We start from the raw sequence: 227939 nt of genomic DNA, 5'->3' as shown, positions 1-227939 counted from the left end.
CTACCCGGCGAGCGAGCTGAAGCACGGGCCGCTGGCGCTGATCAGCCCCGAACTGCCCACCGTCGCCCTGGTGCCGGACGACGAACTGCTCGACAAGAACCTCACCACGCTCGGCGAGATCAAGGCCCGCTCCGGTCGGGTCATCGCCATCGGCCACCGCCGCCCCGAGGACAAGCTTGCCGACCACTGCATCCTCGTTCCCAAGAGCGAGCCCGAGCTCGACCCGCTGCTCCTCAACATCCCGCTCCAACTCCTCGCCTACCACGCCGCCCTGGCCCTCAAGCGTGACGTCGACAAGCCGCGCAACCTGGCGAAGAGCGTGACGGTGGAGTAGGCCGGAGTAGGCCCCCGCCGCAGAGCCGCGGCGGCGCCGCCCGGGAGGTCCGGGCGGCGCCGCCTGCGTCACGTGGCGGCCGTCAGCGCGCCGTCTGCGGGACGCGCTGGGCCGGGACGGTGCGCCCGGTCGGGCGGGCGGCGGCCGGGGCGGCGCCCAGGGCGGTGCCCCGGGTCTCCTCGGCCCACAGCACGCACACCAGCAGGCCGACCAGGGTGGTGCCGGCGGCGATGAGCATGGTGGGGCCGGTGCCGAGCCCGGTCAGGGAGAGCGGCAGCAGATAGGTGCCGACGGCCGCGCCGATCCGGCTCACCGAGGTCGCCACCCCCACCGCGGTCGCCCGGATCTCGGTGGGGAAGAGCTCGTTGGGGTAGGTCCAGTCGAGGACGTTGGGCCCGCCGCACAGGAAGGCGTACGCGCACAGCGCGGTCAGGGCGACGGCGGCCGGGGCGGTGGGCCACACGCCCAGCAGCGCCAGCGGGACGGCCATCAGGGCGAAGGACCAGATGATGACGGGGCGTCGGCCGCGGGTGTCGATCAGGCGCAGGGCCGGGTAGCAGCCGAGCAGGAAGACGAGGCTGATCAGCCCGGTGCCCAGGGTCTCCAGCACGGTGCCGCCCGGCATGCCGAAGGAGGAGAGGATCTGCGGGCCGAAGGTCAGCATCGCGAACAGCGGGCCGACCTGGCAGAGGAAGAACAGGCCGCAGAACAGGGTGCGGCGCCGGTAGGGCTGGGTCATCAGCAGGCGCAGCCCGCCGGGGCGGCCGCGCTCGGCCGGGTCGGGCATCAGCTCGCGGCCGTCCACCCGCACGCCGAGGTGCTTCTCGACCACGCGCACCGCGTCGCCGACCCGTCCGTTGGCGGCCAGCCAGCGCGGGGACTCCGGCGAGCCGCGGCGGATCACCAGGAAGACCACGCACAGCACCGTGGAACTCGCGAGCATCCACCGCCAGCTGCCGGGCCCGGCCAGCTCCAGGAACGCGTAGCCCACCACGTAGGCGAGCACGGAGCCGGCGTACCAGGCGACGATCTGCTGGCCGAGCAGCCGCCCGCGCTGCTTGGCGGGCAGCCACTCGGCGAGCAGGGACGTGGCGATCGGGTAGTCGGCGGCCACGGCCATGCCGAGCACGAAGCGCAGCACGGCGATCGCCCACACCGTGTCGACCCAGAAGGAGAGCACCGAGCAGGCGACCATCACGAGCAGGTCGGCGGTGTACATCACCTCCCGGCCGATCCGGTCGGTCAGCACGCCGAAGAGCGCGCCGCCGACGAACATGCCCACCAGGGCGGCGGCGCCGATCAGGCTGACCTCCGCGGTGGACAGGCCGAGGTCCGGGCGCATCCCGATCAGGGCGACGCCGACGATGCTCAGGATGTAGCCGTCGAGCAGCGGCCCACCGGAACAGGCCAGGGCCAGTCTGCGGTGGAAGGCGGTATACGGGGCGTTGTCGATGGTCTGGGACATGTGCTGGGGTCCTCCGGAGCGTACGGCGGCGGGAGGACCCGCTCACCGTGCGCCGGGTAGACGGCAGGGAAGGCGCCGTCCGTGGGACGACGCCATCACCCGGTCACACCGGGCGACCGTCCACGGTTGCCCGGTACGCGTGGGCCTCCACCGGGCCGAAGGTCGGTCGGATTCACGACCAAGGTCCCGAAGCGGACAGGCCCTCGGACCGTGTCGCCACCCCGCCTGCCCAGTCCTGCCGGGCCCTGTCGCCGCCCTGGTGCCCGGCCGCCCGCCGGACGTGACCCTTCTCACCCGAGGGCCCCCGGGCGCCCCGATCGTGTGGCCGGCGTCACAATCGGGGCCGCGGTGCCCGCGTCCCGCTCCGGGCCCGCGCCCCGGCGTCAGGGCGTCAGGACGATCTTGCCGCTGACGGTGCCGGACTCCGCCAGCCGCAGGGCCTCGGCGGCCCGGGCGAGCGGGATCCGGGCGGCGATGCGGGCGGTGACGTCGCCGCGGTCGACGGCGGCGAACACCTGGGTGAGGTCGGAGCGCAGGCGCGCGCGGAACCGGTCCCGGCCGAGGGCGCGGCCGGCCCAGATGTTGTAGAAGCAGGCGCGGCGGCCGTTCGGCAGGGTGTTCCAGAGCCAGGTGCGGGCGAGGATCTTCAGCACGGGCCACTGCTTGGAGCCGTCGTCGTCGCGGGTGGACGCGCTGCCGTAGGCGACGAGCGTGCCGCCGGGGGCGAGCAGGTGCCAGGAGTCGATCACGCTGCGCCCGCCGACGTGGTCGAAGACGGCGTCCACCCCGCCGGGCGCCAGCTCCCGGACCCGGGCCGCCACGTCCGCGGTGCGGTAGTCGACCGGGACCACGCCGAGCTCCCGCAGGGCCTCGTGGTGCCGGGCGGACGCCGTGCCGATCACCTGCACGCCGGCCGCCCGCGCCAGCTGGACCAGGACGGATCCCACCCCGCCACTCGCGCCGTGCACCAGGATGCGCTGCCCGGCGCGGACCCGGGCCCGGCCGTGCAGCATCTGCCAGGCCGTGATGCCGTTGACCACCACGGTCTCCGCCGCTTCGGCGGTGAGGCCGTCCGGGACGGGCACGGCGTCCTCGGCGTCGACCAGGACGTGGCTGGCCCACCCGCCGACCTTCACCAGCGCTGCCACCCGCTGCCCGACCAGACCCGGGTCGACGCCCTCGCCGGTGGCCAGCACCCGGCCCACCAGGTCGTAGCCGGGAACGAACGGGAACGGCGGCTGGTCGTAGTACCGCCCGCGGCGCATCTGCTGCTCGGCGAACGAGACGCCGCTCGCCTCCATGGCGATCACGAGCTGCCCCCGGCCGGCCGTCGGCACGGCTCCGTGGCGGATCTCCAGGCCCTCCGGGGTCACGATGCCGGGCAGGACGACCTCGACCAGGCGTGCGCTGTCCATGACGCGCTCCTTTTCCGTAGATGGTGTCGCTTCCGTTAGAAGTTATAACCGTCAGGGCGAGTGAGGGTCAAGAGGGAGAGTGATAACCTCTAACGAGACGTTGATGGTGTAGTCGTGAGGGCTGGAGGCGGGCGTGGCCGCGTCGGACGCGAGGACTCCCCGGGAGCGCTACCGCGCCCAGGTGCGGGAAGAGGTCAGGAAGCACGCCTGGGAGCAGATCGCCACCGCGGGGGCCTCGGCCCTGTCCCTCAACGCCATCGCCAAACAGATGGGCCTGAGCGGCCCGGCCCTCTACCGGTACTTCGCCAGTCGCGACGAGCTGATCACCGAGCTCGTCACGGACGCCTACCGCAGCCTCGCCGACACCTTCCGGGCCCGCGCCGCGGCCGGCACCGACCTGGCCGGACTGGTGGACACCCTGCGCCGGTGGGCCCTGGACGACCCCCAGCGCTACTTCCTCGTCTACGGGACCCCGGTGCCCGGCTACCACGCGCCCCAGGAGACCACCCGGATCTCCGGCGAGATCATGGCCGTCATCCTGGACGCCTGCGCCGCCGAGGAGCCGGCCGACGAGTCACCCGGCGCGCCGCCGTCCCCGCTCGACGCCCACCTCGCCGAACACCGGGCCTGGGCCGGACAGCACCCGGCCCCGCCGTCGGCACTCCGCCTGGCCCTCGCCTTCTGGACCCGCCTGCACGGCGTGCTCTCGCTCGAACTCGCGGGCCACTTCACCGGCATGGGGCTCGATCCCGCCGAGCTCTACGCCGCCGAGGCCCGCTCCCTCACCGGTCGCTGACGGCACGACGCGGGCCTGCCGTGCCCGCCCGGGAACTCGGCCCCGGGCGGGCACGGCAGGCGTTTCGTCACGCGTCGGAGTAGCTGAGGTCGCCCACCGTCCAACTGCTCACGTCGCCGATGGCGATGCGGTACATGCCGCCGGTGTGGGGAAGCCCGAAGTCGCCCTGCAGGATCCTCGCCCGGTGGAGGTGCAGGTGCGTGGGCCGGGTGGGTGCCACGGCGGAGGACGGGGCGAAGAGGGCGGCGAAGGGCTTCAAGTGCTGCGAGGTGTGCAGGACTTCCGACACCCGCTCGAACCAGAGGGCCATCGGCGCGAGCCTGCCGGTGATGACCGCTCCGGGTACCACCACGGTCAAGGACATCTGGTTGCTGTGCTCGGACTCCACCATGGCGGCGATGTCAACGAGGAGCTCATCAGAGTTCGACATGCCCCCAGACTATTGCGCCACCGGCGGCTTCGGGGGCCGCGCGTACGGTACGGTCCGCTGGACCTCCGCCGGGCGTCCGCCCGACGCCGCGTCGGACGTCCGGCGCAGACCGTGCGCATGGTCGCGCGCACGGCCGGCGCCTGGTGCCGGGGCCCGGGCCCTGGTGTCCCGGGGGGAACCCCGGGTCAGAGCTTCCACATCTCGGCGTAGGGCGGGATGAGCCGCTCCTGCCGGGAGCCGAAGTCGACGAGGACCGCGATGTCGCTGCCGTCCTCGACGTCGACGACCCGGCCGAGGCCGTGCTTGTCGTGGGTGACCCGGTCGCCCACGGCGAACCGTTTGCGCGGCACGTCGACCGGGGCTTTGAAGGGACTGGTGGGCAGGTGGCGCCGGACTGCCGGTGATTTCGTCATCCCGATCAGTATGCTCCGAAAAACCGTGGAGCGGACCCTTCCGGAGCGCCGGAAGCCCGCCGGGGTGGCGGCGCACCGCCAACCGGCCCGCGCCCGGGTGGCCCACCCGGCCGGAAAAATTCTCCGCCCGGCCCGCGCCTGCCGCGGTCGCGCCAACTGCCCTGGGGCCGCCGCCCGTTGCCGTCCGCTCCGGCGGGGCGGCGCCACCCGTGGGGGTGGGGTCCGGGAAACCTGATGCGGAATATCCACCGCGGGGAGCCCGGGCCTGCTACAGTCGATTTAGTTGCAGTAGTGGTTCCCATGAACTTTGTGTGCGCCTGCTGATGTATTGCAGGCGCATTTTTTGTTTTCCGGCTTTTCCCCGGCGGGTGCTCATCGCGGCGACTCGAAGTCCGCATGGTGCGGACCTCGTACAGTCTCTCGAAGGAGATTTTTTTATGGCTACTGGTACCGTGAAGTGGTTCAACGCGGAAAAGGGCTTCGGCTTCATCGAGCAGGAGGACGGCGGCGCTGACGTCTTCGCCCACTACTCGAACATCAACGCCAGCGGTTTCCGCGAGCTGCTCGAGGGCCAGAAGGTCGAGTTCGACGTCACGCAGGGCCAGAAGGGCCCGCAGGCGGAGAACATTCGCCCGCTGTAGTAGGTCTATGCCACGGCACTCGCCATGGCAGCGAGGGGCCCGCACCGCGCACACGCCCGGTGCGGGCCTTTCGGCCGTACCACCCCACCCCCGCCTCCGGCGGCCCCAGGCCGCTCCGGTGGCTCCGGCCCCGCGGTCCGCCGCCGGCCGCCGTTTCCGTGTGAGCCGCACTGCGCCGCCTGCGGACCGGTGCCCGCCCATCGGGCGGCTGCGCCGTCCAGGCCCCGCCCGGCCGCACCGTCCGAGCCCCGCCCGGCACATTCTCCGGCCCGTTTCTTGCGATCTCCGCGCGTCCGCGCAGTGGAGCCTCCCTCGCGACGTGCCGTCTCGAGGAAGGTTCCGTATGAACCGCCCCAATCGTCCCTCGCACCGCACCTCCCCCCGCCGATCCGTCGCTTCCGGCAGGGGTCAGGCGCGCCCCGCCCAGCGGGAGTTCGAACTCCCGGTCAGCTCCACCCCGGCCCTGCCCGCCGTCGAGTCGTTCGACGAACTGGACATGCCCGCGGCCCTGTTGAGGGTGCTGGCCCGCCAGGGCGTCACCTCGCCGTTCCCCATCCAGGCCACCACGCTGCCGAACTCGCTCGCCGGCCGTGACGTGCTCGGCCGGGGCCGGACCGGCTCCGGCAAGACCATCGCCTTCGGCCTGGCAGTCCTGGCCCGTACCGCCGCCCGTACCGCGGGTGGCAAGGCCGCCCCGGGCAGCCCGCTGGCCCTGGTGCTGGTCCCCACCCGGGAGCTCGCGCAGCAGGTCACCGAGGCGCTCACTCCCTACGCGCACGCCGTACGGCTGCGGATGGCGACCGTGGTGGGCGGCGTGTCGATCGGCCGCCAGGGCCAGGTGCTGAACCGGGGCGCCGAGGTCGTGGTGGCCACCCCCGGCCGGTTGAAGGACCTGATCCAGCGCGGCCACTGCCGACTGGACGACGTCAGTGTCGCGGTCCTGGACGAGGCCGACCAGATGGCGGACCTGGGCTTCCTGCCGCAGGTCACCGAACTGCTCGACCAGGTCTCCGCCGACTGCCAGACGCTGCTCTTCTCCGCGACCCTGGACCGCAACGTCGACCGGCTGGTGCACCGCTTCCTCAAGGACCCGGTCACCCACTCGGTGGATCCGTCGGCCGTCGCGGTCACCACCATGGAGCACCACGTGCTGCATGTGCAGAACTACGACAAGAACGAGGTGATCGCCCGGATCGCCGCCCGCGACGGCGGGGTGATCATGTTCACCGACACCCGGGACCGGGCGGACGGGCTGGTCGAGGCCCTGCTCGCGAACGGGGTGAAGGCGGCCGCCCTGCACGGCGGCAAGTCCCAGCCCCAGCGCACCCGCACCCTGGAGCAGTTCCGCACCGGCGAGGTCACCGCGCTCATCGCGACCAACGTCGCCGCCCGGGGCATCCACATCGACGGCCTCGACCTGGTCGTCAACCTGGATCCGCCGATCGACCACAAGGACTACCTGCACCGCGGCGGCCGCACCGCCCGGGCCGGCGAGTCCGGGACCGTCGTCACCCTCGTGCTGCCCAGCCAGCGCCGCCAGATGGCCCGCCTGGCGGCCACCGCGGGCCTCGCCCCCACCGCCACCCGGATCCACTCCGGCGACGACGAACTCGCCCGGCTCACGGGCGCCCGCGTGCCCACCGGCATCCCGGTCTCGATCCCCGACCCCGTCATCGAGCGCCCCCGCCGCCGCCCCAACTCCGCTGCCGGCGGCCGCCGCCGGCCCGCCGCCGCCTCCGGTGCCCGCCACCCGCGCCCGGCGCGGTCCGCCGGCCGGAGCTGATCGGGCGGATCGGCGGAGGCGTCTTGGCCCGGTCCGGCCCCGCGCTGTCGACAGCGCGGGGCCGGACGCGTGCTCAGGACCGCTTGGGCGGCAGCACGGCCAGGGCGAGGAGGATCACCAGGACGCCGCCGCAGGCGTTCCAGAAACCGTTCTCCAGGTCGCCGATGCCGAGCGAGCGCGGCGACAGCTCGCGGCCCTTCTGGTAGACCCAGAGCACGCCGGTGACCACCGCGACCACGCCGGCCAGGAGCAGGCCCGGGCGGGACCGCACCAGCAGCGCCAGGACCGCGATCGCCGCGGCGACGGCCAGGAGCAGGAACATCGACATGCCGGTCGAGGTGGTGCGGGTGGGCGACATGCCTCGGAACAGGTCGGCGACCGGCACGGACCTCGGATCGCTCTTCGCGTACCAGGGCTGAAACGAGCTGAGCACCAGCCCGGCCGCGCCGGCCAGGGCCAACAAGCTTGCTAGGACGGTTCGCATGGGACGGGACCCCCAGTTTCCTCTTGGTCGTGTCTCTCTTGTCGGCCGATCATCATCCTGATCGGCGCCCCCGCCTGGAGCATGCCATGTCAGGCCCGCCGATCGGTGCCCAACGGTCGGATCAGCGCCACGAGTTGGACGGCGTCCGGTCGTCGGTTGCCGGCGTCCGGCGGGCGCGGAGCCGTCGGGTCAGAAGATCGAGCAGCCGGAGAGGGTGGTGAGGGTGTCCAGGGCGGTGACGGCCGCGACCGAGTTGCCGGCCTGGTCCAGGCGGGGGCCCCAGGCGCAGACCGCGGCCCGTCCGGGCAGTATGGCGAGGACGCCGCCGCCCACGCCGCTCTTGCCCGGCAGCCCGACCCGGAAGGCGAACTCGCCCGCCGCGTCGTAGGTGCCGCAGGTGAGCAGCACGGCGTTGACGCGCTTGGCCTCGCTGCGCGACATCAGCCGGGTGCCGTCGGCGCGCACCCCGTACCGGGCCAGGAAGGAGCCGGCGAGGACCAGGTCCCGGCAGCTGGCGGACACCGCGCAGTGCGCGTAGTAGTGGTCGAGGACGGTCTCGACCGGGTTCTCCAGGTTGCCGTGGCTGGCGATGAAGTGGGCCAGGGCGGCGTTGCGGTGGCCGTGGTCGGCCTCGGACGCGGCCACGACCGGATCGGTGTCGATCAGCGGGTTGCCGGACTCCCGGCGGAGGAACGCGCGGACGGCCCCGGCGGCGTCGCCCGTCATGGTCTGCAGGCGGTCGGTGACCACGAGGGCGCCGGCGTTGATGAACGGGTTGCGCGGGATGCCGTGCTCGCTCTCCAGCTGCACCAGCGAGTTGAAGGGGTTGCCGGACGGCTCCCGCCCCACCCCGCGCCAGACGGTGTCCCCGCCGTGGGCCATGGCCAGCGCCAGGGTGAAGAGCTTCGACACGCTCTGGACGGAGAACGGCCGCTCCCAGTCCCCGATTCCGTACAGCTCGCCGTCGACGGTGGCCACCGCCATGCCGAACGCGTCCGGTTCCACCGTGGCGAGGGCCGGGATGTAGTCGGCGACGTGCCCCTGGCCGCTGGTCGCCCGCGCGGCCGCCGTGGCGGCGTCCAGCAGCAGCCGGTAGTCGAGGGTCTCTCCGGCGGGCATACCGTTCAACGCTGTTCCTCCATGAGCACGAGCTTCATCACGATCACGGCCGCGGCGCCGACCGTGACCTGGTCCGATGAGGATTATCCGTGCTCGCGCCGCCGGTGCTGGTCGCGCCCGGATTCGGGTGGGGGCGGGTCGGCGCGCGGCGTGACCGGGGACGTGTCATGACGGGTCGGGGTCGAAGGCCGTCAGCAGGTTGGCGACCAGGGGGTTCCGGTCGTTCCTGCGCCAGGCGACGGCGACCCGGGTGCGGGTGCCGCCGGGGGTGAGGCGGCGGAAGACGATGCCGTTGAGCCGGATGTGCCGGATGCTCGCCGGGGCGAGGGTGACGCCCAGGCCGGCTTTGACGAGGGCGCACATGGTCTGCCATTCGACGGCGTGCTGGGTGATGCGGGGGGCGAAGCCGGCGGCGGTGCACAGACCGATGATCTGGTCGTGGAGCTGCGGGCCGACCTCGCGGGGGAGGAGGACGAAGGGGGAGTCGGCCAAGTCCGCGAGGTGGACGGTCCGTTGGGGGGCCAGGGGGTGGGCGGTCGGGAGCACCGCCACGAAGGGTTCGGTGAGGACCGTCCGGAAGTCGAGGGCGGGCTCGTCGACGGGAGGCTCCCGGAGCAGTCCGATGTCGATGGCCTGCTCGTGCAGGGCGGCCAGTTGCGGGGCGCTGGTCATCTCGTGGATGTCCAGGTGCACGTCGGGGTACCGGTGCCGGAAGGTCTGCAGCAGGCCGGGCAGGACGGTCAGGGCGAGGGAGGCGGCGAAGCCGATCCGCAGGCGGCCGGCCCGTCCGCTGCCGACGGCCCGGGCGGCGGCGAGTCCGGCGGTGAGGTCGGCGAGGGCCCGCTGGGCGGCGGGCAGCAGTTCGCGGCCGACCGGGGTGAGGGTGACGCCCGCCGGAGTGCGGTGGAACAGCGGGTGGCCGACCTTGTCCTCCAGCCGGCGGATCTGCTGGCTCAGCGGCGGCTGGGCGATGCCCAGGCGGGCGGCCGCGTCGCCGAAGTGGAGTTCCTCGGCGAGCACGAGGAAGGCGTACAGCTGCGGCAGGGGGAGTTCCGGTCGGTCCATACGCCCAGGGATATCAGGTCATGCCGTGGGGTGTATTGGACGTATGGCCGGCGTCTGCCTAGCGTTCGGCGCATGACAGAGCGACGTTCGATTCTCAGCGGTTCGACCTTCGAGGAGCAGATCGGCTACGCCCGCGCCGTGGTCGACGGCGACCGGGTGCACGTGTCCGGGACGACCGGGTTCGACTACACCACGATGACGATCTCCGAGGACGTGGTGGAGCAGGCCGAGCAGTGCCTGCGGAACATCGGGGCCGCGCTGGCGGAGGCGGGCTGCACCTTCGCGGACGTGGTGCGGGTGCGCTACCTGCTGCCGGAGCGGGCCGACTTCGAGCCGTGCTGGCCGGTCCTGCGGCGCTGCTTCGGCGAGGTCAGGCCGGCCGCGACGATGCTGGTGTGCGGCCTGGCCGACCCTCGGATGCGGATCGAGATCGAGGTCGATGCGCGCAGGAGCGACGGGTAGCGGGGTTGCCGATCGCCGGCCCACCCGGGCCAGCCGCAGGCGCACGTGGTCCCGCCGACCGCCGACCGCCGACCGCCGGCTTCCGGTGCCGGCGGCCTGGTCGTGAAGTCGGCTGCGGTGGGGTCGGTGACCGTGCGTCAGGGGGCGGAGCTCGGCGCCTGGACGGGTGGGCCGGTGAGCAGGGTGCCGTCGTCGGAGTACGGCCAGCCGTTCGGCACGCAGCCGTGCAGGCCCTTGATCTGCTGCATCATCACCGGTGCCGGCGCGCCCGCGCCGGGGCAGTCGACGTGGCCGTACCCGAGGATGTGGCCGACCTCGTGGTTGACGGCGAGCGCGTGGTACAGCTCCGGCTTTCCGGCGTAGAACTCCGACAGCTCCGTCCAGCGCTTGAGGTTGATGACGACCTGGTGGCTCACGCCGCAGTTCACCCAGCCGCCGGTGTCCAGACCGTACTGGCCGCAGATCCGGTCGGTGGTCGCCGGGGTGGCCAGGTAGACGGTGAAGTCCACCGGGTCGGCGGGCATCCGCTGGAAGGACGCGGTGTTGCCGGCGGCCCAGCCGTGCTGGACGTTCCCGAGGATCGCGTCGACCTCGGCGGCGAACTGTCCGGGGCTCTCGGCGAGCCCGTTCTCCGCCCGCACCTTGTAGCGGTACAGGTGCTCGCCGGTGCCGAAGCGGGGCGAGCCGCCGGCGGCCGTGGTGAACTCCATCGGCTTCTGCCGGTCGCCCGGGGCCCATGGGTGCCACCACACCAGGCCGGCGGTCACGGCGGCGACCACCACCAGGGCGAGGGCGCCGTGCCAGAGCCGCCGGCGCCGGGATCCGAGGAGGCTCTTCATCGGCCGCCCCCCGTCGCGAGGCGGACCCTCGTCTCGGTGGCCTGGCCGGGTCGGGCGGACTCGCCGCGTATGGAGGAGTGGGGCGTCAGCGGGGACATGGCGGTGAACAGCTCCTGGACGGGGTGGGGCGGGGTCGAGTGGACGAAAGGCGCCACAGGGAGGAACGGGCGAAAGCGGGCCGCCAGTTCAGACGGCCGCCCGCCGTACCGCCGCGGCCGGTGCGGGTGATCAGGCCCGCGCCCCGGTGAGCCGGTCGGCGGCGCCCCAGTCGGGCGCGCGGCCCGGTCGGTTCCCGGAACCACTCGATGGTGCCATCCGTGCGGCGTGTCCGTGGGCCCCGGGGGTCGGTTCCGCTGTGGTGGTGCACGGTGATCACCGGCCGGGCTTGCCCGTGTCGTCCTACCTCGTCCCACTTCGTGTCAGCTCACCTCACGTCATCGGAGGCACCGCCATGTCCATCACCACCGTTCTCGCCGTCGACGGAATGAGCTGCGGCCACTGCGAGAAGACGGTCAGCGCCGGGTTGGCCGCCCTCCCCGGCGTCACCGGGGTCACCGCCGACGCGCCGACCGGCCGGGTCACGGTGGCCTCGGCGCAGCCGCTCGACGACGCCCTGGTCCGCGGCGCGGTCGACGGGGCGGGCTTCACCCTCGTCGACCGGCGCTGACCCGCGCCGGAACCGGCCACCGGGCCCGTCCGGCCCGGCTCGCCCGCCCGGTCTGCCGGGCCCGCTCCGCCCGCCCGGTCCGCGAACCGGGCGGGCCGGGCTGGGATCAGCCCATGCTCTTCGCGCCGTCCAGGGACTCCCGGATGATGTCGGCGTGGCCCGCGTGCTGGGCGGTCTCGGCGACGACGTGCATCAGCACGCGGCGGGCCGACCACTCGGCGTCGGCCTCGAACCACGGGGCCTTCGGCAGCGGCTGGGTGGCGCCCAGGTCGGGGAGGGCGGTGACCAGGTCGTCGGTGCGGCGGGCCACCTCGGCGTACTCGGCCAGGACGCCGGCCAGCGTCTCGCCGGGCAGCATGCGGAACTCGTCGGCGCGGCGGGCGAGGTCGGCCTCGGTCCAGGCGGTGAAGTCGGGCATCGCCGACGGGCCGTCCACGATGAAGTCCGCCCAGATCCGCTCGACCGAGGTCACGTGCTTGACCAGGCCGCCCAGGCACAGTGCGCTGGCGGTGGTCCGCAGGCCGGCCTGCTCGTCGGTGAGGTCGCGGGTGGTGAAGCGCAGGAAGTGCCGCTGCTTGGCCAGGGCCGTCAGCAGGTCGGCGCGCTCGCCGGTGGCGGTGTGGCTGTTCGGGGTCGTGGTGGCGGTCATGGTGCCGGCCCTTCGTTCGGTTCTTGCTCCTTCGGACAAGGTCCACGCTACGAGCCATTGCGGTCACTTTCCGGCCTGAATTCCCCGAGAATCGGAGTCATGGCGAACACCAGCACCCGGACGCTGCGACTGCTCTCCCTGCTCCAGACCCACCGCTACTGGCCGGGCGAGGAACTGGCCGACCGGCTCGGGGTCTCGATCCGCACCCTGCGCCGCGACATCGACCGGCTGCGCGAACTCGGCTACCCCGTCGAGGCGCAGCGCGGCGTCGACGGCGGCTACCAGCTCGCGGCGGGCGCGGCGCTGCCCCCGCTGGTGATCGACGACGAGGAGGCGGTGGCGCTCGCCGTGGGCCTCCAGGCCGCCGCGGAGAGTCCGGTGGAGGGCGTCGCCGAGGCCTCGGTGCGGGTGCTGGCCAAGGTGGCGCAGGTGATGCCGGCCCGGCTGCGGCGCCGGGTCGAGGCGCTGCGCGCGGTGACCGTGCCCGTCGGCGAGGGCGCCGTCGCCGCCCCACCCGTCGATCCGGACCGGCTCACCGTGGTCGCGCTGGCCTGCCGGGACACCGAGCGGCTGCGCTTCTCCTACACCGCCGCCGACGGCCGGCGCGCCGAGCGGCACGTCGAACCGCACCGGCTGGTCTGCCTGTACCGCCGCTGGTACCTGGTCGCCTACGACCTCGACCGGCAGGACTGGCGCACCTTCCGGCTCGACCGGCTCAGCGCACCGCAGGGCAGCGGCGCCCGGTTCGGGCCCCGCGAGCTGCCCGCCGCCGACGCCGCCGAGTTCGTCCGGGCCGGGCTCAACGGTGTGCGCCGCCCCCACCGGGTGGCGGCGCTGGTGGATGCCCCGGCCGCGACCGTGCGGGAACGGGTCGGCCGGTGGGGCGCCGTCGAGGAGGTCGACGCCGGGCGCTGCCGGTTGGAGATGACCGCCGACTCCCTGGAGTGGCCCGCCATGGCGCTCGGCTCGCTCGGCGCGGAATTCCGCGTGCTCGGCCCGCCCGAACTGCTCGCCCTCGTCGAGGAGTGGGGCGAGCGGTTCGGGCGGGCGGCGAGGGGCGGGGTGGCGGAGTAGGACGTCGGACGGCCCGGGGGCAGCGCGGGCCGGTGGCGAAGGCGTCCGCGGTGGACACCAGGATGCCCTCGCCCGCGAGGACGGCCGCGACCCGGTCGGGCCGCTGGTGCTCCGCCAGGCCCAGCCACACCAGGTACGAGGCCGGGTGCGCCGTCACGTCCAGACCGGCCAGCGCGGTACGGGCGATGCGCTGGCGGGCGGCGGCGTCCGCACGGCGGTGCCGCTCCAGGCGCGCGACCGTGCCGTCCGCGAGCCAGCCGGTGGCCAGCGCCGTGACCAGCCCGGGTGCGCCCCAGGCCGCTGCGCGCAGGCTGCCGGTCGCGGCCCGCAGCAGGCGCCCGGGCAGCACGACCGGGTCATCCGGCACGCGCCGACCGCGGTGGCCGCCTGCCTGCGGGCCGTCACCCGCGGCATCAACCTGCCGACCGACGAGGGCCTCGCCGTCGAGGCGGCCTGCTTCGCGGCCACCGTGCCCACGGACGGGGTACGGGCGGGGCTCCGGCGCTTCCTCGACCGGCCGGCTGAGGGCCCCGGAGTGTGACGGCAGCCCCCGGGTGAGGCTCAGTCCGCCCGGGGTCGCCCCGCGGAGTGTTCGGCGACGGTGTCGGCGAAGGCGCGGGCCAGCGGGGAGAGGGTGTCCCAGCGGCGGACGGCCCAGCCGGCCGTCAGGACGGGCAGTGCGGGCAGGGGCAGCAGCCGCAGGCCGGGGTGGCCGGGGCCCTGCCACTGCGGCAGGGCGGGGACGACGGCGTGGCCGAGGCCGAGTTCGGCCAGGAGGATCGCGGTGTCCCAGTCCGCGACGCTGGTGTCGAAGACCGGCCGGATGCCCGACCTCCCCAGCCAGGAGTCGAGTTGGGAGCGGGACACCGAGTTCTGCGGCAGCCCGATGAGCCGGGTGTTCTGGAGGTCGGCGGGCTCGATGCGTTCCCTGGCCGCCAGGGGGTCGCCGGTGGCGACGGCGAGCACCCAGGGCAGCTCGACGACCGGGCGCTGCTCGATCCCGCGCACCGGGGCGCCGAGCGTGATCCAGGCCAGGTCCACCCGGCCGGCGGTGAGGGCCTCGAAGCAGCTGCGGCTGGAGACCTCGGTCTGGAACTCCAGGCTGACCTGCGGGAAGCGCCGGCGGTAGTCGACGACGGCGGCCGACATGAAGTGCCGGATGCTGGTGGCGCCGGTGGTGATCCGTACGGATCCGCCCTCGCCGCGGGCGAGTTCACCGATGCTGCGCAGCGCGTGGTCGATGCCGCCCAGACCGGTGGCGACGGCCGACTGGAGGAGGCGGCCGGCCTTGGTGGGTGCGACCCCCCGGGGATGGCGCTCGATCAGGGTGAGGCCCAGCTCCCGTTCGAGTCGCTTCACGTGCTGGCTGACCGCGGACTGCGTGCACGACAGGTCGCGGGCCACGGCGCTCAGTGAGCCGGCCCGGCAGACCGCGGCGAAGACGCGGAGGTCGTCGAGAGTCACGATGACCCAAGGTATCGCTTGGAGGTTCCCCAGCAAACCGGTGGATTGACTTGGGTGTTCGGCAGGATCGATCATCGTTGCAGGGCCCAGGGCGGCAACCCGTCCGTTGTCTTCGCCGCGTTCCGGACGCACAGGCGGGGACACGGCGGGTGCCGACCCGCACCGCCTGGCCGGTCGGCCGGGGTGCGCTGCCAGGGCCTGTCCGGCGGATCTTGCCGGGCCCGCCCTAGCCCTTCCTCCTGGCGGCGTTGATCGGTTGTCTACTGCCCGCCGGTCTACTGCCGGTACCGCGACCGCGTCGCCGCTTCGGGCGGCCTCGCACCGGACCACCGCCTCGCACCACGGAAGAAGACACACGTGATCGCCCTTGCCGTCCTCGGGTCGAATGCCAACGCCGTCCGCGCCGCGGGCAGACTCGCCGCAGTCGGCTACGCGGTCCGCACCTGGGGTGCCGGAGACAGCGGCCCCGCCGGCCACCGCCGCCTCGCCCACCCGACTCCCCGTGCGGCCGCCAGCGGGGCCCATGGGCTGCTGACCTGCATCGAGGAGCCCGACTACCTCCGCGAGGTGCTGACCCACCCCCGCACCGGCGCACTCGACACCATGGAGTTCGGCGCCTGGTGGCTCAACCTGGCCCCGGCCACCAGCGAGACCAACGAGGAACTCCGCCTGCTCGCCCGCGAGTTCTCCCTCGGCTACCGGCACACCCCGCTCCTCGGCGGCTACGGCCACCTGCTGGCGATCGGTCCCGCCGCCCATGACTACCGCGCCCGCGCCTTCTGCGACCCCATCCTCGGAGCCGTCGCGCCGCTGATCCGCCCCGACACGGCGGCCGCCCACCTCGCAGTGGCCGCCCTCTCCAGGGCGCTCTCCACCGAATCCGTCCTCGGAGCGCTGGAACTGCAACTGGGCGACGTCGAGACCGCCGTACTGATGTCCGGCCGGAACCCGGCACCGTAGGGCCTGGGCAAGCAGAACAGCCCGCCGGCGGAGCCGGCGGGCTGTCGCGCGGGACCGAAGTCAGCGCGGCTTCTTGAAGCCCAGAGTCGTCGCGTCCTTCCGGGTGTAGATGGTGCCGTCCGTGTCCTTGCTGAAGTCGCCGACCTTGGCGGCCGTGCGAACGCCAGAGGATCGCCATCGCCCACCGGATGCCCACCATCGAAGCGGCGGACACCGTCGTCATGCTCTCGAACGGCACGGCCTCCGCCGCCGGAACGTACGCCGAACTCCTCCACACCCACCCGGGCTTCCAACAGCTGTGCGGGCACTGATGGATGCGGCAGGCCGCCACTGAGCAGTGGCGGCCTGCCGCGGGGCCGCCGGGTGTCAGGGGTTCGTGGTGACGGTGAAGCCCTCGGGGGCGTGGAGGGTGATGGCTCCGGTGTGGTCGATGGTGACCTCGATGGGCAGGCCCGCCACCGTCAGGCCGGTGATCTGCAGGGACTCGTACCCGGCCGGGGCCTGGGCACGGACGCGCAGGCGGCGGTTGGGTGCGTCGGCCTCCAGGCCCAGCAGGGCCTGCAGGACCTGGACGGAGGCGGCGGCGGCCCAGGCCTGCGGGCGGCAGGACGCCGGGTAGGGGACGGGGCGGGCGTACTGGCTGCGGGGGTAGCCGGCGAACAGCTCGGGGAGGCGGTGGTCGAACGCCGCCGACGCCCGGACCAGGCCGGCCGCCAGCGGCGCGGCGGCGTCGTGCAGGCCGGCGCGGGCGAGGCCGTGGACGGCGATGGCGCTGTCGTGCGGCCAGACCGAACCGGTGTGGTAGCCGAGCGGGTTGAAGCCGGTGGCGTCGGCGTCCAGGGTGCGCAGGCCGAAGCCGCTGTCCATGCCGGGGGCGGTGAGCCGCCGGGCGACCAGGGCGCTCTCCGCCGGGTCGAGCAGGCCGGTGCCGAGGAGGTGGCCCATGTTGGAGGCTATCGAGTCGACCTTGCGCTTGTCCCCGTCGAGGGCGACCACCGGGTACGGGCCGTGCGTGTCCTCGGTCCAGAACCGGTCGCGGAAGCGCTGCCGCAGGTCGTCCGCCCACTGCCGCCAGCGGTCGGCGCCGGGCCGGCCGAAGGCGTCCAGCAGCGCGGCCGCCGCGACGGCCGCCTCGTAGGCGTAGGCCTGGACCTCGCTGAGCGCGATGGGGGCGTCGGCGATCCGGCCGTCGCGGAAGCGGATGCTGTCGGAGGAGTCCTTCCAGCCCTGGTTGGAGAGTCCCTTGCCGGAGCTGTCCACGTACTCCAGGAAGCCGTCGCCGTCCGCGTCGGCGTGGTCCGCGAGCCAGGCGAGGGCGGCCTCGGTGTGCGGCAGCAGCTCCTCGACCTGGTCCTCGGGCATGCCCCAGCGCCAGGCGTCGTGCAGCAGGGTGAGCCAGAGCGGGGTGGCGTCGGCCGTCCCGTAGTAGCAGGGCGGCAGTTGGGAGCCGGCGTCGAGGTGCTGTGCGTCGCGGCGGACCTCGTGGAGGATCTTGCCGGGCTGCTCCTCGGTGGCGGGGTCGACGGCGCGGCCCTGGCGGCGGGCCAGGGTGCGCAGCGTCCCGGCGGCGAGTTCGGTGCCGAGCGGGAGCATCATCCGGGCCGCCCAGAGGGAGTCGCGGCCGAACAGGGTGAGGAACCAGGGGGCCCCGGCGCCGAGGAAGTGGTCGGCGGGCCGCAGCGGGTCGGTGAGCAGGAGCCCGCGCAGGTCGTGGTGGGAGCGGGTGATCCAGTGCGCGAGGTGGTGGTCGCGGCCGGTGACCTCGGGGGTGCGCCAGGGGGCGGCGTCGGCGGGCGGCGCGGGGAAGAGGTCGCCGTCGCGGTGCTCGGCGGTGCATTCCAGGACGGCCTGCCAGCTTTCGCCGGGGGCGAGTTCGAGGTCGAAGCCCAGGGTGCCGGTGCCGCCGTCGGCGGTGAGGTGGTCGGGCGCCGGCCGGACGGTGAGGGCGGCGGCGAGCGGGCCGTCGTGCCAGCGCAGGCCGTTCCCGTCGGCGGTGGGCGGGATGGGCTCACCGGCGCGGCCGGCCTTGACGGTGTCCATGGCGGCGAAGTCGCTCTCCGCGCGCAGCTCCAGGCGCAGGCGGGCGGTGCGGCCCCCGGCGTTGCGGACGGTGTAGCGCTCGACGAGGCGCCCGGGCCGCAGTTCCCGGCGGCGCTCCAGGGTGACGGCGGGGTCGGCGGTGAGCTCGGCCAGGCCGCGCAGCACGGTCACGAAGGAGGCCTGCCCGTCCTCGCCGTGCGTGGTGGCGACGGGGGCGTTGGGGAGCCCGGCGACGCAGGCCTCCAGGCGGGAGAGGATCCGGCGGTCGCCGTGGTAGAAGCCGTCCGCACCGCCGCCGATCCGCCCGTCCGGGCGCGAGGCGCAGAAGCTCGGGGCGGCCACGGAGAGCTGGGCGTCGTGCAGGAACGGCTGCAGGTCGATCGCTGACATGGGCTCGACATCCTCGTTTTGGGGCTTGACAGTTGCTTCCACTCGGGCGCAACCTTTCTGCCATTGGAGCGTTCCAAAAACATTAACCCCCCTGGTGGGGCCAATGGAACACCCATTTGGAACGCTCCAAGTTTTGGAGCGCTCCACCGGAAGCGCTCCGTGAGGAACGCTCCACGCGAACCACCGATCGAGACCGACCCTGGGACCGCCGCCATGCCTGCAACTCCATCGACCACGCCGAAGGCGGGCGCCTCGGTGACCCTCGAAATGGTCGCCGCCCGCGCCGGCGTGGCCCGCCAGACGGTCTCCAACGCGATCAACTCCCCCGAGCTGCTCCGCCCGCAGACGCTGGAGCGGGTCCAGCGCGCGATCGACGAGCTCGGCTACCGGCCGCACCGCGCCGCGCAGGCGCTGCGCACCAGAGCCAGCAAGCTCATCGGCTACGGCATCCGCTCAAGTCAGGCGGGCGTCCCGACCCCGGTGCTCGACCAGTTCCTGCACTCGCTGTCCGAGGCCGCCGACCAGGCCGGCTACCGGGTGGTGCTGTTCGCCGTGACCCCGGGCGACGACGAGCTCACCGGCTACCAGCAGCTGCTGGACGAGCACGGCGCGGACGGCTTCGTCCTCAGCGGCACCGACCGCGGCGACCGCCGCCAGGGCTGGCTGCACGAGCGCGGCGTCCCGTTCGTCGCCTTCGGCCGGACCTGGTCCGGCCGGGACGTCGGCGACTGGGTCGACGTCGACGGCGCCGCCGGGACCTCCGCCGCCGTGCGCCACCTCGCCGCCCTGGGCCACCGGAAGATCGGCTTCCTCGGCTGGCCCAAGGGCTCCGGCGTCGGTGACGACCGCGCCCGCGGCTGGCAGAGCACCATGCGTGAGCTGGGCCTGCCCACCCGGGGCCGCCGGGTGGAGAGCCCGGACGACCCGGCCAGCGCCGCCGAGGCCGCCGAGCGGCTGCTCGCGGGCGGCGTGACCGCCGTCGTCGCGGCGAGCGACACCCTGGCGCTCGGCTGGTACCAGGCGCTGCGGCACGGCGGCCGCACCCCCGGCGCGGACGCGGCCGTCATCGGCTTCGACGACTCGCCGATCGCCCCCCTGCTCTTCCCCTCGCTGTCCAGCCTCGCCCAGCCGCTCGACGCGGTCGGCCGCGAGTGCATGCGCCTGCTCCTCAACCGGCTGAGCGACACCCGGCGCCCCACCGAGCACGTGCTGCTCGCCCCCGAACTGGTCCTACGCGAAAGCGTGTGACCCGCCGGCCGCGGGGCTGGTCCCGCGTGAACACGTGTGACCCGCCGCCCCCCCCCCGAGCCGGTCCCGCGCCAAGGCGCGTGACCAGCCCCGCCCCGCCGGCCCCCGTCACCTCTCCTGAAAGCACCCCCACCCACCCTCGCAAGGAGATCCCGCATGGCCACCACTCGTACCCTCGCCGCGGCAGTCTGCGCGGCCGCCGTCCTCGGCGCCGTCACCGGCTGCTCCTCCTCCGGCGGTTTCGGTGACTCATCGGCCAAGCAGTCCTCCGGCGGCAACCAGAGCCTGACGGTGCTGATCGCCACCTCCGGCGACGCCGAGACGGCCGCGGTCAAGGCCGCCACCGCCGACTGGGCCAAGCAGACCGGCAACACCGTCACCGTGCAGATCGCCAGCGACATCAACCAGCAGCTCGGCCAGGCCCTGGCCGGCGGCAACCCGCCGGACCTCTTCTACGTCAACTCCGACCAGTTCGCGAACTACGCCAAGGGCGGCTCGCTGTACGCGTACGGCGACCAGATCCCCGACGCCTCGGACTTCTCCGAGCAGCTGCGCAAGGCCTTCACCTACAACGGCAAGCTCACCTGCCTGCCCAAGGACAGCTCCACCCTCGGCCTGGCGATCAACACCGCGCTCTGGCAGCAGGCCGGGCTCACCGAGGCCGACTACCCGACCACCTGGCAGCAGCTCTCCGACGCCGCCGCCAAGCTCACCAAGGACGGCGTGACCGGTCTGGTCACCGCCCCCGACTACCAGCGGCTCGGCGCCCTGATGAGGGAGGCGGGCGGCTGGATCACCAACCCCGAGCAGACCGCGATGACCGCCGACAGCCCGGCCAACAAGCAGGCCCTGGAGTACGTGCAGTCGATGATGAAGGCCGGCTCGGCCAAGTACGTCTCCGAGGTGGACACCGGCTGGGGCGGCGAGGCGCTCGGCAAGGGCAAGGCCGCGATGACCATCGAGGGCAACTGGCTCAAGGGCGCGATGGCCGCCGACTACCCGAGCGTCTCCTACAAGGTGCTCCCGCTGCCCGCCGGCCCGGCCGGCCCGGGCACCCTCGCGTTCAGCAACTGCTGGGGCGTCGCCGCCAAGAGCCAGCACCAGGCCGCCGGCGTCGACCTGGTCAAGCACCTGACGTCGGCCGACCAGCAGCTGGCCTTCGCCAAGGCCTTCGGCGTGATGCCCTCGCGCACCAGCGCGCTGGCCTCGTACGCCGAGAAGTACCCGGAGTCCAAGGGGTGGGTCGACGGCGTCGCCCACGCCCAGGCGCCGGTCACCATCGCGGGCTTCAACAAGGTGCTCACGCAGTTCAACACCGACCTGCAGTCGCTGAGGACCGGCGACCCGGCGACCATCCTGGGCACCCTCCAGCGCAACGGCGAGCAGGCCATAAAGAATGCCCAGTAAGAGCACGGGCAGCGCACCGCGCCGACCGGGCCTTCGTGAGGGGGCCTGGGGCTGGCTGTTCGTCAGCCCCATGGTCCTCGTCCTCGGCCTGTTCCTCGCGCTGCCGATCCTGATGGCGCTGTGGGTGAGCCTGCTGCACTGGGACGGCCAGTCCAACCCGTTCAGCGGCAGCGCGGACTTCGTCGGCCTGGACAACTACCGCAAGCTGTTCACCGAGGACGGGCTGGACCGCACGCTGTTCGCCACCTCGATGCGCAACACCCTGTACTACGTCGTGCTGGTCGTGCCGCTGCAGACGGGGCTGGCGCTCCTGCTCGCCATCATGGTCAACCAGCGGTTGCTGCGCGGCCGGGGAGCCCTGCGCACGGTCTTCTACTTCCCGTCCGTCACCAGCTCGGTCGCGATCTCGACGATCTTCCTCTTCCTGTTCCAGGGCAGCGGCGCCGTCAACCGGCTGCTGGGCTGGTTCGGGGTGAAGGGGCCGAACTGGTTCGCCGATCCGCGCGGCATCGTCTGGATCGTGCTGGGCTGGTTCGGGATCGACCAGCCCGCGCGAACCGGCGCGGCGGCGGGCCACGGCCCCCTGGGGCTGCCCTGGTCGGAGTGGTTCGCCGGCCCCTCGGTGGCGATGTGCACCCTCATCCTGATGGCCGTCTGGACGACCTCCGGCACCTTCATGCTGATCTTCCTCTCCGCCCTGCAGGACATCCCCCGCGAACTGGAGGAGGCCGCCGCGCTGGACGGCGTCAACCGCCGCCAACTGCTGCGCAACGTCACGCTGCCGGCGATCCGGCCGATCCTGTTCCTCGTCCTCACGCTGGGACTGATCTCCACCTGGCAGGTCTTCGACCAGGTCTACGTGATGGGCAAGGGCGCCCCCGGCAACACCACGCTCACGCCCGCCTACCTGTCCTACTCGGCCGGCTTCGACAACTCCGACTACGGGCAGGGCGCCGCCATCGCGTTCGTCCTGCTCGGCCTGATCCTGCTGCTCACAGCGGTGCAACGGTGGGTCCTGCGCGAGCGGGACGGCAAGCCGGGGCGGAGCCGCACGCCCGGTCGGGGCCCGAAGCCCGGCCGGATCCCGAAGGGAGCCCGCCGTGCGGAAGGCTGACCGGTCCACCCAGGAGAAGCCGGTCCTGGCCCGCTTCCCCGCACCCGTGCGGATCCTCGGCTACACGGCCCTGGTCGGGTTCGCGCTGCTCTACCTGCTGCCGTTCGTCCTGCAGTTGGCGACCAGCTTCAAGACCGACCCCGACGCGGCCGCCCACCCGATGTCGCTGCTCCCGGACGGCGGCACGCTCGCCGCGTACCGGCGGCTCTTCGGTTTCGCCGAGGGCGTCGAGAACGTCCCGTTCCTGCGCTGGCTGGGCAACAGCGTGGTGGTGACGGTCCTGGTCACCGCGGGCCGGGTGCTGCTGGACTCGATGGCCGGCTACGCCCTCGCCCGGCTCCGCTTCCCCGGCCGGGGCCTGCTGTTCGGCTTCGTGCTGGCGGTGCTGGCCGTGCCCGGCGTGGTGCTGCTGATCCCGAAGTTCCTGGTGCTGAAGAGCTTCGGGATGTTCGACACCTACAGCGGGATGATCCTGCCGCTGCTCGTCGACGCCGCCGGGATCTTCATCATGAAGCAGTTCTTCGAGTCGGTGCCGCGCGAGATCGAGGAGGCCGCCCGGATCGACGGGGCCGGCGTCCTGCGGATCTTCTGGTCCGTGGTCCTGCCGATGTCGCGCCCGTCGCTGATCACGCTCACCGTGCTCTCCTTCCAGGGCTCCTGGAACGAGTTCACCCACTTCCTGGTGTCCACCCAGTCCAGCGAGCACGACACCCTGACCACCGGTCTGGCGCACTTCGTCTCCGGTGGACTCGGCTCCGGGACGCAGTACCCGCTCAAGCTGACGGCGGCGCTGCTGTCCACCGTCCCCGTGGCGATCCTGTTCTTCTGCTTCCAGCGCCACTTCGTCCGCGGCGCCAACTCGGGCTCGCTCAAGGAGTGAGCCCGGCCCGCACGCCCGACCCCCTGCTGACCCTCTTGGAGAACCACGTGCCCGCCCGTATCGAGGACTACGCGCTGATCGGCGACATGCAGACCGCCGCCCTGGTCGGCAGGGACGGGGCGGTGGACTGGCTGTGCCTGCCCCGCTTCGACTCGCCGGCCGTGTTCGCCGGCCTGCTGGGGACGGACGAGCACGGCTTCTGGCGGATCGCCCCCGGTGTCGCCGCGCCCGCCCACCGGCGGCGCTACCGGGGCGACTCGCTGATCCTGGAACAGGAGTGGGACACCGCCGAGGGCACCGTGCGGGTCGTCGACTTCATGCCGCCGCGCGGCACGGCGGCCCCGCAGCTGATCCGCGTCGTCGAGGGCGTGACGGGCACCGTCCGGATGCGCTCGGCGGTGCGGATGCGCTTCTCGTACGGCCGCGTCGTGCCCTGGGTGCACAAGGTCGCGGACGGCGGGCGGACCCGCACCGTCGCCGTGGCCGGGCCCGACTCGGTCTGGCTGGACGGCGAGGCCGAGACCTACGGGCAGGACCTCACCACCTACGCCGACTTCACCGTCACCGCCGGCGAGCGGATCGCCTTCGCGCTGACCTGGCAGGCCTCCCACCTGGGCGCACCCGAGCAGCCGGACGCCGAGGAGGCGCTGGCCGCCACCGAGGGGTTCTGGCGGGACTGGGTCGCCCAGTGCACCTACCAGGGCCCCTACCGCGAGGCCGTGGTCCGCTCGCTGATCACCCTCAAGGGCCTCACCTACGCGCCCACCGGCGGCATCGTCGCCGCCCCCACCACCTCGCTGCCCGAGGACATCGGCGGCGTCCGGAACTGGGACTACCGCTACACCTGGCTGCGCGACGCCACCATCACCCTCTCCTCCCTCCTGCGCACCGGCTACCGGGACGAGGCCCGCGCCTGGCGCGAGTGGCTGCTGCGGGCCGTCGCCGGTGACCCGGAGAACCTGCAGATCATGTACGGCATCGCCGGCGAGCGGGAGTTGGTGGAGACCGAGCTGGACTGGCTGCCCGGCTACGAGGGCTCCCGGCCCGTCCGGATCGGCAACGGCGCGGCCGGGCAGCTCCAACTGGACGTCTACGGCGAGGTCGTCGAGGCCCTGCACCTGGCCCAGACCACCGGCCTGGCCCGCAACGACCACGCCCACCTGCTCCAACTGCGGCTCATCTCCTGGCTGGAGGAGCACTGGCGCGAGCCGGACGAGGGCATCTGGGAGGTCCGCGGCCCGCGCCGGCACTTCGTCCACTCCAAGGTGATGGCCTGGGTCGCCGTCGACCGGACGGTCAAGCTGCTGGAGCAGACGGCCTGCGAGGGCCCGCTGGAGCGCTGGCGAGCCCTGCGCGAGGAGATCCACGAGGACGTCTGCACCCACGGCTACGACCCGGACCGCAACACCTTCACCCAGTCCTACGGCTCATCCGAGCTCGACGCCTCGCTGCTGCTCATCCCCCAGGTCGGCTTCCTGCCGCCGGACGACAAGCGCGTCATCGGCACCGTCGAGGCGATCCAGCGCGAACTGTCCACCGAGGACGGCTTCGTGCTGCGCTACCCCACCACCGGCGGGGTGGACGGCCTGCCGGGCGACGAGGGCGCGTTCCTGGCCTGCTCGTTCTGGCTGGCGGACGCCCTGGCGATGATCGGCCGGGGCGACGAGGCGCGCGAGCTGTTCGACCAGCTGCTGTCCATCCGCAACGACCTCGGGCTGCTGGCGGAGGAGTGGGACCCGCGGCTCAGGCGTCAGGTCGGCAACTTCCCGCAGGCCTTCAGCCACGTCCCGCTGATCGACACCGCCCTGCGGCTCGGCTGACGCGGCGGCGTCGGGGCCAGTGCAGTGGTCCCAGCCGGTCGGATCCGGCCGGGGAGCGGTCAGACCCCCTGGGGCTGTATGAGCGTCGCCGGAAGGTAGCCGGAGGAGACGCCCAGCTGCCAGCCGTGGGCCTGGACGGCCAGCGCGGCCAGGGCGATGGGCAGGACCGGGACGAGGCTTCGGGCGTAGGACGTCGGGGGCGTGCTCTCGCGGTGCCGGACGAGGCGGTCGGCCAGGGCCTGCTCGAAGGCGGCCTGGTCGTCGTCGAGCAGGACACGGAGCAGCTGCTGGTCCGGCGTCAGCCCGCCGACGGCGTCCAGGGCCTGGGCCGCGGCGGCGCGCTCCTCGGCGTCGGGCTTGCGCAGCGGGACCGGGCCGGGTGCGACCCAGGGCGAGATGGCCGTCGCCACGACGTAGAGGTAGGAACAGAGCGCGTCCATCTCGGCGAGGCTCGCCGGATCGGAGGTCGAGTCCAAGTCCGAGTACGGTAGGCCGTCGCGGACCGAGGGCCCGTAGTCGTCCTTCAGCAGTGGGCCGAGCATGCGGTCGCGGTCCCAGACCAGGCCGCTGATCACGCACATCGCGAAGGCGTCGACCCAGGTGGCGGCCGTGGGGGCGAAGTCCACGTCGCCCGCGAAGCGGGTCTCATCACTGGTCAGCGTCTCGCCGATGAACGGGAAGGGCACCTCGAAGTCGCCCTCGGGGAAGCAGCCGAGGGACAGGACGCCGAGTGCGCACTCGGCCGCCGTCTCCAGGATGATGCGGGCGCGGGCGCCGCCGAGCGGACGGTCCTCCAGGGTGAGCGCGCCGACGTGGTCGAGGAGTTCCTCGCCCATCTCCCGGATCGTCTTGATGGTCAGATGGCCGTAGTGGATCAGGTACCAGGAGTTGAGTGCCCGGTCCTGGATGCCGTCCAGCGCGTCGGTGATCCGCTGCTGCACGAGTTCGTGGCACGCCACGTCCATGACCTGATACCGCCTTTCCTTGATCGTCCACTGACGGAAAGGCACGCTACCAGCGACCACTGACAGTCGATCGTGCCTGCCGGGCGAGGGGCTGCGGCCGTGCGTCACCCCTCGCCCGGGCCGGTCAGAACGCCGAGTTGGCGAACCAGTGCGCGAGCAGTTCGTCGTCCCCGCGCACGTCGAGACGGGTGCAGGTGCGGTCGAGCCGGCCGTAGAGGAGCAGCAGCAGATCGGCGGCGCTCCCGCGGACGGTGGCGTCCGCGATCGGGTCCGCGGCGGCGCCGTCCGGGTCGAGCCCGAAGCCGTCGGGCCGCAGGCGGATCAGCCAGTCGCCGCCCCCGCTGCCGCCGTCGGAGGCGTTCGCGTCGGTGCGGGTGAAGCGGATGGTGCGGTCCGGGCCGCGCAGCTCGGCGGTCTTCGGGGCGAAGATCGCGGCGAAGGGCAGGTTGGTGAGGAACTCGTCGACCCCGTCGGCGGCGAGTTCCGGGTCGAACTCCGGGGTGCGCCCGAGCGCGAGCTCCGCGTCGGCGCGGTGCACCAGGGTCTCGAACAGCATCCGCCGGACCCAGAAGCGGGCGTGCTGGTCGGCGCCCCAGGCCCACATCGGGGCGTCGAGGTCGGTCTCCGCGAACGTGGCGCCGGCCTCGGCCGAGGCCTCCGCCAGCCAGGCGGGGTAGCCCTCCGGCCGGGCGGGCAGCCGCAGGTCGACCTCGCGGCTGCGGGGCGGCTGCTGGACCCGCTGCCGGAGCAGGACGGTGAACCAGCGCTGGACGCTGCCGGTGTGGCGGGCCAGGTCCTCCAGGGTCCAGTCGGGACAGCTGGGCACCGGGGTGGTCGGATCGGCGTCCTGCAGCGTGGTGACGAGGCGGGCGGTCTCCGCGGCGACGGCGGCGCCGTGGTCGATGGTGGTCATGGGTGTGCTCGCTAGGGTGTAGGGAGGTTCGGCGGGGGAGCGGGGTCAGGCGACGGGCGGGATCAGGCGAGGGGCTTGTCGACGACGGCCTTGGTGTGGCTGAAGGTCTCGATGGAGTACTCGCCGTGGTAGCGGCCCATGCCGCTCTCGCCGACGCCGCCGAACGGCAGCTCGGGCATGGCCAGATGGGAGACCGGCAGGCCGAAGGAGAGCGCGCCGGAGGAGGTCTCCTCGGTCAGCCGCCGCTTGGTCTGCGGGGACTCGGTGAAGGCGTAGAGGGCGAGCGGCTTGTCGCGCTCGTTGATGAAGGCGATCGCCGCGTCGAGGTCGGGCACGGCGACGACGGGCAGGACCGGGCCGAAGATCTCCGCCTGCATCACGGGGGCCTCGGGGGAGACGTCGGCGAGGACGGTCGGGGCGAGGTAGCGGCTCGCGCGGTCGTGGGTGCCGCCGGTGACGGTCCGGCCGTCGTCGAGCAGTGCGGTGAGCCGGTCGAAGTGGCGCTCGTTGACGATCCGTCCGTACTCGGGGGCGGTCGCCGGGTCCTCGCCGTACAACTCCCGGACGGCGTCGGCCAGTTGGGACTCCAGCGCCTTGGCGCTCGCACCGATGGCGAGGACGTAGTCGGGGGCGACGCAGGTCTGGCCGGCGTTGAGGAACTTGCCCTGGGCGATCCGCCGGGCGGTGACCGCCAGGTCGACGCCGGGTTCGACCACGACCGGGCTCTTGCCGCCGAGCTCCAGGGTGACCGGGGTGAGGTGCCGGGCGGCGGCCGCCATGACGATCCGGCCGACCGCGCCGTTGCCGGTGTAGAAGATGTGGTCGAAGCGCTGCTCCAGCAGCGCGGTGGTCTCCGGGACGGCGCCCTGGACGACCGCGACGGCCTCCGGGTCGAGGTAGCGCGGGAGCAGCCGGGCGATCGCGGCGGAGGTCGCGGGGGCGAGCTCGCTGGGCTTGAGCACGGCCGTGTTCCCGGCGGCCAGCGCGCCCACCAGCGGGGCCAGGGCGAGCTGGAGCGGGTAGTTCCACGGCGCGATGATCAGCACCACGCCGAGCGGGTCGCGCACCACCCGGGCCTCGGCCGGCCGGAAGACCTCGGGCACGGTGGCCGGCCTCGGCTGGAGCCACTGCTCCAGGTGGGCGACGGTGTGGTCGAGTTCGTGGAGGGTGAAGCCGATCTCGGTCCGGTAGGCCTCGGCGGTGCCCTTGCCGAGGTCCGCGCGCAGGGCCGCCAGGAACGCGTCCGACTGCTCGGTGAGCAGCGAGCGCAGGCCTGCCAGCTGGGCCCGGCGCCAGGCGAGCGGCCTGGTCCGGCCGGTGTCGAAGGCGGCGCGCAGCCGGGCGACGGTGGCGGCGGGTTCCTGGGCGGCTTCCGCGGCGGGTGCGGCGTCCGGAGCGGCGGGGGTGTGGGTCATGAGGGTCTCGGGGTCCTTCCGGGTGGCTTGAGGCCGTCGATGGTTTATGACCTCAAGCATTCTTGGACGGTAGACCTCAATGGTTGAGGATGTCAAGCAATGTGCCTATGCTCGATACCGTGCACCAGAACCCCCCGCCGGACCCGCCGGCCACGCCGATCGAGCTGATGGATCAGCTCGCCCGGGTGGCCGCGGCCTACTACCGCCACTTCGCCGCCGCCGCGGCGGGGCGCGGACTGACCCTGATGCAGGGCAAGACGCTCAGCCTGCTCACCCGGCCCCGCTCCATGCGCGCCCTCGCCGGGCTGCTCTCCTGCGACGCCTCCAACGTCACCGGTATCGTTGACCGGCTGGAGGGCCGCGACCTGGTCCGCCGCGAGCCCGACCCCGCCGACCGCCGGGTCAAGAACATCGCCCTGACCGACGAGGGCGAGCGGACCGTCCGGTCGATCCGCGCCGACCTGATGTCCGGCCTGACCGCCCTGGAGCAGCTCTCCGACCAGGACCGGACGACCCTGCGCGCGCTGCTGGACCGGGCCTTCCCCGACACGGCCGCCCCGCCGGCCTGACGCCCGCCGACGGCCGGCGGGGCTCAGAGCTTCCCGGCCTCGCGGACCTGGTGGAGGTGGACGAGCACGTCGTAGGCCTTGCCGAGGGCGAGGGTGGGCAGCGGGTCCTTCGTGAACACCGAGCCGGCCTCGTAGAGCGGGCGGACGCCGTCCAGCCAGGCGCGGGCCGCGGGCGGCGCGGTGCGCAGGTCGGCGTAGTAGTCCTGGTGGCGGACCCGGTCGAGGGTGTACTCGCTCATGTCGGGCGTGGCCGGGGGCACGGTGACCTTGTCCCAGGCGTCGCCGAGGGAGGCGGCCATGGTGAGGAAGGACCCCCGGTCGAAGGTGAACCCGATGGAGAGGTAGTCCCGGCCGAACGCGTCGCGCAGGACGGCGCCCTGCGTCCTGGCGTACATCTCGGGATCGCTGGCCAGGTAGCCGACGTGGCCGTTGTGCGCGGAGAGCAGGATCCGGTGGCCGGTGCGGCGCTGCCACCACGCGGTGTTGTCGGCCATGGCCTGGTCGCGGAGGAGTTCCGCGGCGTTCACCGAGGCCGCGTCGTCGAGGTCGAAGGTGGCGAAGGCGAAGGTCTGGGCGATGACGCGGGCGTGCTGCACGGCCCACTCGTACTCCTCACCGCCGTCGCCCCTGGCGGCGGTGACCAGGTCCAGCGCCTGCTGCGCCCTGGTGGCGTTCTGCCGCCGCTCGGCGACCGGCTTCCCCAGGTACGCAATGGTGTCGTCGAGCGGGCGCAGGCCCTCGTACAGCGCGTCGAGGCGCGGCAGAGCCCGCGGGTCGGCCTTCCGCACGTAGGAGACGACCCGGGCGAAGACCTCGTCGCCGAGCCCGGGCGCGCCGACGTCGTCGCCCATGAAGTGGACCGGGTGCTCGGGGTGATGGCGGTTGTACTCGCGCATCCAGCCGATCAGGCTCACGAACTCCTGGCGCTCCCACGGCGAGTGGGCCATTGTCTCCTCGACGATCCGCCGGGGGTCCCCCTCGCCGCCCTGGAGGTACGCGTCGATCCGCAGGCCCGCCGACCAGCTCATCTCCAGGGCGAAGGTGGTGAAGCCCTTCTCCTGGACGAGGTAGCGGAAGACCCGTTCCTTCATGGCGAAGAACTCGTGCGAGCCGTGCGTGGCCTCGCCGAGGCCGACCACCTTGGCGTCCCCGATCATCGCGCCGAGCGCCCGCAGGTCGTCGGTACGGCCGCCGGGCTCGGTCGACCGCAGCGGGTGCGCGGCCCGCTCCAACGCGCGGACCACCGTGTTCTGTCGATTGTCCGCCGCCGGTGCGGCGGAGGCCGCCGGGGCCAGCAGGGCGGTGGTGACGGCCGCCGCCGTCGCCGCGATCAGCCCGCGTCGGCCGATCCCCTTGCTGTTCGCCATCGTCATGACCACTCCTCATCGTGGGTATCCCGAAAGGTCGGTAAGGGGATCCTCGGTCGAGGCGGGGCCGCGGCGCACTGGGGCCGGCCGCCGGGTTCGCCGGGGGGATAGCCCCCGCTTCGTGCCGGTGCGCCGAGCGGCCGCCGACTGTCGGTGCCGTCGGTTAGGGTGCGGACCGGCGGCCCGGCCACGGCAGGCCGGCGCGAGGTGAGGGGGCGTCATGACGGGCGGTACCGATGGGGTGGGGGACGGCGACGGCATCCGGTGGCTCGCGGACGCCGGGCGGTCCGTCGGCGGCGTGCTGTTCGCCCGCGGGATCCCGCCGCAGGAGCTCGCCCGCCGGATGGGCGCCGACCCGGCCGCGGCGGCCGGGCCGATCAGCGGCACCGAGGTGTGGGACCTCGACATCGAGGTGTTCCGCCCGAGCGACGACGGCGACGGCGTGATCCGGGTCGGCGAGTCCGGCGGCTGGTCCTTCGCGGTCGAGTACGGCGACTCCACCGGCGGTGAACTGCTCACCGAGATAGCCCGCGACGGGGTCGAGGTGGTCCACTTCCGCCCGATGCCGGACCACCCGCCGGCGCTGCTCGACTACGCCCGCGACGGCGCCGTGCTGTGCGGGTTCGGCCTCGCCGAGGAGCGCTGGCGCTGGGGCAGGGAGCCCGACCTGCTGGTGCCCGAGCTGGTCGCCGCGGGCGTCCTGGAGCCCGACGGGATCACCCGCCGCCCCGCGGGCGAGCCGCCCGCGGCCGTCCGCCGACGCACCCTCGGCGCCGTCGAGCGCCGGTTCGGGCTGAGCCTGCCCCGGGCCGTCCTCGGCGAGCTGCGGCTGCCCGCCTACGCGGTGCGCGGCACCCCGGGGATGGAACTGCAGGGTCGCTGAGCCCCGGCGCTGGAACCACGGGGCCGCTGAGGCCGGCGGCGGAACTGCCGGGCCGTCGAGCTGCGGCGGGTCAGGCGGCCCGGTCGAGCGGCTTGACGAGGAAGACGCAGGGATCCTCGACGTCGTGGTCCACCCCCTGCCGGTCCGTGTAGGACCAGCGGTCGACGTAGCGGACCACCGGACGGTACCCGAGCCGGGCGTACAGCGCCGCGGCCCGGGGATTGTCGTGCTCGTCGACGCCGAGACCGATCCGCCCGGCGCCTCCGGCGTGGGCCAGCCGCTCGGCATGACCGATGAGCGCGGTGCCGAAGCCGGTGCCCCGCAGCGGCTCGGCGACGGACAGGCCGTTGATCTCCGGGCAGTGCGGCACGGCGAGTCGGACCTCGGCGGCGGCGCACCCGTTCCAGCGGACCTCGCTGCTTCCGACCGGGATGCCGTCACGCCAGGCGATCAGGTAGGTGCTGCTGCCGGCCGTCTGGCGGGCGAAGCGCTGCGCGTGGAACGACGTCCGGAAGGGCGACGGCAGGTGGGTGTCCAGCAGGGCGACGTCGGCGGAGTGGCACTCGGTGATGAGCATGGTCATCAGGGTCCCGCGCCGGCCGGTCCGACGCCACGGGTTTTGGGCGCGGCGGAAGGTCAGGACCCCGGGGCCTGTCTCGTTCGGCTCGCCCGGGCCTCCAGGTAGCGCTGCTCGGCGAGGCTGGCGGTGGCCTTCGCGGCGCGGCGGTAGTGCTCGTACGCCCCGGCCGTGTCGCCGGTCTGTTCCAGCAGGTGCGCCCGGACGGACAGCAGCCGGTGATGCCGCGCCATCCGCTCGTCACCGTCCAAGGTGGTCAGCAGGGCCAGCCCGGCCGCCGGGCCCTCGGTCTCGGCGAGTGCGATCGCCCGGTTGAGGGTGACCATCGGGTTGGGCGCGATCCGTTCCAGGATCAGGTAGAGGGCGTGCACCTGCCGCCAGTCGGTCTCCTCGGCGGTGGCCGCGTCGGCGTGCGTGGCGGCGATGGCGGCCTGCAACTGGTAGGGCCCCAGCGTTCGGCCGGCCAGCGACTCCTTGACCAGCCCGAGGCCCTCGTCGATCAGCGCGCGGTCCCACTGCTTGCGGTCCTGCTCGTCCAGCGGCACCAGGTCGCCGGCCGTCGTCGTCCGGGTCTCCCGGCGGGCGTGGGTCAGCAGCATCAGCGCGAGCAGCCCGGTCACCTCACCGTCCTCGGGCAGCTGCGCGTGCACCATCCGGGCCAGCCGGATCGCCTCGTGGGCGAGGTCGGCGCGGTGCAGCTCGGTGCCCGAGGAAGCGGTGTAGCCCTCGTTGAAGATCAGGTAGAGCACGTGCAGGACGACCCGCAGCCGCTCCTCGCGCTCCGCTCCCTCGGGCAGCGCGAACGAGCTGCCGGCCGCCTTGATGCGCTGCTTGGCCCGGCTGATCCGGGCCGCCATCGTGGCCTCCGGGACCAGGAACGCGCGGGCGATCTCGGCGGTGGTCAGGCCGCCGACCGCCCGCAGGGTCAGGGCCGTCTGGGAGGCCGCGGTGAGCGTCGGATGGCAGCACAGGAACAGCAGGACCAGCGTGTCGTCGGTGTCCGGCACGTCCTCGGGCACCACCTCGACGGCCGTCGCCGACTCCCGCTCCCGGCGCGCGTGGTCGCTGCGCAGCTGGTCGATGAGCCGCCGGGACGCGACGGTCACCAGCCACCCGCGCGGGTTGCCCGGCACCCCCTCGGCGGGCCACTGCACGGTGGCGGCGAGGACGGCCTCCTGCACGGCGTCCTCGCACCCCTCGAAGCGGCCGTACCGAGCTACCAGCGTGCCGAGGACCTGCGGCGTGAGCTCACGCAGCAGGTCCTCGAAGCCCCGTGCTGTCATGCCTCCAATTGTCCGTCGGAGAACATGACCTGCCGCACCTCGACACCCAGGCCCTCGATCGCGGCGTCCGGGATCCGGGCCGCCAGTTCGATCGCCCGCTCCTTGTTCTCGCAGTCGATCAGGTAGTAGCCACCCAGGAACTCCTTGAACTCCAGGAACGGGCCGTCGGTCACCACCGGCTGGCCGTTGCGGACGGTCACCACGGCGGCCTGCGACGGGTCGACCAGGGCCTGCGTGCCGATCAGCTCGCCGGACGCCTTCAGCGCCTCGATGAACGTGCCGTGGCCGGCGCCGATCGCCGCCTTCTCCTCGTCGGTCAGCGCGTCGATCACGGCCGGGTTGATGTGCAGACTGATCAGGAACTTCATCGTGTGCTCCTCGTGGTTCGCGAGCCCGGCTGGGCCCTTCGACCGGCTGGTCCCTTCGACCGGCTGGTCGGAGCCGCCGCCGTCCTCTTGACATCCTCCGCCGGAACGTTCGCATGTTCTTCTCGCAGCGGCAGCATCGCCCGTCAGGTCTCCACGCTTCTGCGGCGGCCACGACGCCGGCTGGGGCCCGGCGAGCACCCGGCGCGCCTGCTTCGCGGACTTCGCGCTGTCCGCCGGCGTCCAGCACTGACCATCAGGCTCCGGCGGCGACCGTCACCGTCACCGTGAAGGTCCGCTGCCCGGGCGGGCAGACCAGCGCCTCGCCGCAGGTGGTGCGGTGCGCGGAGACGTGGGCGGTGCCGGGCGGCCCGGCCAGGAACCCGGCGGTGACCTCGCCGCAGCCGGCCCCCGGGCGGCAGGAGGGGGCGGGGGAGGTGGTGCCGCCGGTGGGGCGCAGGGTCTGCGGCGCGTCGGCGGCGGGAGCGGACCAGTAGGTGCCGGGCAGCTCGATCCGCACGACGGTGCCGGGCGCCACCCGTACGGTCGTGCCGTCGGCGTGCTCGTCGAGCCGCAGCACCGCCGGGCCCGGCGAGGAGCTCGGCGGGGCGCTCGACGGGGCGGCCGGAGGAGCGGTCGGTGGCGGGGACGAGCAGCCCGCCGCCGGGGCGAGCAGGGCGAGCAGGGCGACCGCCGCGCGGGTTCGGGTGGACACGGCTCTCCTTCCGCGGGCAGGTCCTCGGGGCGCGGTGCCGCCGGGGCGGGCCGTGGTGGCCCGCCCCGGCGGCGTCAGGGGCGTGGACGGACGGCCGTCAGGAGACGGTCACGTCGTCGTAGTAGGTGTAGGTCGGGTCGCCCGGGTAGTTGTCGTCCACGTTGGTGAGGGTGAGCGTGTAGCTGTGGCCCGGGGTGACGGTGCCGGAGGCGGACTTCCAGCCGAGGCCGTTGGTGCAGGTCTTGGCGAGCACCGTGGTCGTGGTGTTGGTGGTGTTGTCCTTGAGCGTGGCGGTCGCCCAGTCGTAGGTGACGGTGTCCGGGCAGGTGACGTCGTACCAGAAGGAGACCTTGCTGCTGCCGGTCGGTGCGGTGAAGGTCTGGTTGACCGAGGACGTGGTGGTGGGGTTGGTGGAGCCGACCATCGCGCCGTAGCCGCCGGTGTGCTTGGCGGCGCTGGTGGCGGCGGTGCTGCCGGCGCCGGTCCAGCCGCTCAGGGTGCCGGTCTCGAAGCCGCCGTTGGTGATGCCGCCGCCGCCCGTGCCGTTGACGGTCCAGCCGAAGGAGGCGGAGCCGGTGGCGCCGGTGGTGTCCTTGGCGGTCACGGTGACGCTGGAGGTGCCGGCGGTGGTCGGGGTGCCGCTGATCAGGCCGGAGGCGGAGATGGACAGGCCGGCCGGCAGGCCGCTCGCCGTGTAGCCGAGGGTCTGGCCGGAGGCGCTGTCGGTCGCCGCGACCTGCAGGCTGACGGCCGTACCGGTGGTGCTGGTCTGGGCGCCCGGGTTGGTGACGGTGACGGTGTTGCCGGTCGTGCCGCCGCCGACGATCGGGTGCGACATCTGGCAGCCGCCCGCGCCGCTGTTGAAGTCGTTGGACCAGGTCGACTGCATCGCGAAGTTGCCGGTGGCGAAGCCGACGTTCGCCGAGGCGCCCTGGCCGCTGCTGAGCCAGGCGCACTTGTCGCCGTTCTCGGCGCCGCTGCTGTCCGTCCAGCCGCCGGCCGGGTTCTGGTCGGTGATGGTCTCGGCGTACTCGTGGCCCTCGACGATGGTGACGCCGTCGAGCGTGCCGGCCGAGCCGGCGTTGACGAAGCTCTGGCCGCAGCCGGAGCCCGCGTCGGTCACGTACGGCAGGTTGGTGAACGGCAGTTCGCCGTACGGCGAGGAGACGGCGCCGCCGGTGAGCGTGGTGTCACCGGTGTAGTCGTGCCAGGCGCAGAAGTTGCCGGACGCGGTGTTGAAGCCGTCGGGGGTGGTGCCGGTGGGCGAGACGACGACGTACTGGTTGTTCCGGTTGGCCGCGGCGGTGGTGTTGCCGAAGTGGCCGGACGCCTTGACCGCCTCGGCGCCGATCTGGTTGCCGGTCGCGGAGGCGGGCGCCGCGGCGGAGGTGTCCACCCAGACGCCGGCGAGCGCGCCGCCGGTCGGGTAGGCGACGTGCGCGGAGTTGGCCGGGCAGGTCTGCGAACCCGTCGCGATGCCCTCGCAGTACTGCGTCATGACGCCGGACCAGAGCTCGTTGCCCGCGCCGATGCCCTTGAACAGCTGCTGCAGGCGCGGGGCCATGCCCTTGGCGTCGCCGCTGAGCGTGGTGTTGCCGTTGGCGTCGGTGCCGCTGGTGCCCCATTGGGAGCCCCAGAACACCAGGTAGACGTGCTCCGGTCCGGTGGTCACGCCGATGCTCGGACTGCCTGCACCGCCACCGTAGTTGAGGTTGTTGGCGGCGGTGAGGTTCGGCGCGGCCTGGTGGCCGCGCAGCGGGACGGCGCCGTGCCGGTACGGGTGGTTCGCCGACGCCGCGGGGGTCGCGGAGCCGTCGGGCTGCGCCTGGGCGGGTGCCGCGGTGAAGCCGGCCGCCGCGAGGGCGAACGCGGCGATGCCGGTGAACGCCGCTCGTCTGGCATGACGGAACGTGGGGGTTCGGCCCATGTGAGGGTTGCCTCTCTCATGCCGACCACCCGGGAGCCGGTGGGCGCCGGGTGGTCGTGAAGGACAGGGAGAGGCCGGAGGCGGTGGGGATGCCTGGGTGACCCGCCGCACAACGGATCACCGGGGGGAAACAGGCCCGCCTCGGCCGCCGAAAGCAAAGCAGTCGCCGGAGAAGCGGGTCAACGGGCCTGACGGTAAAGGGATTCGCCCGGAGTCCCGCGTAATGGAAAAGCCCCCATGTGGCAGGGGTCGCCGGTGGGGGCGTTCAATGTCCGCACACTGTATGGAGGTTCTCGTTCACCGTATGAACCGCCGTGGCCGAAAAAGAATTTGACGGTGAGAAACAGGTAAGACTTTAGCGGCCGGCCAGGGACGCGCACAAGCGCCGGCCTCACGGGATCCGGGATGCTCCGTACGCTACCTCGTGGATCGGCGTCGACACGCTTTCGTGGGGCGTGGGGCCTCGGATCTCCGGGCTTTGACGGTCGGCGGCCGCTCCCCGGTGTCCGGGGAGCGGCCGCCGACCGTATGTGATTGAACCTCAATTGCCGTACGGCGAGTTCTGATTCAAGCGGCGAGTGCGGCGGAGCGCAGCCGGGCGGCGGATCGGGACAGCAGGAACGCCGCGAGCAGGGTGGGGCAGAAGCCGACCGCGCAGGCGACGAGGATGGCGAGCGGGGTCAGGCCGGTCGGGGACATGGCGAGGACGAGGCAGGCCAGCGGCGTGACCAGGACGGGGGAGAGGAGGAGCAGGGTCGCCCGCTTCTTCTCCCGACGGGTCCACTGCGCGGACCTCGCGACCCTGGTCGCGGCGATGACGGCGGCGGCCAGCGCGAGCGCGGGCCCGACGGCGGGGATGAGCAGGAGGGGCATCGCGAGCACCGCGAAGACCAGGGTGAGGGTGGTGCGGCCGCCGCTCTCCGGCTCGGGCCGGGCCCGGACGCCCTCCTCGTCGAGCGCGGCGTCGGCGATCCGGCGGGGGCTGCCCAGCTGCTCCAGGACCTGCCGGACGGTGGCCTCGTCGGCGGGGTCGCACGAGGCCAGCGAGATCTCGACGTGCTCGCGCAGGTCCGCCAGCAGTTCGCGGCGGCGCTCCTCGGGCAGCGGGGCGGTGTAGCGGGCGACCGCGTCCAGGTGGGCGCGGACCAGGGGGTGGGCGGTGGGCTCGTTCACGGGTTCTCTCCCGGGGCCAGGACGTGGTCGACGGTTTCGCGGAAGGCGGGCCACAGCGTGGTGAACTCCTCCAGCGCGCTGCGGCCGGCGTCGGTGAGGGTGTAGTAGCGGCGGGACGGGCCGCTGGCCGAGTCGCGCAGGAAGGTGTCGGCGAGGCCGGCCCGGCGCAGCCGCGACAGCAGCGGATAGATGGTGCCCTGGCTGGTCGCCAGCATCGGGAACCGGCCGAGTTCCTGCAGCAGCTCCACCCCGTAGCGGGGGCCGTCCCGCAGCAGTGCCAGGACGCAGTACTCCAGCACGCCCTTGCGCAGCTGCGTCGCCACCGGCCCGTCGGCCGTACCGGCGTCGCCGTCGTGGTGTGTCATGCCAGGTACCATGCAATGCAAGATAGCATGCGACACCAGATAGCTGGGCGGCATCGAGTCCCCGGGTGCGGCGCCCGCACTCCGGCCGACGGCCGTCTCGCGTGACGGCGCCTCGTTGCGGGTCTCGGTGCGGGGCCTCGGCACGGGCCTCGCCACGGCTCCGCGCGGCCGTCGGCCGGTTGATCCCTCACCCGGACGGCGGGTGGCAGCCCGAGCGGCGCACGCCCCCCGACCGGGGCTTCCGGCGGGCGTGCCCGCGCTGCCGCCCCTAGGGTCGGTGGTGCGCTGACGGTGCCGAGCGCCGGGGCGTACGCGGCCCCGCCGTCCGCCGGGGCGCGCCCGGCAACCCGAGAGCCGGCAACCCGAGAGGTGGACCGCACCATGCACACCGTCGTTCGCGGCGTCGGCGCGCTCGGCGTGACCGCGCTGCTGCTCGCCTCCGCCACCAGCTGCCAGGGCGACGGCCAGGCCACCGCCGAGGCCGCGCCGACCTCCCCGGCCGCGGCCGGCTCGGCGAGCGGACTGGCCGCCCAGCAGCTCGACTGGCACGCCTGCCCGGCCCCCGGCCCCGCCCAGGGCGGTGGTGCCGCCGCGCCCGCCGCGAACTGGCAGTGCGCCACCCTGAAGGCACCGCTCGACCACGCCCAGCCGGACGGCAAGGCCATCGGCCTGGCCCTGATCCGGAGCCGGGCCACGGACGAGCAGCACCGGATCGGCTCGCTGCTGTTCAACTTCGGCGGCCCCGGCGCCTCCGGCGTCGCCACGCTGCCCGCGCTCGCCGCCACCTACGCCTCCCTCAACACCCGCTACGACCTGGTGAGTTTCGACCCGCGCGGAGTCGGCGCCAGCGACGGGGTGATCTGCCTGGACGACAAGGCGATGGACGCCAACGCCGCCGCCGACGGCACCCCCCAGACCCCTGCCGGGGTGAAGACGCTGGACGAGAACAACGCGCAGTTCACCGCCGCCTGCGAGCACCACTCCGGCCCGGTGCTGCCCTACGTGGACACCGAGAGCGCCGCCAGGGACATGGACCTGATGCGGCAGGTGCTCGGCGACCAGAAGCTCTTCTACTTCGGCATCAGCTACGGCACCCAGCTGGGCGGCGTCTACGCGCACCTCTTCCCGCAGCACGTCGGCCGGGTCGTGCTGGACTCCGTCGTCGACCCGACGAAGGACCCGCAGCAGTCCGCGCTCGGCCAGGCCCAGGGCTTCCAGCTCGCCCTGGAGGACTTCATGAAGGCCTGCGCGACCAAGGACGCCGGCTGCCCGACCGGCAGCGGCGGCGCCCAGGGCACCGCGACGATCACCGCGCTGCTGCAGAAGCTGGAGCAGTCGCCGCTGCCCACCAGCGACGGCCGGCAGCTCACCGAGAGTCTGGCCCTCAACGGCATCGCCGGCGCCCTGTACAGCCAGGACACCTGGCCCGTCCTGGCCGCCGGGCTCACCGAGGCGATGCAGCAGGGCACCGGCAACACGCTGCTCCAGCTCTCCGACGGGCTCCTCGGGCGCAACCAGCAGGGGCAGTACACCAACCTGAACGCCGCCAACCGGGCGATCAGCTGCGTGGACTCCCGGCAGCGCTACTCCGACCAGGACGTCCAACAGCAGCTGCCGCAGTTCCGGACCGCCTCCCCGGTGTTCGGGCCCTTCTCCGCCTGGGGGCTGACCGGCTGCACCGGCTGGCCGGTGCCGGGCAAGACCGACCACCCGGAGGTCACCGCCGCCGGCGCGGCCCCGATCCTGGTGGTCGGCACCACCGGCGACCCGGCCACCCCGGTCGAGGGCGCCCAAGCGATGGCGCAGCAGCTCGGCCCGGGCGTCGGTGTCACCGTCACCCTCCAGGGCGAGGGCCACGGCGGCTACAACACCGGCAACCCGTGCCTGAAGCGGACCGTGGACGCCTACCTGCTGAACGGCACGGTGCCCGCGGGCGGGACCACCTGCAGCTGAGAAGTGGACCACTCCAGTGCTGGCTGATTGGCTCTGGGACGTGGTCCACTCGCCCCCTAGGCTCGTCGATGTGACCACCAAAGTCGACTTCTACTTCGATCCGATCTGCCCGTTCGCCTGGATCACCTCCCGGTGGATCCTGGAGGTCGAGCGCCACCGCGAGCTCGACCTCTCCTTCCGGGTGATGAGCCTGTCCGTCCTCAACGAGGGCCGCACCGACCTGCCCGAGCGCTACCAGCGCCTGATGACCACCGGCTGGGGGCCCGTCCGGGTCTGCATCGCCGCCGCCGAGCAGCACGGCGAGCACGTGCTGCGCGACCTGTACACCGAACTCGGCACCCGCCTGCACGACCAGGACCGGCCCGCCGACGAGACCGTCCTCCGGGAGGCCCTGGTCGCGGCCGGACTGCCGGAGGAGCTCGCCGACGCGGCCGACAGCACGGCGTACGACGTCGCGCTGCGCAAGAGCCACCACGAGGGCATGGACCCGGTCGGCGAGGAGGTCGGCACGCCGACCATCCACGTCGACGGCGTCGCCTTCTTCGGGCCGGTGCTGAGCGCCATCCCGCGCGGCGAGGACGCCGTCCGGGTCTTCGAGGGGGTGCGGCTGCTGGCCGGGTACCCGAAGTTCTTCGAGCTCAAGCGGACCCGGACGGACTCGCTCGACTTCTCCTGAGGGGCGACTTCTCCTGAGGGGTGACCTCTCCTGAGCGGCGGGTTCTCCTGAGGGGCGACTTCTCCTGAGGGGTGACCTCTCCTGAGCGGCGGGTTCTCCTGAGGGGCGACTTCCCCTGAGCGGCGGATTCGCCCAGGGCCTGTCCGGCCGGACAGGCCCTGGCGCCAGAACCTCCCGTTCCGGCGCCTCAGGCCCGACCATGGAGAGGAAGGCCCGGCGGCGCCGGAGAGGCGGTGAGCGTGGATGATCGCACGAAGTCGGCTGAGTGCCGCCCGCCACCCGGCGACCCCGCCCCCGCCGCCGTCCTCGCCCCCGGAGCAGCCGGGCACCCCCGGCCGCCCGCCGCCGCCCCGGCCCCCCGCCCCCGCGATGCGCCGCTGGCTGCTGCCCGTCGCCGCCCTGGTGACCCTGCTCCTGCTCGTGCTGTTCTCGAACACCGGCTCGACCGGCACCCGCTACGGCTACACCGACTTCCTCAACCGGGTCGGCGCCGGCCAGGTGCAGACCGTGGACATCACCGACACCGGCGGCGTCACCGGCACGCTCAAGGACGGCACGCACTTCACCAGCCAGATCCCGACCGCCCTGAACACCTCCCAGCTCAGCGGCGAGCTCACGAACCAGCACGTGGACGTCACCGGCAGCCGCAGCGGCGGCAGCTCGATCTGGTCCACCCTGCTGCTGTTCCTGCCGCTGCTGGTCTTCGGCGGGCTGTTCCTCTGGTCCGGCCGGATGGCCGCCCGCTCGCTCGGCGGCGGCCTGAGCGCCATCGGCCGCTCCCGCGCCAAGATCATCGAGGCCGAGCGGCCCGCCACCCGCTTCGCCGACGTCGCCGGGTACGAGGGGGTCAAGCAGGAGGTCAGCGAGGTGGTCGACTTCCTGCGCAGCCCCGACCGCTACGCCGCCGCCGGCGCCAAGGGCCCGCGTGGAGTGATCATGGTCGGCCCGCCCGGCACCGGGAAGACCCTGATCGCCCGGGCCGTCGCCGGGGAGGCCGAGGTGCCCTTCCTCTCCGTGACCGGCTCCGGGTTCGTCGAGATGTTCGTCGGCGTCGGCGCCTCCCGCGTCCGCGACCTCTTCGACGAGGCCCGCAAACGCGCGCCGTCCATCATCTTCATCGACGAGATCGACGCCGTCGGCGGCCGCCGTGCGGGCGGCACCCGGCTCGGCGGCAACGACGAGCGCGAGCAGACCCTCAACCAGCTGCTCTCCGAGATGGACGGCTTCGACCCGACCACCGGCATCGTCGTCATCGCCGCCACCAACCGTCCGGACGCCCTCGACCCGGCCCTGCTGCGCCCCGGCCGATTCGACCGCCAGGTCACCGTCCCGCTGCCCAACCAGGCGGAACGGGCCGCCATCCTCGCCGTCCACGTCCACGGCAAGACCCTCGCCCCCGACGCCGACCTGAACCGCATCGCCCGCGGCACCCCTGGCTTCTCCGGCGCCGACCTCGCCAACCTCCTCAACGAGGCCGCCATCAACGCCGTCCGCGCCGAACGCGCCACCCTCACGGCCGACGACCTGGACGCCGCCCGCGACCGCGTCCTGCTCGGCCGTCGGGAGTCCTCCAACGCGCTGCTGCCCGAGGAGCGCCAGGCCGTCGCCGTCCACGAGTCCGGGCACGCCCTGGCGGCCGCGCTCTGCGAACACGCCGACCCCGTCGCCAAGGTGACCATCCTCCCGGCGGGCGTCTCCCTCGGCGCGACCGAACAACTCCCCGAAGCGGAGCGGCACCTGTACAGCGAGGGCTACCTGACCGACCTGCTCACCGTCCAACTCGGCGGGCGCGCGGCCGAGTTGGTGGTCTTCGGCGAAGGCTCCACCGGCGCCGCCAACGACCTCGCCAACGCCACCGGCGTGGCCACCCGGATGGTCCGGGAATTCGGGCTCTCCCCGGAACTCGGCCCGGTCGGCTACTCCACCGGCTCCGCGCACTACCTCGGCGACAACCCCGAGGACCTGCTCCGCCGCCCCTACTCCGAACAGACCCAGCGCACCGTCGACGAGGCCGTCGCCCGCCTGCTGCGCCACGCCGAGAGCCGCGCCGTCGGCCTGCTCCGCGAACACCGCCACCACCTCGACGAGCTGGCCGCCCTGCTGGTCGCCCAGGAGACCGTCGACGGCGCCGTCGTCCTCGACATCCTGAGCCACCCGGCCCCGGCCTCCTAGCCAGGGCTCGCCAGGGGGGACACCAGGCGTTTCGGCCCTCTTGATGTTGCTGGAATCACATGCGTCCCAGGTCGCTTTCGGGTGGACACTGTCCGGTGAAGCGAGCCTCGTCCGGCCACCAAGGAGTCGTCATGCCCGAACCCCTGCCCGCCGACCTCCAGCGGGAGATCGCCCGCAGTCTGCGGGTGGCGCCCGTGGCCGACCCGGAGCGGGAGGCCGAGCGCCGGGCCGCCTTCCTCGCCGACCAGCTACGCGCGGCCGGCGCGCGCACCCTGGTGCTCGGCATCAGCGGCGGCATCGACTCCACCACCGCCGGGCGGCTCTGCCGGCTCGCCGTCGACCGGCTGCGCGCCGCCGGGCACGCGGCCGACTTCTGTGCGATGCGGCTGCCCTACGGCACCCAGGCGGACGAGGCGGACGCCCGCCGCGCGCTCGACTTCATCCAGCCGGACCGGACCCTGACCGTCGACATCAGGCCCGCGACCGACGCCGCCTTCGACGCCCTGACGGCCGCCGGCCTCGCCTTCGCCGACCGCTCGCACGAGGACTTCGTCCGCGGCAACGTCAAGGCCCGCCAGCGGATGGTGGTCCAGTACGCGGTCGCGGGCGCCACCGGTGGCCTGGTCGTCGGCACCGACCACGCCGCCGAGGCGGCCGTCGGCTTCTTCACCAAGTACGGCGACGGCGCCGCCGACCTGATGCCTCTCGACGGTCTGACGAAGCGTCAGGTCCGTTCCGTCGCCGAGGTGTTGGGAGCGCCGGCGGACCTGGTCCGGAAGACCCCCACCGCCGACCTCGAAACCCTCGCCCCGGGCCGCCCCGACGAGGACGCCCTCGGCGTGCCCTATGAGGCCCTGGACGACTTCCTGGAGGAGCGGCCGGTGAGCGAGGAGGTCTTCCACACCGTCCTCGCGCACTACCGCCGCACCGAGCACAAGCGCCGCCCGCCCGCCACGCCCGCGTAGCGACCGACGGCCAGGCCTGGCGGCACCAAGAGTTGACGCACCGTCAGGCCTGGCGGGGTCAGCGGCCGCTGGCGACGCCGGCGGCCACCGTGGCCACGGTGGCGCCCCGGTGACGGCTTGGGCGGGCGGCTGGTTACGGTACGGGGAACAGGGTTCGACTTCGCGGGTCGAAGGGGACGGCATGGGCGGGGTGACGTCGCGTCGGGTGGCCCGCCCGGTCGGCGGAGCTGGTGCGCGCCTACGACGACACCGGGACGGGCTGACCCGACCCGCAGAGGCGGGACACGGGGGACGGGTGGGATGTGCAGGGCATGCGGGACGTACGGGAGCAGGAGGACGGGATGACGCAGGACCGGCTCGCGGTGGTGTCGGGCGGCGGCACCGGGATCGGGCGGGCGATCGCCGCCCGGCTGGCCGCCGACGGGCACCGGGTGGTGATCCTGGGCCGTCGGCCGGAGGTGCTGGAGCAGGCCCGGGAGGCGATCGAACGGACCGCCGGTCCGGGCCGGATCGTGCCGCTGGCGGCAGACCTGACCGACCCGGAGGCGGTCGAGGCGGCCGCCGGGCGGATCGCCGCCCTCGGGCCGGTGGACGTGCTGGTGAACAACGCGGGCGCCATCGTGACCCCGCCCGACGGCGATGGCTTGGCCGCCCTGGCCCGGGTCTGGCGGCGGGACCTGGACGCCAACCTGCTCACCGCCGTCCTGCTCACCACCGCGCTGCAGGGGCGGCTGCGCCGGCCCGGCGGGCGGCTCGTGGTGATCAGCTCGGCGGCCGCCCAGCGCGGCGGCGCGGGCCCGCACTCGGCCGGCTCGTACGCCGCCGCGAAGGCCGCCCTGCACGGCTGGGCCTTCGGCCTGGCCCGGCAGCTCGGCCCGGACGGGGTCACGGTGAACGTGCTCGCGCCCGGGTACATCGAGGACACCGAGATCTTCGGTGCCGGCTGGAGCGAGGAGTTCCACGCCGGGAAGGTCGCGGACACCCTGGTCGGCCGCGCCGGCACCCCCGCCGACGTGGCGGAGGCGGTCGCCTACCTCGCCTCACCCGCCGCCGGCTACCTGACCGGACAGGTCATCGGCCTCAACGGAGGTGCGGTGCTGGGGCGCTGACGCCATGCCGATGGCTCTGGTCGGGGCGCGAGCGGTCAGTCCCCGTCGGCGTCGGCCGCCGCGGTGGGTGTGCCGCCGGACTTGATGCCGAGCCTGGCCTCGGCGGTGGTCCAGTCGGTGGCGATGGCCTGCTGGACGGCGGCGAGGGTGGCCTGGCCCTTGCAGATCGCGGTGTGCAGGTGCGTCTCCACCGAGTCCTTGGGGTTGTTGGGGCCCTTGCCCGGGACGTGGCCGGGGGAGGGCGGCTCGACCCAGAGGTTGTGCGGGTCGTTGGGGTCGCCGCCGAGCTGCAGGCTGATCAGGTGGTCGTACTCGGCGTCGCCCATCGGTCCGGTGTAGCCGTAGGACTTGGCGTTCTCGGCCTTCTCCTTGCCGGTGATGTTCGCCGGCGGACGGATCGCCGAGGTGTAGCCGCCCGGCTTGCAGATGGTGTCGTTGATGTTGCCCTGGTCGACCGCCGGGCTGATCGCGCCGGGGGTGCAGTTCGGGTCGGGCAGTGGCTGCTTGTCCGCGGTGTAGCGGTACGTGCAGCTGCCGGGCGCGGGCTGCGGCTGGACGTCGTACGAGCTCTTCGGACCGGGGCCGGTGACGATCGCCGCCGGGGTGGGCGCGGCTCCCGGGGCGGGTGCGACTCCCTGGGTGGGCGCGGCTCCGGGGGTGGGTGCGGCGGAGCCGTGCCCGGTCTGCCGGGCGGTGTGGCCGCCGCCAGACGAGCAGCCTGCGGCTGCGGCGAGCAGGACGGCCGAGGCTATGGCCAGGGCGGCGCGGACGGGAGCCGGCACGGGTTCCTCCAGGTCGGGGCGGTGGGGCGGGCAGGCGGCCGACGGGTCGGCCGGTTGCCGTGCGCCAGCGGACACTACCGTGTCAACGGGGCCGAAGGGGTGACACCACGTCCGGGCGCGGGAGGACCGTGCGGGGCGCGCGGAATCGTTTCCGCGACGCTTCGGGGCCGGGCGGAGCCTGGGCGGGGATCGGGCGGAGGTCGACCGGAAGCGACATCGGGCGGAGCAACCCGGCACGACGCTCAGCACCACCCCCGGGCCGAAGAGCTCCCCGGGCGGCACCGCGGGGGCGGCTACTGCGCCGCGATCCAGTCCGAGACCAGCTCGTCCAACACCCCCAGCGGCAGGCTGCCGTGCCCGATCAGCTGGTGGTGGAACTCCCGGATGTCGAACCGCCCGCCCAGCGCGGCCTGCGCGCGGTCGCGGTGCCGGACGAGCTCCCGGCGGCCGATCAGGTACGCGGTGGCCTGGCCGGGCCAGGCGATGTAGCGGTCGATCTCGTTGCGGACGTTGGCCTCGGTGGTGGCCGTGTTGTCCCGCATGAAGGCGATCGCCCGCTCCCGCGACCAGCCGTAGTGGTGCAGGCCGGTGTCCACGACCAGGCGCACGGCCCGCAGCGCGTCGAGCGACAGCATGCCGAAACGGGAGAGGTCGGAGCTGTACAGCCCCATCTCGTCCGCCAGCCGCTCGGTGTACAGGCCCCAGCCCTCGACGTGGGCGGTCAGCTGGCTGCTCGGCCGGCGCCGGAACTCCGGCAGGTGGTGCAGCGTCTGGGCGACGGCGATCTGGAGGTGGTGGCCGGGCACGCTCTCGTGGAAGGCGATCGCCTCGTACTCGTACCGGAACCGGGTCTGCGGGCGCAGGGTGTTGATCCAGTGGGTGCCGGGCAGGCCGCCCGGGCCGGGCGGCTGGTAGTAGGCGAGCGGCGCGGTCTCCGCCTCGATCGGGTCGATCTCCCGGGTCACGCAGTCGACGATCGGGTAACTGCGGAAGTAGTCGGCCGAGGCGCGGCGGGCGCGTTCCAGCGCGTCGTCGACCAGGGCGATGATCTCCCCGGCGCTGTCGAAGCGCAGCGTGCGGTCCTCGCGCAGCGCGGCGAGCACGGCCTCGGGGCCGGTGATGCCGAGCACCTTGCCGCCCAGCTCGGCGAATTCCTCGCGCAGCACCGCCAGGGTGTCCAGGCCGATCCGGTGGACCTCCTCCGGGGTGAGCCCGGGCCGGGTGAAGCGGGTCACTGCGTCGGCGTAGCCCTCGACGCCGCCGGGCACGTGGCAGACCCCGGCCTCGTCGTCCGGCCGGGCGTCCGCGGCCAGCCGCTGGGCCAGCCCGGCCCGGTAGCGGGCCACGGCCGGGCGGACGCCGTCGCGCACGATCACCCCGGCCCGCTCGGCCTCCGGGCGGCCCTGCAGCGGGCGCAGCAGTTGGTCGTCGGCGGGGCCGGTGGCCAGGTAGGCGTCCAGCTGGGTGATGGCGGCGTCGACGCCGCTGCGCAGCGGCCGGCGGCCGGCGGCGGCCGTGTCCAGGAAGCGCTGCAGGACGGCGTCGAAGTAGCCGGGCAGGCCGGCGAGGCGCTCCAGGTAGGAGTCGGCGCCCTCGTGGTCGACGGAGGTCATGATGAGGGAGGTGAAGGCCTCGTTCTGTGGTGCGGTGATGGTCGCCGAGACGCTGAAGTCGGCCAGCCCGTGGGTGATCTGACCGGTGCCGTTGTCGATCAGCCGCCCGAGCACGCGGTGGGTGACCTGGTCGTCGCCGGTCAGCGCGTCCACCGGCAGCGCTGCCAGCCGCGCCCGGAAGCCCGCCAGTACCTCCCGGTGGCGCAGCGCGGCCTCGCGGGACGGGTCGGGCACCTCGTGGGCATAGCCCTCGACCCCGCTGAGCGTCGCGTCGAACGGGGCGTAGGAGTTCTCGGCGGCGAAGAACTCCGTCGCGAGTGCGGCGAGTGCGGCAGATGTGGCGGATGCGGCGGGGGTGGCCGGCGCGGTGGGTCCGTCTTGGTGCGGCTGGTCGGTCATCGGTCGCTCCCGGGTCCGGTGTGGTCAGTGCGACGAGGGTTCCCTGGGGCGCCCCGGTTGCGCCGATTATTCGGAGTCGGCGGCGACGCGGTCAATACACGGAGCGCTCGATCCACGGAGCGGTCAATACGCGGCGCTGGGGCAGGAGTTCCCCCCTGCCCCCAGCGGCACGTCGCCGACCCGCCGTCAGCGGTAGCCCTCCGGGGCGGCCGGCCTGCCCGCGTCCTGCACCTCGACCAGGTAGCGCCAGCAGTCCGGCCGGCTGCCGTCGCGGTCGGTGAAGCCGTACTCCCGGGCCAGCTGCCCGCTGGACAGCGACTGCCCGTTCCACCGGGAGACCCCGGGGTCGGCGGCGAGGGCGGCGACCGCCCGGCCGACGAAGTACGGCGTCTCGGAGATGCCGAAGTGCGGCTCCCGGGCCACGGCGTCGCGCCAGTTCTCCTCGGTGACGCCGAAGTGCTCCAGCATGATCTCGGAGCGCATCCACCCGGGGGTGAGCGCCAGGGCGGTGGCGCCGCGGGGGCCCAGCTCGTGGCCGAGGGAGAAGGCCATCCGCAGCACGGAGGCCTTGGCGAGGTCGTAGAAGAAGGAGTTCCGGTAGGTGGCGTCGTTGTACTCGGCGGTGCCGTCGGTCATCTCGACGACCAGGCCGCCCGGGCGCCGCAGCAGCAGCGGGAGGGCGTGGTGGCTGGTGACGGCGTGCGTCTCCACCGCGAGGCGCAGCAGCCGCAGGCCGTCGTCCAGGTCGTGCTCCCAGACCGGGACGTTCCAGGCGAACAGCTTCTCGCCGCCCCAGATGTCGTTGACCAGGATGTCCAGCCGGCCCTGTTCGGCGTCGATCCGCTGCACCAGGGCGGCCACCTGGGACGGGTCCAGGTGGTCCGTCGGCACCGCGATGCCCCGGCCGCCGGCGGCGGTGACCAGGTCGGCGGTGTCCTCGATGGTCTCCGGGCGGTCGTACTCCGAGCGCCGCTCCCGGGTGCTGCGCCCGGTGACGTACACCGTCGCCCCGGCGGCGCCCAGCTCGACCGCGATGCCCCGCCCCGCGCCCCTGGTCGCGCCTGCGACCAGGGCGATCCGACCGTCCAGTGCCCCTGCGACCCGTGCCATCCGTGAGCTCCCTGCCTGCCGACGACTGTGCCGACGCCCGTTCCACGGACGTCGGCACCATCGTTGCGCAGGGGTCTGACAATCGGGCCCGGACGGCGGCCGGGCGCGGGGGTCAGCCGGCCTTGGCAGCCTTGGCGGCCTGGGCGGCGGCCTCCTTCTCGTGCTTGTCCTTGATCCGGGCGGTCTCCTTGCGGACGTCCACCTGGTTGGCGCGCTCGTGCTGCAGCCAGAGCGGGTTCTCGGCCTTGATCGCCTCGATCTGCTCGGTGGTGAGCGCCTCGGTCACGCCGCCGCGGGCCAGGCCCGAGATGGAGATGCCGAGCTTGGCGGCGACCACCGGGCGCGGGTGCGGGCCGTTCTTGCGCAGGTCCTGGAGCCACTGCGGCGGGTCGGCCTGAAGCGCGCTGAGCTCCTCGCGGGAGACCACACCCTCCTGGAAGCCGGTCGGCGCCGCGTCGAGGTAGATCCCCAGCTTCTTGGCGGCGGTGGCCGGCTTCATGGTCTGGCTGGTCTTCTGCTTGAGCGATGTCATGGTGACAAGGGTAAGGGAGTGCGCGGGCGCCTACGGTCACGGTCGGTAGCCTTGCCCTGTGACAGAGATGCAGGTGAACCCGTCCTTCCGGCTCGCGTACGTCCCGGGCGTGACCCCCGGCAAATGGGTCCGGGTGTGGGCCGAGCGGCTCCCGGACGTCCCGCTCGACCTCCGCGCGCTCTCGGCCGAGGACGGCGAGGCGGCCCTGCGCGAGGGCACCGCGGACGCCGGACTGGTCCGGCTGCCCGTCGACCGGGACGTGCTCAGCGCGATCCCGCTCTACACCGAGACCACCGTCGTGGTCTTCCCCAACGACCACTTCCTCGCCGCCGCCGAGGAGGCCGAGCTGGGCGACCTCGCCGAGGAGGTGGTGTTCCACCCGCTCGACGACACCCTCGGCTGGCCGGCCGGGCTGCCCGGGCGCCCGGCGATCGACCGCCCGGCCACCACGGCCGACGCGATCGAGCTGGTCGCGGCCAACGTCGGCGTGCTGCTGGTGCCGCAGTCGCTGGCCCGGCTGCACCACCGCCGGGACCTCACCTACCGGCCGGTCGCCGAGGCGCCGCAGTCCCAGGTGGCGCTGGCCTGGCCGCAGGACCGCACGACGGACCTGGTGGAGGAGTTCATCGGCATCGTCCGGGGCCGTACGGTCAACAGCTCGCGCGGGCGCGGTGCCCAGCCGGCGGAGGAGCCGAAGAAGGCCTCTGCACAGCGCAAGCCCCAGCCGCAGAAGGCCGGCGCACAGAAGGCCGGCGCGCAGAAGGGCGGCCCGCAGAAGGGCAAGCCGAGGCCCTCGGCGGGTGGCCGGGGCTCGGCCACCCCCAAGCGCGGCAAGCCGAAGCGCCGTTCGTAGGGCCCCGATCCCGTAGGGCCCAGGTGCTGGCCGGAGCCCGACGGGGCGCGTACCGTCGGGCTCCGGGCGCTGCCCGCCCCATCCGGTCGAGGGGTTGAAGGAGCGGGCCATGTGGCACGACCTGGTGATCGTCCAGATTCCGATCGTGGAGAAGATCCTCCGGACGATCGCGGTCTACGCGTTGATCCTGCTGCTGTTCCGGGTCGCGGGTAAGCGCGGGTTGGCGGGGTTGAACACCTTCGACATGGTGGTCGTCTTCCTGCTGTCCAACGTGGTGCAGAACGCGATCATCGGCAATGACAACAGCCTGCTCGGCGGTGCCATCGGCGCGGTCACGCTGATCGCGGTGAACTCCGCCGTCACCCGCTGGCTGGCCCACGACCCGCGGGCCGCACGGTTGTTGGAGGGCACGCCGACCACCGTGGTGCGCGACGGCGCGCTGGTCCCGGGCGCGCTGCGTGGGCTGGCGCTGCGGGCCTCCGAGATCGAGCACGCCGTCCGCGTCCAGAACGGCGACACCATCCGGGACGTCGCGGTCGGCCGCTTGGAGCCCGACGGTCAGCTGGTGATCACCCTCAAGCCCGACGAGCAGGGCGCCACCCGCGGCGACGTGGAGGACCTGCGGCGTCGGCTGGACACCATCGAGCGCCTGCTCACCACACTGGCGGCCGACCGGTCCAAGGACCGCTGACCCGGGCGGCATCCCAGGGGTCCGGGATCGGAACGGCGGCCTCCGGCCCGGCGGCCGGGGCGGCGTCGGCCGCGACCGAACGTGAATCCGGGCAGGGATACGGCCAGTTGGTGCCGCTGCCGGCGCCGGTGACGCCGGCAGCGGCAGTGCGTCGCGCGGCGGGTGTTCCTGGACGCCGGAACGTACGCCTGGAGTTTCAGCGCGCCCGGCGGGCGAGGGTGGCCGTGAAGGGGCGCGGGGACAGCGAGGCGCTACGGGCCGGGCGGATCCGGCGGCCGGGGGTGGGGATGACGGTCCAGCGGGCGGCGATGGTGGCGATGGCGAGGACGGCCTCGGTGGTGCCGAAGGCGTCGCCGATGCAGCGGCGGGCGCCGAGGCCGAAGGGGGCGTAGGTGCCGGGCACGGGGCGGGCGGTGGTGAGCCAGCGGTCCGGGTCGAAGCGGTCGGGGCAGGTGAACACGTCGGCCCGGCGGTGCAGCAGGTAGGGGCTGTACAGGATGGTGGCGCCGGCCGGGACGCGGTGGCCGCCGAGTTCGGCGTCGGCGGCGACGGTGCGGCTGAGGATCCAGGACGGAGGGTAGAGCCGCAGCGTCTCGGCGACCACGCGGGCGGTGAGCGGCAGCGCGGGCAGGTCCTCGTGGCGGGCGGGGCGGCCGTCGAGCACGGTGTCCAGTTCGCTGTGCAAGCGGTCGCGGAGGGCCGGGTTGGTGGCGAGCAGGGTCCAGGCCCAGGAGAGGGTGGCGGCGGTGGCCTCCATGCCGGCGAGCAGGAAGGTGACCACCTGGTCGTGGATCTCGGCGTCGGAGAGCCCCTGCCCGTCCTCGTCGCGGGCGCTGAGCAGCATGGACAGCAGGTCGTGGTGGTCGGTGCCGGCGGCGCGGTAGTCGGCGATCAGCCGCCGGGTGATCTCCTGCAGGTCCTGCCGGGCGCGGCGGAAGCGGCGGTTCTCCGGGGTGGGAATGCGGTCGGTGCCGGGCAGCGGCAGCATGACGCGCCGGCCGACGCCGCGGGCGATGGTGTCCATGCTGGCGTGGACGGGAAGCGACCCGGCCCGCTCGTGGGCGGCGAACAGGCAGCGGGCCGTCACCGCGGTGGTGAGGCGGTACATCGCGGTGGGGACGTCGACCACGTCGCCGTCGCGCCAGGTGGCGGTGGTGCCGGCGATCTCCTCGGCCATCATCGCGGCGTAGCCGGGCAGCCGGTCACGGTGGAACGCGGGCTGCAGCATACGGCGTTGGCGCCGGTGCGCGGCGGCGGGGCAGGTGGCCAGGCCGTGGCCGAAGACCTCGCGGGCCTTGTCGAGGACGATCCCGCCCTTGTCGTAGGTGCGGTCCTCGGTGAGCAGTCGGCGGACCAGCTCGGGGTGGCAGGCGACGTACGCGTCCAGCGGGCCGAGCCGCAGCCGGACCAGGTCGCCGTGCGCGGGCAGTCCGGCGACGAAAGCGAGCGGGCGGCGGAGGAAGGCGGGGGCGTGGCCGAGCAGGGGGAGGGCGCCGGGGGCGGTGGCCGAGGTGTACTGGGTGGGCACGGGCGTCACCTTGGGGTGGAGGGGAGGACCGGAATGGTTCGCGCTCCCGATCTTTCCCGGAGGCCGTCGGCGAAACGATCTGCGACCGGCGGGCGGGGTGAACGCGGGGGCGCAGGCCGAACGCCCGTGCGCCGTCGGAGCCCGGGGTCCGCGGCTGGGTTTCCGGGGCGACGGGGGGTATCCCCGGGCGCCGCCCCGCCCCTACACTGCGAAGCTCTTGCGAGACTACCGGTCAGTAGGGAATGGGGAGTTCGGATGACCGACGAGCGGGCCCACGGTTTCACCGACGACGCACTCGGCGAGCACGACGCCGTGGCGCTGGCCGCCCTCGTCCGCGCCGGAGAGGTGGCCCCCGCGGAGCTGGCCGCGGCCGCCGCCGCCCGCGCCGCCCGGATCGACGCGACGCTCACCCCCGTCGCCCACGCCTCCTACGACCGGCCGCGGCTGGGCCCGGGCGGCGCCGACGGCCCGCTGTACGGCGTCCCCACCTTCCTCAAGGACAACGTCGACCTGCGCGGGCTGCCGACCACCATGGGCAGCGAGGCCTTCCGGGCCCGCCCGGCCCGGCGCAACGCCCGCTTCACCGACCAGTTCCTCGCCACCGGCCTGGCCGTCCTCGGCAAGACCCGGCTGCCCGAGTTCGGCCTCAACGCCTCCACCGAGTTCGCCACCGCCCAGCCGGTGCGCAACCCCTGGAAGCCCTCGCACTCGGCCGGCGCCTCCTCCGGCGGCTCGGCCGCACTGGTGGCCGCCGGAGTGGTGCCGATCGCGCACGCCAACGACGGCGGCGGGTCGATCCGCATCCCGGCGGCCTGCTGCGGGCTGGTCGGCCTCAAGCCCACCCGGGGCCGCCTGGTCTCCAACGCCCAGGGCGGCAAGCTGCCGATCGACCTCGTCACCGACGGCGTGCTGACCCGCTCGGTCCGCGACACCGCCGCCTTCTTCGCCGCCGCCGAGCGCCACCACCGCAACCCCCGGCTGCCCCCGCTCGGCCTGGTCGAGGGCCCGGGGCGGCGCAGGCTGCGGATCGGACTGGTGACGGACTCGCCGACAGCCACCACCGACGAACCCACCCGTGCGGCCGTCGTGGAGACCGCCGCCCGGCTGGCGGCGCTCGGCCACCACGTGGAGGAGACCACCCTGCCGTTCGGCGAGGAGTTCTCCCGCGACTTCGTCCTGTACTGGGGCTACATCGCCCTCGCCATCGCGCTCAGTGGCCGGCTGATGCTGGACCGCAGCTTCCGGATCAACCGGCTGGACGGCCTGACCACCGGGCTGCGGCGGCTGTACCAGCGGGAGTTCCTGCGCACCCCGGCCGTCCTGCGCCGGCTGCGCCGCGCCGAGGCCGCGTACGCGGGCGTCTTCCGCACCCACGACGTGATCCTCTCCCCGGTGCTCGCCCACACCGCCCCGCCGATCGGCCACCTGAGCCCCAACGTGGCCTTCGACGAGCTGATCGAGCGGCTGCGGCGCTACGTGGCCTTCACCCCGGTCAACAACGTGACCGGTGGGCCCGGCATCGCCCTGCCCACCGGCGCCGCGCCGAGCGGCCTGCCGATCGGCGTCCACCTCTCGGCCGCGCACGGCCAGGAGCGGCTGTTGCTGGAGCTGGCCTTCGAGCTGGAGGCGGACCGGCCCTGGCGGCGGATCCAGGACTGACCGGGCCCGGGACCGGCGGGGTCCGGGACTGACCGGATCCAGGACCGGCGGGGGGCCAGGGCGGCCCTCAGCCCGACAGCACCGCCTGCGCCGCCCGCACCTCGTGGTGCAGCCGGGCCAGCGCGCAGTCGGGGGAGACGCCGTCCGGCTCGGCCTCGGGCAGCGGCCTGCGGCTGCGCAGCGCCTCGGCCAGGTCGGTCAGCTCCCGGGTCAGGGCACCGACCTCGGCCGGGGACGGCGCCGGCGCGCCGTGCTCCACCCGGACCCGGGTGGCGGTCGTGGTGTCCACGATCCGCTCGACCGCGATCACCAGCGGCCACCAGGCCTCGGCCCGGGCCCCCACCGGTGGCGGCTCGGTGAGCGCTCGCTGGAACTCGCTGCGCACGGCGGACAGGTCCCGGTAGAGCCGCCGCCGGCACCGGGCGCGGGCCGGCTGGTCGATGCCGGGCCCGGTGGTGAAGGCCAGCGAGACGTACGTGGCGGTGTCCGCGACGGCGTCGGCCAGCCGTTCCCCGATCCGGGTGTGCCAGGACTCCGGCCACAGCAGGTAGCCGGCCAGCAGCGAGATGCCGCAGCCGACCAGTGAGTCGTACAGCCGGGGCAGCGCCAGGTGGAAGCCCTGGTGGTTGAGCAGGTCGGAGAGCAGCAGGATCACCGGGGTGATGGCCGCGGTCTGGAACGCGTACCCCTTCGCCGACAGCGCCGGGATGAGCGTCGCCAGCGCCGCCATCACCGGTACGTCCCACCAGCCGTGCGGCACCTCGGCCAGCACGGGGGCGGCGATCAGCAGCCCGGCAGCGGTGCCGAGCGCGCGCAGTACCGCCCGGGAGAACACCGAGCCGAAGTCGGGCTTCATCACGAAGGTGACGGTGAGCGACACCCAGTACGAGCGGGGCACCGCGATCACCGACACCAGGATCTGGGCGGCGCCGATGCACAGCGCCAGCCGCAGCCCGTAGCGCCAGGACGCGCCGGACAGCAGCAGCGCGCGGGCGGCCCGGCGGGCGCGGACCTGCAGCGCGGCGGGCCGGCCGAGCCGGTCGGCGGTGGCGTACGGGTCCGGCGCGGCCTCGTGCGCGACGGCCCAGGCGTGGCCGATCGCCTCCACCAGGGCGCGGGTGGACGGCCCGGCCGGGTCGGGCAGCCAGGGCGGCGGGGCCGGCCCGGTGCGCCCTTGCCCGACGGCCTCGGCGAGTTCGCGCACCGCCGCGGGGTAAGCGGGCGGCAGCGGGCCGTACTCGCGCGGGCGCAGCTGTGCCGCCGAGGTGGCCTCCACCACCGGGACGACGGCGTTGAGTTGGGCGAGCAGCCGCACCAGGGCGGGGGAGCGGCCGTGCCGGCGGGTGCGGCGGGCGAGCAGGAGGTCGTAGGACTGGTTCAGCGACTGGGTGAGCGCCTGCCGCCTGCCGTCGTACCCGGGGGTGCCGGTGGCCTCCAGGAAGGCGGCGACCGCCCGGTAGGTGCCGGCCACTGCGGAGCGTTCCGGCGTCCCGCCGCGCAGCGGCCAGGCGAGCAGGGTGAGGCCGAGCACCACCAGGCCGCCGAGCAGCAGCAGGCAGGACGGCAGCCACCAGGGGGAGGGCAGCGGCAGGCCGGCGCCGACCACCGCGTCGAGGAGCAGGAGCAGTCCGGACACCGAGGCGACCGCGCCGATCGAGGAGATCATGCCGGAGACCAGTGCGACGGCGGTCAGCACGGCGACGGCCGTCCAGCCGGCTCCGTACACGAGGGTGCCGAGCAGGACCCCGAGCGAGCCGAACAGCTGCGGCACGGCGATGTTGAACACCCGCATCCGGTACGCGTCCGCGGTGTCCCCGATGACCCCGGACAGTGCGCCCATCGACACCAGCGCGCCGTACCCGGGCCGCCCGGTGGCGGTGCCGACGGCGAGCGGCGCGGCGAGCGCCACCGAGGCCCGGGCCACCGCCGCCCACGGGATCGGCGCGGCCTTGGGCCGCAGGCTCTCGGTCAGCCAGCTGGGCGGGGCGAGCCGGACGGCTCCGGGGCGGCGTGTCACAGGCCCAACGTACGACCCGCCCCGGATCGCGGCCCGCTTGACGGCGGGGTGCAACCGTCGGGAGGCCGTTCTGGTTCACGTCAGGTTTATGTCAATTCCCGAAACATACCCGGGTGGTTATGTCAGCCTCCGAAACATAAAGCGAACCCCAAGGGGCGCCTGAACTGCGCGGATTTCCCTATTGGTAACCGGCCGTCGAGGGTTGACACCATTAGTTGGTCTAGTCCAACGTATGGGGAGCGCGGTTCGGCAAAGGCTGAGGCAGGGTGAGAGTCCTTGCCGAACGGGCGAGTTGGCCCTCTGACGTGGCGGAACCCCGTGGGCGGGGCCCGGGCGGTACGGAGCGTATGCGGACCAGCGTGCGGTCCGCGGGCCGAATTCCACATACGGCGAGTGACGGGCCATCGGCTCGCTGTGCCCGCTTTGTGCGTCCAGGAAGCGCTGCGCCGACTACGAACCATGGAGTGACTGCCCATGCCGAGCCCTGACGGATATCTGCACCGAGCCGCCTCGGAGCGCCCCTACTTCAGCGAGGACGGGGAGAGCTACCTCGCGCGGACGGCACTGCGCGAGGTCCGCAAGACGCACCCGCTGCGGGTGCTCTCCGAGGAGGACTACGCCTTCTGGCAGACCTACGGCTACATCGTGGTCAAGGAGGCCGTCCCGGCCGAGGCCGCGCGCCGCCTGCTCGACTTCGCCTGGGACTTCCAGGGCCTGTCACCCGACCGCCCCGAGGACTGGTACCGCGAGCGCGACTACCGCGACGAACTCGACCAGCACCTGCACATCTACGGCTTCGTCGAGGCCTACCACCACCAGCTGATCTGGGACAGCCGGCAGGCCCGGCGGGTCTACGACGCCTTCGTCGACGTCTGGGACTGTGAGGAGCTCTGGGTCACCCTCGACCGGCTCAACCTCAACCCGCCGAACATCCGCAACCGCGACCGCGCGCTCATCGAGCCCACCGACAAGGGCTTCGACATCGAACTGCACTGGGACGTCGACACCGTCCAGGGCATGCTGCCCCAGCGCGTCCAGGGCATCATCGCGCTCGACGACACCCACCCCGACCACGGCGGCTTCCAGTGCAACCCGGAGCTGTTCCGCCGCTTCAACGAGTGGCAGGCCGCCCAGCCGGCCGACCGCGACCCGATCCGCCCGGACGTCGACCGCACCGAGTTCCCGGTGGTGCGGCCCGAGTTGAAGGCCGGCGACCTGCTGATCTGGAACGGCCTGCTCGCCCACGGCGTCGCCCGCAACACCTCCGAGAGCGGCGTGCGCGCCGTGCAGTACCTGTCGATGATGCCCGCGCTGGAGGAGGCCGAGCAGATGCGCCGCTCCCGGGTGGAGTCCTGGCGCACCCTCGCCACCCCGGACTGGAACCGCACCCTGGTCGGCGACGCGACCCGCCACGAGTCGCTGCGCTACGGGCCCGCCGAACTCACCGAGCTCGGCGAGCGGCTGCTCGGCCTGCGCTCCTGGGGCGGCCGGGAGTTCGCCGACCACAAGCCCGCCGACCACAAGCCCGCCGAGTCCACGGGGGAGCCGGAATGCGCGCCGTCTGCCTGACCCTGCCCACCAACCGCGAGTGCGCGGCCACCATCGCCGCGATCGGCGCCGAAGCCGCCTACGCCGCACGGCGGTTCGGCGTCCGGGTGCACCTGCTGATCCTGGACTCCGCCGATCCCGCCGAGTTCGAGCGGCACGCCGAGGCCGTCGCCGCCCTGTCCGCGGTGGCCCTGCCCGCCGCCGGGCAGACGGACGCGGGGCAGGTGGACCCCGGGCAGGTGGTCGCCGGGCAGGTGGTCGTCCACCACCTCGACGAGGCCGCCCAGCGCACCTTCCTGCGCGACGTGATCGAGCGCTCCGGGGCCGCCGGGCCCGACAAGCTGCTCGACCTGATGCTCCCCGACGCCGTCTCCTACGGCGCCTGCACCAACCGGGCGTTCCTGCTCGCCGGCGCGCTCGGCTGCGACTCCGTGCACCGCCGCGACTCCGACAGCGCCTACCAACTGCTCGACGGCGAAGGGGTGTTCCCGATCGAGCACGAGCTCGCCACGCTCGGGCTCAAGGCCGCCGACGCGGCCGCCGCCATCACCGAGGACACCCTCGACCCGGTGCACGCCGACAAGCCCGTCGCCCTGGTCGGAGGCTCCTTCGTCGGTGAACTCTCCGTCGACATCGGCGAGATCCGCGAACTCGACCCGGACGCCTACCACCAGGTCGTCGCCCTCTGGGCGCCCACCGGCGCCAGCGAGGAGGACCGGCGCGAACTCGTCGCCGAGTCCTTCACCGGCGGCGGCACCGACCCGTTCACCGCCGACCGGGCCGTGCTCGACCTGCCCGACATCTGGCGGATCGACATGTGCAACGTCGCGCTGGACCACGAGGTCTACGACCGCGTCCCGCTGCCGCCCGCCACCGCCACCATCGGCAGCGACTACTTCCTGCTGCACCTCGTCCGCGATGCCACCCTGCCCGGCGTGGTGCACAACCGCCACATCGTCAACTACTACACCCCGGAACGGCGTACCGGCCCCGGCTTCACCGCCTACCAGCTGCGCTACGCCAAGTTCCTGCTCTCCATGCTCTACCTGTACCCGGTCTACTTCGAGATGGAGGCGGCCGGCGGCGCCCTCCTCGACGAGGCGCACCACGTCCGCCCCGACGTCATCGCCGACTCGGCCCGCCGCAGCGCCGCGACGGACCGTGCGGAGAACCACCGGCGGCTCGCCGCACTGGACCACTGTTACCGGCAACTCGGCGGGAAGTACGCCGAGTTCGCCGACCACCTGGCGCCCCAGCGGGCGCGTCTGCTCGACGAGGCGCAGGCGGACATCGAGGACTTCGCGCTGCTGATCGACGCGTGGGGCCCGCTCATGCGGGCGAGCAAGGCCACCCCCGCCGACCGGCTGCCGCGGTAGCCGCACCGGGAGCCATTCGTGATACGTCAGACCACCGCCCACCGCGCCCCGGCGCACCACACCACCGCACACCACAGCACTGCGCACACCGGCATCGCGCCGACCCCGGCCGCGTACGACCGGACGGCGATCCGCGCCGCCCTCGCCGCTGCCACCGACGACCGGATCATCTACGACCTCGACGGCATCGAGCGCCAGTACGCCGCCCTGATCGGCGAACTGCCGGGCGTCGCCGTCCGGTTCGCGATGAAGGCCTGCCCGGTGGACGAGGTGCTCGACCACCTCGCCGCGCTCGGCTCCGGCTTCGACGCGGCCAGCCCGCAGGAGATCGACCAGGCGCTGCGCACCGGGGTGAGCCCGGACCGGATCCACTACGGCAACACCATCAAGTCCGACCGCAACATCGCGCAGGCCTACCGGCTGGGCGTGCGCGACTTCGCCACCGACAGCCTGGAGGACGTCGCCGCGATCGCCGAACACGCCCCCGGCGCCCGGGTGTTCTGCCGGGTCGCCACCACCGGCGACGGCGCCCTGTGGGGCCTGAGCCGCAAGTTCGGCTGCTCGCCCGAGGACGCCCTGCGCGTCCTGGACGCGGCCCGCGCGGCCGGCCTCACCCCGTCCGGACTCTCCGTGCACGTCGGCTCCCAGCAGATGACCGCCGAGGCCTGGGGCGCCGCCGTGGAGTCGCTCGCCGCCGTCCTGGAAGCGCTCAACTGGCGCGGCATCACCCTGGAGCGGATCAACCTCGGCGGCGGCCTGCCCGCCCTCGGGGTCCTCGACCGGCACGGCCGCCCGCTCGACCCGCCGCTGGACAAGATGTTCGCGGTCATCCGCGACGGCATGGAGCGGCTGCGCACCGTCAACGCCGCGCCGCTGGAGTTCCTGATGGAACCCGGCCGTCACCTGGTCGCCGACCACGGCGCCATCCGCGCCCACGTCGCCCGGCTCTCCTCCCGCCGCCAGCTCGACGGCACCCGCGAGGACTGGCTCTACCTGAGCTGCGGGAAGTTCAACGGCCTGTACGAGATGGACGAGCTCCAGTACCGGCTCGAATTCCCCACCCACCCCGGCGGCCAGTTCGTCAACGCCGTCGTCGCCGGGCCGACCTGCGACAGCGACGACGCGTACGCCCCGGAGGACGGCCTGGTCCGGGTCCCGCGCGCGATCGCCTCCGGCGAGCCGGTCTGGATCCACTCCTGCGGTGCGTACGCCACCGCCTACACCACCCGGGGGTTCAACGGCTTCGAGCCGCTGCCGTACACCTGCATCGGCGGGACCGGCGGCTCGGACGGAGGTGCCGCGTAGATGACCGGCATCCGGATCAGGCTGCTCCGGGAGGACGACTGGGACGGCGTGGTCGCGCTGGAAGAGCGCGCCTACGCGGCCAGCGGCCTGTCCGAGGGCCGCGAGGCGCTGCGCTCGCGCCACCGCGCCTCGCCCGACACCTGCTTCGTCCTGGAGCACGCCGGCGGCTTCGGCGGCTACCTGCTGGCCCTGCCCTACCCGCTGTTCCGGTGCCCGGACCTCAGCCGGTCCGAGGCCGGCGGCGTCCGCGCCACCAACCTGCACGTCCACGACGTGGTCGTCTCCGAGGAGCTGCGCGGCCGCGGACTGGCCCGCGGGATGCTGCGCCACCTGGAGGAGACCGCCCGTGCGGGCGGCTACCGGACCCTCTCCCTGGTGGCCGTCCGCGGCTCGCAGGTGCTCTGGGCCCCGCTGGGCTACCGGGCCCGCCCCGAGATCGGACTGCCCGCGAGCTACGGCCCCGAGGCGGTCTACATGGCGATGCCGCTGAGCCCGGCCGCCGCCTCCGCTGCGGTCCCGGCCCCGGCTGCGGCCCCGGCCTGGTCGCCGACCCCCTCCACCGACCCGTCCCTCGGGTTCCCACCCAGAGCCGAAGTGGGCTGATGCACATGTCCCCCGTTCGCGACGACTTCCGCCGGTCCCAACTGGCCATCGCCGCACTGTTCTTCCTGCTCGGCTTCCAGTACGCGACCTGGGTCTCCCGGATCCCCGCGCTGAAGACCGGGCTCGACCTCGGCGAGGCCCAGATCGGCCTGCTGCTGATGACCTGCGGGGTCGGCGCGGCGGTGTCCTTCCCGCTGGTCGCCGTCTTGATGCGGCGGTTCGGCTCCCGCCTGCTGGCGGTGGTCTCCGCGCTCGCCCTCGGCGGCGTCCTGCTCGCGCTGTCCGTGGTGCCCGACTACCCGGTCACCCTGCTGGTGCTGTTCTGCGACGGCGTCGCCGTCGGCTGCCTGAACGTCGCGATGAACGCCCAGGGCGCGGCACTGGAGGCCCGCTACGAGCGGACCACCATGTCCCGCCTGCACGCCACCTTCAGCGCCGGCTCGCTGTTCGCCGCGCTGCTCGCCTCCGGCGTCACCGCCGTCACCGGCACGATGGTGGTCCACTTCGGAGTGGCCGCCGCGCTGCTCGCGGTGCTGGTCGTGGTCGCCCGGCCCGGACTGCTGACGGACGAGGGGCAGGCCACGGCGCAGGAGGCCCCGGCGTCGAGAAAGGACCGCCGCCGGTTCGTCCTCCCCGCCGCGGCGACCCTGTGGATGGGCCTGGCGATGGTGTTCGGCACCGTCACCGAGGGCGCCATGAACGACTGGTCCGCGCTCTACCTCAAGGACGTCGTCAACGCCGGCGCCGGGCTCGCCCCGATGGGCATCGCGGTCGTCTCGGTGATGATGGTGCTCGCCCGGATCTTCGCGGACGGCTGGCGCACCCGCTTCGGCGACGGCCGGATCGTCCGGGCCGGCAGCCTGCTGGCCGGCGCCGGGCTGGCCCTCGCCCTGCTCGTCGGCGGCGTCGTGCCGACCCTGCTCGGCTTCGCCTGCGTCGGCCTCGGCGTCGCTGCGGTCACCCCGTGCGTCTACGTCGCCGCGGCCCGCCGGGGCGCCGACGCGCTCTCCCTGGTCGCCGCGATGGGCACCACCGGGCTGCTCGCCGGGCCCGCGGTGATCGGCTTCATCGCCGACGCCACCAGCCTGGTGTGGGGCATGGCCGCCGTCGCCGCCTCCGCCGCGATCGTCTCGCTCTGCGCGACCCGGATCGGCTGGCCCGCGGCGCAGCCCCGCACCGAGCCGCTCGACGGCCGGCTCGCCCCGGACGCTTCCTGAGCGTCCGCTCCCCCCGACCCCCTCACCCGTGCGTCAGGGGCAAGCCCGCCGGTCGGGGCGGTGTGTGACGGTGTGTCGGCGTCGAGGGTCTTCTAGAGTCGCCTGCGGTATGACCGTATGACTGTGAGCCGCACTGAGAGGCGAGAGCACCATGAGTGAGCAGGCCCCCGAGCCGTACCTGCCCGTCGACGAGGACTGGCAGACCGCGCTGGCCGTCGTCGCGCACCCGGACGACATGGAGTACGGCGGCGCCGCGGCCGTCGCGCGGTGGACGGCGCAGGGCAAGAAGGTCGTCTACGTGATGGTCACCAGCGGTGAGGCCGGGATCGACTCGATGAGCCCCGAGGAGTGCGGGCCGCTGCGGGAGGCGGAGCAGATCGCCTCGGCGCGCGTGGTCGGGGTGGACACCGTCGAGTTCCTCGGGCACCCGGACGGCGTGGTGGAGTACGGGCTGCCGCTGCGCCGGGACATCGCCCGGGCGGTGCGCCGGCACCGGCCGGACGTGGTGATCACCAGCAACTTCCGGGAGACGTACGGCGGGACGTTCCCCAACCAGGCCGACCACATCGCGGTCGGGCGGGCCGCCCTGGACGCGGCGCGGGACGCCGGCAACCGGTGGGTGTTCCGGGAGCTGCTGGCCGAGGGCCACGAGCCGTGGAACGGGGTGCGGCAGGTGTGGGCGGCGGCCTCGCCGGAGTCGAGGCACGCGGTGGACACCACCGAGCACTTCGACCTGGGGGTGGCCTCGCTGGAGGAGCACAAGGCGTACCTGGCCGGGCTCGGTGGGGCGATGGCGGACGCCCGCGAGTTCCTGGAGGGCTTCGGGCGGGGTGCGGGCAGCCGGCTCGGGGTGCGGTTCGCGGTGCCGTTCGAGGTGTTCCCGCTGCGCTGAGCCGCGCTACCGGGCGTCGGGGTCGGGGTCGCTTTCGGCATCCGTGCCGGAGCCGGAGCTGGAGCCGGCGTCGGCGTCGGAGCCGGCGTCGGAGCCCGGGTCCGTGCGGCTCCGGCGTCGGTAGCGCAGCACCTGCCGGAGCAGGAGGGCCGCGACCACCAGCCCGAGGCCGACCGCGAACCAGAGCTGGTAGCGGATGGCCGTCCGGTAGACGGTGCCGATGTTCGCCCCGGCCAGGTAGCCGAAGGTCGCCCAGACACCCGTCCACAGCGCGGCGCCGAGCAGGTTGAACGGCTGGAACCGGCGCCAGGGCATCTCCGTCGTCCCGGCGATGATGCCGTTGGCCTGGCGCAGCCCGTCCACGAAGCGGGCGACCGTGACGACCTCCCCGCCGTGCCGGGCGAAGAAGCCGTCCGCGCGTTCCATCCGGGCCGGGGTGAGCAGCACGTAGCGGCCCCAGCGGTGGACGAAGGCGCGCCCGCCGGTGTGGCCGATCAGGTAGCCGAGACTGTTGCCGAGCGCGGCGGCGGCGAAGGCGATCAGGACGACGGCGGCGAAGTCCAGGTGTCCGGTGCCGGCGTAGACCGAGGCCAGCACCAGGATGGTCTGCCCGGGCACCGGGATGCCGCAGTTGTCGAGCAGCACGAGCAGCGCCACCGCGAGGTACCCGTAGTGGTCCAGCAAGGGCGCGAGCCCGGCGAGGGCCCCGGGCAGCGGGGTCGTGGGGGCGGACACCGCTCCTCACCACCTCGTCCCGGTGGGATGCGGGGCGGTGGGGGCGTCGGTCAGCGCTTCGCCGTGCGGTGTTCGATGTTGCAGTCGGGGCCGGGATAGATCAGACCCTCGTGGCCGTCCTCGAAGCGGACCATGTACGGCGGTTCGCCGTCCACGCCGCGCACCTCGACGATCTCGCCCTTCTGGTCCACCATGCCCACCGACTTGCTGTGGATGTGGAGCTGGTCACCTACCGCTGCGTGCATCGTCTGCTCCTCGGGTCGTGGCGGCCGCCTCCGCGGCCGTCCGCTTTCCGCTGCTCTCCACTGTGCTGCGACGACGGCGGGCTCGCAACGGCTCGGGCGGACGGGAGGTGCGGGGCGGGTGGTGCGGGGCGGGTGGTGCCGGGCCCCGGCGGGGGCACCGGAGCGGCCTCAGCCGGCGGGCGGCTGCTCCACGAGGTAGGAGCGGAGCAGCCGCTTGCACTCGGCGATCAGCGCCGGATCGCCCTCCGGGCTCCCGCGGAAGGCCAGCTTGAGCACCGCGTCGGCGGCCTCCAGGGCCACCCGCAGGGCGAGGGTGAACGCCGCCGGATCGCCCGTCGCGAACACCTCGCCGCCGAGGGCCTGCAGGCGCAGTGCGACGGCGGTGTTGTTGTCCACGCCCGCGTCGAGCAGGTGCCGGTCGTCCCGGAGGCCGGTGGGGGCGGCCACGTCGGCGAGTCCGAAGTCGACCTGGCCGAAGCCGGGCACCGCGCGCTTCATCGCCACGAACTCGTCCACCGCGAGGTCGGTGAACCGGGCCGGGCCGACCGGTGCGTCGGCCGCGAGCCGGCGGTCGAGCCGCTGGAGGTACTGGTCGAGGTTGCGGGTGGCGAGGGCGGCGAGCAGGTCCTCCTTGCCGGCGAAGAACTGGTACAAGGTGCCGATCGGCACCCGGGCGCGCTGGGCGACCTCCTTGGTGGTGAGCGCGGTGGCGCCGACCTCGTCGAGCAGCCCGGCGCAGGCGTCGAGGATCCGGCCGTACCGCTCCTGGCTGCGCTGCTGGACCGGACGGCGTCTGGTCGCGAGGGTCCGTCCGGCGCTCGCATGACTCTGCTCGCTCATGACGTCACTGTGCCGCATCCGCTGTTCCGGCGGCGAATCACCGGGGCGAAACCGTCCCCGAGTGTCCGGTGGGGCGCGTGTCGACTGGTGGCCGGAGCTGAACGCCATGGTGGCGGGAAGGTGTCCGGGAGTCGGCCGTGGTCTTGTCGTGAACGCGAACGCCGGTTCATACTCCCTACCGGAACCACCTTGCGTGATCACTTCATGCCCCTCCGTGGTGAACGAGTGTCAGCTGTGGCGCGATGGACGAATCCGGCGCCACCCGACGTCTGGATGATCCCGTGCGTTTCCTTGAACCCGTCCCGGTCCGATCAGCCGTGCCCGGCTGTGCGTCCGCGCCCGGCTGTGCGTCCCGTCGTCCTGAAGGAGGGGGCCGGTTCGTTGACGCCGACTTCCGGAGGGCGTGACGCCCTGGACCGTGACGCCCTGGACACCGAGCAGCGCCGCCAGTTCCTGGAGTCCGGGTACCTGGTCCTGCCCGGTCTGGTGCCGGAACCGCTCGGGGCCAGACTCGTCCCCGAGGTGGACCGGTGGGTGGACGACGGCCTGCGGGCCCGGTCGATAGCCGCCTGCACCGATCCCGCCCGGTACGGCCCGCCCCCGCTGCTGGAGCTGGAACTGCCGGCCCACGGCGAACTCCTCACCCACCCGGCGCTGTTACGGACGCTGTCCCGCCTGATGGGGCCGTCCTTCGTCTTCCACCACCTGCACAGCGACCGCCAGGCCCCGGGCATCCCCGGCAAGTCCTGGCACCACGACTGCGAGCCCAACGACCGCTCCGACCCGTCGCTGCTGATGATCCACGCACTGCACTACCTCGGCGGCCTGGACGAGAAGGTCGGCAGCCTGGCCGTCTTGCCGGGCTCGCACCGGCGGACCGTCGGGAAGACGGCGTTCGCCCACCACGGCACCGCCGAACTGCCCGGCGAGGTGGTCATCGACCGGCTGTCGGCCGGCTCCACCGTGCTGCTCAACTCGGCGCTGTTCCACACCCGCAGACCCGCGCCGGAAGGCCCGGGCAGACCCCGGTACTTCATCGACGCGTCCTACTGCCAGGTGGGGGCGCGCTGGCGCCCGGTGAAGCCGTACTGGCGGCAGATGCTCGCCCGGGCCCGCGAACTGGGCCTCGCGGCGGGCCAGTGGCCGGAGCTGTTCGCGGAACGGCACTTCACCGAGTACACGAGAACCGTCTGAGGAGCATCGCGTGGAGATCGTCACCGCCGTCGCCTACGCCGAGGTCCACGACGCCTACCTGCGGGACCACCCGGTGGAGCGCACCCACGAGGCGAACAGCAACCAGGCCGGCGAGGAGAACCTCGAACGCGCCGACCGGATCCCCGGCGGCTGGTGGCGGGTCCGGCTCTCGCGCGCGGACGTCCTCGACGTCGTCCTGCCCTGGCACCTGAGCGAGGGCGGCGAGCGCGAGCTCGTGCCCCGCGCCGGCCTGACGGTGGCCGAGGCGGCCGAGCGCATCCGCTCCGACGGGCCCGCCTGGTTCGCCGCGAACCCGGTCTGCGCGGCCAAGCTCCGGCTGCTGCGGTGGGCCCCGTTCACCCCCGTCTACCTCGGCACCGGCCCGGTCGACCACCCCGACTACACGGACCTGCTGGTCCGGGAGGGACTGATCCACATCGACGGCCTGCACCGCATGCTGGCCTGGGAACTGGCCGGGCGCCTGCCCGACCGGCCCGGGCTGGACGGGTTCCTCGCGGGCGACCCCCGGCTCGTGGGCCCGCGCCCGGCCCGGACGGTCCGCGCCGCCGGGGCCACCCGGACGGGAGACGAGCCGGCGTGACCTCCGCGACCCAGCACGTCCGGTCGACGCCGTCCACCCGGTCGCTGTCCGGGCTCCTGTCGCGCCTCGCCCGGGTCCACCCGGACCGGCCCGCCCTGACCGACGGCGACCGCGCCCTCGACTACCGGGCCCTCGACGCGGCGGCGGCGCGGATCGCGGCCCGGCTGGCCGCGTCCGGCACCGGCCCGGGCGACCGGGTCGCCCTGCTCGGGCCCCGGGACGCCCGCATGCTGGTGCTGCTGTACGGCGTGCTGCGCTCGGGCGCGGCGGCGGTGATGGCCGATCCGGACTGGTCGGCCGCCGACCTCGCCCGGCGGCTGGCGGCCGTCCGGGTCGGCCGGGTGCTCAGCACCGAGACGGCCTTCCGGGGACCGGCGGGCCACCCGGCCGAGCTGGTGGACGTCGACGGGGTGGCCGGGCCCCTGCCCGGCGGGCCGACCGCTGCCGAGCCCGGTGCCGCGGAGCCGGGTGCCGCCCCCGGTGCGGCCGACGACCCCGCGTACCTGTCCTTCACCTCGGGGTCGAGCGGCGAGCCCAAGGCGGTGGTCGTCACCCACGCCAACGCGGTTCACTACGCCCAGGCACTGGCCGACCGGCTCGGGTTCACCGCGGCCGACGCCCCGGGCATCGCGCACGTCACCACGCTGGCCGCCGACCTCGGCCACACCGCCTGGCTGCTCGCCCTCGCGGTCGGCGGCTCGGTGCACGTCGTGCCGGATGGCGAGGTGCGCGACCCGGAGGCCTTCTGGGCGTCCCTGCGGCGCGCCGGGGTGTCCGTACTCAAGACCACCCCCTCGCACCTGACCGCCCTGCTGGAGGGCCGGCCCGCCGATACCCCGACCCTGCACACCCTGCTGCTCGGCGGTGAGGCACTGCCGCGCCCGCTCGCCGCCGCCCTGCTCGACACCGGTGCCACCGCCCGGCTGGTCAACCACTACGGCCCGACCGAGACGACCGTCGGCGCCACCTGCTTCCTCGCCACCTCCGCCCGCCGGCTCCCGGTCGACGAGCCGACCGTCCCGATCGGCACCGGGATCGGCGAGGTGCGGCTCACCGTGCTGGACGGCGAGGGCCGCCCGGTGCCCGACGGCGCGGTGGGGGAGCTGTTGATCGGCGGCCGGGGCGTCAGCGCCGGCTACTTCGGCCGGCCCGCCGAGACGGCGCGCGGATTCGTCCGGCACGACGGTGAACTCATGTACCGCACGGGCGACGTGTGTCGCCGCCGGGCGGACGGGGAGCTGGTCTTCCTCGGTCGGGTGGACCGCCAGGTCAAGATCCGGGGCTACCGGGTCGACCTCGCCGAGATCGAACGGGCCATGGACGGCTTCCCGGGCGTGGTCCGCTCCGCCGTGCTGGTCAGGGAGACCGCGGTGGGGAGCCAACTCCTCGGTGCGGTACGGATGGTGGGCGGATCCGGCGAACCGGCCGGGATCGGCTCCTACCTGCGCGACCGGCTGCCCGGGTACTCGGTGCCGCAGCCGGTCCTCGCGCTGCCGGAGTTCCCGGTCGGGCCGAACGGCAAGCTCGACCGGGAGCGGCTGGCCGAGCTGGTGACCGAACTGGTCGAGGCCCGGGCGGAGTCGGGGCCGTCCACGGGCGGGCTCGCGCTGGCCCGGACGATAGCCGAGTTCTGGGCGGGCGCCCTGGGCCTGCCCGCGGTCGGGCCGCACACCGACGTGCTGGGCCTCGGCGGGGACTCCATCCTCGCGATGCGCACCGTCGCCCTGCTGCGCCGGTCGGGCCTGCGCGTCCACTACGACGACTTCTACCGGCACCCGACCGCGCACGGCCTGGCCTCGGCCGCCACTGCGACGGCCCCCGCCGGGCCGGATGCCCCCGCGCCGCCCGCGGCGCGGACCGGCGACGGCGACCGTGGGGTTCAACTCGCGCCCGCCCAAAGGTGGTTGTATCGGCAGCGGTCCGTCGACGACCTGCGGCACTGGAACCAGTCCGTCCTGCTGCGCTGCCGAACGGCCGTCGACCCGGCCGCGCTCTCGACCGCCCTCGCGGCCGTCCTGGAACGCCACCCGGCGCTGCGGCGGCCCCTCTCCCCGGACGGCTACGGCGAACCCCGGCCGGTGGCCGACCTCGACCCGCTCTCCTTCTCCCGGATCCCGCGGACGGCGGGCCCGATCGCCGAGACCGTCGCCGGGGTCTGCACCGAACTCCACCGCAGCATGGACCCGTTGGCCGGCCGGCTGCTGCGCGCCCACCTGTTCACCGGACCGCCCGGCACCGACGACCGGCTCGCCCTGATCGCGCACCACCTGGTGGTCGACGGGCTGTCCTGGCGCATCCTGCTGGACGACCTCGCCCACGCCTACCGGGCGGCGCTCGACCGGAAACCGGCCGACCTGCCGCCGACCCCGGACTTCTACCAGTGGGCCGCCGCCGCTCCCGCCCCGGCGCCTCTCGTACCGGCGCCTCTCGTCCCGGTGCCGGAGCCCGTGGTCCGTACGCAGCCGGCGGCCGTCGGCTGGACGCTCGACGAGGACGGCACCGCCCGGCTGGTCGGCCGCCACGGCGGCGGGACCGGCCTGGAGGCCTTCCTGCTGGCCGCCTTCGCCGGGGCCGTGACCGGCTGGAGCGGCCGGCCGGACCTCACCGTCGAGGTGGAGACCCACGGCCGGGACACCGCCGGTGACCCGGGCGAATTCCTCGACACCGTCGGCTGGTTCACCGCCGTCAAGCGGCTGGTGGTCGAGTCGTCGGGCGGTCCCGAGACGGCGGCGCAGCGGCTGCGCGAGGCCCCGGTCCAGCCGATGGACGGGCCCGGCCCCCGCCCCGCCGCCGGATTCAACTTCCTCGGCACCTTCCGGCTGCCCGACGAGCCCGCGCTGGACTGGACGGTCGCGGACGAACAGGCCGGCGTGGCCCGCTGCGCCGGGGGAGACCCGCTGTACGACCTGCGCCTCACCGCCCGGATCGTGGAGAACCGGCTGGTCGCCGACCTCGTCTACGGGTGGCCCGGCCTGCCGCACCCCGCCGCCGAGCGGATCGTCGCCGCCTTCGCCGAGACCGTGGCCGCCGAGGCCGAGGCCGGGGCCGAGGCCGGGGCCGGTACCCGGGCTGAGGCGGGAGGCGGGGCACGGTCCGCGCAGCCCGTCCGGGCGCCGCTGTCGACCTCCGGCCAGCTGCTCCACCCCGGTACCCGGGCACCGGCCGCACCGGCCGCACCCGTCTCATCGGCGGCCCGGGCCACGGTGCGCGAACCCGCCCGGGTGCTGCTCACCGGCGCCACCGGCTACCTGGGGCGGCACCTGCTCGACGCCTTCGTCCAGCGGGGTGCCCGGGTCACCTGCCTGGTCCGGGCCGAGCACGACGCCGCCGCCGTCCGGCGGCTGGGCGCCGCCGCCGTCGACGACGGCCGGGCCCAGGTCGTCGCCGGGGACATCGACCGGGAGGGGCTCGGCCTGTCCCGGGCCGGGCTGGCGCGGGCCCGCGGCGCGCAGATCGTCGTGCACGCCGCCGCGGACGTACGGCTGGTGGCCTCGCCGGACGACCTGGAGCGGACCAACCACACCGCGGTGCGGCGGCTGCTCGGCTGGGTCGACGAGCACGCCCCGACGGCCCGGGTCCACCACGTCTCCACGCTCGCCGTCGCGGGCGGCGTCGACGGCCCGCCCCGCCGCTTCAGCGAGGCCGACCTGCGGATCGGCCAGCACTTCCGCACCCCGTACGAACGGACCAAGTTCGCCGCCGAGCAGGCCGTCCGCGCCTGGGCGGCCACCGGCCGCGCCGCCTACCTGTACCGCAGCGGACACATCGCCGCGCACAGCCGCACCGGCGCGTTCCAGGCCAACATCGGCGACAACCGGATTTACCAGCTCATCCGCGGCTACCTGCTGGCCGGGGCAGCCCCGCGTCGGCCGCACACCGCCTTCGCGTTCTCCCACGTCGACACCGTGGCCGCCGGGATCGCCGCGATCGCGCTGGACCCGTACGCCGCGCCCGGCGCCTACCACGTCGAGACGCCGCACGAGACGCCGCACGACGAACTCGTGCGCTGGCTCGCCGCCCACGGCCACCCCGTCCGGCTCACCGACGACGAGACCTTCGCGGCGGCGATCGCCCGGGCCGAGCGCGACCACCCGACGGAGGCCGGGCTGGCCGCCGCGTGGTCCCTGCAGGAGGAGCGCAACGTCGTCGTGGACAGCACCTACACCACCTCCGTACTCGACCGGCTGGGGGTCCGGTTCACCGCCGCCACCCCGCAGTGGTGGTCGGCCGCGCTCACCCGGGCCGCCGAGGTCGGCTACCTGCCGCCCGTCGCGCCGCCGCACTGACCCGGCCACCGGGCCGCGCCGCCGATCCGCCCACCGAGCCGCCCATCGACCTGCCGACCCACCTGCCGACCCACCTGCCGACCGATCCGTCGACCACGCGCGCCACCGATCCCGTTCACCCAGACCCCATGGAAGGCGGACCCCGTGTCCCAGCTCTCCCCGGTGCTCAAGCAGGCCACCCCCGTCGTCGCCACCCGCGGCGAAGGACTCCACCTCTTCGACGCCGCCGGCCGCCGCTACCTCGACTTCACCTCCGGCGTGGGGGTGACCAGCACCGGCCACTGCCACCCGCGCGTGGTCGAGGCGGTCCGCGAGCAGGCCGGCCGGCTGATCCACGGCCAGTACACCACCGTGCTGCACGACCCCCTGCTCACCCTGACCGAGCGGCTCGGCGAGGTGCTGCCGCCCGGCCTGGACTCGCTGTTCTACGCCACCGCCGGCACCGAGGCGGTGGAGGCCGCGCTGCGGCTCGCCCGGCACGCCACCGGGCGGCCGAACGTGATCGTCTTCGAGGGCTCCTTCCACGGCCGCACCATGGGCGCGGCCGCGCTCACCACGGCCGGCACCCGCTTCCGCGCGGGCATCGGCCCGGTGATGCCCGGGGTCGCGGTGGCGCCGTTCCCGGACGCCTTCCGGCTCGGCCTGAGCCTCGGGCTGAGCGAGGAGGAGGCGGTCGAGCACGCCCTGCGCGGACTCGACCAGGTGCTCGCGACCGCCAGCGCCCCCGCCGAGACGGCGGCCATGTTCGTCGAACCGGTGCTGGGCGAGGGCGGCTACGTGCCCGCCCCGGCCGGGTTCCTCGCCGGGCTGCGCGAGCGCGCCGACCGGCACGGCATCCTGCTGGTCGTCGACGAGATCCAGACCGGCTTCGGCCGCACCGGCCGGTTCTGGGCCCATCGGCACCACGACGGCGTGGTGCCCGACATTCTGATCACTGCCAAGGGCCTGGCCAGCGGCTTCCCGCTGTCCGCGATCGCCGCGCCGACCGAGCTGATGCGGCGGGCCTGGCCCGGCTCGCAGGGCGGCACCTACGGCGGCAACCCGGTGGCCTGCGCCGCCGCGCTCGCCACACTGGACGTCATCCGGGACGAGCGGCTGGTCGACAACGCCGCCGAGCAGGGGCGGCGCCTGCTCGACGGCCTGCGGGCGGTCGCCGCCGCAGCTCCTGGCGTCGCGGACGTCCGGGGGCCCGGGCTGATGATCGGCAACGAGTTCTGCCACCCGGACGGCTCCCCCGACCCGGACGCGGCCCGGCGCGCCCAGCAGACGGCCGCCGACCTCGGCCTGCTGCTGTTGATCTGTGGCGTCCACCTCAACGTGGTCCGGATGATCCCGGCGCTGGTGGTCACGGCCGAGCAGATCGACGAGGCGCTGGCGCTCTGGTCGAAGGCGGTGGCGGCGAGCGCCGCCCAGCAGTAGCGACAGCCGCGGCACAGGAGGAGAGAGGAGTGGTTCAGCACATGCACGACGACACGGTGTCCGAAATCGGCTGGAGCAGCGCGGACTTGGAGGCGCGCCGGGAGCTGTGGTCGCTCGCGCTCGACGAGGGGGAGCGGCGGCTGCTCTGGGCGGACGCGCGGGCCGAGCGCTGGGGCGCGGCCGAGCCGGTCCGGGCGAAGCTGCGCGCGTTCGTCCACGGCAGCACCGGCTCCGTCGGCGTCACCCACGTCGGCGGGCTGGTCGATCCGACCGCCCCGGAGGCGGACGTCACGGCCGCCCTGTCCTTCCTGCTGCGGGACTTCGGCGAGATCGTCCCGCAGAACGGGCGCGGCGACCTCACCCAGGTGCTGAGCGACCAGGACGGCGACGGCAACACCGAACTCGGCTTCCACTGCGACACCTGCGACCTGCTCGTCCTGCTCTGCCTGCAACCCGCTTTCCACGGCGGCGGGTTGACCAAGCTGGCGAGCGCTCGGCACGTCTACGACCTGATCGGGCGGGAGCGGCCGGACGCCCTCGCCACCCTCACCGAGGACTGGACCTTCGACCGGACCGGAAGGGCCGGGCCCCAGGTCGTGGTCTCCCCGATCCTCTACACCCAGAAGGACGGGACCATCGCCTGCTACTACCAGACCCGCACCGTCCGTTCGTCCCCCGACCGCGGCGGCCCGCCGCTGACGGACCGTCAGTGGGAGGCGCTCGGCGTACTCGACGAGGTGCTCTACCGGTCCGAGATCGCCTTCGGCCTGCCGATGGCCGCCGGAGACCTGCTGATCATCCGCAACAGTCGTGTCCTGCACGGGCGTTCCGCCTACGTGGACGAGCCCGGGCCGAACTCCCGGCGGATGCTGCGGATCTGGATGAACACGGGGGAGGAGCTGTGACCGCGCAGGCGCAGGCGCAGGCGTCGGTACCGCCGCACGGCCGGATCGCCATCGTCACCGGCGGCGGCAGCGGCCTCGGCCGGGCCGCCGCGCTGGCCCTGCTCGACGCCGGCTGGTCCGTCGCCCTGGCCGGGCGGCGCAAGGACGCCCTGCAGGAGACCGTCGTCCTCGCGGGCGTCGACCCGGCCCGGGTGCTGGCCGTCCCGACCGACATCCGCGACCCGGAGGAGGTCGCCGCCCTGTTCGACGCCGTCCGCGACCGGTTCGGCCGGGTGGACCTGCTGTTCAACAACGCCGGCGCCGCCGCCCCGCGCCGGCCGATCACCGAGACCCCGTTCGAGGACTGGAACCGGGTCCTGGACACCATCGTCACCGGCGGCTTCCTCTGCGCGCGCGAGGCCTTCCGGGTGATGAGCACCCAGTCCCCGCAGGGCGGGCGCATCATCAACAACGGCGCACCGTCCGCGCACGTGCCCCGGCCCAACTCCGTCGCGTACACGGCCGCCAAGCACGCCGTCCTCGGCCTCACCCGGGTGCTGTCCCTGGACGGCCGCGCGTACGGCATCGCGGTCGGCCAGATCGACGTCGGCAACGTCGCCCCGGTCGACGGCAGCCCGCAGCCGGCCGCGATGCAGGCGGACGGCACGATGGCGGTGGAGGCGACCATCCCGGTGGAGCGCTTCACCGAGGCGGTCGTGCTGATGGCCTCGATGCCGCCGGACACCAACGTCCAATTCCTGACCGTCCTGCCGACCACCATGCCGTACCTCGGGAGGGGCTGAACCATGCTGGTCAGCGCCCGATCCTTCGACGAGTACCGCGCGATGTTCGCGCTCACCGACCGCGACCTCGACCAGCGCATCCTGGACTGCCCCGGCGGGGCCGCGAGCTTCACCGCCGAGGCGGGCCGGCGCGGGGTCGACACGGTCGCCGTCGACCCCGAGTACGCCCACCACCGGGAGCAACTCGGCGTCCTGGCCGAGCGGGAGGTCCGGCACAAGCACGCGGACCTGGTGCGGGAGGCGCCGAACCACGTCTGGACGTGGTTCGGCGACCCCGAGCGCTACACCCGCCTGCGGACCGCCTCCGCCCGCGACTTCACCGCCGACATCGCCGCCCGCCCGGACCGCTACGTGGCCGGCTCACTGCCGCACCTGCCCTTCGCGACGCGCTCCTTCGACCTGGTGCTCAGCTCGCACCTGCTGTTCTCCTACGGCGCGCGGCTGGACGAGGACTTTCACCTGGCCGCGCTGTTCGAGCTGGCCCGGGTGGCCCGCCGGGAGGTCCGGCTGTTCCCGGTGCTGCTGCACAGCGGCACCACCCGCTACGGCCCGCTGGAACGCGTCCGGGAGCGGCTGGCGGGCGACGGCGTGCCGAGCCGACTGGAGCGGGTGGCCTACGAGTTCCAGCCGGGGGGCGACGAGATGCTCGTCCTGTCGTGCGCCGGGTACCGGCCGCCGGTGCGGACCGGGCCGCCGGGCCCCGGCGATCCGGTGGCGGGCGTCGTCGACCCGGTGCGGTGGCGGCACCGGGAGGGAGCCTAGTGCTGTGACCGTGACCGCAGCCTGACCAACTGCGAACCGCAGCCCCCGAGCGCCGAAGGGGGCAAGTTCAGGAGAAGGACAGCGACAGAAGGATGACTCAGGAGGCGGACGGCTCGATCTCCCCCGCAAAGACGATGACCTGGTCGATGAGGCTCCGCCGCAGATGGACGACGTCCGTTCCCGCCAGGCGGGGGCCTCCATCCGGCGTGGTGAAGACCCACTGGTACCGGGCCCACTCGTCAGGCATGTCCACCGCTGAGCAGCGCATCATCGTGCCGGTCCCCGCCGGGTGGCGCCGGATGTCCAGCACGAACCGCTCGACCGCCGCGATTCCTTCGCTGCGGCCCAACGGCCCCCAGAAGACCACGTCTGAGGTCAGGGCCTGGGAGAGCAGGGCAGTCACATAGCTGTCGTCCGAGGCGTTGAAAGCGGAGATGAACGTGTCGATCGCGGAGCGTGCGGTCTCTTCCTGCATGCTCCAGTAATACCAGCCGTTTCGCGTGCGCTCGTCCCGCGAGCCGCCTTCCGATCACGGTGAACCATCCCGGTCACAGCACTAGGCATCGGTCGACCTGTGCGTCGGGGGCCGTGGTCGGCGGCCCCCGGCGCACCGGTCGACTGCCCGCGTCACCGTGCGAGCTGGGCGACGATCTTCAGCGCGCAGTCCAGCGACTCGGCACGCGAGGTGTCCACCTCCAGGTCGTAGCGCACGCCCTGATGGACCGGTTCCGCCTGCGACTCGGCCATCCCCCGGATCCGGTCCCCCCGGGCGAGCTCACGGCCGGCCGCGACCTCCGCCGGGCACCGGACCCCGACCCACAGCACCTCCAGGCCCGCGAGCGCCTGCTCCCAGCGTCGTTGGGACTCCGCCCGGCCGAGGAAGACCTCGTCGACGATCACCCGTGCGCCCGCCCGTGCCATGGCCGCCACCCCCGCGATCCACGCCGCCTCCAGCGCCCGGAACCGCGTCCCAACGCTCACCCCGCCGTCGGCCGCGAATCCGATGCCCCCGTCCGACTCCCGCATGGACGCGGGCATCGCCTCGATCAGCGTGTCGACCCCGACCGCCAACCAGGGCTCCGGCAGCACTCCCTGCAGGCACCGGGAGATCCCGGACTTGCCCGAGCTGGAACCACCGTTCAACACGATCACCTGGGTCGCCATTTCGTCACCGTAGTCACCCCCGGCGCCATGCCCCAAGCGGATTACGGGAGTTCGGGCCGCCGGGCGGCGCTGCGGGGTGGGGCGGGTACGGAGGGCCCGCCTGCGGCCTGCGTCGTCATGACGACGGCGTGATCACTCGTGCGGGGGAAAAGCGATGGTTGCGCTTTTAACAGTCGCGGTGGTTGGCCACACTGGTCATTTCCGACCGGCCGACCGGCCGGAGACGGTGAGCGAGGGGGAGCATGGGCACAGGCATGTCCGTACTGCAGTGCGCGTGGCCGGGTGCGGGCGGCCGGCGCGGTACGAGCACTCGTCCTCGGGTCGGTCCGACCCGCCCGCGTGCTCATCCACTGGACGGCGACGGCCGCCCGCCACCGTACGGAGTCCCCGCGCTGATCCCCCGAGGGCCCGGCGCGCCCACCCTGCCCGGGCACCCGGTGCCGTTCCTGCGCGACGTGCCGACCGGAGCCGCCGGGTGAGCACGGCCCTCGTCCTCGGCGGCGGCCTGGCCGGGACGCTCGCGGCCGCTGCCCTGGCACCGCACGCCCGGAACGTCACCGTCCTCGAACAGGACGTCCTGCCCCGCCTGCCCGGCCCGCGCCGGGGCCTGCCGCAGGGCGAGTTCAGCCACATCCTGCTCGGCGGCGGCGCCGACGCCATCGAGGCCCTCCTGCCGGGCAGCCTCGACGCCCTGCTCGCCGCCGGCGCCCACCGCCGTTCGATCCCGGCCGGCCTGCTGATGCGCCTCGGGCCGGGCTGGCTCCAGGACTTCGACTCGCCGGCCTACCTGATCTCGTGCAGCCGGCACCTGCTCGACCACGTCATCCGCCGGCGGCTGCGCGAACAGGCCGCCGTGACGGTGCGCGAGGGCACCCGCGTCCTCGGCCTGGCGGGGGATCCGGGCCGGATCGCCGGGGTCCACGTCGAGAACCCGGACGGATCGCGCGAGACCCTGCCGGCCGACCTGGTCGTGGACGCGACCGGCCGCCGCTCCAGCGCCCCCGAGTGGCTGCGCGCGCTGGGCTTCGACGGGCTTCGTGAGGAGACGGTGGACGCCGGACTCGCCTACGCCGCCCGGGTGTTCGAGACGCCCGGCGGCAATGACGGGTTCCCGGTGGTGAGCATCGTGCCCGCCCCGTGGCGGGGCCGGCCGGGGCGGGGTGCCACCATCATCCCGATCGAGGACGGCCGCTGGATCGTCACGCTCTCCGGCACCCGGGGCAGCGAACCCGCCCGGAGCGAACGCGGGTTCCAGGACTTCCTGAAGGTGCTGGACCACCCGGTCGTCCACGACCTCGCCCGCGCCGCCCGCCCGCTCGGCCCGATCCGCACCTGCCACGGGATGCTCAACCGCCGCCGCCGCTACGAGGTCTACGAGGGCGGCCCGCCGATCGGGTTCGCCGCCACCGGCGACGCGGTGGCGGCGCTGAACCCGGTGTACGGGCACGGCATGTCGGTCGCCGCCCAGTGCGCCGTCGCGATCCGTGCGGTCCTCGGCGCCGAAGGCCTGCACCCCGGCGTGAGCGTCCCGATCCAGCGCCGGATCGCCCGGGTCGTGGATGCCCCCTGGCACATGGCCAGGGACCAGGACCAGGGCTTCCCGGACGTGCGGTCGAGCCGCCCCGCCACCGCCGGCAAGCCCGCCGGCGTGTTCACCCGCTGGTACACCCGCCGGCTGCTCGGCGCGGCCCTCACCGACCCCGCCGTCTCGGCCGCCTACTTCGAGGTGTTCTCCCTCGCCGCCCCGCCCGCCCGGCTGACCAGACCCGCCGTGGCGCTCGCCGCGCTCCGCCCCCGGCGGGCCGCCCCGCCCACCGCGGACCAGGCGATCGCCCGCTTCCCGGAGGTGGCCGCACTGGCCGGACCGTACTGACCGGACCGTACCGGCCGGACCGCACTGGCCGGACCGTACCGGCCGGGCGGCGTTCCTTCGAGGAGCCGGGGCGAGCGGTCCCGGTGCCCCACCGGCGCGCCGCCACGGGGCGGGCGCCCCGAACGGCGGCGACTACGCGGGGCTCGGGCGCCCGGTTTCCGCGAGGCCGTCGTCGGCACTGCCGCTGCTGCCGCCGCTGCTGCCGTTGCCGGGGGCCACGTCCGGGCCGGATTCCGGGGCGGGCGCGTCGAGGTCGGCGAGCATGCCCTTGGTGAAGCCGAAGAAGTACGTCGCCAGGAAGCCCGCCGCGTAGCCCGTCACTAGGCCGGCGGCGTAGACGGCCGCGTTCACCGTGAAGCCGTGCGAGCCGGCCAGCAGGGGGAACAGGGCCCAGCCGGAGGGGCCGATGGCGGTCGAGCCGATGGCGGTGCCGAGCTGGCCCAGCAGTCCGACGACGGCCCCGCCGCAGGCGCCGCCGAGGCAGGCCGTGACGAACGGGCGGCCGAGCGGCAGCGAGACACCGTAGATCAGCGGCTCGCCGACGCCCAGGAAACCGGCGGGCAGCGCGGACCTGATGGTCGCCCGGATCGACGGGTTGTGGCGCAGTCGCACGTACACGGCCACGGCACAGCCGACCTGTCCGGCCCCGGCCATGGCGAGGATCGGCAGCAGCACGGTGGAGCCCTGCTGGGCGATCAGGGTGGTGTGGATCGGGATCAGTGCCTGGTGCAGGCCGAGCATGACCAGCGGGAGGAACAGGCCGCCGAGTACCAGCCCGGCGAAGGCGCCGCCGTGGGCCAGCAACCAGGTGGCCAGGTCGCCGATCGCGGTGGAGACCTCCCCGGCGAGGAACATCAGGCCGAACAGGGTGACCAGTCCGGTGACGAGGACGGTGACCGTCGGGGTGAGCAGGACGTCCAGGGCGTCGGGCATCGCCCGCCGGGTCCACCGCTCCACCTGGACCGCCAGCAGCGCGGCGCCGAGCGCTCCGATCACACCGCCCTGGCCGGGCGCGAGGTGGTGCCCGAAGGCCTCCACCTTGGAGACCCCGGCGTAGACGATCACGCAGGCCACGGCGCCGCCGAGGACCGGTGTGCCGCCGAACTCCTTCGCCGTGTTGTAGCCGACGAAGACGGCGAGCAGGGACATGAACCCCGAGGAGATCGCGGTGAGGGCCGGGACCAGCGCGGGAGCCCAACCGAGGTTGGTGAGCGCGCCGTTGATGCCCGCCACGATGCCGCAGCCGATCAGGGCGGGGATCAGCGGCACGAAGACGTTCGCGACCCGGCGGAGCAGCAGTTTGACCGGGGTCGCGTTCCTGGCGCCGGCCTCCGCCCTGAGCTCCGCGCCGCGCCGGGCGAGGTCCTCGGCGCTGGTGGCGGCGTCGGCACGCGGGGGCTCCTGCGCGACGAGCCGGTGGAGTTCGGGCGTGACCCGGGCGACGGTGCCCGGGCCCAGGACGATCTGGTACGTGTCGTCGTCGACGACGCCGAGCACGGCGGGCAGGGCCCGGAGCGCGTCCTCGTCCACCAGGGAACGGTCGTTCAGGCCGAGCCGCATCCGGGTCATGCAGTGGGCGACGGAGTGGATGTTGGCGGCGCCCCCGACGAGGGGGAGGATGGCTCGGGCGGTGGCGCGGTCCTTCTCGTTCGACATGACGGGCCTCCGGGATGCTCGGGGAGTCGGGGGATCAGACCTGCTGGAGCGCGTCGCGCAGACGGCCGTCGGCGTGGTCGAGCAGCCGGGCGGCGGTCGGGCCGTCGACCGCGCCCAGGATCACCAGGATGGCGTTCTTGACCTCCCCGCCGGTCGCGGCGAGGGCCTGGCCCACGGCCGCGTCGTCGGCGCCGGTGGCGAGGGCGACGATGCGGCGGCTCCGGGCCCGGAGCTTGTCGTTGGTGGCCCGCAGGTCGACCATCAGGTTGCCGAAGGTCTTGCCCAGCCTGATCATCACCACCGTGGAGAGCATGTTCAGCACCAGCTTCTGCGCCGTCCCGGACTTGAGCCGGGTGGAGCCGGTGAGGAACTCCGGCCCGACCGCCACCTCGATCGCGATCTCCGCCGCGTGCCCGAGGGCCGAGCCCGGGTTGCAGGCCAGGGCGATGGTCATGGCGCCGGCGCGGCGGGCGGTCTCGACCGCGCCGATCGCGTACGGCGTCCGTCCCGACGCGGAGATCCCGACCACCGCGTCGGCGGCGGTGAGACCGATGCGTGCCAGGTCCTGCGCCGCGAGCTCGGGCCGGTCCTCCGCGCCCTCGACCGCCGTCACCACCGCGTCCGGTCCGCCGGCGATCAGCCCGATCACCTGGCCTTGCGGGCTGTTGAAGGTCGGCGGGCACTCGCTGGCGTCCAGGACGCCCAGCCGCCCCGCCGAACCGGCCCCGGCGTAGACCAGCCGGCCGCCCCGGCCGATCCGTTCCGCGACGGCGTCGACCGCCGCCGCCAGTTCGGGCAGACACCGGCCCACCGCCGCCGCCACCCCCTGATCCTCGGCGTTCATCAGGCGCAGGACCTCAAGGGTCGGCAGCCGGTCCACCTCGGCGAGGTCCGCGCGGTGGCGCTCCGTCATGAGGCTGTCCAACTGGGAGAGCAGATCGATGTGCTGATCGTTCATCGGGTGGGTCTCCTTCGGCTGACGGCACCGGCGCCGGTGCCGGGTGGGGAGTAGCCCGAACGTATCGGCTCGGCAGCCGTTCGTCGCCCAAGCTGCCCCACAGGTACAGGGTCGGGGCGGTGATCCGCCCGGCCTCGACGGCGAGCACGCCGGCGGGGGCGCGGTACCAGTTGAGCGTCGCGGTCAGCGCGCGGGGCCTGCGGCAGGCCCGCAATCCGTCAACGGCCGTGCGGCCTCCGACGCGGGGATCACCCCAGATCAGCCGACCCGAACCGAAACATGGAGGCTGACGTGTCCAGGCTCATCGTTCCGCACGAATGTGCTGGCGGTGATCGCTCACAGGTGGTGGACTGGCCGGCGGTGCTCGCCGATTGGGCGCGGGCACCGCCAATGTGTCTACGTGCAAGGAGCATTCATGGCCCGCCCGTTTCGTTTCGGCGTCACTCTGCTCACCCCGGCGGCGAGCGGCCAGTGGCGCGAGAAGTGCCGCACGGCGGAGATGCTCGGCTACGACGTGATCACGGTCGCCGACCACCTGAACAGGCCCGCGCCGTTCCCCGCCCTGGTCGCCGCGGCCGATGCCACCGAGAGACCCCGGCTCGGCACGTACGTGCTCGACTCGGGCTTCTGGAACCCGACGCTGCTCGCCCGCGAGGTCGCCACCACGGACCAGCTCACCGGCGGCCGCCTTGAGCTGGGGCTCGGCACCGGCTATTTGAAGTGGGAGCACGATGCGGCGGGCCTGCCCTTCGGCACGCCCGGCGAGCGCGTGACCCATCTCCAGCGCACGATCGATGAGTTGGACCGTCTGTACGGCTTGGACGACTTCGTGCCGCAGCCGCTGCAGCGGCCTCGCCCGCCGCTCCTGATCGGCGGCAACGGAGACCGCGTCCTGAAGCTGACCGCCCGGCACGCCGAGATCGCCTCGTTCACCGGAGGGCGCGCGGACCCGACCGGCAAGCCGATCATGCTCACAGCCGCGCAGCTGGAGGAACGCGTCGCCGCGTACCAGCGCTTCGCCGCCGACCGCGCCGAGCCGGCCGAGCTGAACCTCCTGATCTACACGGTCGTGGTCACCGACAACCGCCGGGCCGCCCTGCGGCCATCCCTCGACACCATGCCGTACCTCACCATCCCGGACCTCACCGAGGACGAGGCCCTTGAGCTGCCGACCTCCCTCATAGGCACGGTACGGCAGATGGCCGACCAGCTGCGCGCGCAGCGGGAGCGGTACGGCTTCACGTACATCACCGTCGTGGAGCCCGCGATGGAGGCCTTCGCCCCGGTCATCGAGGAGCTGCGCGGCGAGTGAGCGCCGCCGCGCTCCACCTGGCCCGTGCCCACGCGGGACGGAGCGGCCGCACCGGACCGGCAGGTGCACCGGGTGCCGGTGGGGCCCGGGCCCCGTAGGCTGGCCGGGGCCGTCCGGGTGCGGGCGGGCTCAGTGCGGGGGCGACGAAACCGGCTTCGGGAGGTCTGTTCCATGCGCGCGGTGACCTACGACTCCTACGCACCGGACAACTCCCGGCTGCGCTACGGGGAGACGGCCGATCCCAAGCTCGGACCGGGGCAGGTACTGGTCCGGGTGCGGGCGGCCGGCGTCAACCCGGTCGACTGGAAGGTGATGGCGGGCGGTCTGGACGCCATGATGGAGACGGTCTTTCCGGTCGTCCCCGGCTGGGACGTGGCCGGGGTGGTCACCCGCACCGGCCCCGACACCCCCGAGTTCGCGGTCGGGGACGAGGTGCTGGCGTACGCCCGCAAGGACGTGGTGCAGGGCGGGACCTTCGCCGAGTACGTCGCGGTCGACGCCTCCGCGGTGGCGCGCAAGCCGGCCGGGCTGGACTGGGCCCGGGCCGGGGGGCTGCCGTTGGCGGGGCTGACCGCGCTGCGCAGTCTCGACCGGCTGGCGGTGGGCCCGCAGGACGTCCTGCTCGTGCACGGCGCGGCCGGTGGTGTGGGAAGTCTCGCCGTCCAGCTCGGGCGGGAGCGGGGTGCCCGGGTGATCGGCACCGCCTCCGAACGCAACCACGCCTTCGTGCGGGCGCTGGGCGGTGAACCGGTGACGTACGGGCCGGGCCTGCCCGAGCGGGTCCGGGAGCTGGTGCCCGGCGGAGTGTCGGCCGTGGCCGACTTCGTCGGCGGGCAGCTGGAGACGACGCTGGCGGTGCTGGCGCCGGGCGGTCGGCACGTCTCGGTGGCGGATCCGACGGTCGAACAGCACGGCGGCCACTGGATCTGGGTCCGCCCGGACGGTGCGAAGCTGGCCGAGCTGGCGGCGCTGGTCGACCGGGGCGCGCTCGGCGTGGAGGTCGCGGGGACGTATCCGCTGGAGAAGACGGGGGAGGCCTTCGAGGCCAGCCGTACCGGTCACGTCCGCGGGAAGCTCGTGATCATGCCCTGACCCGGGCGGCCCCGGGCGGGTACCCGGGCGGCACCAGCGAGATCCCGGGCGCCCGGCCCGCGCGGCGGGCCGGGCGCAGTGTCCTCAACTCCCGCCCGTCAGGCGCCCATCAGGCGGTACATGCCGACCGAGTCGTGCGCGGCGGTGTCCGCGAAGCCGAACTTCTCGTAGAGGTGGCGCGCGGGGCCGTCCGCGATCAGCGAGACGTAGGCGGTGGCGGGCGCCCGGCGGTCGAGTTCCTCGGTGAGCGCGGCCATGATCCGCTTGCCGAGGCCGCGGCCCTGATGTGCGGGGTGCACGCAGATGTCGACGATCTGGAACGCGACGCCGCCGTCGCCGATGATCCGCCCCATGCCGATGGGCTCGCCCTCGTGGTGGAGGACCACGCCGTACCAGGTGTTGGGGAGGGCGAGCGCGACCGCCTCGGGTGCCCGGTCGGAGAGGCCGGCGTCGGTGCGCAGGCGGCGGAAGACCTCGGTGGTGGGTACACCCGCACGCAGCTCGTAAGGGCCGTTATCGCTATTCATGTATTACACCCTACCTGTCGGACGCTTCCCCGTCTTCGGGGAGTTCGGCCGGGTCCGCGTCGTCGGGGCGGTCGAGGAGGCCGGTGCGGGTGGCGATGACGGCGGCCTGGAAGCGGCTTTCGGCGCCGAGGCGTTCGAGGATGTCGGCGACGCGACGGCGGACGGTGCGCAGGGACAGGCCCAGGCGGCGGGCGATCGTCTCGTCCTTGAGGCCGGAGGCGAGCAGTCTCAGCAGCGTGGCGTCGATGTCGCGGGCGGCCTGTCCCAGGCCTTCGGCGCCGAGGGCGGTGGGGTCCTGGAAGACGGTGGCGTGGGTCCAGGTCTGTTCGAAGATGCCGCGGAGGTAGGCGATGAGATGGGGTTCCCGGACGACGACGGCGCCCCAGGTGGTGGAGTCGGTGGGCAGGAACGCGACGGTGTCGTCGAAGACGATGAGGCGGCCGAAGAGTTCGTGGGCGGTCCGGTACTCGCCGCCCAGCGCGGTGGCGGCGGCGACGTAGACCTGGGTGGGGCCGTGGAAGCGGACCGAGTGCTGCTGCAGGGAGCGCATGCGGATGCCGCGTTCGAGCAGGGCGCGGTCGCGGGCCAGGGCCGGTTCGAGGTTGGCGGGGTTGCGGGAGACGTCGCCGGGCTGGCAGGCGATGACCTCGTAGCGGCAGCGGGCGGCCTCCTCCTCCAGCAGTGCGTTGACCGCCGTGATGTCGGGCAGCACCGTCACCGCGTCCGGGGCGGCGTCGGGGACGCCGGGGTGGGTGAGGCGGGTGAAGCGCTGGATGTCCTCGCGCAGGGCGGCCAGGCGCTGCTGATGGGCGGCGGTCTCGGCGGCGATGCGGGCCTCGACCTCGGCGGCGAGGCCCGTGAGGGCGGTGCGCGGGGACAGGGCGCGGCCCTGCTGGGGATCGGCCGGATCGAAGAGGACCAGGTGCCGTTCGGCCAGCCGGGCCAGTGCCGAGCGGGCTGCCTGCGGGTCGATGCCGAGGGCGCGGGCGAGGTCGTCGGGATCCAGCCGGCCGTGCGCGCGGACGTGGTCGTAGACCTGCCAGTCGACCGCGTCGTTTCCGTTGGGCCCCCCCGGGCCCGGCGGAAGCGCGGCGCATCCACCGCCTCGTGTGGACGGCGCCGGTTCCTCCGGCCCCGGCACACCGAGATTGTCCGTCATATCCGCTTCGGACACTTCCTCCCCCTGTCTCCTAGTGTCCTGACACTTTAATGACGGGCATCGTGCCTGGTCGCCGGAGGGTGCGCGGGGAAAGAATCCTGGCATCGACATGACCGCACCACCCCTTGTCGGTCCTGCCTTCGCTCCTTCTCCACACCTATGACTTCAAGGAGCTCGTTGTGAACCGTCTTCTCCGCGCCGTCGCCGGCGCCGTCACGGCCCTGACCGCTCTGTGTGCTCTCGCGGCAACCGCCGTCACCGGCGATCCGACGGGCCTCGCGCCGGTGGGCGCCCCGGGGTCGTCAACGGCCGCCCTCTCCCGGTCGGACGGCCCCGTCATCAGCGTCTTCAACACGTCCTGGGGCGATTGCCGCATCGGCCCTTCCAACCCGTGCGACGGCCGCACCGGCATGTAGCGGCACCCCCGGGTAGCGCTACCACCCTGATCGAAGGCCCGCCGGCCACTGCCGGGAGCCTGCCGAAGGCCCGTCCTCCGTCCGAACTCCTGACGTCGATTCCGACCAGATCCATTCGAACGAGCCCCACCGCTCGACGCAGGCGACCGGGACGCTCCGCGCCCGCGCTCCTGGCCGGTGGACCGGTGCTGACACGCCCGTTGACGCGGCGCCGACCTCCTGTGGATCAGGGGTTCCACGGTCCGACCGCCCAGGTGACCGCCGTCCGCCCGCCCGAGCGAGACCGCCTGCACGAACCCGTCCGTTCGCCTGAGCACGGCCGACCGGGCAGCCGCCGAGCGGTTGCCCGACGCCAGCGGGATGCCGCGCCGCAGCGCCCGGCACCGCGCCGCCGCCCCGTGCCGAACGAACAGCGAGCGTGCGGCGCCCGTTCGTCGTGCCCGATCCGAGGAGACCGTTGTGACTGTTCTGCCACTGCGTGCCCACGCGTGGCCGCGTCCGGCCGACGCGGCGCCGCAGGCACCGTGGGACCCTGCGTTCCCGCCCGCTGCCCGAAGGGGGGTGGCGCGGTGACCACCGATGTCGAAGCGGCCACCCCCGGTACGGGACGGGGCGATGACGCCGCCGCGTTCACCGGACTCCGGCTGATCGAGGCCGTGACGGGACCGGTCTCGCCCGCCGACGTACGCGATGCCGTCTCCGAGGCTCTCGGCCCGCAGTTCCCGGCGGCGGCATGGCACACGCTCGACGGCCCGGACGGCCTGCCCCGCGCCATCGGCATCCGGATCGCCGGCCATCGCGTCCACCTGGACCTGGAACCGGCCGCGCCCGCCCGGCACCGCACCCTGGATCCCGTCGTACCGGAGCCCGCGCTCTGGCGGACCGCCGTGCTGACCGACGCACCCACGGGCGTCGCGCTGCCCGAACCGGTGCGGGAGATCGTCACGGCGGTACGGGAACGGGCCGACCGGCTCACCCGTGAGGAGGTCGACGCCGTCTGGTCCGCGATGCCGCTGCTGCGTCACTTCGCGGACCAGGGACCGGTGGTCGGCGACTGGGCGCTCGTCTTCCGCGACCACTACGTCGAGAACAGCGTCGGCTTCCTCCTCGCGGCGGAGCGGGCGGGCATCCCGCGCGAATGGATCTACGCACTGGCCAAGGGGGACCGCACGGCGGGCCGGCACCGGGTGCACGCCTGGTTCCGCGCCCGGGGCTACCGCAGTGCCCTGCTGGACAACTCCGTCATCGACGGAACCGCCCCCGGCCAGGAGGTCGCGGCCGCGCGACGGGTGGCCGCCGACGTGGACCGCTTCATCGCCGCCGCCCACCGCGCCGGACGCCGGGTGCTGGTCATCGACGACGGCGGGCTGCTCGCGCGTTCCGCCGGACCGACCCGGCTGGTGAGCGAGCCGGTGGACGCCGTGGTCGAGCTGACGGTCAGCGGGCTCAAGCGGATCGGGGCCGGACCGCTGCCCTCCATACCGGTCTTCAACGTCGCCCGCTCCCAGCTCAAGAGCCTGCTGTCGTACGAGGAGATCGCCGACTCCTGCCTCCGGCGGCTGCGCGAGATGCTGCCCGGTCAGAAGTTCATCGGGCGCCGCGTCGTCGCCGTCGGGTTCGGCACGCTGGGTGCCCGGCTCGCGCGCCGACTGCGCTCCCTGGGCTGCCGGGTCACCGTGGTGGACCAGGACACCCTGGCGCTGATCCAGGCCGCCGAGCAGGGCTTCGAGACCGAGCCGACGCTCCCCGCCGCGCTGCGGCGCTGCCGGCCCTTCCTGGTGACGGGCAGCACGGGCGAGCCGCTGCTGCGCCCGGAGGAGCTGCCGCTGCTGCCCGACGGGGTGCTGCTGGCCGGTTTCGCCACCAAGGACTTCAGTCTCCTGAGCACCGGGGGCGCGGGCACCCCGGAGCACACGCTGACCGGCGTCGGCGTCCGCTACCGCCTTCCCGGCGGCGGCCGGGCCACCCTCCTGGGGGACGGCCGCTCGCTCAACCTCTTCGAGTACGAGGGCATCCCCAACTCCGGCTACGACGCCTACCGGGCCGGCACGCTGATCGCGGTCCGGGAGCTGTGCCGCCGGGCCGACGAGCTCGCCCCGGGCGTGCACGTGCGCGAGGTCGACGAGGCCGTCCGGGCGGCGGGCCTGTTCGAGACCTACTACGACACGTACGTCGCCGAGGCGCCCGCCGACCTCACCCGGGACGCCCCGCACGCGGCGGCGGAGGGGCAGGCCCGCCCGTGACCGGGGGAGGACACGCCTGTGTCGTCGGGTACGGCAGCGTGGGGCGGCTGCACGCCGAGGTCCTCACCCGGATGGGACTGAAGGTCAGCGTGCTGGACCCGGACCCGTCACGGCCCCCCGGCCCCTCGGTGTCGTGGTGGCGGAGCATGAGGCAGGTCCCCGACGTGCGGGACGTCGACGTCTGGGTGGTGTGCACACCGACGCACACCCACCTGCCCGTCGTGGCCTCGGTGCTGGCCCAGGACGCCGCGGCCCGCATCGTGGTGGAGAAGCCCGCCTGCCGCGCCGCGGAGACCACCGCGTTCACCGAACTGCTCGCCACGCTGCCGGCGGCCAGGGTCGTCGTGATGAACCAGTACCGGGAAGCCTCCGTGCTGTCCTCGATGGCGCGCCTGGTCGCCCGCGAGGCGCCCGGCGAACCCATCCGGGCACTGCGCGTCGTGTTCGCCAAGGACCGCAGGCCCGACGTCGCCCGGGGCCGCTTCGTCGACCGGGACCACGGCGTCTTCGGGTACGAGTGGCTCCACATGCTCGCGGCGCTCGGGCACTTCCTGCCCGCCTCCGGCTACGACGCCTATCTGCACGGCCCCGTGGCGCCGGGCTCGCTGCGCGTGGCGCACGACCCCGATCTCGTCCTCGCCGCCGCGCACGAGCGCACCACGGTGCGCGGCGTGGCGGTGGAGCTGTTCTCCACCGTCGCGGGCGAGGGGGCCGAGGCCGCGCTCCCGCGTCCGGCCTGGACGCGGGACTACCCCACGGCCATCGGGGAGCGGCAGCGCCTGGTACGGGTGGAGACGGCGTCCGCCCACTTCACCGCGGAGCTCGAACCGCTCGGCGGCCCCGCGCACGAGCAGGTCCGCCGCGACGTGCACCGGATCACCGTGCGGACCTCGGCCGGAGACCGCCGGCTCGAAGTCGTCGACCCGCTCATCAAGAACGCCTGGACCGGGATGCTCGCGTCCCTGTCGGGCGTCACCTGCCCGCCGCCCGACCTGCGCACGCTGCGCCGGATCGCCTCCCTGATCGGCACCGTGTGGCCGTGGGCCGCCGATCCGGCCCTGGTCGGCGCCGAGCGGACCGGCCGTCCGTCCGGCCTGGCCGTCGAGCCCGTCTTCTCGCCCCGACAGGAGTCCGCATGAGCCAGGTGTGTTTCGTCGTTTCCGAGGACGAGTTCGAACGCCACTTCCTCCAGCAGCCGTTGGACGTGCTCAACGCCGCGGCGGTCCTGCGGCAGGACGGGGTGGGGGTGAGCCTGTGGGACCGCCGGCTCCACCCGCTGCCCGCCGGCGGGGACACCCCCGACCTGGTGGTCGTGGTGACCGCCGTCGCCGACCGGGCGCAGTGCTACCCCCTGGACCTCGGTCCGGTGAAGGAGACGGTGGCCGCGGTGCGCGAGCTGTGGCCCGGCGTGCCCGTGCTCGCCTGCGGACCGCACGCCACCCACCTGCCGCAGGCGTGCCGGCGCGAACTGGGCGTGGACCACGTCGCCCGGGGCGAGGCCGACTCGGCCGCGGTCCAGGCCGTGCGCGACATCCTGCACCGGCGCGCCCTCACTCCCGTGCTGCCCGCGGCCGGCACCTACCCGGACCTTCCGGTCGACCAATGGCCGCTTCCGGCCTACGAGTTGACGGACCCCCTCGCCTACACGGCCGAGGTCGTGGTCGACGGGCGGACCCGCCGGGCGGCCTGCGGGCTGGTGATGGGCGTACGCGGCTGCAGCTACGGATGCTCCTTCTGCCACCTGCCCTTCGGTGCCCGGATGCGGGACCGGCCGGTCGAGCAGACGCTGGCCGAGACCGCCGCGCTCCAGGCGCGCGGCACCGAGTCGGTGTTCTTCCTGGACTACGTCTTCGGCCTGCACCGGACCTTCTACGACGAGCTGTGCGGCGGCCTGGCCGGCTCCGGCCTCGAATGGACCGGCCAGACCCGTGCGGAGGTGGTGCTGCGCACCGACGTCCGGCGCTGGGCGGACGCCGGCTGCCGGGGCATGTGGCTCGGTGCGGAGTCCCCTGGGGTCGCCGACACCGGAGTCGGCAAGCGGGTGCCGCCGCAGAAGGTGTCCGAGGCCATCCACAAGCTGGCGGACGCCGGCATCAAGCCCTTCGCCTTCGTCCTCCTGGGACTGCCCGACGACCCGGCCTGCGCCAGCGGCGAACTGGTGGACTGGGCGGCCGGGCTGCCCGCGGACTTCGGACTCAACCAGCTCGTGCTGCGTCCGGGGACCACGCTCTACGACCGGCTCGCCCCCGACTACAACGACGGGCGGACACCCGCCTCGTGGGCCGAGGTCGCCGAGGTCACCCGGCGCTACCGGCAGGCGTATCCGACGGACCTGGACGCCCAGTGGGACCGGCTGACCGCCCTGCCCAACTACCTGGGCAACGCCATGGCGGCCGCGTGAGGCCCGCCGTGCTCCGGCCGGCCGCCGTGACTCCCACCGGCGTCGGACCGGTCGGCCCGGTCCCCGCCGTTCCCGTTCCCGATGCCGAGGAGAAGGACAGCCTGTGCGCGCGTTGCTGATGTGCGGTCTTGGACCGAGCTACGTCAATCTCGACTACCTGCGGGGATCGCTGTTCGACACCAGCGGCACCGGCCGTGACGCCCGCACGCGTGCCATGCTGGAGCGCGGGGGCTGCGCGGACCTGGACTTCACCGACTTCACCTACACCGCCGACGGCGGGCAGCGGACCCTGTGCCGCCCGCGGACCACGTCCGTGCCCCACCTGACCACCTTCACGCTGGAGGCGATCCTCCAGGAGGCGGACCAGGACTACGCGCGCGTCGACCTGGCCGGGGTGTGGTCGGGCCAGGCCGTCCTGCCGCCCGGGGACTTCGACGTCGTGCTGCTGTCGACCACCTACATGTGGAGCAAGGCCATCTTCGCCCAGGTGATCGACTGGATCGCCGAGCGGCTGCCCTCCGTCCCCGTCGTCTGCGGCGGCCAGTACACCAACCTGAAGTTCCTCCAGGTGATGTCGGACTTCCCCGGCGTGACCGCGGTGGTGCGCGGTGACGGCGAGCAGGCCCTGCCCGCCGTGCTGAAGGCGGTGGGCGCGAACCGCTCCCTGGAAGCCGTCCCCGGCGCCGTGTGGCGCGACGGCGAGCGGGTCCGGGTGAACCCGCTGGAGTACCTGGACCTGGAGGCGCACCCCTCGCCGCGCCTCAAGGGCCGGGTCCCGATCGTCCCGTACGAGTCGATGCGCGGCTGCCCCTTCGACTGCAAGTTCTGCTCGTTCCCGGCGGCCTCTCCCAAGTGGCGTTACAAGTCCGCGGAGAAGATCCGGGACGACTGGATGGCCTACGCGGCCGAGAACGACGCGCAGATGATCTCCGCGATGGACTCCACCTTCACCGTCCCGCCCACCCGGCTGCGCAAGCTGCTGGAGCTCCTGCCGGCGGCGGGGGTGCGCTGGGAGGGCTTCAGCCGCGCCAACACCGTCGACTCCGCCGCGCTGGTGGACGCGTTGCTGGAGGCACACTGCTACAAGCTGCACATCGGCTTCGAGGCGATGAGCGACGAAGTCCTCAAGCTGATGAGCAAGCGGGTCACCGCGAAGCAGAACCGTCGGGCCTTCCACGCGCTGCGCGAGAGCGAACTCGGCTACGTGATCTTCTTCATGATCGGGTACCCGGGGGAGACGCCCGAACTCTTCGGTGAGACGCGGGACTTCCTCATGCAGGAGTACTCCGGCCACTTCATGCTCAACTTCTTCTCGATCTCCGACGAGACGATGCCGCTGTGGCAGGACCGGGAACGCCTGAAGATCGAGGTCGAGGACCCGGACGACACCCACACCTGGTGGTCGCACATCGGGATGAACAGCGACGACGCCCGGGGACTGCAACTGGACGCGCTCGACGGCATCCGCGAGCAGAACGACGACGCGGTGCTGCTGCTGTGGCAGCACCAGTTCGACCACTGGCTGATGCCGGAGCGCAGCCGCCGGGAGAACCTGCGGGTGGAGAAGTGCATGGAGCGCATCGCCCTGGCGCCGCGGGTGCACACCGACGTCGACACCGGGGCGCGCCAGATCCACCAGCAGATGCGCAGGCTGCGCGACCTGGGCGTGGAGCCCACCGGCGCACGGGCCTTGGCGGCGCGGGCACTGGCGGGCGCCCGCTCGTGAGCACCACGGGCGAGGGCGGGACGGCACGAGGGGAGTGGGAGCGGTGAAGGACGGGGAAGAGCATGTGGGCATATCGACCGTGGTGCGCGTCGGAGACACGGTGCGCCGCCCGCCCGGCCCGTGGACGCCGGCGGTCCAGGGGCTGCTGACCCACTTCGAGAGCGTCGGTTTCGGCGCCGCCCCGCGGGCGCTCGGCTTCGACGCGCAGGGGCGTGAAGTCCTGGAGTACGTCGAGGGCCACGTGCCGCAGGGCCCGGAGGTGGCGGAACTGCCGGACCGCGCGGTGTTCGAGGTCGGGCGCCTGATGCGCCGGGTGCACCGGGCCGCCGAGGGGTTCTCCCCGGAGCCCGCCCGCTGGGCGTACGAGCCGGCCACCTCGGGTGCGGAGACGGTCGTGTGCCACAACGACATCGCACCGCGCAACACCGTCTTCGTGGACGGCCTCCCGGTCGCCTTCATCGACTGGGAGGCCGCGGGCCGGGAGATCCCGGAGTGGGATCTGGCCCAGGCCGCCTGGCAGTTCGCGCCCCTGACGGACGAGCGCGGTTGCGAGGCCCTCGGGTGGCGGACACCGCCGGACCGCGGGCACCGCCTCCGGCTGCTGGCCGAGGGGTACGGGCTGCCGCCGGATCGGCGCGCGGGCCTGGCCGGGCTCGCCGCGGCCCGGATCCGGTTCACGCTGGACCTGGTCCGGCGGCGGGCGGCGGAGGGTGAGCCCGGCTTCGTCCGGCTGGTGGAGTCGGGCGTCGCCGACGGCATCGAACACGACGCCCGGTGGACCGAGGCGCACCGGGACGAGCTCACCGCGGCACTGCTCTCCGGGAGCCCGCTCTCCGGGAGCGCGCTCGCGGAGGAAGCGCCCGAGCCGGCCGACCTGTCCGCCTGAGCGTCGGAGCGCCCCCATCAGCACGATCGGTAGGAAGGACAGGATGCTCAGATTCGGCATCATCGGAGCAGGAGTGATCGGCGGGGTCCACGCCCGGACCCTCGCCCGGCTGCCCGGACGGGCCACCCTGGTGGCCGTCGCGGGCCACCGCCCGGACCGCGCCCGCGCCCTGGCGGCCGAGCACGGTTGCGCGTGGCACGCGACGACGCGGGAACTGCTCGACCGGCCCGACCTGGACGCGGTGGGCATCTGCGTGCCCAGCGGCCTGCACGCCGAGATCGGCGAAGCCGCCCTGCGGGCGGGCAAGCACGTCTTGGTGGAGAAGCCCCTCGACGTGAGCCTGGAGGCGGCCGACCGGCTGATCGGGGCGGCCCGGTCCACCGGGCGCACCCTGGGGGTCGTCCTCCAGCACCGGTTCGACCCCGCCGCCAGGTTCCTGCACGACTCCGTCCGCGAGGGCGCCCTGGGCACCCTCACCTCCGCGCACGCGGAGGTGCCGTGGTGGAGGTCGCAGGGCTACTACGACTCCGGGCAGTGGCGCGGGACGCTCCGCCTCGACGGTGGCGGAGCGGTCATGAACCAGGGCATCCACACCCTCGACCTGCTCCAGTGGATCATGGGCGAGGCGGTCGAGGTGACGGCCCGTACGGCGCTGCTGGCCCACCGGGGCCTCGACGTGGAGGACACCGCGGCGGGGGTGATCCGCTTCGCGAACGGCGCGCTGGCCACCGTCCTGGCGACGACGGCGGCGTACCCGGGGCGCACCGCACGGCTGACCGTCCACGGCGACCGGGGCTCCGCGGTCCTCGACGACGACCGGATGGCCTGGTTCCACGCCCGCGCGGACGGCGACACCGGGGACGGGTACGGCGCGTACGGAGCCGGCGACCAGAGCGCCGACCTCCCGCTGCGCCATGACGGGGAGCGCGACCCCACGGGCATGCCCGGCACCCCGCACCGCGACCAACTGGCGGACTTCTGCGACGCCGTGGAGCACGGACGGCCCCCCTCGGTGAGCGGGGAGGAGGCACGCCGCTCACTCGCCCTGACGCTCGCCCTGTACGAATCCGCGCGCACGGGACGGGCCGTACGCCCGAACGCACCCGGCGCGCCGTGAAGGAGACCTCGATGACCAGCCCAGAACTCGCCGACCTGCTCTACGGCGACTACTCCGAGACGGACCCCCGCGAGGCCCTGCGGGCCATGGCGACCGTCCCGGCCATGAAGGACCCGCGCAGCGGGGCGCTCTTCGTGACCGGCTACGACCTGGCCCGGGAACTCCTGACGCACCCGGGGCTGACCAGCGCCACCCTGCGCGACCCCCTCGCCGGCACCGGTCTGACCGACGAACAGATCGCCCTGCACCGGCCGGTGCGGGACTTCGTCGCCCTGTGGCCGGTGTTCAGCTCCGGCGCCTACCACCAGGACATCCGCTCCCGCATCCGTCCGGCTCTCGACCGCAGGAACGTCACCTCCCTCGTCGCGGAGCTGGCAGGCGACTGCCGGGACCTGCTGACCGGACTCCGGGACCAGGGCGGGGAGTGCGACTGGATCAGCGAGTTCTGCCGCCCCTACTCCCTGTCGATGCTGGCCCGGCTCTTCGGCACCAGCACCGACCACATGACGGACCTCGCCCGGGCGACGGACGGCCTGATGGCCTATCTGGCCAAGCCCAGGTCGTACACCGACGACGACCTGGCGCGCGAGGCGAACGCCGCGCTGGACCGAGCCCGCGCCGAGGTGCGCGAGCACATCCTGGACCAGGCCGAGGGCGAACTCGCCGTGATCCTGCGGGACATCGCCGCCGATCCCGGGCTGGGGCACGACGTCGCGGTCGCCGTGACGGCGCAGATCGTCACCGGCACCCTCGACCCGCTCGCCGCCATCCTGACCGAGATGGTCATGCGGGGCGGCGAGCAGATGGCGACCGTCGCCGGTCCGGAGGCGGAATCCGCCTCCGCGCTGGGGGAGTTCACCGACGAGGTGCTCCGGATCAGCTGCCCGTTCCGGTTCGCCCCGCGCTACGCCCTCCAGGACATGGAGATCGCCGGCCACCAGGTCGGCGCCGGGCAGCGGGTCATGCTGATCCTCGCGGCCGCGAACCTCGACGCCACGGTCTTCCCCGACCCCCTCGCCTGGCGGCCGGGCGCCCACGAGGCCCGCCCGCTGGCCTTCGGCGCCGGCTCCCACTACTGCGTCGGCGCCGCCCTGGCGCGCGGCGCGACGGACGCCCTGTGCCGGGTCCTCGTGACGGAACGCATCCAGGTGCGCCACGACCCCGCCACCTTCAAGCGGGCCGCGCCGCTGGGCGCCGACCGCATCCTCGGGCTTCGCGTCCGCATCCACTAGTAGGTGCCGGAGCCTGTGCCGGAGCCGGTGCCGTCGCCGGCCGTACTGAACGTCGACCCCGGGCCCCTCGGGTCCGCGGGGAAGGAGTCGCCCCTCATGCCCAGTCCCACCCCCGCCCCACCCGTGACCTCCCGGGGCAAGCCCGTCGAAGCGCCCGACCGCGACGGCGACCGCATCGCGGGGCTCTTCGACCGTGCCGCGGCCACCTACGACCGCGTGGGCATCGACCTCCTCCCCACCGCGGGCCGCCTCCTGGTGGCGCACGCCCGGGTCGCCGAGGGCGAACACGTCCTGGACGCCGGGTGCGGCACCGGCGCGAGCCTCTTCCCGGCGGCCCGCGCGGTCGGCCCCCGGGGCAGCGTGACGGGCATCGACCTCGCCCCGGCGATGGTCGAGCGCGTGCGGCAGCAGTCCGCCGAGCACCGACTGCCCTGGCTGCGCACGTACGTCGCCGATGTCGAGGACCCGCACCGCGCGGCCCTCCACGCGCCGGCCGGCGGCTTCGACGTCGTCACGGCGGGCATGCTGGTCTCCTTCCTCCGCCGACCCGACCGGGCCTTCCGCAGGTTCCGGTCGGTGCTGCGTCCCGGCGGACGGCTGGCGCTCTCCTGGTGGGGCCCGGAGGCGCCCGGCTGGGGCCGCGTGGTGGAGGCGACCAGGCCCTTCGGCCCGGGCACGCGCGAGGAGATCGAGACCGCCGTCCCGGGGCAGAGCCCTCCGCTGACCCCGGAGCTCGTCCGCAGGCTCGCCGACGAGGCGGGTTTCGCCTCCGTCGAGCTGTACGAGGAGCGCCTGGAGGCGACCTTCCGGGACACCGACCACTGGTGGACGTGGACCTGGTCCACCGCCGCGAGGGCGTTCTGGGAGAGCGTCCCGCCCGATCGCCTGCCGGCCGCCCGCGCCGCGGCCGAGAGCGCCCTGGCGGCGCTGCGCGCGCCCGACGGGACCCTGCCGTACGTGCTCACGGCGAACTTCGCCGTCTGCCGGCGCTGACGACCGCAGGGAATGCCGTCCGGCTGCGCCGCTTCACGGAAACCTCCGCGCGAAAAACCTCCGCACGCAAAACCTCCGCGCGCAAACCGCTACGTTAAATTGCGTCGATCGTCGGTGGATTTCCGAATTCCCCGGGCCGCGCACCGGGCGCGGTGCTTTCGCGTGCCCGATTCCGGTGGGACCATCGAATTCGGGGAATTCAGAGAAATTGCCACTTCGGGTCTTGCCCGTTCGGCGCCCAGGGTTCTACAGTTTGGACATCCGGTCAGCCGGACCGGGAGATTGAGGCACAATCAATCCGTGCTTCCCCTCACCACACGACCTGGTGCTGTTGCGGCCTTCGGCCGGCCGCCGGTCTCCGGCGGCTCTTCCCGAGGAAATCGAGGAAATCGCCGTATCCGCGACAGAATCCGGTCCGCGGTCGCGAGGAAGCCTTTTCAGAAGGGAAACGTCATGAACAACTTCGACGACATCGACATCACCGAGCTGTCCGACGAGGAGCTGGACGACATCGTGGGCGGCCAGTTCTCCGTGAGCGCCAGCTGCGTCATCTGACGACGGTACCGCTCGGCCGGGCGGTGATCCCGCCCGGCCCACCGCGGCGGACCTGAGTCCGTGCCGGGCCCGCCGGGGAGGCGCGAACACCGCGTCCGCGTCTCGCCGGCGGGACACACCAGTACCGGCGTGTGCCGGGAGTCCTTCCCGGCGCACGCCGGTGACGTGCAAGGAAAGGGACCGGGATCGATGACCGGTGAATCGCGCTTCCGGCCCGAGGCGCTCGAACACCACCGCAGGCGCGATGGTCTCGGGCCGGTCCTCGGCCACCCTCCCGCCGCGCCCCGGCCCGTGGGATTCGCCGAGCGGATGGCGGCCGTCCGTGAGCGACTTCCCGGCCGCTCGGCCGCCAGGCGGCTGTCCGTCTGCTTCCAGACGCAGGTCAGCGACTGCGGCCCCGCCGCCCTGGTGACGGTGCTCCGGCACCACGGCATCGACGTGTCCCTGGACGCGGTCCGCGCCCGGGCCGACTCCGGCCGCAACGGCGCGTCGGCCCGCACCCTGTTGGAGATCGCCCGCGAGTACGGCGTGAAGGGCCGGGGCGTGCGCGCCGACCTGGACGCCCTGCGGCGGCTGCGGCCCGGCGCGATCCTGTTCTGGAACTTCAACCACTTCGTGGTCCTGGAGGGCGCCGGCAAGGAGTACGTGGACGTCGTCGACCCCGCGTACGGGCGACGGCGCCTCAGCAGGGCGTCCGTCGCGGAGTCCTTCACCGGGGTGGCGCTGGAGTTCGAACCGCCCCTGGACGGGACGACCGCGGCCACCCGCGGCACGGAGACCGGCAGCCCCTGGCGCCGGTTGCGCCAGTTCCTGCCCGGCCGCCGGGAACTGGTCCTCCTCCTGGCGGCCTCCGCCGGACTGATGGCCTTCGAACTCGCGCTGCCGCTCACCGCGGGGATCCTCGTCGAGCGGGTGGTGCCGGACGGCTCCACCGCCACCCTGTGGGGCGCCGGGGCGTTGCTAGCCGGGCTCGGAGTCCTCTTCTTCCTCCTCCAGCTGGCCAGGTCGGTCCTGGTGGCCAAGCGCCAGGCCGTGATCGAGAAGCGGCTCACCCTCGGGATCGTCAGTCACATGGCGGACCTGCCCTACGACTTCTTCACCGTGCGCAACTCCGGTGACCTGGCGATGCGGGCCCGTGCCAGCAACGTCCTCATCCAGGTGCTGAGCGTGACCGCCGTCTCGGCCGTGCTCGACAGCGTGCTGGTGGTCGCGTACCTGATCGCGATCGTCCTGACCAACCCTCCGATGGCCGCCCTGGTCGCCGCCCTGGTCGCCGTCCAGGCCGGCCTCCTCGTGATCACCTGGCGCCGCCAGACGGAGCTGAGTCAGGAAGTCCTCGAACGCCAGACCAAGGCGCAGGAGGAACTGGTGGAGATGCTGGAGAGCATCTCCTCGCTGAAGTCCAGCGGCCTGGAGGGCCGGGCCGCGGAACGCTGGTCGCACACCCTGGTCCACGAGGTCAACAAGCGCCTGGGCGCCCGCCGCAACCTCGCCCTCTTCTCCTCCCTCAGCCGTACGGTGCAGTTCGGCGCCCCCCTCGCCGTCCTGCTCGTGGGGATCTGGCTGGTGCTGACCGGCCGTGACTCGCTGGGGGAGGCCATGGGTTTCATGACGCTGACGATCGCCCTGTTCATCCCGCTGGAGGGGATGTTCGACGCCGGTTCCCAGCTCGCCGCCGTCCGGCCCACCCTCGCCCGGCTCGACGACGTCCTGCGCGCCGCCCCCGAGCCGCGCGGCGCCCTGGTCGGCGCGGGCGTCGCCGAGCCGGGCCGGATCGCCGCGAGCGGGGTCTCGTTCCGCTACCCCGGCGCCCCCCGGCCCACCCTCAGCGATGTCGAACTCGACGTCCAGCCGGGGCAGTTCGTGGCCATCGTCGGCCGCTCGGGATCCGGCAAGTCCACCCTGGGCATGCTGCTGGCCGGGCTGTACGTCCCCACCGGCGGCACGATCACGGTCGACGGCATGAGCCTCGGCGAACTCGACCGGCCGACGTACCGGCGCCGCATCGGCTACGTCAACCAGAACGCCCACCTCTTCGGCGGCTCGATCCGCGACAACATCCTGCTCGGCAGCGAGGACATCAGCGAGGCCGACCTGAAGCGCGCCGTCCAACTGGCGCACATCCACGGGGAGATCAAGGTGATGCCGATGGGCTACGACACCCTGGTCGCCCCCGGCGGGCACGGGATGTCGGGCGGCCAGCGGCAGCGGATCGTCCTGGCCCGGGCGCTGGCCAAGCAGCCGAAGCTCGTCATCCTCGACGAGGCGACCAGCGCCCTGGACCCGGCGCTGGAGGAGGCCATCATGCGCGACCTGCTGGCCGCCGGGATCACCGTCGTCGTCATCGCCCACCGCCTCACCGTGCTGGACGACGCCGACCAGGTCATCGTCATGCGCGACGGCCGGATCGTCGAGGCGGGCCCGCCCGCCGCCCTCAAGGAGAGCGGGGAGGAGTACCTGTGCCTGACCTGACCCCCGCCCGGCCGGCGCCCGGCACCCCCGTGCCGCTCACCTACGAACAGGACTGGTTCCACGCGAAGACCCGCACCAGCGCCTGGGCCCACAAGAACGTCCGGCTGAGCTACGAGATCCTCGGCGACCTCGACACCGACGCGCTGCAGACCGCCGTCCGCGCCTTCGTGGTGCGGCACGACGCCCTGCACCTGCAACTGCCGCCGGACCCGGGGCCGAGCCCCCGGCAGTGGACCCGGCCCATCGGCGCGGGGGAACAGGTCGTCGAGTGCCAGAAGATCGGCGCCGGCTCGCCCGAACAGTTCTCCCGCTATGCCTCGGCCCTGCTCTCGCGCGACTGCGTCGCCCCGTGGCAGTACGGCGAGCAGCGGCCGTTCGCCATCCGGCTGCTGCGGTACGACGAGGGCCGGCACGCGCTGCTCGCGACCTTCCAGAACCTCGTCTTCGACGGGCGGGCGCACCACCTGTTCGGCCACGAGGTCTGGCGCGACTACGAGGCCGCCCGGCGCGGTGACCCCGTACCGGAGAGTGCTCCGTCGTTCGTGGAGGCCGCCGCCCGGCAACGGGCCGGCACCACCGAGGCCCGGCGGGAGCGGGCCCTGGCCGACTGGCGGGGGCGCCTCGGGTTCCTGGCCCGCACCCCGTGGGCGCGCCCGGACACCGCGGCGGGCACGGCGACGGCCGCCGCGACGGCCGCCGAGAGCGGGCGGCTCCGGGCCGAACTCGACGCCGGGACCACCAGGGCGCTGCGCCGCGCCTGCGCGGAACGCCGCCTCAGCCTGCTGCAGTGGACGGTCGGCTCCTTCGTCCACGCGCTGGCCTCCCGCACCGGCCGGACCGAGGTGGGGCTGTGGACCTCCATGGACTCCCGGCCGTCCAGGGACCGGGACGTGGTCGGGATGTTCGCCGGCTCCTGCCCGCTGACCGTCGCCGACGCCGGCGGCGACCCCGACGCGGTACGGGCGCAGGTCCGCGCCCAACTGCTGAACGCGCTGAAGCACCAGCGGCTGACCGCCGAGGAGATCTCGGCGCTGACGCGGGAGACCGAGGCGCAGTACGGCGCCCCGGTCAGCCGGGACCTCTACGTGAACCTGCGCAGGTTCGAGGGCGACTACGCGAGTTCCCGGGACACCGGCCCGCTGCGGGTCACCGCCGACGCCCACGCACTGCGCCGGATCGCCTTCACGGACACCCACGCACTGCACCTGCGGTGCGCCGAGTTCCGTGACCGGCTCCTCATCGGCCTGCTCTTCGACGGGCGGCGGGTGGCCCGGCCGCTGGCGCAGACGCTCCTCGACGACGTGCTCGCCGCGGCCGCCGCCACCGCGCGGACGGCCGGCCAGGAGCGCGAACCCGCCCACTGAGCAAGCCCGTTCCGCTCCTCACCCACCCCAGGAGGTGCCATGCCCCCCGCCCCGATCGACGCCGTACTGGCCGCGGCGAGCGAGGTGTTCGGCCGGCGGGCCGAACCGACCGACGACTTCTTCTCCCTCGGCGGCGACTCCGTCGCCGCGGTCGAACTCGCCGCCGAGCTGGAGGAACGCCTGGGCATCGAGGTCGACAACGAACTGGTCGTCGCCCTCCCCGACCTCGCCGCCCTGGCCACCTCCCTCGCCGCCATGCTCGCCGAAGCGGCCCCCGCCCTGTCGACACCCGAACACTGAGGAACCATGCGCCCCCACCTCTGGGACCCGTGGGCCACCGCGCGGACGGCCCCCGACCGTACGGCCGTCGTCGCCGACGACGAGACGTACACCTTCGCCGAGCTGACCAGCCGCGCGGACGCCCTGGCGGGCGCCCTGCGGGCCCGGGGCGTTCCCGACGGCACGATCCTGTCCACCGACATCCCCACCGGGCCCCGCTTCTTCGCGCTGGTCCTCGCCGCGCTGCGGCACGGACACGGCCTCTTCCCGATCGCCCCGAACCTGCTGGCCCTCCCCGAGGGCCCGTCCCTGCTGACGGACGCGGGCGTTGCGCTGCACCTCACCACGGGGGCGCCGACGGCGGGCGGACCGGCCCTGCCCTGCCCCGTCGTCGGCGACGACGACCTGCTCGCCGGGGTGGCCCACGCGCCGGCCATCCCCGCTCCGGCCCCGCCACCCGCCGCGGGCCACCTCGTCTTCGCGACCTCCGGCACCACCGGCCTCCCGCAGGCGGTCGTCCGGACCCGCCCCAACCGGCCCTACAAGGGGGTGGCCGTCGCCGAGCGCTACGGCGCCGGCCTGAGCCGGGGCCCGCACCTGATGGCCAATCCCACCTACCACCTCGGCACGCTGGGCCCCGCCCTGTACGCCCTCCAGGCGGGCAGCGCGGTCGTCGTCCAACGCACCTGGTCCACCAGCGGGTTCGCCGAGCTGGCCGACCGGTACGCGGCGGACAGCGTCATGCTCAGCCCGGACCGGCTGACCGATCTGGTCACGGCGGGGCAGGCCCCGCACCGGCGGTTCCAGGTGGTCTTCCACGGCGGCGCGGCCTGCCCGCCGGCGGTGAAGCGCGCGGCCATCGACCTGTTCGGGCCGGTCCTGCACGAGTACTACGGGACGTCGAAGAGCGTCCTGACCGAGATCACGGCTCCGGAGTGGCTGGACAAGCCCGGTTCGGTCGGCCGTCCGCTGCCCGGGATCCGCATCGAGGTCACCCGCGACGGCCGGGCGCTGCCGCCGGGGGAGGTCGGGGAGATCGGGATCCGGCTGCGCGCCGCCGACCGGGACCCGTCCGAGGCGCCCGTGCACGCCACCGGGGACGTCGGCTTCCTCGACGCCGACGGCTACCTGTTCGTCATCGGCCGGGCCGGGACCCCGCAGGAGCTGCGCACCGCCCGACTCGAACACGAGATCCGGCTGCTGCCCGGCGTCACCGACGCGGTCGTCCTCGGCGACCCGGCCCCGGTCTGCTTCGTGGAGCACGGCGACGGCCGCGCGCTCCCCGACCCGGTTCCCGCCATCGAGGCCTCGGCGCGCCGGATCGGCCTGCCCGCGCCCCGGGTCGTCCTGTCGGCCTCCGGCTCGCTGCCCCGCACCCCCAGCGGCAAGATCCGGCGTGCCGAACTCGCCGGTGTCGCAGCCGGTTTCACCGGGGCCGGGGCCGGGGCCGGGGCCGAGGGCCGCGGATGACCGCGGAGCCGCAGCCCGGGACGGCCCACGACTGGCTCGTGCGCCATGCGCGGCACCGGCCCGACGCGGTCGCGCTGACCTGTCTCGACGGGGACGCGGTACGCCGCCTGAGCTACCGTCAGCTGCACGCTCTCGTGGCCTCGGTCGCCGCGGCGCTGCCCGCCCTCGGGGCCCGCCCGGGCGACCGGATCGTCCTGGTGCTGCCGAACGACGAGTCCTTCGCCGCCGTGCTGCTGGCGGCCGTCGGACGGGGGATCGTGCCGGTTCCCGCGCCCACCCCGGCGACCACGCGGACCGAGGCGTTCGGCCGGCGGCTGCGGGGCATCGTCGCCGACTGCCGCCCTGCCCTGGTCCTCACCACCGCGTCCTGGCGCGACGCGATCCGCACGGCGCTGGGGGACCTCGACGTCCCCGGCGGGGTGCACAGCTGGCCGGACCGGGCGGTCCGGGACACCGGTGCTCACCCGCCGGACGCCCCTGGGTCCGACACTCCCGTCTTCGCGCCCGACGCCCCCGCCTTCCTGCAGTACACCTCGGGATCGACCGGCTCCCCCAAGGGAGTCGTCATCAGCCACCGGGCGCTGCACGCCGCCTGTGCCCAGGCCGCGCTCGTCTACGGCGAGGGCCCGGAGGACGTGGCCGTGACCTGGGTGCCGCTCCACCACGACATGGGGCTCGTCACCGGAGTCCTCAGGCCGCTCTACAGCGGCTACGCATCCGTCCTGATGCCGCCCGAGGCGTTCGCCCGCCGTCCGGGAACCTGGCTGTCGGCCATCACCGCCCACGGCGGGACGCTGTCCAGCGCGCCCGACTTCGCCTACGCGCTGTGCGCCCGCAAGGTCACCGACCGCGAGCTGGCCGCCCTCGACCTGCGCACCTGGCGGGTCGCCCGCAGCGCGGGCGAGGTGGTGCGGGCCACCACGGCCGAGCGGTTCACCGCGCGGTTCTCCGCAGCCGGATTCTCCCCACGGAGCCTGTGCCCCTCCTACGGCATGGCGGAGGCCACCCTCACCGTCACCACCTGCACCCCGAGCCGCCCGCCGGTCCGGCTGGCCGTGCGCACCGACGCCCTGCGGGCGGGGGAGGTGGTTCCGGCCGCGCCGGGGGCACCCGCCACCGTCCTGCTCTCCTCGGGAACGCCGTTGCCCGGCACCGAGGTGCGGGTGCGCGACACGGCCGCCGGGCCGGACGACGGCCCGCGCGTCGGGGACGTCGTCATCCGCGGGCCGCAGCTGTTCAGCGGCTACTGGCCGGCGGCGGACCGCCCGACCGGGTGGCACGCGACCGGGGACCGGGGGTTCACCCATGACGGCCACCTGTTCGTCGTCGGCCGGGCCGATGACGTACTCGTCCACCACGGCAGGAACTTCTACCCGGCGGACATCCTCGCGGCCTGTGAGGACGTGCCGGGCCTGCGGCCCGGGCGCTGCGCCGCCTTCGGTGTCGAGGACGGGGAATCCGGCGGCCGGGTGTGCCTGGTCGCGGAGGTGGCGGACGGCCCCGGCACGCCCCCGGCCATCCAGGTGGCCGCCCAGGTGCGGCGGCGGCTGGCGGTCTCCGTCGACCTGTACGTCTCCGAGGTCGTCCTCCTGCCCCGGGGCGGGCTGCCCGTGACGACCAGCGGGAAGGTGCGGGTCGGCGAGACGAGGCGGCGCCTCGCGCGGGGGACGCTTCCCCGCCTGTGACGCCCTGCGCGGCCACGCGCGGAAGCCCCCGAGGAAACCACCAGCGGACAGAACCAGCGGACAGACCAGCGGAAGAAGAGGGAAGAGGAACCGTGCACGCTCCGACACTGGCTCAGTGGGTCGGCGACCCCGCCGCCTTCACCACCGCGTACTGGCGCCGCCGGCCGGGTGTCTTCCGGCCGGACGGGGGAGTGCGCAGCCCCTTCGCCCTGGCCGACGTCGACGCCGCGCTCGCCACCGGTTTCCTGCCCGAGCCCTACGTGGAGATGACCCGCGCCGAGGACCCGCTCGGTCGTGACGACTACCTGACACCGCGCGCGGTCCACGAGTCCTCGTACGGGGGGTTCGCCGACGAGAAGAAGATCCGGGCCCTGCTCGACGACGGCGCGACCCTGCTGATGCGCCGGATCGACCAGTGGCACGGCCCGACCCGGGACCTGCTCGCGCGGCTCTCCGCCGAACTCCAGCGGGCGGTGGAGGCGTTCTGCTTCGTGACGCCTCCCGGTACCCAGGGGGTGCCCCTGCACCGCGACGACGCCGACGTCCTCGTCCTCCAGCTGAACGGGAGCAAGTCCTGGCGCGTCCACGAGGGGCCGGCGGACGGCAACTGGCGGCACGGCCGGGTCGACGGCGAGCCACCGGCGGAGGTGCTGCGGGCCACCCTGCACGCCGGCGAAGTCCTCTACATCCCCCGGGGCTTCGCCCACCAGGCCGTCGGCAACGAGGGCCTCTCGGTGCACCTGTCACTGACCATCCGCGAGATCCACATGGGCGACCTGTTCCGCAGCCTCCAGAAGCTCTCCGCCAAGTCCATGACCATCGAGACCCGCCCGCTGGACGACGCCGCCGTCCTGGCCGCGGCCACCGCGATGCTGGAGCACGTCCGCGCCGCCGTCGCCGACCTGACGCCCGAGGACCTGGTGCGCCACGCGCGGCGCCGGAAGCTGGCCGCCCTGCCCGCACCGCGCTCGCCGATCTCCCTGACCGCCGTGGCAGCCGGGCACGACGGCCCGGCGTGACCCGGTGCGGCCCGGCGGGCCCCGGCGTGACCCGGCGTGACTCGGAGTGACCTGGCGACGTCGCCGAGCCCGGTGGGCCAGGCCTCCTCCCTGAGGCGTATGACCTCCTTTGATGGGCGTACGATCGGTTCCTCCCGGTGGTGGATGACGGATCATCAGGTCGGCGGGAAGGCTTGGTCGTCAGGGGTGGGCGGGGGCCTGCCACGGGCGAAGGGGGAGAGATGGCGCGTCGTAGGGTTTGCGTGCTGGTGACGGCGGTCTGTCTGGCACTGGCCGCGCCGGTCGCCTCGGCGGCTGCCGCCGACACCGGTGCCGGCGGGGCGACCGGCGCGGTCAAGGACAGGCGCGAGGCGCGGGCGGCGGCGCTGAGGGCGGTGACGGGGGCCGGCGCGGTCGCGGCGATCGCCCAGGTCAGGGACGACGGCGGGCTCTGGCGGGCGGGCTCGGGCGTCGCCGACCTGGCCACCGGTACCCCGGTGCGGACGGACGGGCGGTTCCGCGCCGGGAGCATCACCAAGATGTTCACCTCCACCACCGTGCTCCAGCTGGTGGGGGAGGGGCGGGTCGGCCTGGACGAGCCGGTCGAGCGGTACCTGCCCGGGGTGGTCCCGAACGGTGCGCGCATCACCGTCCGGCAGCTGCTCAACCACAGCTCCGGCCTTTGGGATCCGACCAACGAGAAGGGCGGGCTGTTCCCCGACTCGACCGACGTCGACGCCGTCCGGGCCTGGCTGGACCAGGGCGGCCTGACCCGTACGATCACCCCGGAGCAGGTGGTGGCCGCCTCGGTGGCGCACGCGCCCAACTTCCCGCCGGGCACCAGGTTCAGCTATTCGAACGTCAACTACACCCTGCTCGGCATGATCATCGAGCGGGTGACCGGGCACGGCTACGCGCAGGAGATCGGCGCGCGCATCCTGCGCCCGCTGGGGATGAGCGGGACGTACTTCCCCGGGACGGCCACCGATCTCCGGGGCCCGCACGCGCACGGCTACGTGACGCTGGTCGAGGGCCCGGGCCCGGCGGACCGGAGCATCCGGGACGTCACGGTGGCCAGCGTGTCCTGGGCGAACTCGGCGGGCGAGCTGATTTCCACCCTGGACGACCTGAGCCGCTTCGAAAAGGCCCTGCTGGGCGGCCGGTTGCTGTCGCCCGGGCTGTTGCGGGAGATGAACACCACCATCCCGGTGGAGGTCGACGGCCGGCCCACGGGCCTGGACTACGGCCTGGGGCTCGCCCGGCTGCAGCTGTCCTGCGGGCCGGTCTACGGGCACGACGGCGGGGTGCCCGGCTACAGCTCGCAGCTGTGGAGCTCCGGCGACCGACAGGTCGCGATGTCCGTCACCACCAACGGCGACCTGAGCCAGATCACCGCGCAGCTCGTCGCGGAGGGCGCCTTCCTGGAGGAGGCCTTCTGCGGCACCCACCAGGCCACGGCCGGTGTGCAGCCGAAGCTCGGCTGAGGTGCGACGCGGGCACGGCTGATCCTCCGGCGTGGGGGGGGCGGGCCCCCCCGGGGGCGCCCCCCCCCCCCCCCCCCCCCCCCCCCCCCCCCCCCCCCCGCCCCCGGGGGGGCCCCCCCCCCGGCCCCTGGGCGTGACGGTGTGGTGCCTGTCGTGGGGGGCCGGGGGGGGGCCGGGGGGGGGCCCGGCGCGGGGGGGGCGCCCCCCCCCCCCCCCCCCCCCCCCCACGCCCCGGGCTACCCGCGCAGCTCCAGGCCGTCCTCCCGGTCGAGGCGCAGCCCCGCCAACTCGGCCGCCGACAGGGCGAGTCCGGCCGCCGCGGCCGAGTCGCGGACGGAGGCCGGCCGGCGTGCGCCGGGGATCGGGATCACGACGGGTGCCTGGGCCAGGTGCCAGGCCAGGCAGACCTGTTGCGGGCTGACGCCGTGCGCGCGGGCGAGCGCGTGGAAGGGCGTGTGCGGCGTCGGCGCGGTGCTTCCCGGATCGTCGACGGCGCTGAGCGAGATCCCGCCGAGCGGGCTCCAGGGCAGGAAGGCCAGGCCGAGTTCGGTGCAGAGGTCGAGGGTGTCCCGGGTGGCGGGGTGTGCGGGGGAGAAGCGGTTCTGCACCGAGACCAGGCGTGGGCCGAGGATCTCCCGCGCGGTGCGGATCTGCTCGCGGTCCACGTTGGAGAGGCCGACCATCCGGATCGTGCCGGCCTCGGCCAGGTCCCGCAGCGCGCCGACCGAGTCGGCGAAGGGGACGGCCGGGTCCGGCTTGTGCAGCTGGTAGAGGCCGATCGCCTCCACGCCGAGCCGGCTCGCCGAGGCCTCGGCCGCGCGACGCAGGTGGCGCGGGTGGCCGTCGACCGTCCACGATCCGTCGCCGGGGCGGCCCCGGCCGCCCTTGCTCGCCACCAGCACGTCGTCCGCCCCGTTGCCGTAGGTCGCCAGTGCGCGGGCGATCAGCCGTTCGTTGTGGCCGAGTTCGCCGGCGTGCCAGTGGTAGCTGTCGGCGGTGTCGATCAGCCGCACGCCCGCGTCGAGCGCGGCGTGGATCGTGGCGACGGCCTGCTCCTCGTCGGGGCGCCCTTCGACGGAGAGCGGCATCGCGCCGAGGCCGATGGCGCCCACCGCGATGCCGCCGACGGTGCGTGCGGCGGTGTGCGCAGTCGTGGTCCCCGTCATCCCCGGGCCTCCTCGACGACCAGCGGCAGCCAGTCGGAGACCGAGGAGAACCGGAACCCCAGGCCGGCCGCCCGGCCGGTGTCCATGGTGTAGCAGCGGTCGAAGGAGAACGGCGAGTGCGGCCCGTCCGTCCCGACGTGCAGTGTCGGCTCGATGCCGGTCACGCTGCCGATCGCCGCGCACAACTCCCGTGCGTCCAGCGTTCCGTGGGAGGCCGCGTTGACGGGCCCGGTGAAGTCCGCCGTCGCGGCCCAGGCCAGGAAGCGGGCGATCTCCGGCTCGTGGACGAAGGACGCGGGCTGCGGCGCGGCGTGGACCGCCACCGGCAGGCTGCGCTCGACCCGCTCGACGTAGTGGGCCAGGCGCCCGGTGAAGTCCGCGCCGCCCAGGACGTGCGCGGTGCGGACGGCTGCGACGTCGAAGGGCGCCTGTCGGGTGAGCAGTGCCTCCGCCTGACGCTTGCCCTCGCCGTAGTGGTCCGCCCGGAACCGCTCGTCCTCCCAGGGCAGTTCCAGGTCCACCGGCCAGGCCGACGGGTCGACGGCCTCTTCCGTGAGGGCCGCCCCGCCCGGCCGGCCGAGCTCGGCGTAGACCTCGACCGTCGAGGTCAGCACGTAGCGCCGGGTGCGGCCGGCGAAGACCCGGGCGGCGACGGCCGCTTGGAGCGGCGAGTAGCAGACCTGGTCGACCACGACGTCGAAGCACCGGTCGGCGAGCGCGACGCGTAGCGCGGCCTCGTCGTCGCGGTCGGCGCACAGGTGGGTCACACCCGGTGGTGCGGGCGTCGATCCGCGGTTGACGACGGTCACCGCCGCACCCGCGTCCGCCAGTTCCTCGACCAGCCGCCGCCCGAAATGGCGGCTTCCCCCGATCACGCACACGTCCATGCCGCGGCCCCTTTCCCGGTCCGTCCCTTGGCGTCCTCGGCGTTCAGTCTGCTCGGCAGTGATCAGTAGCGGTAGTGTCGATCGTGCTACCTCGTCATTAGGAGAACTGTTGATCGACGTCCAGCGGCTGGCCGTGCTGCGCGAGGTCGCCCGCCACGGCAGCTTCAACCAGGCAGCCCTGGCGCTGCACTGCACGCCCTCGGCCGTCTCGCAGCAGATCGCCGCGCTGGAGCGGAGCCTCGGTGCGCCCGCGGTCGAACGCTCCACCCGCGGCGTCACGCTGACGGAGGCGGGCCACCTGCTGGTGGAGGCCGCGGACGCGATCGCCGCCGAACTGGCCGACACCCAGCAGCGCATCGACCGGCTGGCCGCCGAGCGCACCGTGCTCACCGTCGCCACCTTCGCCAGCGCCGGACGGCGGCTGCTGCCCGCCGCCCTGGCCGGGTTCGTCTCCGACCACCCGGACGTGGAACTGACGATCCTGGAAGCGGAACCGGAGGAGAGCCTGCCCGCCGTCCGCGAGGGACGGGCCGACCTAGCCCTCGCCTACCACTTCGACGGCCCGCCGCCCGCGCGGCCCGGCGACCGTTCCGGCCTGGACTGGACGTCCCTCGGGGTCGACCCGCTGCGGCTCGTGGTGCCACGCCACCACCCGGCCGCGGCCCGCTACCGGGACCGGTCCCAGCCGCCGCAGCTGGCCGAACTCGCCGACGAGCGGTGGATCCTGGGCTGCCGCAAGTCCGCGGCCCAGTTCGCCCACCACGCCGACCTGGCCGGCGTCCAGCTGCGGATCGCGTGCACGGCGACGGACTACGACTTCGCCCAGTCGCTCGCCCACGCCGGCGTCGGCATCGCACTCATCCCCGAGATCGGCCTGGCCGGGCACCCGGAGCTGGTCGCGCTTCCGCTGGCCGAGCCGAGCCCGCGCCGCCACCTGGGCCTGGCCCTCTCCCGCCGCCGCCGCGGCCCCGCCGCACGGCTGGCGGAGCAACTGGCGTCCCGACTCGTGGACCAGGGCGCCGGCGTCGACCGGCCCCGCCGCGCAGGCCGGTCCGTGCCCGCACCTCCCGGAGAGTCGGACCGCGACTGACTCGCCCGCCGGGCGTGACAGGCAGGCGCACACCTGGGAGGCACGTTCCGAACGGCGCACGTGCCGCACGCGGGTTCACCGGCGGCGGGTGCGGACCCTACCGCGGTACGAGCGTGTGGAGGCGGGCCCGGAGGATCTCTGCGAGGAAGCCATGCACCATGTCCCCGAACTCGGCGGTGACAACAGCGTGTTGTGGCTGCCGAACCGGATGCCGGAGGTCTGATTCCGCCGCCGGCCAGTGGATCGACCACGTCGGCCTGGAGCACCTGACCGCCGACGGCCAGGCGATGAGCGCCGACCCGAACCACGCCGCCACCTTCTACACCTCGGCCTTCGCCCTGCCGTCGTTCGGGTGAGGTGCGGGCGCGGTGTCCGCACTCCCTCGGCCCGGGCCGGTACGACATGGGGCGACACCCGTACCGGCGGCCGGCTTCGCGTGAGGCCGACCGGAATTCGAGAAGGAGCCGCGCCGTGCCCCTGCCCACCACGTTCGACCACCACGCCAAGGACTACAGCCTCGCCCACGCCTACTGGCTGGCCAGAGCCGCCGACCTCGCCTACAAGGGCGAGGACACCATCGACGAGCAGGCCCGCGCCTGGGGGTTCACCACGGTGCGTCACCACCGGACCCGCTTCACACCGCCCTTCCCGCTCCAGGACACCCAGGCCTACACCATGGCCGGCGACGACATGATCGTCACCGCGTTCCGCGGCACCGAGCCGAAGGAGATCCGCGACTGGCTCTCCGACGCCACCACCCCGCCCTGGCCCGGCCCCGCCGGAACCGGCTACGTCCACTACGGCTTCGCCGAGGCCCTCACATCCGTCTTCCCCGATGTCCGGGACACCCTCGCCGATCTGCGCACGGGGGACCAGAGCGTCTGGTTCACCGGCCACAGCCTCGGCGGCGCCCTCGCGATGCTCGTCGGAGCGCGCATGTACCTGGAGGAGCCGCGGCTGCGGGCGGACGGCGTCTACACCTTCGGCCAGCCCCGCACCTGCGACCGCACCCTCGCCGCCGCCTACAACAAGGGCTTCAAGGAGAGGATGTACCGCTTCGTCAACAACAACGACATCGTCCCGCAGCTGCCGCCCGAGCCCGCCTACACCCACGTCGACGCGCTCAAGTACATCGACTCCGCGGGTAAGGTGCGCGACTCCATGAGCGTGCTCGGCGGCCTCGGCGACCGGGCCAAAGGCCTGACCGCCGACGCGTTCGCCCCCGCCGGCGACGGCGTGCGCGACCACTTCATGCGCAACTACCTCGCGGCCCTGGAGCAGAACCTCACCTGACTCGCGAGCTGCCGTGCGGCCCGGGCGCCGCCCGACCCCTACCGCCAGGTGTGCTCCCGGACCCGCGCCGGAGCGCCCGCCGGGGCCGGACGGCGCACCGTGGACCGGCGGGCGACAGGCCGGGCCCGCCGGTCCACCACGAAGCGCACCGCCGCCCCGGCGGCGTGGGAAGCCGGTGTGTCATGGATGTTCTCCTTGGGTAGGAGCCGGTGCCCAGCCGTCCGCGGTCCTGGATGGAGCGGATCCACGGCTGATGAGAGCCCGTTGAGCGGGCCGGGACCGTCGCCGCGCGCGCGTTGATCGCTTGTCTACCACGGACTCCTACGGTCAGGCCTTCGGCAAGTTCCGCACTGCTCAGAAGGATTCCCATGATCGACCCGGCCGCGTCGTCGCGCGGTGACACACCCTGGATCGGCGACGATCCGCGATTCACCGAGTTGCGCGCCGCCTACCGCAGGTTCGTGTTCCCGGTGACGGCGGCGTTCCTGCTCTGGTTCCTGGCGTACGTACTCTGCTCGGCCTATGCCCGCGACTTCATGGCGACCAAGGTCGTCGGGAGCGTCAACGTGGCCCTGGTCTTCGGACTGCTGCAGTTCGCCTCGACGTTCGGCATCGCCCTGGCCTACGGCCGGTTCGCCGCTCGGCGGCTGGACCCGCTGGCCGCGGCCCTGCGGAGTGCGGCGGCGTCCCATCCGATCGCCCCGGCCCCGGCCGGCCGCGGCGGCGACCAGGAACTGACGGAGAACCAGGCATGACACAGCACCTTCCGCTCGCCGCGGCAACGGCGCAGTCGGCATCGAACAAGGGCCTGACCATCGGCCTGTTCGTCGCCCTGGTGGCGCTGACCCTCGGCATCACCCTCTGGGCACGGCGGAGCACCCAGGGCACCGGCGGCTTCTACACCGGCGGCGGCCAGTTCTCCGCGCTGCAGAACGGGATCGCGATCTCGGGCGACTACCTGTCCGCGGCCTCCTTCCTCGGCATCGCCGGGATCATCGCGCTCTCCGGGTACGACGGCTTCCTCTACTCGATCGGCTTCCTGGTCGCCTGGCTGGTCGCGCTGCTGATGGTCGCCGAACTGCTGCGCAACACCGGGCGGTTCACCATGGCCGACGTGCTGGCCGCGCGGCTGCGCAGCGGACCGATGCGGACCGCCGCGGGCGTGTCGACCATCGTGGTCTCGATCTTCTACCTGATCGCGCAGATGGTCGGCGCGGCGACGATCGTGGGGCAACTGCTCGACGTCAAGGGCGCCTCCGCGCAGATCTGGACCATCGTCGGGGTCGGTGCCCTGATGATCGTCTACGTCGTGGTCGGCGGGATGAAGGGCACCACCTGGGTGCAGATCGTCAAGGCGGTGCTGCTGATCGCCGGCGCGGCCGTGATGACCCTGTGGGTGCTGGCGAAGTACGGGTTCGACCTCAGCCACCTGCTCGGGGACGCCGCCACGGCGTCCAAGAAGGGCGACGCCTTCCTCCAGCCCGGCCTGAAGTACGGGTCGACCGACGGCTGGTCGAAGCTCGACCTGGTCAGCCTCGGCGTCGCCCTGGTGCTGGGCACCGCGGCGCTTCCGCATGTGCTGGTCCGCTTCTACACCGTCCCGACCGGCCGCGACGCGCGAAAGTCGGTGAACTGGGCGATCGGCATCATCGGGGTCTTCTACCTGATGACCCTGGTGCTCGGCTTCGGCGCGGCCGCGCTGGTCGGCACGGCGACGATCAAGGAGAAGGATCCGTCCGGCAACACCGCCGCCACCCTGCTGGCCGAGCACCTCGGCGGTGGCGCGGGCACCACCGGCGGCTCCCTGATGCTCGCCTTCATCGCGGCGGTGGCGTTCGCCACCATCCTCGCGGTCGTCGCCGGGCTCACCCTGACCTCGTCGTCGTCGTTCGCCCATGACCTGTACGCCAGCGTCATCCGCAAGGGCAGGGCCACGGAGCGGCAGGAGCTGGTCACGGCGAAGATCGCCGCCGTGGTCATCGGCGCGGTCGCGGTCGCCCTGTCGATCTTCGCGAGGGACCTCAACGTGGCGTTCCTGGTGGCGCTGGCCTTCGCCATCGCGGCCTCGGCCAACCTGCCGGCGATCCTGCTGACCCTGTTCTGGAAGCGCTTCACCACGGTCGGCGCCAAGTGCGGCATCTACGCGGGCCTGGTCAGCTCGATCGGCCTGGTGCTGCTCTCCCCGATCTGCTGGGGCGGCGCGACCGGCACGGTCCACGCCGTGAAGCTGACGGCCGCCCAGGCGAAGGACTGCGGGGTGGAGGCGTCCAGCAAGCAGGTCGGCAACGCCACGGCGCTGATCTCCTGCACCACCACCGCACCGATCCCGCTGCAGAATCCGGGCGTCGTCTCGATCCCGATCGGGTTCGCGGCCGCGGTCCTCGGGTCCCTGGTCGGCAGCCGCCGCCGTCGCGACGAGGAGTCGGACCGGCGCAGCTTCGAGGAGCTCGAGGTCCGCGCGCTCACCGGGGTGGGGCGGTAGACCGTGGAACCAGGCTCCAACCTCGACGAGTTCCTTGCCGACCTCGCGCGCTACGCCGCCGCGGACGTCCTGACCGCCCAGCTCACCGCGGACACCCTGCGCAAGTACCTGCGGGCCGGGCTGATCGTTCCCGACGACCTGTGCGCCGGTGCCACCGACGGCTACTCGCAGCGGCTGCTGCATGCCGGGCGGACGCACTCCGTGGTGGCCCTGACCTGGCTGCCCGGGCAGTCCACCCCGATCCACGACCATGTCTCCTGGTGCGTGTCAGGCGTGGTGGAGGGCGTCGAGGTGGACGAGGGGTTCCGGCTGTGGCGGCTGCCCAGATCCGGTCGCAGGGTGCTGGTGCCGTCCGGCCGGACCACCTGCTCTCCCGGCCGGGTGCAGCTCCTGGTGCCGCCCGACGAGGACATCCACCGGGTGTCGAACGGCGGCACCGGTCGCGCGGTCTCCCTGCACGTCTACGGCGCCGACATCTCGCTGAACGGGGGCAGCTCGATCAACCGGGTCTTCGGACAGGTGGTCGTGGACCTCCCGCCGGACGGGGCCCACCTGGTGAGCTGGCGGAGGCCGGATGACCTGGCCTCGTGACCGACACGTCGCGAACCGACGGGCCGTCCGCTCCGGACGGCCCGTCAGCCGTGGCCGGTCCCCGCCCGGTCAGGAGCGCGGGGCCGAGCGGGGAGGCCGGCCCGACCGGGGCGGCCGTCACCGCTGCCGGGCAGATGAGCAGTCGCGCACTCCGAGGCGGCGGCCGCCGCCCGAGGTGATGTGGCGCATGACGGTCGATGCGGGGCGCTTTCCAACGCGTGATCGGTCGACCGAAGCCAGGCACGGAACAACGCCGTTGTGATGACGGCTGGTTGCCTCTGGCGTTTCCGGGGCGCGGGGCTGACATGAGCTTCCCTCACGTTTTGAAGGGGGAGCAATTGGCCGCTGGCGCTGGTCCTACCCGGCAGGATCTGGTCCCCCGGTCGCTGGGGCATCCGGTCAAGCCGTTGATACCGGACGGGACCAGCGTCTGGTGATCATTGCGGTGCCGGCTCCAGGAGCTCCACGGGGCCGGACAGCGTGGACTGCATGTGACGGGCGGCTTCGGCCGCCAGGACGTCGGTCGTGTTCCGGTTGAGCGCATCCATGACCTGTGCTGTCGTCCATGGTGCCGACACGCAGCGGTGCCGGATGTCAGTCCTGGTGGGCGCGGGCGTGGAGGTCCTGGCGGGCGGCGGCGAGGATCTGGTCGGAGAGGTCCGGGTCGGTGGAGGCGACCGCACGGGCGAGGAGGAGTGCGCCCGCCATCTGGCTGAACAGGGCGAGCGCGCGCTGCCAGGCGTCCTCTTCGCTCAGGCCGGTGGCTTCCTCGACGGCTCGGGCGAAGAGCCGCATGTTTGCGGTCAGCCCGGTGGTGTAGTCGGTGCGGGCTTCGTCGTGGAGCCGGGGGGCGTCGCCGAGGAATCCGGCGTTGGGGCAGCCGTGGTCGACGTCGGCACGGTGCTCGGGGGACAGGTACCAGTTGATCTGGCCGTGCAGCAGGTCGTGGCCCTGCTGCCGGGAGTGCTCCAGGAGGGCGGCGAGGTTTTCCTCCCCCTTGGCCATGGATCTGGCGACGACCTCGTCCACGAGAGCCGCCTTGGAGGCGAAGTGGTTGTAGAAGCCGCCGCGGGTCATGCCTGCGGCCGCCATCAGCTCGACCAGCCCGACAGCCTCGACGCCGCGCTCGCGGAACAGCGTCTCCGAGGCCTCGACGATCGCCTTGCGGTTCTGGGCCGCCTTCTCCCTGGACACCCCCATGCGGGCACCTCCTTCTGTCCTCCCACCCTAGACGATGTCGATCGACATTGACAAAGCTCGGTGGCGGGCGTAGAACGATGTCAATCGACATTGTGATGGCCGATGGAAGGAGACCCCCATGAATCCCGCGCCGTTGTTCACCCCGGTCCGCATGGGCGACCTGGAGCTGCCGAACCGGATCGCGATGGCCCCGCTGACCCGGATGCGCGCCGACAACCCCAGCCACGTGCCGACCGATCTGCAGGCGGCGTACTACGCCCAGCGGGCCGCGGCGGGCGTGATCGTGGGAGAGGCCACCGCGGTCAGCCCGGACGGCTTCGGCTGGCACGACACGCCCGGCCTGTGGAGCGCGGAGCAGGTGGCCGGCTGGCGGCGGGTGACGGAGGCCGTGCACGGCGCGGGCGGCCGGATGATCGCCCAGCTGTGGCACACCGGCTCCATCTCGCACCCGGACCTGCGCGCCGGGGCGCTGCCGGTGTCCGCCTCGGCCGTCGACCCCGTGCAGCGCAGCGTCACCGCGGCCGGCCGGGTGCCGACGGTCACCCCGAGGGCGATGTCCGTGGCCGAGATCCGCCAGACCGTGGCCGACTACGCGACGGCCGCCCGCAACGCGATCGCGGCGGGGTTCGACGGCGTGCAGATCCTGGCGAACTTCCTGTACCTGCCGGCGCAGTTCCTCAACAAGGCGACCAACCAGCGTACCGACGCCTACGGCGGGTCGATCGAGGGCCGGGCCCGACTGACCCTGGAGATCGTCGACGCGGTCGCCTCCGCGGTCGGCCCGCAGCGCACCGGGATCAAGCTGAGCCCGATGCACGAATCCGGTCCGTTCCAGGCCAACGACGAGACCCTGCCCGCGGCCGAGTACGTCATCTCCCGTCTGACGGGCCTGTCGCACCTGCTGCTGATGGGCGCCCAGACCGACTTCACCGGCACCCCGTTGGAGGTGCTGTCCGGTGACGGCATGTTCGCCCACTTCCGCCCGCTCTTCGACGGGACGCTGATCGCCAACACCGGCATGACCGGCGAACGCGGCGCCCGCCTGATCGAGACCGGCCTGGCCGACGTCATCGCGTTCGGCCGCCCGTTCATCGCCAACCCCGACCTGCCGGCCCGCCTGGCCGCCGGCGACCCGCTCGCGGACGTCGACTGGAGCACCGTCTACGCCGCCGGCCCCGCCGGATACACGGACTATCCCGCCCTTCCCACCCGCGACCTGGCCCTCGCCCCGGCCCCCGTCCAGAGCTGACCCACCCCGAAGGAGACAACCCCATGAGGCTCACCGGAAACACCGTCCTGGTCACCGGCGGCACCAGTGGCATCGGCCGCGGCCTGGCCGAGGCCCTGCACCGCCTGGGCAACACCGTCATCGTCGCCGGACGACGCCGCGCTCTCCTCGACGAGGTCGCCGCCGCCAACCCCGGCATGCACACCGTCGAGCTCGACATCGCCGACCCCGACAGCATCGCCCGGGCCGCGAAGCGGGTCCTGGCCGACCACCCTGACCTGAACGTCCTGGTCAACAACGCGGGCATCATGCTCGCCGACGACCCGGCCGCCCCGCTGGACGAGGACGTCGTGGCCGCCGAGGTCACCACCAACCTGCTCGGCACCCTGCGGACGACCTCCGCCTTCATCGAGCACCTCAAGACCCGGCCCAGCGCCACGATCCTCTACAACAGCTCCACGCTGGCCTTCACCCCGCTCGCCTCGTTCGCCGTCTACTCCGCGACCAAGGCGGCCCTGCACTCCTACGCCATGTCCCAGCGCTTCGCGCTGCGCGACACCACGGTCCGCGTGCAGGAGATCACTCCGCCGTGGGTCGCGACCGGCCTGGTCGGCACCGACGACGACCCGCGGGCCATGCCCCTGGACGAGTTCATCGCCCAGACCATCGAGGCCCTGGCCGGCGACAGCGAGGAGATCGTCGTCGAGCAGGCCCGGATCTACCGGGACAACGCCGGACCGGGCGAGCACGCCTACGTCAACGAGCTCAACACCTACATGGCCACGCAGCTCTGACCGGACCCACCACAGCACGAAAGGGTGAACGGATCACGAAAGCGATCGGACTGACGCGGTTCGGCGGCCCGGAGGTGCTGCAGGTCGTGGACCTGCCCGAACCCGAACCCGAGCCCGGCCCCGGCGAGGTGCGCATCCGCGTGCACGCGGCCGCGGTCAACCCCACCGACATCACCTTCCGCACCGGCGGCCGGGCCGAGCAACTCGCCCAGCGCACCGCGCCGTTCGTGCCCGGCATGGACGTGTCCGGCGTGGTCGACGAGCTCGGCCCCGGCACCGACGGCCGCCTGGCCGTCGGGGACCGCGTGGTCGCCTATGTCATCCCGTTCGGCCCGCACGGCGGCACCTGTGCCGAGCAGTTGATCGTCGCCCAGGAGTCCGTGGTGCCCGCTCCCGCGAAGGCCACCTTCCCCGAAGCCGCCACGCTGCTGCTGAACGCGGTCACCGCGCGGCTGTCCCTCGACGCGCTCGCCCTGCCCCCGGGCGGGCAGCTCGTCGTCGTGGGGCCGCAGGCGGGGTACGCGGACGCCTCGTCCTGGACTTCGCCGACCCGCGCTGCTGGCCCCGCCGGACCGGAAACAGCAGACCCCACCCCGATTCACCAAGGAGCAGGTGACCGACCATGAGTACCGAGGAGCAGAACGAGGACCTCGTCCGCGAGGCGTTCGACACGCTGTTCAACCAGCGCGACTACGCCGCGGCCGAACGCTTCTGGTCCCCCGACTACATCCAGCACAGCGCCCACATCCCGCCCGGCCGCGACGGCCTGTTCGGCCTGATCAAGAGCTTGCCCGCCGGGTTCGGGCACGAGGCCGAACTGATCGCCGCGCAAGGCGACATGGTCATCGTGCGCGGCCGGTTCACCGGACACGGCCTGCCCGCCCCGTGGATCGCCGTCGACTTCGTCCGCGTCGAGAACGGCCTCCTCGCGGAGCACTGGGACGTGATCGAGGACGAGGCCACCCGCGAGCAGTCCGCCAGCGGCCTGCCGATGTACGGCGACACCTTCCCCGAGGACCGCTGACCCGCCGTACCCGCACCTGCGACGTGCGTCCGAGCCGACGAGAGCCGCCGGCCGGGCTGCCGTTCCCAGCCGAACCCCCGTACCACGATCCACCGCTACCGTCCTGCCGCGCATCCCGATCCAGCGCTGCGGCACCCCCGGTACCTCGCAGGTCAAGGCCAACATCGGGGGCATCGACGACCTCACCTTCATCGGCGGCGGCGACAACATCATCGCCGCGCTCGACCCCGCCAACCAGGTCGCCCTGATCAAGCCCGACGGCTCTGGCCGGAGGCTACGACCTGCGGCTCGGGCTGTTCGCCGCGACCATCGGGGTGGGCCTGCTGATCGGGGGGCTCGGCCGGCGCGGCCGCGCAGACGACGTGGTGATCGGCAGCGTCTTCGCCTGGATCCTCGGTCTGGGCGCCTTCTTCCTGACCGTCTACACCACCTCCCGCAGCGGCTCGCAAGCCCGGCCAGCCGCTGACGGCCCCATCCCGGCGAGCCGATTGCACGCCGAGGCCCCACCATGGGTCAGGAAAGAGCGCGCGGCCCCCGCACCCCGGCGGGCAGAGCCGTGGCACCGCGGCAACAAGACAAGGTCCTCCATGCCCGTGCACCGCGTCGGACTGGTCGTCCATCAGGGCCGCGCCGCCGCGCGGGACGGCGCGCGCGCCGTGCACGCCTGGTGTGAGGCGCACGACGTCCCCTGCACCGAGATCGACGTCTGGTCGGAGGACCACCAGCGCCGCTCCGGACGCGAGGAAGCCTACGCCGCCGGGAACCCGGACCTGGTCGTCACCCTCGGCGGGGACGGGACCTTCCTGCGCGGCGCCCGGATCGCCATGAAGACCGGAGCCAGCGTGCTCGGCGTCGACCTGGGAAAGGTCGGCTTCCTCACCGAGGTGCCGGTCTGCGACCTCACCGCCGGCCTCGACGCCGTCCACACCGGCCACGCCCCGGTCGAGGAGCGCATGACGCTGACCATGCGCGCCTCCAGGCCACCGGAGGTGCCCGCGGAGATGGAGGCCTTCCTCTGCTACGGGCGCGGCCCCGCCCTGCCGCCACTGCAGGTGCGGCCGGAGAGCACCGCGGGCGCCGGCTGGGGCCTGGCCCTGGACGTCAACGCCCTCAACGACGTGGTGCTGGAGAAGCTCGCCCGTGACCACCAGCTCAGCGCAGGCGTCTACATCTCCGGCAGGCTGCTCGCCGCCTACTCGGCCGACGCCCTCGTCGTCGCCACGCCCACCGGCTCGACCGCCTACAGCTTCGCCGCCGGCGGCCCCGTGCTGTCCCCGCACATGGACGCGGTCGTGTTCACCCCGATCGCAGCCCACATGACCTTCAACCGCACCGTCGTCGCAGCCCCCGACGAACCGGTCGCGCTGCGCATCCTGCCGCACTCCGGCCGTGCCGCGGTCAGCATCGACGGCCAGCTCCGGGGAGTCCTCGGCCCGGGCGACTGGATCGGCGTCTACCGTGCACCGCAACGCGTGCGGCTCATCCGCCTCCAGCCCACCGACTTCTACGGCCGCCTGCGGGACCGCTTCCGGCTCACCGACGCACCAGCCACCGCGACCGACGGGGAGTCCGCCCCGTTCTTCCGCCCCGACTCCGCCGTGCCCCCGGACCTGGCGGACCTGCGCCTGCCACCTCCCACCGCGGCCCGCTGAACGCCTCCCGGCCGCGCGGTCCGATTCGCGCTCAGGGACAGGGCCGCAGATCGATGTGCGCCGCCCAGCCGTTGGGCACCTGGTCGGCCGAGCTTGGGACGGCCTCGTCCACGTCGACTTCGCGCCGCAGCGCCGCACCCCGAAGGCCTCGTACGCCTGGTACCGCGACCTGATCGCCGCCCACCGTGCCGCGCACGGGCGGTAGTTGGCGATCCGAGGTTGAGTCGGCATCCGTCTGAACCCGAGAGCAGCCGCGATCGCGTCCGGGCGCCGAACGTACAATCGCCGGACGGGCAGGTGCGGGAGGGTGCAGTGGAACCCTTCGAGGGCTTCGACGTCGGCGGCTTCTGGGACGACTCGGCGTACGCGCTGGAGCAGTACGTGGAGGAGGCGCCGCCCTCGCGGGAGTCGATCGCGTCGTTGGAGGAGGAACTCGGCGGATACCGGCTGCCCGACTCCTACCTCGCGCTGATGACCGCGCACAACGGTGGTACTCCGACCCGGGCCTGCTTCCCCATGGCAGAGCCGACCTCCTGGGCCGACGATTACATCGAGATCACCGGGATCCGGGGTGCCGGGCGGACGCGGCCGCAGTCGCTCGGCGGCGAGTTCGGCAGCCGGTTCTGGATCGACATGTGGGAGTACCCCGACATCGGCGTGTACTTCGCCGCCGACGGTTACCGGCTGACCGACGCCGCGGTCGCCGCGCTGCTCGACGAGCTGGCGACCGTCTCCGTGGGGCGCGGGTAACCGTACTGGTCAGGGCGACGGCGTACCCCGCAGGCGCCGGCGCCCGATCCGGCGCCCGATCCGGCGCCCGATCCGGCGCCCGATCCGGCGCGGGAGCGCGGCGACCGGGCGCGGCGGGGCCGCGCCGCCGCCCTGGCGGACCGTTGCGACCAGAACGCCCCGCCTGATCGCCGACGGACCCGCCGGCTCAGTGGGCCGGTGCCGGCTCGCTCCGCGTTTCGACCGTGCTGCGGTCGAGCAGCAGCAGGGCGAGGTCGTCGGCCTGGCAGCGGATCTCCGGGATGGCGGTGGTCTCCAGCAGGTTGCCGCGCCGCAGCGAGCCCAGCGTCCACAGCGGTGCCGGTGCCCGGTTCTCGGTGGGGCGCAGCCGGCCGTGGGCGGTGGTGTCGAAGCCGCCGCCGGTGGGGGCGGGTGAGCCGAGGCCGGTGGTGAGCAGGTTGGTGACCAGGGGGTCGTCGGTCCGGGTGAGGTGGGTTTCGGAGCCGGTGCAGTTCAGTACTGCGCCCACGCGTAGTCGGCGGCCGTCGTCCAACTGGACCTCGATCACGTCGCCGGGCATGTCCGCAGTGGTCTCGGCGTCGGTCACGGTGCCCTGGCCGATGCTGACCAGGCCTGCGTCGATGGCGGCGTGCAGGGCCTGGGCGCTGACGGGCGGGATGCGGTGGCGGTGGGTCTCCCAGAGTCGGAGGTCCTGGGCCAGCAGTTGGGCCTGGTCGGTGGGTGGCAGCTGCTGCCACAGGGCGCTGGTGAGGGGGCGGAGGCTGTCGACTCCCACGCGCCAGTCGCCGTGGACGCGGCGGCAGTGGGCGATCTGGCGCAGCACTGCGCGGCGCAGTGCGGCCAGTCCTGAGCGGGCGTCGAGCTGCGGGGTGGCCGGGGCTTTCGGGGCGATGAGCGGGGTGGTGGCGTGTGGTTGGGGGATCAGGCCGTGCCGTGACACGGCGTGGACGATGCGTCCGGGGTGCTGCAGGCTGAGTGCCATGTCGACCATGGTCAGGCCGGTACCGACGAGCAGGACGTCGCGGTCTGCGGGGACCTTCGTCAGGGCGCCGGGTACCCAGGGGTCGGCCAGGAACACCGCCGAGTCGCGCAGTGCCGGTGGCGCCCAGGCCAGGCCGGGTGCGAAGTTGCCCAGGGCCAGTACCGCGGCGTCGACCTCGAGTGACTGCCCGTCGCGCAGGCGCAGGCTCAGCGGCCGGGCGGCCGTGCGGGGTTGGTGGGTGATGGCGACGACGCGGTCGGGCACCCGGACCAGGTCGGGGGTGTCGCGGTGGTCGCTCGCCGTCTGAAGGCTCTCGGCGAGGTACTGGCCGAACAGGCGGCGGGGTACGAAGTCGTGTTCGCCGCCGTAGCTGCCGAGCCAGCGCACGAAGTGGCCGGGGTCGTCCCGGTGGGCGCTCATCCGGCCGGCCGGGACGTTCAGCAAGTGGTGCGGTGCGTCGGTGCCGAACGCCAGTCCCGCGCCTGCGGGTTCGGGGTCGATGAGCCAGATCCGGGCCGGTGCCGGCCGGCCGGCGGCCGCGTGGTGGAGCAGGCGCAGCGCCGTCAGGGTGCCGGCGGCTCCCGCGCCCACCACGGCGATGTCGTGAGTGGTACTGCTGTGGTTCACGGGGAGACTGTCCTTTCCGGGCGGCTGTCCGCCGCCGGAGAAGAATTCACTGCTCGCCCTCGGGCGCGCGGTAGATTCGGCGGATGCTGGTGCCCAGCCGAGCGATGTCCGCGCCGTAGACGTGGATCGAGATCGCCTTGGTCGAACAGGAGTTGCGCACCCGGTGGATGTCGCCGGGCGGCGCGAAGGCGGCGATCGCGCCGGTGGGGTTCACCACGTCCTCGGTCGGGATCAGCCGGGACGTCCGCCCGTCGGTCGTCAGCCGGTAGCGGCGCTCGCGCTCCTGGCCCTCGTGCACGCCGGTGACGCACCAGGAGACGTGGTCGTGGATCTGGGTCTGCTGGCCCGGCAGCCAGACCAGCGTGACGATCGAGAAACTGCCGTCCGGCTCGGCGTGCAGCAGGTGCTGCCGGTAGCTGTCGGGGTCGCCCTCGCACTGTGCGGCGGTGAGCAGATCCGCGGTGCCGAGCACGGGAGCGAGCAGCTCGCCGACCAGATGGGCCGTCAACTCCGGCGACTGGGCGCGCTGGATGACCTCGCGGATGCCGACGACGAGGTCGTCGATCCGTGTCGTGACCCGGGCGGCGACCGCGCCGGACGCGGTGGGAGACGTCATGCGGCCAACATCGAGCCGAACGTGCTGCCCTGTCTAACGACGATTCATAAGCCTCTCACCAAACGGCACTTATGGACCGGTGGTGCAGCTGTGGGGTGACCGCGGGCAGGGCGGTGGTTACCCAGGGTCCCGGGTGTGACACATTCCGTTCCATAAGGAGAATTTGGGTGACCCGAAGGATGGAACGGCCGACGGCGACCGCCGGCGAAGGGCTCGGGGTCCCGCACCGGTGGTGTGGCGGAGCGGTCGCCGGCCGGATCCCCTACTGGGGGCGTACCTGGGTCCTCTGCACGGTGCCCTGGAAGTCCGCCGACAGGTAGGCACTGCCGGATGCGTCCTTGACGTAGACCAGCACCGCGGGCCCCGGGTTGAAGGTGTCGTACTGCACGACGACGTACTCGTCGGTCGGGTGGGCGATGCCGAGGGTGGTGTAGGCCTGCTGCAGGAGCCCGGGGAGCTTGTTCCAGTCGACGGCGTTGAGGTCCACTGCCTTGTCCCTGCTGGACATGGTGCCGCCACCGTTCGGATCCCGGGAGGGCTTGCCGTCCCGGTAGCTGAACTTGTCGTAGAGCCTTGGGTCCCCCGGGGCGGGCGCGCGACTGTACGCGTTGTCCGCGGCGAGCCAGAACTCCACGACCTGGGTGCCTCCCATCTTCGGGCCCATCGCCTGGATCACCGAGCGCGCGCCCTCCGGGGTGATCAGGCCCGGGTGCTCGGGGGAGGCGGCGGCCGGCCTGTAGTCCGACGGGTCGGCCTCCGAAGAGCGGTGGTTCACCGTCCACCCGATGGCGGTGGCCAGAACGGCGGCGGCCAGCCAACTGGACCAGATCGCCGTGCGCCTGGCAGGGCCGCGGACCGGCTGGGGCCGGTCCGCCTGCGGGCGTTCGTCCTCAAGGCGTTGTGGGCGTTCGTCCTCAAGGCGCGTGGGGGAGGGCGCGTCGGTTCGCGTACTCAACCGCAGGGTGTTCGTCGAGTTCAACCGTGCGGTGTCCATCGAGGCCCGTACGGCCTCGGCCGTCGGCTCCGCCCCTGCTTCGGCCGCAGCGAGCAGCCGGTCGAGTTGTTCGGCGTCCGGCCGGGCCGCGGCGTCCCGGACCAGCAGGGCGGCGAGTACGGTGCCCAGCGGCCCGGACTGCACGGGCGGGGGGATCGGCTCGTCGAGCACGGCGACGAGCGTGGCGAAGTTGGTGGCGCGTCGCAGCGGGTTCCGGCCCTCGACGGCGACGTAGAGCATCATCCCCAACGACCAGAGGTCCGAGGCCGGGTTGCCCTCCTCGCCGCGGATCCGCTCGGGGGCGATGTACTCGGGTGAGCCGATCAGCCCGCCGGTGGTGGTCAGACTGGTCGACTCCCGCAGCGCGGCGATGCCGAAGTCGGTGAGCACCGGTGTGCCGTCGGGGCGCAGCAGGACGTTCCCGGGCTTGACATCGCGATGCTGGATACCGGCCGCGTGAGCGGCGCTCAGTGCGGACAGCACACCTCGGCCGAGCCGGGCGGCCTCGGCCGGCGACATCGGGCCCCGCACCAGCCGGTCATGCAGCGAGCCGCCGGTCACCAACTCCATGACCAGCCAGGGATACGGGAACTCGGGCAGGTCGACGATGTGATAGATCGTCACCACGTGCGGGTTGTCGAGCCGGGCCAGCGAACGGGCCTCGCGAAGCACCCGCTCGCGCACGATCCGCGCGGTCTTCGGGTCGCCGTCGAGCGGCGCCGGGTCGGGCGGACGTACCTCCTTCAGCGCGACCTCGCGGTGCAACGCGATGTCGCGTGCCCGCCACACCAGCCCCATGCCGCCGCCGCCGAGTCGCTCCAGGAGTTCGAAGCGACCATCGATGAGCCGGCTGTTCGGCCCCCCTGTGTCCATGGCGGTCATGGTAGGGCTCGGGTCCGGTCGGGCCCGCAGGGGGTCGTGGGTTGATCCCTTGACGATGACAGGGTGTTCGACGGGCCGAGGGCTACCGCCGGCGCTTCGGGCTCGCGAGCGGGGTCAAGGGCGCGATGGCCCGGCGGACCGAATGCGCAGCAGGGCCGTTGGCCTCGCTGGGGACCTGCCGGATGCCGTCGGAACAGCGCGCCCCGGCGGAGACCGGTGAGGGCGGCGGCCTTGAAGCGGTGGATCTCGTCGCGGCCGTGCATGGTGGTGCGGGGGGCCAGTCCCCGTGGACCAGCTGCCCCGTCTTCCAGTGCATCCGGATGCACGTGGGCTGTCACCGTGTAGCACACGGGGGCTGCGCGGATGCGATGTCAAGGGTTCCCGTCGGGGTGACAGTGCGTCCGCGTACTGTGGTGCCCGGAGGAGGGGAGGGGAACCGTTGCGCAGGGTGCCGCCGGAGATGTTCCGGTTCACGACGGGGGAGAAGGCCGATTTCTACGGTGCGATCCTCCAGGCCTTCGGTGCGGCCAATGAGCGGTTGGAGACCGCGCTCGGGTTGGACGAAGTCCGCGCCAGGTTGCGGACGGTCGGCTGGCTGGACGCGGTGCACGACGACGATCTTCAGGAGGCGCTGCGGAAGCTCAGGGAGTGGCAGCTGCTGGACGTCGTGCAGAACCACGCGGAGAACTACCGCACCGCCGAGGAGTACGAGCGCCGCAACCTCCAGTACTCGCTGACCCGGCGCGGAGAGGCAGCGTTCGCCGGGGTCGAACACGCCCTGTCCGTCCTCGCATCGACCGGTGCGCTCCAGACGGCGGTGCTGGAGGCGATCACGGACCGGCTCGACGAGCTGTATGTCCTGCTGGAGGACTCCGTGTCCTCGGACCGGCGGGTCTTCAGCACGCTGCAGGAGCTGGAGGGCCATCTGGAGGCGCTGCTGGCCAACACCAAGGCGTTCAACGGCGAGTTGCAGCGCCTGCTGCGGGCCGAGGGCGCGGACCTGGCGACCTTCCGCGAGGTGAAGGCCGCGACGGTCGCCTATCTCCAGGAGTTCCTCGTCAACCTTGACCAGCGGGGACAGGCGGTCGTCTCCGCAGTGGAGCGGGTCGAGGGGCGGGGGGTGAGCCTGCTGCACGAGCGGGCGCTGCGGGGGGCCGAGCTGCCGCCGGTTGCCGACGGCGATCCCGCGCCGGCGTGGTTGGAGCGGCGCCGGGCGCGCTGGGATGGGCTTCGAGCCTGGTTCCGGCCGGCGGACGGGGCACGACCCCGAGTGGAACAGCTGCACGACGTGGCGCGCCGCGCGATCGTGACGCTCCTCCAGGTCCTCGACCGGATCACCGAGTCGCGGCGCCGCTCCTCCAGCGCCGTGCAGGACTTCCGGGAACTGGCCCGCTGGTTCGCCGCGGCCCCCACCGAGGACGACCTGCACCGCCTGTGGTCGGCCGCCTTCGGCCTCGGCCCTGCCCGCCACGCCTATCTCGCGCACCCCGACCCCGAGTTGGTGCCCTCCTCGGGCAGCTGGGCCGAGGCCCCGCCGGTGGAGGTGTCGGCCCTGCTGCGCACCAGCGGCCGCACCGAGAGGTTCACGCGCACCGGCAAGGTGCGCGACATCGGCGGTATCAAGGCGGCCCGGGCCGAGCGGGCCCGTAAGGAGCGTGCCGAACTCGAAGCGGCCTGGGACGTCCTGGGCACCGACGGCCCGGTGCGGCTCTCCGGCTTCGGCATGCTTGACCACGCCGTCTTCGAGCGGCTGCTCGACCTCCTCGGCAAGGCGCTGGCGGTACGGCCGGACGGCAGCGGCGTGCGCCGGGCGGTCACCTCGGACGGCCGGGTCGAGATCGTCCTCCGGCCGCTGCCCGATGCCGGACGGGCCGTCCTGCGGACGTCTCGTGGGACGCTGGAGGGGCCCGACTACCTGGTGGAGATCCGCAGCCCCGGCAGCCCGCTCTCGTCCGTCGTGAAGGAGACGGGATGAGCACCCTTGCCAACCAGCTGGTGCTGGCCGAGCGGGAGGACGTCGCCCGGGGCATCAGACTGCTCCTCGGCCGGCCGCTGATCACCGAACGCGCAGACCCGTCCGCCTTCGAGCTGGTCCGCCGTCGTCAGGACCCGCTGACGAAGTGGTTCGACTACCACTGCGGCTGGCAGCTGGTGGTCGAGCCGCGCCTGGGATACGCGCGTCTGCTCAAGATCCGGACCGTGCCCGACGCATCGCGCCCCGCCCGCCGACTGCGGTCCGGTAAGGCGCCGTTCGACCGCCGTCGCTACACCCTGCTGTGTGTCGTCGCGGCCGAGCTGCTTCCGGTCCCGGTGACGACGGTCGGCCTGCTCGCCGACCGCGTCGTCCAGGCCTGTGCGGCCGACGAGGCGCTGCCGCCCTTCGACACGGCGAGCAAGCCCGAGCGCATGGCCTTCGTGGACGTCCTCAAGCTACTGGAGGCGTACGGTGCGATCCTCACCGTGGACGGCGTCACGGAGAGCTTCGTCGACTCGGCGGGGGCCAAGGTGCTCTACCGGGTGGATGCCACCGTGCTGATGCGCCTGCTCGCCGCACCCGTCGGGCCGTCCCGACTGGCCGTGCCGGCGGAGGACGTACCGCTGCGCTTCGAGGAACTCCTGCGGAGCACTGTGCGCGAGAGCCGGTACGGCGGTGCCGACGCCTCCGACGCGCAACGCAACCTCAGGCTGCGGCACTCGGTGCTGCGTCGGCTCTTCGACGATCCCGTCCTCCATCATGACGAGCTCGGCGCCGACGAACTGGGCTACCTCACCTCGCCGACAGGACGCCAGATCGTCCGGCGCGCAGCCGAACAGGGCGGCTTCGTGCTGGAAGAACGGGCCGACGGCCTGCTGCTCGTCGATCCGGACGGGATCGCCACCGACAGCCGCTTCCCGGACGATTCCGCGACGGCCCGGGTCGCCGCCCTGCTCCTGCTGGAACCGCTGACGGCCGCTGAGAGCGGGCTGACGCCGGAACAGCTCACGGTCGAGGCGAACGAACTGCTGCGGCGCTTCCCCCGGTGGGCGAAGAGCTACCAGTCGGAGGACGGCGCCCAGCGCCTCACGGTCGACGCCGTCCGTGTCCTCACCGACTTCGGCCTGGCCCGCCGGATCGGCGACCGTACCGTTCCCCGGCCCGCGGCGTTCCGGTACCGGGCCACCGTGACCGACGGTCCCACAACCTGACCAGGGAGGACTCCCGATGACCGTGACACAGCTCCCGCAGCCCTCCACGTTTCCGGCGGCGGCCGCGGCAGCGCGGTGGCAGCCCTCCAGGGCCGGCATCCTCAACGTCTGGCGCTACTACGACGAGACCTTCACCTTCCACGAGGGCCGACTGCTCCTGCGGGGGCAGAACGGCACGGGCAAGTCCAAGGCGCTGGAGGTGCTCCTGCCGTTCCTGCTCGACGCCAGCCTGCGCCCCAACCGGCTGTCCACCTTCGGCGGCTCCGAGCGCACCATGCACTGGAACCTGATGGGCGAAGGCGCCTCGGGCAAGACCCGCGTCGGATACGTGTGGCTGGAGTTCGTCCGCGACGACGGAGAAGACGACGCCGGTCCCGGCTGGTTCACCTGCGGGGCCAGGCTCCAGGCCAGCGTGCACACCACCGGTGTCACCGCCGACTACTTCACCACCGGCGCGCGGATCGACCGCCCCGGTGGTCTTTCCCTGGTCAACGACGCGGGTCAGCCGCTCACGCGAGCCGCCCTGGCCGAAGCCCTGCAAGGCCAGGGCGAGCTGCACGGATCACCGACCGACTACCGCAACACGGTCCGGAGCACGCTCTTTCCCGGGCTGAGCGAGCAGCGTTACGACGCCCTGATCACCGCGCTGCTCCAGCTCCGCACCCCGAAACTCTCCGAACGCCTGGATCCCTCGCTGCTGTCCTCCCTGCTCTCACGGGCCCTGCCCCCGCTCGGCCAGGGCGAGATCACCGAACTGGCCGAGGGCTTCGAACGCCTCGACCGCCAGCGCGAATACCTGAAGACCCTGGACGACGAAGTGGCCGCGGCCACCGCCGTCGCGAACCAGCAACGCGGCTACGCCCAGCGCGTCCTACGCGCCGGGGCGGCCGCGCTCGTCTCCGCGACGACCGAGATGGACAACCTCGCCCGCATCGCCCGGGACAGCGAGGAGGCACACGCCGAAGCCCTACGCCAGCGCGACGGGAGCAGGGGAGCGAAGGAGGAGCTCGAACACCGACGACAGGAGATCGACGGCGCCATCGGGGGGCTGCTCGACTCCGAGGTCTACCGGCAGGGCCAGGAACTCGACCAGCTCCGCCGCAGGGCCGACCACGCCGCCGCGACCTCCGCCCGCCTCCGGGCCGTCGCGGACAGGAAGGCCCGCGCGGCCGGCGAGGACGCCGAGCGCGCCGACGATGCGCGGCTGCGCTCCGAGCAACGGGCCGCGCACACCCACGCCGCCCGGGAGGACACCCGGGGCGCTGCGCGGCGCGCGGCCATGGAGTCCGTCTGCACCGAGGTGCAGACGGTGCTCGGTACCGCACCGGGTCCGTCCTGGGACACGGGGGAGCAGGGGCGTACGGCACGTCGTCTCCTGCGCGGCGCGGTCGCCGCCCGGCACGGCCAGATCGCCCAGGTCCGGGCCGCCATCGAACGCCACGAGCGTTCCGTCGCGGACCGGACGACGGCGGAGCACCACCTCGACGCGGAGCGCGAGCGGCTGGCCGAGGCGACCGCGCGGCGCGACGGGAACGCCCGCTCGTACGAGACCGCCGTCGACGCCCACGCCGACCTCCTGCGCCGATGGGCGACGGCCGACTGCACCGAGCTGCCGATCGGCGACGCCGAGGAACTCGCCTCCCGCGCTGCCGTCGAGACCGACGTCCTCGCGCTGGTCGAGGCCGCCGCCCGGGTGGCGGAGAGCGCCATCACCGCCGACGAGACGACCGCCCGAGCCGACCGGGACGAGGCCCGCGCCCGGCGTGACCGGCTCGCCGAAGAGCTGGAACGCACCGCGACCGCGGCCGACCTCCCGCCGGTCCCACCACGCACCCGCACCGCCGACCGGTCCGTCCTGCCGGGCGCACCGCTGTGGCAACTGCTGGCGTTCCGGCCGGGCGTGCCGCCCGCCGACCAGGCCGGCATCGAAGCGGCCCTGGAAGCGGCCGGTCTGCTGGACGCCTGGATGACCCCCGACGGCGGCATCGCTGTCGTCGGCCACGACACCCTGGCTGACCCGGCATCGGCCGTGCCCGCATCGGGCCCCTCACTGCTTGATGTCCTGTCTCCCGAACCCGACGGCCCGGTGCCGGTCGGCCAAGTACGGCGGCTGCTCGCCGGCATCGCCTACGGCCCCGCACTCCCCGCGGGTCACCCGGCCGCCGTGGCGGCCGACGGAAGCTGGCGGCTGGCGACGGCGGTCGGCTCCTGGGCCAAGGAGGAATCCAGCCATATCGGAGCCGCGGCCCGGGAACGCGCCAGGCAGCGGCGGATCGCACACCTCACCGCCGAACTGGCCGAGGCCAACGCCACCGTCACAAGGTTCGACGCGCAGTTGCGCACCCTCGCCGACCGCCGGGCCCGCCTCGGTGCCGATCTCCGCTCCCGGCCGCACCACCGGGAGGTGGACCGGGCCAAGCGTGACTGGGAGCGGTCCGAGTCCGAGGTGGGCGCTCGCGAGGACACCGTACGCGAGGCCGTCGAGCGGCTCACGCGGCAGGAGGGCACGGTCGCGGCCGCGCTGCGCGCACTCGCCGTCGCATCGGCCGAGCGCGCCCTGCCGACCGAACGCGCCGCGCTGGACACGACCGCCACGGCGGTCGACGCGCTGCGTGAACAGGCCGACGTCTGGCTCGACTCCCACCTCGCCTGGGCGGCCGCCCAGCACGCCTGGGACACCGCCCGCAGCCACGCCGAGGCGTCCCAGGGCGCAGCGGCTGAGAGCCTGGGCGAAGCCGAGGACGCGGAGGCCGCCGCCCGAGGACTCCGAGCCGCGCTCCAGGCCGTCGAGAGCACCGTCGGCGAGGACTACCGCCAAGTGGCCGCCAGGCTCAGCGACTTCCGGAAGTCGCTCGACCGGACCCGCCGTGAGATCGACGACAACACCCGGGAGCTCCTCGCTCTCGAAGGCCGGATCGGCTCATTGAGCGCCACCATGGCCCAGGACGCGACCCGGCACGACGACGCCGTGGCGGCCCGCAACGAGGCCGCCCGCAGCTTCCGGCGCCTCTGTGTCCTCGGATTTCCCGAGGACGCGGGCCTCAGCCTCGTCCTCACCTCCGAGGACGGCACCCGCGCCACCCTCGAAGCGGCGCGTGAGACCGCCGCCACCTGGCCCAACCTGCCGCACGGCACGAGGAACCTCGGCGACTCCCTCAACCGTCTCTCCGAGGCCGTCCACCGCGCTCGCCAGAGCCTCAGCAGTCGTGCAGACCTCGAACTCGAAGCCGAAGAGGACATCCACGTCCTCACGGCCACCGTCGACGGCATCCGGGTCGGTGCGACCGGCCTCCTCTCCATCCTCACCGGCGACCGTGACCGCAGCCAGGACGACATCACCGCCGCCGAACGCGGGCTCTTCGATCGGACCCTCACCGGCGACACCCGCCGCCACCTCGCCTCCCGTATCCGTCAGGCCGGTGAACTCGTCGAGCGGATGAACGGCCACCTCGAACGGGTCCGCACCGCCTCACGGGTGGCGGTCCGTCTGGTGTGGCAGATCCACCCCGACCTGCCCGCCGGTACCAGGACGGCGCGTGAGCTGTTGCTCAAGGACCCGGCCCGGATCACCGAAGCCGACCGAGAGGCCCTGCACGCGTTCTTCCGGGGCCGCATCGAGGAGGCCAAGACCCGCAACACGGCGGCGACTTGGGAGGAACAGCTCGCGGAGGTCCTCGACTACACGGCCTGGCACCAGTTCGTCGTCAAGCTGGACCGCGCCAACGGCGTCGGGTGGCAACTGCTCACCAAGAAGCTCCACGGCGCGCTGTCGGGCGGCGAGAAGGCCATCGCCCTCCACCTGCCGCTCTTCGCCGCGGTGGCCGCCCACTACGAGGCGGTGCCGCTGTCCCCGCGGCTGATCCTGCTCGACGAGGTCTTCGTCGGCGTCGACACCGTCAACCGCGGGCAGGTCTTCGCCCTCCTCGCGGCGCTCGACCTCGACCTGGTGCTCACCTCCGACCACGAGTGGTGCACCTACCGGGAGCTCTCCGGCATCGCCGTCCACCAGCTGATCACCGGAGGTGACGGCGACGACGCCGTCACCAGCGCCCGCTTCACCTGGACGGGCACCGACCTGCTGCCCGCCGAAGCCGATGCGGACGGATCGGCATGACGGGCAGCCACCCTCTCGACGTCCCCGAACTCCGCCCCCTCTGGTCGGCCGTCCACGATCGCCTGTCGACGGGCCGCCCCGTCAGCCGGGTGCGGTCCGGACCGCTCGACGACGCCGGTCGCGAGGCGTTGGCCGACCTCCTCGGACTCGACCGGCTCCCCGGCGCCGAGCCGGCGATCCCGCTTGCCGGACTCGACCGCGCCGTGCTGGAGGCCTGCGGCCGACCCGTCCGGGACGTGGTGGCCGCGATCCTCGGCCCAGTCCACGACCAGGCTGCCGAGCGCGAACGCAAGACCGGCCAACGCGACGCCTTGTGGCGGTGGCTGGCCGGCCACGACGTGGTCACCGCCCAGCCCGTTCTGCTGGAGTGGGTCGGCCACCTGCGGGCCAACGGCCTCGCAGGCGGCTCGCCCGACCGGACCCGGCGTCTGCTGACCGCCGCGCTGACCGTCCTTCACGCACTCCCGGCCGACGGCGAGCCACTACCGGTCCTCGCCGCCCGCCTCCTCGACGGCGACTCCCACGCCCTCGACGACGGGACACGGCTGTCCTCCCTCGTCCTGCGCGCACTGGCGGTGCTGTACGGCACCGACATGCCCGACGCCGCAGAGGGACGACGCGCACTCTGGAGCCGAGCCGGTGTGGCCGACGACGAACTGTCCGCCACCGTGCTCGCCGTCGGTCTCCGCCCCGAGGGAGAAGGCCCGGTCGCCGGGATCTCTCGGATCTGCGCCGCATCCGGTCACCCCGTCAGCCTCACCCTCGCCCAACTGCGCTCACCCGGCGAATTCACCGGTCCCGCAGGACCGGTGTGCGTCACCGAGAACCCCAGTGTGCTCGCCCTCGCCCTACGACGCTTCGGCCGGCAGTGCCCGCCGCTCGTCTGCACGTCCGGCTGGCCCAACACCGCCGTGATCCATCTGCTGCGCCGTCTCGCCGACGATGGTGCCTCCCTGCGCTACCACGGTGACTTCGACGGCGAGGGCATCCGCATCGCGGCCCACGTCCTCGCCAAGACCGGAGCCGCCCCCTGGCGAATGGCAATCGACGACTACCGAGCCGCCGTGCCCCGGGTTCCCTCGGGCCCCGATCCGGGCCGCCTCACGCCCGCACCGTGGGACCGGGCGCTCGTCGACTCCATGGCCGAACTGCGCACCGCAGTGGTCGAGGAGGTGGTCGCCGACCTTCTCCTCGACGACCTGGCGGACCACCGTCACGGATAGGACGACAGCCTGTTCGACGGGCCGAGGGGTTCAGTCAGCGCTTCGGTCTGGTCCGCGTCGACTTCGCGGCGCAGCGCCGCCGAGAGCTTCCGTGCCGTGCGGAACCTGCACACGCCGGTGCACCAGCTCCGGAGCATCTTCACGATGATGCCCGCCGCCGAGGACGACGACCGGGCCCCGGTCCTGGGCCGACTGCGCAACCTGCCCGCCGCGCTGGACGGTTACCGGGCCACGCTGACGGAGGGCATTGTCGACCTCAAGCGCTGGCACATGGAGGCCCTGCGCCAGGGCTCCCTGGGCCTGGACGACCTGGAGGCAGCCCTGGCGGCTCTGTGACCGCCGTCGACTGAGGCGGGCGGACGAGGCCGGAGACTCCCCCGGGGCGCGATCCAACGGGCGTTGTACGGGTGGTGGTCGGCGCGTCGTGATCGGGGCCGTGCGGGGTGGTGCGACATCCGGGGGCGCGGGTCGGGGGCGTGTGGCGGGAAGGAGCGCGGAGGCCGCGCGGGCCCGGCCGTGGCGGCGGGGTACTTGTTCGGACAACTTCGCCCCCAAAGTCCGCCTGATCGTCATACTAGGGCTGCCTCGGCGATGTTGGCTATACAGGTGTGCTCCCCAGCATGTCTCCGCCCCACCCTCGCACCACTCTGTTCCGTGCTCCCAGAACCCATGTGTCGAGAGGCTTCGCCATGCCACTGCACAGACTTCCCGGGCGCGTTCGCGCCACAGCCCTGACGGCGGTCATCTCCTGTCTGGTCGCCCTGGTCGGCGCCTTCGTGGCGGCTCCGGCCGCGCCGGCCGCCGCCGTGTCGAGCCCGATCACCGGCCTGGCCGGCAAGTGCCTGGACGACTCCGGTGCCGGCACCGCCGACGGCAACCAGATCATCCTGTGGCACTGCACCGGCGCCGACAACCAGACCTGGACCCTGCCGGGTGACGGCACCATCCGTACGCTCGGCAAGTGCCTGGACGCCACCGCCGGCGGCACCGCCGCGGGCACCTACGCCGACCTGTACACCTGCAACGGCCAGGCCCGCCAGCAGTGGGCGGTGCGGGGGACCACGCTGGTCAACCCGGTCTCCGGCCTCTGCCTGGACGTCTTCGGCGGCAGCTCCACCGATGGCACCCGGGTCGATCTGTGGACCTGTGGCAGCGGTCAGGCCAACCAGCAGTGGGCCGGCGCGGCCGTCGGCTCCATCACCAGCGACAACCTGCTGGTCGACCCCGGTGCCGAGTCCGTCGCGATCTGCTCGCCCAACGGCCTGGACGGCATGACCGTCCCGGGCTGGACGATCACCAGCGGCATGCCGAACCTGGTCTGCTACGGCGCCAGCGGCTACCCCGACGCGAGCACCCCGGGCCCGACCGGCCGCGAGGCCGCGTTCTTCGCCGGTGGCGCCACCGGCAACTCCGGTCTCTCCCAGAGCGTCGACGTCTCGGCGGCCGCGCAGTCGATCGACACCGGCACCGTCGGCTACAACCTCTCCGGCTGGCTCGGCGGCTACGCCGCACAGAACGACCGGGTCGGCCTGACCGCCACCTTCCTGAACGCCGGCGGCGCCACCCTCTCCACCGCCCAGATCGCCCCGGTGACCAGCACCGACCGAGGCCTGGCCACCGCGCTCCTGCAGCGTACGGCCACCGGCACGGTCCCGGCCGGCACCCGCTCGATCAAGATCGACCTGGCCTTCACCTGGACGGCCGGCAACACCACCGACGGATACGCCGACAACCTCTCGCTCACCCTGACCACGGCGGTGCCGACCCCGGTACTGACCGCTCCGGTCAACTCGGTTCCCGGCTATGACCACGTCTTCCTGGTCTACATGGAGAACCAGGACTACGAGAACATCATCGGCAACACCTCGCAGGCCCCGTACATCAACAGCCTGCTCCCGCAGGCGACGTCGTTGACCAAGTCGTTCGCCACCACCCACCCGAGCGACCCGAACTACGTCGCACTGGCCGGAGGCGGCCTGTACGGGCTGACCGACAACAGCGTCTCGACCACCACCATCAACGCCCCGCACCTGGGCAACTCAGTGGAACAGGCCGGCAAGACCTGGAAGGAGTACCTGGACGGTGCGAACGGCAACTGCGACACGTCGAGCCACGGCTACTACGCGCCGGACGACGCCCCGTTCTACTACTTCCAGAACATGAAGAGCAACGCCGCCTACTGCCAGGCGCACATGCAGCCGCTCACCCAGATGACCGCCGACCTGCGATCCACGGCGACCACCCCGAACTTCGCCTGGTTCGCCGCCGACGACTGCACCGACATGGAGGCCTGCGGCGTCACCTCCGGCGACAACTGGCTCAAGCAGACCCTGCCGACCATCCTCAACTCGCCCGCGTGGACCACCCAGCGCTCGCTGCTGATCCTGACCTGGGACGAGGGCGCGACCAAGGCCTACGGCCCGAGCTACCCCAACCGGACCCCGACCCTGCTGCTCGGCTCGCAGAACACCGTCAAGACCGGCTACCAGTCGAACCAGCGCACCGACCAGTACGGCCTGCTGCGCACCATCGACGGCGCACTCGGCCTCAACCCGCTGACGAACAACGACCGCTACGCGGCCACGGTCAACGACGCCTGGCAGTAGACCTCCACCAGGGGCCACCTCCCCTGACCCGACCGGGCCCGTGCCGATGCGATGTCCTGGCTTCCCTGCCGGACTGTCGGTGCGGGCCCGGGCTGTCGGTGCGGGCCCGTCCCGTGGTGCCCCTCAGCAACCGCGCCGGTGCGCGCCCCCGAGGCCTCGTACGCCCGGTACCGCGGCCTGAGGGGCGGACGGTGGGCGGAGGCGAGAACGGCGGGGGCGCCCGGGGCAAGGGCGCGGGTTACCAGATGCGGCGGTCGGCGGGGGTGCCGCGGCCGGTGCGGAGGTGGCGGATGAGGGTGCGGCGGAGGTCGCGGTCGTGGTCGGTTTCGACGGGGAGGTCGAGTTGGACGATGTCCACGCCCGCCGAGCGGAGGAGGCCGATGCGGGCGGCGACGGTGGCGGGGGAGCCGGCGTAGGCGGCGGTGAGGGAGCGGCGGACGTAGGCGGCCACCTGCTCGTCGCCGCGGGACGGGTCGGAGCGGCCGCGCTCGCGGTCCCGGTCGAGCTGGACGGCTTCCGCCCAGCGCCCGCCGCCGCCACCGGCGGTGAGGCGCAGGGCGTCGCGGCGCAGCTGGCGGACGCGGTCGCGGGCCGCCTCGTCGGTGTCGGCGAGGACGAGGGTGACGTGCCGCCAGATCCGCAGGGTACGGCCGTGTGCGGCGGCTGCGGCGCGGACCTGGGCGATCCGCCGGCGAGTGTCCGGCAGGGGCAGCGGGCTGACGGCGTACACCTCCGCGTAGCGGGCCGCCAGGTCGAGGCCCTGTGGTGACGAGCCGCCGAAGGAGACCAACTCGCCGCCCGGTCTCGGGTGCAGGCCGGGGCGGGCGGCGGCCACGGTGTAGAACTCGCCCTTGTGGTCGATGTCCTGGTCGGCGGCCAGGTAGCGGGTGAACAGGTCGAGGTACTCGTCGGCCCTGCGGTAGCGGTCCTGCTTGTCCAGGAGATCGCCGTCGCGGGCCGTGTCGTGGTCGCTGGAGCCGATGATGACGTGGGCCGCCGCCCGCCCGCCGGAGAGCCGGTCCAGGGTCGCCAGGGAGCGGGCGGCCACGGTCGGCGCGGTGGTGCCGACGCGGTGGGCGACCGCGATGCGGAGCCGTTTGGTGGCGGCGAGGGCCCACGAGGCGACCAGCCACGGGTCGGGCCACGAGCTGGACTGCACCACCAGGGCGCTGTCCAGCCCGTCCTCCTCGTTCTCCCGCGCGGTGCGGGCGACGTGCTCGGGGTCGGCGGTGCGGTCGCGGCCGTCGGGGGCCCAGCGCAGCGCCTGGCGCTCCTGCGGGGTGCGGCCGGGTACGGGTGCGGCGCGAACCCCGCCGCGGATTTCGAGGGGCACGGCTCTCCTCGGGCTGTGAGGACGGATGCGGTGAGGACGGATGGGGCGCAGGGCGACGGTCAGTGGGCGGCCGGGCCGAGCCGGGCCAGGGTGTCGAGCAGCTTGGCCCGGCTGACGAACACCTCGGGCGGCAGCGACACGTACAGCTGGATCGTGGTGACGCCGGGGCGGTGGTAGGCGAGGATGCGCTCCCGGCACTCCTCCGGCGAGCCGCTGACGAACAGTCCGTCGACGACCTCGTCGGGCAGCGCCTTCTGGGCGCCCTCCGGATCGCCGGCGGCCCAGAGACGGTGGGTCTCGGCGAGCAGGTCGCCGTGTCCCAGCCACTCGTGGAACTTGCGGTACGGCTCGCGGTTGAGGATCCAGGCCAGGAACGGGCGGGTGGCGCGGTGGGCGTAGTCGGTGTCCTCGGTGGGGCAGACGAAGACCTTGACCACCAGTTCCTTCCCGGGCGGCTGCGGACCGACGGCGTCCAGGATCTTCGGCACGTCGTGCGGGAACAGCAGGTTGGTGATGGCGCCGTCGCCCTCGTTGAAGCCGAGCCGGAGCATGTTTGGCCGCAGCGCGCCCAGGATCACCTTGACCGGTTCGGCCGGCGGGTGCGGCAGCCGGTAGCCGGTGATGTCGAAGGTGTCGAACCCGCCCGAGACGTACTCGCCGCGCAGCGCCCGGGTGACGAACCGCAGCACGTCCCGGGTGCGCTTGAACGGCTCGTCGAACGGGATGCCGTTGATGTCGGTGACGTGTGCGGGGACGGAGGCGCCGATGCCCAGCAGGAGCCGGCCCGGGGCGAGTTGGGCGAGCGTCGCGGCGGTCTGGGCGAGCACGGCCGGGCCGCGGGTGTGCACCGGAACGATGCCGGTGCCGATCCGCAGCGTCGGAGACCAGGCCGCGGTGGCGGCCAGCGGGGTGAACGCGTCGGTGCCGCCGCCCTCGGCGCTCCACACGTCGGTGTAGCCGAGGTCGGGAAGCCGCTCGACCAGGAACCGGTGCCGGTCGATGGTGAGGCCGGGCAGGGGGAGGGTGATGCCCCACTTGGGCGGCGCGGCGGGCCCGGTGCCGTGCGGGGCGTCGGGCGGGACGATCCCGGTGTGGTGGTGGGGCCGGTGCGGGGCGGTCATCGGGATGGCCGTCCTTCCTGTGGTGCTCGGTGCGCGGAGGGGGTGTACGGGGTTAGCGGGGGTGGTGCCCGGGGTCAGCGGACCCACACCGTGGTCAGGTCGAGGAACCAGGACTGCGGCTGAACCAGCCCCTGGACCTTCGGCGAGAGGGCCCGTGGATTGCGGTCGTTGACCACGAACAGCCAGGGTGCGTCCTGGGTGACCAGCGAGAGCGCCGTGCGGTACCCGGCCTGCCGGGCGGCCTGGTCGGCGTTGGCGGCCGAGGAGGCGAGCAGCTCGTCGACCTGCGGGTTGGCGTAGTGGCCGGTCCAGAACGGGCTCTTGGACCCGAGGAACAGCGGAAGCAGCGCCTCGGACTGGAACAGCGTGGTGGACTGGGCGACGGCGTCGGAGCCGAGCGCCACCTCGCCCTTGGCCTCGGCGCCGATCAGCGTGGTCCAGTCGGTCGTGCGCAGCTCGACCTTGATGCCGACGGCGGCGAGGTCCCGCTGGAGCGCCTCGGCGATCGGCACCGGCAGCAGGTTGCCGCTGCCGCCGGTGGGCACGGTGACGGAGGTGCTGAACCCGTTCGGGACGCCGGCCTCGGTGAGCAACTGCCGTGCCTTGGCCGGGTCGTAGGAGTAGACGTCCCCGGCGGGGTCGTAGGCGGCGGTGGCGCGCGGCGCGGTCTGGTAGGCGGGGTCGGCGGTGCCGTGCAGCAGCTTCTCGGCGATCGCCTTGCGGTCGATCGCGTAGTTGGCGGCCTTGCGGACCAGCGGGTTGTTCCAGGGCGCCTTCGAGGTGTCCAGGATCCAGTACCAGAGGTGGTCGTAGCTGTTCGTGGCGATCTGCACGCCGTCGGCCTTGAGGCTGTCGATGTCGTCCGGGTTCGGGTACTCGATCCAGTTCACGCCGCCGGAGCGCAGGGCCGCGGTGCGGGCCGCGGCGTCCGGCAGGGCCTTGATCACGAGCCGGTCGAGCTTGGGGGCGCCGCGCCAGTAGTCCTTGTTGGCGGCCAGCTCGATCTGCTGGCCCTCGGTCTGCGAGACGAAGGAGAACGGGCCGGTGCCGACCGGGTGCTGGGAGAAGTGCGCCGAACCGGTGCCGCGGACGGCGGTGGGGCTCGCGATCAGGACGTGCGCGAGGTCCTCGGGGAAGTGGCCGTTGGGGTCCTTGGTGACCAGTTCGACGTGGTCGGCGTCGGTCTTGCGGTACGAGGCGATGTCGCCCGCGTACTCGGCGGCGGCGGCGCCGAGGGCGTCGGTGTACTCGGGGCTCTTCTTGTCGAGGTAGCGGGCCAGGTTGAAGATCACGGCGTCGGCGTCGAACGGGGTGCCGTCCTGGAACGTGACGCCCTTGCGGAGGGTGAAGGTCCAGGTCCTGGCGTCGGCGGCGACCTGCCAGTCGGTGGCCAGGGCGCCGGTGACGACCGGCGGCTTGTCGGTGTCCTTGAGCAGCTCGTACCGGGTGAGGCCCTCGTAGAGCTGGAAGGAGACCAGCCGCTTGCCCTCGAAGCCGGCGCCGCCGATCACGGTGTCGGGGTTGGGGAGTTTGCCGGTGGCCCCGATGACCAGGGTGCCCCCGTGGCCGTCGCCGCCGCCCGCTCCCGCGGAGCCGCCGTCGGACCCGGCACAGCCGGCTGCCGCCGTGAGCAGGACGGCGGCGGCCGGCAGGGCGACGGCTCTGGTGCGGATCCGGGCGGTGCGCGTCATGGCGATTCCTCGTCGGTTCGGTGGTGCGGGGTTTCAGCGGTGCGGGGTTCGAGCGGTACGGGATTTCGGCGGTACGGAGCTCCGGTGGTACGGAGCTCCGGCGGTACCGAGCGGGAAGCGCGCTACGGCGCTCCGGAACCGCCGCCGGCGGCCTCCAGTAGGGCCCGGGTGTACGGGTGCGCGGGGGAGTCCCAGAGGAGATCGGTGGGGCCCTCCTCGACCACCCGGCCGTGCCGCAGCACCAGCACCCGGTGGGCGAGGTGCCGGACGACGGCGAGGTCGTGGGAGATGAACAAGTAGGCCAGGCCCGTGCGTTCCTGCAGGTCGGTCAGCAGATCGAGCAGGCGGGCCTGCACGCTCCGGTCCAGGGCGGAGGTCGGCTCGTCGCAGACCACCAGGTCCGGCTCGGTGGCCAGGGCCCGCGCGACGGCCACCCGCTGGAGCTGCCCGCCGGACAGCTCGCGCGGGTAGCGGGCGGCGAGCGCGGGCTCCAGGCCGACCTGCGCGAAGAGCCGGGCGACGGCCGCGGCGCGCTCGGCGCGTGGCGTGCCGTGCAGCCGGAGCGCGAAGGCGACCGCCTCCCCGGCCCGCAGGCTCGGGTTGAGCGATCCGCGCGGGTTCTGCGGGACGAACTGCAGCCGGCCCCGCAGCGCGCGGTCGGCGCGGCCGCGCAGCCGGTACGGATCGCGGCCGGCGAAGCGGACGCTGCCGGAGTCGGGGGACAGCAGACCGAGGGCGAGGCGGGCCAGGGTGGACTTTCCGGAGCCCGACTCGCCGACCAGGCCGACGGTCTCGCCCGGCGCGACGCAGAGGCTGACGCCGTCCAGGGCGCTCCGGTCACCGTAGCGCTTGGTGACGGCGTCGACGACGAGCAGGGCGGGGGCCGGGTCGGGCGAGGTCCGAGCCGCAACCGGCAGGGCGCGGGCGTGCCCACGGGCTTGGGCGTGGACGTTGGTCTGTGTTTGGGCGTGGACGTGGGTCTGTGCCGGGGCGTGGGCCTGTGTTTGGGCGTGGGTCTGTGCGTGGGCGTGGGCCTCTGCTCGGGCGTGGGTGTTCATCGGCGGGCTCCCGGTTCGGCGGCCACCAGGGCGGCGGTGAAGGCGTGTTCGGGTTCCCCGAGCACCCGGTCGGCGGGGCCGAGTTCGACGATCCGGCCGGCCCGCATGACCGCGACGGTGCCGCCGATCCGGCGGGCCACCGTGAGGTCGTGGGTGACCAGCACCAGCGCGATGCCGCAGTCGGCGCGCAGGGTGGTGAACAGGTCCAGGATCCGGCCGCGGACCAGCGCGTCGAGCGCGGTGGTCGGCTCGTCGGCGATCAGCAGCTCCGGTCCGCAGCAGATCGCGAGGGCGATCGCGGCGCGCTGGCGCAGGCCGCCGGAGAGTTCGTGCGGGTACGCCCGGGCGACCCGCTCCGGGTCGGGGACGCCGGCGGTGGCGAGCAGCCCGGGGACGGCCTCGCGGGCGGCCCGGCGGCCGCTCGCGATCCCGTGCCGGCGCAGCACTTCGGCGAGCTGCGGGCCGATCCGGCGCAGCGGGTCGAGGGAGGCGGTCGGGTCCTGCGGCACGTAGCCGATTCGCCGGCCGCGGACGTCGGCCAGCTCGCGTTCGCCGAGCGCCCGCAGGTCGGTCCCGGCCAGCCGGACGGCTCCGGTGACGGCGGCGCCGTGCCCGGGCAGCCCGAGCACCGTACGGGCGACGGTCGTCTTCCCGCTGCCGGACTCGCCGAGCAGGACCAGGGCCTGGCCGGCGGGAAGGGCGAGGGACACGCCGTCGACGGCCTGGACCCCGCCGGGGTACTCGACGGTCAGGCCGTCGACCTCCAGCAGCGCGCTCACCCGCCCACCCGCTTCGCGGCGATCGGCCGGGGGAGCCGGCCCGCCATCGCGGGGGCCGACGGCGGCAGTTGGGCGGCGGTGTCGCCGATGCGGGTGCGCAACGCCTCGCCGAGGGTGTTGAAGACGACCGAGACGACGAGGATGACGAGGGCCGGCTGCACCGCCACCCAGGGGTGGGTGAGCAGGGACGGTCGCAGTTCCTCCAGCATCGCGCCCCACTCGGCGGTGGGCGGGGCGACCCCGAGCCCGAGGAAGGACAGCCCGGCGGCGTACATGATGGCGAGTCCGACCAGCGAGGACGCGTACACCAGGACCACCGGGGCCACCACCGGGGCGACCTGTCGGAGGACCAGCGCCCCCCAGCCGGCGCCGCTGACCCGGGCGGCCGCCAGGTACTCGGCGCTCCGGACCCGCCGGGTCTCGGTGAACGCGACCCGCGCCACCGCGGGGGTGAGCACCACCGAGAGCGCGAGCATGGTCGCGCCCAGGCCGGGGGTGAGCAGTGAGGCGACGGCGATCGCCAGTAGCACCCCGGGGAAGGCGTAGAGCACGTCCAGCAGGCGCAGCAGGGCCTGCTCGGTGGTCCGGCCGCCGAGCCCGGCCACCACCCCGAGCAGCGTGCCGGCGACGGCGGCCACCGCGACCGGCACGAACCCGCCGGTGAGCGAGGCGCGCCCGGCCCAGATGAGCCGACTGAGCAGGTCGCGGCCCTGGCCGTCGGTGCCGAGCGGGTGGCCGGGGCTGCCGGGGTCGAGCAGCCGGTCCGCCAGCCGTCCGGCGGCCGGGTCGTCCGGGGCCACCAGAGGCGCGGCGAGCGCGAGCAGGAGCAGGAGCGCCGCGAGGGCGGCGGGGAAGGTCAGACCGAGGTTGGCTCGGCTGAGGACACGTGACGTCACATCAGTTCCTTACTCGCGGGTCGATCACCGCGTGCGCCGCGTCCACCAGGATGTTGACGCCGACGAACGCGACCGCCACCATCAGCACCCCGCCCTGCACCAGGGGCAGGTCGCGGGCGGTGAGAGCGTCGTAGAGCAGCCGGCCGATGCCGGGCCAGGCGAACAGGGTCTCCACGAAGATCACCCCCTCCAGGAGGTAGGCGAGTTGCAGGCCGCCGATGGTCAGCAGCGCCGGCGAGGCGTTGTGCACGCAGTGCCGCAGCACGGCGGCCGGGCGCAGGCCGCGGGCGCGCAGCGAGTCGGCCAGTTCGCCGGCCAGCACGCCGCCCAGCGCGGCCCGGAACACCCGCGCGGTGAGCCCGAGCGGGACGAGCGCGGCGGCGACGGCCGGCAGGATCAGGTGGCGGGCCAGGTCGATCGGGCCGCCGTCGCCGAACACGTCGTGCGTGCCGCCGGCCGGCAGCCAGCGCAGGCCGACGGCGAAGACGGCGATCAGCAGCAGGGCCACCGAGTACTGCGGGGCGGAGACCGCGAGGGCGGACAGCGCGCCGGAGATCCGCCCGCCGGCGCTGCGCGGGCGCAGCGCGCCGAGGGCGCCGAGCGCCACCCCGCCGGCCAGCACCAGCAGGAACGCGGCCGCGGTCAGGGTCAGGGTCTGGCCGAGCGCGGGGAGCAGGAGGTCGGCGACCGGGCGCTGACCGGAGATGGAGGTGCCGAGGTCGCCGGTGAGCGCGTGTCCGAGCCAGTCGGCGTAGCGGACGGGCAACGGCTGCTCCAGGCCGAGCCGTTCGGTGAGTTCGCGGCGGGCCTCGGGCGGTGCGCCCGGGCCGAGGAAGGCGGCGACCGGGTCGCCGGGGACCAGCGCGACCGTCGCGAAGACGACGGCGGTGACGCCGAGCAGCGTCGGCACGGCCAGCAGGAGCCGGCGCAGTAGGAATCGGGTCACCCGCCGGCCCTCCGGGGCGAGGCGCCGGACTGGCCGGCGGCGGGCCGGCTGGGCGGGGCGGGCATGGTTCTGGTGGTCCTTCCGGGGGAGGGCGGTTCGGATCGGGTCGTCGGGGCTGCGACCGGCGGCGCCCGCGGTGCCGGGCCGCCGCACCGGGCCCGGGGAGGCCGTTCGCCGTGGGGCGGAGGCCGCGTTCGGGAGACTCGGGTTGCGGGCCCCGGTTGCGGGGCCTCGGGTACGGGCCCCGGTCGGGCGCTCCGTGGGGCGTCGATGACGCTCCGGCAGCTGCAGCCGCTGGAAGGAGGGTTGCGGACGGGTGGCCCGGACAGCCAGTCAGCACTTGATGCTGTTACTTCCGGTCACAGCATCCGCGGTACCAGGACCGCCGCTGCCCAGGACGCCGAGGCCCGGTCCCATCCTTGACCTGCACAAGGAACCGGACCTAGGGTTCCCCGCATGGCTATTCGGCGGACCGACATCACCCTGGTCGGGATCGGCGGCTCGTGGCACCGAAGGTGTTTCGACGAGCTCTGTCGACCGCGCGCAACGCGCTGACCGCCCCGGTTCAAGCCGCCGCGGTCGGCGCTTCTCCCCAGTCCCGGATTCCGCGGCCGACGCCCGTCCGCGTCCTCGGGGGATCCTCGCCGCAGCACACCGTGCCCATGGGGCCGGCCCGCCACCAGCAAGGGGACCGAATCGCCATGCCGTACCTCAGACGTCCTGCCTCCTCCTCCGGAGGTGCCGGATGGCAGCAGTGAGCAAACTCGCCGTTCCGGCCGGCCCGCGCGGCCGCCGGCTCCCCGCCCGGCGCGGGGCCTGCGGTGGCGCCACCCCGGTGGACGCACCCGCCGCGGGCGCGTCCCGGTTGCACACCGAGATCGACAATCCGCTCGACCTGATCGCCGGTCACCAGTTGCTGGCCGAGACGGCCCCGCCGCGGTCGGCCGGGCCGGCCGCGGCCGGGTGCGGGTGCGGCCATCCGATGTGCGTGGAGGAGCGCCGCGGCCGCACCGAGGCCGCCCGGGTGTTCCTGGTCGAGCGGCACTCGGTGGCCAGCGCCGGGCTGCGCAGCGTGCTGGCCACGGTGCCCGGACTGGCGGTGGTCGGGTCCACCGGTGACCGGCTGCGCGCGGTGGCGGCCGTGGGCCGCATCGCACCGGACGTCATCCTGCTCGGCCGCGGCGCGAGCCTGGAGGAGGATCTCGCCGCCGTGGTGGCGTTACGAGGCCCGGACGCGGCGCCCGCCGCCCGGGTGCTGCTGCTGCGCCGGGCCGAGTCGACCGCCGAGGCGAGCCGGATGCTGCTGGCCGGGGCCAGCGGGTGCTTCCCGCTCGATCTGGCCGAGGACCGGATCATCGGCGCGGTCCAACTCGCGGCGGCCGGTGGCTCGGTGTTCCTGCCGGCGCCACCGCCGGCCCGGGCCCACGCGACGGCCCCCGCGCAGCACGTCGGCGAACTGCCCCCGGCCCGGGCCGGGCTGACCGAGCGTGAGCGCGAGGTGCTGGTCAAACTCGGGCTCGGGCTGAGCAACGCCGAGATAGGGCGTGAACTCGCCCTGGCCGAGGCCACCGTGAAGAAGCACCTCACCCAGGCCATGCGCAAGATCGGGCAGCCCGACCGGTTGCGCGCCGCGCTCTACGCGCACCGGCACGGCCTCGCCGGCTAGAGCCTGTCCGGCCGAAGACAGGTCCCCACGCACCGCCGGAGGGCGGGTCCCGCAGCACGCGGGGCCCGCCCTCCGGCGTGTCCCGGCGCCCTTGCGGGGGTGACCTTCGGAGCATCCGCGAGGCGACGATCGGGGGCCTGAGCGGCGCCGTTCGGGGCTACCGGGGCGCACGCCCCGCTCCGTAGCGTGGCGGGAACGACGACGACACGACGGTCCGACGGACCGTTCAGCCGAAGGGAGAAGGCCCGATGGGGGGTGTGTCCGACAGGGTCGGCGATCCGATCGGCTCCGGAGGTGCGGCGGGTGCCGAGGCCGGCCCGCGCACGGCGGTGCTGGCCGCCGGGAACGACCGGAACCCCGGCGTGGAGCAGCCGAGGTCCCCGTACCGCGCGATGGCGGACGCCGAGCGGTCCGCGCTCTGGCGGCAGCGGCTGTACGAGGCCGAGGCCGGGTTGACGCGGTACCTGGTGTCACGCGGGAACGAACTCCACCTCACCGACTGGTTCGTGCTGCAGTCCGAGCTCTTCGCCGACCTGCCCGGACCGGACGCCCGGGCGGTCGAGTGGCAGCGGGTGTTCTTCCGGGGCCAGGCTCTGATGGAACGTTTCCTCGTGCTCCGCTACGGCGAGGAGGTGCTCGGGGACTGGGCCCGGTCCAATGCCGAGGTGCACCGCGAGGTCGAACCCGACCGCGGCCGGGGCGCCGCCGACCCGATCCACCGGATCGCCCGGCAGGCCGAACTGTACGGCTCGGACTACGAGTTCGACGAGGACGCGCCGCCCGGCGCCGAGCGCGCGGCGCTCACCATCACGCACTGCGCGATCTGGGACTACCGCGAGAAGGCCCGTCGTACGGGCGTCCAGCTGACCCTCGCGTCGCCCTGCACGTACTGCACCGACGCGCTCTCCGCGAACATCCGCGCCAAGGGCTACCGGCCCGCGCACCGCCTGACCAGCGGCCCGACCGGCCACGGCTGCCGCTGGGAGTCCAGCGCCGTGGCCGAGCCCGCCGCCGCCACCGACGAACCCGGGGAGTCCTGACATGTGCGGCGTCACCGGCTGGATCGACTGGGACACCGATCTGCGCCACCAGGCGCAGACGGTCCGGGAGATGACCGCCACCCTGGCCTGCCGCGGCCCGGACGCGGACGGCGTCTGGCTCTCCCGGCACGCCGCGTTCGGCCACCGCCGGCTGTCCGTGATCGACCTGGACGGCGGTGCCCAGCCGCTCGCGGACCGCCGGGGGCCGGACACCGACGCCGTCCTCTGCTACAACGGCGAGCTCTACAACCACCGGGAGCTGCGCGCGCAGTTGGAGGCCCTCGGGCACGTCTTCCGGACCCGCTCGGACACCGAGGTGGTCCTGCGGGCCCACCTCCAGTGGGGCAAGGACGCGCCGACCAGGTTCAACGGCATCTTCGCCTACGCCCTGTGGGACGCCCGGCACGAGGAGCTGCTGCTGGTCCGCGACCACCTCGGCATCAAGCCGCTGTACTGGCACGCCCACCCCACCGGGGTGCTGTTCGGTTCCGAGCCGAAGGCGGTGCTCGCCAATCCGCTGTTCCGCGCCGAACTGGACGCCGAGGGCATCGCCGAGTTGTTCGCGCTGCCCGCCGCGCCGAGCGCCGGCCACGGGATCTTCCGCGGACTCCACGAGGTCCGGCCCGGTCACCTGGTGGTCGTCGGTCGTGGCGCCACCCGTGAGTTCCGGTACTGGCGGCTGGAGTCGGCCGAGCACCGGGACGACGCCGGGACCACCCGCCGGACCGTCCGGGAGCTGCTCGCGGACGCCGTCGAGCGGCAGCTGATCAGCGACGTGCCGCTGTGCACCCTGCTCTCCGGCGGCGTCGACTCGAGTGCGGTCACCGCACTGGCCGCGACCGCCCGCGAGCGCGCCGGCCAGGGGAAGATCGCCAGCTTCTCGGTGGACTTCCCCGGCAGCGCCGACCGCACCCCGGACGCCTGGCGGACCACCCGCGACGCCCCCTACGTGGCCGCCGCCGCCGAGCACATCGGCACCCTGCACACCACCGTGCTGGTGCCCGACGACGACCTGCTGGACGCCCGGGACGCGGTCCTGCGCGCCCGGGACCGGCCCGGCTGGGGCGAGATGGACGCCTCGCTGCACCTGCTCTTCCGCGAGGTGCGGCGGCGCTCCACGGTCGCGCTCTCCGGGGAGGCCGCGGACGAGATCTTCGGCGGCTACCCGTACTTCCACGACGCCGCCGCCGTCCACGCGCCGACCTTCCCGTGGCTGCACGGCAAGGCCACGCCGGCGGACCTGCTGCGCCCGGACGTCCGGGCCGAGGTGCGCCCCGAGGAGTACACCGCCGCCGCGTACCACCGCTCGCTCGGCGAGGTGTCGCGCCTGCCCGGCGAGCCGGCCGGCGACGCGCGGATCCGCGAGGTCTTCCACCTCGCGCTCACCCGCTGGCTCCCGCCGCTGCTGGACCGGGTGGACCGGGTGTCGATGTCGGTCGGCCTGGAGGTCCGGGTGCCGTTCTGCGACCACCGCCTGGTGGAGTACCTCTGGAACGTCCCGTGGGCGCTCAAGGCGCCGGAGGGGCGGGCCAAGGGACTGCTCCGGGACGCCGTCCGGGACCTGCTTCCGCCGCAGGTCACCGACCGGCCCAAGAGCGGCTACCCGTCCACCCCGGCCGTCCGCTACACGGAGGTGCTCACGGCCCGGGCGAACGAGCTGCTGGCCGACCCGAACGCGCCGGTCTTCGAGCTGGTGGACCGGGAGTCGGTCCGCAGACTGCTCGCCGAGGGCCGGCCGTTGCCCAGCCCGCGCACCGCGCCGAACCCGGTCGGCGGCCTCGACCACCTGGTCCAGGTCGACGAGTGGCTGCGCGCCTACCGGGTGGCGCTGCGATGAGCGGCTCCGCCCCGACCGCGACCACGGCGAAGGCCACCGCGCAGGCCACCGCGCAGGCCGCCGAAGAGGCCTTCCGGGCCGCCTCCCGCGGCTGGACCACCGGGGTCGCGGTGGTCACCACCCGCGCGGGCGAGGAGGTCTTCGCCAAGACGGTCTCCTCCTTCAGCACCCTCTCCCTCGACCCGCTGCTGGTCACCGTCGCGGTCAGTCGGCGCAGCCCGCTCGTGGCAGCGGTCCGCGCCTCCGGGCGGTTCGGCCTCTCGGTGTTGACGGATCGTCAGCCGAGTGTGGCCCGGCGGTTCGCCACCCCCGGGGCGGGGCGTGCGCTCGGCGGATTCACCGCGGTGCCGATGCGGACCGTGGCCACCGGCGCCCCGCTCGTCGAGGACGCCCTGGCCTGGTTCGACTGCGGGCTGCACGGCACCCTCCCCGGCGGCGACCACACCATCCTGGTCGGCCGGGTCGCCGCGGCGGACCGAGGTGCCGGCGACCCCCTGCTCTACCACGACGGCCAGTACCGCGTACTGGCCCCGACCCCCTTGAACACAACCGGAGTTGGCGCATGACACTGCTGGACACCATCCCCGGTCGCGGCGCGCCCGCCACCGCCCGCGGCCTGCTGACCGGCGACCGGTACCGGGCCGAACTGGACGACGGCCGCGAGCTCTACCTCGACGGTCAGCGCATCGCGAACCCCGCCGAGCACCCCGCGTTCCGCCCGGCCGTGGACGAGCTCGCCCGCCTGCTCGACCTCCAGCACGACCCCGCCCACCGCTCCCTGCTGACCTGGGAGGACCCGGACAGCGGCCTGCGGCTGGCCCGCGCCTACCAGCCCCCGCGCACCCTGGAGGACCTCCGGGTCCAGCGCCGGAGCGCCGAGTTGTGGCACGCCGAGGCGCTCGGACAGCAGGGCCGCTCGCCCGCCTTCATGGCCTCGATCGCCGTCGGCGTCTACGACTTCCGGCACCGGCTGGCCGAGGCCGACCCGCGCTTCGGCGCCAACGCCGAGGCGTGGTACCGCCACTGCGCCACCAACGACCTGGTCCTGTCGCACGCCCTCGGCGACCCCCAGATCGACCGCTCCGCCAACCCGCTGGACGACCCCGACCTCGCCCTGCGCGTCCTGGCGGAGAACGACAAGGGCATCGTGGTGCGCGGCGCCAAGCAGCTCACCACGCTCGCCCCGCTCGCCCACGAGGTGCTGGTCTACCTCTCGGCCTCGTTCACCGAGGGCCGGGGCGAGGAGTTCGTGGTCTGGTTCGCGCTGCCGCTCAACACCCCCGGACTGATCACCCTCGCCCGCGAACCGCTCGGCAGCGCCTCCTGGGGCCACGCCCACCCGCTCGGCGCGCGGTTCGACGAGCAGGACGCGATGCTCTTCTTCGACGACGTCCTGGTGCCCTGGGACCGCGTCTTCCTGCTGCGCAACGCGGACCTGGCGCGGACCGGCCTCGGCCGGATCAACGCCTGGAGCGCCTATGTCGGCCACATCCGCTACCGCGAACGGCTGCGGACCCTGCTCGCCGGCGCCACCCTGGTCGCCGAGTCGATCGGCGTCGACGGCTTCCGCAACATCCAGGAGGACCTCGGGCGGCTCGCCGGGTACGCCGAGCTGACCGAGTACTTCCTGGACGCCGCCGAAGCCCGCGGCGGCGTCACCGACGGCGGTCTGTTCGCCCCCGGCGACACCGCGGCCTCCCGGGTCTGGTCGGCCGAGGTGGCCGGCAGCGCGGTCGAGATCGTCCGCCGGATCGGCGCCTCGGGGCTGCTCATCCAGCCCACCGCCGGCGACCTCGCCAACCCCCGGCTGCGCCCGCACCTGGACCGCTACATGCGCGGCCGGGACATCGACGCCGAACGCAAGTCCCGGCTGTTCCGGATCGCCTGGGAGCTGACCGGCGACGGCTTCGGGCAGCGCCAGGACCTCTACGAGTACGTGCACCGGGGCGACCTGGCCCGCAACCGGATCAACATCTTCAAGCGCTACGACCAGAGCGCCGCCCGCGAGCGGCTGCTGCAGCTGGTCGACGGGACCGCCGCGGAGCAGCCCGCCGCACAACAGTCCGCCACCGCACAGCCGTCCACCGCACAGCCCGCCACCGTCGAGGAGAAGCAGCCGTGAGCACGTCCGCCGTCGAGATCCAGGCCCGTACCCTCGCGGGGTACGCCGACGCCAGCCGGCTGCGCCAGGTCCAGGACCGCGACTGGGTGCTCGACCAGGTCACCGGTGCCCCCGAGTCCCTGATCGACCTCGGCAGCGGGATCGGCCAGTTGCTGCAGTCCGCGCTGGAACGCTTCCCCTCCCTGCAGCGCGCCGTCGGCCTGGAGCGCTCCGAACACCGCATCGCCGAGGCCGCCGCCCGGCTCCGGCCGTACGGCGACCGGGTCGCCCTGCACCGGGCCGACCTCACCGTGCCCGAGCCGCTGCCGTTCCGGGCCGAGGTGATCACCCAGACCTCGGTGCTGCACTGGCTGTACCCGGACGAGGCGCGGATCTTCGCCTGGGCCGCCGCGCACCTGGCCCCCGGCGGCCGGTTCCTGCTCACCACCTACCACCCGGCCCGGGACGAGCACGGCCTCGGCGGCGAGGACGAGCTGGTCCGCGACGCCCTGGTCGCCCTCGGCACCCCGTACGACGAGGTTCCCGGCGTCCTCGAACGCGGCGGGGTGCTGCCGATCGCGACCCGGACCAGGACCGTCGAGGACCTCACGGCGGTGCTCGGCCCGCACCTCGAGGTCGCCGGCCACCTGGAGCGCGACGCCGTCGTCACCGTCGACGGCGCCGCCCGGTACGAGCACTTCCACGCCGCCACCTTCGGCGACTACTACAGTCGCCTGGTTCCGGCGGACCAGCGAGCGGCCTTCTTCCGTGCCGTCGGCGAGAGCGCCTGGCGCCGGCAGCAGGAGCGCGGCCACGTCAGCCACATGCCGGTCCGGCTCTGGGAGCTGACGTCTCGTTAACAGCATGTGTAGCCCGCCGTTCACCCCTGGGGTGAACGGCGGGCTACGCCTACGCTGGTGCGAGGGCTTGTCCGGCACCCCGTGCGTCGATGCGAAGCGACCTCTCGGACAAGCCCCGACCCGCACGCCCGAACCCGACAGCACCGACCACGGCCGAGGAGCTCCAACCGTGTCAACTCCCCCCGCCGGACGGGAACTCGGCGCCTTCCTGCGCGCCCACCGCGAACTCCTCAAGCCCTCCGACGTCGGCCTCACCGCCACCACCCGCCGCCGCACCCCCGGCCTGCGCCGCGAGGAGGTCGCCTCGCTCTCCGGCGTCGGCCTGGCCTGGTACACCTGGGTGGAGCAGGGGCGGGTCACCGCCTCCCGGCAGGTGCTGGAGGCGATCGCCCGCGTGCTGCGGCTGGACGCGGCCGGACTGCGGCACGCCATGCGCCTGGCCGGCTACCACGAGCCGACACCGGCCGTCGCCGCGAAGAACACCGGCCGGCTCGCCGAGGTCATCCGGCCGGTCCTGGACTCCTGGCCCACCAGCCCGGCCGTCCTGCTCGACCGCCACTTCGACCTGCTCGGGTGGAACGCCGCCTGGGCCGCGCTCTGGGGCTCGCCCGAGTGCGTCCCCGCCGACCGGCGCAACCTGATGTGGGTGATGGCCGCCGACCGGCGGCTGCGCGCGGTGTTCCACGACTGGGAACCGCTCGCGATGAACGTCTTCCAGCACTTCCGGGCCCAGGCCGGCCCGGCCCTGGCCGATCCCCGCACCGGCGAGGTGTACCGGCACCTGGACGAGGACGCACCGGAGCTCCGCCACTGGTGGGGGTGCCACTCGGTGGCGGAGCTGACCGTCCGTACCGTCACCGTCGAGCCGGCCGGACTCGGTCCGGTCCGACTGACCCTGTCGTCCTTCCACCCGGTGGACGACCCGACCGCGATGGTGCTGCTGTTCACTCCGGCCGACGCCGCCGACCGGGCCCGGATGTCCGAACTGGTCGAGCATCCGTTGCGCGCGGTCGGCGGCGCGGAGGAGGAGCGCCGGGTCGGCTGAGCCGTCGGCCGGACGGGGCTGCGGGGCGTGGAGCTCCCCGCGCCCCGGCGTCAGGCGTCCGGGGCGGTGGTCCGGCGCAGGCCGATGCTGACCGCCAGCGCGCCGAGCGCGGCCACCACCGCGAGCCCGGTGCCCACCAGCAGGGTTCCGTCCGAGACACTGCCGAACGCGCCGACCGCCCAGGCGCCGAGGCCGGTGCCCGCGTACATGGTCGAGGTCAGCCAGGCGCTGGAGGTCGCACGCAGCTCCGGGGCGATGGTGCCGGCCAGCGTCTGCTGGTCCGTCACGAAGCCGCCCGAGGCCAGGAACCACAGCACCACCCCGGCCAGGGCGAGGACCAGGCCCGGCCCCTTGGCCGCCACCGCGATGCCGACCGCCAACAGGACGCCCCACAGCGGGAGCAGCGGCAGGTCGGAGCGCCCGGCGGTCCTGGCCCGGTCACCGAGCCGGCCGCCCAGCAGCGAGCCGACCAGACTGCCCGCACCGACCAGCACGCCCACCAGGCCGAGCGCCTCCACCGAGAGGTCGAAGCGCTGCACCAGCACCGCGCCGAGGAAGGTGTACGCGCCCAGGTTGGCCGTGTGGAACACCGTGTTGACCAGCAGGGCGCGGCGCAGCGCCGGGTCGGCCCAGCCCGCCAGGATCGCCCGGACCGCCCCCACCTGCGGCGCGGCCGCCTGCGCCGTACGGCCCTGGACCTGGCGCAGCAGCAGCGGCACGGCCGCGGCGGTGCCGATGGTCAGCGCCCAGAACGCCGACCGCCAGCCGGCCAGCCCGGCGAGGAAGCCGCCGAGCGGCACGCCGATCACCTGCCCGCAGGAGAACAGCGCCATGCCCAGGCCGAGCGCCCGGCCGCGCACCGCGTCCGGCGCGGTCTCCGCGATGTGCGCCCAGATCGCCGGCCCGGCCGCGGCCGCCGCCAGCCCGGCCACCGCGCGGGAGACGACCAGCAGGGTCAGGTCGGTGGAGAGGGCAGCCGCCGCGTTCGACAGGACGAACAACAGGGTGCCGGCGACGAGGGTGCGGCGGCGGCCGAACCGGTCACTCAGCAGCCCGAGGAAGGGCGCCGCCACGGCGTACACCAGCACGTAGGCGGTGACGCTGGAGGCGGCGGCCGCCTCGCTGGTGTGGATCGAGTCCGCGATGGTCGGCAGCAACGGCGACACCAGGAAGGTCTCCGTGCCGAACAGGAACAACAGGACGAACACTCCGGCGTAGCGCCACCGGTCGAAGGTCTGTGCCGACGGTGCCAGGGGCGGGACGTCCTCGGTCCGGTCGGGCAGGGGCGGGTCGGAGATGCTGCTCACAGCGATCACCACCTTGTCGTGCGAGGGCGCGGCCGGGCCCTCGGACGGCAGGCGGAAGCGGCCGCGGTGGATGACGGGAGTCCGATGCGGTCATCCTGCGGACGACCCCCGCGGCCAGCCAGACAGGCGGTGATCCTGTGACCCCAGGTCACAGGCTGAGACGGGAGGCCCGAGCCGTCGGCCGGGCCGCCGTCGTCGTCGGTCAGGCGGTGACCTTGGCGGCGAAGGCGGTGAGATTCGCCACGGTCCGCCCGATCTTCTCCTCCACGGTGAGCGACTCGTGCAGCCACGTGCCGACGTCCTTCTCGCCGCGCACGTAGAGCGAGCAGGCGAGGTCGCTGCACGTGTACGCGCCCACGGAGTTGCCCTGTTTGCCGGCCTTCCCGGCGAGGGGCGCGACCAGGAGTGAGTCGCCCCCGGTGTGCGTGGTCACGCAGAGCGAGCAGATGGTGCGCCGGGCCTGCCAGGAGGCGGCGCCGGAGGAGCGCAGCGCGACCGCCACCGGCCGGCGGTGTCCGAGCGCTGAGGGGAGCAATGGATATCAACGAGTCAAAGTAGGATGGCTGGACTCGCGCGCTACGCGCGAAGACTTCCATGAATATGGAAAATGTCCGATTTTACCTCCCGCTTCACACGCACGGAGCCACCCTCATGGACAACCTGTCCACCGCCGCCACCGACGACGGCGCGATAGAGACCCGCGGTATCGAACCCGTCCCGGACCACGAGCGCCGGGGCAGGGTCCGCGAGCTCTTCCCGACCTGGGTCGCGGCGAACATCAGCGTCCTGCTGCTCACCATGGGTGCGGCCCTGGTGGTGTTCAACAAGCTGAACTTCTGGCAGGTCCTGATCGTCGCGGCGTGCGCCGCGGTCGCCTCGTTCGGCATGGTCGGCTTGTTGTCCGTCTCCGGGAAGTGGGGCGGGGCGCCGGGCGCGACGCTCTCACGGGCCACCTTCGGGGTGCGCGGCAACCTGTTCCCCGGCGCGATCCTCTGGATCGCCCGGTTCGGTTGGGAGACGATCAACGCCGTCACCGGTGCCTACGCCGTGCTGACCGTTCTCGACCTGCTCTTCGGCGTCAAGAGCAACACCGCGCTGATCGTCGTCACACTCGTGGGCTTCGTCGCCTGTACGTTCCTGGTCTCCGGGATGGGCCGGAAGGCGCTGAGCGTCTGCAACACCTGGTCGACGTACCTCTTCGGCGTCTTCAGCGTCCTGGTGCTGGGCTACCTGGTCGCGACCGTGCACTGGAGCGAGGTCTTCTCCAAGCCCGCGGGTACCACCGCGATGATGATCGCGGGCATCGGGACCATCGCCGCCGGCGGCATCAGCTGGGTCCCCACCGGCCCGGACTTCACGCGCTACCTGCCGCACGCCACCTCCGGTCGGAAGATCGCCGGTGTGACGGTTTCGGGCGCCGCGCTGGTGATGGTGCCGATGGTGCTGATGGGCGGGGTGATGGCGGTGGCCTCGCCCGGTCTGGCGGAGGCCTCGGACCCGGTTGCCTTCCTCGGCGACCTGCTGCCGACCTGGCTGGCCGTGCCGTACCTGCTGACCGCGATCGTGGGCATGATGCTGATCAACAGCCTCTCGATGTACTCGGCCGGCTTCACCGCCCAGACCATGGGCGTGAAACTGCCGCGCGCCACGGCCGTGAGCATCAACGCCGTGATCTCGCTGATCGGTGGTCTGATGCTGATGCTGGTGGCCAAGAGCTTCCTGGGCTCCTTCATCACCTTCCTGATCCTGCTCGCCGTCTCCTTCTCGGCCTGGATCGGGGTCTACGCGGTGGACATGTGGCGGCGGCGGTCGCGTGCCGTGCGCTACGACGCCGCCGCGCTGATGGACACCGGCCGGAGCAGCCGGTACTGGTACGTGGGCGGCTTCTGCTGGCAGGCGATGGTGTCCTGGGTGGTCGCGCTGCTGCTCGGCCTCGCCTTCACCAAGTGCGACTGGTTCGCCGGCCCGTTCTCCGGCACGCCCATCGGTGAGTACGGGCTCGCCTGGGCGGCGACCATCGTGATCTCCGGCGTGATCATGGCCGTGCTCCCCGCGCCCCGGGAGAACGCGCCCGCCGCCCCCGAGGAGGCCTCCGCCGTCACGGCCGAGCGGGTCACCGTCTGACCCGAACGCGCGAACACCCGGGCGCGCGAAGGCGCGAACACCCGGGCACCGACCGCCCGGTCGCCGGCACACCTGAGCCGGCGGCCGGGCGGTCGGCGTTCGCGGGTACCGGTGCCGTGCCGCCCGCCCCCTGACGATCGGGGTCGAGGACGGCCCCGGCGCCGGCAGCGGGCTCGGGGTGACTCGTTCTGGGGAATCGCTGCGTGGTAGCGGGACACCGTGCGAGGTCTGCGGAAGGGTGGTGCCCTCCGGTCCGGGGTCGTGCGGTGTGACGGTCACGGTCGACCGGGGCATTCCGAAGAGGCGACGGTGGCATGACAGTTCCGGAGACCGCGGGGGCCGGCACGGCCAGGCGCGACGATTTCACCGAGTTGTACCGGCGCGTCTCGGATGCCGGCCTGCTGCGAAGGCGGCCGCTGTACTACCTGGGCAGGAGTTCGGCCCTGATCGTCGCCCTGGGCCTGCTCCTGGCGGCGTTCGCCGCACTCGGCGCGACCTGGCGCCAGCTGCTCCTCGCCCCCCTCTTCGCCTTCGTGCTCGGTCAGTTGGCCCTGCTCGGCCACGACGTCGCGCACCGCGCGGTGTGCACCGGCCGCCGGTCGACCGATCTGGTGGGGATCCTCCTGGGGAACCTCGTCGTCGGGATGAGCTACGGGTGGTGGGTGAGCGACCACAACCGCCACCACGCGCAGCCGAACCGCGAGGGGCACGACCCCGCCGCCGACTCGATCCTGTTCGTCAGGACCGCCGAACAGGCCGGCCGGACCACGGGGGTGCGACGGTTCGTCGCCAGGCACCAGGCGGAGCTGTTCCTTCCGCTGCTCTCGTTGCAGGCGCTCGGCCTCGCCGTCGCCACCTGGCTGACCCTGACCCGGGGTTCGGTCCGGTACCGGACCCTGGAACGGACGCTCGCCGCGCTGCACTACCTCCTGGCAGCGGCCCTGGTGGTCGTCGTCCTCACACCGCTCCAGGCCCTGGCCTTCGTCGTGCTGTTCGGCGCCGTCTTCGGCGTCTACCTGGGATGCATCTTCGCGCCGAACCACAAGGGCATGCCGATGACCGGCCGCGACGCGGAGCGCACGGACTTCCTCCGCCGGCAGGTGCTCCCCTCCCGCAACCTCCGGGCGGGCTGCTTCGTCCACTTCCTGTTCGGCGGCCTCGGCTACCAGATCGAGCACCACCTCTTCCCCGCCATGCCGGTGGTGGCGCTTCGGTCCGCCTCGCGCATCGTGCGCGGCTACTGTGCCGAGATCGGCCTGGAGTACTGCGAGGCCGGCCTCGTCGAGTCGTTCCGGGAGATCCTGCGGGATCTGCGCTCGGTGGGCCGCGCCGCCACGGCGGATCGGTCCGTACGGCCGTCCCGGCGGACCGAGGGCGCCCGGTGACCAGGGCCCCTTCCGAGCGGCCGCCCGTTGCGGAGGCTCCGGTGCGCGGCGCTGAGCGGCTCCGTGTCGTGGTCGTCGCCGAGTCCTTCGCGCCGCAGGTCAACGGGGTGGCCCACAGCGTGCTCAGGACGGCCGACCACCTCGTGTCCCGGGGACACACCCCGATCGTCGTCGCGCCGGCGGTGGCCGACCGGCGGCGTGGCAGTGACATCCCGGACTCGGGCTACGGCTACCGGGTCGTCCGGGTCCCGTCCGTCGCGCTGCCCGGCTATCCGGACGTGCGGATCGCGCTCCCGGGGCGGCAGGTGGCCGACGCGATCGAGCTGTACCGCCCCCATGTGGTCCACCTGGCCGGGCCGTTCGTGCTGGGCGCGGCGGGGCGGTCCGCGGCCGGCCGGGCCGGGATTCCGGTGGTCGCCGTGTTCCAGACCGACATGGCCGCCTACGCCCGGACCTACCTGCCGGTGGCCGGAGGCGTCTGGGAGCGGCTGGCCTGGCGGCAGATCCGGCGCATCCACGCGACGGCCTCGCGGACGCTGGCCCCGGCCGAGGCGTCGTGCCGCGCCCTGGCGGCGCACGGCGTGCCACGGGTCCACCTGTGGCCCCGAGGTGTGGACTCCGTGCGGTTCGATCCCCGGCACCGCGACGAGGCGTTGCGCCGTCGACTCGGGCCCGGCGGCGAGGTGCTGGTCGGATACGTCGGGCGACTGGCGCCGGAGAAGCAGGTCGACCGGCTGGCGGAGGTGTCCCGGATCCCGGGCGTACGGCTGGTGGTCGTCGGTGACGGGCCCTGCCGGCCGCGGCTGGAGACCGGACTCGTGGACGCGGTCTTCCTGGGCAGCCGGACCGGGCACGAACTGGCGCGGCTCTACGCCTCGTTCGACGTGTTCGCCCACGCGGGGCCGTTCGAGACCTTCGGGCAGACGGTCCAGGAGGCCATGGCGAGCGGGCTGCCCGTGGTCGCCCCGGCCGCCGGCGGCCCGCTGGACCTCGTACGGCCGGGGCGGACCGGCTACCTCGTCCCGCCCGGTTCGGGGGAGGCGTTCCGGGCGGCCGTGGAACGGCTCGCCCGGAACAGCGAACTGCGCGCGACGCTGGGGAGGGCCGGGCGTGCCGCCGTGGCGGAACGCAGCTGGGCGGCGGTCGGGGACCAACTCGTCGGGCACTACCGGCTCGCCATCGCCGAGACGGCCCGGCAGGGCCACGAGTGAGCCGGTGCGCAGACGGCGACCGGCGCAGACGGCGACCGGCGCAGGCGACGACCGGTTCGGACGACGACCGGTTCGGACAACTCCCGAAGGAGCAGATCTCCATGCAGCCGACCGTGCAGCCGACCCTCGCGGTCGAGCACGTCCGCAGCGCCGACCCGCTGACCGACACCGCCGTGTTCCTGCACGGCCTGGGCGGGTGGACCCACAACTGGGCCGGGCTGATCGACCTCGTACGGACGTCGGTGCACTGCCTGGCCGTCGACCTCCCGGGCTTCGGCCGCTCGGCGCCCCCGCTCGACGGGGACATCACCGTCGAGCGACAGGCCGCGGCCGTGGCCCGCTTCCTCGACCGCGCCGGGCACCGCCGCGTGCACCTGGTCGGCAACTCCCTGGGCGGCCTGATCGCCCTGCGCCTCGGCGCGTACCGGCCGGACCTGGTCCGCACGCTGACGCTGATCTCGCCCGCGCTGCCGGTCGTCCCGCCGTACCGGGCCCTCCAGGTGGCCCTGCTCGGGCTGCCGGGCGTCCCGCGGCTCTACTCCCGGCGCCTGGCGGCGCAGAGCCCCGACAGCCAACTGGACGAGCTGTACCGGCTGATCTACGCGAACCCCGCGCTCGTCGGCGCCGAGCAGCGGGCGGTCGAGGAACGCGAGCGCCGCCGCCGGGCGGAGCTGCCGTACGCGCAGGACATGCTCGGCGAAGGGGCCCGCGCGCTGGTCCGCGCCTTCCTGCGGCGGGGGGAGGCGTCGGCGTGGCGGCAGGCGCGCCGGGTCACCGCGCCCACCCTGCTCGTCTACGGGCGGGACGACCGGCTCGTCCCCTTCCGCACGGCACGGCGCGCCTACGCGGCCTTCCACGACGTCCGCCTCCTCACCCTGCCCGGCGTGGGCCACGTCGCCATGCAGGAGCGGCCGGCCGCCGTGGCAGCGGCCTTCCGCGCCCTGCTCGGCGAGGCGGACCGGGGACCTGCCGCAGCGGGGGGCGGCGGCCGCGCACGGACGACGTCGGATCCGGCGACCGGGCTCGCCTGAACAACCACGTGTGCGTCGGACCGCTGCTCAGGACGGCCGGGTGGGCCAGGAGCGCACTCCCACGGCAGGAGCGCGCACCGACGGCGGAGGGCTCCCTCGCGACGCGTCGCGAGGGAGCCCCAGGTGCCGGGTGGGCGGTGGCGGACGGTCAGTGGCCGCCGTGGATCAGGTTGACGGAGAAGGCGCGGTCGGTGGAGACGGCCGGCGTCCTGATCTGCGTGACGCCGGTCGCGGCGTCGTAGTACCAGCCCGAGGAGGCCGAGTCGAGCGCGGCCGCCGAGTCCAGCCGGGGCAGCGGTCCGCCCTGGGTGACCACCAGTTGCGGGGCGGGCTGGCCGTGCACGCTGAAGCGGTACCCCCGACTGGCCGGCTTGCCGGTGTAACTGCCCACGCTGGCACCGACCGTGACGGTGGTGACGGCGCGGTTGGCGTGGACGTCCACGCGCTGGGTGGCCGAGGACCCGGCGTTGAACTGCCGGGTGACACCGTCGTCCTCGTACAGGGTGTAGGACGAGTCGCCCTGCGGGTAGAGGTCGTAGTCGAGCTCGCCGCGGTCCCGGTTCTCCCAGGACAGCGTGCCCTTGGGCCACATCGGGACGATCGAGCCGCCCTTGACGAACAGCGGCAGGGTGTCGAGCGGGGCGGAGTAGCCGTTGATCGTGGTGGGGCCCTGGTAGGTGCGCCCGGTCCAGTAGTCGGTCCAGGTGCCCTCGGGCAGGTAGATGCCGTCGCGCGTGGTGGTGTCCGAGTAGACCGGCGCGACCAGGAAGTCCGGTCCGGCCAGGAACTCGTACTTCGCGTTCGGGCCGAGGGCGGCCGGGTCGTCCGGGTACTCCAGGGCAAGCGGGCGCACCGCGCCGATGCCGGTCCTGGTGGCCTCCGCGGACAGGGTGTACATGTACGGCAGCAGCCGCTCCTTCAGCTGCAGGTACTTGCGGTTGATCGAGGTGTAGGGCTCGCCGTCCAGCCAGGGCTGCTGGTCGCGCTGCTCCGTGCCGGCCATGTCCTTGGCCCAGCCGTCCATGGTCATGATGGCCGGGAGGAAGGCTTTCCACTGCAGGTCGCGGGTGTACATCTTCGGGTCGCGCCGGAAGATGGAGCCGACGTCGCCGGTGTCGTAGGCGATGCCGGACATGGTCGCGCCGGCGTAGGTGGGGATCTGCCAGCGGATGTAGTCCCAGGACAGGCTCTGGTCACCGCTCCAGAGCACGCCGCAGCGCTGGGCGCCGGCCCAGGAGACGGGCAGCCAGACGAAGCCGCGGGCGTCGCTGTTGTCCTCGATGCCGGACTTGGCCTGGTCGCAGGCGTTCAGCGCGAAGTCGTAGCCGTTGCCGACCCAGGCGACGTCGAGCTTGCGCACCCGGACGCCGGCCTTGACCTCCTCGGCCTGGTTGGGCAGGCCGTTCTGGGTCCAGAGCCCGAGCTGGGCGTGGTCCTTGCGCAGGCCCTCGCCGGTCTGCGGCAGGTTCTCGTAGCCGCAGCCGTAGCCGTCGTTGACCAGCATCCAGCCCAGCGGCATCTGGTTCTGGACGTAGCCGTCGGCGACCTTCACCGCGTCGAGGGTGTGGCGCTCGCCGCGGTTGGCGTTGTGCAGGTAGCAGTCGGAGTCGCCGGGCTCCAGGCCGTAGACGGGCGGCATGAAGGGCTTGCCGACCAGCGCGGTGTACTGGCCGATCACCGACTTGACGTCGCCGGTGAAGTAGTAGGCGTCCAGACGCCGTTCCTGCTGCCCGGTGCGGACGGGCGAGCCGAAGTCGTAGAGGCCCGGTGCGAAGGTGTTGCGGAAGACCCCGTAGCCGGCGCTGGAGACGTAGAAGGGCTGCGAGTTGTTGTAGCCGCCCTCGTTCCAGTTGGTGCTGTTGGCGACGTGGATCGTCTGGTCGCGGTGGGAGAAGCTGCCGTTCTGCTCGCCGCCGCCGAAGAACTGCTCGTCGGCGCCGCGGGTGAGGCTCTGCCGCAGCCCGCTGGTGCTCCAGCGCAGCGGGGCGTCCTCCTGCCAGACGGCGGTGCGGTCGTCGGCCCGGTACAGGCCGAACCGCAGGGGGTGCTTGTAGACCCGCAGGACCACGTCCTTGGCGCGGATGCCGTAGTAGGCGCCGGCGTCGAAGGTGCTGGTGTCGCGCTGGGGTTCGGGCTGCTTGCGGATGATGGTGCGGCCGGCCGGGTCGGTGAGGACGCCGTCCGGGGCGGCCTGGAGGCGGAGTTGGTCGTCGGCGAGGAAGTCGACCTTGGCCTTGAGGGTGCCGGCGGCGATGTCGTAGCTGCCCTGGGATCCGGAGAAGGCCGTCAGGTCGCCCGCGTCGGCGGTCTGCGGCAGGTAGGCCCGGCCGGTGTAGGAGCCGCCGTGCACGTCGTAGGGGACGACCAGCACGTGGTAGGTGCCGGAGGCCTGCGGGATCACGGTGGCCTCGGGGTCGGCGGTGCCCGCGCTCTCGGCGACCTCCTTGCCGTTGGCGTCGTAGATGTAGAGGTCGAAGTCGTCCGTGGCGTTCTGCCACTGGACGGAGACCGGGACGCCGCCCTCGGGGTTGTCGGCCCAGTAGCCGGCCGGGACGTTGACGGTGAGGTCGAAGTGGTCGCAGACCGCGCCGCCCGGGTCCTGGGCGGCGGACGGGCAGGCGGTGGCGCCGCCGAGGGTCCCCTTGGCGTACTGGGGGCTCTGCCAGGTCACGCTCTGGTGGCCCTGGTCGAGGACGGCGGAGCCGGGGGTGGCGGCCCGGGCCGGAAGGGTGGGCCCGGCCGCGGCGGCGATGCTGGTCAGGGCCACGGTGAGGGCGGCCCGGCGGAGGCGATGTCGAACCAAGCGCACGGTGTGTTCTCCCGTTCAATGAGCAAGAGATGTTCACTTACTGCGCGAATCTGCTTGAACTAGGGGATTTTCAAGCAACATTCACAGCGACTGCCGGTACATGTCAATGGCGGTACGGTCCTTGACGGCACGTCGGGCCCGCGCCCGCCGGCGTCCCGGTGGTCACGCAGGGGGTTACGCGGGGTGGTCCCGCAGGACGACGGACCGGGTGAGGTGGCGCGGCCGGTCCGGGTCGAAGCCGCGCGCCTCGGCGACCGCGACGGCCAGCCGCTGGGCCCGGACGAGGTCCGCCAGCGGGTCCAGGTCGGCCGTGGCGTCGCCGGATTCGGCGACCAGGAGGCCGCCGACCCGGGTGATGTCCTCGGTCAGCCCGGCGGGCAGCGGGCCGAACGCCCAGGCCACCCGGCCCGGCGCGGTGATGCTGATCGGCCCGTGCCGGTACTCCATGGCCGGGTACGCCTCGGTCCAGGCGCCGGCCGCCTCGCGCATCTTCAGCCCGGCCTCCAGCGCCAGCCCGTACGTCCAGCCGCGGCCCAGGAAGGTGAACTGCTCGGCGCCGCGCACCTCGGCGGCCAGGGGTGCCGCGACGGCCCGCCCGGCGTCCTGCACCGCCCGGGCCAGCGGGCGGACCCCGTCCGGCAGGGCGCCCTCGGCTTCCAGGTGGGCCCGGAGCAGGGCGAGCACGGTGGTGGCGAAGCGGGTCTGCACCACCGACCGCTCGTCGGCGAAGTGCAGGACGGCGACGGTGTCGGCCACCGCCATCACCGGGGTGGCGGGATCGGCCGTGATGGCGGAGGTGGGCACTCCGGCGGCGCGGGCCCGGTCGAGCAGGTCCAGCACCTCGGTCGTGGTGCCGGAGCGGGAGATGGCCAGGATCCGGTCGTAGCCGCGTCCGGGCGGGAACTCCGAGGCGGCGAACGCGTCCGTCACCCCGTGGCCGCCGCTCTCGCGCAGCGCCGCGTAGGCCTGGGCCATGAACCAGGAGGTGCCGCAGCCGGTGACGGCGACCCGCTCGCCTCGGCGCGGCAGCGCGGGGGCGTACCGGGGCAGGGACTCGGCGGCCCGGCGCCAGCACCCGGGCTGCGAGGCGATCTCGGTGGAGGTGTGGGAGGGCGTGGTGGAGGTCATGGGCGACTCCTTCGGAAGGGATGCCAGGCTGGAGGCGGCTCGGGCTACTTGACCGATCCGGCGGTCAGTCCGGAGACCACGTGCCGCTCGATGACGGCGAACAGCACCACGACCGGCACGATCGCGACGACCGACCCGGCGAACAGGTAGTTCCACTCCACGGTGTAGTTGCCGATGAAGCCGTTGATGCCGACGGTGAGGGGCTGGCTCTTCGGGGCCGTCGACAGGGTCAGGCCCATCACGAACTCGTTCCAGGCGGAGATGAAGGTGAAGATCAGCGCGGTGACGACGCCGGGCAGGGCCAGCGGCAGGACCACCCGGCGCAGCGCCCCGAGCCGGCCGAGGCCGTCGATCATCGCAGCCTCCTCCAACTCGACCGGGATGGAGCCGATGTAGGCGGTGAGGATCCAGACGGCGAAGGCCAGGTTGAAGGCGGCGTTGCAGAGGATCAGCGTCCAGACCGAGTTGAGCATGTCCAGCTGGTAGAACTCGCGGTAGAGGCCCACCAGCAGCGAGGTCGGCTGGAACATCTGGGTGACCAGGACGAGGAGCAGGAAGAGCTTGCGGCCCCGGTACCTGACCCGGGCGGTGTAGTACGCGGCGGGCAGCGCGACCAGCAGCGCCAGCACGGTGGAGCCGCCGGCGACCAGCAGGGTGACCTTCAGGTTGTCGCCGAGGGTCGAGTCGCGCCAGACGTCGACGAAGTTGGACCAGGCGAAGTGCCGTGGCAGGTACGTCGCGTCGCGCAGTTCGTCGGCCGGGCGCAGCGCGGTGACGGCCATCTCCAGGTACGGCAGCAGGAAGACCGCCGCCAGCAGCCAGGCCACCGCCGCCACGACCAGGGTGCGCGGCCGGATCCGCCGCCCGGGCGGGCGGGCCGTCAACGCTCCTCCCCGTTCCAGCGGCTGACCTTGAGGAAGACCAGCACCATCAGCACCACCAAGGCGAAGTTGACCACCGACATGGCCGCGGACTCGCCGATGTCGGTGGTCTTGAGCTGGTACATGAACACCGTGGTGGTGGCCGTCGCACTGCCCGGGCCGCCCTGGGTCATGCCCCAGATGACGGGGAAGGAGTTGAAGACGTTGATCAGGTTGATCACGACGCCGACCAGGAAGGCCGGGCGCAGCAGCGGCAGGGTGATCCGCAGGTACGCCTGCCACGGGGAGGCGCCGTCCACCCTGGCCGCCTCGTACACCTCGCCGGGGACGGTCTGCAGCCCGGCGAGCAGGGTGTAGGTGGTGAACGGCAGCGAGACGAAGACGGCGACGAAGACCATCCAGGGCCAGGCGGTCGAGGGATCGCCGAGCCAGTCCCGGGGTCCGTCGACCAGGCCGAGGTCGGTCAGCGCGGTGTTGAGCACCCCGGCGGTCTGGTTGAGCATCCACCGGAAGCCGATGGCGGTCATCAGGACGGACGCGGCCCAGGGGGCGATCAGGGCCCAGCGGGCGAACCGCCGCCCCGGGAACCGCTGGTTGAACAGCTGGGCCAGGCCGAGCGAGAGCAGCATCGTCAGGCCGACGACGGCGAGCGTCCAGACCACCGTCGAGATCAGCACGTGGCCGAGGTCGGCCTCGCCGAACAGCTTGCGGTACTTGTCCAGCCCGGCGGAGCCGCGGACGAACCCGCTGGTGCTGATCCGCAGGAACGAGGTTCGGACCATCTCGTAGACGGGCCACAGGACGACGCACAGGATCAGCAGGACGGCGGGGGCGATCCACGGCAGCGGTCCGAGCCTGCCCGGGCGCGAACCCGTCGATGCGCGCCGGCCGGGCCTGGAGGCCTTGCGGGCGGGGGAGTTGAGGGACAACGCAGGGTGCCTTTCGGGCGGAGCGCGGAGGGTGCCGTCCGGGCGCGGCGGGATCGCCTGCCGGGACGGCTGGGCGCGCCGGGACGGCCGGTGCCGGGGCGCGGGCTACTTGTTCGCGACGGCGTCCTTGGCCTTCTTCTGCAGGTCGCCGAGCACCTTGGCCGGGTCACCGGTGACGGCGGTGCCGATGCTCTTCTTCAGTTCGGCCGAGACCGCGTCCCAGGTGGTGTCGCCGAGCGGGTAGAAGGCGGCCTGCGGCAGGAGGGCGAAGAACGGTTCGAGGTCCTGGTGCTTGCCGCTGGCGGTCATCTCGTGCAGCGTGCTCTGGGTGACCGGCATCAGGTTGTAGGTCTCGTCGAACGCGAGCGTGTTCTCCTTGGAGTACGCGAAGTCGAGGAACTTCCTGATCTGGTCGCGGTGGCCGTTCTTCTTGAAGGCCATCGTCCAGTCCGCGACGCCGAGGGTGGCGGCGAGCGGGGCCGACTTGCCCGGGATGGGCGCGACGCCGTAGTCGACCTTGCCGTCCTTGGCCATCTGGATCAGCGAGGGGTGGCCGTTGAGCATGCCCGCCTTGCCCGCGGCGAAGTCGGCGAACGCGGTCTTGCGGTCGGTGGTGGCCGGGTTGGCGTAGGTCAGGCCGGGGTCGACGAGGTTGGCCTTGAGCCAGCGGAAGGTGTCGACGTTGGCCGGGCTGTCGAGGGTGTACCCGCCGTCCTTGCCGGTGGGGCCGCCGCCGTTGCCGAGCTCCCAGATCATGCTCTCGCCCTGGGCCTCCTCCGGGCCCAGCGGCAGCGCGTACGGGGTGACCCCGGGGGCCTTGGCCTTGATGAGCTCGGCGTCCTTGCGCACCTCGTCCCAGGTGGCGGGCGGCTGGGTGATGCCGGCCTGCTGGAAGACGGCCTTGTTGTAGAACAGGGCGCGGGCGGAGGAGACGAACGGGATGCCGTACTGCACGCCGTTGACCTGCCCGGCCTGGGCGAAGGTCGGGATGAAGTCGGCCCGGGTGTCGGCCGACAGCACGTCCTCGGCCTTGTAGAGGAGGTCGTCGGCGACCTTGTCCGCGTAGCCGCCGGTCTGCAGGACGTCCGGCACGTTGCCGCTCTGGATCATCGTCTTGACCTGGGTGTCGATGTCGTTCCAGTTGACCACCTGGACGTCGACCTTGATGCCGGGGTTGGCCGCGGTGAACGCGGTGGCGACGCCGTTCCAGTAGGTCTTCGAGCTGTTGGACTCCTTCTCGCCGTAGTCGGCGGCGACGAGCTTGAGCGTCACACTGCCGCCCGCGGCGCTGCCGCTGTCACTGCCACTGCCACTGCCGCCGCCGCACGCCGTGAGGGCGAGGGCGCCGGCGGCACACATCGTCGAGAGGGCACGTACACGCTTGTTCACCGCAGTTACCGCCTTTGCACGCCGCTTGATCCAAAATGCTTGAAAAGAGCTGGTTCTGAGCAGATTCGAAAGAGCTTGCTGCGTCGGGCAGTATTCACGAGGCGGACCGGCGGGTCGAGGTGTCGTCCGGATGTCGTTATCGGACCGTTGCATGCCAACTGGCGGCACAACAGAACGCCCGGCCGGGAGAATCCGGCCGGGCGCCCCGTGTGAACAGGTCAGACGCGCGAAACCCGCACCCCGCAGGCGGCGATCGCCTGCTCCTGGGACACCGTCGCCTCGTCGTCGGTGACGAGGTCGTGCACCTCGTCGAGCGGGCAGATCTTGGCGAAGGTGACCCGGTCGATCTTGGTGCTGTCCGCCAGGACGACCGACCGTGCGCTGCTGCGCATGAACGCGCGGTCGGTCTGCGCCTCCATCTCGTCGTGCGTCGTGCAGCCCTCCTGGGCGGTCAGGCCGTCCACGCCGATGAACGCGATGTCCAGGTGGTACTGGGCGAGCATCCGGTCGGCGGCCGGCCCGACCAGCTCGTAACTGGTCGTCCGGGCGATGCCGCCGACCACCACCAGGCGGATCTCCGGCCGGACGATGAGGTCGGCCGCGATGTTGACGGCGTTGGTCACGATGGTGATCCCGCTACGCTCGGCCAGCACCCGGGCCAGCTCGCTCGTCGTCGTGCCGCCCGTCAGACCCACCACGGCGCCGTCCGGCACCAGGCGCTCGGCCGCGAGGGCGATCCGCCGCTTCTCCGCCTGCCGCTTCCCGTGCTTGTGGCGCAGCGGCAGTTCGAGATTCACGGCACCGGTGACCGCCCCGCCCCGGGTGCGGTGCAGCAGTCCCTGGTCGTGCAGTTCCTGCAGGTCGCGGCGGACGGTGGCCGGCGACACCTCCAGGAGCCCGGCCAACTCGTGTACGTCGGCGCTGCCCGCCTCGGTGATGTGCGACAGGATCCGGGCGGTGCGGTCGGCTTTGAGCATGGCGGAAGTCTAGAGTGTGCCCACCGCCAGCCGCGCGAACACGATCCCTGCGCAGAACGGCTCATCGCGCAGGCCGGGTGCGCAACTCCCGTGGCGGGGACCGCCGCCAGGGCCTGTCCGGGCCCCGGTTCGCGGTTCGTGCTAGACCACCAGGCGCAGCCGGTTCTGGGCCACGCCGATCCGGACGCTCTGGCCCCAGGTCAGTTCCAGCGCGTCCGCCTCGATGCCGTCGCCGAAGGCGACCAGCCGCTCGGACTCGACGGTCAGCACCAGCCGGTGGCCGGCGTCCAGCACGCCGTGCACCCGGCTGGTGCCGGTGGTGGGGGAGGGCCAGGCCTCGCGGACGAACCAGGCGAGCGCCGGTGCCGCGGCCTCCGGCAGGGCGAGCGGGCCGCCGCGTTCCAGCCAGGCGGAGCGGCACCAGCCGGTCGCGCCGGTGCCGGTGCCGACCAGGACGCCCGACGAGGCCTGCGGCTCGGCCCCCTCCCCGGTGAGCACCGGGTCCCCGGTGACCGCCAGCCGGTAGCGGGCGGTCTGGTGGCCGGCCTGGCCGACGTACACCTCGTTGAGCGCGAGCAGCCGCTGGGTGTCGTCCGCGACCGCCTCCACCATGGTGCGCTCCTCGACGTGCCGGTCCGCGCCGCGGGCGACGGTGGCGGGCAGCAGGACGGCGAGCGCGGAGGCGCGGTGCCGGACCAGGATGCCGGGGTTGCGGCCCGGGTCGGCGTCGACGCCGATCACCGGCTGCCCGTCCAGGTACTTGGCGGCGTTGGCGACCAGTCCGTCCTGGCCGACCACGACCACCACGTCCTCCGGCTCGAACGGGAAGCGCGGCAGGTCGGTCCGTTCGACCCGGGTGCGCCGCCAGTCCAGCGGTACGGCGGCCGCGGCCCGGGCCAGGGCCGCGGCCTGCCGGTGGTGGCGCTGCTCCACCTCGTCGACCGAGCGGCCGCGGGAGGACAGGAAGAACGCCGCCTGCCCGGGTGTGCCGTGGTGGGCGAGCAACTCCTCGTACTCGGTGCGGCGGTGCACCAGGACCGCCCGCGGGGCGAGGCTCACCGCTCGGCCCCGCCGGTCGGGGCACCGAGCTTCGCCAGCAGTCCGGTCAGCACGTCAGGGGTGAGGGTGATGCTGTCGATGTGCGGCAGGTGCTCGGCGAGCCGCATCAGGGCGAGGGCCCGCAGGACGGCCGGGTCGGCCTGCTGGTGGGCGGTGAGCCAGGCCGCCTCGGCGGCGGCGCGGGCGTCGCCGAGGGCGCGGGCGGCGTCCGCCTCGGCGGCGGCCAGCCGGGTGCGGCGCTCGGCTTCGGCCTCGGTGCGGACCCGGTCGGCGACCGCCTGCTCCTCGGCCTGGAGCCGGCTGTTGGCACCCTGCTGGGCGAGCAACTGCTCTTCCCGGCGCGCGAGTTCGATCCGGTTGGCGAGCTCGTTCTCGGCGATCCCGCGTTCGTGCTCGACGGCGACGGCGCGCCGCTCGAAGGTGGCCCGGTCCGCCTCCTGCTGGACCAGTTCCCGGGCGGGCGTGCGCAGCGCCCGCTCCACCTCGGGCTCGGGGCGCAGCGCGACGACCCGCACGGCGATCACCGCGAGCCCGGTCTCGGTGATCCGGGCTTCGGCGGCGAGACCGGTGGCCATCCGCTCGCGCACGGCGCTGACGCCGTCGACCAGGGCGGTGGCCAGCGGGGTGCGGGCGAGCAGGCCGAGCGCGTGCTGCTGGGCGGTCTCGGTGAGCAGGGTGGCGAGCTGGTCCAGCGGGGCCGAGCGCCAGGCGCCGGTGTCCGGGTCGATGCCGAAGTCCACCCGGTTCGCCGCGATGGCGGGCTCGGTGATCCGGTAGGTGAGCGTGGCCTGGACGGTGACGTCCTGGAAGTCGGAGGTGCGGGCGTGGAAGAGCATGGCGAGCTCGCGGTCGTCCACCGGCACCTCGGAGAGGGCGGCGGGGAGCGGGCGGAACCAGAAGGCCAGTCCGGTGCCGTCGTGGGCGGCCTTGCCGCGGTGCAGGTGGCGGATGTGGGCGGTGGGGGCGGCGCGCAGGTGGCGCAGTCCGAAGCGTCGGGTGATGTCGGCCATGGGATCGGCACCTCTTCTCGTCATGAAGACGATAAAGGTGCCGATCGGATCTCGTCAAGATGACGAAAAGTAGGTGTGGCCCCGTCGGGCGGGGCGTCACCTGGTGGCGAAGACCCAGCGGTTGGCGGCGAGGGCGTCGTGGGGTTCGGGGCGGGGGCCGCGACCGTAGTGGCGGGTGAACTCGAACGGGGTGTGGGCGGTGGTGGACCAGCCGCGGGAGGTGAGATCGGCGGCGGTGTCGGGGCGGGGGTCGTCGTCGAACAGGGCGAGCAGGTCGACGCCGATCCGCTCACGGGCGGCGGTGTAGACGGGGTTGTCGCGGACCGCCGCGGGCTCCGGCCCGATCACGGCCTCGTACGCCAGGGTGCTGGTGGCGGCACTGAGGCGGTCGACGGTGGCGACGAGCCGCCGCTCGGCGGCGCCGGGCAGGTAGCGCAGCAGGCCCTCGGCGAGCCAGGCGGTCGACTCGGCGGGGTCGAAGCCGGCCGAGGTGAGGGCGTCGGCCCAGTCGAGGCGCAGGTCGACGGCCACGGGTACGCGGCGCGCCGTGGGCCGGGCGTCGAGCCGGTCGAGGACGCGCTGCTTGAACGCGAGGACCTCGGGCCGGTCGAGTTCGAAGACGGCCAGGCCGGGCGGCCAGTCGAGCCGGAAGGCCCGGGAGTCCAGGCCGGCGCCGAGCAGGACCACCTGGCGGGCGCCGAGGTGGGCGGACCAGAGCAGCTGGTCGTCCAACGCCCTGGTCCGCAGGGCGAGGTAGCGGCCGAGCCGCCCCCAGAGCGGGTCGGCCTCGCCGTCCGGGACGTCCCGGGGGTGGAGCGGCCAGTCCGCGGTCGCCGGGACGGCGCGGACGAAGTGCTCGGCGTAGTCGTCCCGGGTGAGGGCGTCGGAACGGTGGGTCTCGATCGCCCGGGCGGCGGCGACCATCAGGGCGGTCAGTCCGACGCCCTCGTCGACGCCGGTACGGGTTCGGGCCGCGGCGGCCATGGTCCCTCCTGCTGTTCGGAGACTTCGGGAAGCCGTGACCAGACGGCGGATCGGTCGTGGGTGGTGACGCGGGCGCCGTAGACCCGGCGCATGAACCGCAGGACGGTGTCGTCGGACAGGTGCAGGGCGGCGGTGCAGTCGCTGAGCACCGTCACGTGGAAGCCCTTCTGGAAGGCGGTGCGCGCGGAGCTGTCGACGCAGACGTCGGCGAACACGCCCGTGAACACCAGGTGGTGGACGTCGCGGCGGGCGAGGTGGGCCTCGAAGCCGTCGCTGAGGAAGGCGTCGAAGCAGGCGAGCTTGGTGAAGACGGCCTCGCCGGGCACGGGCGCCACGGCGTGGAACTGGGCGCCCCAGCTGCCGTCCAGGCACTTGGGGCGCTTGCCGAGGGTCGCGTCGCGGTGGCGCCAACTGGCGCCCTGGTGCTCGGGGTCGCCGAGGAAGCGGACGTGGAGGACCTCGATGCCGTGTGCCCGGGCGGCCTCGACGGCGCGGGCGGTGTTCGCCGCCACGGTGGCGAGCCGCGCCGGGTCGCCGGGGTAGCGGGCGGCGGCGACAGGGCCGGCGCAGAAGTCGTTCTGCAGGTCGACGACGACCAGCGCGGTCCGGTCTGTCGCGGTGCGGTCCGTGGCGGCGCCGGCCGTCGCGTCGCGGTTCGTCGCCGGCTGGTCCGTTGCCGGCTGGTCCGTTCCCTGCTGGTCCGTTGCCGGCCGGTCCGTCGTGGCGCTCACGGCCGGGCCGTCGGCGCGGTGTCGGGGGCCCGGCCGTCGAGTGCGGCGAGCACCGCGTCGACCACGGCGGTGGTGGAGTGCCGTCCGCCGAGGTCGGGCGTGCGGATGCCCTGCTCCTCGGCGGCGTGCAGTGCCTGCTCGACGGCGGCCACGGCACCCGGGCAGCCCGCGTGTCGTTGGGCGATCAGAGCGGCGGCGCGCAGGGTGGCGGTGGGGTTGACGGTGTCCTTCCCGGCGAGGTCGTCGGCGGATCCGTGTACGGTCTGGTACTCGACCAACTCCCGCAGCTCCGGGTGGAGATGGACGTTCTCCGTGCAGCGGTTCTCCTGCCGCTCGGCGCCGAACCGGTCGAGCAGGACGACGTGCATGATGTCGGCCCACTCGTTGCCCGCCACGATCACCGTGCGGTCGGCGAGGCCGTGCGTGATCAGGTTGCGGTTCACCGTGTCGGGCTGGAACAGCCGTACCTCCACGCCGAGTCGGCGGGAGATCTCGGAGACCCAGCGGTCCAGGGCGCCGTCCAGCAGGTGGAACTTGTAGGCCATGACGATCTGGGCCGGTCCGTCGTCGGGCCACTCCCGCCGGGCGCGCCGGAGGGCGAATTCGAGGACCTTCGCGGTGATCTCCCGGCTGAACTCCATGGTGCGGGTGACCACGCCAGGGGAGTGCAGGTTCTCCCCGGTGTAGAAGCCCTGGGCCTCGTCCCGGACCAGCAGCAGGGCGGCGTCGCCGGCGGCGATCGGCTCGACCTTGACGGCCTGCAGGCGTTGGCGCACCAGGTAGAGCGACTGGGCGTTCATGGCCGTGCGGAAGACGGCCGGTGTGCCGCGCCGGGCCTGCTCCCGGCAGAACCGTTCGTAGTGCGCGGCGTCCTCCTCGGTGAGTCGCCGGATCTGCTCGGTGTCCGTCACCTCCTCCTTGAGCGACACGTAGGAGTGGTAGGTCCGAGGGGAGCGGACGAGCTCGATCCCGGTGTCGTACAGGCCCGCGATCCGGCTCAGGGTCCGTTCGAAGACGGTCGAGAGTTCCGCGCCCGTTCCCCTGCCCACGGCGAGTGCGACAACAGGTTTCACCTTGCTCCTTCGCTGGTGCGTCCGGTCCGCGGTTGCGGTTGCGGTTGCGGGCGAGGCCCGGGTCAGGCGGCGGGGATGCCGACCAGGAGGTCGGCGGGGATGCCGCCCTTGTCCGGGGCGTAGAAGTCACGGATCTCGGCGGCCCAGGCGGCGACCGTGACGCGGTCCTCGGGGGTGGGGTCGAAGGCGTCGAAGAGGGCGTCGATGTTGGCGCGTTCGAAGCCGATCGCGGTCATCAGTGCCACGAACCGGGGGCGCTCGATGAGGCCGTCGCCGTCCGGGTCGCCGAGTGCGGCGAGCGCGTCGGCGAACTCGCCGGCGGTGGGGGCGAAGCGCTCGGGCGAGAGCACGAAGCCGCTGAACTCCTCGCGGCTGATCACGCCGTCGCCGTTGGTGTCCAACTCGGTGGCCAGGGTGACCCAGTAGCGCTGGAAGGCGGCGCGGATCGCGGTCTTCGCGGCCTCGTCCGAGTCGGCGGCGGCCGCGACCACGCGGTCCGTCATCAGGTCGAAGTCGTCGGCCTCGATGACGCCGTTGCGGTTGGCGTCGAACAGGGCGAAGACGAGGTCGATCCGCCGGGTGGCCTCAATGAGCATGCGCCACTGCCTCTTTCCGTGCGTTCACGCGTTCGGGTGGGAGCGGATGGTCCGCGTCCGATCGGTGTCCCACTATCGGTCACCGGGGTCGGGGCGGACGAGTCATGATCGCGTTCTTCACCTGATGGAGTGAACTGACGGGGCTTGGACGGCAGTTGGCGTAAGGGCCCAGGTCAGGACGCCGGGGCGGTCGGCTGCCAGTCGGCGGGGCCGGCTGGTGGGAGGTGCCGGGGCAGACCGGGCGTCCAGCGCTTGGAGCCGTCGGGCAGGACGGCGAGGGCCTCGACGCCGGGGCGTCGGGCGGCCCATGCGAGCGCGCGGTCGGGGCCCATGGCGAAGGCGGCGGTGGCCCAGGCGTCGGTGTGGGCGATGCCGGTGCCGGGGGCGCCGACCAGGGTCAGCGAGGCGAGGCCGAGCGCCGGGCGGCCGGTGTGCGGGTCGAGGATGTGCGCACCGCGTTCGGCGGTGCCGGAGGTGGCCACCGCGAGGTCGTCGCCGCCCAGGACGGCGGCGAGCGAGTCCGGCCGCAGCGGGTGGGCGACGCCGATCCGCCAGGGCCCGCCGGCGGTCTGCACGTCCCCGCCGCCGCTGACGCAGTACTGCCGCGCCCCGGCGGCGCGCAGCAGAGCGGCCGCTTCCTCGACCGCCCAGCCCTTCACCCAGCCGCTGGGGTCGAGCCGGTCGCCGGGCCGCGCGGTGAAGTAGCCGTCGGTCTGCGCGGCGACCTCGCGACAGGCCGCCAGGACGGTGTGGACCTCGGGATCGCAGGCGGAGAGGGCGAGTTCGCCGCGGTCGAGGCGGCTGATGTCGCTGTCCGGCCGGTAGGGCGAGAACACCGCGTCGATCCGGTGCAGCCGGTCGGCGATCCGGCGCAGCACGGCCGGCGTGTCCGGGCCGGGATCGCGGACGGCGATCGAGAAGACGGTGCCCATGACGGGCTCGGCGTGGCGGAGCACCACGCCTCACCGCCCGGCGCGGTCGAGCGCGCTCTGCAGGGAACGGACGTAGCCGTCGCTGGTGAAGGTCGCGCCGCTGACCACGTCGACCTGGGCGCTCTGCGCGGCTATCGCCTCCTGGTTGAGCAGCGGCAGCGCGGTGCTGTTGATCGCGCGGTCCCGGCGGTCCTCGGTGGGGTACTTGACGACGTCGACGGCGGTGATCCGGCTGCCGGCGAGGGTGACCTCGACCTGGACCGGCCCGTAGCGGGTGTTCACGGCGTCGCCGGCGACCTTCCGGGTGCCGCCCGCACCGGACGCACCGCCCGCACCGGACGCGGCGGGTGCGGAGGCGGAGCCCGACGGCGCCGCGGAGGCGTCGGAGGCTCCCGAGGCGGCCCCGGAGGAGCCTGTGACAGCGCCTGACGAGCTGCCGGACCCGCCGGTGGAGCTGATCACCGGCGCGGGCCCGGCGGCGTCGTGCGGTTTGAGGGAGAGCAGCAGGACGACTCCGGCAGCGGTGGCGGCGCTGGTGACGACGGCTCGGCGCATGGGGGACTCCTCGGGGTCCGGAGGGGCGGGCGGATCAGGCGGGCGGATCGGGCGGGCGGATCGGGCGGGCGGATCGGGCGGTCCCGGCGGGTTCAGAGCACGAAGGACTCGCGGTGGATGCGCCCCGCCCGTATTCCGGCGGCCCGCAGCGAGCGGACGGCCTCCTCGGCCAGCGGGTCCGGCCCGCACAGGTAGACCTCGTGCTCGGCGAGGTCGGGGACGAGCCGGGCGAGCGCGGTGCCGAGGTCGCCGATCCGCTCCCGCGGGCCGACCAGTTCGTGCACCACGGCGCCCCGCCGCCGGGCGACCTCCGCCAGCTCGGCCCGGAACAGCACGTCCTCCGGGCGCCCGGCCCGCTGGACCAGGGTCAGCTCGCCCGGCAGCGTCTCGAACAGCGCCCGCAGCGGGGTGATCCCCACCCCCGCCCCGAGCAGCAGCACCCGGCGCCGCCGCTGCAGCCGCCCGGTGAACGCCCCGTACGGGCCCTCGGCGCGCACCGGGGTGCCAGGGCGCAGCGCTGCCACGGCGGCGCTGTGTCCGCCGAGGTCCTTGACCGTGAAGCGCAGGAAGTCCGGGCGCGGCGGCGCGGACAGCGAGTACGGGTTGGCGGCCCACCGCAGGCCGGGCGCCTGGAACTGCAGGCGGAAGAACTGGCCCGGCTCGGCCCGGAGTTCGTCCAGCCGCCGGCCGGTCAGGAAGAGCGACACCACGCCCGGCCCCTCCGGCCGGACCTCGGCCACCCGCAGGCGGTGCCGGCGGTCGAGCAGCCACGGCCGCGCCAGCCGGTACCAGCCGAGCAGGGCGGCGGTGCCGAGGTAGAGGGCGTACCAGGCGGCGCGGGCCGGGCCGTCGCCGAGGTCGGCGCCGGTGGCCAGCTGGTGGCCGAAGGCCAGCGCCACCGCGAGGTAGGTGGCCAGGTGCAGGTAGTACCAGGCCTCGTACGAGAAGCGGCGCCGGGCGGCCCGGGCGGACACCGCGCCGGTGCCCAGCATCAGCAGGGTGGCCAGCGAGGCCTTGAGCATCTCGGGGTAGTGGAAGACGAGCTCGACGCCCTCGCCGAGCAGGCCGCGACCGTCCGTCAGCGCGTACCCCCAGACGATCGACAGCACGTGCGCCGTCACCAGGGCCACCAGCCAGCGTCCGCCGAAGGCGTGCCAGCGGGCCAGCCGGTCGGCGCCGACGCCGCGCTCCAGCAGCGGGAGCCGCGCCATCAGCAGGAGCAGCACCGGCGCCGCGTACCCGGCGAGCAGACCGGTGATCCGGCCCGCCCCGGTCAGCCAGGCGGCCGCGCCGGCGACCACCGGGGTGTCGAACCACCACAGCGCGAGGACGCCGAGCGCGCCGGCGACGATCAGGCACAGCACTGCGGCCGGCCGGGCGGCGGCCGGGCGGCGGGGAGCCGCCCGGTGCGTGCGGGCGGCGGGTCTCGGCGGGGCGGCGGTGGCCATCGGGATCCTCCTTCGGGCCCGGCGGGCGAGCACCGCCGGGGCGCACCACGATCGCAGCCGAACCTCTGAACCGGCTCTGAACCGGGCCCGCCGCCTTCACCCCTCTCGGGCACGTCGTCGCAGGTCAGCGTGGCTGTGACGGCCGCCACGGGCGGCCCGGGGTCTCACGGCCTTCTCATCAGGGACGGGCAGGATGAACCCGGCCGACCACGCGCACCGAGGGAGCACCATGGACGACAGCGCCGACCGGCGGGACTGGCGGGTCCTCGTCGTCGATGACGAACCGGACCTGGTGGAGGTGGTCTGCGGCGCGGTCCGCTACGAGGGCTGGCAGGCGGTGGGCGAGACCACCGGTCTGGCCGCCGTACGGGCCGCGGCGGCCTGGCGCCCGCACGCCGTGGTGCTCGACATGATGCTTCCCGACCTCGACGGCATGGAGGTGCTGCGCCGCATCCATACCGAGCAGCCCGAGGTCCGGGTGCTCTTCCTCACCGCCCGGGACGCCGTCGAGGACCGGATCGCAGGCATCGCGGCGGGCGGCGACGACTACGTGACCAAGCCGTTCAGCCTGGCCGAGGTGGTGGTCCGGCTGCGCGGACTGCTGCGCCGCGCCGCCCCGCCGGGGGCGTCGCGGCAGCCGCCCGCGCACGCCCTGGTGCTCGGCGACCTCGTCCTCGACGACCAGGCCCGCGAGGTCACCCGGGGCGGCGAGGTGATCGACCTCAGCCCGACCGAGTACGCGCTGCTCGCCCACCTCATGCACCACCCGCGGCAGGTGCTCAGCAAGGCGCAGATCCTGGACGCCGTCTGGTCGTACGACTTCGGCGGGCAGGCGCACGTGGTCGAGCTGTACATCAGCTATCTGCGCAAGAAGCTGGACGCGGGCCGGACGCCGATGATCCACACGGTGCGCGGCGCCGGCTACCTGATCAAGGCGGCCCCGTGAGCGGCGGCCCGGTGAACGGCGGCCCGGTGAACGGCGGCCCCGCGAGCGGCGGCCCGGTCGCGCGCACGCCGCGGGCCCGGGCCGCCCGGCTGCTGCCGCGTACGCTGCGGGCCCGGCTGATCGCCGGCCTGCTGGTGCTGCTGGTGGTCACCTGCGCCGCGGTCGGCCTCGCCACCACGGCGGCGCTGCACCACTTCCTGGTGGACCGCCTGGACCAGCAGCTCGCCGACTCCGGCGGCCGCTACGCCGCCAGCCTGGAACACGCCGGCCAGGGCGGCGGCACCGACACCCGGGCGCAGACCCCGGGCACCCTGGGCGTCCGGCTGCTCGACGGCCGGGCCACCGCGGCGGGCGTGGTCGACGGGGACGCCGACGATGCGGACTGGCCCAACGCCGACGACCGGGTGACGCTCTCACCGGCCGCGCAGCAGGCGCTGGCCGCACTGCCGGTCGGCGGACCGGCCCGAAGCGTCGACCTGGGCCGGGTGCAGGGCCACTACCGGGTGCGCGCGGTGGCCGGCCGGGACGGTGACGTGCTGGTCAGCGGTCTGCCGCTGCGCCCGGCCGAGGACACCGTGGAACGGCTGGCGACCCTGGAGCTGACCGTCTTCGCGATCGCCGTGGCCGGCGCCTGGGCGGCCGGCGCGATCTGGGTCCGCTGGTCGCTGCGCCCGCTGGGGCGGGTGGTGGGTACGGCCGAGCGGGTCGCCGCGCTGCCGCTCGCCAGCGGCGCCGTCACGCTGATCGAGCGGGTGCCGGACGACGACCCGCGCACGGAGGTCGGCCGGGTCGGCGCGGCGCTCAACCGGATGCTCGGCCACGTCGGCGACGCCCTGGCCCGCCGGCACGCGGTCGAGGAGCGGCTGCGGGCGTTCGCCGCCGACGCCAGCCACGAGTTGCGCACCCCCGTCGCGGCGGTCCGCGGCCACGCCGAACTCGCGCTGCGCCACCCCGGTGCGGTGCCCGGGCCGGTGCGGCACTCGCTGGAGCGGATCGACGCCGAGGCGGTGCGGATGGGGGCGATCGTCGAGGACCTGCTGCTGCTCGCCCGCTTGGACGCCGGGCGGCCGCTGGCCGCCGCGGAGGTGGACCTGACCCGGATCGCGCTGAGCGCGGTGGCCGACGCGCGGGCGGCCGGGCCCGAGCACCGGTGGCGCCTGGCACTGCCCGAGGAGCCGGTGCTGGTCCGCGGGGACGAGCACCGGCTGAGCCAGGTGGTGGTCAACCTGCTGGCGAACGCCCGTACCCACACCCCGCCCGGTACCGAGGTCGAGCTGAGCCTGGAGCGCGCGGGGCAGGAGGTGCGGCTGGCCGTCGCCGACGACGGCCCGGGGATCGCGCCGGAGCTGGCGGAGCGGATGTTCGAGCGGTTCGTCCGGGGGGACCGGGCGCGCTCGCGCTCGACCGGGTCGACCGGACTCGGCCTGTCGATCGTGCGTGCGGTGGTCCGGGCGCACGGCGGCGAGGTGGACGCGGCCAGCCGGCCGGGTCGCACCGTGTTCACGGTCCGGCTGCCGACCTGACCCCGGGCCGCGGCGCTTCGGGCGCGGTGGTGCGGAAGCGGTGGCGGTACTCGGTCGGGGTGGTGTCGAGGCGGCGGCGGAAGGCGCGGACCAGGGTGTCCGGGGTGCCGAACCCGCAGTCGGTGGCGATGCGGTCGAGCGTGGCGTCGGTGGATTCGAGCTGGTGGCGGGCGAGTTCGACCCGCGCCGACTCGATGTAGGCGCTCGGGGTGGCGCCCAGCTCGGTCTTGAAGATCCGGGTCAACTGCCGCTCGCTGACGTGGGCGTGGGCGGCGAGGTCGGGGACGGTGAGCCGGCCGGTGAGGTTGCGCAGGATGTGGTGGCGCAGCTCCTCGACCCGCCGGGTGGTGGAGACGGGTTCCAGCGGGACGCTGAACTGGCTCTGGCCGCTGGGGCGTTTGAGGTACATCACGAGCTGGCGGGCGACGCGCAGGGCGAGGGCCTCGCCGAAGTCCTCGGCGACCAGGGCGAGGGAGAGGTCGAGGCAGGCGCTGATGCCCGCGCCCGTCCAGACGTCGCCCTCGCGGATGAAGATCGGGTCGGCGTCGACCTGGATCTCCGGGTACTCGGCGGCGAGTTGCGCCGCGGTCGACCAGTGGGTGGTGGCGCGCTTGCCGTCGAGGAGTCCGGCGGCGGCGAGCAGGTGCGCGCCGACGCAGACCGAGGCGACCCGGCGCGAGCGACCGGCGAGCCTGCGCACCCAGTCGACCACGGCCGGGTCGGTGAGCGGGTGGACGCGGCGCAGGTCGTCCACCTCGACGGCGCCGGGCACCAGCAGGGTGTCGATGCCGCCCGCGGCGGCCTCGTCGAAGGTGAGGTTGGGCAGGATCCGCACGCCGGCGGCGGTGGTGACCGGGTCCGCCGTCGCGGCGGCGAGGACGACGCGGTAGCCGGTCGCGTCGTCGGTCTCCCGCCGGACCAGGGAGAACACCTCGGGCGGCCCGGTGACGTCGAGCAGGTCGACGCCCTCGAACAGGACGATGACGATCAGGCGTTGCGCGGCGTCCACGGCCCCCACCAGCTCTGGCCGACCCCCGTCGGCCCTCGATGTCGGAATCTGCATGTTAGACGGCATTGCCGACATCCGGCGAGCGGCCGTAGCGTTCCGGAGGCGGGCCGCCGCAGCCCTCGCAGCCGCCGCCCGCCCCGTTCCCCGTACCGAACCGAAGGTGGTGCCCCCATGCCCACGACGACCCTGCGCGCCCTGAACGGCCTCGACGAGACGCCCGCCGTGCTCGCCGCGTCCACGCTGATCCTGATCGACTACCAGAACACCTACACGCGCGGCGTGATGGAGCTGGAGGGCTGGCAGGAGGCGCTCGACGCGGCCGCGGCCCTGCTGGCCCGGGCACGCGAGGCGGGTGCCGAGGTCATCCACGTGATCAACGACGGCGGCGCGGGCACCCCGTACGACATCCGTGCCGAGATCGGGCAGATCCACCCCGCCGTGGCGGCGGCCGAGGGCGAGCCCGTCGTCGTCAAGCAGGCCCCGGACGCCTTCGTCGGCACCGACCTGGGCACCCTGCTCGACGAGGCCGGCCACAAGGACGTCGTGGTCGCCGGCTTCATGACCCACATGTGCGTGGCCTTCACCACGGCGGGCGCCTTCCTGCGCGGCAACCGTCCGACCGTCGTCGCCGACGCCTGCGCGACCCGCCCGCTCCCCTCGACGGGCGCCCAGGTGACCGCCGCCCAGCTCCACGCCGGCGCCCTCGCGACGATCGGCGACCTGTACGGCGTGGTCGTGGAGTCGCAGGCCTCGCTGGGCTGAACCGCCGCCGCCGCTGGGGCCTGCGGGGGAGGCCCCAGCAGCGGCAGGCCCCGGCGGCGGGAGGTCAGGACGACGGGCGGCAGAGCAGCGCGTCCGGGACTCCGGCGTGCAGCCGGCGCCAGGTGAAGGCGACACCCGCGACGTACTCGTTCGAGGCGCACTGCCCCTTGTCGGAGCCGGGCGCCCAGTCGCTGGCCGCCGAGTCGGAGCCGGTGGTGGCCGGCGGCCGGTCTGTACGCGGTCACCCGAGATCCGCACAGCCGCGCCCGGCCCGGCAGTCCGCCGATCCGTCCCGTCCGACCCCTGGACGAATAGCTCTCACTGAGAGCTAACATCGGAGGTATGGGTGCGACACCGGAAACGCTCACTTCTGCACCGGCCCCCGACCTCCGCCCGGTCGACGACCCCGGTGCGACCGACGAACTCTCCGCCCTGCTGGTCGGGATCCAGCGCCTGGTCCGGCGCCGGCTGCGACAGGGCCTGACCGAGCCGAGGCTGCGCGGGGCGCAGGTCGAACTGCTGCGCCTGGTCATCGACGCGCCGGGGCTGCGGGTGTCCGACGCGGCCGAGGAACTGTGCCTGGCCGGCAACTCCGTCTCCACGCTGGTCAACCAGCTGGTCTCGCTGGGGCTGCTGCGCCGCGAGGTGGACCCGGCCGACCGCCGGGCCGCCCTGCTGTACGCGACCGGTGAGGCCGTCGAACGCCTCGACGTCTGGCGGGCCCGCCGCACCGCACTGGTCGGGGAGGTGGTGGCCGGGCTGCCCGCCGAGGACCGGGCGGCGCTGGCGGCCGCGCTGCCCGCCCTGCGTGGGGTGGCGGCGGGCCTGCGCAACCCGCCGGGAGAGGAGAAACGATGACGTCCGCCGAGAACGGCGTCGGCGAGGCGGTGGTCTGCCGGGGTCTGGAGTACACCTTCCACCACGGGCGCGGAAAGGGCGCGAGCACCAGGGCCGTCGACGGCGTCGACCTGACCGTGCACACCGGCGAGGTCTTCGGCCTGCTGGGCCCCAACGGCGCGGGCAAGACCACCGCGATCCGCGCGATCACCACGCTGCTCCCGGTCCGCGCCGGCATGGTGCGGGTCTTCGGCCACGACCCGGCCCGGCAGCGCATGGAGGTCCGACGACTGCTCGGCTACGTGCCGCAGCAGCTCTCCGCGGACTCCGGACTGACCGGCCGCGAGAACGTCGCGCTGTTCGCCCGCGTCTTCGACGTGCCGCACGCCGAGCGCCGCGAGCGGGTCTCCCAGGCGCTGGCCGCCGTGGACCTCACCGACGCGGCCGACCGGATGGCCGGCACCTACTCCGGCGGCATGGTGCGCCGCCTGGAACTCGCCCAGGCCCTGGTCAGCGCCCCGCGTCTGCTGGTCATGGACGAGCCCACCATCGGCCTGGACCCGATCGCCCGCACCGGCGTGTGGGAGTGCGTCGACGCGGTCCGGCAGGCGACCGGGATGACCGTACTGGTCACCACCCACTACATGGACGAGGCCGACTGGTACTGCGACCGGCTCGCCCTCATGGACCACGGCCGGATCCGCGCGCTCGGCACCCCGGAGGAGCTCAAGGCCCAGGTCCGCGAGCAGGACCCGCAGCAGACCGCCCCCAGCCTGGACGATGTGTTCCGCCACTTCGCGGGCCGCGACCTGGCCCGCAACGAGTCCTCGGAAGGAGAGTTCAGCGATGTCCGCCGCACCCGCCGCACCGCCTCCCGCGTCCGCTGAGCCCCCGGGCCCCGCCGTCCGCACCGGCACCGGCACCGGCACCGGTGCCGGTGCCGCGACCGCGACCGCGACCGCCGTCCGCCCCGACCTCGGCCTGCTGCTCGTCCCGCCGCGCGCCCGCACCGGCTGGCGGCTGGTGCCGGCCCGGGTGCTGGCGATGTGCACGGTCGAGCTGCAGAAGCTGCGCCACGACCGCACCGAGCTCTACACCCGGGCCGTGCAGCCGGCGCTGTGGCTGCTGATCTTCGGCGAGACCTTCACCCGGCTCAAGGCCATCCCGACCGGCGGCATCCCCTACCTGGACTACCTGGCCCCCGGGATCATCGCCCAGTCCGCGATGTTCATCGCGATCTTCTACGGCATCATGATCATCTGGGAGCGGGACTCCGGGGTGCTCACCAAACTGCTGGTCACCCCGACCCCGCGCGCCGCACTGGTGACCGGCAAGGCCTTCGCCGCCGGGGTGAAGGCGGTGATCCAGGCCGTCGTCGTGGTGGTGATCGCCGCCCTGCTCGGGGTCGCGATGACCTGGAACCCGCTGCGGCTGCTCGGCGTCGTGGTCGCGGTGCTGCTCGGCTCGGCCTTCTTCTCCTGCCTCTCGATGACCATCGCCGGCATCGTGCTCACCCGCGACCGCCTGATGGGCATCGGCCAGGCCATCACCATGCCGCTCTTCTTCGGTTCCAACGCCCTCTACCCGGTGGACCTGATGCCCGGCTGGCTCCAGGCCGTCAGCCGCGCCAACCCCCTCAGCTACCAGGTCGACGCCCTCCGCGGCCTCCTGATCGGCACCCGCGCCAACCTCCCGCTGGACTTCGCCGTTCTCACCGGGGCCACCGTCCTCGGCATCACCGCAGCCTCCGCTCTCCTCGCCCGCCTCGCCCGCTGACCCCCACCCCGTCCACCCCGTCTCGGCCCCCGCGACCGCACGTCAGCTGCGCGGCTGGCGGGGGAGGGGGAGGGTGAGGGCCTCGGGGGAGGTGGGCGGGAGGGCGAGCGCGGAGGCGGTCTCGGCGGGGAGGGGGCGCAGGCCGAGGAGGGCGGTGGCGAGGTGGGTGGTGGCGCGGTGCCAGTCGGGGATGCGCTGGAGCATGGCGTGGCCGCTGCCGGTGACGGTGTAGCCGCAGACGCGAGCGCCGGCGGCCCGGCTGCGGGCGGCGAAGGCGCGGGTCTCGGCGGGCGGGGTGACCTTGTCGCGGTCGCCGTGCAGCAGCAGGACGTCCCGGTCGGCCAGGTGCTCGCAGGGGTCCTCGGGCGGGCACCAGGGGGCGAGCGCGACCAGGCCGGTGACGGCCGGGTGCCCGCCGGCCCGCAGGGCCGCGCGCCCGCCCATCGAGTGCCCGACCAGGACGGTCGGCACCCCGCCCAGCTCCCGGGCCAGCTCGTCGAGTGCGGCGAGGGCGTCCTGGGCGGCGTCGGCGCGCTGCCCGTTCCAGCCCCGGTGGCGGTAGCGGACGGTACCGACGGCCACGTCGGCGCCGGCGGTGTCCCTGGACAGGGAGCGCAGGAAGCCGTGCATCCGCAGCAGCGGCAGGTTGATCGGCCCGGGCCGGGAGAAATTGTGCTCCTCGCCGCCGTGCAGCACCAGGACGGCGGCGCGCGGCGCCTCGGGCCGCACCCGCCAGCGCAGGGCCGGGTGCGCGGTCGCCGCGCTGCCGGTCGCCGTACCGCCGGTCGCCGTACCGCCGTCCACCGTTTCGCCGCTCACACCCGCACCGTCCTGTCCCACCCCGTCCCGCCCCCTTGACCGCCACTTTACGCGTGGTGTCGACGGGGCCGTTCACCCGAGGGGAGCAGCCCGGGGACCAGGTGCGCGCGGGCCGGGCGGGGGGCTGCTATCCACGAAGGGTGGGGGGCAGCGCGCGCCGCTCGTGGCGCCGCGTCGCCGAGTGGAGGACTCCGTGGCTCAGCAGCTCGCACTCTCCGTGGACTTCGGGTCGGGTTTCACCGACGCCTGGTCCAAGATCGCGAAATTCATCCCGCAGTTCATCGCCTTCCTGGCGATCCTGGTCATCGGCTGGTTCGTGGCGAAGGCCATCGCCAAGGTGCTGGACCGGGTGCTGCGCCGGGTCGGCTCGGAGAAGGTCGCCGAGCGGGCCGGGATGACTCGCTATCTGAGCGGGTCGAAGTACGACATGACCGGCATCATCTGCAAGATCGTCTACTACGTGGTCCTGCTGATGGCGTTGCAGCTGGCGTTCGGGGTCTTCGGTCCCAACCCGATCAGCGTGATGATCCACAGCATCGTGGCCTGGCTGCCCAAGGGCATCGTGGCGGTCGTGATCGTGGTGGTCGCGATGGCCATCGCCAACGGCGTGCGGGACATCGTGGGCAACGCGCTCTCCGGCGCCTCGTACGGCCGGGCGGTCTCCCGGATCGCCTGGGCGTTCATCGTCGCGCTCGGTGTCATCGCGGCGCTCGGCCAGGCCGGGATCGCCACCGCGATCACCGGTCCGGTGCTGATCGCGGCGCTCGCCACGATCACCGGCGTGCTGGTGGTCGGCGTCGGCGGCGGTCTGATCATGCCGATGCGCCAGCGCTGGGAGCGCTGGCTGGACAACGCCGAGCAGGAGAGCGCCAAGCTGCGCGGCAGCGCCTACCAGGCGGGCCGGGCGGACGCCCTGGCCAACCAGCCGGTTCGGCCGACCACCCAGGCCACCCCGCCCGCGCCGGGCATCGATCCGGGTCGCCCGGGCGACCAGCCGAGCTGACCGACCCGGCGGCCCGGCGGGTCAGGCCCGCAGCAGGCCGTCCTCGCGCACCAGCCAGCAGACCGCGGTCAGCCGGATCACCGCGTAGTCGTACCCCACCGGCTCCCGCCAGCCGATCTCGGTGAGCGCGTCGAGGAAGCCCAGCGCGTAGTCCGACAGTTCCTCACGGTCCAGGGGCCGGGGCGTCAGCTCCGGCCCCTGCGCGTACAGCAGTTCCCGCAGCATCGCGGCGTGCTGGTCGACCGCCGCGACGAAGCCGGGTTCGAAGGCGAACTCGGCCAGCCGGGGCGTGAACGCGGCGACGATGCCGGGCAGCGGGCAGCCGGCCGGCTCGTCGGGGGAGCGCCGGAAGGACTCGTCGGGGGTGGCGAACATCCGTCCACCGTAGGCGAGCAGGGCGGCGGGACCGGCGGGCTGTGACGGTTCCGTGCTGAGACCTTGGCCACCTTCGGCAGGTTCGGCGGCTTGGCCGGATCTCTGCGCCGATCACCGGGTGGTCTGTACCAGAATGGCCCGTATGGATCTCCGCATCTTCACCGAACCGCAGCAGGGCGCGAGCTACGACACCCTTCTGACGGTCGCCCGCGCCGCCGAGGACCTGGGTGCCTTCAGCGCGTTCTTCCGCTCCGACCACTACCTGAAGATGGGCGACGCCGACGGCCTGCCCGGGCCGACCGACGCCTGGATCACCCTGGCCGGCCTCGCCCGCGAAACCCGCACCATCCGCCTCGGCACCCTGATGACCGCCGCCACCTTCCGCCTCCCCGGCGTCACCGCGATCCAGGTCGCCCAGGTGGACGCGATGAGCGGCGGCCGGGTCGAGTTCGGCCTCGGCGCCGGCTGGTACGAGGCCGAGCACGCCGCCTACGGCATCCCCTTCCCGAAGGAGAAGTTCGGTCGGCTGGAGGAGCAGCTGGCGATCATCACCGGCCTGTGGAACACCAAGTTCGGCGAGACCTTCGACTTCGCCGGGGAGTACTACACGCTGACCGACTCGCCCGCGCTGCCCAAGCCGGCCCAGGACCGGATCCCGGTGCTGATCGGCGGGCTCGGCCCGAAGCGGACCCCGGCGCTGGCCGCCCGCTTCGCCGACGAGTTCAACCTGCCGTTCGCCTCGGTCGAGGACAGCACCGCCCAGTTCGGCCGCGTCAGGGCCGCTGTCGAGCAGGCCGGGCGTTCGGCCGAGGACCTGGTGTACTCCAACGCGCTGGTCGCCTGCGTCGGCCGGGACGACGCCGAGGTGGCCCGCCGGGCGGCCGTGATCGGCCGGGACGTCGACGAGCTGAAGGCCAACGGCCTGGCCGGCACCCCGGAGGAGGTCGCCGAGAGGATCGGCCGGTACGCGGCGGTCGGCAGCGAGCGGATCTACCTGCAGATCCTGGACCTGGACGACCTCGACCACCTGGAGCTCATCGCCTCCCGGGTCGCCCCGCAGCTCGGCTGACCGACCGGGTTCCCGCCGCGGCGGTCCGTACCCGGCGACCAGCGGTCTTTACTCGCCCTTGGGAATGCGTAATGCTCCAAGGGGAGGAACGACGGGGGGAGGACCGGTGGCCAGGACGAGAACGGTGGAGGCGGCGGCACCACGGGTGCCGCCGCCTCGCGCCGCCGCCGAGCAGGCCGAGCAGGCGGTACGGGCCGAGCGTGTTGAGCGGGCCGAGCGTGCGGCACGAATCGAGCCGATGGAGCGGGCGGTGCGGGTGCAGCCCGGCCTGCACGACCTGCGGCCCGGCCCCGCCCCGGCGGCGCTGCACTACCCGGCCGGCGACCTGCTGATCGTCTCCGGGCTCCCCGGCGGCGGCAAGAGCACCCTGATGCGCCGCTGTGTGCGCGCCCCGCTGGTCGACTCCCAGCTGGTCCGCGAGGAGTACGCGGCCAGACTGCCCGGCCGCCTCCCGTACGCCTGGTACCGCCCGCTGGCGCGGATCGCGCACTACCGGCGGCTGCGGCGCGCGGTGCTGGCCGGCGGGCCGCTCGCGGTGCACGACTGCGGCTCGCTGCCCTGGGTGCGGGCCTGGCTGACCCGTACCGCCGCCCGGCAGGGCCGCCGGGTCCACCTGCTGCTGCTGGACGTCGACCCGGCCGAGGCGCGGGAGGGCCAGCAGAGCCGGGGCCAGAGCGTCTCCGGCTACGCCTTCGCCCGGCACCGGGCCGCCGTCGACCGGCTGCGGCGCGGGCTCACGGCGGCGGAGGGGCCGCCGGACGGGTGTGCGTCGGCCGTGGTACTCGACCGGGCCGCCGCGCGCGCCCTACGGGAGATCGTCTTCGTCGCGTCGTAGTCTCGGCGAATCCGCGCCGAGCCGGGCGGGCCCGGCGGACGTCCTCGGGCGGGGCGCGGCCGACACTCCCTCAACTCCCCTGTCAGGAGCGCAGATGCGCCGTACTGCCCGGGCGCGTTCGCGTGCCCCCCGCCTGTTCCCCTGTGCCGCCGCGCTGGTCGCGGCCGCAGGCCTCGGCCAGCTCGCCGCCCCGCCCCCGCACTCCGCCGCCGCGACCGCCACCGCGGCCTGCGCAGGGTCCGACTCCGACGCCGGCTCCGACGCCGCCGCCCGCAAGCCGGCCGGCAGCCAGGCCGGGCGGGACCCGAACGCCGTCACCGCCGCCGAGGCCCGCGCGATGCAGGCGGACCTCGACCACCGGCTCGCCCAGCTCTCCTCCGCCCACGCCCGGATCGGTGCCCCGACGACCGTCCCGGTCTTCGTCCACGTGATCCACGCCGGAGACACCGGCCGGCTCGACGGGGGCGTCGTCGCCGCCCAGATCGGCCGCCTCAACGCCGCCTACGGGGGCCAGGGCGACGGCAACACCCCCAGCCGGTTCCACTTCGAGCTGGCCGGCACCGACTACACCGACAACGCCTCCTGGTACAACGGCATCACCCCCGGCTCCTCGGCCGAGCAGGCGATGAAGAGCGCGCTGCGCAGGGGCGGGGCGGGCACCCTCAACCTCTACACCGCCAAGCTCGGCCAGTCCCTGCTCGGCTGGTCGACCTTCCCGAGCGCCTACCGTTCGAACCCCGCGGACGACGGCGTGGTCCTCCTCGACGCCTCGCTGCCGGGCGGCTCCGCCACCCACTACAACGAGGGCAACACCGCCACCCACGAGATCGGCCACTGGCTCGGCCTCTTCCACACCTTCCAGGGCGGCTGCCTGCCCCCGGGGGACTACGTGGACGACACCACGCCCGAGCGCACCGCCGCCTTCGGCTGCCCCGAGGGCCGCCACACCTGCACCGGTCCCGGACTGGACCCGATCCACAACTTCATGGACTACAGCTATGACTCCTGCATGACCCAGTTCACCCCCGGGCAGGTCCAGCGGATGTCCGACTCCTGGGCCGCGTACCGGAGTTGAGTCAGCAGAAGGTGTCGACGTGGCGCAGTACCCGGCCGTCGCCCGCGCGCTCCCGGGGTGGCGGGGCGGCGAGGAGGTCGGCGAATCCGCCGGTACGGCGGCGCGGCTTGCCCGGCATCCGGGCATTCTCGAAGAACCTGCATTCTCGAAGAACCTCAGACCGAACGGGCCTGCTGCGCTCGATCTGAATGTGAAATGCGATCGCAGCGTGGCAAATACCGGCTGCACAGCCGATTTGATCTATGTTCGGGGTGTCGGGACCGAGTAGGAGTCCGAGCAGGAACAGAGCGCTAAGGAGTGACGCCATGAGTGCCAACCCCCGGATCGTCGTCGGCGTGGACGGCTCGCCCGCCTCGGAGCAGGCGCTGCGTTGGGCGGTGGACTACGCGCGGGCCGTCGGCGGGACCATCAACGCGATCGCCGCCTGGGAGTACCCGGCGTTCTACGGCTGGGCCGGGGCGGGCGTGCCCACGGCCGAGGCCTTCAACCCCGAGGAACTGGCCGGCAAGACCCTCTCCGACACCGTCGTCAAGGTGGTCGGCGACGACCCGGGCGTGCGGATCAGCGAGAGCGTGATGCCCGGCAACGCCGCGCAGGCCCTGCTGGCGGCCGCCAAGGGCGCCGCGCTGCTCGTCGTCGGCAGCCGCGGCCTCGGCGGCTTCTCCGGCGTGCTGCTCGGCTCGGTCAGCCGCCACCTCACCGAGCATGCGCCCTGCCCGGTCGTCGTCGTCCGCGAGGGCCAGGCACCCGCGGCCGAGTAGCCGGTAGCCCTCGGCCGGGTGGCCCACGGCAGGGCCGCCCGCGCTCCCGTCGGGCCGCCGCGCGGAGGAGGATGGAGGCATGCCAGAAGGTGACTCCGTCTACCGTGCGGCGGCCCGGCTGCACGACACCCTCGCCGGACAGGTGCTGACCAGTGCCGACCTGCGGGTGCCCGCGCACGCCACGGCCGCGCTCGGCGGCCGCCGGGTGCTGGAGGTCGCCCCGCGCGGCAAGCACCTGCTCACCCGCCTCGAAGGCGGCCTCACCCTGCACACCCACCTGCGGATGGACGGCCGCTGGGAGGTCTACCGGCCCGGCGAGCGCTGGGCGGCCGGCCCCGCCTGGCAGATCCGCGCCATCCTCGGCACCGACCGGGGCACCGCCGTCGGCTACCGGCTGCCCGTCGTCGAACTGCTGCGCACCGCCGACGAGCAGCGCGCCGTCGGCCATCTCGGCCCCGACCTGCTCGGCCCCGACTGGGACCCGGTCGAGGCCGTCCGCCGACTGCTCGCCCACCCCGGCCGCCCGGTCGCCGAGGCGCTGCTCGACCAGCGCAACCTGGCCGGCATCGGCAACGTCTACGCGGCCGAGCTGTGCTACCTGGCCGGCGTCACCCCGTGGACCGAAGTCGGCCAACTCCCGTGCCCCGACCGGCTGGTGGAGCTGGCCCGGGAACTCCTCGACGCCAACCGGCTGCGCCCCGGCCACATCACCACCGGCGACACCAGACGCGGCCACCAGCACTGGGTCCATGGCCGGGCCGGCCGCCCCTGCCCGCGCTGCGGCACCCTCGTCCGGACCGCTCGCCAGGGCACGCCCCCGCAGGACCGGGTGGCGTACTGGTGCCCCTACTGCCAGCGCGGGCCGGCGCCGGCCGGTTCGGCCGGTTCGCCCTTCAGGTCCGCTCGACCAGGGCCGGGTGGCGCGGGTCGTCCACCCGTACGGTGACGTCGGCGGCCTCGGCCGGGCCGGTCTCCGCCTCGTAGCGGGCGAAGGCGGGCAGCGTCCACTGCTGGTCGGCGGGCATGCGGCGGGCCAGGGCGGTCGGGGTGAGCGCCAGATGGACGGTCAGCTCCAGCGGCAGCCAGCGGCCGAGCAACAGGGCGCCGTCCAGCAACAGCACGCCGCCGGGCGGCAGTTCGGTGTACGGCACGCGGGTCGAGCGGTCCGTCGCCGGGTCGCGGAGCGAGGACAGGACGCGGCCGCTGCCGCCGGGCTCCAGCGGGTCCAGCACCTCGCGCAGCAGGGCGCTGTCGTCCAGCCAGAGGTCGTGGAAGGCGTCCGCGTCCTGGTGGCCGTACTCCAGGCGGATCGAGGCCGGGCGCAGGAAGCCCGCCGCCGACACCCGCAGCGCGGGGCGCCCGCGCAGCCGCAGCGGCTCCACCAGGGCGTCGGCGAGCAGGTCGGGGCGGGCGGGCCCGGCGCCGTCCACCGCCACCCGCAGCCACCGCCGGCCGGCGCCGGGCAGCGCGGTGATGCGGTCGGCGAGCAGTTCGGCCAGCCGTTCGGGGGAGATCGGGCGTACCTGCATCAGGCCATCCTGCCGTGCCGGGCGGGCGTTCGGGTGAGTCGGTCGGGTGGGCCGTTCACGTGGGGCGGTCAGGTGGGTCGGTCAGGTGAGCGGGAGGGCGTGCAGGACGTCGTCGTGGCCGGCGTACAGGTGGCCCGCGTCGGCGGCGAGGGACCAGACGTCCTTGCCGGGGCCGGAGTCGCGGAAGGTCCAGCGCGGCCGGCCGTTCGCGGTGTCGATCGCGCAGACCCCGGCGGCGGCCGGGCCGGGGACGAACAGCGTGCCGCCGACCACCAGCGGGTGGCTGCGGCTGTCCAGCAGGAACGGCAGCCGGTACGACCACTGCAGGGCGCCGGTGGCCGCGTCGTGCCCGGTGACCAGGCCGTTGTCGCGCGGGAGGTAGATCCGCGGGCCGTCGGGGACCGGGGGCATCGCCCGCCACGACTCGTCCCGGGCGGGGGAGACCGTCCAGGCCGGCTCGCCGGTCGGGCGCAGCGCGCGGACGCCGGCGCCTTCGGGGACGTAGACGTTCGCCGGGCCGCAGATGCACCAGCGCAGGTCCTCGGCGGTCGCCTTCCACAGCTCCCGGCCGTCGGCGGCGTCCCGGACCACCAGCTCGGCGCGGCCGCCCAGGTTGCGCACGTACGGGATGCGGCCGCCGGGGGCCGTGACCGGACCGACCGGCTGCTCGTCCCGGTCGGTGGGGAGGTTCCAGAGCACCGAGCGGTCCGAGATCCGGATCGCGAAGATGCGGTTCTTCACCGTGGCGGACTTCTCCCACCCCGGGCTCCAGGCGTAGCCGTACAGGGTGTCGTCGTCGCAGCCGGCCAGGTGGAGGGAGCCCTGCAGATCGTCGGGCAGCGGCAGGCTCCAGTCGGCGGCGGGGTCGCTGAGGTGGCGGGAGTCGAGGTGGCCGGGGGAGGTCGTGGTGAACATCCTGTCCGGCCCCAGCACCACCTTCGGCAGCAGCTCCAGATCGCTCGGCCAGTCCCTGCTCGGCGCCTCGAAGGTCAGCAGCCGGGCGGCGGCGCCGGTGGCCGGGTCCACGACCTGGAGCCCGGCCCGGGAGAGGAACACCGGCCCGGTCGTGCGGCCGGCCAGCCGCTCGGGCGTCATCGCCTCCGGCCCCCGGTACGTCCACACCGGGGTCGGCCCGGACAGCGGGGTCGGCTGCGGTTTCGGCGGCGGAGCCGGCTGGTCCGCACCTGAACGGCCGAACGCCCACACCGCCCCGCCCGCCGCCAGCACCCCGGCGCCCGCCAGCAGCCCGCGCCGGCTCAGCCGCGGCCCGTCGCCGCCCCCGCCGACCACGTCCTCGGGGGCCTGCGCGACGCCGTCCGCCTCCCCGTCCCACCGCCACGACGCCTCGCGCACGGGTCCCTCGGACGATGGCGACTGCATACCGGCTCCCGCTTCCCCCCGGGGCGCCCCTCGCGCCACCACCCGCCCGGAGGATATCGAACAGGCCCCGGACCACCCGAAACCGCCGCGGTGAGCCGGGTGTACCGGGCGGGGGAGTCGTTCACCGGGCCGGTCGGGGCCGTGCTGCCGGACGCGGTGGAGGCCGACCTCTCCGGGCTGTGCGCCGTCAGCCGTTCGGGGGGTGGTCGGCGAGGTCGGCGAGGACGTCGGCGTGGCAGGGGAGCGGGGCGCACCAGCAGCCGAGGCGGTGACCGCGCAGCGCTGGGACGAGGGCGAGCAGGTCGGGGCGGGCGAGGAGGTGGGCGCGGTACTTGACGACCATCTGCTCGCGGGTGAGGTCGGGGCCGGGCCGGTAGGGGCAGTGCAGCGGCGAGTCGGGCAGGTGCCAGCCGCCGCGGTGCATGGCGCGGCCGACGTAGACGACGTCGGCGTAGGCGGGGTCGTCGCGGTGGCCCTTGAGGTTGACCACGGTGGTGCGGCCGGGGTTGCGCGGCATGCCGTCCATGCTGGCGCACGCGGGGTGGGCGGGCACCCCGGGCCGGAGGCCGGCCGCCCGGGGCTCGCCTTGACACGCCCCTGGGCCCGGCGTAGCAAAAGAGCATGCGCCATCCGCACGCGGAGGGCCGTGCCCGGGCGGTGCGGCCCGACCCGCACCGGCCGCAGGAGCCCGACGCCGCCCCGGCGGACCACGAGCGGGACGACCTGCTGACGGGCGCCGTCCGCAGGGCGCTCGGCGACACCGGAGCGTACGGCGTGATGCTGTACCTGCGCTCGCGGGACGGGCGTTCGCTGGTGATCTGCACGATCGCGGGCGTACCGCTGTCGATCATGAGCCCGTTCCGGCGGATCGCCGCCGCCGGGCCGCTGCCGGTCGCGGTCTGCTTCCGCACCGGGCGGACGATCATCCTCTCCGACACCGAGGACACCATGCGGCGCTTCCCGCAGCTCGCGGTCGGCATGCCGTACGACTTCGCCTCCGCCTGCGTGCCGGTGGCGAGCGGGGGGGAGCGGTTCGGGGTGATCAGCGCGCTCTGGCCGGCCTCGGCCGAGGGCGTGCCGGAGGGCGCCCCGCGGCGGCTGGTGGAGGTGGCCGAGCGGCTGGCCGCCGGGCTGGCGGGGCTGGTGGCAAGCGGGCACCCGGTGGAGCCCGGCGCCGACGCGGCCGTGGTCGAGCTGCCGTCGCCGTCCGCGCCGACCATCCGGGTCGGGTTGTTCGACTGGAACGTCGCCACCGGGGCGCTGGCCGCCGACGAGCAGTTCCGGACGATCTTCGGCTTCGGCCCCGGCGAGTTCGACGGCACGGTGGCCTCGCTGGCAGCCCGGATCGCCCCCGGAGACCGGCCCGAGTTCCGGTCCGCCGCCCGGATCGCGCTGGTCCGGGGCGAGGTGCTGGCGGCCAGGGTCCGGGTGCTCGGGCCGGACGGCCACCCGTACCCGGTGGAGCTCTGGGCGCGCGTGCCCGCCATCAGCGACGGCCGTACCCACCTGGTCGGCGCCGTGCTGGACGCCCGCACCCTCACCGCCGCCGCGGCCGCCGTCGAGCGGCTGCGCGACGGCGTCTTCTCGCTCGACCCGGACGGCCGGATCAGCTACGCCAACCGCAGCGCCGAGCCGCTGCTGCAGGCGCGCCGCGAGGACCTGGTCGGCCACCACCCGTGGCACGCGCTGTCCTGGCTCGCCGACCCGTTCTACGAGAACCGCTACCGGGCCGCCCTGCTCTCCCAGCAGCCCACCGCCTTCCTGGCCCTCCGCCCGCCGGGCAGCTGGCTCGCCTTCTCGCTCTACCCCGACGCGCACGGCGTCACCGGCCGGGTGGTGGCCGCCGGGCCCCCGCCGGGTACGGCCGAGCCGCCGGCCACCGTCCCGCCCGGTGTCCGGTCCGACCTGCCGACCGGCGTCGGCGGCACCTACCACCTGCTCCAGCTCGCCAGCGCGCTCACCGAGGCCGTCAGCGTGCGGGACGTCTGCCGGGTGGTGGCCGAGGAGATCCTGCCGGCCTTCGGCGGCCAGGAGCTCGCCATCTACGGGGTGCGCGACAAGCACCTGCACCTGGTCTCGCAGAGCGGCTACCCCGAGGGCTTCCTGGACCGCTTCGAGGGCACCCCGGTCGGCGCCCGCATCCCGGGCGCGGAGACGCTGAGCACCGGCACCCCGATCTTCTTCGAGTCGGTCCAGGAACTCGCCGCCGCCTACCCCGACATCGCGCTCGACGAGATGGGCGCCTGGGCCTTCCTGCCGCTGATCGCCTCCGGCCACCCGGTCGGCAGCTGCATCCTCGGCTTCGACCGGCCGCGCCCCTTCACCGCCGAGGACCGCGGCCTGCTCACCGCGCTCGGCGGCTTCATCGCCCAGGCGCTGGAGCGGGCCCGGCTGTACGACGCCGAGTTCGCCCTGGCCCGCGGCCTGCAGCACGCGTTGCTGCCGCACCGGCTCCCGGACGTGCCCGGTATCCGGATCACCGCCCGCTACCTGCCCGGCACCCAGGGCATGGAGATCGGCGGCGACTGGTACGACGCGATCGTCACCGGCGGGGACGTCACCCTGGTGATCGGCGACGTCGAGGGCCACAGCGTCGGCGCGGCCGCCGCCATGGGCCAGCTGCGCAGCGCCGTCCGCGCCTTCGCCACCACCGACGACCCGCCCGGCCAGGTGCTCTGCCGTACCAACCGGCTCCTCCTGGACCTCGACCCCGGCCTGCTCGCCAGCTGCTGCCTGGTCCGCCTCACCCCCGCCGACGGCTCCGTCCGGATCGCCCGGGCCGGGCACCTGCCGCCGGTGCTGCGCCACCCGGACGGACGGGCCGAGGCGCTCGACGTGCCGGGCGGGGCGCTGCTGGGCGTGGACGACGAGGCCGAGTACCCGGTCAGCGAGCTGTGCCTGGCGCCCGGCTCGGTGCTCGCGCTGTACACGGACGGGCTGGTGGAGGACCCGGCGGTGGCGATCGACCAAGGGGTGGACCGGCTGCGGGCCGCGCTCGCGCGCGGCGGGGCGGACGGGCCGGAGGACCTGGAGGGCCTGGCGGAGCGGGTGCTGCGCGAGGTCGGCCCGTCGCACCGGGTGGACGACGTGGCGCTGCTGCTCACGGCTTTCGGCTGAGGACCGGGCCGGGCGAGGGCCGGGCCCGGCCCGGCAGCGGCGACTTTCGTCGGGGGCGGCGGCGACGAACGGTGGCGGCGGCCGGGTCGAGCGGCCCGCTAGCCTCGACGGGTGGATGCGATGGCACGGGCCTGGAAGAAGGCGGTACGGACGGCGTTCCCGGGGCCCTGGCCGCCCCGGCGGGTGGTGGGCCAGAGCGCGCTCGCACTGCTGATGGGCGGGGTCGCGGCCCTGCTGGAGGCGGCCGCCGGCTCCGGCCTGGCGGTGCCGGTCGGGCTCGGGGCGGCACTGCTGTGGGTGCTGCGTCCGGCGTTCCCGGCCCCCGTGCTGATGCTCGCCGCGGCCGCGACCGGCGACTCGCTCGGGACGTTGCCGCTGCTGGTCTGCGCGGGCTGGACGGTCGGGGCCCGGATGCGCCGGGTCGGCGCGCTGGTCGGCACCTTCGCGGTGAGCTGGGTGCTGTTCACCGTGACCGGGGTGCTGAAGGACGCCGGTTCAGCCTCGCCCAAGCTGATCTTCGGGCTCTCGCTCGGCGCCTTCCTGCTGGTCGCGGTGCTGCCCGCGCTCTGGGGCCGCTACCGGGCGCAGCGCCGCGCCCTGCTGGACGCGCTGCGCGAGCGCAACGACCAGTTGCTGCGCGAGCGCGTCATGGTGGTGCACCAGGCGCGGCTGCGCGAGCGGCACCGGATCGCCCAGGACATGCACGACAGCCTCGGCCACCAGCTCGCGCTGATCTCCGTGCACTCCGGCGCGCTGGAGGTGGACCGTACGCTCAGCGACCGGCAGCGGGAGGCGGTCGGGGTGCTGCGGCAGGCGGCGGTCGCGGCGATGCGGGAGCTGCGCGAGGTGGTCGGCGTGCTGCACGACGAGTCGACGGCGGTGCCGCCGGCGACGGGTGCGGCGCCGGTGCGGGGCGGGGTGGACGGGATCGAGGGGCTGGTGGAGTCCTCGCGGGCGGCCGGGGTGGAGGTCACCTTCTCCCGGGAGGGCGAGCGGCGCCCGCTGGCCGCGGCGGTCGATCACGCGGCGTACCGGGTCGTGCAGGAGGCGCTCACCAACGCGCACAAGCACGCCCCCGGCGCACCGATCGCCGTCGCGCTCCGGTACGAGCCGGACGCGCTGGTGGTGGAGGTCGTCAATCCGTGCGCGCCGGAGCTCGTGGGCGCGCGCGTCGGCGCGGGACCGGCGGTCAGCGGCGGCCAGGGGCTGACCGGTCTGCGCGAGCGGGCCCGGCTGGTCGGCGGCATGGTGCACGCCGGTCCGACGCCCGAGCAGGGCTTCCGGCTGGCCGGCGTGCTGCCGTACGAGGGGGCGGAGGGCGCGGGCGACGGCGGCGCGGGGGCGGGGATCGCCGGGGTCGACGACTGGGTGCTGCACGGCCTGCCGCCGGTGGACGGGGAGCGCGACGGGCGGCGCAGCCCGGCGATCGGCTGCGCGGTCGGGGTGGGGGTGGTCGGGCTGACCGTGCTGGGGCTGCTGATCTGGGGCGTGCTGGCCTTCGTCCAGGGCACCGACGACGCGACGGTGCAGAAGCCGGTGTACGACGAGATGCAGATCGGTACGCCGGAGGCCGATGTGCTGCGCCGGCTGCCCCCGGGAAGCGACTTCTTCACCGAGGGCTACCGGGGCACCGGGCCGACGCCGCCGGAGGGCGCGGACTGCCGCTGGTACCTGTCCAGCGACCTCAGCGAGACCTGGGGCCAGGACAACGTCGTGCGGTTCTGCTTCAAGGACGGTGTGCTGGTGGACAAGGAGCACTACCTCACGAAGTCCTGACCGGGTGGAACGCCCCGTTCGGCCGGGATGTGAGGATGGTGCTCCTGCCGCAGCACCGTTCGAGGGGAATGACCAGCCGTGATCCGAGTCCTCGTCGCCGACGACGAGCCGCTCATCCGGGCCGGGATCAGGATGATCCTGGGCTCCGCCACCGACATCGAGGTGGTCGCCGAGGCCGCCGACGGCCGGGAGGCGTTGGAGCTGGCGCGGGCGCACCGGGTGGACGTGGTGCTGCTGGACATCCAGATGCCGGTGATGGACGGGCTGACGGCGCTCGGGGAGCTGCCGAAGGTCGCGCCCGGCGCGCGGGCGCTGATTCTCACCACCTTCGGGGAGCGCGAGAACGTCCTGCGCGCCGTGACCGAGGGCGGCGCCGGATTCCTGCTCAAGGACACCGCGCCGCACGAGTTGATCCAGGCGGTGCGTGCGGCGGCCGGTGGGAACGCCTTCCTCTCCCCGGCCGCCACCCGGCACATCGTCGACTCGCTGGCCTCCGGGCGCAGCGGTTCGGTGGCCGCCCGCGGCGCGGCGGCCCGGCGCCGGCTGGAGGTGCTCACCGCCCGTGAGCTGGAGGTATTGGCGCTGCTCGGTGAGGGTCTGTCCAACGCCGACGCGGGGGCGCGGATCCACATGAGCGAGGCGACGGTGAAGACCTACGTCAGCCGGATCCTGGCCAAGCTGGGCTGCGAGAACCGGGTGCAGGCGGCGCTGCTGGCGCGGGACGCGGAGCTTGGCGGCCGGGACTGAGCGTGTCGCTTCGATGACGGAGCGTAGCGGGTGTGGCGGATGCCACCCGGCGGCGGTGTGGAACGGGGAACTCCGGGTTCGGTGGTGACGGTGTGTCGTCACATGATTGCCGATTGTTGATGGTGTGCGCGACTTCACGGATGGACAGATGTGAGTGCGGGCACGGGAATTGACCATTTGATCTTGAAAATATGGTCAAACCTGGTCGAACTGGACGCAGTTCCTTGATCGATACCGCCGGTAACAGTCAACTGACCTGCGGGGAGCAAGAATTGCTTGCTGCACCCCGGGGTGGCCCGTAGCTTCATTGGCGGTGCAACGAGCACCACCCGGGTTCACCCCGACGCACGGCCCGCCGACTGACCCCCGGCGCGAGGGCCGTGCCCGCCGACGCGACCGGCTCGAACAGGCCGTCGGCGAGCGGAGGTGGCCGGGGCGGCACGGCACGTCCGACACGTGTCCGGCCGCCCATCGAGTGAGGTGAGCGCGACGACCGGCCCGTAGTGGGCCTGGTTCCGCATGCCCGCCCGGGGCTTGTCGAGAGGACTTACATGACTTCCCGTCACGAGACCGCCGCTGCCACCGACACCACCGCCACCAAGCGCAACCGCGTGCGGATGGCGGTCGTCGCGGGCGCCGCCGTCGCGGCCCTGCCGGTGGCCGGCCTCGTCACGGCCACCTCGGCCTCCGCCGCGACCACCTCCGCCTGGGACTCCGTCGCCCAGTGCGAGAGCGGCGGCAACTGGAGCATCAGCACCGGCAACGGCTTCTACGGCGGACTGCAGTTCACCCCGTCCACCTGGGCCGCGTACGGCGGGACCGCCTACGCCTCCCAGGCCCACCAGGCGACCAAGGCGCAGCAGATCTCCGTCGCCGAGAAGGTCCTCACCTCGCAGGGCGCCGGCGCGTGGCCGGTCTGCTCGGCGAAGGCGGGCCTGAGCAAGGGCGGCGCCCCGGCCGCCGTCGACACCTCGGACGCCGCGCCGTCCAAGCCGGCCGCCAAGGCGGCGCCCAAGACCCAGGCGCCGAAGGCCCAGTCGTCCCAGACCCGGACGTCGCAGGCCCAGGCGTCGCAGGCCCAGGCGTCGCAGGCCCAGCAGGCGCCGAAGAGCAAGCAGGCGCCGAAGCCGCGGGAGGCGTCGAAGCCGCAGCAGTCGGCGCCGTCCTCGGAGAAGAACACCTCGCGCGGCGGCTACACCGTCAAGAGCGGCGACACGCTGAGCGGCATCGCGGCCAAGTTCGGCACCGACGCCGACAGCCTGTACGGCAAGAACGCCCGCACCATCGGCGGCGACCCGGACCTCATCTTCCCGGGCCAGACCCTGGCCCTCTGACGCCCCCTCGCCCCTGCGGCTCCTCACCCCCTCGCCCCCTCGCACCCGCGCCGAGCGGTCGCCCCTCCCCGGGGCGGCCGCTCGGCGCGGCGCGTGAGCGGGCGTGAGGTGGTGCGCGCGGGCGTTCGGGGTTGTAGTTGAAGATTGAACGCGACGTCTGAATACCGCCGGATCGTTCCGGCGTCGTCGTCGAGGATCGAGTCATGTCCGCGATCGGAACCAGGGGTTCTGATCAGAACGAGTCGGACCAGGTCCGAACGAGGAGTTCTGGAGATATGACGATGAACGGCGCGACGAAGCTCGACGGCAAGGTGGCCCTGGTGACCGGCGGCAGCCGGGGGATCGGGGCGGCGGTCGCGCTGCGGCTGGCCGAGGACGGTGCCGACGTCGCCCTGACCTACCAGGGCGGGGCCGAGCTGGCCGAGGAGGTCGCGGCGAAGATCACCGCGATGGGGCGACGCGGGTGGGCCGTCCGCGCGGACAGCGCCGACCCGCAGGAGGTGCAGGCCGTGGTCACCGCGGTCGCGGAGCGGTTCGGGCGGCTGGACGTCCTGGTGAACAACGCGGGTGTCGGTGTGCTCGGCCCGATCGGCGAACTGCCGCTCGACGACGTCGACCGGGTGCTGGAGGTGAACGTCCGGGCGCCGTTCCTGTTCGCCCAGGCGGCCGCCGCGCACCTGGCGGACGGCGGGCGGATCGTCACCATCGGCAGCTGTATCGCCAAGCGGGTCGCCTTCCCCGGCGCCACCCTCTACGCGACCAGCAAGGCGGCGCTGATCGGCCTGACCAAGGCACTGGCCCGGGAGCTCGGCCCGCGCGGGATCACCGCGAACGTGCTCCACCCCGGCCCGATCGACACCGACATGAACCCGGCGGACGGCCCGGACGCCGGGTTCCAGAGCGGCCTGACCGCGCTCGGCCGCTTCGGCACAGGCGCGGACATCGCCGGCGCCGTCGCCTTCCTGGTGGGCGAGGACGGCCGGTACGTCACGGGCGCGGAGCTCGCGGTGGACGGCGGCTTCGCGGCCTGACGGTCCGCGGGACGGACACCGGCCCGGTGGTCGCACCACCGGGCCGGTGTCGCGGCGGGCGGTTGTCGGTGGGCGCGTTTACGATCGCCCGGTCCGACTCGTGTTCCCAGCCGTTCTGCCGACCGAGAGGTGTGCCATGACCGCAGCGGAAGACCCGATCGAGCTGCTCGCCCGGGCGCTGGCGCAGACCGCCGGGCTGATCGACGGCGTCGGCGTCGAGCTGGCCGGCCACCCGACGGCCTGCCGGTCCTGGGACGTCGGCGACCTGATCAGCCATCTGCTGTTCGACCTGCGGCAGTTCACCGTCCGGGCCGCGGGCGGGCAGCCGGACTGGTCGCAGCCCTTCGAGCGGGTGGAGGAGGACTGGTTGCACGCTTTCGAGGCCGGCGCCGAGGCGCTCGTCGGCGCCTGGCGGGAGGCCGGCGACCTCACCGGGACGCTGGAGATCCCCGGCGTCGGAGCCCTGCCGGCCCGCTTCCCGGTGGACCAGCAGATCGCCGAATTCGCCGTCCACGGCTGGGATCTGGCCCATGCCACCGACCAGTCCACGGACGGTCTGGACCACGAGGTGGCCCTCGTCGCCCTCGCCTGGGCCCGCGGTGCGCTCACACCCGAGTACCGCGGCGGCGAGGAGGACCACCACGCCTTCGGCCCCGAGGTCGCCGTGCCGGAGGACGCCTCGCCGTACGACCGGCTCGCCGGCTTCTTCGGCCGCGACCCGGAGGGCGCGCGGTAGTCGGGGTCGCTGACCGTCGAGTCGATCGGGACAGCCGCGTCGCGGCGCGCCGTCAGCCGGAGGCCCGCCGGGCCGCCGCCTGCTTGATGGCCTCGCGGATGCGCGGGTAGCTGCCGCAGCGGCAGATGTTCTGGATCTGGTCGATGTCGGCGTCCGTCGGGTTCGGGGTGCGGCGCAGCAGGGCGACGGCGGTCATGATCTGGCCGGGCTGGCAGAAGCCGCACTGGGCGACGTCGCAGCCGAGCCAGGCCTCCTGGACGGGGTGCAGGGTGTCGCCGTCGGCCAGGCCCTCGATGGTGGTGACGCGGTGGCCCTCGCAGTCCTTGACGGAGCGGGTGCAGGGCTGGAACTCCTCGCCGTCCAGGTGGCTGGTGCAGGCGCGGCAGACGCCCACCCCGCAGCCGTACTTGGGGCCGGTGACGCCGAGCTTGTCGCGCAGCACCCAGAGCAGCGGCATGTCGTCCGGGGCCTCGACGGTGACGGGCTGCCCGTTCAGGACGAAGGTGTGGGTGGGCATGGGGAGTTGGCGTTCCTTGGTCCGGGGGTCAGAAGTTGATGGGGAAGGAGCGCGGGCTGGTGCCGGTCGCGCGCGCGTAGGCGTTGGCGACCGCGGCGGAGGCCGCCGGGACGCCCAACTCGCCCGCCCCGCCGGGAGGTCCGCTCGGCGGCATGAGGTGGATCTCGACGACCGGCGGGGTGTGCCGTTGTCGGGCGTACCGGAAGTCGGCGTAACTTCCCTCGCGGACGGCGCCGTTGTCGATGTGGTTGCCCGCGTGCAGGATCACCGAGATGCCGTCGATCAGCGCGCCGGTCAACTGGGCTTCCAGGCCTGTGGGGTTGATGACCCGGCCGAGGTCGGCGGCGATCACGGCCTTGGTGACCCGGGGATCGGTCGGGTCGGTGGCGTCCAGCTCGACCAGGTAGGCGGCGCACCCGCTGTTCTCGTCGTGGTAGCCGATGCCCTGAGCCTGGCCGGGGGGCATCGGGCGGCCCCAGTTCCCGGCCTTGGCGACGGTGTCCAGGACGGCCCGGCCGGCGGCGCTGCGCAGTCGGGCGCGGCGGAAGGCGACGGCGTCCTGGCCCATCCGGCGGGCGAGTTCGTCCATCATGATCTCGTCGGAGACCCGGACGGTGCCGGAGTAGACCGACCGCCAGCTGCCGGTGTGCACGTCCAGCGGCACTTCGGCGAGCAGTTGGGTGGGGATGCCGACGTTGTACGGGTTCTTCTCGCTGAGCAGGAAGAAGGCCTGGGCGAGGCTGAGCCCGGCCAGCGAGAGGTTGAAGCCGGCGCCGGTGAGCATCTCACCGAGCCCGTGCCGGAAGTCGGTCTTGACGGTGGCGGCGCGGTGTTCGTAGCTGAGTACCTGGCCGAGCCCGTAGGTGGCCCGGATCCGGTGGTGGCTGGCCGGGCGCATCCGGCCGTGGCGCATGTCGTCGTTGCGCGTCCACATGAGCTTGACCGGCCGGCCGGCGGCCTTGGAGATCTGGGCGGCCTCCAGGGCGGCGTCGAAGAACAGCCGCCGGCCGAACGAGCCGCCGCCGCGCACGACATGGACGGTGACGGCGTCCTGTGGGAGGCCGAGTTCGGCGGCGATGGTCTGCTGGGCGATGATCGGGGTCTGTGAGGCGAACCACAGCTCGGCCCGGTTCGGCCGCACGTCGGCGACGGCCGTCAGCACCTCCATCGGCGCGTGGTTGACGAAGGCGAAGTCGAACTCGCCGTCCACGTACTGGGTGAGCAGCGGCGGGATGAGGAACGGCGCGTGGGCGGCGCGCAGTTGGGCGCGGATGTCGGAGGTGGACAGGTGGGCGACCGGCCCCGGGTTCCACGAGGTGCGCAGCGCGTCGCGGGCCTTGAGGGCCTGGTCGAAGGTCTCGGCGAGGACGGCGACGCCGCTGGGGATCTGTACCACGCCGAGCACACCGGGCATGGTGCGGGCGGCCGAGGCGTCCAGGCTCCGGAGGGTGCCGTTGATGGTGGTGGGGCGGGCGACCACGGTGGGGACGGCGCCCGGGATCGCGAGGTCCCCGGCGTACTTGGCGCGGCCGGTGACGATGTCGCGGGCGTCGATCCGGCCGGTGGGCCGGCCGACCAGGCGCAGCCGGTCGGCGCTCTTGGGGCTGCTGGACACGGCCGGGACGGCGATGGCGGCGGCGTCGGCGGCGAGGTCGCCGTAGCCGGCCCGGCGGCCGTCGGGGGCGAGGACGGCGGAGTCGGCGGTGCGCAGGGTGTCCGGGGGAACGTTCCAGCGCCGCGCGGCGGCGGTCACCAGCCGGGCGCGGGCGGCGGCGGCCGCGGCGCGCACCGGGTCGTAGAGCGAGCGCACCGAGTTGGAGGCGCCGGTCAGCTGGTTGAAGAGCAGTTCGGGGCGGCCGTCGGAGAGCGGGACGTCCACGTCGCCGAGCCGGGCGTCGAGTTCCTCGGCGACGAGCATCGCGATGGCGGTGGTGAGGCCCTGGCCGACCTCCAGCCGGGGCAGGTGCAGCACCGCGCGCCCGGCGGGGGTGAGTTCGAGCACCAGCAGGTGCGAGGTCGGCAGGCCGGCGACGATCAGCGCGTCGCCGAGGTCCAGGATGTCCGGGATGCCGGGAAGGCCGATCAACTGCGCGGGGGCGGTGGCGTCCTGGGCGGCCGCGGCGGTGCGGACGGCGGCCTGTGCGGTGGCGGGCGCGGCGGCGTCGAGGCCGAGTCGGGCGCCGACGGTGAGGGTCGGCGCGGCCAGGAGATAGGTGAGGAAGCGGCGGCGGGCCGCGCCGGCGGCGGCCGGTGCGGGTGCCTCGCACGGGCGGCCGGGGGCGTCCGGGCGGTCGGTGTCGTCCGAGCGGGCGAGGGGAGTACTGATGGGAGAAGCCCTTCGAGCCGAGGACGGAGCCGATGGCGACGGCGGACCGGACGGGCACGACGGGCACGACGGCGCCGGGCCCGGTGCCGGATCGCGAACGCCGTTGAGCATAGGAGGGCGTTACTGACCGGTCAATACGGTCAATGTTGGCCCTCCGGTGGGGTGGTCTCCGCTCGGCGGGGGCCGGGCGGAGTGGATTCGGAGCGGGTACGGACGGCGCGGCGACCGTGCGGGCGAGGCCCGTTTCGGGTCCGTGGATGGGGTGTTCGGCAACTGTCGCACGCGGGTTCAGCCCTCGCCCGCCGGTGCGGCGGGGGTGGGAAGTGGCCCAGGAAATTCCTTGATCACTGGATCTTTCGGCTGGGCCGGTTCCTTCCTAGGCTGGACCGCGAACGGTTGCGAGCACCCGGCCCGCGCGCCGCCCCCCAGCCAGGAGAGACGTGTCGACCAGCAGTGCCCCGGAGCCCCGACTCATCCCGCCCGCCGGACCCCAACGGACGCTTGCCGCAGCCCAGTTGGTGAGCGCCGTCGGGGACGGCGCCTACTACACCTGCTCCGCGCTCTACTTCACCCACGTCGTCGGCATGTCGGCGACCGCGCTCGGCCTCGGCCTCGCCGTCGCCTGGGCGCTCGGCTCATTGGCGGGCGTCCCGCTCGGCCACCTGGCCGACCGCCGCGGCCCGCGCCGTACGGCGGTGGCCCTCGCACTGGCCACGGCGGTGGTGGTCGCCGCCTTCCTGGTGATCCGCTCCTACGCGCCGTTCCTGGTGGCGGTCTGCCTCTACGCGACGACGCAGTCCGGGCTCACCGCCGCCCGGCAGGCGCTGGTCGGCGCCCTGGTGCCGCCCGCCCGGCGCACCGCCCTGCTCGCCCACCTGCAGTCAACCCTGAACGGGGGCCTGGCCGTTGGCGCCGCCATCGGCGGCATCGCGCTCGCCGTCGGCACCCGGGCCGCGTTCCTCGGCGCCTTCGCCGTGACCGCCCTCGGCTTCCTGGCCGGCGCGCTGATCCTGCTGCGACTGCCCGAAGTCCCGCCCGCCCCGGCGCAGTCGGGCACCGGGCCGCGCCTCGCCGTCCTGCGGGACCGCCGGTACGCCGCCGTCGCGCTGGTCAACGCCGTGCTGCTGCTGCGGATGCCGCTGCTCAGCCTGGTCATCCCGCTCTGGATCGCCGACCGCGCGCCCGGGATCGGCTGGCTCGGCTCGGCCCTGTTCGTCCTCAACACCGTGGCCGTGCTGGTCTTCCAGGTCCGGGCGGCGCGCGGCGTCACCGGCCTGGCCTCGGCCGCGCGGGCGGTCCGCTCGGCCGGGGTGGTGCTGTTGGCCTCGTGCGCCGTGTTCGGCCTGTCGGCCCTGGACGTGCCGGTGTGGGCGGTCGCCGCACTGCTGGTGGCGGCCTCCGTCCTCCAGGTGATCGGGGAGATGCGGCAGTCGGCGGGCTCCTGGCAGATCAGCTTCGACCTCGCCCCACCCGAGCGGATCGGCCAGTACCAGGGCTTCTTCGGCACCGGCGTGGCCGTCGCCCGCACGCTCGGGCCGCTGCTGCTGACCACCCTGCTGCTGGACGGCGGGCTCGCGGGCTGGCTGGTCCTGGGCGGCCTCTTCCTGGCGGCCGGGCATGCGATGGGACCGGTCGTCCGCTGGGCCGAGCGCGACCGCGGCCACCCGGCGCCGACCGCGCCCCCGCGACCCGGCGCAGCCGTCGGGACGTCCGCTGCCGTCGGGGTGGCGGCGACCGAAGCCCCATGAGCGACCGAGGTCCGATGAGCGACCGAGGTCCGATGAGCGACCGAGGCCCGAAGGGGGGACCACCGCCGCCGCCCGGCCTGGCCTCGGCCGTCGCACGCGCCGACCGCAGCCGCTCCGGGCGCACACGGGACCGCTCCGGGCGCACGCGGGACCGCTCCGGGTGCCGATCGGAAAGCGGTGGCCCCGGGCCGCCGACCGCTGGCATGCTGGCCGCGTGGACCGACCCCAGATCTGGCTCGACTTCGCCCCCGAGCTGCACCTCTTCGTCTCCGGGCCCCGGCGGGCGGGCCGCTCGGCGCTGCGCACCGACGGCACCTCGACCCTCGGCCACGTGGTCGAGTCGCTGGGCGTCCCGCTCACCGAGGTCGGCAGCCTGCTGGTGGACGGCCGCCCGGTGCCCGACTCGTACGTCCCGGTGGACGAGGAGCACGTCACCGTCCGGGCCGTGGCCAGGCCGCAGCCGTCGCCCGTCCCGCCGCGCTTCCTGCTGGACGTCCACCTCGGCACCCTGACCCGCCGGCTGCGCCTGCTCGGCGTCGACGCGGCCTACGAGAACCCGGACATCGGCGACGCCGCGCTCGCCGCCCGCTCCGCCGCCGAACAGCGCGTCCTGCTCTCGCGCGACCGCGGACTGCTGCGCCGCCGCGAACTGTGGGCCGGCGCCTACGTCTACAGCCACCGCCCCGCCGAGCAGCTGCGCGACGTACTCTCCCGCTTCGCGCCCCCGCTCGCCCCGTGGAGCCGCTGCACCACCTGCAACGGCGTGCTGCGCGAGGCCGCCAAGACCTCGGTGCTCGAACAGCTCCGGGACGGCACCGAGCGCTCCTACGACGCCTTCGCCCAGTGCGTCGACTGCGGCCAGGCCTACTGGCGCGGCGCCCACCACGCCCGGCTGGACGCGATCGTCACCGAGGCCCTGCGCGACTTCGGCGCTCCCTCGGAAGGCTGACCCGGCAGGCCCGCGACCCTGAGAAAAGTGAGGGTGGCGGGTGCCCGGCGCGGCGTGTTCTCATCAGCGGTGGGGGGCGAGACCGAGGTACTCCGTCATACGAGAGAGGCCGGGTCGGATGAGCCATCAGGTGGGCCAGCAACCGTTCGAGACAGCGGACGTCGATGACGTCCCCGTGGTGACGTCCCCGGACGGGTCTGCGGTGTTCCCGTTGCTGGTGCTGGACGGGCGGGGGAGCCTCGCGGTGTTCGAGCTCGCGCCCGGGCAGGTGTCGCACGCGGTGTCGCACGCCACCGTGCAGGAGCTGTGGCAGGTCACCGAGGGCAGCGGGCGGCTGTGGCGGCGCCAGGCCGGACGGGAGGAGACCGTCCGGCTCACGCCCGGGACGGCGGCCTCGATCCCGCTCGGCACGGCCTTCCAGTTCCGGGCCGACGAGGACGCGGACCGGCCGCTGCGGATCGTCGCCGTCACCATGCCGCCCTGGCCGGGGACGGACACCGAGGCCAGGCCCGAGCAAGGCCCCTGGCAGGCGACCGCCCGATGAGCCGGGCCGGGGGGATCCTGCGCCGCCCGCTGGCGGCGTTCGTCGCAGCTGCGGCCGTCCTGGGTCTCGCGGTGGCGCCCGCCGCGGCCGCTCCGGCCACCGGGCCGACCGAGCCGCACCTGCAGTCGCGCTACGTGACGATGCCCGATGGCGTCCGCCTCGCCGTGGACGTCTGGCTGCCCGAGGGCGCCAAGCCCGGCGCGAACCTGCCCACCATTCTGGTCACCCAGCGTTACTGGCGGGCCCGGGTCTACCCCGGGTCGCCCGGCAACGGCGGCTACCGCAACGACGCCGACGGCTGGAACGCCCGCGGCTACGCCTACGTGGTCGCCGACCTGCGCGGCACCGGCGCCTCCTTCGGCACCCTGACCTCCGAACTCGGCGCCGACGCCGTCGCCGACAGCGGCCCGCTGAGCGACTGGATCGCCGCCCAGCCCTGGTCCAACGGCCGGGTCGGCACCACCGGCGTCTCCTACGGCGGCGACACCGCGATGCTCGCCACCGCCCTCGGCAACCACCACATCACCGCCGCCGCACCGATCTCCTACGACTTCGATCCGTACGAGGACCTGGTGCGCCCCGGCGGCCTGCTGATCGAACCCCGGATCGCCCCGTACGCGCTGCTGTTGAGCATCCTCGACCAGGCCGGCGGCACCACCTGCGACACCGACGAGCAGACCCGGCAGGTCTGCCAGGCCACCGGCCTCACCGGCGCCGTGCCCCGGCCGGTGGACGGCCCGGACGGACCGGCGCTGCTGGCCGCCGCGCGCGCCGAGCACGCGGGCAACGCCAACCTGGTCGACATGGCCCACGCCGGTGTGTACCGCGACTACCGGGACGGCCCGAAGAGCTGGACCGTCGGCAGCGTCGGCGAGCAGGCCGACGCCGTCGAGGCCGGCGGCGTCCCCGTGCTGACCGACGCCGGCTGGCTGGACGCGGGCACCGCCAACGGCGTGCTCTCCCAGTTCACCGGCCTCGGCAACACCCAGGACGCCTGGATCGGCCCGTGGAGCCACGGCCAGGGCTACCTGGCCGACCCGTTCCAGCCCGCCCGCCACCTGACCGACCAGGAACGCGCCCAGATCGCCCAGCGGACGATCGACTTCTTCGACCGCTACGTGCGGGGCGACGCCCGCCCCGACGGCACCCGGCAGCTGCACTACTACACCTTCAACGAGGGCGTCTGGCGCACCACCACCCGCTGGCCGCTGCCCGGCACCCGCCCGCAGCGGCTCTACCTCGGCGAGGACAACGCGCTCAGCCGCCGGCGGCCCGAACCGGACGACCGCCGCGCCGGCGCCGACCTGCTGCGCCTCGACCCCACCGCCGGCACCGGCCCGTTGGACCGCTGGAACACCAACCTCACCGGAAACCAGGTCAGTTACCCCGACCGGGCCGCGGTGGACGGCAAGCTCCTCAGCTACACCACCCCGCCGCTGACCGAGGACACCCGGGTGACCGGCAACGGCCGCGTCACGCTGGACGTCACCGGCCTCGACGGCACCGCCCAGGGTGCCCTGCACGTCTACCTGGAGGACGTCGCCCCCGACGGCCGGGTCACCTACCTGACCGAGGGCCAACTCGCCCTCGCCGACCGGGCGGTGGCCGACCGGGACGACAACCCCGACTGGCGCCGGCTGCGCACGCCCCGCAGCTACGCGGCCACCGACGCGACGCCCTTCCCGCAGGGCCGGGCCCAGCAGGTCACCATCGACCTGCAGCCCGTCGCGGTGCTGTTCCGGGCCGGCGAGCGGATCCGGCTCACCGTCGCCGCCGCCAACCCCGACTCCTTCCAGCTGCTCCCGGCCGACGGCCGGGCGAGCTACCGGATCGGGCACGGCGGGGCCCGACCGTCGTACGTGGAGCTGCCCGTGGTGCGGTGACCGGGGTGGGGCGACCCAGGGCGCCGTGACCGGGGTGCGGTGACCGGGGCGTGGGGACGGCGGCGCGGTGAACAGGCCGCGCCGTCCGGCCCGTCGTCCGGGCACGGCCCCGGGAACCGGCAACGCGCCGAGCCGTCAGGTGCACCTCAGCGCGGCGCCTCCAGGCCGAGGGCCCAGCGGTGGGTGGTGTACCGGCCCATCCGGGTCGGATGGCGCTCCACGAGCGTCACGGCCAGGCCGTCGGCCGTACGGCGCAGCGTGCCGGTGAACCGGTGCAGGTCCTCGTCGGCCAGGGGGAGCAACTCGGCGAGCACGGTGTCGTCCAGGTCGCGCCCGACGGCGCGCAGCACTCCCGCGTCCAGCACCAGGACGGTGCCGTCGGCCAGCACCACCGGCGCGGGGGCCTGCGGGTCGGTGAGCAGCGGGCCGTGCTCGATCCCGCCGCCGGGCAGCAGCCGCACCACCCGGCTCCCGGTGGGCCGGCGGCGGTCGGTCTCGACCACGCGCAGGCCGCTGCCGACCACGTAGTGGCCGTAGCTGCGCCAGGAGTCGACCAGGGCGCCGTCCGGGTCGTACGCCCAGGTGTCGAAGCCGCCGTAGCCCTCCAGGCCGAGCACGAAGCGGCCGCCGCCCAGGGCCGCGCCGCGCTCGCCGCGCAGCTCGGCGACCAGGGCGCCGTCGTCGAGGTCCAGCAGCAGGGCCGGGCCGAGGTGGCCCCAGGCGGTGTACTCGAAGGAGTCGGTGGTGACCAGCACCCGGCCGGAGGAGAGGTGGGCCGCGTTCGGGCGCCCCGCGCAGGCGTGCCGCCAGCGGACCCGGCCCGCTTCGTCGACGCAGCTGACCTCGCCGTCCCGGCCGTGCAGCTGCAGGTCGCCCCGCCGGGCCAGCGGCCCCTCCGGGCGCCCCTGCGGCCGCCCGCCGCCCCGTCGATGGTGGTTCTGGACCGTGACCCGCCAACTCCCCATGATCCGGATGCTAACGGACGCCACCGGGCCGCGGAGGGCGTTTGCGGAGGGTGCCCGGACGGCCGGGACGGCGGACAATCTCCCCAGGAGCCGAGGAGGAGGCCGCGGTGGAGTTCGAGGTGATGATCGAGACCCCGCAGGGGTCGCGGAACAAGTACGTGATGGATTTCGCGGTGGGCCGGATCCGCCTCGACCGCACCCTGTTCACCGCCACCCGGTACCCCGCGGACTACGGCTACGTCGAGGGCACCCTGGCCGGCGACGGGGAGCCGCTGGACGCGCTGGTGCTCGGCGGGGAACCGGCCGTGCCGGGGTGCGTGCTCACCTGCCGGGCGGTCGGCATGTGGGTGATGCGGGACGAACGCGGGCCGGACCAGAAGGTGTTGTGCGTGCCCGCGCACGACCCGCGCTACGCCGGCCTGCGCGACATCGAGGACCTGCGCAGGTTCGACCTGCTGGAGATCACCCACTTCTTCCAGGTCTACAAGGACCTGGAGCACGGCAAGTCGGTGGTGGGCTCGCACTGGGCGGACCGGGCGGCCGCGTACGCGCAGATCGCCGAGTCCCGGGCCCGTGCGTCCGGCACGCGCTACGCCGACCGGGGGTAGGTGCCACCGTGCGCGCGGCCCCGGGACCCGGGGTCAGAACCGGGCGTGGCGCAGGATCTCGCGGACCTGGTCGGCGATGGCGGCCTCGTTCTGCTCGAACTCGGGGGCGGTGAGGCGGTCCGGTTGCGCGGGCAGGCCGGTGAGGACGGGGGTGTGCAGGTGGCCGCCGGGGAGGTCGGGGGCGAGGTCGAGGCGGAGGCGGTTGGAGCGGTAGGCGACCTCGTTGGAGAGGTACCCGCCGCCGCCTCCGGAGACCGCGCGGGAGCCGGGGGTCGGCCCGTCCTCGCGGTCGACGGGCAGGACGGCGCCCTCGGGGATCTCGGTGACGGTGGTGTTGAGGCGGACGGGGTAGGGCTGCTGGACGGCCGTCATGGCGTCGGTCGGCAGGGTGGTGCGGATGAACTCCGGGCCGTCGCCCAGGCCCGGGGCGGTGACCGGGTGCTCCCGGGTGCCGCCGGAGAGAGTGCCGGTGTTGTCGGTGGCCGGGTCGGCGGAGCGGGCCCGCCCGGCCCAGGCCTCCAGGGTGAACAGGCCCGGGTAGCCCTGGCTGATGCTGGTGATCAGGTCCGCGGCCTGCCGGCCGGGCACGAGGTGCGGGCCGAAGGCGCGCTCGACGATCCCGTCGTCGAAGTCGCCGTAGCGGACCGGCAGGAGGACGGCCCGGACCTCGGCCGGGCTGCCGTCGGCGAGGGTGATCCGCCGACCGTGCAGTTGCAGGACGGCCGCGCCGGAGGGGTTGGCGCGGCGCGGTTCGGTGTCGAGGCCGTACGGGTCGAAGCCGCTGACGAAGATCCGCCGGATGCCCGGGGCGGCGGTGAAGCCGTCGTCGAGGCCTCGGGAGGCGTCCTCGAAGCGGGCCCGCAGCGCGGTCGGGTCGACCTCGAACCCGGGTTGCCAGCGGGCCAGTTGGACGGTCATGGCGAGCCTGGTCCAGTACAGCGGGCGGTCGTCGCGGGCGGGCAGTTCGCCGCTCGGGCGCCGACCCTGGGCCCGGTCCACCCCGGCCTGCCAGAGCGCCCGCCCCCACCTGTCCGCGACCCGTTCCGCCTGGCCGGCGTCCCGGGCGGCGCACAGGGCGGCGGGGAAGCCCCGGAGCAGGTCGCGCAGGCCGGAGCGTTCGGTGAAGGCGGCCGTCCGCTGGTCCTGGAGCCGGGCCTGTTCGGCGTCCACCGGCGCCGTGCCGACGGTCGGGCAGCCGCCCTGGGCGGCCTGGGCGGTGACCGGGGCGATCAGGGCGGCGAGCGTGCCGGCGAGGGCGGCGGCCAGGGTCGCGACGCGGCGCAATGATGTCATGTCACCTGACAATAGGTCCGGAGGCTGACGCCCCGCCAGAGGGCCCTCGCCGTACCCGTAGGCTGACCAGGTGACACCCCGTGACCTGAGCATGAAGGCCCTGATCGCCGACCCCTATGGCGGCTACACCCAGCTGCGCGCCGATGCGCCCGTCCACCGGGTCGTCGGCCCGGACGGACTCCCCGTCTGGCTGGTGACCCGCTACCCGGACGTGCGCCAGGCCCTCGCCGACCCCCGGCTGGCCCTCGACAAGGCGCACGCCGCGCCCGGCAACTACCGGGGCTTCGCGCTGCCGCCCGCGCTGGACGCCAACCTGCTGAACATGGACCCGCCCGACCACACCCGCATCCGCCGCCTCGTCGTCCAGGCCTTCACCCCGCGCCGGATCAGCGCCCTGCGCGGGCCGATCGAGCGCGTCGCCGAGCAACTGCTCGACACCGTGGCGCCCCTGGGCCGCACCGACCTGCTCGCCGCCTACGCCGCGCCGCTGCCGATCACCGTCATCTGCGACCTGCTCGGCGTCCCCGAGGACGACCGGCACGACTTCCGGGCCTGGACCGACACGCTGATCACCCCGGACCCCTCGCGCCCCGAGCAGGCCCGCGCCGCCGTCAAGGCGATGCTCGGATTCTTCACCGGCCTGATCGACCGCAAGCGCACCGAGCCGGGCGACGACCTGCTCTCCGACCTGATCGCCGTCCGCGACGAACAGGACCGGCTCAGCGAGGACGAACTGACGTCCCTCGCCTTCCTCATCCTCTTCGCCGGCTACGAGAACACCGTCCACCTCATCGCCAACGCCGTCCTCGCGCTGCTCACCCACCCCGAGCAGCTCGCCGCCCTGCGCGACGAACCGGAGCTCATCGCCGGCGCCGTCGAGGAGTTCGCCCGCTTCGACGGCCCCGCGCCACTGGCCATCCGCCGCTTCCCGCGCGAGGACGTCACCATCGGCGACGTCACCGTCCCGGCCGGCGAGACCGTGCTGCTCGCCCTCGCCTCCGCCAACCGGGACCCCGAGCAGTTCACCGACCCCGACCGGCTCGACCTGCGCCGCCGCGAGAGCGGCCACCTCGCCCTCGGTCACGGCATCCACTACTGCCTGGGCGCGCCGCTGGCCCGGATGGAGACCGCTGTCGCACTGACCGTGCTGCTGCGCCGCTTCCCCGACCTCGTCCTGGACGTACCGGCCGAGCAGCTGCGCCACCGCCCGACCCTGAGGGCCCGTGGCCTGCTGGAACTTCCCGTCCGGTACTGAGTCCGCGGTCGGGAACCGGCGCGAGTTCTACAGCGTTGTCGTGGTCGAACGGCGCAAGCAGCGGTATTCGGACGGTTGTGGAGGAAGTCCCATGAGTGTGGCCCTGACGAAGGGCGGCAACGTCTCCCTGGGTAAGCAGGCCCCCGGGGTGCGGGTCGTGCGGGTCGGCCTCGGCTGGACGGCCGGCGCCGGGTACGACCTGGACGCCAGCGCGCTGCTCTGCGACGCCTCCGGGAAGGTCGTCTCGGACCAGCACTTCGTCTTCTTCAACAACCTGCAGAGCCCGGACGGCTCGGTCCGCCACCAGGGCGGCAGCGCCGACGGCGGTGACCAGGAGCAGATCGACGTCCGGCTCGCGGAGGTCGCCGCCGGGGTGGAGAAGATCGTCTTCGCGGTGGCGATCTACGACGCGGCGCAGCGGCGCCAGAGCTTCGGGCAGGTCCGGGGGGCGTACGTCCGGCTCGCCGACCCGGACGGCGGCGTCGAGGTGGCCCGGTACGACGTGGTGTCGGAGTCCGGCAGCGAGACGGCGATGGTGTTCGGCGAGCTCTACCGGCACGGCACGGACTGGAAGTTCCGGGCCGTCGGGCAGGGGTACGCGTCGGGGCTCGCGGGCATCGCCGGCGACTTCGGCGTGGACGTCCTGCAGCCGGCGCCCGCCGCGCCCGCGACCCCGGCCCCGGCGGCCCCGGCTGCGGCTCCGGCCCCGATCGCGGCCGCTGTGCCGGCTTTGCCCACCGCGCCGCCCGCTGTCCCGATGACCCAGCCAGCAGCAGGGAGTTCCCCCGTGACGTGTTTCTTCGACCCCTCGCACGGCCTCGGCTCGACGGCGGTGCTGTGGTCGCCGCAGTGGGGCGTGCCGCGCCAGATCGAGGCCTGCGCCGCCTGCGCCCAGCGGGTGCAGACCACCGTGCCGCCGTTCTACACCCCGCCGCAGGCCGGCTACCCGCAGCAGGTCCAGCAGGGGTACCCGCAGGTGCCGGGTCAGGGCCAGCCCGCCCAGGGGCAGCCGGCCCAGGGCGGCCGCCGCTTCGGCACCGGCGCCCTGATCGGCGCGGGCGCGGCCGGCCTGGTCGGCGGCGCGCTGCTCAACGAGGCGTTCAGCGACGACGCGCCGGAGGTGGTCGTGAACAACTACTACGAGGGCGACGACGACAGCTTCTTCTAGACCGCTCGCCCGGCGGACCCCGGAGGGCGCCACCGGGCTCGGTGTACCGCAGGCCGCGCAGTTCGACGAACTGCGCGGCCTGCGGCGTTCTCAGATGTCCTGCCGCCGGTACGCCCCCGCCCGGGCGGCGGCCTCGGCGGCGGCCGCGGCGCGGTCCGCGGCGGCCTCGTCGAGGGGCTCGGCGGTGGTGAGCATCCGGTAGTAGAGGGGTGCGGAGACGGCCCGGACCGCCTCGAACTCATCGGTGTCGGGCGGGAGTTCGCCGCGCTCGACGGCCTCGGTGACGCACGGCGCCCACTCCTCGACCCGACGCAGGTAGAAGCGCCGCAGGGCCTCGGCGGCGCCCGGGTCGCAGGTGGCGGCCACGATCACCGCGCGGAACAGCGCCCCCTGTCGGGGGTCGGCGAGCGTGCGCTGGACGAGCCGGGCGTTGGCCCGCAGGTCCTCGGCGAGGGAACCGGTGCGGGTGCGCGGCAGCGACTGCTCGGCCATGTCCGTGAGCAGGTCGGCGACCAGCGCGGAGGTGGTGCCCCAGCGGCGGTAGACGGTGGTCCGGCCGACCTCGGCCCGCTGGGCGACGTCGCCGAGGTCGAGGCCGCTGAAGCCGTGCTCGACCAGGGCGTCCTCGGCGGCCCGCAGGACGGCGGCGCGGACCCGGGCGGTACGGCCGCCTGGGCGGACCGTCCCGGGGGTGGCCGTCCCGGGGGTGGGGGTCCCAGGGGTGGCCGTTCCGGGGGCGGGGGTCTCCGGAGTGTCCGGCGCGGGGGGCTCGGCAGTCATTAACGGGATTCCTGTTCCATTAGATCGGCGCACCCTGGTAGGGTCGAGTCATCCTAGCGGAATGGGAATCCCGTTAAGGGGTTCCGAGGGGAGAACTGTCATGGAAACCGCCATGGAATACCGCCGACTCGGCTCGTCCGGACTCAAGGTCCCCGCGCTCAGCCTCGGCACCGGCACCTTCGGCGGCCGCGGACCGCTGTTCGGCGCCTGGGGCACCACCGACGTCCAGGAGGCCCGCCGCCTGCTCGACATCGCCATCGACGCCGGAGTCACCCTGTTCGACACCGCCGACGTCTACTCCGACGGCGCCTCCGAGGAGGTCCTCGGCCAGGCCATCCGCGGCCGCCGCGACCAGGTGCTCGTCTCCACCAAGGCCGGCCTGCCCACCGGCGACGGCCCGCAGGACGCCGGCACCTCCCGGGCCCGCCTCACCAAGGCCGTGGACGACGCGCTGCGCCGCCTCGACACCGGCTACCTCGACCTCTTCCAGCTCCACGCCTTCGACGCCGGCACCCCGATCGAGGAGGTGCTGGCCACCCTGGACGACCTGGTCCGGGCCGGCAAGATCCGCTACACCGGCGTCTCCAACTTCTCCGGCTGGCAGCTGATGAAGTCCCTGGCCGTCTCCGAGCGCTACGGCCGCCCCCGCTACGCCGCCCACCAGGTCTACTACTCGCTGGTCGGCCGCGACTACGAGTGGGAGCTCATGCCGCTCGCCCAGGAGGAGGGCGTCGGCGCCCTGGTCTGGAGCCCGCTCGGCTGGGGCCGCCTCACCGGCCGGATCCGGCGTGGCCGGCCGCTCCCGGCCGGCAGCCGCCTGCACGACACCGCCGACTACGGCCCGCCGGTCGAGGACGAGCTGCTCTACCAGGTGGTCGACGTGCTCGACGAGATCGCCGCCGAGACCGGCCGCAGCATCCCGCAGATCGCGATCAACTGGCTGCTGCGCCGCCCGACCGTCTCCTCGGTCATCATCGGCGCCCGCAACGAGGAGCAGCTGCGGCAGAACCTCGGCGCGGTCGGCTGGTCGCTGACCGACGAGCAGGTCGCCCGGCTGGACGCGGCGAGCGCCCGCACCGCGCCGTACCCGTACTTCCCCTACCGGCGCCAGGAGGCCTTCGCCCGGCTGAACCCGCCGCTGGCCGGCTGACCTGCGAGAACCGTGCTCACTGGTTTTCACTGGTCAGCAGGCCCGGGAGCTCGGCCGCTGCGCTCCGCGGATCCGATGCCCGGCTCAGGCCGCACACCCGGTCGGTGTGCGCGACGAGTACCAGTGACGGCCGGGACTGGAGAGAAGGAGCGCGCATCGGCATGCGAACCTGCGGGCGAGACCGGTCCACCGCGGGCCCCTATCCGGAGAAAAGCGGATGAAGTTCGACCTCTTCTGCAGCCTGACGCAGGCGCAGCCAGGCGATGCCCATCCGTCGCACGCCACGGTGTTCCGCAACTTCCTGGAACAGGTCGAGGTGGCCGACGACTTGGGGTTCGGCACGGTGTGGGTGGCGGAGACAGGCCCGGCCGCTGCCCGTCGGCCGCCACGGCAACGACACCGCGCAGCGCGCCCTGGAGCGCCTGGACCGCGAGGACGCCGTCACGCCCGTTCCGGCCCCGCCCGTCATGGCTCAGGCGCCGCCGGCTACCAGCCCGTCCAGCGCATCGGGGTCGACGCTGAGGGTCACGCCGCCGTACGTCTCGTCGGCGCTGCCCCGGTACTGGTGGATGCGGTGGCCGGTCCACAGGTCGTCGGGCAGCCCGGCCTGCCCGCTGGTCGTGGGGCGCCCGTCCCAGCGGGCGTACCAGATCGCGTCGGGCATCGGCGCGCGTCCGGCCCGGACGGCGGCGACGACGTCCGCGATGCCGGAGTTCATGCTGGAGTAGAAGCCCGACCGGTACCCGGCCGCGTGCAGGGCCTGGGTCCAGCCGACGGTGAAGTCGACCACCGCCCGGCTGCACACCGCGTCGCCCGTCGGGTAGGCCTCGATGTCGAGGTACACCGGGCTGCCCGGCCCCAGGCCCAGCGCCCGCAACGCCGCCGCCGCCTCGCCCGCCTCCCGTCCGCCCTGCTCCCCGGCCCGGTCCGGGTCGATCCGCAGCGGTTTGTCCTCCCGCTCGGCGCAGGGCGCCTGGAGCCCGACGTGCGTGGGCACCAGCTTCCATCCCATCGCCCGGACGATGGCGACCCACTGCGGCGTCAACCGGGTCTGCTCGCAGTGGCGCTGGCTGCCGCTGCTGTAGATGTTCACCGCACCGTACGGAGAGACGGTGCGCCAGACGGACAACGCCTCCGCCGACGGGGCCGAGCAGGCGTCGAAGCCCGCCCCGGTGAACCGGTACTCCGGCAGTGGTTCCGAGGACACGGGAGGCGGCACGGCAACGGGCGTGGGACGGGCGGCCGAGGGTTCCGCCGCCGATACGGGCGCGGCGCCGTGGACGGCGCTGGTGAGCATGACGAGCGGAACCGCCAGCAGCGCGGCCGGTGAGGGAAGTCGCATCCTTCCGTCCTAGCCGTCGACCGCGGGCCCGCCGTGCCGACATGCCGACGTGCCGCGTCCCGCTCACTCGGAATCTCCACCCGTCGGCCCCGCGCACCCGTCGTCCTGCGCCGGCCCTGGGCGTCAAGCAGCCCGAGGGTGCGTACCAGGCCAGGGCCAAGGAGGACGCCCCCGTCTACGAGCAGGTGACGGTGCCCGGCGAGGGGTGGCGGATGGAGCCGAGGAGCACGACGAGCGGGCAGGGCCTGGCGCCCCGCCAGGCCCGACGCTGCGGGCGCCGTCCTCAAGACGTTCTACCGCACGACCGCCAAACGCCGTGCCGGCTACGTCGACGCCGACGCGCTGGTGGAGCTGGTCGCCATGAGATCCAGGGCTTCCTGAACAGTGACCCGGACGGCACCTTCGTCCAGGGCCACGGTGTGAAGCTGACCCGCCGGGCCGCCAAGGGCCGGTACACCCTCGGCGGCGAGGGCCAGCAGGCCAAGTGGCGCAAGGGCGCCGGTTTCCCGAGGACCTGCTACGAGACCACGGACTCCGTCGGCGGCGTGTCCTCCTGGGGCGACGGCAACGACATCCGACTCCGCGAATCCTGAGCACGACCGGGCGGGTCGAACCCGTCCGCGCCGGGCGACGACGAGCGCGCCGTCGTCGCCCGGCGCCACCAGGCCCGCGATCGCGCGGGGGCGGGGAGGTGCTGTACGTCGGCCTGAAGGGGCCTTCGGCAGGCGGGACTTGGTGGATGCCCAGTGAACTGCCGGGCCGAAGTGTGACCTGACTCCCGGGGAGCCGAGCTGCGAGGCTTCACCATGAGGCCTTGAGCCGAGTGTCAGAGGGGGCGGGACCGGGTGGGCGTCAGATCCGCGACCAGGAGCGCCAGTAGTTCCGCCGGCGCCTCGATGAAGCGGTAGTGGCCTCCCTCCAGGAGTTCGAAGGTCGCTTCGCCGCAGGCCGACCAGCCGGTCATCAGCGACGGCGCGATGCCCGTGTCCTCGGTCCAGCCGATGGCGGTGATCGGGCACGGCAGCCGGACCGGCTGCGCCACGTGATACCGCTTGTTCATGTCGACGTCGTTCCGCAGGACGCCGAGGTAGAGCGCGAGCAGGCTCGGTTCCAGGGTGCCGCCCAGTTCCGCGACGAGCTGACGCAGTTCGGCGGCCAGTTCGTCGTCGCTCATGCCGAGGAAGCGGCCGTAGGGGCCGTCCTGCGGCGCGACCTCGGCGGAGACGAACACCTGGGTCGGGGCGGGACAGCCCCTCTGGACCAGCCGTACGGCGGTCTCGTACGCCGCCAACGCGGAGCCGCAGTGCCCGAACAGCGCGTAGGGACGGTCCAGGTAGGGGCGCAGCGCTTCGCAGAGGTCGTCGGCCAGCGCCTCGTAGGTGGTGTGGGCGGGCTCGCGCATCCGGTTCTCCCGGCCGGGCAGCTGCACGGGGCAGACCTCGACGCCGTCGACCGATGACGGCCACTGGCGGTACATGCTCGCTCCGCACCCGGAGTAGGGCAGGCAGAACAGCCGCGCCGGTGCCACCGGCGACGGCTCGCGCAGGAACCACTTGTTGCGGGTACGGGCCGTCGGAGCGTCCACTGATGACCTTCCGTTCGGGGGCTTCTTCTCGGGTTCGGCTGCGGTGATGCCGGCAGCGGCGAAGGCGGTTGTGGTGAAGGCGGTTGTGGTGCTGGTGGCGGCGGTGACAGCGGCCGTGGTGGCGGCAGGCGGCGGCGAGGCGCCGGCTCCTATCGGGTCCGCGCGGTGATCGGCAGGTGCGAGAAGCCCGCGATGATGTTCGAGCGCATGCGCCGCGGTGCACCGGCGAGTTCGAAGCCGGTGAACCGGCCGAGCAGTTCGGCGAACAGGATCCGCAGGGCCACCCGTGCGACGGTGTGTCCGATGCAGTAGTGCGCGCCGACGCCGAACGCGATGTGCTTGTTGGGTCGCCGTCGGATGTCGAAGGTGTCCGGGTCGGCGAACACGGTCTCGTCGCGGTTGGCCGACCCCAACCACACGACGACCGCGTCCCCCGCGGGGATCGGCACACCCCGGATCTCGACGTCGCGGGTGGCGTGGCGCATGAAGTGCTGGGTGGGCGAAGCCCATCGCAGTGCCTCCTCCACGCCGCTGCCGAGCAGTTCCGGGTGTGCCGCCCAGTCGTCCAGGACCGCGGTCCCGGCCAGTTCGACCATCGCCGCGATCGGTGGCTGGGCGGTGGTGACGGTCGCACCGAGCAGCAGGCTGTAGCAGTTGGACACGATCTCGCCCGGCGACAGTCGGCGTCCGTCCAGTTCCATGGTGAGCAGCACGCTGATCAGGTCGTCACCCGGTGCGCGCCGACGCGCGGTGACGATGTCCTGGAAGTAGGCGAACAGTTCGCGGTGGGCGGTCACGAGGGTGGCCCGTGGTCCGGCGGCGAGCTGGAACTCGGGGTCGTCCGCGGCGATGCAGGCGTGGGCGAGCCGGACCAGCCGCGGCCAGTCCTGTTCCGGTAGCGCCATCATGGTGCCGATCACCGCCATCGGCAGGGTGGCCATGGCGGCGGCGAAGTCGAACGGGCCGCCGTCGGCCAACGGCCGGAGCAGCTCGACGACGACCCGGCGGATGGCCTCCCGGTCGTTCTCCACCGTCTTGATCGACAGCGCCTGCTGCAGCGGGCCACGCAGGTGCGAGTGCCGGGGCGGGTCGGTCGCGGCCATCTGCCGGCCGCCGGCGGGGTCGCCCTTGCCGAGGAGGTTGAGCAGGGTGCCCTGTTCGGAGGTGAACGTGTCGTGGTCGCGGAGCACCCGGTTGGCCTCCGCGTAACCGACGATCGACCAGTAGCCGATGTCGCCGACCGGCTGCCAGCTCACCGGGGCGTGGCGGCGCAGCCGTCGCCACACCTCGTGTGCCCCGCCCGCGTGGTAGAGGTCGGGGTCGATCAGATCGACCGGCTGCGGGGAGAGGACCGGGCATCGCGTGGTCGGGGGAACCGCCGTCATCGGGGCTGCTCCGCCCGTGCCCCGTCGGCCGGGCCCCCCGTCGGGCCGTCCGGGCCCGCCGTCCGTATCCGGGCGGTGAGGGCCGTCGCCAGCTCGGCGACGGTCGGCGACAGGTACAGGGTCTGCGCGGGGAGGTCCACGTCGAACTCGCGCTGGGTGGCGACCAGGAGGTCGGTGGCCAGCAGGGAGTGTCCGCCGAGGTCGAAGAAGTCGTCGTCGACGCCGACCGGTTCGACGCCGAGGACGTCGCCCCACAACTCGGCCAGTCGCGTCTGCACCTCGGTGAGGGGCGGGACGAACTCGTTGGCCACGTTGCGCGGTACCCGGGTGGCGGTGGGCAGGGCCCGGCGGTCGATCTTGCCGTTGCGGTTCACCGGCAGCTCGGGACGGACGAGGATCGCCCAGGGAATCAGGTAGCCCGGCAGCCTGTCCCGCAGTTCGTGGCGCAGCCGCCGGCCGAGGTCGGCGGAACCCGCCGGATCGGGCTCCGCGGGCACGACGTAGGCCAGGAGCCGGGTGCCGCCCGCCGGATCGGCCTGCGGCAGCACGACCGCGTGCCGCACCCCGGCGAGCCGTTCCAGCTCGACCTCGACGGCGCGCGGTTCGGCGCGGTAGCCCTGGACCTTGACCTGGTCGTCCGCGCGTCCGACGAACTCCAGCGTGCCGTCCGGCAGCCATCGCACGAGGTCGCCGGTCCGGTACATCCGGGCCCCCGGCTCGGTCCCGAACGGATCGGGCAGGAACCGTTCGGCCGTTGCGGCCGGGCGGCCCAGGTAGCCGCGGGCCAGGCCCGCCCCGGCCACGTACAGCTCCCCGCACTCGCCGACGGGCACCGGCCTGAGGTCGTCGTCGAGCACGGCGACCCTGGTGCCGCTGATCGGGCGGCCGATCGGCACGCTCCGCAGCTCCGGGAGGGTGCTGCTGGTCCAGCAGGTCGTGTACGTGGTGTTCTCGGTCGGTCCGTAGCCGTTGGTGAAGAGCAGCTCCGGGTAGCGGGCCAGCAGGTGCTGGACATGGCCCGGCGAGGCCACGTCGCCCCCGGTGAGGACGTGCCGCACGTCGGCGAACGCCTCCAGGTGGGAGCTCGCCATCTGGTGGAAGAGCCCGGTGGTCAGCAGCAGGACCGTCACACGCTCGGCACGGACGACGCGCGCCACGTGCTCCAGCGTGATGGCGACCGGGGGGAAGAGGACCAGCCGGCAGCCGTTGACGAGGGGGGCCCAGATCTCGAACGTGGACGCGTCGAACGCGACCGGCGCGAGGTGGAAGAAGACGTCCTCGGCGCGGACGTCCATCCAGTCCGCACCCCGGACGAGCCGATCGATCGCCCGGTGGGGTACGCCGACACCCTTGGGCTCGCCGGTGGAGCCCGAGGTGTAGCTGACGTAGGCGAGCCGGTCCGGGTCGCCGGGGCGGGCCGGAACCGCCGGCCCGGTGGCCGGCTCCTGCGTCGGGCAGCCTTCCGTCACCGTGACGACCGTGCCCGGCAGTTGCTCCCGCAGGGCCGCTTCGGCGATCACCATGCCCGCGCCGGCGTCCTTGAGCAGCAGCGCGTGGCGGCTGGCCGGGTCGTCCGGTTCGAGGCCGAGGTACGCCCCGCCCGCGATGAGGACGGCGAGCAGGGCCACGATCAGCTCCGGCGACCGCGGCACCAGCACGCCTACGACGTCCTCCGGCGCCAGTCCGGCCGCTCGCAGACGCCCGGCGAGCCGGTTGGCGCGGTCGTTGAGCTGCTGATAGGTCAGGGTCCGTCCGTCGCAGGTGACGGCGGGCGCGTGCGGGGCCCGCTCCGCCTGTTCGGCGACCAGTTCGTGGATGGCCCGTGCGTCGAACGGTGGCCGTCCGCTGCCGACGAACGCCGGGATGTCGGAGGTGAAGACCGTCTTGGTCAACTGCTTCCCGCTTTCGTGTGCTGAAGTGTCCCCGTCGGGGTTGAACGCGCGACCGCGTGGGCCGTCGCTGTCGCCGCCGGTACCGCTGTCGCCGCTGTCGGCGATGTCGGCGCTGTTCGGTGGGCGGTCGTCGCGGCGGCCGATGCGCCGCACGTGGTGCGCGGTGTCACCGGGTGCGTCCACCGCCTCAGACCGCCGGCACGTGGAAGAAGGTGTCCCGCGAGGCGATGCGGCCCTGCGGCGTCATCCGGAAGAAGTCCGCGAACCGCAGCTCGACCTCACCGCCGTCGTGCAGCACGCCGCGGAACAGGCCGTGCACCGCCACCTCGTCGTCGGTCGTGACCACGGTGGCCAGGGTGTGCACGCCGGTGCGGATCACCCGCTGGTCGCGGTAGAAGCGTTCCAGTTCGGCATGCCCGACCATGGGTTGGTACCCGGGGCGGTGGTAGCGGGCGTCCGGGGTGAACAGGGCGACCAGCGCGGGCACGTCCCCGGCGTCGACGAGCTGGTAGTACCGGCGGACCTGGGACACCCCCAGCGCCGGGGTCGCCGGGTCGGCCGGGGCCGTCAGGGTTGCCGCGGCCACCGGGGTTTCCGGTGGTGCCGGTGGTGCCGGCGTTTCGTCGGGATGGGGGAGGGTGTGGACCATGCCGAGGTGCTTCCTGTGATCGCTGTCAGAGTCGTGTACGTGGTGAGAGATCCGGTACGGCCGCGGCGTCCGGGGCTTCCTCGAGCGCTTCGACCAGGCGCGCCGGCGTGGGTGCCTGGAACAGGGCGCCGAGGGTGAGTTCACGGCCGAACCTCACCCGCACCCGGTTGACCAGCCGGGTCGCGAGCAGGGAATTGCCGCCCAGCGCGAAGAAGCCGCCGTCGACGCCCACCGTGGGCAGGCCGAGTACCTCGGCGAACAGCGCGCACATGGTCTGCTCCGCCGGGGTTCGCGGCCCAGGCCCGGACGGTGCCGGTGCGAGGTCCGGGACGGGCAGCGCGGCCCGGTCGATCTTCCCTCTGGGCGTCAGGGGAAAGGCGTCGAGCGTGACGATCACCGAGGGCACCATGTAGTCCGGCAGCACCGCGGAGGCGTGCTCCCGCACCGACGCCGGGTCGAGCCCCGAGCCCCCCGCCGGGACGACGTAGCCGATCAGACGCCTGCCGGGCGAGGTACCCGGGCCGGCGACCACGGTCGCCTGGGCGACGGCGGGATGCCCGGCCAGAACCGCCTCGATCTCGCCCAGCTCGATGCGGAAACCGTGGAGCTTGACCTGCTCGTCCGCGCGGCCGAGGAACTCGAGTTCCCCCTCGGCGTTCCAGCGGACCACGTCACCCGTGCGGTACATCCGCTCGCCCGGTTCGCCGAACGGGCACGGCACGAACTGGCCGGCCGTCCGGCGGGGGTCGTTCAGGTACCCGCGCGCCATGCCCGCACCGGCGACGTACAGCACGCCGGCCACCCCCGGCGGCACCGGCGACAGCGCCTCGTCCAGGACGTACACCCGCCGGTTGTCCATCGGTCGGCCGAGGGGGACGACGTCGGGCACGGCCTGACCGGGGCGGAGCACCCTGCGCGTGGTGAACGTGGTGGCTTCGGTCGGGCCGTACCCGGCGACCACCACGGAGTTCGGACACCGGGCCAGGACGCGCCGGACCGCATCGGCCGGCACGATGTCACCACCGGTCCACACCTGGCCGACCCGGGCCAGCGTGCCGGGGGACTCCTCGGCGAACACCCGGAACAGCCCGGCCGTCAACCACAGCGCACCGACCCGGTGATCGACGATGAGCCGGTGGAGGTCCGAGAGCGCCAGCTCGCCGGGCGGGGCCACGACCACCCGGCCCCCGTTGAGCAGCGGCACCCACCACTCGTAGGTCGAGGCGTCGAAGGCGTGCGGGGAGTGGGCGAGTACCCGCGGGCCGTCCTCGTCGCGCCAACAGCGTTGCGCGGTCAGGCTGACGACGTTGCGGTGGCTCAGGGCCACCCCCTTCGGCGTGCCCGTGGATCCCGAGGTGTACAGGACGCAGGCCAGGTGATCCGGGCGCAGCGGCACGACGGGGTCGGTGGTCGGCTCGTCGGCGAGGCCGGGGTCGGCGTCGACGACGACACCCGGTGTGCCGTGGGACAGTGCGTGGTCCCGGGTGGCCCGGTGGGTGAGCAGCACCGCCGCCCCGGTGTCGTCCAGGACGCGACGCAGGCGGGCGATCGGGGCCCGGGTGTCCAGCGGCACGTAGGCGCCGCCCGCCTTGCTGATCGCCAGGACCGACACCACCACGTCGGCGGAGCGTTCCATGAGCACGGCCACCGTGCTGTCGCAGCGGACACCCAGGGCGATGAGCCGGTGGGCCAGCCGGTTGGCCCGGGCGTTCAACTCCGCGTAGGACAGGGTGGTTTCCCCGCACACCACGGCGGGCGCATCGGGCGTGCGCCCGACCTCGGCCGCGAAGGCCAGCGGCACCGTCGGGTGCGGCAGCGGATGCGTGGTGCGGTTGGCGGCCACGACGGTCCGGTGCCGTTCCTCGGGGGTGAGGAGGTCGGGCCGGCCGATCGGCCGGTCCGGGTCGGCGGCGGCCACCGCGTTCAGGAACCGCAGGAACCGCTGCTGGTGGGCGGTGAGTTCGGCCTCCGAGTAGAGCGCGGGGTTCGCGTCGACGTCGAGCCGGGGCTCGGTGCCCTCGGAGCGGTCGTAGACGGAGAACGAGAGATCCTCGACCGGCCCGTTGGACAGGTTGTGCGCGGTGGCCCGGACGCCCGCGAAGTCCAGGTGGTAGTAGAAGGACATGATGTTGACGACGGGCCCGAACAGGACCCGTTCCGACCGTGCCGGATCCAGCTCCCTGCGCAGGTCCTCGCTGCGGTGGCGCTGGTGCCGGCGCAGGGCGGCGATCTCCTCGGCCACCTGTCGCGCGAGTGCGGACAGACCCTGTTCCGGGTGCACGCGCAGCCGCAGCGGCACCACGTTCGCCACCATGCCGGGGACGGCCGGCGCGGAGGAGCCGGTGCGCCCGGTCACCGGCATGCTGAGCACGATGTCCCGTTCGCCGCTGAGGCGGTGGAGGTACGCGGCGACCGTTGCGGTGAAGGCGGTGGGCCAGCTCGCCCCGGCGGGTCGTGCGGCCCGCCGCAGCGCGGCCACGGTGGGCGCGTCGAGGGTGCTGGTACGGCGCAGGAAGCCGTCCGAGGCGGCCGCCGAGCGGCTGGCGAGGCTGACGGGATCCGGCCGGCCGGCCAGCCGGTCCGCCCAGAACGCCCGGTCCTGTTCGGGCTGTTCCGACGCGTGGTAGGCAGCGTCGTGCGCCAGCAGCAGGCTCAGCGGCCCGAAGGTCGGTCCTGCCCCGCCCCTGCCCTCGACCAGCCTGGTGTAGGTCTTGGCGACGCGGCGCGCGATGAGCGACATGCTGAAGCCGTCGACCACGATGTGGTGGACGCGCTGGTACCAGAGGAAGCGGTCCGGCGCGATGGTGAACAGGGCCTGGCGGAACAGCGGGTCCCGGGTGAGCCCGACCGGAGTGGACAGGTCGGTGCGCATCCAGCGCTCGGCCGCCCGCAGCGGATCCGGTGTCGACGTGAGGTCGACGTGGTGCATCGACCAGTCGGGCGACGGGGTGACGACCTGCCGGGGGCCCTCGGCACCGTCGGTGAGGCGAACGCGCAGTGACTCGGTCTCGTCCACCACGCGCCGCACGGCCGTCTCGAACAGCTCCGCGTCGATCGGCCCGGGGATGTCCACGTACTCGCCGGTGTTGTAGGCGGGGCTGCCGGGGCGCAGGTGGTGGGCGAACCAGATGCCGGACTGCGCCGACGACAACGGCAGCTCGTGTCCGTCGCTCATCCGAGCTCCTCCAGGATGGCCGACAGCGCGTCGGCGAAGGGCGCGACGTGGGGCGGCGACAGCATGTCGTGGTGGTTGCCGGGTACCTCGACCACGCTCAACGCCCCCCGGGTGCGTTCCCGCCACCGGGCGGGGACCACGACCGGGCCGGCGAGCGCGGGGTGGGTCTCGGCGCTCGTGAACAGGTGGATCGGTGTCCGCAGCCGTGCCGTTGACCGGTAGCGTCGGGCGGCGTCGCCGTTGGTGGTGAAGACCCGCACCATGCGCCGCAGTTGTTCGGTGCGCACCCGCAGGGGAAGGCGCTCACGGGCGTGCGCGTCGTGGAGCAGCAGGGAGAGGGCGTCCTGCTCGTCGAGCTCGTGGAGGTCTCCGACGGTTCCGGTGGGCAGCCCGGAGGCGAGCGCGAACCGGGCCGTCCCGTGCGCGTCATGGTCGTCGGACCCACCGGTGGACCCGTGGTCGGACCCGTCGGTGGACCCGTCGGTGGACCCACCGGTGAACGCGGGTGCTCCGACGTCGATGATCCCGAGGAATCCCGGGGGGTTCCCCTGCTCCTCCAGCAGGCGGGCCATCTCGAAGGCGACCAGCCCGCCGAAGGACCAGCCGGCCAGCAGGTACGGGCCGTCGGGCAGTACGGACCGCAGCTCCCGCAGGTAGCGCTGCGCCTGCTCCTCGACGGTGGCCAGGGGCGGCTCGTCGGTGTTGTAGCCGACGGCCTCCAGGCCGTAGACGGGCCGGCCGCCGGCGAGGGGTTCGGCGTGCCGTTCGGTGACTGGTTCAGTGACTGGTTCGGTGAGGTGTCCGGCCAGGTGGAGGAAGGAGCACACATCGCCGCTCTGCGGGTGCACCAGGATCAGCGGCGCCCTGCGGCGGTCTCCTTCGGCCAGCGGAACCACGAGCCGGCGCAGGGCCCGCGACGCGTTGGGCAGTTCCGCGCACAGACCCTCGACGGTGGGATGGCGGAACACCGTGTTCAGCGGCACGGTGACCCCCCACTCCCGCCGGATCGCCTCCACGAGCTCGACCGCCCTGAGGGAATGCCCGCCCAGCGCGAAGAAGTCGTCCCGGACGCCGACCCGCGGGGTGCCCAGCACGCGCTCCCAGATCCTGGTCATCAGGAGTTCCAGCAGGTCCCGCGGCGGTAGCGCACCCGCCTCGTGGCCGTGGCGGGCGGGCGCGGGCAGGGCCCCGCGATCCACCTTGCCGTTCGTGGTCAGCGGGATCCGGTCGAGTGCGGTCAGCGTCGTGGGCACCATGAACTCGGGCAGGGTCTCGCGCAGGGAGCGCCGCAGGACCGCCAGGTCACCGGGCCGGTCCTGCCACACCAGGTAGCCGGCCAGTTCGGCGTCCGTCCCGCCGCCCCGCACCGTCACCGCGGCCCTGGCGACACCGGGCTGCGCGCACAACGCGGCCTCGACCTCGCCCAGTTCGATGCGGTATCCCCGGATCTTCACCTGCTCGTCGGTGCGGCCGAGGAAGACGAGGCTGCCGTCCGGCAGGTACCGCGCCAGGTCGCCGGTCCGGTACAGCCGGCCGCCGTCGGCACCGAACGGATCGGGCACGAAGCGCTCGGCGGTCAGCCCCGGCCGGTTGGCGTACCCGCGGGTGACGCCGACCCCACCGATGTGGATCTCACCCGGTACACCGACGGGCACCGGGGCGCCGGCCGGGTCCAGCAGGTAGATCCGGAGGTTGCCGAGCGGCCGGCCGATCGGCACGGACGCTCCTGGCCGGGCCAGATCCCGTTCGGCGTCCACGCGCCGGGTGACACAGCCGACGGACGCCTCGGTGGGACCGTAGCCGTTCCACAGCGTGGAGACCCGGTCGAGGAGCCGTCGGGCCAGGGCGGGCTGGAGCGGTTCGCCCACGCAGATCGCCTGGAACCGGCCGCCCTGCCAGCCGCCGTCCAGCAGCAGGAGCCAGGTGGCCGGTGTGGCCATGAGCGTGGTGACGCCGAACTCGCGCATCATCTCCGTCAGGCGCGGGCCGTCGACCGCGACCTCCGACGGGGCGATCACCACGCTCGCGCCCCAGGCCAGGGGCATGAGCACCTGGGGGACGATGACGTCGAAGGAGATCGAGGCCACCGAGGCGACGACATCGGCCTCGCCGAGGTCCAGCTGTCGGCCGCGGACCACCAGGTAGTTGACCACGCCCTCGTGCGGGACCAGCACGGCCTTGGGGCGGCCGGTCGAACCGGAGGTGTAGATCGAGTACGCCAGGTTGGCGGGCGTCGCGAGCGGTGGCAGCCGGTCCTCGGGCCGGGCCGCGACGAGCCGGGCCTCGGCGTCCATCCACACCGTCGCGGCGCCGTGCTGCGGCAACCGGTCGGCCAGGGAGCGCTGGGTGAGCAGCAGCGGCACTTCGGCGTCGGCGAGCATGAACGACATGCGCTGGGCCGGGAGGTCCGGGTCCAGTGGCAGGTAGGCGGCGCCCGACTTGAGGACGGCCAGCAGGGCCACGACCAGGTCCGCCGAGCGCGGCAGGCACACGCCGACCAGGCGTTCCGGCCGTGCTCCCCGGGCTCGTAGGTGCCGGGCCAACTGGTTGGCCCGGCAGTCGAGTTCCCGGTAGGTCAGTCGCTGGGCGCCGCAGCGGACCGCCACCGCGTCGGGGGTCAGCCGGGCCTGCTCCTCGACCAGCTCGTGAACGCAGAGGTCCGCGGGAAAGGGTTCGTCGGTGGCGTTGGCGGCCACCAGCAGCGCTTCGCGCTCGGCCTCGGTGAGCAGGTCCAGGCGCGAGACGGGACGGTCGGGATCGCTGGACGCGGCGTCCAGCAGCCGGAGGTAGTGGCCGACCAGACGCTCCACGCTCGCGCGGTCGAACAGATCGGTGTCGAAGGCCACGGTCCCGGTTGTCCCGGCTGTCCCGGTCGGCCGGTCGGCTATCACCAGGCTGAGGTCGACCTTGGCCGTGCCGTTGTCGACGTCGATCTGTTCGACCTCCGTCCCCACCAGCCGGAGGGAGGCGGTCGGGTCGGACAGGCCGGCGAACATCACCTGGAACAGCGGGTTGCGGTCGAGACCGCGGGCCGGCCGCAGCTCCTGCACCAGCCGTTCGAACGGCACGTCCTGGTGCGCGTAGGCGTCCACGGCGGTCCGGCGGACCCGATCGAGCAGCTCGGCGAAGCTCGGGTCGCCCGAGAGGTCGGTGCGGATGACCACGGTGTTGATGAACGAGCCCACCAGCGGGTCGAGTTCCGGACGGGTCCGGCCCGCGACCGGTGTGCCGACCGCCACGTCGGACTGCCCGCTGTAGCGGGCGAGCAGGGCCTGGAACGCGGCGAGCAGCGTCATGAACATCGTCGCGCCGTGCCGTCGGCCCAGCAGCCGCAACCGCCCGGCCAGTTCCGCGGGCACCGTGAAGGTGATCCGCTCGCCCCGGCCCGCGCGGACCGGTCCGCGCGGACGGTCGGTGGGCAGGTCCAGCGGGGACAGCCCGGACAGCTGTGCGCGCCAGTAGTCCAGCTGGCGCTGCAGACGTTCGCCGGAGAGCCGGGCCCGCTGCCAGTGGGCGAAGTCCGCGTACTGGATCCGCAAGGGGGGAAGCTCGTGCTCGCGACCTTCCAGCCGGCTCCGGTACATCGCCGACAGGTCGTCCCACAGCAGCGGCATCGACCAGCCGTCGACCGCGATGTGGTGGACGACCACCACCAGGAC

198 protein-coding genes and 1 pseudogene (2 of these 199 cut by a window edge) are annotated in these 227939 nt (G+C 73.8%); 114 read left to right on the top strand and 85 right to left on the bottom strand.

Annotated features, from left to right (window positions below):
* Positions 1 to 334, top strand: the 3' end of a protein-coding gene (gene glmS, locus ACIOJE_RS04965) for a glutamine--fructose-6-phosphate transaminase (isomerizing) (protein WP_280682659.1). 1493 nt of this gene lie to the left of the window's left edge; only the last 334 of its 1827 coding nucleotides appear in the window; its start codon lies off the left edge, out of view; the stop codon is at positions 332 to 334.
* A gap of 82 nt (positions 335 to 416) precedes the next feature.
* On the opposite strand, the gene ACIOJE_RS04960 is transcribed toward glmS, so the two are convergent.
* Together ACIOJE_RS04960 and ACIOJE_RS04955 are read right to left on the bottom strand one after the other, a co-directional pair.
* Positions 417 to 1799 carry an MFS transporter gene (locus ACIOJE_RS04960; protein WP_280682658.1) on the bottom strand — a complete coding sequence of 461 codons (1383 nt, stop codon included), beginning with the start codon at positions 1797 to 1799 and terminating at the stop codon, positions 417 to 419.
* A gap of 383 nt (positions 1800 to 2182) precedes the next feature.
* A complete protein-coding gene (locus ACIOJE_RS04955; protein ID WP_280682656.1) occupies positions 2183 to 3214 on the bottom strand; it encodes a medium chain dehydrogenase/reductase family protein in 1032 nt (343 codons plus the stop codon).
* 133 nt (positions 3215 to 3347) lie between these two features.
* Between ACIOJE_RS04955 and ACIOJE_RS04950 the strand changes: the two genes are divergently transcribed.
* Complete coding sequence (locus ACIOJE_RS04950; RefSeq protein WP_280682654.1) at positions 3348 to 4010, top strand: TetR/AcrR family transcriptional regulator; 663 nt, start codon at positions 3348 to 3350, stop codon at positions 4008 to 4010.
* Between the two features lie 67 nt (positions 4011 to 4077).
* Here the strand turns inward: ACIOJE_RS04950 and ACIOJE_RS04945 are convergent, their stop codons facing one another.
* The gene (locus ACIOJE_RS04945) at positions 4078 to 4440 is read right to left on the bottom strand and encodes a hypothetical protein (RefSeq protein WP_280682652.1); all 363 of its coding nucleotides are present in this window, start codon (positions 4438 to 4440) and stop codon (positions 4078 to 4080) included.
* Positions 4441 to 4625: 185 nt separating this feature from the next.
* The gene (locus tag ACIOJE_RS04940; RefSeq protein WP_280682650.1) at positions 4626 to 4853 is read right to left on the bottom strand and encodes a hypothetical protein; all 228 of its coding nucleotides are present in this window, start codon (positions 4851 to 4853) and stop codon (positions 4626 to 4628) included.
* A gap of 437 nt (positions 4854 to 5290) precedes the next feature.
* Here ACIOJE_RS04940 and ACIOJE_RS04935 point away from each other — a divergent pair, with 437 nt between their 5' ends.
* Together ACIOJE_RS04935 and ACIOJE_RS04930 are read left to right on the top strand one after the other, a co-directional pair.
* The gene (locus ACIOJE_RS04935; RefSeq protein ID WP_280682648.1) at positions 5291 to 5494 is read left to right on the top strand and encodes a cold-shock protein; all 204 of its coding nucleotides are present in this window, start codon (positions 5291 to 5293) and stop codon (positions 5492 to 5494) included.
* A 343-nt stretch (positions 5495 to 5837) separates the two neighbouring features.
* A complete protein-coding gene (locus ACIOJE_RS04930; protein ID WP_400773352.1) occupies positions 5838 to 7277 on the top strand; it encodes a DEAD/DEAH box helicase in 1440 nt (479 codons plus the stop codon).
* A gap of 73 nt (positions 7278 to 7350) precedes the next feature.
* On the opposite strand, the gene ACIOJE_RS04925 is transcribed toward ACIOJE_RS04930, so the two are convergent.
* The 3 genes from ACIOJE_RS04925 to ACIOJE_RS04915 all read right to left on the bottom strand — a co-directional run bounded on the left by ACIOJE_RS04925 (position 7351) and on the right by ACIOJE_RS04915 (position 9945).
* Positions 7351 to 7761: a hypothetical protein gene (locus ACIOJE_RS04925; protein WP_280682645.1), complete on the bottom strand. Its 411-nt coding sequence runs from the start codon at positions 7759 to 7761 to the stop codon at positions 7351 to 7353.
* Between the two features lie 189 nt (positions 7762 to 7950).
* Positions 7951 to 8880, bottom strand: coding sequence for a glutaminase (locus ACIOJE_RS04920; RefSeq protein WP_280682732.1), 930 nt, complete (start codon positions 8878 to 8880; stop codon positions 7951 to 7953).
* Positions 8881 to 9045: 165 nt separating this feature from the next.
* Positions 9046 to 9945 (bottom strand): LysR family transcriptional regulator, encoded by a 900-nt coding sequence (locus tag ACIOJE_RS04915; protein WP_400773350.1) that lies wholly within the window; start codon positions 9943 to 9945, stop codon positions 9046 to 9048.
* A 72-nt stretch (positions 9946 to 10017) separates the two neighbouring features.
* Here ACIOJE_RS04915 and ACIOJE_RS04910 point away from each other — a divergent pair, with 72 nt between their 5' ends.
* Complete coding sequence (locus tag ACIOJE_RS04910; RefSeq protein ID WP_280682640.1) at positions 10018 to 10407, top strand: RidA family protein; 390 nt, start codon at positions 10018 to 10020, stop codon at positions 10405 to 10407.
* A 137-nt stretch (positions 10408 to 10544) separates the two neighbouring features.
* Here the strand turns inward: ACIOJE_RS04910 and ACIOJE_RS04905 are convergent, their stop codons facing one another.
* On the bottom strand, positions 10545 to 11246 hold the full coding sequence (locus ACIOJE_RS04905; RefSeq protein ID WP_280682638.1) for a DUF3152 domain-containing protein: 702 nt from the start codon (positions 11244 to 11246) through the stop codon (positions 10545 to 10547).
* A gap of 451 nt (positions 11247 to 11697) precedes the next feature.
* Here ACIOJE_RS04905 and ACIOJE_RS04900 point away from each other — a divergent pair, with 451 nt between their 5' ends.
* On the top strand, positions 11698 to 11913 hold the full coding sequence (locus ACIOJE_RS04900; protein WP_280682636.1) for a heavy-metal-associated domain-containing protein: 216 nt from the start codon (positions 11698 to 11700) through the stop codon (positions 11911 to 11913).
* A 106-nt stretch (positions 11914 to 12019) separates the two neighbouring features.
* On the opposite strand, the gene ACIOJE_RS04895 is transcribed toward ACIOJE_RS04900, so the two are convergent.
* The gene (locus ACIOJE_RS04895) at positions 12020 to 12562 is read right to left on the bottom strand and encodes a DinB family protein (protein ID WP_400773347.1); all 543 of its coding nucleotides are present in this window, start codon (positions 12560 to 12562) and stop codon (positions 12020 to 12022) included.
* 99 nt (positions 12563 to 12661) lie between these two features.
* Between ACIOJE_RS04895 and ACIOJE_RS04890 the strand changes: the two genes are divergently transcribed.
* Positions 12662 to 13636, top strand: a complete 975-nt coding sequence (locus ACIOJE_RS04890) for a YafY family protein (RefSeq protein ID WP_280682632.1) — start codon at positions 12662 to 12664, stop codon at positions 13634 to 13636.
* A 145-nt stretch (positions 13637 to 13781) separates the two neighbouring features.
* Entirely contained in the window at positions 13782 to 14177 is a 396-nt protein-coding gene (locus tag ACIOJE_RS04885) for a hypothetical protein (RefSeq protein ID WP_400773345.1), read from the top strand.
* A gap of 20 nt (positions 14178 to 14197) precedes the next feature.
* Here the strand turns inward: ACIOJE_RS04885 and ACIOJE_RS04880 are convergent, their stop codons facing one another.
* A complete protein-coding gene (locus tag ACIOJE_RS04880) occupies positions 14198 to 15100 on the bottom strand; it encodes a LysR family transcriptional regulator (RefSeq protein WP_280682628.1) in 903 nt (300 codons plus the stop codon).
* Between the two features lie 357 nt (positions 15101 to 15457).
* Between ACIOJE_RS04880 and ACIOJE_RS04875 the strand changes: the two genes are divergently transcribed.
* Together ACIOJE_RS04875 and ACIOJE_RS04870 are read left to right on the top strand one after the other, a co-directional pair.
* Positions 15458 to 16060: a hypothetical protein gene (locus tag ACIOJE_RS04875; protein ID WP_280682627.1), complete on the top strand. Its 603-nt coding sequence runs from the start codon at positions 15458 to 15460 to the stop codon at positions 16058 to 16060.
* A 188-nt stretch (positions 16061 to 16248) separates the two neighbouring features.
* Positions 16249 to 16371 (top strand): hypothetical protein, encoded by a 123-nt coding sequence (locus tag ACIOJE_RS04870; protein WP_400773343.1) that lies wholly within the window; start codon positions 16249 to 16251, stop codon positions 16369 to 16371.
* A gap of 55 nt (positions 16372 to 16426) precedes the next feature.
* On the opposite strand, the gene ACIOJE_RS04865 is transcribed toward ACIOJE_RS04870, so the two are convergent.
* Positions 16427 to 18490: a glycogen debranching N-terminal domain-containing protein gene (locus ACIOJE_RS04865; protein WP_400773341.1), complete on the bottom strand. Its 2064-nt coding sequence runs from the start codon at positions 18488 to 18490 to the stop codon at positions 16427 to 16429.
* A 213-nt stretch (positions 18491 to 18703) separates the two neighbouring features.
* On the opposite strand from ACIOJE_RS04865, the gene ACIOJE_RS04860 reads away from it, so the two are divergent.
* The 5 genes from ACIOJE_RS04860 (at position 18704) to ACIOJE_RS04840 (ending at position 24959) form a co-directional block, all read left to right on the top strand.
* Positions 18704 to 19738, top strand: a complete 1035-nt coding sequence (locus ACIOJE_RS04860) for a LacI family DNA-binding transcriptional regulator (protein WP_280682621.1) — start codon at positions 18704 to 18706, stop codon at positions 19736 to 19738.
* Positions 19739 to 19894: 156 nt separating this feature from the next.
* Positions 19895 to 21145: an extracellular solute-binding protein gene (locus ACIOJE_RS04855; RefSeq protein ID WP_400773339.1), complete on the top strand. Its 1251-nt coding sequence runs from the start codon at positions 19895 to 19897 to the stop codon at positions 21143 to 21145.
* Positions 21135 to 22259: a carbohydrate ABC transporter permease gene (locus ACIOJE_RS04850; RefSeq protein WP_400773337.1), complete on the top strand. Its 1125-nt coding sequence runs from the start codon at positions 21135 to 21137 to the stop codon at positions 22257 to 22259. The genes ACIOJE_RS04855 and ACIOJE_RS04850 overlap by 11 nt, the downstream gene beginning before the upstream one ends.
* The gene (locus ACIOJE_RS04845) at positions 22246 to 23139 is read left to right on the top strand and encodes a carbohydrate ABC transporter permease (RefSeq protein WP_280682616.1); all 894 of its coding nucleotides are present in this window, start codon (positions 22246 to 22248) and stop codon (positions 23137 to 23139) included. The genes ACIOJE_RS04850 and ACIOJE_RS04845 overlap by 14 nt, the downstream gene beginning before the upstream one ends.
* Before the next feature lie 47 nt (positions 23140 to 23186).
* Positions 23187 to 24959 (top strand): glycoside hydrolase family 15 protein, encoded by a 1773-nt coding sequence (locus tag ACIOJE_RS04840; RefSeq protein ID WP_400773335.1) that lies wholly within the window; start codon positions 23187 to 23189, stop codon positions 24957 to 24959.
* A 59-nt stretch (positions 24960 to 25018) separates the two neighbouring features.
* On the opposite strand, the gene ACIOJE_RS04835 is transcribed toward ACIOJE_RS04840, so the two are convergent.
* From ACIOJE_RS04835 to ACIOJE_RS04825, 3 genes are all read right to left on the bottom strand, one after another.
* The gene (locus ACIOJE_RS04835; RefSeq protein WP_400773333.1) at positions 25019 to 25924 is read right to left on the bottom strand and encodes an immunity 49 family protein; all 906 of its coding nucleotides are present in this window, start codon (positions 25922 to 25924) and stop codon (positions 25019 to 25021) included.
* A gap of 124 nt (positions 25925 to 26048) precedes the next feature.
* Positions 26049 to 26837, bottom strand: coding sequence for a maleylpyruvate isomerase family mycothiol-dependent enzyme (locus ACIOJE_RS04830; protein ID WP_280682611.1), 789 nt, complete (start codon positions 26835 to 26837; stop codon positions 26049 to 26051).
* 62 nt (positions 26838 to 26899) lie between these two features.
* Positions 26900 to 28252, bottom strand: a complete 1353-nt coding sequence (locus tag ACIOJE_RS04825; protein WP_400773331.1) for an aldehyde dehydrogenase family protein — start codon at positions 28250 to 28252, stop codon at positions 26900 to 26902.
* A 119-nt stretch (positions 28253 to 28371) separates the two neighbouring features.
* Between ACIOJE_RS04825 and ACIOJE_RS04820 the strand changes: the two genes are divergently transcribed.
* A complete protein-coding gene (locus ACIOJE_RS04820; RefSeq protein ID WP_400773329.1) occupies positions 28372 to 28821 on the top strand; it encodes a MarR family winged helix-turn-helix transcriptional regulator in 450 nt (149 codons plus the stop codon).
* A gap of 23 nt (positions 28822 to 28844) precedes the next feature.
* Here ACIOJE_RS04820 and ACIOJE_RS04815 read toward each other — a convergent pair whose 3' ends face one another.
* Positions 28845 to 30194, bottom strand: coding sequence for an erythromycin esterase family protein (locus ACIOJE_RS04815; RefSeq protein WP_280682607.1), 1350 nt, complete (start codon positions 30192 to 30194; stop codon positions 28845 to 28847).
* Between the two features lie 214 nt (positions 30195 to 30408).
* On the opposite strand from ACIOJE_RS04815, the gene ACIOJE_RS04810 reads away from it, so the two are divergent.
* Positions 30409 to 31071 (top strand): DUF6461 domain-containing protein, encoded by a 663-nt coding sequence (locus tag ACIOJE_RS04810; protein WP_400773327.1) that lies wholly within the window; start codon positions 30409 to 30411, stop codon positions 31069 to 31071.
* A 70-nt stretch (positions 31072 to 31141) separates the two neighbouring features.
* On the opposite strand, the gene ACIOJE_RS04805 is transcribed toward ACIOJE_RS04810, so the two are convergent.
* The 7 genes from ACIOJE_RS04805 to ACIOJE_RS04775 form a co-directional block, all read right to left on the bottom strand.
* A complete protein-coding gene (locus ACIOJE_RS04805; RefSeq protein WP_400773325.1) occupies positions 31142 to 31648 on the bottom strand; it encodes a GNAT family N-acetyltransferase in 507 nt (168 codons plus the stop codon).
* A 59-nt stretch (positions 31649 to 31707) separates the two neighbouring features.
* The gene (locus ACIOJE_RS04800) at positions 31708 to 32931 is read right to left on the bottom strand and encodes an RNA polymerase sigma factor (protein WP_400773323.1); all 1224 of its coding nucleotides are present in this window, start codon (positions 32929 to 32931) and stop codon (positions 31708 to 31710) included.
* A complete protein-coding gene (locus ACIOJE_RS04795; protein WP_400773321.1) occupies positions 32928 to 33299 on the bottom strand; it encodes a YciI family protein in 372 nt (123 codons plus the stop codon). Before ACIOJE_RS04795 ends, ACIOJE_RS04800 begins: the two co-directional genes overlap by 4 nt.
* A 253-nt stretch (positions 33300 to 33552) precedes the next feature.
* Positions 33553 to 34011 (bottom strand): hypothetical protein, encoded by a 459-nt coding sequence (locus tag ACIOJE_RS04790; protein WP_400773319.1) that lies wholly within the window; start codon positions 34009 to 34011, stop codon positions 33553 to 33555.
* A gap of 97 nt (positions 34012 to 34108) precedes the next feature.
* Positions 34109 to 35938 carry an Ig domain-containing protein gene (locus ACIOJE_RS04785; RefSeq protein WP_280682597.1) on the bottom strand — a complete coding sequence of 610 codons (1830 nt, stop codon included), beginning with the start codon at positions 35936 to 35938 and terminating at the stop codon, positions 34109 to 34111.
* Positions 35939 to 36505: 567 nt separating this feature from the next.
* On the bottom strand, positions 36506 to 37111 hold the full coding sequence (locus ACIOJE_RS04780; RefSeq protein WP_400773316.1) for an HAAS signaling domain-containing protein: 606 nt from the start codon (positions 37109 to 37111) through the stop codon (positions 36506 to 36508).
* Positions 37108 to 37476: a PadR family transcriptional regulator gene (locus ACIOJE_RS04775; protein ID WP_280682593.1), complete on the bottom strand. Its 369-nt coding sequence runs from the start codon at positions 37474 to 37476 to the stop codon at positions 37108 to 37110. Before ACIOJE_RS04775 ends, ACIOJE_RS04780 begins: the two co-directional genes overlap by 4 nt.
* Before the next feature lie 381 nt (positions 37477 to 37857).
* Here ACIOJE_RS04775 and ACIOJE_RS04770 point away from each other — a divergent pair, with 381 nt between their 5' ends.
* The 5 genes from ACIOJE_RS04770 to ACIOJE_RS04750 all read left to right on the top strand — a co-directional run bounded on the left by ACIOJE_RS04770 (position 37858) and on the right by ACIOJE_RS04750 (position 44351).
* The gene (locus tag ACIOJE_RS04770) at positions 37858 to 39429 is read left to right on the top strand and encodes an alpha/beta hydrolase (RefSeq protein ID WP_400773314.1); all 1572 of its coding nucleotides are present in this window, start codon (positions 37858 to 37860) and stop codon (positions 39427 to 39429) included.
* A 70-nt stretch (positions 39430 to 39499) separates the two neighbouring features.
* Positions 39500 to 40105, top strand: coding sequence for a DsbA family protein (locus ACIOJE_RS04765; RefSeq protein ID WP_280682586.1), 606 nt, complete (start codon positions 39500 to 39502; stop codon positions 40103 to 40105).
* Positions 40106 to 40348: 243 nt separating this feature from the next.
* Entirely contained in the window at positions 40349 to 42277 is a 1929-nt protein-coding gene (gene ftsH / locus ACIOJE_RS04760; RefSeq protein ID WP_400773313.1) for an ATP-dependent zinc metalloprotease FtsH, read from the top strand.
* A gap of 131 nt (positions 42278 to 42408) precedes the next feature.
* Positions 42409 to 43242, top strand: a complete 834-nt coding sequence (gene nadE, locus ACIOJE_RS04755) for an ammonia-dependent NAD(+) synthetase (protein WP_400773311.1) — start codon at positions 42409 to 42411, stop codon at positions 43240 to 43242.
* A gap of 311 nt (positions 43243 to 43553) precedes the next feature.
* Positions 43554 to 44351: an SDR family NAD(P)-dependent oxidoreductase gene (locus tag ACIOJE_RS04750; protein WP_280682580.1), complete on the top strand. Its 798-nt coding sequence runs from the start codon at positions 43554 to 43556 to the stop codon at positions 44349 to 44351.
* Positions 44352 to 44386: 35 nt separating this feature from the next.
* On the opposite strand, the gene ACIOJE_RS04745 is transcribed toward ACIOJE_RS04750, so the two are convergent.
* The 4 genes from ACIOJE_RS04745 to ACIOJE_RS04730 form a co-directional block, all read right to left on the bottom strand.
* Positions 44387 to 45133, bottom strand: a complete 747-nt coding sequence (locus ACIOJE_RS04745) for a hypothetical protein (protein ID WP_400773309.1) — start codon at positions 45131 to 45133, stop codon at positions 44387 to 44389.
* Between the two features lie 293 nt (positions 45134 to 45426).
* Positions 45427 to 47145, bottom strand: coding sequence for a DUF885 domain-containing protein (locus ACIOJE_RS04740; RefSeq protein ID WP_400773308.1), 1719 nt, complete (start codon positions 47143 to 47145; stop codon positions 45427 to 45429).
* A 186-nt stretch (positions 47146 to 47331) separates the two neighbouring features.
* Positions 47332 to 48255, bottom strand: a complete 924-nt coding sequence (locus tag ACIOJE_RS04735; RefSeq protein WP_400773306.1) for an SDR family oxidoreductase — start codon at positions 48253 to 48255, stop codon at positions 47332 to 47334.
* A 112-nt stretch (positions 48256 to 48367) separates the two neighbouring features.
* Complete coding sequence (locus tag ACIOJE_RS04730; RefSeq protein ID WP_280682573.1) at positions 48368 to 48787, bottom strand: DUF5997 family protein; 420 nt, start codon at positions 48785 to 48787, stop codon at positions 48368 to 48370.
* A gap of 67 nt (positions 48788 to 48854) precedes the next feature.
* Here ACIOJE_RS04730 and ACIOJE_RS04725 point away from each other — a divergent pair, with 67 nt between their 5' ends.
* Positions 48855 to 49640 (top strand): LysR family substrate-binding domain-containing protein, encoded by a 786-nt coding sequence (locus ACIOJE_RS04725; RefSeq protein WP_400773420.1) that lies wholly within the window; start codon positions 48855 to 48857, stop codon positions 49638 to 49640.
* Between the two features lie 109 nt (positions 49641 to 49749).
* Positions 49750 to 50331: a DUF421 domain-containing protein gene (locus ACIOJE_RS04720; RefSeq protein WP_280682571.1), complete on the top strand. Its 582-nt coding sequence runs from the start codon at positions 49750 to 49752 to the stop codon at positions 50329 to 50331.
* A gap of 196 nt (positions 50332 to 50527) precedes the next feature.
* Here ACIOJE_RS04720 and ACIOJE_RS04715 read toward each other — a convergent pair whose 3' ends face one another.
* On the bottom strand, positions 50528 to 51859 hold the full coding sequence (locus ACIOJE_RS04715; protein ID WP_280682569.1) for a cytochrome P450: 1332 nt from the start codon (positions 51857 to 51859) through the stop codon (positions 50528 to 50530).
* A gap of 255 nt (positions 51860 to 52114) precedes the next feature.
* On the opposite strand from ACIOJE_RS04715, the gene ACIOJE_RS04710 reads away from it, so the two are divergent.
* Positions 52115 to 53518: an amidase gene (locus tag ACIOJE_RS04710; RefSeq protein ID WP_400773303.1), complete on the top strand. Its 1404-nt coding sequence runs from the start codon at positions 52115 to 52117 to the stop codon at positions 53516 to 53518.
* A 67-nt stretch (positions 53519 to 53585) separates the two neighbouring features.
* On the opposite strand, the gene ACIOJE_RS04705 is transcribed toward ACIOJE_RS04710, so the two are convergent.
* Positions 53586 to 55535: an FUSC family protein gene (locus ACIOJE_RS04705; protein WP_400773301.1), complete on the bottom strand. Its 1950-nt coding sequence runs from the start codon at positions 55533 to 55535 to the stop codon at positions 53586 to 53588.
* Between the two features lie 474 nt (positions 55536 to 56009).
* Between ACIOJE_RS04705 and ACIOJE_RS04700 the strand changes: the two genes are divergently transcribed.
* The 6 genes from ACIOJE_RS04700 (at position 56010) to ACIOJE_RS04675 (ending at position 62476) form a co-directional block, all read left to right on the top strand.
* Positions 56010 to 57104: a phytanoyl-CoA dioxygenase family protein gene (locus ACIOJE_RS04700; protein ID WP_400773299.1), complete on the top strand. Its 1095-nt coding sequence runs from the start codon at positions 56010 to 56012 to the stop codon at positions 57102 to 57104.
* Positions 57086 to 58459 carry a DUF6271 family protein gene (locus ACIOJE_RS04695; RefSeq protein WP_400773297.1) on the top strand — a complete coding sequence of 458 codons (1374 nt, stop codon included), beginning with the start codon at positions 57086 to 57088 and terminating at the stop codon, positions 58457 to 58459. Before ACIOJE_RS04700 ends, ACIOJE_RS04695 begins: the two co-directional genes overlap by 19 nt.
* 93 nt (positions 58460 to 58552) lie before the next feature.
* A complete protein-coding gene (locus tag ACIOJE_RS04690) occupies positions 58553 to 59764 on the top strand; it encodes a type III PLP-dependent enzyme (protein ID WP_400773418.1) in 1212 nt (403 codons plus the stop codon).
* The gene (locus ACIOJE_RS04685) at positions 59765 to 60367 is read left to right on the top strand and encodes a GNAT family N-acetyltransferase (protein ID WP_280682559.1); all 603 of its coding nucleotides are present in this window, start codon (positions 59765 to 59767) and stop codon (positions 60365 to 60367) included.
* A 5-nt stretch (positions 60368 to 60372) separates the two neighbouring features.
* Positions 60373 to 61584, top strand: coding sequence for an MFS transporter (locus ACIOJE_RS04680; RefSeq protein ID WP_400773295.1), 1212 nt, complete (start codon positions 60373 to 60375; stop codon positions 61582 to 61584).
* Positions 61585 to 61735: 151 nt separating this feature from the next.
* A complete protein-coding gene (locus ACIOJE_RS04675; RefSeq protein ID WP_280682555.1) occupies positions 61736 to 62476 on the top strand; it encodes a PIG-L family deacetylase in 741 nt (246 codons plus the stop codon).
* 6 nt (positions 62477 to 62482) lie between these two features.
* Here the strand turns inward: ACIOJE_RS04675 and ACIOJE_RS04670 are convergent, their stop codons facing one another.
* The 3 genes from ACIOJE_RS04670 to ACIOJE_RS04660 all read right to left on the bottom strand — a co-directional run bounded on the left by ACIOJE_RS04670 (position 62483) and on the right by ACIOJE_RS04660 (position 64296).
* On the bottom strand, positions 62483 to 63211 hold the full coding sequence (locus ACIOJE_RS04670) for a DedA family protein (RefSeq protein ID WP_280682553.1): 729 nt from the start codon (positions 63209 to 63211) through the stop codon (positions 62483 to 62485).
* A gap of 50 nt (positions 63212 to 63261) precedes the next feature.
* Positions 63262 to 63456: a DUF1918 domain-containing protein gene (locus tag ACIOJE_RS04665; RefSeq protein WP_280682550.1), complete on the bottom strand. Its 195-nt coding sequence runs from the start codon at positions 63454 to 63456 to the stop codon at positions 63262 to 63264.
* A gap of 168 nt (positions 63457 to 63624) precedes the next feature.
* Positions 63625 to 64296 (bottom strand): TetR/AcrR family transcriptional regulator, encoded by a 672-nt coding sequence (locus ACIOJE_RS04660; protein WP_400773292.1) that lies wholly within the window; start codon positions 64294 to 64296, stop codon positions 63625 to 63627.
* Between the two features lie 381 nt (positions 64297 to 64677).
* Here ACIOJE_RS04660 and ACIOJE_RS04655 point away from each other — a divergent pair, with 381 nt between their 5' ends.
* From ACIOJE_RS04655 to ACIOJE_RS04625, 7 genes are all read left to right on the top strand, one after another.
* Positions 64678 to 65490 (top strand): phytanoyl-CoA dioxygenase family protein, encoded by an 813-nt coding sequence (locus ACIOJE_RS04655; protein WP_400773291.1) that lies wholly within the window; start codon positions 64678 to 64680, stop codon positions 65488 to 65490.
* Positions 65491 to 65500: 10 nt separating this feature from the next.
* A complete protein-coding gene (locus ACIOJE_RS04650) occupies positions 65501 to 66091 on the top strand; it encodes a DUF6309 family protein (RefSeq protein WP_400773289.1) in 591 nt (196 codons plus the stop codon).
* Positions 66088 to 70377, top strand: coding sequence for an amino acid adenylation domain-containing protein (locus ACIOJE_RS04645; protein WP_400773287.1), 4290 nt, complete (start codon positions 66088 to 66090; stop codon positions 70375 to 70377). The genes ACIOJE_RS04650 and ACIOJE_RS04645 overlap by 4 nt, the downstream gene beginning before the upstream one ends.
* Before the next feature lie 144 nt (positions 70378 to 70521).
* On the top strand, positions 70522 to 71796 hold the full coding sequence (locus ACIOJE_RS04640) for an aspartate aminotransferase family protein (protein WP_400773285.1): 1275 nt from the start codon (positions 70522 to 70524) through the stop codon (positions 71794 to 71796).
* Positions 71797 to 71837: 41 nt separating this feature from the next.
* A complete protein-coding gene (locus tag ACIOJE_RS04635) occupies positions 71838 to 72701 on the top strand; it encodes a TauD/TfdA family dioxygenase (RefSeq protein WP_280682540.1) in 864 nt (287 codons plus the stop codon).
* Entirely contained in the window at positions 72698 to 73483 is a 786-nt protein-coding gene (locus tag ACIOJE_RS04630; RefSeq protein ID WP_400773283.1) for an SDR family oxidoreductase, read from the top strand. The genes ACIOJE_RS04635 and ACIOJE_RS04630 overlap by 4 nt, the downstream gene beginning before the upstream one ends.
* A 3-nt stretch (positions 73484 to 73486) precedes the next feature.
* Positions 73487 to 74245 (top strand): hypothetical protein, encoded by a 759-nt coding sequence (locus ACIOJE_RS04625; protein ID WP_400773281.1) that lies wholly within the window; start codon positions 73487 to 73489, stop codon positions 74243 to 74245.
* A gap of 97 nt (positions 74246 to 74342) precedes the next feature.
* On the opposite strand, the gene ACIOJE_RS04620 is transcribed toward ACIOJE_RS04625, so the two are convergent.
* Both ACIOJE_RS04620 and cpt read right to left on the bottom strand, forming a co-directional pair.
* Positions 74343 to 74720: a nuclear transport factor 2 family protein gene (locus tag ACIOJE_RS04620; protein ID WP_280682535.1), complete on the bottom strand. Its 378-nt coding sequence runs from the start codon at positions 74718 to 74720 to the stop codon at positions 74343 to 74345.
* A 152-nt stretch (positions 74721 to 74872) separates the two neighbouring features.
* Positions 74873 to 75409 (bottom strand): chloramphenicol phosphotransferase CPT, encoded by a 537-nt coding sequence (cpt, locus tag ACIOJE_RS04615; RefSeq protein ID WP_400773278.1) that lies wholly within the window; start codon positions 75407 to 75409, stop codon positions 74873 to 74875.
* 475 nt (positions 75410 to 75884) lie between these two features.
* Here cpt and ACIOJE_RS04610 point away from each other — a divergent pair, with 475 nt between their 5' ends.
* Entirely contained in the window at positions 75885 to 77282 is a 1398-nt protein-coding gene (locus ACIOJE_RS04610) for an NAD(P)/FAD-dependent oxidoreductase (protein ID WP_280682533.1), read from the top strand.
* Positions 77283 to 77414: 132 nt separating this feature from the next.
* Here ACIOJE_RS04610 and ACIOJE_RS04605 read toward each other — a convergent pair whose 3' ends face one another.
* Positions 77415 to 78938: a PTS transporter subunit EIIC gene (locus ACIOJE_RS04605; protein WP_280682531.1), complete on the bottom strand. Its 1524-nt coding sequence runs from the start codon at positions 78936 to 78938 to the stop codon at positions 77415 to 77417.
* Between the two features lie 34 nt (positions 78939 to 78972).
* Entirely contained in the window at positions 78973 to 79896 is a 924-nt protein-coding gene (gene murQ, locus ACIOJE_RS04600) for an N-acetylmuramic acid 6-phosphate etherase (protein ID WP_280682529.1), read from the bottom strand.
* Between the two features lie 415 nt (positions 79897 to 80311).
* Here murQ and ACIOJE_RS04595 point away from each other — a divergent pair, with 415 nt between their 5' ends.
* Together ACIOJE_RS04595 and ACIOJE_RS04590 are read left to right on the top strand one after the other, a co-directional pair.
* Positions 80312 to 81208 carry a TIGR03621 family F420-dependent LLM class oxidoreductase gene (locus tag ACIOJE_RS04595; protein WP_280682527.1) on the top strand — a complete coding sequence of 299 codons (897 nt, stop codon included), beginning with the start codon at positions 80312 to 80314 and terminating at the stop codon, positions 81206 to 81208.
* 171 nt (positions 81209 to 81379) lie between these two features.
* The gene (locus ACIOJE_RS04590) at positions 81380 to 82300 is read left to right on the top strand and encodes an NADP-dependent oxidoreductase (protein WP_400773276.1); all 921 of its coding nucleotides are present in this window, start codon (positions 81380 to 81382) and stop codon (positions 82298 to 82300) included.
* Between the two features lie 98 nt (positions 82301 to 82398).
* Here the strand turns inward: ACIOJE_RS04590 and ACIOJE_RS04585 are convergent, their stop codons facing one another.
* Both ACIOJE_RS04585 and ACIOJE_RS04580 read right to left on the bottom strand, forming a co-directional pair.
* Positions 82399 to 82827, bottom strand: coding sequence for a GNAT family N-acetyltransferase (locus ACIOJE_RS04585; RefSeq protein ID WP_400773274.1), 429 nt, complete (start codon positions 82825 to 82827; stop codon positions 82399 to 82401).
* Positions 82828 to 82837: 10 nt separating this feature from the next.
* Entirely contained in the window at positions 82838 to 83986 is a 1149-nt protein-coding gene (locus tag ACIOJE_RS04580; protein ID WP_400773272.1) for a response regulator transcription factor, read from the bottom strand.
* 179 nt (positions 83987 to 84165) lie between these two features.
* Between ACIOJE_RS04580 and ACIOJE_RS04575 the strand changes: the two genes are divergently transcribed.
* The 16 genes from ACIOJE_RS04575 to ACIOJE_RS04500 all read left to right on the top strand — a co-directional run bounded on the left by ACIOJE_RS04575 (position 84166) and on the right by ACIOJE_RS04500 (position 105307).
* Complete coding sequence (locus ACIOJE_RS04575; protein WP_280682520.1) at positions 84166 to 84402, top strand: hypothetical protein; 237 nt, start codon at positions 84166 to 84168, stop codon at positions 84400 to 84402.
* Between the two features lie 569 nt (positions 84403 to 84971).
* Entirely contained in the window at positions 84972 to 86645 is a 1674-nt protein-coding gene (locus ACIOJE_RS04570; protein WP_400773270.1) for a hypothetical protein, read from the top strand.
* On the top strand, positions 86642 to 87784 hold the full coding sequence (locus ACIOJE_RS04565) for a Gfo/Idh/MocA family oxidoreductase (protein WP_400773268.1): 1143 nt from the start codon (positions 86642 to 86644) through the stop codon (positions 87782 to 87784). The genes ACIOJE_RS04570 and ACIOJE_RS04565 overlap by 4 nt, the downstream gene beginning before the upstream one ends.
* Entirely contained in the window at positions 87781 to 89046 is a 1266-nt protein-coding gene (locus ACIOJE_RS04560; RefSeq protein ID WP_400773266.1) for a B12-binding domain-containing radical SAM protein, read from the top strand. Before ACIOJE_RS04565 ends, ACIOJE_RS04560 begins: the two co-directional genes overlap by 4 nt.
* A gap of 103 nt (positions 89047 to 89149) precedes the next feature.
* The gene (locus tag ACIOJE_RS04555; protein ID WP_400773264.1) at positions 89150 to 90772 is read left to right on the top strand and encodes a B12-binding domain-containing radical SAM protein; all 1623 of its coding nucleotides are present in this window, start codon (positions 89150 to 89152) and stop codon (positions 90770 to 90772) included.
* Positions 90773 to 90815: 43 nt separating this feature from the next.
* The gene (locus ACIOJE_RS04550; RefSeq protein WP_400773262.1) at positions 90816 to 91658 is read left to right on the top strand and encodes a phosphotransferase; all 843 of its coding nucleotides are present in this window, start codon (positions 90816 to 90818) and stop codon (positions 91656 to 91658) included.
* Between the two features lie 43 nt (positions 91659 to 91701).
* A complete protein-coding gene (locus ACIOJE_RS04545) occupies positions 91702 to 92775 on the top strand; it encodes a Gfo/Idh/MocA family protein (RefSeq protein ID WP_400773260.1) in 1074 nt (357 codons plus the stop codon).
* 11 nt (positions 92776 to 92786) lie between these two features.
* Complete coding sequence (locus tag ACIOJE_RS04540) at positions 92787 to 94007, top strand: cytochrome P450 (RefSeq protein ID WP_400773259.1); 1221 nt, start codon at positions 92787 to 92789, stop codon at positions 94005 to 94007.
* A gap of 96 nt (positions 94008 to 94103) precedes the next feature.
* Positions 94104 to 95000 (top strand): class I SAM-dependent methyltransferase, encoded by an 897-nt coding sequence (locus ACIOJE_RS04535; RefSeq protein WP_400773258.1) that lies wholly within the window; start codon positions 94104 to 94106, stop codon positions 94998 to 95000.
* A 744-nt stretch (positions 95001 to 95744) separates the two neighbouring features.
* On the top strand, positions 95745 to 98027 hold the full coding sequence (locus ACIOJE_RS04530) for a peptidase domain-containing ABC transporter (protein WP_280682502.1): 2283 nt from the start codon (positions 95745 to 95747) through the stop codon (positions 98025 to 98027).
* Entirely contained in the window at positions 98015 to 99391 is a 1377-nt protein-coding gene (locus ACIOJE_RS04525) for a condensation domain-containing protein (protein WP_280682500.1), read from the top strand. Before ACIOJE_RS04530 ends, ACIOJE_RS04525 begins: the two co-directional genes overlap by 13 nt.
* Before the next feature lie 39 nt (positions 99392 to 99430).
* Positions 99431 to 99691 carry an acyl carrier protein gene (locus tag ACIOJE_RS04520; RefSeq protein ID WP_280682498.1) on the top strand — a complete coding sequence of 87 codons (261 nt, stop codon included), beginning with the start codon at positions 99431 to 99433 and terminating at the stop codon, positions 99689 to 99691.
* A 6-nt stretch (positions 99692 to 99697) separates the two neighbouring features.
* The gene (locus ACIOJE_RS04515; protein ID WP_400773255.1) at positions 99698 to 101140 is read left to right on the top strand and encodes a class I adenylate-forming enzyme family protein; all 1443 of its coding nucleotides are present in this window, start codon (positions 99698 to 99700) and stop codon (positions 101138 to 101140) included.
* The gene (locus tag ACIOJE_RS04510; protein ID WP_400773253.1) at positions 101137 to 102825 is read left to right on the top strand and encodes an AMP-binding protein; all 1689 of its coding nucleotides are present in this window, start codon (positions 101137 to 101139) and stop codon (positions 102823 to 102825) included. The genes ACIOJE_RS04515 and ACIOJE_RS04510 overlap by 4 nt, the downstream gene beginning before the upstream one ends.
* A 92-nt stretch (positions 102826 to 102917) precedes the next feature.
* Complete coding sequence (locus ACIOJE_RS04505; protein ID WP_400773252.1) at positions 102918 to 103844, top strand: JmjC domain-containing protein; 927 nt, start codon at positions 102918 to 102920, stop codon at positions 103842 to 103844.
* A 221-nt stretch (positions 103845 to 104065) separates the two neighbouring features.
* Positions 104066 to 105307: a serine hydrolase domain-containing protein gene (locus ACIOJE_RS04500; RefSeq protein WP_400773250.1), complete on the top strand. Its 1242-nt coding sequence runs from the start codon at positions 104066 to 104068 to the stop codon at positions 105305 to 105307.
* Positions 105308 to 105543: 236 nt separating this feature from the next.
* Here the strand turns inward: ACIOJE_RS04500 and ACIOJE_RS04495 are convergent, their stop codons facing one another.
* On the bottom strand, positions 105544 to 106473 hold the full coding sequence (locus ACIOJE_RS04495; protein ID WP_400773249.1) for an aldo/keto reductase: 930 nt from the start codon (positions 106471 to 106473) through the stop codon (positions 105544 to 105546).
* Positions 106470 to 107360, bottom strand: coding sequence for a reductase (locus ACIOJE_RS04490; RefSeq protein WP_400773247.1), 891 nt, complete (start codon positions 107358 to 107360; stop codon positions 106470 to 106472). The genes ACIOJE_RS04495 and ACIOJE_RS04490 overlap by 4 nt, the downstream gene beginning before the upstream one ends.
* 109 nt (positions 107361 to 107469) lie before the next feature.
* Here ACIOJE_RS04490 and ACIOJE_RS04485 point away from each other — a divergent pair, with 109 nt between their 5' ends.
* From ACIOJE_RS04485 to ACIOJE_RS04460, 6 genes are all read left to right on the top strand, one after another.
* Positions 107470 to 108450, top strand: coding sequence for a LysR family transcriptional regulator (locus ACIOJE_RS04485; RefSeq protein ID WP_280681582.1), 981 nt, complete (start codon positions 107470 to 107472; stop codon positions 108448 to 108450).
* Between the two features lie 158 nt (positions 108451 to 108608).
* The gene (locus ACIOJE_RS04480; protein ID WP_400773246.1) at positions 108609 to 108806 is read left to right on the top strand and encodes a hypothetical protein; all 198 of its coding nucleotides are present in this window, start codon (positions 108609 to 108611) and stop codon (positions 108804 to 108806) included.
* A 115-nt stretch (positions 108807 to 108921) separates the two neighbouring features.
* On the top strand, positions 108922 to 109743 hold the full coding sequence (locus ACIOJE_RS04475) for a lipase family protein (protein WP_400773245.1): 822 nt from the start codon (positions 108922 to 108924) through the stop codon (positions 109741 to 109743).
* Positions 109744 to 110111: 368 nt separating this feature from the next.
* On the top strand, positions 110112 to 110498 hold the full coding sequence (locus ACIOJE_RS04470) for a DUF485 domain-containing protein (RefSeq protein ID WP_400773243.1): 387 nt from the start codon (positions 110112 to 110114) through the stop codon (positions 110496 to 110498).
* Positions 110495 to 112225, top strand: coding sequence for a cation acetate symporter (locus ACIOJE_RS04465; protein WP_400773241.1), 1731 nt, complete (start codon positions 110495 to 110497; stop codon positions 112223 to 112225). Before ACIOJE_RS04470 ends, ACIOJE_RS04465 begins: the two co-directional genes overlap by 4 nt.
* Before the next feature lie 3 nt (positions 112226 to 112228).
* Positions 112229 to 112816, top strand: coding sequence for a cysteine dioxygenase (locus ACIOJE_RS04460; protein WP_400773239.1), 588 nt, complete (start codon positions 112229 to 112231; stop codon positions 112814 to 112816).
* A gap of 594 nt (positions 112817 to 113410) precedes the next feature.
* Here the strand turns inward: ACIOJE_RS04460 and ACIOJE_RS04455 are convergent.
* Positions 113411 to 114016 carry a TetR/AcrR family transcriptional regulator gene (locus tag ACIOJE_RS04455; protein ID WP_280681568.1) on the bottom strand — a complete coding sequence of 202 codons (606 nt, stop codon included), beginning with the start codon at positions 114014 to 114016 and terminating at the stop codon, positions 113411 to 113413.
* A gap of 118 nt (positions 114017 to 114134) precedes the next feature.
* Between ACIOJE_RS04455 and ACIOJE_RS04450 the strand changes: the two genes are divergently transcribed.
* The 7 genes from ACIOJE_RS04450 to ACIOJE_RS04420 all read left to right on the top strand — a co-directional run bounded on the left by ACIOJE_RS04450 (position 114135) and on the right by ACIOJE_RS04420 (position 119464).
* A complete protein-coding gene (locus ACIOJE_RS04450) occupies positions 114135 to 115265 on the top strand; it encodes an alkene reductase (RefSeq protein ID WP_400773237.1) in 1131 nt (376 codons plus the stop codon).
* 23 nt (positions 115266 to 115288) lie between these two features.
* On the top strand, positions 115289 to 116038 hold the full coding sequence (locus tag ACIOJE_RS04445; RefSeq protein ID WP_400773235.1) for an SDR family oxidoreductase: 750 nt from the start codon (positions 115289 to 115291) through the stop codon (positions 116036 to 116038).
* Positions 116039 to 116124: 86 nt separating this feature from the next.
* Positions 116125 to 116664 (top strand): alcohol dehydrogenase catalytic domain-containing protein, encoded by a 540-nt coding sequence (locus tag ACIOJE_RS04440; protein ID WP_400773233.1) that lies wholly within the window; start codon positions 116125 to 116127, stop codon positions 116662 to 116664.
* Entirely contained in the window at positions 116661 to 117062 is a 402-nt protein-coding gene (locus tag ACIOJE_RS04435; protein WP_280681561.1) for an ester cyclase, read from the top strand. The genes ACIOJE_RS04440 and ACIOJE_RS04435 overlap by 4 nt, the downstream gene beginning before the upstream one ends.
* A gap of 587 nt (positions 117063 to 117649) precedes the next feature.
* A complete protein-coding gene (locus ACIOJE_RS04430) occupies positions 117650 to 118714 on the top strand; it encodes an NAD(+)/NADH kinase (protein ID WP_280681559.1) in 1065 nt (354 codons plus the stop codon).
* A gap of 55 nt (positions 118715 to 118769) precedes the next feature.
* Entirely contained in the window at positions 118770 to 118919 is a 150-nt protein-coding gene (locus tag ACIOJE_RS04425) for a hypothetical protein (RefSeq protein WP_280681608.1), read from the top strand.
* A gap of 107 nt (positions 118920 to 119026) precedes the next feature.
* On the top strand, positions 119027 to 119464 hold the full coding sequence (locus ACIOJE_RS04420) for an SMI1/KNR4 family protein (protein WP_280681558.1): 438 nt from the start codon (positions 119027 to 119029) through the stop codon (positions 119462 to 119464).
* Between the two features lie 187 nt (positions 119465 to 119651).
* Here ACIOJE_RS04420 and ACIOJE_RS04415 read toward each other — a convergent pair whose 3' ends face one another.
* The 3 genes from ACIOJE_RS04415 to ACIOJE_RS04405 all read right to left on the bottom strand — a co-directional run bounded on the left by ACIOJE_RS04415 (position 119652) and on the right by ACIOJE_RS04405 (position 123556).
* Positions 119652 to 121073 carry an FAD/NAD(P)-binding protein gene (locus ACIOJE_RS04415; protein ID WP_280681556.1) on the bottom strand — a complete coding sequence of 474 codons (1422 nt, stop codon included), beginning with the start codon at positions 121071 to 121073 and terminating at the stop codon, positions 119652 to 119654.
* A 46-nt stretch (positions 121074 to 121119) separates the two neighbouring features.
* On the bottom strand, positions 121120 to 121689 hold the full coding sequence (locus ACIOJE_RS04410; RefSeq protein WP_280681554.1) for a cysteine dioxygenase family protein: 570 nt from the start codon (positions 121687 to 121689) through the stop codon (positions 121120 to 121122).
* Between the two features lie 262 nt (positions 121690 to 121951).
* Positions 121952 to 123556, bottom strand: coding sequence for a serine/threonine-protein kinase (locus ACIOJE_RS04405; protein WP_400773230.1), 1605 nt, complete (start codon positions 123554 to 123556; stop codon positions 121952 to 121954).
* Positions 123557 to 124025: 469 nt separating this feature from the next.
* On the opposite strand from ACIOJE_RS04405, the gene ACIOJE_RS04400 reads away from it, so the two are divergent.
* From ACIOJE_RS04400 to ACIOJE_RS04375, 6 genes are all read left to right on the top strand, one after another.
* Positions 124026 to 125540, top strand: a complete 1515-nt coding sequence (locus tag ACIOJE_RS04400) for a TIGR02677 family protein (RefSeq protein WP_400773229.1) — start codon at positions 124026 to 124028, stop codon at positions 125538 to 125540.
* The gene (locus ACIOJE_RS04395) at positions 125537 to 126751 is read left to right on the top strand and encodes a TIGR02678 family protein (protein WP_280681548.1); all 1215 of its coding nucleotides are present in this window, start codon (positions 125537 to 125539) and stop codon (positions 126749 to 126751) included. Before ACIOJE_RS04400 ends, ACIOJE_RS04395 begins: the two co-directional genes overlap by 4 nt.
* Before the next feature lie 16 nt (positions 126752 to 126767).
* Positions 126768 to 130865, top strand: coding sequence for a TIGR02680 family protein (locus tag ACIOJE_RS04390; RefSeq protein WP_400773228.1), 4098 nt, complete (start codon positions 126768 to 126770; stop codon positions 130863 to 130865).
* Entirely contained in the window at positions 130862 to 132088 is a 1227-nt protein-coding gene (locus tag ACIOJE_RS04385) for a TIGR02679 family protein (protein ID WP_280681544.1), read from the top strand. The genes ACIOJE_RS04390 and ACIOJE_RS04385 overlap by 4 nt, the downstream gene beginning before the upstream one ends.
* Positions 132089 to 132184: 96 nt before the next feature.
* Complete coding sequence (locus ACIOJE_RS04380) at positions 132185 to 132424, top strand: hypothetical protein (RefSeq protein WP_400773227.1); 240 nt, start codon at positions 132185 to 132187, stop codon at positions 132422 to 132424.
* Between the two features lie 353 nt (positions 132425 to 132777).
* Entirely contained in the window at positions 132778 to 134694 is a 1917-nt protein-coding gene (locus tag ACIOJE_RS04375; RefSeq protein ID WP_400773226.1) for a ricin-type beta-trefoil lectin domain protein, read from the top strand.
* Positions 134695 to 134932: 238 nt separating this feature from the next.
* On the opposite strand, the gene ACIOJE_RS04370 is transcribed toward ACIOJE_RS04375, so the two are convergent.
* The 7 genes from ACIOJE_RS04370 to ACIOJE_RS04340 all read right to left on the bottom strand — a co-directional run bounded on the left by ACIOJE_RS04370 (position 134933) and on the right by ACIOJE_RS04340 (position 142518).
* Entirely contained in the window at positions 134933 to 136027 is a 1095-nt protein-coding gene (locus ACIOJE_RS04370) for an LLM class flavin-dependent oxidoreductase (RefSeq protein WP_400773224.1), read from the bottom strand.
* Between the two features lie 59 nt (positions 136028 to 136086).
* Positions 136087 to 137148 (bottom strand): LLM class F420-dependent oxidoreductase, encoded by a 1062-nt coding sequence (locus ACIOJE_RS04365; protein ID WP_280681538.1) that lies wholly within the window; start codon positions 137146 to 137148, stop codon positions 136087 to 136089.
* Positions 137149 to 137222: 74 nt separating this feature from the next.
* Positions 137223 to 138839, bottom strand: coding sequence for an ABC transporter substrate-binding protein (locus tag ACIOJE_RS04360; RefSeq protein WP_400773221.1), 1617 nt, complete (start codon positions 138837 to 138839; stop codon positions 137223 to 137225).
* A 122-nt stretch (positions 138840 to 138961) separates the two neighbouring features.
* Entirely contained in the window at positions 138962 to 139897 is a 936-nt protein-coding gene (locus tag ACIOJE_RS04355; protein ID WP_280681534.1) for an ABC transporter ATP-binding protein, read from the bottom strand.
* Positions 139894 to 140676, bottom strand: a complete 783-nt coding sequence (locus ACIOJE_RS04350; RefSeq protein ID WP_400773219.1) for an ABC transporter ATP-binding protein — start codon at positions 140674 to 140676, stop codon at positions 139894 to 139896. The genes ACIOJE_RS04355 and ACIOJE_RS04350 overlap by 4 nt, the downstream gene beginning before the upstream one ends.
* Complete coding sequence (locus ACIOJE_RS04345) at positions 140673 to 141572, bottom strand: ABC transporter permease (protein WP_400773218.1); 900 nt, start codon at positions 141570 to 141572, stop codon at positions 140673 to 140675. The genes ACIOJE_RS04350 and ACIOJE_RS04345 overlap by 4 nt, the downstream gene beginning before the upstream one ends.
* Before the next feature lies 1 nt (position 141573).
* Positions 141574 to 142518, bottom strand: coding sequence for an ABC transporter permease (locus tag ACIOJE_RS04340; RefSeq protein WP_280681530.1), 945 nt, complete (start codon positions 142516 to 142518; stop codon positions 141574 to 141576).
* A 745-nt stretch (positions 142519 to 143263) separates the two neighbouring features.
* Between ACIOJE_RS04340 and ACIOJE_RS04335 the strand changes: the two genes are divergently transcribed.
* The 7 genes from ACIOJE_RS04335 (at position 143264) to ACIOJE_RS04305 (ending at position 151067) form a co-directional block, all read left to right on the top strand.
* Positions 143264 to 144184, top strand: coding sequence for a LuxR C-terminal-related transcriptional regulator (locus tag ACIOJE_RS04335; RefSeq protein ID WP_400773216.1), 921 nt, complete (start codon positions 143264 to 143266; stop codon positions 144182 to 144184).
* 248 nt (positions 144185 to 144432) lie between these two features.
* Positions 144433 to 145224, top strand: a complete 792-nt coding sequence (locus ACIOJE_RS04330) for a hypothetical protein (RefSeq protein WP_400773214.1) — start codon at positions 144433 to 144435, stop codon at positions 145222 to 145224.
* 1 nt (position 145225) lies between these two features.
* Positions 145226 to 147061, top strand: coding sequence for an asparagine synthase (glutamine-hydrolyzing) (gene asnB, locus ACIOJE_RS04325; RefSeq protein ID WP_400773213.1), 1836 nt, complete (start codon positions 145226 to 145228; stop codon positions 147059 to 147061).
* Positions 147058 to 147627 carry a flavin reductase family protein gene (locus ACIOJE_RS04320; protein WP_400773211.1) on the top strand — a complete coding sequence of 190 codons (570 nt, stop codon included), beginning with the start codon at positions 147058 to 147060 and terminating at the stop codon, positions 147625 to 147627. Before asnB ends, ACIOJE_RS04320 begins: the two co-directional genes overlap by 4 nt.
* The gene (locus tag ACIOJE_RS04315; protein ID WP_400773210.1) at positions 147624 to 149183 is read left to right on the top strand and encodes a 4-hydroxyphenylacetate 3-hydroxylase family protein; all 1560 of its coding nucleotides are present in this window, start codon (positions 147624 to 147626) and stop codon (positions 149181 to 149183) included. Before ACIOJE_RS04320 ends, ACIOJE_RS04315 begins: the two co-directional genes overlap by 4 nt.
* The gene (locus ACIOJE_RS04310; protein WP_400773208.1) at positions 149180 to 150022 is read left to right on the top strand and encodes a class I SAM-dependent methyltransferase; all 843 of its coding nucleotides are present in this window, start codon (positions 149180 to 149182) and stop codon (positions 150020 to 150022) included. The genes ACIOJE_RS04315 and ACIOJE_RS04310 overlap by 4 nt, the downstream gene beginning before the upstream one ends.
* A gap of 169 nt (positions 150023 to 150191) precedes the next feature.
* Complete coding sequence (locus ACIOJE_RS04305; protein ID WP_280681510.1) at positions 150192 to 151067, top strand: helix-turn-helix domain-containing protein; 876 nt, start codon at positions 150192 to 150194, stop codon at positions 151065 to 151067.
* Between the two features lie 50 nt (positions 151068 to 151117).
* Here ACIOJE_RS04305 and ACIOJE_RS04300 read toward each other — a convergent pair whose 3' ends face one another.
* Positions 151118 to 152374, bottom strand: a complete 1257-nt coding sequence (locus ACIOJE_RS04300; protein WP_280681509.1) for an MFS transporter — start codon at positions 152372 to 152374, stop codon at positions 151118 to 151120.
* Between the two features lie 202 nt (positions 152375 to 152576).
* A pseudogene (locus ACIOJE_RS04295) lies at positions 152577 to 152882 on the bottom strand (FBP domain-containing protein); the annotation flags it as partial.
* 143 nt (positions 152883 to 153025) lie between these two features.
* Here ACIOJE_RS04295 and ACIOJE_RS04290 point away from each other — a divergent pair.
* The 4 genes from ACIOJE_RS04290 to ACIOJE_RS04275 all read left to right on the top strand — a co-directional run bounded on the left by ACIOJE_RS04290 (position 153026) and on the right by ACIOJE_RS04275 (position 158125).
* Positions 153026 to 154498: a purine-cytosine permease family protein gene (locus ACIOJE_RS04290; protein ID WP_400773205.1), complete on the top strand. Its 1473-nt coding sequence runs from the start codon at positions 153026 to 153028 to the stop codon at positions 154496 to 154498.
* A 314-nt stretch (positions 154499 to 154812) separates the two neighbouring features.
* Complete coding sequence (locus ACIOJE_RS04285) at positions 154813 to 155883, top strand: acyl-CoA desaturase (protein WP_400773204.1); 1071 nt, start codon at positions 154813 to 154815, stop codon at positions 155881 to 155883.
* A 41-nt stretch (positions 155884 to 155924) separates the two neighbouring features.
* Entirely contained in the window at positions 155925 to 157094 is a 1170-nt protein-coding gene (locus tag ACIOJE_RS04280; protein WP_400773202.1) for a glycosyltransferase family 4 protein, read from the top strand.
* A gap of 101 nt (positions 157095 to 157195) precedes the next feature.
* On the top strand, positions 157196 to 158125 hold the full coding sequence (locus tag ACIOJE_RS04275; RefSeq protein WP_400773200.1) for an alpha/beta fold hydrolase: 930 nt from the start codon (positions 157196 to 157198) through the stop codon (positions 158123 to 158125).
* Positions 158126 to 158273: 148 nt separating this feature from the next.
* Here the strand turns inward: ACIOJE_RS04275 and ACIOJE_RS04270 are convergent, their stop codons facing one another.
* From ACIOJE_RS04270 to ACIOJE_RS04200, 15 genes are all read right to left on the bottom strand, one after another.
* On the bottom strand, positions 158274 to 160928 hold the full coding sequence (locus ACIOJE_RS04270; protein ID WP_400773199.1) for a TIM-barrel domain-containing protein: 2655 nt from the start codon (positions 160926 to 160928) through the stop codon (positions 158274 to 158276).
* A gap of 180 nt (positions 160929 to 161108) precedes the next feature.
* Positions 161109 to 162062, bottom strand: a complete 954-nt coding sequence (locus ACIOJE_RS04265) for an SIS domain-containing protein (RefSeq protein WP_400773197.1) — start codon at positions 162060 to 162062, stop codon at positions 161109 to 161111.
* A 44-nt stretch (positions 162063 to 162106) separates the two neighbouring features.
* The gene (locus ACIOJE_RS04260; RefSeq protein ID WP_400773196.1) at positions 162107 to 162946 is read right to left on the bottom strand and encodes a carbohydrate ABC transporter permease; all 840 of its coding nucleotides are present in this window, start codon (positions 162944 to 162946) and stop codon (positions 162107 to 162109) included.
* Complete coding sequence (locus tag ACIOJE_RS04255; protein ID WP_280681491.1) at positions 162943 to 163872, bottom strand: sugar ABC transporter permease; 930 nt, start codon at positions 163870 to 163872, stop codon at positions 162943 to 162945. The genes ACIOJE_RS04260 and ACIOJE_RS04255 overlap by 4 nt, the downstream gene beginning before the upstream one ends.
* Before the next feature lie 105 nt (positions 163873 to 163977).
* Entirely contained in the window at positions 163978 to 165231 is a 1254-nt protein-coding gene (locus ACIOJE_RS04250; RefSeq protein WP_400773194.1) for an extracellular solute-binding protein, read from the bottom strand.
* 248 nt (positions 165232 to 165479) lie between these two features.
* Positions 165480 to 166238: a DeoR/GlpR family DNA-binding transcription regulator gene (locus ACIOJE_RS04245; RefSeq protein ID WP_280681483.1), complete on the bottom strand. Its 759-nt coding sequence runs from the start codon at positions 166236 to 166238 to the stop codon at positions 165480 to 165482.
* A 141-nt stretch (positions 166239 to 166379) separates the two neighbouring features.
* On the bottom strand, positions 166380 to 167297 hold the full coding sequence (locus tag ACIOJE_RS04240) for a hypothetical protein (protein ID WP_400773192.1): 918 nt from the start codon (positions 167295 to 167297) through the stop codon (positions 166380 to 166382).
* Complete coding sequence (locus ACIOJE_RS04235; RefSeq protein ID WP_400773190.1) at positions 167294 to 168307, bottom strand: SPFH domain-containing protein; 1014 nt, start codon at positions 168305 to 168307, stop codon at positions 167294 to 167296. Before ACIOJE_RS04235 ends, ACIOJE_RS04240 begins: the two co-directional genes overlap by 4 nt.
* A gap of 96 nt (positions 168308 to 168403) precedes the next feature.
* Positions 168404 to 169291, bottom strand: coding sequence for an SAM-dependent methyltransferase (locus ACIOJE_RS04230; protein WP_400773188.1), 888 nt, complete (start codon positions 169289 to 169291; stop codon positions 168404 to 168406).
* Complete coding sequence (locus tag ACIOJE_RS04225) at positions 169240 to 169890, bottom strand: cysteine hydrolase family protein (protein WP_400773416.1); 651 nt, start codon at positions 169888 to 169890, stop codon at positions 169240 to 169242. The genes ACIOJE_RS04230 and ACIOJE_RS04225 overlap by 52 nt, the downstream gene beginning before the upstream one ends.
* A gap of 128 nt (positions 169891 to 170018) precedes the next feature.
* The gene (locus ACIOJE_RS04220; RefSeq protein ID WP_400773186.1) at positions 170019 to 171095 is read right to left on the bottom strand and encodes an isocitrate/isopropylmalate family dehydrogenase; all 1077 of its coding nucleotides are present in this window, start codon (positions 171093 to 171095) and stop codon (positions 170019 to 170021) included.
* A gap of 62 nt (positions 171096 to 171157) precedes the next feature.
* A complete protein-coding gene (locus ACIOJE_RS04215; RefSeq protein WP_400773184.1) occupies positions 171158 to 171691 on the bottom strand; it encodes an EF-hand domain-containing protein in 534 nt (177 codons plus the stop codon).
* 173 nt (positions 171692 to 171864) lie between these two features.
* Complete coding sequence (locus ACIOJE_RS04210) at positions 171865 to 172623, bottom strand: FAD:protein FMN transferase (RefSeq protein WP_280681599.1); 759 nt, start codon at positions 172621 to 172623, stop codon at positions 171865 to 171867.
* 30 nt (positions 172624 to 172653) lie between these two features.
* Positions 172654 to 173178 carry an FMN-binding protein gene (locus ACIOJE_RS04205; RefSeq protein WP_280681467.1) on the bottom strand — a complete coding sequence of 175 codons (525 nt, stop codon included), beginning with the start codon at positions 173176 to 173178 and terminating at the stop codon, positions 172654 to 172656.
* Between the two features lie 92 nt (positions 173179 to 173270).
* Positions 173271 to 174626 (bottom strand): ferric reductase-like transmembrane domain-containing protein, encoded by a 1356-nt coding sequence (locus ACIOJE_RS04200; RefSeq protein WP_400773182.1) that lies wholly within the window; start codon positions 174624 to 174626, stop codon positions 173271 to 173273.
* A gap of 229 nt (positions 174627 to 174855) precedes the next feature.
* Between ACIOJE_RS04200 and ACIOJE_RS04195 the strand changes: the two genes are divergently transcribed.
* Both ACIOJE_RS04195 and ACIOJE_RS04190 read left to right on the top strand, forming a co-directional pair.
* Positions 174856 to 175572 carry a response regulator transcription factor gene (locus ACIOJE_RS04195; protein ID WP_400773181.1) on the top strand — a complete coding sequence of 239 codons (717 nt, stop codon included), beginning with the start codon at positions 174856 to 174858 and terminating at the stop codon, positions 175570 to 175572.
* An 89-nt stretch (positions 175573 to 175661) separates the two neighbouring features.
* Positions 175662 to 177095: a sensor histidine kinase gene (locus ACIOJE_RS04190; RefSeq protein WP_400773413.1), complete on the top strand. Its 1434-nt coding sequence runs from the start codon at positions 175662 to 175664 to the stop codon at positions 177093 to 177095.
* Here ACIOJE_RS04190 and ACIOJE_RS04185 read toward each other — a convergent pair.
* Entirely contained in the window at positions 177073 to 178104 is a 1032-nt protein-coding gene (locus ACIOJE_RS04185) for a GlxA family transcriptional regulator (protein WP_400773179.1), read from the bottom strand. The genes ACIOJE_RS04190 and ACIOJE_RS04185 overlap by 23 nt on opposite strands.
* 171 nt (positions 178105 to 178275) lie before the next feature.
* On the opposite strand from ACIOJE_RS04185, the gene ACIOJE_RS04180 reads away from it, so the two are divergent.
* The 4 genes from ACIOJE_RS04180 (at position 178276) to ACIOJE_RS04165 (ending at position 181479) form a co-directional block, all read left to right on the top strand.
* Complete coding sequence (locus tag ACIOJE_RS04180) at positions 178276 to 178866, top strand: isochorismatase family protein (protein ID WP_400773177.1); 591 nt, start codon at positions 178276 to 178278, stop codon at positions 178864 to 178866.
* 342 nt (positions 178867 to 179208) lie between these two features.
* Positions 179209 to 179724: a MarR family winged helix-turn-helix transcriptional regulator gene (locus ACIOJE_RS04175; protein ID WP_280681448.1), complete on the top strand. Its 516-nt coding sequence runs from the start codon at positions 179209 to 179211 to the stop codon at positions 179722 to 179724.
* Entirely contained in the window at positions 179721 to 180590 is an 870-nt protein-coding gene (locus tag ACIOJE_RS04170; protein WP_400773175.1) for an ABC transporter ATP-binding protein, read from the top strand. Before ACIOJE_RS04175 ends, ACIOJE_RS04170 begins: the two co-directional genes overlap by 4 nt.
* Entirely contained in the window at positions 180550 to 181479 is a 930-nt protein-coding gene (locus ACIOJE_RS04165; protein WP_400773173.1) for an ABC transporter permease, read from the top strand. The genes ACIOJE_RS04170 and ACIOJE_RS04165 overlap by 41 nt, the downstream gene beginning before the upstream one ends.
* A 42-nt stretch (positions 181480 to 181521) precedes the next feature.
* Here ACIOJE_RS04165 and ACIOJE_RS04160 read toward each other — a convergent pair whose 3' ends face one another.
* Positions 181522 to 182298, bottom strand: coding sequence for an alpha/beta hydrolase (locus tag ACIOJE_RS04160; protein WP_400773172.1), 777 nt, complete (start codon positions 182296 to 182298; stop codon positions 181522 to 181524).
* 193 nt (positions 182299 to 182491) lie between these two features.
* Here ACIOJE_RS04160 and ACIOJE_RS04155 point away from each other — a divergent pair, with 193 nt between their 5' ends.
* Positions 182492 to 183301 carry a hypothetical protein gene (locus ACIOJE_RS04155; RefSeq protein ID WP_400773171.1) on the top strand — a complete coding sequence of 270 codons (810 nt, stop codon included), beginning with the start codon at positions 182492 to 182494 and terminating at the stop codon, positions 183299 to 183301.
* Between the two features lie 21 nt (positions 183302 to 183322).
* Here the strand turns inward: ACIOJE_RS04155 and ACIOJE_RS04150 are convergent, their stop codons facing one another.
* The gene (locus ACIOJE_RS04150; RefSeq protein ID WP_280681437.1) at positions 183323 to 183676 is read right to left on the bottom strand and encodes a DUF6401 family natural product biosynthesis protein; all 354 of its coding nucleotides are present in this window, start codon (positions 183674 to 183676) and stop codon (positions 183323 to 183325) included.
* A 142-nt stretch (positions 183677 to 183818) separates the two neighbouring features.
* Between ACIOJE_RS04150 and ACIOJE_RS04145 the strand changes: the two genes are divergently transcribed.
* From ACIOJE_RS04145 to ACIOJE_RS04125, 5 genes are all read left to right on the top strand, one after another.
* Positions 183819 to 184745, top strand: coding sequence for an LLM class F420-dependent oxidoreductase (locus ACIOJE_RS04145; RefSeq protein ID WP_400773169.1), 927 nt, complete (start codon positions 183819 to 183821; stop codon positions 184743 to 184745).
* A 106-nt stretch (positions 184746 to 184851) separates the two neighbouring features.
* Positions 184852 to 185580 carry an AAA family ATPase gene (locus ACIOJE_RS04140; RefSeq protein WP_400773167.1) on the top strand — a complete coding sequence of 243 codons (729 nt, stop codon included), beginning with the start codon at positions 184852 to 184854 and terminating at the stop codon, positions 185578 to 185580.
* A gap of 94 nt (positions 185581 to 185674) precedes the next feature.
* Positions 185675 to 186655 (top strand): zinc metalloprotease, encoded by a 981-nt coding sequence (locus ACIOJE_RS04135; RefSeq protein WP_400773165.1) that lies wholly within the window; start codon positions 185675 to 185677, stop codon positions 186653 to 186655.
* 305 nt (positions 186656 to 186960) lie between these two features.
* Entirely contained in the window at positions 186961 to 187416 is a 456-nt protein-coding gene (locus ACIOJE_RS04130; protein ID WP_400773163.1) for a universal stress protein, read from the top strand.
* A gap of 79 nt (positions 187417 to 187495) precedes the next feature.
* On the top strand, positions 187496 to 188362 hold the full coding sequence (locus ACIOJE_RS04125) for a DNA-formamidopyrimidine glycosylase family protein (RefSeq protein ID WP_400773162.1): 867 nt from the start codon (positions 187496 to 187498) through the stop codon (positions 188360 to 188362).
* On the opposite strand, the gene ACIOJE_RS04120 is transcribed toward ACIOJE_RS04125, so the two are convergent.
* From ACIOJE_RS04120 to ACIOJE_RS04110, 3 genes are all read right to left on the bottom strand, one after another.
* Complete coding sequence (locus ACIOJE_RS04120) at positions 188310 to 188945, bottom strand: uridine kinase (RefSeq protein ID WP_400773160.1); 636 nt, start codon at positions 188943 to 188945, stop codon at positions 188310 to 188312. The two genes, ACIOJE_RS04125 and ACIOJE_RS04120, sit on opposite strands and share 53 nt — an antisense overlap.
* A gap of 81 nt (positions 188946 to 189026) precedes the next feature.
* A complete protein-coding gene (locus tag ACIOJE_RS04115; protein ID WP_280681423.1) occupies positions 189027 to 190325 on the bottom strand; it encodes a PQQ-binding-like beta-propeller repeat protein in 1299 nt (432 codons plus the stop codon).
* A gap of 187 nt (positions 190326 to 190512) precedes the next feature.
* Positions 190513 to 190842, bottom strand: coding sequence for a DUF4326 domain-containing protein (locus tag ACIOJE_RS04110; RefSeq protein ID WP_280681421.1), 330 nt, complete (start codon positions 190840 to 190842; stop codon positions 190513 to 190515).
* A gap of 104 nt (positions 190843 to 190946) precedes the next feature.
* On the opposite strand from ACIOJE_RS04110, the gene ACIOJE_RS04105 reads away from it, so the two are divergent.
* The 6 genes from ACIOJE_RS04105 to ACIOJE_RS04080 all read left to right on the top strand — a co-directional run bounded on the left by ACIOJE_RS04105 (position 190947) and on the right by ACIOJE_RS04080 (position 199066).
* Positions 190947 to 193442 carry a SpoIIE family protein phosphatase gene (locus ACIOJE_RS04105; protein ID WP_400773158.1) on the top strand — a complete coding sequence of 832 codons (2496 nt, stop codon included), beginning with the start codon at positions 190947 to 190949 and terminating at the stop codon, positions 193440 to 193442.
* Positions 193443 to 193562: 120 nt separating this feature from the next.
* Positions 193563 to 195218 (top strand): sensor histidine kinase, encoded by a 1656-nt coding sequence (locus tag ACIOJE_RS04100; RefSeq protein WP_400773411.1) that lies wholly within the window; start codon positions 193563 to 193565, stop codon positions 195216 to 195218.
* Positions 195219 to 195296: 78 nt separating this feature from the next.
* Positions 195297 to 195965, top strand: a complete 669-nt coding sequence (locus ACIOJE_RS04095; RefSeq protein WP_280681417.1) for a response regulator transcription factor — start codon at positions 195297 to 195299, stop codon at positions 195963 to 195965.
* A 551-nt stretch (positions 195966 to 196516) separates the two neighbouring features.
* Entirely contained in the window at positions 196517 to 197299 is a 783-nt protein-coding gene (locus tag ACIOJE_RS04090; protein ID WP_400773156.1) for a transglycosylase family protein, read from the top strand.
* A gap of 275 nt (positions 197300 to 197574) precedes the next feature.
* The gene (locus tag ACIOJE_RS04085) at positions 197575 to 198330 is read left to right on the top strand and encodes an SDR family NAD(P)-dependent oxidoreductase (RefSeq protein WP_400773154.1); all 756 of its coding nucleotides are present in this window, start codon (positions 197575 to 197577) and stop codon (positions 198328 to 198330) included.
* Between the two features lie 136 nt (positions 198331 to 198466).
* Positions 198467 to 199066, top strand: a complete 600-nt coding sequence (locus ACIOJE_RS04080; protein ID WP_400773152.1) for a TIGR03086 family metal-binding protein — start codon at positions 198467 to 198469, stop codon at positions 199064 to 199066.
* Positions 199067 to 199118: 52 nt separating this feature from the next.
* Here ACIOJE_RS04080 and ACIOJE_RS04075 read toward each other — a convergent pair whose 3' ends face one another.
* Both ACIOJE_RS04075 and ACIOJE_RS04070 read right to left on the bottom strand, forming a co-directional pair.
* Entirely contained in the window at positions 199119 to 199583 is a 465-nt protein-coding gene (locus ACIOJE_RS04075; protein WP_400773151.1) for a (2Fe-2S)-binding protein, read from the bottom strand.
* 28 nt (positions 199584 to 199611) lie between these two features.
* Positions 199612 to 202020, bottom strand: a complete 2409-nt coding sequence (locus ACIOJE_RS04070; protein WP_400773149.1) for a molybdopterin cofactor-binding domain-containing protein — start codon at positions 202018 to 202020, stop codon at positions 199612 to 199614.
* A 329-nt stretch (positions 202021 to 202349) separates the two neighbouring features.
* On the opposite strand from ACIOJE_RS04070, the gene ACIOJE_RS04065 reads away from it, so the two are divergent.
* From ACIOJE_RS04065 to ACIOJE_RS04050, 4 genes are all read left to right on the top strand, one after another.
* On the top strand, positions 202350 to 203657 hold the full coding sequence (locus tag ACIOJE_RS04065; RefSeq protein WP_400773147.1) for an MFS transporter: 1308 nt from the start codon (positions 202350 to 202352) through the stop codon (positions 203655 to 203657).
* Between the two features lie 214 nt (positions 203658 to 203871).
* Entirely contained in the window at positions 203872 to 204606 is a 735-nt protein-coding gene (locus ACIOJE_RS04060; RefSeq protein ID WP_280681404.1) for a Mut7-C RNAse domain-containing protein, read from the top strand.
* 130 nt (positions 204607 to 204736) lie between these two features.
* Positions 204737 to 205150, top strand: coding sequence for a cupin domain-containing protein (locus tag ACIOJE_RS04055; RefSeq protein WP_400773145.1), 414 nt, complete (start codon positions 204737 to 204739; stop codon positions 205148 to 205150).
* Positions 205147 to 207033, top strand: coding sequence for a CocE/NonD family hydrolase (locus tag ACIOJE_RS04050; RefSeq protein WP_400773143.1), 1887 nt, complete (start codon positions 205147 to 205149; stop codon positions 207031 to 207033). Before ACIOJE_RS04055 ends, ACIOJE_RS04050 begins: the two co-directional genes overlap by 4 nt.
* Before the next feature lie 146 nt (positions 207034 to 207179).
* On the opposite strand, the gene ACIOJE_RS04045 is transcribed toward ACIOJE_RS04050, so the two are convergent.
* On the bottom strand, positions 207180 to 207998 hold the full coding sequence (locus ACIOJE_RS04045) for a hypothetical protein (protein WP_280681398.1): 819 nt from the start codon (positions 207996 to 207998) through the stop codon (positions 207180 to 207182).
* Between the two features lie 107 nt (positions 207999 to 208105).
* On the opposite strand from ACIOJE_RS04045, the gene ACIOJE_RS04040 reads away from it, so the two are divergent.
* Complete coding sequence (locus ACIOJE_RS04040) at positions 208106 to 208606, top strand: inorganic diphosphatase (RefSeq protein ID WP_280681396.1); 501 nt, start codon at positions 208106 to 208108, stop codon at positions 208604 to 208606.
* Positions 208607 to 208639: 33 nt separating this feature from the next.
* On the opposite strand, the gene ACIOJE_RS04035 is transcribed toward ACIOJE_RS04040, so the two are convergent.
* A complete protein-coding gene (locus ACIOJE_RS04035) occupies positions 208640 to 209899 on the bottom strand; it encodes a pyroglutamyl peptidase (RefSeq protein ID WP_400773141.1) in 1260 nt (419 codons plus the stop codon).
* Between the two features lie 91 nt (positions 209900 to 209990).
* On the opposite strand from ACIOJE_RS04035, the gene ACIOJE_RS04030 reads away from it, so the two are divergent.
* Together ACIOJE_RS04030 and ACIOJE_RS04025 are read left to right on the top strand one after the other, a co-directional pair.
* Complete coding sequence (locus ACIOJE_RS04030) at positions 209991 to 211154, top strand: cytochrome P450 (protein WP_400773409.1); 1164 nt, start codon at positions 209991 to 209993, stop codon at positions 211152 to 211154.
* Positions 211155 to 211245: 91 nt separating this feature from the next.
* Positions 211246 to 212322 (top strand): TerD family protein, encoded by a 1077-nt coding sequence (locus tag ACIOJE_RS04025; RefSeq protein ID WP_400773139.1) that lies wholly within the window; start codon positions 211246 to 211248, stop codon positions 212320 to 212322.
* A gap of 90 nt (positions 212323 to 212412) precedes the next feature.
* Here ACIOJE_RS04025 and ACIOJE_RS04020 read toward each other — a convergent pair whose 3' ends face one another.
* Positions 212413 to 213102 carry a TetR/AcrR family transcriptional regulator gene (locus ACIOJE_RS04020; protein ID WP_280681390.1) on the bottom strand — a complete coding sequence of 230 codons (690 nt, stop codon included), beginning with the start codon at positions 213100 to 213102 and terminating at the stop codon, positions 212413 to 212415.
* 112 nt (positions 213103 to 213214) lie between these two features.
* On the opposite strand from ACIOJE_RS04020, the gene ACIOJE_RS04015 reads away from it, so the two are divergent.
* Entirely contained in the window at positions 213215 to 214252 is a 1038-nt protein-coding gene (locus ACIOJE_RS04015) for an aldo/keto reductase (RefSeq protein ID WP_400773407.1), read from the top strand.
* A 472-nt stretch (positions 214253 to 214724) separates the two neighbouring features.
* Here ACIOJE_RS04015 and ACIOJE_RS04010 read toward each other — a convergent pair whose 3' ends face one another.
* Positions 214725 to 215594, bottom strand: a complete 870-nt coding sequence (locus ACIOJE_RS04010; RefSeq protein ID WP_400773136.1) for a DUF1906 domain-containing protein — start codon at positions 215592 to 215594, stop codon at positions 214725 to 214727.
* Between the two features lie 419 nt (positions 215595 to 216013).
* Here ACIOJE_RS04010 and ACIOJE_RS04005 point away from each other — a divergent pair, with 419 nt between their 5' ends.
* Positions 216014 to 216187, top strand: coding sequence for a hypothetical protein (locus tag ACIOJE_RS04005; RefSeq protein WP_280681386.1), 174 nt, complete (start codon positions 216014 to 216016; stop codon positions 216185 to 216187).
* Between the two features lie 233 nt (positions 216188 to 216420).
* On the opposite strand, the gene ACIOJE_RS04000 is transcribed toward ACIOJE_RS04005, so the two are convergent.
* The 6 genes from ACIOJE_RS04000 to ACIOJE_RS03975 form a co-directional block, all read right to left on the bottom strand.
* Positions 216421 to 217179, bottom strand: a complete 759-nt coding sequence (locus ACIOJE_RS04000) for a thioesterase II family protein (RefSeq protein ID WP_400773134.1) — start codon at positions 217177 to 217179, stop codon at positions 216421 to 216423.
* A gap of 149 nt (positions 217180 to 217328) precedes the next feature.
* On the bottom strand, positions 217329 to 218564 hold the full coding sequence (locus tag ACIOJE_RS03995) for a cytochrome P450 (protein ID WP_280681382.1): 1236 nt from the start codon (positions 218562 to 218564) through the stop codon (positions 217329 to 217331).
* Positions 218561 to 220639 (bottom strand): amino acid adenylation domain-containing protein, encoded by a 2079-nt coding sequence (locus tag ACIOJE_RS03990; protein WP_400773131.1) that lies wholly within the window; start codon positions 220637 to 220639, stop codon positions 218561 to 218563. The genes ACIOJE_RS03995 and ACIOJE_RS03990 overlap by 4 nt, the downstream gene beginning before the upstream one ends.
* A gap of 4 nt (positions 220640 to 220643) precedes the next feature.
* Complete coding sequence (locus ACIOJE_RS03985; protein WP_280681378.1) at positions 220644 to 221042, bottom strand: nuclear transport factor 2 family protein; 399 nt, start codon at positions 221040 to 221042, stop codon at positions 220644 to 220646.
* Positions 221043 to 221130: 88 nt separating this feature from the next.
* The gene (locus tag ACIOJE_RS03980) at positions 221131 to 224280 is read right to left on the bottom strand and encodes an amino acid adenylation domain-containing protein (protein ID WP_400773129.1); all 3150 of its coding nucleotides are present in this window, start codon (positions 224278 to 224280) and stop codon (positions 221131 to 221133) included.
* Positions 224277 to 227939, bottom strand: partial view of an amino acid adenylation domain-containing protein gene (locus ACIOJE_RS03975; RefSeq protein ID WP_400773126.1) — the 3' portion only. The gene runs 375 nt beyond the window's last position; the window shows 3663 of its 4038 coding nt (coding positions 376-4038); the start codon falls outside the window, past its right edge; the stop codon is at positions 224277 to 224279. The genes ACIOJE_RS03980 and ACIOJE_RS03975 overlap by 4 nt, the downstream gene beginning before the upstream one ends.

This window comes from Kitasatospora sp. NPDC087861 (genome assembly GCF_044742585.1).
Taxonomy (GTDB): domain Bacteria; phylum Actinomycetota; class Actinomycetes; order Streptomycetales; family Streptomycetaceae; genus Kitasatospora.
This window is presented reverse-complemented; position numbering and strand designations above follow the sequence as displayed.

Excerpts from the sequence above, each read along its gene's own strand:
- ACIOJE_RS04470 (WP_400773243.1), top strand. The coding sequence starts at position 110,112 with ATGATCGACCCGGCCGCGTCGTCGCGCGGTGACACACCCTGGATCGGC.
- ACIOJE_RS04170 (WP_400773175.1), top strand. The coding sequence starts at position 179,721 with ATGACGTCCGCCGAGAACGGCGTCGGCGAGGCGGTGGTCTGCCGGGGT.
- ACIOJE_RS04135 (WP_400773165.1), top strand. The coding sequence starts at position 185,675 with ATGCGCCGTACTGCCCGGGCGCGTTCGCGTGCCCCCCGCCTGTTCCCC.
- ACIOJE_RS04510 (WP_400773253.1), top strand. The coding sequence starts at position 101,137 with ATGACCGCGGAGCCGCAGCCCGGGACGGCCCACGACTGGCTCGTGCGC.
- ACIOJE_RS04125 (WP_400773162.1), top strand. The coding sequence starts at position 187,496 with ATGCCAGAAGGTGACTCCGTCTACCGTGCGGCGGCCCGGCTGCACGAC.
- ACIOJE_RS04685 (WP_280682559.1), top strand. The coding sequence starts at position 59,765 with ATGACCGGCATCCGGATCAGGCTGCTCCGGGAGGACGACTGGGACGGC.
- ACIOJE_RS04285 (WP_400773204.1), top strand. The coding sequence starts at position 154,813 with ATGACAGTTCCGGAGACCGCGGGGGCCGGCACGGCCAGGCGCGACGAT.
- ACIOJE_RS04945 (WP_280682652.1), bottom strand. The coding sequence starts at position 4,440 with ATGTCGAACTCTGATGAGCTCCTCGTTGACATCGCCGCCATGGTGGAG.
- ACIOJE_RS04330 (WP_400773214.1), top strand. The coding sequence starts at position 144,433 with ATGGGGGGTGTGTCCGACAGGGTCGGCGATCCGATCGGCTCCGGAGGT.
- ACIOJE_RS03995 (WP_280681382.1), bottom strand. The coding sequence starts at position 218,564 with ATGACGGCGGTTCCCCCGACCACGCGATGCCCGGTCCTCTCCCCGCAG.
- ACIOJE_RS04230 (WP_400773188.1), bottom strand. The coding sequence starts at position 169,291 with ATGGCCGCCGCGGCCCGAACCCGTACCGGCGTCGACGAGGGCGTCGGA.
- ACIOJE_RS04265 (WP_400773197.1), bottom strand. The coding sequence starts at position 162,062 with ATGACCTCCACCACGCCCTCCCACACCTCCACCGAGATCGCCTCGCAG.
- ACIOJE_RS04815 (WP_280682607.1), bottom strand. The coding sequence starts at position 30,194 with ATGACGATGGCGAACAGCAAGGGGATCGGCCGACGCGGGCTGATCGCG.
- ACIOJE_RS04445 (WP_400773235.1), top strand. The coding sequence starts at position 115,289 with ATGAGGCTCACCGGAAACACCGTCCTGGTCACCGGCGGCACCAGTGGC.
- ACIOJE_RS04030 (WP_400773409.1), top strand. The coding sequence starts at position 209,991 with ATGAAGGCCCTGATCGCCGACCCCTATGGCGGCTACACCCAGCTGCGC.
- ACIOJE_RS04925 (WP_280682645.1), bottom strand. The coding sequence starts at position 7,761 with ATGCGAACCGTCCTAGCAAGCTTGTTGGCCCTGGCCGGCGCGGCCGGG.
- ACIOJE_RS04585 (WP_400773274.1), bottom strand. The coding sequence starts at position 82,827 with ATGAATAGCGATAACGGCCCTTACGAGCTGCGTGCGGGTGTACCCACC.
- ACIOJE_RS04595 (WP_280682527.1), top strand. The coding sequence starts at position 80,312 with ATGGCCCGCCCGTTTCGTTTCGGCGTCACTCTGCTCACCCCGGCGGCG.
- ACIOJE_RS04235 (WP_400773190.1), bottom strand. The coding sequence starts at position 168,307 with ATGGCCGACATCACCCGACGCTTCGGACTGCGCCACCTGCGCGCCGCC.
- ACIOJE_RS04465 (WP_400773241.1), top strand. The coding sequence starts at position 110,495 with ATGACACAGCACCTTCCGCTCGCCGCGGCAACGGCGCAGTCGGCATCG.
- ACIOJE_RS04695 (WP_400773297.1), top strand. The coding sequence starts at position 57,086 with ATGCGCGCCGTCTGCCTGACCCTGCCCACCAACCGCGAGTGCGCGGCC.
- ACIOJE_RS04910 (WP_280682640.1), top strand. The coding sequence starts at position 10,018 with ATGACAGAGCGACGTTCGATTCTCAGCGGTTCGACCTTCGAGGAGCAG.
- ACIOJE_RS04175 (WP_280681448.1), top strand. The coding sequence starts at position 179,209 with ATGGGTGCGACACCGGAAACGCTCACTTCTGCACCGGCCCCCGACCTC.
- ACIOJE_RS04315 (WP_400773210.1), top strand. The coding sequence starts at position 147,624 with ATGACACTGCTGGACACCATCCCCGGTCGCGGCGCGCCCGCCACCGCC.
- ACIOJE_RS04430 (WP_280681559.1), top strand. The coding sequence starts at position 117,650 with ATGCCCGTGCACCGCGTCGGACTGGTCGTCCATCAGGGCCGCGCCGCC.
- ACIOJE_RS04960 (WP_280682658.1), bottom strand. The coding sequence starts at position 1,799 with ATGTCCCAGACCATCGACAACGCCCCGTATACCGCCTTCCACCGCAGA.
- ACIOJE_RS04590 (WP_400773276.1), top strand. The coding sequence starts at position 81,380 with ATGCGCGCGGTGACCTACGACTCCTACGCACCGGACAACTCCCGGCTG.
- ACIOJE_RS04275 (WP_400773200.1), top strand. The coding sequence starts at position 157,196 with ATGCAGCCGACCGTGCAGCCGACCCTCGCGGTCGAGCACGTCCGCAGC.
- ACIOJE_RS04920 (WP_280682732.1), bottom strand. The coding sequence starts at position 8,880 with ATGCCCGCCGGAGAGACCCTCGACTACCGGCTGCTGCTGGACGCCGCC.
- ACIOJE_RS04605 (WP_280682531.1), bottom strand. The coding sequence starts at position 78,938 with ATGTCGAACGAGAAGGACCGCGCCACCGCCCGAGCCATCCTCCCCCTC.
- ACIOJE_RS04830 (WP_280682611.1), bottom strand. The coding sequence starts at position 26,837 with ATGACCACCATCGACCACGGCGCCGCCGTCGCCGCGGAGACCGCCCGC.
- ACIOJE_RS04900 (WP_280682636.1), top strand. The coding sequence starts at position 11,698 with ATGTCCATCACCACCGTTCTCGCCGTCGACGGAATGAGCTGCGGCCAC.
- ACIOJE_RS04455 (WP_280681568.1), bottom strand. The coding sequence starts at position 114,016 with ATGGGGGTGTCCAGGGAGAAGGCGGCCCAGAACCGCAAGGCGATCGTC.
- ACIOJE_RS04435 (WP_280681561.1), top strand. The coding sequence starts at position 116,661 with ATGAGTACCGAGGAGCAGAACGAGGACCTCGTCCGCGAGGCGTTCGAC.
- ACIOJE_RS04635 (WP_280682540.1), top strand. The coding sequence starts at position 71,838 with ATGCACGACGACACGGTGTCCGAAATCGGCTGGAGCAGCGCGGACTTG.
- ACIOJE_RS04070 (WP_400773149.1), bottom strand. The coding sequence starts at position 202,020 with ATGCTCAACGGCGTTCGCGATCCGGCACCGGGCCCGGCGCCGTCGTGC.
- ACIOJE_RS04450 (WP_400773237.1), top strand. The coding sequence starts at position 114,135 with ATGAATCCCGCGCCGTTGTTCACCCCGGTCCGCATGGGCGACCTGGAG.
- ACIOJE_RS04850 (WP_400773337.1), top strand. The coding sequence starts at position 21,135 with ATGCCCAGTAAGAGCACGGGCAGCGCACCGCGCCGACCGGGCCTTCGT.
- ACIOJE_RS04320 (WP_400773211.1), top strand. The coding sequence starts at position 147,058 with ATGAGCGGCTCCGCCCCGACCGCGACCACGGCGAAGGCCACCGCGCAG.
- ACIOJE_RS04360 (WP_400773221.1), bottom strand. The coding sequence starts at position 138,839 with ATGACGCGCACCGCCCGGATCCGCACCAGAGCCGTCGCCCTGCCGGCC.
- ACIOJE_RS04355 (WP_280681534.1), bottom strand. The coding sequence starts at position 139,897 with ATGAACACCCACGCCCGAGCAGAGGCCCACGCCCACGCACAGACCCAC.
- ACIOJE_RS04890 (WP_280682632.1), top strand. The coding sequence starts at position 12,662 with ATGGCGAACACCAGCACCCGGACGCTGCGACTGCTCTCCCTGCTCCAG.
- ACIOJE_RS04940 (WP_280682650.1), bottom strand. The coding sequence starts at position 4,853 with ATGACGAAATCACCGGCAGTCCGGCGCCACCTGCCCACCAGTCCCTTC.
- ACIOJE_RS04795 (WP_400773321.1), bottom strand. The coding sequence starts at position 33,299 with ATGAAGTTCCTGATCAGTCTGCACATCAACCCGGCCGTGATCGACGCG.
- ACIOJE_RS04480 (WP_400773246.1), top strand. The coding sequence starts at position 108,609 with ATGTCCCCGAACTCGGCGGTGACAACAGCGTGTTGTGGCTGCCGAACC.
- ACIOJE_RS04825 (WP_400773331.1), bottom strand. The coding sequence starts at position 28,252 with ATGACCCACACCCCCGCCGCTCCGGACGCCGCACCCGCCGCGGAAGCC.
- ACIOJE_RS04150 (WP_280681437.1), bottom strand. The coding sequence starts at position 183,676 with ATGTTCGCCACCCCCGACGAGTCCTTCCGGCGCTCCCCCGACGAGCCG.
- ACIOJE_RS04805 (WP_400773325.1), bottom strand. The coding sequence starts at position 31,648 with ATGCTCATCACCGAGTGCCACTCCGCCGACGTCGCCCTGCTGGACACC.
- ACIOJE_RS04195 (WP_400773181.1), top strand. The coding sequence starts at position 174,856 with ATGGACGACAGCGCCGACCGGCGGGACTGGCGGGTCCTCGTCGTCGAT.
- ACIOJE_RS04580 (WP_400773272.1), bottom strand. The coding sequence starts at position 83,986 with ATGACGGACAATCTCGGTGTGCCGGGGCCGGAGGAACCGGCGCCGTCC.
- ACIOJE_RS04530 (WP_280682502.1), top strand. The coding sequence starts at position 95,745 with ATGACCGGTGAATCGCGCTTCCGGCCCGAGGCGCTCGAACACCACCGC.
- ACIOJE_RS04490 (WP_400773247.1), bottom strand. The coding sequence starts at position 107,360 with ATGGACGTGTGCGTGATCGGGGGAAGCCGCCATTTCGGGCGGCGGCTG.
- ACIOJE_RS04955 (WP_280682656.1), bottom strand. The coding sequence starts at position 3,214 with ATGGACAGCGCACGCCTGGTCGAGGTCGTCCTGCCCGGCATCGTGACC.
- murQ (WP_280682529.1), bottom strand. The coding sequence starts at position 79,896 with ATGAACGATCAGCACATCGATCTGCTCTCCCAGTTGGACAGCCTCATG.
- ACIOJE_RS04200 (WP_400773182.1), bottom strand. The coding sequence starts at position 174,626 with ATGGCCACCGCCGCCCCGCCGAGACCCGCCGCCCGCACGCACCGGGCG.
- ACIOJE_RS04080 (WP_400773152.1), top strand. The coding sequence starts at position 198,467 with ATGACCGCAGCGGAAGACCCGATCGAGCTGCTCGCCCGGGCGCTGGCG.
- ACIOJE_RS04905 (WP_280682638.1), bottom strand. The coding sequence starts at position 11,246 with ATGAAGAGCCTCCTCGGATCCCGGCGCCGGCGGCTCTGGCACGGCGCC.
- ACIOJE_RS04020 (WP_280681390.1), bottom strand. The coding sequence starts at position 213,102 with ATGACTGCCGAGCCCCCCGCGCCGGACACTCCGGAGACCCCCGCCCCC.
- ACIOJE_RS04100 (WP_400773411.1), top strand. The coding sequence starts at position 193,563 with ATGGCACGGGCCTGGAAGAAGGCGGTACGGACGGCGTTCCCGGGGCCC.
- ACIOJE_RS04130 (WP_400773163.1), top strand. The coding sequence starts at position 186,961 with ATGAGTGCCAACCCCCGGATCGTCGTCGGCGTGGACGGCTCGCCCGCC.
- ACIOJE_RS04665 (WP_280682550.1), bottom strand. The coding sequence starts at position 63,456 with ATGCACGCAGCGGTAGGTGACCAGCTCCACATCCACAGCAAGTCGGTG.
- ftsH (WP_400773313.1), top strand. The coding sequence starts at position 40,349 with ATGATCGCACGAAGTCGGCTGAGTGCCGCCCGCCACCCGGCGACCCCG.
- ACIOJE_RS04290 (WP_400773205.1), top strand. The coding sequence starts at position 153,026 with ATGGACAACCTGTCCACCGCCGCCACCGACGACGGCGCGATAGAGACC.
- ACIOJE_RS04365 (WP_280681538.1), bottom strand. The coding sequence starts at position 137,148 with ATGACCGCCCCGCACCGGCCCCACCACCACACCGGGATCGTCCCGCCC.
- ACIOJE_RS04495 (WP_400773249.1), bottom strand. The coding sequence starts at position 106,473 with ATGACGGGGACCACGACTGCGCACACCGCCGCACGCACCGTCGGCGGC.
- ACIOJE_RS04800 (WP_400773323.1), bottom strand. The coding sequence starts at position 32,931 with ATGACAGCACGGGGCTTCGAGGACCTGCTGCGTGAGCTCACGCCGCAG.
- ACIOJE_RS04085 (WP_400773154.1), top strand. The coding sequence starts at position 197,575 with ATGACGATGAACGGCGCGACGAAGCTCGACGGCAAGGTGGCCCTGGTG.
- ACIOJE_RS04740 (WP_400773308.1), bottom strand. The coding sequence starts at position 47,145 with ATGACCGACCAGCCGCACCAAGACGGACCCACCGCGCCGGCCACCCCC.
- ACIOJE_RS04250 (WP_400773194.1), bottom strand. The coding sequence starts at position 165,231 with ATGTGTGCCGCCGGCGCCCTCGCCCTCACGGCGTGCGGCGGCGGCAGT.
- ACIOJE_RS04180 (WP_400773177.1), top strand. The coding sequence starts at position 178,276 with ATGCCCACGACGACCCTGCGCGCCCTGAACGGCCTCGACGAGACGCCC.
- ACIOJE_RS04110 (WP_280681421.1), bottom strand. The coding sequence starts at position 190,842 with ATGCCGCGCAACCCCGGCCGCACCACCGTGGTCAACCTCAAGGGCCAC.
- ACIOJE_RS04535 (WP_400773258.1), top strand. The coding sequence starts at position 94,104 with ATGCCCAGTCCCACCCCCGCCCCACCCGTGACCTCCCGGGGCAAGCCC.
- ACIOJE_RS04335 (WP_400773216.1), top strand. The coding sequence starts at position 143,264 with ATGGCAGCAGTGAGCAAACTCGCCGTTCCGGCCGGCCCGCGCGGCCGC.
- ACIOJE_RS04620 (WP_280682535.1), bottom strand. The coding sequence starts at position 74,720 with ATGCAGGAAGAGACCGCACGCTCCGCGATCGACACGTTCATCTCCGCT.
- ACIOJE_RS04090 (WP_400773156.1), top strand. The coding sequence starts at position 196,517 with ATGACTTCCCGTCACGAGACCGCCGCTGCCACCGACACCACCGCCACC.
- ACIOJE_RS04035 (WP_400773141.1), bottom strand. The coding sequence starts at position 209,899 with ATGACATCATTGCGCCGCGTCGCGACCCTGGCCGCCGCCCTCGCCGGC.
- ACIOJE_RS04500 (WP_400773250.1), top strand. The coding sequence starts at position 104,066 with ATGGCGCGTCGTAGGGTTTGCGTGCTGGTGACGGCGGTCTGTCTGGCA.
- ACIOJE_RS04915 (WP_400773350.1), bottom strand. The coding sequence starts at position 9,945 with ATGGACCGACCGGAACTCCCCCTGCCGCAGCTGTACGCCTTCCTCGTG.
- ACIOJE_RS04675 (WP_280682555.1), top strand. The coding sequence starts at position 61,736 with ATGAGTGAGCAGGCCCCCGAGCCGTACCTGCCCGTCGACGAGGACTGG.
- asnB (WP_400773213.1), top strand. The coding sequence starts at position 145,226 with ATGTGCGGCGTCACCGGCTGGATCGACTGGGACACCGATCTGCGCCAC.
- ACIOJE_RS04540 (WP_400773259.1), top strand. The coding sequence starts at position 92,787 with ATGACCAGCCCAGAACTCGCCGACCTGCTCTACGGCGACTACTCCGAG.
- ACIOJE_RS04865 (WP_400773341.1), bottom strand. The coding sequence starts at position 18,490 with ATGTCAGCGATCGACCTGCAGCCGTTCCTGCACGACGCCCAGCTCTCC.
- ACIOJE_RS03980 (WP_400773129.1), bottom strand. The coding sequence starts at position 224,280 with ATGAGCGACGGACACGAGCTGCCGTTGTCGTCGGCGCAGTCCGGCATC.
- ACIOJE_RS04390 (WP_400773228.1), top strand. The coding sequence starts at position 126,768 with ATGACCGTGACACAGCTCCCGCAGCCCTCCACGTTTCCGGCGGCGGCC.
- ACIOJE_RS04045 (WP_280681398.1), bottom strand. The coding sequence starts at position 207,998 with ATGGGGAGTTGGCGGGTCACGGTCCAGAACCACCATCGACGGGGCGGC.
- ACIOJE_RS04375 (WP_400773226.1), top strand. The coding sequence starts at position 132,778 with ATGCCACTGCACAGACTTCCCGGGCGCGTTCGCGCCACAGCCCTGACG.
- ACIOJE_RS04700 (WP_400773299.1), top strand. The coding sequence starts at position 56,010 with ATGCCGAGCCCTGACGGATATCTGCACCGAGCCGCCTCGGAGCGCCCC.
- ACIOJE_RS04660 (WP_400773292.1), bottom strand. The coding sequence starts at position 64,296 with ATGAGCGAGCAGAGTCATGCGAGCGCCGGACGGACCCTCGCGACCAGA.
- ACIOJE_RS04730 (WP_280682573.1), bottom strand. The coding sequence starts at position 48,787 with ATGACATCGCTCAAGCAGAAGACCAGCCAGACCATGAAGCCGGCCACC.
- ACIOJE_RS04025 (WP_400773139.1), top strand. The coding sequence starts at position 211,246 with ATGAGTGTGGCCCTGACGAAGGGCGGCAACGTCTCCCTGGGTAAGCAG.
- ACIOJE_RS04215 (WP_400773184.1), bottom strand. The coding sequence starts at position 171,691 with ATGCTCATTGAGGCCACCCGGCGGATCGACCTCGTCTTCGCCCTGTTC.
- ACIOJE_RS04105 (WP_400773158.1), top strand. The coding sequence starts at position 190,947 with ATGCGCCATCCGCACGCGGAGGGCCGTGCCCGGGCGGTGCGGCCCGAC.
- ACIOJE_RS04010 (WP_400773136.1), bottom strand. The coding sequence starts at position 215,594 with ATGCGACTTCCCTCACCGGCCGCGCTGCTGGCGGTTCCGCTCGTCATG.
- ACIOJE_RS04870 (WP_400773343.1), top strand. The coding sequence starts at position 16,249 with ATGCCCACCATCGAAGCGGCGGACACCGTCGTCATGCTCTCGAACGGC.
- nadE (WP_400773311.1), top strand. The coding sequence starts at position 42,409 with ATGCCCGAACCCCTGCCCGCCGACCTCCAGCGGGAGATCGCCCGCAGT.
- ACIOJE_RS04935 (WP_280682648.1), top strand. The coding sequence starts at position 5,291 with ATGGCTACTGGTACCGTGAAGTGGTTCAACGCGGAAAAGGGCTTCGGC.
- ACIOJE_RS04785 (WP_280682597.1), bottom strand. The coding sequence starts at position 35,938 with ATGGGCCGAACCCCCACGTTCCGTCATGCCAGACGAGCGGCGTTCACC.
- ACIOJE_RS04560 (WP_400773266.1), top strand. The coding sequence starts at position 87,781 with ATGAGCCAGGTGTGTTTCGTCGTTTCCGAGGACGAGTTCGAACGCCAC.
- ACIOJE_RS04860 (WP_280682621.1), top strand. The coding sequence starts at position 18,704 with ATGCCTGCAACTCCATCGACCACGCCGAAGGCGGGCGCCTCGGTGACC.
- ACIOJE_RS04725 (WP_400773420.1), top strand. The coding sequence starts at position 48,855 with ATGCAGGTGAACCCGTCCTTCCGGCTCGCGTACGTCCCGGGCGTGACC.
- ACIOJE_RS04520 (WP_280682498.1), top strand. The coding sequence starts at position 99,431 with ATGCCCCCCGCCCCGATCGACGCCGTACTGGCCGCGGCGAGCGAGGTG.
- ACIOJE_RS04855 (WP_400773339.1), top strand. The coding sequence starts at position 19,895 with ATGGCCACCACTCGTACCCTCGCCGCGGCAGTCTGCGCGGCCGCCGTC.
- ACIOJE_RS04245 (WP_280681483.1), bottom strand. The coding sequence starts at position 166,238 with ATGCTCAAAGCCGACCGCACCGCCCGGATCCTGTCGCACATCACCGAG.
- ACIOJE_RS04115 (WP_280681423.1), bottom strand. The coding sequence starts at position 190,325 with ATGCAGTCGCCATCGTCCGAGGGACCCGTGCGCGAGGCGTCGTGGCGG.
- ACIOJE_RS04750 (WP_280682580.1), top strand. The coding sequence starts at position 43,554 with ATGCGGGACGTACGGGAGCAGGAGGACGGGATGACGCAGGACCGGCTC.
- ACIOJE_RS04405 (WP_400773230.1), bottom strand. The coding sequence starts at position 123,556 with ATGGACACAGGGGGGCCGAACAGCCGGCTCATCGATGGTCGCTTCGAA.
- ACIOJE_RS04145 (WP_400773169.1), top strand. The coding sequence starts at position 183,819 with ATGGATCTCCGCATCTTCACCGAACCGCAGCAGGGCGCGAGCTACGAC.
- cpt (WP_400773278.1), bottom strand. The coding sequence starts at position 75,409 with ATGGCGACCCAGGTGATCGTGTTGAACGGTGGTTCCAGCTCGGGCAAG.
- ACIOJE_RS04395 (WP_280681548.1), top strand. The coding sequence starts at position 125,537 with ATGAGCACCCTTGCCAACCAGCTGGTGCTGGCCGAGCGGGAGGACGTC.
- ACIOJE_RS04050 (WP_400773143.1), top strand. The coding sequence starts at position 205,147 with ATGAGCCGGGCCGGGGGGATCCTGCGCCGCCCGCTGGCGGCGTTCGTC.
- ACIOJE_RS04015 (WP_400773407.1), top strand. The coding sequence starts at position 213,215 with ATGGAATACCGCCGACTCGGCTCGTCCGGACTCAAGGTCCCCGCGCTC.
- ACIOJE_RS04205 (WP_280681467.1), bottom strand. The coding sequence starts at position 173,178 with ATGCGCCGAGCCGTCGTCACCAGCGCCGCCACCGCTGCCGGAGTCGTC.
- ACIOJE_RS04515 (WP_400773255.1), top strand. The coding sequence starts at position 99,698 with ATGCGCCCCCACCTCTGGGACCCGTGGGCCACCGCGCGGACGGCCCCC.
- ACIOJE_RS04720 (WP_280682571.1), top strand. The coding sequence starts at position 49,750 with ATGTGGCACGACCTGGTGATCGTCCAGATTCCGATCGTGGAGAAGATC.
- ACIOJE_RS04680 (WP_400773295.1), top strand. The coding sequence starts at position 60,373 with ATGTCCCCCGTTCGCGACGACTTCCGCCGGTCCCAACTGGCCATCGCC.
- ACIOJE_RS04165 (WP_400773173.1), top strand. The coding sequence starts at position 180,550 with ATGTCCGCCGCACCCGCCGCACCGCCTCCCGCGTCCGCTGAGCCCCCG.
- ACIOJE_RS04075 (WP_400773151.1), bottom strand. The coding sequence starts at position 199,583 with ATGCCCACCCACACCTTCGTCCTGAACGGGCAGCCCGTCACCGTCGAG.
- ACIOJE_RS04210 (WP_280681599.1), bottom strand. The coding sequence starts at position 172,623 with ATGGGCACCGTCTTCTCGATCGCCGTCCGCGATCCCGGCCCGGACACG.
- ACIOJE_RS04775 (WP_280682593.1), bottom strand. The coding sequence starts at position 37,476 with ATGACACACCACGACGGCGACGCCGGTACGGCCGACGGGCCGGTGGCG.
- ACIOJE_RS04710 (WP_400773303.1), top strand. The coding sequence starts at position 52,115 with ATGACCGACGAGCGGGCCCACGGTTTCACCGACGACGCACTCGGCGAG.
- ACIOJE_RS04400 (WP_400773229.1), top strand. The coding sequence starts at position 124,026 with ATGTTCCGGTTCACGACGGGGGAGAAGGCCGATTTCTACGGTGCGATC.
- ACIOJE_RS04385 (WP_280681544.1), top strand. The coding sequence starts at position 130,862 with ATGACGGGCAGCCACCCTCTCGACGTCCCCGAACTCCGCCCCCTCTGG.
- ACIOJE_RS04735 (WP_400773306.1), bottom strand. The coding sequence starts at position 48,255 with ATGGCACGGGTCGCAGGGGCACTGGACGGTCGGATCGCCCTGGTCGCA.
- ACIOJE_RS04835 (WP_400773333.1), bottom strand. The coding sequence starts at position 25,924 with ATGGACGTGGCGTGCCACGAACTCGTGCAGCAGCGGATCACCGACGCG.
- ACIOJE_RS04545 (WP_400773260.1), top strand. The coding sequence starts at position 91,702 with ATGCTCAGATTCGGCATCATCGGAGCAGGAGTGATCGGCGGGGTCCAC.
- ACIOJE_RS04810 (WP_400773327.1), top strand. The coding sequence starts at position 30,409 with ATGACGGGCGGTACCGATGGGGTGGGGGACGGCGACGGCATCCGGTGG.
- ACIOJE_RS04625 (WP_400773281.1), top strand. The coding sequence starts at position 73,487 with ATGCTGGTCAGCGCCCGATCCTTCGACGAGTACCGCGCGATGTTCGCG.
- ACIOJE_RS04410 (WP_280681554.1), bottom strand. The coding sequence starts at position 121,689 with ATGACGTCTCCCACCGCGTCCGGCGCGGTCGCCGCCCGGGTCACGACA.
- ACIOJE_RS04895 (WP_400773347.1), bottom strand. The coding sequence starts at position 12,562 with ATGACCGCCACCACGACCCCGAACAGCCACACCGCCACCGGCGAGCGC.
- ACIOJE_RS04770 (WP_400773314.1), top strand. The coding sequence starts at position 37,858 with ATGCACACCGTCGTTCGCGGCGTCGGCGCGCTCGGCGTGACCGCGCTG.
- ACIOJE_RS04930 (WP_400773352.1), top strand. The coding sequence starts at position 5,838 with ATGAACCGCCCCAATCGTCCCTCGCACCGCACCTCCCCCCGCCGATCC.
- ACIOJE_RS04120 (WP_400773160.1), bottom strand. The coding sequence starts at position 188,945 with ATGCAGGTACGCCCGATCTCCCCCGAACGGCTGGCCGAACTGCTCGCC.